This is a genomic window from Achromobacter sp. FW305-C-13 (genome assembly GCF_058783475.1).
Window position 1 is genome coordinate 394,288 of record NZ_JBYSYN010000003.1, and the last position, 226,880, is coordinate 621,167.

Consider the following 226,880-nt stretch of genomic DNA (forward strand, 5'->3'; position numbering starts at 1 on the left):
GAACCGACTACTCCTTCTTGCGCCGTTTTATCGACGCGACAAAGGCAAACTTGTTCTTCGCTCTCCAAACGGCTTACTAGCCGGGCGTCGGCGTCAAGGCTTTAGCGGATGGGGAGGGGGCTACAATCGATGAAAATATATTACAAATGAAAATTATGTCCATCCTGTATGTGTCGATGTTGGTCACCTTGGCCTATCTGGTCTTTCTCTACTTCATCCACGATGCAAGCAAACCGGTAAAGCGCGCGCGCTGGCTCGCGATAATTCTCGGAAGTTATGTCGTTGAGGCGGCCCGCGAGCACTTCGCTGAACTTAAGGACAACCAGCTGGCGATGGTCCACGGGGAGGGGTACGGTGTATTGAATCGGTCCGAATGGGAAAACGAGGTCGAGAGGTTCTTGCGCCTGGTTGTTTCGCCGAAAGTGCCAAAGTACCTATTGGAATCAGGTGGTCAGTCTGTGTTGAATGATCTGGGTCCCCGAATGATTGATGATTTGGTGAGTCTGGACGCATTGGCTGAAAACTTCGACATTGAACGATACGTAGACGATATTCTCGTGCCGACCCGCAAGGTGCACCTTGATGAAATGACGCGGTATGGAAGGTGGGGCTTCGGCAGCGCATTTATCCTCATCGGAGTCCTGCAACTGCGTTTCGCTTCAACGTCAGGCTACTGGCCCTCCGGCATTGTTGCGGTAGTTGCGGGTTGCGCATTAATTCCGCCCGTCGCGCATCGGTTCATCGGAACGCTGAATGGGAAGCTGGCGTGGAACATAAAAGGCCTCGGCGCGACGTTGATCACGTTTGGTGTGCCTCTCTTGCTCTCTTTCGCCAGCAACGGAGCCCAGCTTCGATATGAGTCCATTAAACAGGATGAACGTGTCGCGCATGAAGAGATTCTGCAGGCGGAGAAGGCGCGCCGAGCGCAACTTTGGGCAAAGCTGCAAGCCGAGAAACTAAGGGATGAGAATGAGAAAGAAGCACGCAAGCAAGCCGACGAGGTTGCGAGGCTGAAGCAAGAGTTTGCTGTGCGCAAAGAGGAAATTATGAAGGACATGTCCGGACTCCTGGCTAAAGGGGATTTGCGCCTTTCTGGCGACCTGGTAGCGAAGTATGGAGCGGTAGGTGATGCCAAATTTGATGAGTTGCGAGCCCAGTGGCAGCAGAAGAACGAAGCATTCCAGGCGAACGAGGCGGCTGAGCGGGCTGCCAAGGAACGGCAAGCGATCTATGCTGCGAAAATTCGGGATTACGCCTTGTCGCCCTATACAAAAGATAGCTACCCAAAAACCGTAGCCAAATTCGGGAGTCAACTGCCTGAGATTGAGAAATTGCGTCGTCGCGCGGCCGAGATGGCAATCGACAGCGTGAAGTGTGATTCTGTTGAGCTGGTGGAAGTCAGTGATAAGGCGACGCGCAAGGAACCAATCTTCTTTATCGATTGCACCAACGAGCAACGAATTTACCTGAAGAAATCTGAAATTTTGGCCCAAAAGCCAGTCCTAACACAGCAGGAACGTGCGGTGCCCGAGGATCAGGCATTGGACATGTGCGAAAGGGCCGCGCGCTCAAAGACGCGCCATGATCTGATTCCCAGTTCCCTCGATTTTCATCGCATCATGGGGCAATCAGTACGAACGGTGCCTCAAAATGGCAACGTGGTCGTACGTTTAGAATTTAATGGTAAGAACGCATTCAATGCGGAGTACGAACTCGCCGCCCGCTGCATCATCACGCCGGAGCGAACCCTAGATATTGACGTTGGTTCCAAGCGCTGATGCCGCGGCTGGGATGTTGCCCGTCTGGGCCGGGCCAGAAGACGAGCCGCACTTCCGGACAGTTCCGCACTAGGGACGGAGAGGCTGTCCTGGGCAGACTTCCGCAGAGCTGATGGCGCTCATCTCGGTGCCTGTCTTCGACAAATCGCCCCGCATTAGAACCAGCGAAACTGCATGCTCTCCGTCGCTGGAGCATTGGAACTCAACAAGCGTGCTCCTTAGTTTAGGTCTGCTGCCCTTACCCGTTGTCGTTCACCGTACCCAATTTAAGGCGCTTGCTCGCTCCGTGGCTGCTGTAAGCGCGCCCGACACTAACATCTCGAAACAGGCGACCAAACTGTCGCTGGAATCAGAGCAAGCCGCGAAGAACATGCCTCAGACTGCTGAAATAATGCAGGACCTTGCAGAGAAGGCACCGCCCCAAGCCTTATGACGCACTATCTCGCTTCAAAGAGAGCTCCTGGAAGGCGCTGAATTCCTACGCTCATGCCGGCATCCATCCCATCCATGGTGTCGGATAAGGTGTCAGGCTACAATTTCAAGGCGACAGATTCGAAAATGCAGTCTGATAAATTATTTTGAAATGTCGCAGCGGAACAGCCGTCGGTAATGCAGCATGAAGTGCGCCCCTTGAATCACTTCATGGTGGTGAATTAGAATGTTAAGGTTACTGATAATTCTTGGTCGTAGTCCGAGCGTGATAGCCGGCCGCCCGTCTGGCCCTGCGGCGCCATTATGAAAATAGAACCCGAATTGTCTCGGGATGATTCTGAGTAAAATCAATAACAATGAAAATTCACGCGGCCAAGACTTCGATCCGCAGCGGTTTGGCTCTCAAATTGACGATCGGAGTTGTAGTCCTGTGGAATCTAATCGGATTGTTCTTCCCTGTTCTGCAACTGAGTGAGAATCAGAACCTGTACATCTATTCGTCTGCCGCTCAAGTGATTGCAGGCATCTATGGGTTGACCATCGCTGGATATGCTTTCCTACGAAACCAGCAAGATCGCCAAATCGACAAGGATGAATCTCTCGCTGAGATCTTTGAGCGCATTCAAATGCAGCAGCACCGTAGTGTGCTTGTCATAACTTTGATTTCTGGCCTGGCAATCTTCGGTGCGCTGTTGTCAATTGCTCTCCGCGAAATTGATGCGTTATTCATTGGGACGATAGCAATTAACACCGCCTCTGCCCTATTCGTCACTAGCTTAGGATGGACGGCGTACTTTGTGGTCGATGCAATGCGACCCGAAAAGATTCTGAGCGCTAGTGAGTCAATTAAAGAAGAGATTGTGAAGCAGGAGGTTGTAAAGCAAGATATTGCGTCCACAGAGTCCCCGCCGATACCAATCGCGGGGAATGAATATCGTCCAGAAAAGGGAAATCTGGAGTTGTTCCTGACTAGCTATAACGCCATAGAGCGACGGCTCGAGGAGTATGCTGAAAGCCACTTCTACGCGCGCCCCTTAAATGATATTGCACTTCAACAAGTATCGAATCCGTCCGAATATCGTAGCCCGCGCGCTCGTTGGGCAAGGACTAGAATAATAAAAGCCCTCGCATCGCAGCGGCTCATTCCCATAGATTTTGCGGATGAATTGTTGGCCCTCGTCAAGTATCGGAACGCTCTAGTTCACGGAAGAGACATGACCGTGGAAGATTCAATGGTCCTCAGAGTAGAAGAAGCGAGACAGAGACTTGACTCGCGTCTATCGGTTGAAGACACTCCAATGTGAGTTCGTGGAGGCTCAACCCCTTTACCAGCCAACATTATCAGTGCCTACTGATCACAGACGTGCGATTGAATTGTAAATAATATGGTGTCAGACTCCAATTTCACCACCAAAATCATGGCCTGACACGATTTTTCGGAAGGCCAGCGTACGCCCGGATTTCTTACGGCGCCGACATAGGAAATATGACGCTTTCGCTTTGCTCTTTGTCCGAGGTCCCGACGGAGGACTGGGTGGGCCTGTTGAACCATCCCGACGTGGTCCGTCACATGCCGCTGGCAGCAGGCAACTGGACCGAAGACACTGCAGCTGACTGGGTTAGGGGCAAAGACGTGCAATGGTTAAAGAACGGGTATGGGCCGTGGTCGATACGGATTGATGGTAGTTTTGCCGGTTGGGGTGGCTTTCAAATGGAGGAAGATGGGGCCGATCTCGCATTGGTTCTGCTGCCCGAGTACTGGGGGCAAGGCCCAATGATTTTTCGCCACTTCATGAGTCTTCGGAACAAACTTGGCATCGGGCCGGTAAGCATTATGTTGCCTCCGAGCCGGCGACGATTCAGAGGCCTCGCAAGGCTTGGCTTCCAATTTGTTGGTGAGTTGACATACGAAGGCCAACACTTTCTGAAGTTCCGTACCCTCGAATAAGAATCGACGCCGGATCTGGGGCCATCCAACTCAAGCAAGCACGCGGCTCGTCATTGCGCATGCACAAAGAGCGGCGCCTCGGCAGTAGGGTCGGCTGGCACCCTATTCACGGATCATTTCGGATTTCTACGGGTGGTAGCTAGCCTGGAACGCGCGATCGTGGGAAATTCTGGCCAACCGCTTTTGGCCGTCAGCAAAAATCTCGGTGGTCTGCTTCCGACCCAAAGCAGCCCGTCAGGATGGGCGCCTAACGGCCGAGTGCAGCCGGCGGCGAAAACAGACTCCCTGCGCTGCGTTTGGTGATCCCCCTACCAGTATTACCATCAAGTGGGGGTACGATTCCGACCATACCAAAGCGGCTGTAGTGACTGTATCTTCAGCTCGTCAAAGGCCACCCATCACTCAAGATTAGGTTTCACATGCCAGAAGTCGCGCTCGTTCCAAAGTTCTTGAAATCATTCGCTGCAGAGCACGGGCTCAAAGTTCACGACTGCCTGTACGGCGCTATTGAAATTGGGGGCGAGTTCCCGATTCAGCAATCCGCTGCCGCCGTGTACGGGATCTGGGCTCACATGCCCGCAGCCCCCAAGACCGGGCTAGCCCAAGTGCCGGGCTTTCCTGACTGGTACCCTGTTTACTGGGGCAAAGACATCTCACCAGTTAGCCGAATCAAGGCCCACGTTCAAGGGCACAAGAACGGTAATATCGGCCTACCGAACATCGCTGAACTGAGGGACGCACGCCTAGTGTTCGGCGCCGTTTTAGTTTCGGAATACCGACGCTTCGAGGCCCTCCTGCACCAGCATTGCCCTCCCTTCAAGGGAACGCCATCACTCGGACGTCAGAGCACGGTGGTGAGGGTACGGTGAGAGCTAACACCACAGTCGACACCGACGTCCCATTGGCGGACTATCGCCCGCTCACTGTCTGTTGGTCATTTCTAGGGTGGTCCGCTATTTGGCCGTAAGCCGCCATCCGAGTGTTGGAACAATCGGCGATAGATTTCTCAGTTGCGCCAAAAATCCCAATAAAAAATCCCGCTGAAACGATACGCGTCAGCGGGATTTCTACATTGGCATTGCCTAGGCAACGCCAGCCCTACAAACAGCAGGTTTAAGCGCCTGCCAACATATACCGGGCCGAAACAGCCAGAATCCGTTGTGCGGATTCATTCAGCATCCGGGCTTCACGATGGGCTTTCAGCGAATACACCGCGTCATAGCGGCGGCCGCTACGCGGGCCGGCGAGTAGTGCCGGGCGGCGGGTCAAAATGGGGGAGATCAAGCGTTGCATGTCGGAGCATTCCTGCGGGCACCGGGCCCAGTAGATGCTAGGCATCGTAAGCCGGCTTCTTGCTCAGCCCAACGATTTACCATTCATATGAATATCCAGAGTTGGCCCGACTCAGATCGGGTTCCCCAAGCATCTTGTCGACAAGTATGGCCGGCCTGTGTGACAGCCATATGCCAGCGCACGCGGAAAACCGCATTCCGAAGCCGCAGCCCCTCAGCCCCCCTTCAGCCTGGACGGAACGTCTTCGGTATCGCTGCATATCGCCAGCACTTCGGCCGGTTTCCGGCTGAGCGACAGGTAAACGTGCCCGATGCTGCTGTCGAAGTACGCCGATTCCAGCTTCGCGAGCACGACGCTGTCGCCATTTTCGAACTGGATCCGGACTTTGCCCGACAGCACCACGACGAATTCCTGCCCCGGGTGCCGGATATAGTCCTCAAACTCCACCACCTTCCGCGAATCGATCAGGGCCACCATCGGCAGCATCTTCTTGCCGGGGTATTCGCCCATCAGCAGGCGGTAGTGATAGTTTTCCGTGATGTAGTCGCGGGCGTCGCTGAGCTTGTTCTTGACGTAGGTGGGGGCGACGGCAGCTTGGGAGGCGTCGCGCAGCATGAACATGCGGGTCATGTCGATGTCCAGCGCGCGCGCCAGTGCGGCGAACTTTTCGTAGCTCAGGGCGATTTGCCCGAGCTCTGCCTTCGATAGCGTCGATACCGCGATGCCGCTGGCCTGCGATAACGCCTGCAGGGTCATCTTTCTGGCCTTGCGCTCGGCGCGCAGGCGAGCGCCCATTTCTTCCTTGCCGACGATTTCGGGCGGGGATGTATTGCCGGGTTGGGCCATGTAGCGATCTGGCATCAAGGGGTTGAGGGCTGGGGCAGGGCCCGCAAGCCCTGCCGCGTCTACGCCGGATTGTAAGGGGTGGGCCTGCGTTCAGGCGGGGGTCCGGTTCAGGACGCGGCCGGCGTGCTGGCCGGTAAAGGCCTGGTCTTCCCAGACGGGCGCGCCGTTGACATAGACGGAATGGATGCCCGCGGCTCGCTCGGTGGGGCGTTCGAAGGTGGCGGCGTCGGCGACGGTGGCGGGGTCGAAGACGACCAGGTCGGCAAAGTAGCCGGGCTGGACCTGGCCGCGTTCGGCCAGGCCGAACTTGGCGGCGGTCAGGCCGGTCATTTTCCAGACGGCGGTCTCCAGGGGGAAGAGGCCCAGGTCGCGGGAGTAGTGGCCCAGCACGCGGGGGAAGGTGCCCCACAGCCGCGGGTGGGGGCGTTCGTCGTGGGGCAGGCCGTCCGAGCCGATCATGGTGGGGCCGAACTTCAGGATGCGCTGGACGTCGGGCTCGTCCATCATGAAGTAGATGGCACCCGCGGGTTGCAGGTCTGGCACCACGTCGAATTTGGATTTGCCCCGTTCGGCGGCGACTTCGTCCAGGTCGCGGCCGCTTAGTTCCGGGAACGGCTTGCACCAGGTGATGATCGTGCGGCCGGCCAAGAGCACGCGGTCTTGTTTCAGCATCGTGGAGCCGGCCACGTAGGGGTAGGCGTCAAGCGAGACGTCCTGCTTTGCCATGGCGGCTTCGATCAGGGGCAAGGTTTCCTGGGAACGCCCGAAGTTGGGCTGGCCCATGACCTTATGGTGCGAGATCACGACGGGTACGTCCAGTTCGCGGCCGATGCGGAAGGTTTCTTCCAGCGCCGCGACGATGTGTTCGCCTTCGTCGCGCATGTGGGTGGCGTAGATGCCGCCGTGGGTGTTGAGCGGCCGGCAGACTTCGATGATCTCTTCGGTGGTGGCGCGCGCGGCGGGCGGGTAGAAGGTGCCGGTCGAGATGCCGATGGCGCCGCTGGCCAGGGCGTCGTCGGCCAGCGACTGCATGGCCTGCACTTCGTCGGGCGTGGCTTCGCGCTGCAGGTCGGGCATGACGGCGGCGCGCAGCGTGGAGTGGCCGACCATGCAGGCGGCGTTGACGGAGGCGGGGGTGGCACGCAGCGCATCCAGGTAGTCGGAGAAGCGCGCGAAACGGTACGAGCCGCCTTCGTCCAGCAGGTCCAGCGGGGCAGGCGGGCTGGCGTGGGCCAGCGGCGCCAGGCTGATGCCGCAGTTGCCGGTGACGACCGTGGTGACGCCCTGCGAAATCTTCGGCGTCATGTCGCGGTGCTTGAGCAGGTAGTTGTCGTCGTGCGTGTGCGAATCGATGAAGCCGGGCGCGACCACCTTGCCGCTGACGTCGATGCGGCGGTGCGCGGCGCTGGTGGAGAGGTCGCCTACGACGGCGATCCGGTCGCCGCGCACGCCCACGTCGGCGCGCTGGCCGGGGGTATTGGCGCCGTCGATGACGGTGCCGCCGGCAAGGATGTAGTCAAACGGGGTGGCGTCAGGCTGGGACATGCGGATCTCCGGCTAAGTGGGTTCAGGCAAAGTGGCAGGCGACTTGCTGTTCGGGGGCCACTTCGCGGGGCAAAGGGGTTTCTTCGGCGCAGCGCGGCTGCGCCATCGGGCAGCGTGTGCGGAAGGCGCAGCCCGACGGGGGCGACAGCGGGCTGGGGATTTCGCCTTTCAGGACCTCGACGGGCGTGCGCTGGCCCTGGCGCGCCGACGGTACGGCCGCCAGCAGGGCGCGGGTGTAGGGGTGGGCAGGGCGGTCGAAGATGGCGTCGCGAGTGCCGATTTCCACGATCTTGCCCAGGTACATCACGGCGACGCGGTGGCTGATGTGGCGCACAACGCTCAGGTCGTGGGAAATGAACACGTAGGTCAGGCCCAGGTCGCGCTGCAGGTCCATCAGCAGGTTGATGACCTGCGCCTGGACGGAGACGTCCAGCGCCGATACCGGTTCGTCGCAGACGATCAGGCCGGGGTCCAGCGCCAGGGCGCGCGCGATGACGATGCGCTGGCGTTGCCCGCCCGAGAACTCGTGGGGATAGCGGTCGGCGGCATCGGGACGCAGGCTGACGCGCGCCAGCAACTGCGAAACACGTTCGCGGATGGCGGCGCGGTCGTGGCCGAAGTTGCGCAACGGCTCGCCGATGATGTCGCGCACGCGCATGCGCGGGTTCATGGAAGAGAACGGGTCCTGGAAGATGAACTGCATGCGCTGGCGCATGGCGCGCAACTGGCTGCTGTTCATCTTCGCCAGGTCTGCGCCTTCCAGCAGGATGCGGCCTTCGGTGGGGTCGGTCAGGCGGATCAGGCATTTGCCGGTGGTGGATTTGCCGCAGCCGGACTCGCCCACCAGGCTCAGCGTCTGGCCGCGCGGGACGGATAGCGAGATGCCGTCCACCGCGCGCAGGACTTTCGCGCCGCGTCCGCTGTCGACGGGGAAGTGCTTTTTCAGCCCGATGACTTCCAGCATGGGCACCGCGGCAGGGGCGGTGCGGGCCGAGGCCGCGGACGAGAGAGGAATGTCGTGAAGGTTCATGGCGGGTCTCAGGCGGTCATGGCGACAGGCGCCGGCTCGGACAGGCGCGCCCAGCACCAGACGCGGTGGCGGCTGCCGGCATCGATGGCGGGCGGCGCCTCTTCCGTACAGCGCGGCAGCGCTTGCGGGCAACGCGCGGCGAAGGCGCAGCCGCGCGAGGCGGGCGTCATGACCGGCACGATGCCGGGCAGTTCGGCCAACCGCGCCGTGTGGTCCTGGCCGTCGACGAAGTCGGGCAGCGACCGGATCAGCGCCTGGGTATAGGGATGCTGCGGACGGTCCAGCACGTCGTCCACGCTGCCTTCTTCCACCTTGCGGCCGGCGTACATCACGATGACGCGCTGGCACATCTGGGCGACGATGCCCAGATCGTGCGTGATCAGCACGATGGCCGTGCCCAGGCGGGCCTGGATGTCGCGCAGCAGGTGCAGGATCTGCGCCTGGATGGTGACATCCAGCGCGGTGGTGGGCTCGTCGGCGATCAACACCTTGGGCTGGCACGCCAGCGCCATGGCGATCATGGCGCGCTGACGCATGCCGCCGGACAGCTGATAGGGATATTCGCGCACGCGGCGCGCGGGGTCCGAGATCTGCACCAGCTCCAGCAGCTTCTCGGCCTGCGCCAGGGCGTCGCGACGCGACAGCCCCTGGTGCAGCATGAGCGATTCGCTGATCTGCTTGCCCACCGTGATCACGGGATTCAAGGAGGTCATGGGCTCTTGGAAGATCATCGAGATCTGGTTGCCGCGGATGGCGCGCATGGATTTTTCGGGCAGGGCCAGCAGGTCGCGTCCGTCGAACTCGATGCGGCCGCCCGCGACCCGGCCGGGGGCGCGCAGCAGGCGCATGATGGATAGCGACGTGACGCTCTTGCCGCAGCCGGATTCGCCAACCAGGCCCAGCGTTTCGCCGGGCAGGAGGTCGAACGAGAGCTTGTCGACCGCGACGACGGTCGTGTCGTCGCCGTCGAAACAGGTGGTCAGATCCTGCACGCGCAAGACAGGGGTGGGTTGCATGGGCGCTCCTACAGCTTTTTGGCCAGACGGGGATCGAGCATGTCGCGCAGCCCGTCCCCCACCAGGTTGACGGCCAGTACCGCGACGCCCAGGAACAGGCCGGGATACAGGATGATGTGGAACGCCACGGCGACGAAATTGCGGCCTTCGGCCATGATGTTTCCCCAGCTGGGAATCTGCGGCGGGATCCCCACGCCCAGGAAGCTCAGCACGGCTTCGGTCAGGATGGCGGATGCGGCGATGAACGTGGCTTGCACCATCAAGGGGGCGAACAGGTTGGGCAGGATGTGGCGCAGCAGGATCGACGGCACGCGCGTGCCCACCGACACGGCCGCCTCGATGTACGGCTGTTCGCGGATCGTCAGCACCAGCGCGCGCACCAGGCGGACGACGCGCGGCACTTCGGGGATGACGATGGCGATGATCACGGTGCCCAGGCCGCCTTTCAGGGTGGCCATCAGGGCAATCGCCAGCAGCACGCCGGGAATGGCCATCAGGCCGTCCATGATGCGCATGATGAGTGCGTCGACGCGTCGGAAGTAGCCGGCCAGCATGCCCAGCATCACGCCGGCGACGGTCGAGACGACGGCCACCACGATGCCGACCAGCAGCGATACGCGCGCGCCCCATACGGTGCGCGAATACACGTCGCGGCCCAGCGCGTCGGTGCCGAAGAAATGTTCGGTCGACGGCGGCTTCATGCGCGCCATCGGGTTGATGTCTTGCGGGTCGACGGTGGCGAGCCACGGAGCGGCCAGCGCAATGGCCGCCAGCACCAGCAGGATCGCGCCGCCCACATACAGCATGGGATGGCGGCGCAGCGACCGGACGGCGCGGCGCAGGCGCGGGCGCGGTATCGCAAGCGGGAGGGTGGTCGTGTTCATGCGTTGCCCTTCTCAGTAGCGGATGCGGGGGTCGAAGAGCCGGTAGCTCAGGTCGACCAGCAGGTTGATCAGCACGTAGATGCCCGAGGCCACCAGCAACACGCCCTGGATCACCGGGTAGTCGTGGCGCAGCACGGCGTCGATGGTCAGGCGGCCCAGGCCGGGAATCGCGAACACGGTTTCGGTGACCACGACGCCGCCGATCAGCAGGGCCACGCCCACGCCGATGGTGGTGACGATGGGGTTGGCGGCGTTCTTCAACGCATGCCACACGATGGGGCCCGACGACAGGCCCTTGGCGCGCGCGGTGCGGATGTAGTCCTCGGACAGGGCCTCCAGCATGGTGGCGCGCGTCATGCGCGTCAGCAGCGCCATGTAGACCAGACCCAGCGACAGGCAGGGCAGCACCAGGTGGCGCAGATACGGCACAAGGCCGTCCGCGAGGGGCTTGTAGCCCTGCACCGGCAGCCAGCCCAGCTTGATGGAAAAGCCATAGACGAGGCTGTAGCCGATCAGGAACACCGGCACCGAAAACGCACAGACCGCGCCGATCATCACCAGGCGGTCCAGCCAGCGGCCGGCGTTCCAGGCAGCCAGCACGCCCAGGGGTACTGCCACGAGCACGGCGAACAGCATCGTGAAGAGGGCGATCGACACGGTCGGCCCCATGCGTTGGCCAATCAGTTGCGATACCGGCATCTGCGAGGACATCGAGGTGCCCAGGTCGCCCATGGCGATGTGGCTGATCCAGATGACGAACTGCTGCGGCAGCGGCTTGTCCAGGCCCAGGTTCTGACGGATTTTCTCGACGTCCTCGGCGGTCGCGTTGTCGCCGGCGATCACCGCAGCCGGATCGCCCGGCGACAGGTGGATCAGCAGGAACACCACGACCGCGACGACGGCCATGACTGGAATGACGGCCGCGATGCGGCGCAGGATGTATTTCACGCTGGATTCCCCTTGGCTTGCGGCCGGGCGCGCGATGCGCCCGGCGTCTGCCTTACGGCTTTTCGATGTTCCACATCACCGGGATGCCGTTCTTGATCAGCTCGGTGTGCTTGAGGCCGCGCACGGCGAAGACGGGCTTGAATTCCCCCCACATGACGTAAGGCACGGTCTGGTAGGCACGCGCTTGCATCTGGGCAGCGATCTCCTTGCGCTTGGCGGCATCGGTCTCGCGGATCCAGTTGGTGCGCAGCGTGTCCAGCTCCTTGTCGCAGGGCCAGCCCGGCAGGCTGTTGCCGCAGGCAGCCGACAGCCAGGGATTGGTCACCGGCGTGCTGGCGTCGTAGTAGCCGCCCCAGGTCAGGAAGATGTTCCAGCCGCCCTGTTCGGGCGGATCCTTCTTCAGCCGGCGGCCGGCCAGCGACGCCCAGTCCATCGACTGCACGTCCACCTTGATGCCGGCCTTCTTCATGTTTTGCGCCAGCACCATCACGGCGGGCGCGCTCAGGTGGTCGGTCGGATACAGCAGCACCACTTTTTCGCCCTTGTAGCCCGCTTCCTGCAGCAGTTGCTTGGCGCGCGCCGGGTCAGGCTTGGCGTAGGGCGCGGCGCCGGCGTCGGTTGCCAGCGGCGAGCCGCAGATGTACAGGGTGGCGCAATAGTCGACGCGGTATTTCTCCGGGTAACCCATGGCCGACAGCATTTCCTTCTGGCTTACCAGGTGGTAGAGCGCCTGGCGGGCCAGCGGATTGTTGAACGGCGGATGCAGCGCGTTGACGATGACCATGCCTTGCGAGGCAACCGACGTGCTCAGGGTGATGTCCGGATTGCTTTCCACCACGGGCAGGAAGTCGGGCGTGATCTGTTCGATCATGTCGACCTCGCCGTTCATCAGCGCCGCTGTGGCGGTGTTGCCGTCGGGGATGTACAGCCATTCGACGCGGTCCACCTTCACGTTCTTGCCGCCCGCCAGGCCGTCGGCCGGCTCGGCGCGGGGCACGTAGGCGGGGTTCTTCACATAGACGACCTTGTTGCCGGGCACCCATTCATCGCGCTTGAACAGGAACGGGCCCGAGCCGACCATTTCGGTGACCTGCGTGTTCGGGTCCGTCATGGCCAGCCGCTTGGGCATGATGAAGGGCGGCATGCCCGACGGCTTGGACAGCGCGTCCAGCACCAGGCCGAAGGGCTCCTTGAGCGTCAGGGTGAACGTGTTGTCGCCGGTGGCGGCCAATTCGGCGCCGGCCGCCATCATCGCCTGGCCCAGGGTGTCCTTCTTGGCCCAGCGCTGCAGCGATGCGATGCAGTCCTCGGCCGTTACCGGCGTGCCGTCGTTGAACTTCAGGCCGGGGCGCAAGGTGAAGGTCCACGTCTTGCCGTCTTCGGACGAGGTCCAGGTATCGACCATCTGGGGCTTGACCTGGCCCTTGCTGTCTTGCGAGAACAGGGTGTCAAACACCATGTAGCCGTGGTTGCGCGTGATGTAGGCCGTGTTGAACAGCGGGTCCAGCGTCTTCAGGTCCGCGTGCGGCACCATGCGCAAGGTCTTGGTCTGGGCGAGCGCGCCGGTGGCGGCGCTCATGGCCAGGAGCGCCGCGGCCCCCAGCAAGCTGAAACGTCTGATCATTGTTATCCCCTTACTCATTCTGGATGCCCGGTCTGGGCGGCAATGGATGGCGCCTCAGGCCTTGAACGGCCACTTGGGCAATTTGCGCTTAGTGAAAGGCAGCGCGTTGACGTCCTGGGTGATGGCGCCCGGCGTCTCGACGTAGATGACGTGGCGGCCCACCTTCGAGTACGAGGCGTAGAAGTGCTGGGACGACTTCACGATGATGAGCCTCATCGCCTGCAGGTCCACACCGAACTGCGTGAACAGGTCCGTGCCCATGGCCTGGGTACGCGAGGTGTTCATGACGATCGTCACGCCCTGGGTGCGCACGACGGCAACATCGCCCAGCAGCGCGGGCGTGCCCGCAAGCCCTGTCATGACGGCGTCGCGCTTGAGCGCCAGGATTTCGCAGTCCAGGTCCAGCGGCTGTCCGGACACGGGCGCCACCTTGCCGCCCACGCGCAGCTTGATCTGCGCGCCTTCGCCCGCTTCGAAGCAAAGCTGCACGGCAACCGGGTCCCAGAAGGGGCCGGTGGCGACGTCGGTGATGCCGCGCGCCAGCACGCGTTCCAGGATGAAGGTGGCGTCGCTGGGGGCGCCGCCGCCGGCGTTGTCGGCGGAGTCCGCCAGCACTACCGGGAATTCCTTTTTCGCCAAGGCTTGGTCCAGCGCCTCGTCGGCGCCGGGGTAGGGCGGCGCGAGCTGGTCGCGAAAGCCGATGATCTCTTCGCCCAGCGCGCGCGCCAGCGCCTCGGCCTGGCGTTGGTCGCCATCGGTATAGACCAAGACCTTCGAGCCCATGTCAGGCGTGTCGCCCCAGGGAAAGCCGTGGGCAATGGAGACCGACAGCACGCCTTCCTTGCCTTCCATGGCCAACAGGCGGTCGACGAAGCTGCGCATGGGTTCGCGGCTGGTGTGCATGATGGAGATCATCTCGCAGTCGAACACCGCGCGCGTGGGGGTGTTGCGGCCTTCGGCGCGGGCCACGCACAGGTCGACCAGGTCGAATGCGCGGTCCAGGATGTCGGTGTGCGGATATTCCTTGAAACAGACCAGGAAGTCGGCGCTGTCCACCATGGCGTCCGTCAAATGGCAATGCGGATCCAGCTCGGCGCCGATGACGGTGTCGGGGCCGACGATCGCGCGGGCGCGGCTCAGAAGGTCGCCTTCGCAGTCGTCATAGCCGTCGGCCACCATGGCGCCGTGCAGGCCGAACAGGGCGATATCCACCTTGCCCGCGCGGCGCAGGTCTTCAAGCAGCTCGTCGCGCAGCGTTTCGTAGGCGTGGCGGGTGGTGACCCCCGCCGGGGTGGCGCCTGCGGTCATCCCTTCGATCAACGTCCAGTCCTTGCCCACGGCGCGCTGGCGCGCGGCCCATAGCGGGCCCGAGAACATCTGCATGCGGTCCGGATGCTGCCCGGCGGGGTAGTAGCCACGTGCCCGATAGGCGGACAGGCCCGTCGGGATGGGGGAAAAAGTGTTGGTCTCGGTCGCCAGGGACCCGGAGAAGATCTTCATGGATGACGCTCCGCGCAAAAGTGGGATATCGGGGCGCGGGCATCAGGGCGCGCGCATTGGGGGCTGCCCCGCCAGGCACGCGGCCAGGCGGTGTCATGCAATCAAACGGCTGGGTTTCAGGCCTTCGAAGCCGGGGCTTGAACCGCGCCCAGCCACGCCTGCACTTCGATCTCTACGTCCACGTCCATCGCCAGCTTGGCCTCGACGGTCGAGCGCGACGGGAAGTCCGACGCGAAATGGCTGCGATAGGCTTCGTTGAACTGCGCGAACAGCGTCAGGTCCGACAGCCACACCGTCACGCGAACCACGTCTTTCAGGGTGGCACCCGTCAACGCCAGCGTTTCCTTGATGCGTTCGATGGCGGCGTGGGTCTGGGCGGTGATGTCGCCGCGCACGACCTGCCCGCTGGCATCCATCGGGATTTGGCCTGACAGGAAGAGGAAGCCGCCCGCCTGGGTGGCGCGCGAGAACGGCAGAGGCAGGGAGCTGGGATAACGGGTGATGGCGGTCATGGGAGTCTCGTGGAAGGGGGATGAAGGTCAGCGCAGGCGCTCGGGGCGCACCGCGTCGGCGTTGACGCCGTGTGCGTGCAAGTGGTCGGGAAGCGGCTGATGCGTCAGCAATGCCGCGGCCAGTTCGGAGGTGGCGGCGGCCGTCTGGATGCCATAGCCGCCTTGCGCCGCCAGCCAGAAGAAAGCCGGGGCGTGCGCATCCCATCCCACCACGAAGTCGCCGTCGCGCACGAACGAGCGCAAGCCCGCCCAGGTGTGCTTGGGGCGGCGGATGGTGAGCGACGTGGCCGATTCGATGCGGTAGATGCCGGTCGCCACATCCAGCTCTTCGGGCACGACGTCATGCGCGGCCACCGGGTCGGCGTTGGCGGGCGACCCTAGCAACTGGCCGGCGTCGGGCTTGAAGTAATAGCTTTCATCCACGCCGACCACGGCCGGCCATTGGGAAAAGTCGGTGTCTTCGGGGCCCGAGAACGTGAACGCCGTGCGGCGGCACGGTTGCAGACCGATGGGAGCGGCGCCGCACAGGGCCGCGGCGTGGTCCGCCCAGGCGCCGGCGGCATTGACCAGCACCCGCGCCCGGATGGCGCGGCCGTCCGCCAGCGTCAGGACCCAGGCGTCGTCCGCGTAGGCGGCGGATACCAGTTCCGCGTTGTTGTGCAGCACCGCGCCCTGCCGGCTCATGCCGCGCAGGAACCCCTGGTGCAGGGCATGCACGTCGATATCGCGCGCATCCGGCTCTTCGATCGCGCCGCAAAGCTGGTCGGCGCGCAGGCAGGGCACGCGCGCCACGGCCTGCTCGGCATCGATCAACGTCACGTTGGGCGACTGGCTGTGGAAGTCTTCGAACACCTCTTGCAGCAGGTCCTTCTGTTCCGGCGTGGCGATGTACAGCACACCCCGGGGGCTAAGCAGCGGATGCTCGCTGAACCCTTGGGGCGGCTGCTCGTAGAAGGCGCGGCTGGCACGGGTCAGCGCCTTGATCTGCGTGGTGCCGTAGGTCTCCATGAACATGGCCGCAGAACGGCCGGTGGAGTGATAACCCGGTTGGGACTCGCGTTCCAGCACTGCCACGGACGCCGTGGCGCTCAGGCGGTAGGCCACGGACGCACCGGCGATGCCGGCGCCGACCACGGCGAAATCGTATAGGGGTTCAGCAGTCATTTTTGTCGGAAGCGAGAATTCTCTTATTTGATAATTCTCGAATACGATAGTTTTTTGACGGCAGACGGGTAATAGGGGAATGCCCTGATGGCGGGTGCCAGGGTTCCAACGCGCAGAAAAAAACCCGCTGGGCAGGACCGTCAGCGGGTTTGATGGAGAGCGTCGGATGCGGGTCTAGGTCACGTGGTGGCCAAACGCGACCAGCGACGCCACGAAGGTGACCGCGCCGATCGCGGCCAGCCAGTACGCGCGTTTCGCCGCCTGCGGGGTGCTGCGGTTCAGGCCCACCAGCAGCGTGACCAGCGTCCACACGCCGGTGAATGCCAGCAGGGCAAGCGTGTAGACCCAATTCGACAGATCGTAGCCGCCGCCGCCGATGGATGGATAGCCGGAGTGCTTCGGCCACAGCAAGGCGATCAGCGTGCCGGCGACCAATGCGAACACGGCTAGCCAGATCTGGAATCCGCGGTCTTTCAACATGTGCTCAATTATCCAGATAGTGCGCACGCAGGACGTCCACATCCACGTCCAGCACGTCGCGCAGATACGTGTCCATGCCGCCGTACGCGTCGTCGATCGCCTGCACTGACGCCTCCAGGTAGGCGGGGGCGACTTCCAGCAGCGGCATCATGACGTCGTTGCGCACGCCGCGTTCCGCGGATTTGGTCAGAATCTCCTGGAAAAAGCGCGCGTTCCAGTGGTTCGATTCCAGGTAGTTCGCCACGATGTCGTCTTGCGAAACGCCTAAGGCCGACAGCAGCAGCAACGAGGCGAAACCCGTGCGGTCCTTGCCGGCGGTGCAGTGGAACAACAATGTCTTGCCGGTGGCGGCTGTCTTGAGAAAGCCGCCGAAGGGCGCCTGGTAGCGGGACGGGAATTCGCGGTAGATGTCCACCATCATCGCGTGGGCGGCGGCTTGCGTGCTTTCGCGCAGCTTGGGCAAGAGCACGGCCATGGCCATGTTGCCATCCAGCACGGGCGACGCGATCCAGGGGAAGCGTTTGCCGAAGTGGGGATCGTCCTGCGCTTTCTCGGTGTCGGCGCGGAAATCGATGACGGCTTCCAGCCCCAGCGTGCTCAGGAATTCCAGGTCGGCGGCACTGGCGCGGCCGGGATTGCCGCTACGAAAGAGCTTGCCGTCACGCAGCCGCCGGCCATTCGCGCCGGTCAGGCCGCCCAGGTCGCGGGCGTTGTGCACGCTGTCCAGCGCGAGGCGGCGTCGGCCTGTGGCAAGCGGCGTGTCGGCAGGATTCGAACTGGGCATGGGGCAGGTTCCTTGGTCTTTGAGGCTTGCCGATGATCGTATCACCGTGCCCCGCGCGCGCCAGGTGGCGGGCTACCTGGCGGGCTACCCCAGCTTGCCCAGCAAGCCGATCAATTGGTGCTTTTGCGCCGGGCTCAGTTGCGCGCTGATACGCGCGTCATGCGCCTGGACGGCTTGGGTGATCTCGGCCAGCACCGTTTCGCCGGCCTGGGTCATCGCCAGCGAATACGCGCGCTTGTCGTGTTCGGCTTCCTGCCGCTCGACATAACCCAGGCCCTGCAGCTGGTTGACGATCTGCACGGCCCCTGAACGTGCGATGCCCAGGATGCGGGCCAGGTCCGTGAGCTTCAAATTGGCGTTGGCGGCGATCAGAGACAGCGACGAAAAACGCTGAGGCGTGATGTCCCACGGCGCCAACGCATTCAGGAAGTCTTCGTAGATCACGATCTGGGCGCGCCGGATGGCGTAGCCGACCAGGTCGTCCAGCGCGCCGTAACGGATGCCGGGCACATGCGGATCGAAATGCTCGCCCCGCGCGGCGGGGCGCCGGGGGCGTTGGGATGCGGCTCTGGACATGGGGCGATCGCGATTAAGGGGCCTCAACACTAATGCACCTATTGTCGCCGCGCTACCGCATTACGGGAAATCCCCGGGGTGCGGAAGCCACCTGGATTTTGTTATGTTGCATAACAAATAAAACCAGGAGCAGACATGCAAATCGTCATCGCCGGCGCCGGCATCGGCGGGCTGACGCTCGCCTTGATGCTGCATCGGCGCGGCATCGATTGCCGCGTCTTTGAAAGCGCGCTGGAACTCAGGCCCTTGGGCGTCGGCATCAATCTGCTGCCGCACGCGGTCAGCGAACTTGAACCTCTGGGCCTGCTGCCCGGCTTGGCCGAGCGCGCCATCGAAACCTCGCAACTGCACTACTACAACAAGTTCGGACAGCCGATCTGGCGCGAGCCGCGCGGCCTGGATGCCGGCTATCCGCTGCCGCAGTTCTCCGTGCATCGCGGGGAGTTCCAGATGCTGTTGGCGCAGACCGTCCGCGCGCGGCTGGGTGAGGACGCCATCGTCACGGGCCGGGTGCTGGAATCGGTGGAACAGGACGCCTCTGGCGCCACGGCGCATTTCCGGTGCCGGGCCGACGGGGCCCTGCAAAGCGTGCGGGCGGACATCGTGGTGGGCGCCGACGGCATCCACTCGGCCCTGCGTCGCCAATTGCACCCCACAGGTGACGAACCGCGCTTCTCCGGCCGCATGCTGTGGCGCGCGGTGACCGAAGCGCCGCCGTACCTGGACGGCCGCAGCATGTTCATGGCCGGCCATCAGGACCAGAAATTCGTTTGCTACCCGATTTCAGAACCGCTGCGCCGGCAGGGGCGGTCATTGATCAACTGGATCGCCGAACTGTCGGTGCCGGGCGCGGAGTTGCCCGCAACCGATTGGAACCGGCAGGTGGACAAGTCCGTGTTTGCGGACCGCTTTGCGGATTGGCGTTGGGACTGGATCGATATCCCCGCCATCATCGACGGCGCGCAAGCGATCTACGAGTTCCCGCTGGTGGACCGTGACCCGTTGCCGCGCTGGACGCGGGGGCGCGTGACGCTGCTGGGCGATGCCGCGCATCCCATGTATCCCATCGGTTCAAACGGGTCGGCGCAGGCGATCCTGGACGCGCGCTGCCTGTCCGACTGGCTGGCGCAAGCGGCCAGCGGCGCGGTGCGTACGCCGGAGATCGCCTTGCTGGAATACGAGGCGGAGCGGCTGCCGCGCACGGCCGGCATCGTGTTGCGCAACCGCCTGAACGGGCCAGAGCAAGTGATGCAGATGGCCGAAGAGCGTGCGCCGCAAGGTTTTGACGATATTGGCAACGTGATCGCGCCGCAGGAGCTGGCGGCGGTATCGTTGCGCTACAAACAACTCGCGGGATTCGATCCCGCCACCGTGCGCAAGAGCCGGGGGGAAGCGCCATGAACGACAAGACCCATGCAGCCGCCGCTTTTGCGGACCCGTTGGCGCCGCAGCTAGAGCACGTGGCCACCGTCGTCGTCGAGGTCGGCGCGCCGCAGGAAGTGGGCGACACCCCGCAAGGCTGCCGCCGCGTCATTCCCATCACGGGCGGCACGGTGGACGGCCCGCGCCTGCGCGGCAAGGTCCTGCCGGGCGGCGCGGATTTCCAGGTGATCCGTTCGGCTACCTACACCGACATTCACGCGCGCTACGTCATCGAAACGCCCGACGGCGAACGCATCTATGTCGAGAATACCGGCATCCGCACGGGACACGCCGACGATATCGCCCGCCTGGTGCGCGGCGAAGCCGTCGACCCCGCCCGGATCTACTTCCGCAGCTACCCGCGCTTTGAAACCGCGTCGCCGGGCCTGGGATGGATGAACGAAAGCCTGTTCATCGGCACGGGTGCGCGCTACCCCGATCGCGTCGAATTGCGCTTCTACCGCATTTGCTGAACCCGCGGCGGCCGCCGCGGCATGGATAACAAGACCACTCGGAGACAACCATGACATCGACGTTGCGCCGCTTGTTCGGCGGCTTCCTGCTATGCCTGCCGTTCGCGGCGATGGCGCAATTTCCCAATGGCCCCGTGCGCCTGAACGTGGGCTTTCCGCCGGGTACGGGGCCGGACATCGTGGCCCGCACGCTATCGCAGCACATGGGGCCGCTGCTGGGCGAAAGCGTCGTGGTGGAAAACAAGGTGGGTGCAGGCGGGCAGATCGCCGCGCAGACGGTGGCGCGCAGTCCGGCGGATGGCCAGACGCTGCTGCTGGGGGAGGTCGGGTCCATCAGCATTTCGCCGGCGACCTATCGCAACCTGAACTACGACCCGCCGCGCGACTTCGCGCCTATCTCCGAAGTCGTGCGCGCCGACTTCGTGCTGGTGGTGCCGGCGGATTCGCCCTACCAGGATCTGGGCGCGTTCATCGACGGGGCCCGCAAGGCATCGGACCGCCTTAATTTCGCGACCTTTGGCGCGGGCACCCCGGGGCATTTCGGCGCCGAGCTATTCGCCCGCGAAGCCAGCATGAAGATCGAGGCCATCCACTACCGCTCCACGGGCGATGCCGTGTCCGGCCTGGTGTCCGGCGCGGTCCAGGCCGCCTTCGTGACCACGGCGCTGGCGGTGCCGCAGGTGCAGGGCGGCAAGCTGCGCGCGTTGGCGATCACCGGCGCGCAGCGTTCGCCGGCCCTGGCGTCGGTGCCGACATTTGCCGAACGCGGCTTGCCCGCGATCAACTTCGGCGCCTGGTTCGCGCTGTTCGCGCCTGCCGGTACGCCGGATGCCGTGCTGAACCGATTGCAGCGGGACAGCGCACAGGCGCTGCGCCAGCCTGCGGCGGTGCGCAGCCTGGGCGAGGCCGGTTTCGTGGTGGTCGGGTCCGACCGGCAAGCGCTGCAAGCCTTGCTGGCATCGGAATCCAGGCGCTGGTCAGACGTCGTGAAAGCGACGGGATTCCACGCCGATTGAATCGCCTGAAGGGGGCAGGCCGCGGCGGATAGACCGCGGCGGTCTGCCGGATGCCGGGGTCAGGTCGGCCGCCACCGTCATCAAGGCGATACCGGTGCCTCCGCCTCATAGGCCGCATGCAGCAATTCCATGAAGCGGGGCGCGGCGGGCAGGGCGGCCGCGCCGATCCGGTGCACCGCCACCCCCGGCGTCCACGAGTTCATGACGACGGCGCCCCGCAGGTCTCGAAGGCTTTCCTGGGTGACGGCCTGCACCCGTTGCGGCACGCCCATTCGATCCAGCTGGCGCCGCACGATGCCCATGGTCGTGCCGGTCAGCATCGCCGCATCCGGCCACACGACGGCCTCGCCGTCCCAGAAAGCCAGGTTCCAGATGGAGGCTTCGCTCAGGCGGCCTTGCCGATCCACGAACGCCGCATCATCGAAACCTTGCGCGGCGGCTTCGCGCAAGAGGTAGGTCTTGGCGACCTCGCCTACATGCTTCACCGAAGGCAGCATCCGTTCATGCGGGATCGCGGCCAACGCCAGCGGACCGTCCGGACCGGTGGCGGACGGGCCGGTCCGCACCAGCAGTTCCGGCTGCACCTCGGGCCCAGCCACGGTGAATTCACCGGCTGGCGAATAGACCGTGGCCACCAGCGAGACGTCTGCCGGCCCGGCCTGGATCGCCGCCCGCAGCGCCATCAGGATTTGCTCGTCCCGCAAGGCTTGCCCGTACATCCCGATCGATGCCGCGCGCAGCCGTGCCAAATGCAAGTCCAGCCCGCGCACCCGCCCGTCCCGCACCTGCATGGCGGTGAAGTGGGCGTAGCCGGCAAACGCCAAGGGCGTCAGATCCTGCAAGGTGGCCGGCTGGCCATTGCGGTGCGTGACGAAGGAAGCGGGCGGAGAGGTCGGCATGGAGAAGCTCCTGGAACGGCTTGATCATTAAGGGCTTCTACTATCCTCAATTGAATTGCCCGGGGGAAACGAGTAATTTTCATCTGATTATTAAATTTGGCTTGAAGATCATGAATCGACTGCTGCCCGGCACGCGCGCCCTTCGAACCTTTGAAGCCGCCGCCCGCCACCTGAACTTCACGCGGGCCGCCGACGAGGTCGGGCTGACGCCTGCCGCCGTCAGCTACCAGATCAAAGAGATCGAGGACCAGCTGGATGTCGTGCTGTTTACCCGCAGCAGCCGCAGCATCCAGTTGACGCCGGCGGGCGCGATCCTGTTCGAAGCGGCAGCCGATGCGCTGCAAACGCTGCAGCGCGCGGCTGCCAAAGCCAGGCGTGTGAGCCGCGGATCCGAACATCTGCGCCTGTCGGTGGGGGCGCGCTTTGCCACCAACTGGCTGCTGCCCCGGCTGCCGCAGTTTCGTGCCGCGCATCCTGGGCTGGAATTGACGTTCGACATCAGCGACGAGGTGCGGGATTTTGACGCTGACGATGTTGACGTCGCGATCCGTTTCGGCGCGGGAAAGTACGACGGGGCGATTGCGCATCGCCTGTTCCATACCGAGGTGGTTCCCGTATGCAGCCCGGCGCTGCTGCGGGCCGGCCCGCCGTTGAAGACACCGCGCGACCTGTTTGCACACACGCTTTGCTACGTGGACTGCAAACCGGGCGGTGTGGTGTGGCCGAATTGGCCGATGTGGATGGCGGCAGCCGGCATCGATGGCTTTGACGACAGCCGTAGCGTCGCCTTCACCGAATCCAGCCACGTGGTGCAGGCCGTGATCGATGGCGGGGCGGTGGGGCTGGTGGAGTGGGAGCTCGTGGATCGGGACGTGCAGGCTGGCCGCCTGGTCCGGCTGTTCGACGTGGGTGTGCGGGTGGCGCCGGAGTACGCCTATTACTTGGTGCATCCGGCGGGCTCGGCGGCCGATTCCCGCGTGCAGGCGTTTCGGGATTGGATGCTTTCGGCCATGGGGTAGGCCGCGCTGCAATAGCGTCGTAAAACCGTGCGATCCGCCAGATTGGGTTCATGAATAGAACAGTTTGTTCCGACCCCAAACCCCGGATTTTTGACGGGAATGGGTTTTCCGGTCACAGGCCTGCCGGTAGAATCGCCTCGCATACCACCCCTCTATCTACTGGTCGAAAGGTTATATTCTTATGAGCAACGCTTATCTCGACGCCCTCAAGAAGCGCCGCACCCAATATTCGCTGGGCCGCAACCTGTCGGCCTCCAAAGAGGAACTGGCAACGCTGATCCAAGACGCGATCAAGCACAGCCCCTCGTCGTTCAATTCGCAAAGCTCGCGCGCCGTCATCCTGTTTGGCGCCGAAAGCATCAAGCTGTGGGATCTGGCCATCGAAGCCGTGCGCAAGGTTGCGCCCGCCGAAGGCTTTGATAAGACCGAAGCCAAGCTCAAGAGCTTTGCCGCCGGCGTGGGCACGGTGCTGTTCTTTGAAGACCAGGACGTCGTGCGCAGCCTGCAAGAAAAATTTGCCCTGTACGCCGACAACTTCCCGGTGTGGTCGGAACAAGCGGGCGGCATGGCCCAACTGTCGGTCTGGACCGCGTTGGCCAACGCCGGCGTCGGCGCCAGCCTGCAGCACTACAACCCGTTGATCGACGGCGTCGTGGCCAGCGAATGGAAGATCCCGGCATCGTGGAAGCTGCGCGCGCAAATGCCGTTCGGCTCGAACGAAAACGGCTTCGGCGACAAGGGTTTCATGGACGACGCCGAACGTTTCCGCGTGGTCGGCTGATCGGATTATCTCGGGCGCTGACTGGCGCTCGATATCATCCACGAATTCCAACCCGCATTTCCCGAACAGGGGAATGCGGGTTTTCTTTTTTTTACGGGATGCGACCAAGCGGCAGGCGCCACAAAACCCGCGCGATACGCAGTGCATAATGGCGGCTGACGTGCCCCCACCCGTTCCAGGGACGGGGCTGCAAATACTGCCGCATCAATAAGCGCGCGATTCGAGGAGATTGCTGTTGGATCCAATACTCGCCGGACTGTCGACTTCCCTGCCTCAGGCCAAATCGGTCGAGCAATTGACCCGCCCGTTGCTGGACATGCTGGGCAGCGTGACAGGATTGGAATCCACCTACCTCACCTCGATCGATCTGAAGGACGATCTACAGCACGTGCGCTTTGCACGCAACGTGGGCGATCTGCAGATTCCCGAAGGCTTGTCGGTCCCGTGGTCGGACACCTTGTGCAAGCGCGCGCTGGAAGAAGGCCGCATGTGCACCAGCGATGTCTCCCAATGCTGGCCCGATTCCGACGCCGCCCGCCAATTGGGCATCCAGACGTATGTCAGCGCGCCCGTGCGCACCGATGAAGGCATGCTGCTGGGCACGTTGTGCGCGGCCAGCGCGCAACAGCACCAGATCGCCCCGCAGGCAGAAACCGTGTTGAAGCTGTTTTCCAACGTGATCGCCAACTTCCTGGAGCGCGAGCTGTTGATGGAGCAACTGCACGCCGCCAACGTCCGCCTGATGTCCTACGCGCTGACTGATCCGCTGACGGGGCTGCCCAACCGCCGTGCGCTGTACGAAGAGCTTGAACGCCTGGAAAAGCGCGCCTTGCGCGAAGGCGGCAGCGTGCTGGTGGGCGTGATCGACCTGGATGGTTTCAAGGGCATCAACGACACGTACGGCCACCAGCAGGGCGACGTGTTCCTGCAGGAAATCTCGCGCCGCCTGGCCGGCACGCTGCGCACGTCGGACATGCTGGGCCGCATCGGCGGCGACGAATTCGTACTGATCGGCCCTGGCCCCGCCATCGAACGCGGCAATACGGGCCCCGGGGGCGAAGCCCTGCGCGGCGAAGCCGAAGACGCGGCCCGTTCGCTGGAGGAACGCGCGACGGCGGCCACTATCGGCCGGTATCAGCTGGGCGACGCGGTGGTGCCCTACGAGGGCGCAAGCGTGGGCGTGGTGGCGGTAGACCCGCGGGGACTGGACGCCGAGGCGGCGGTTCGCCTGGCCGATGCGCGCATGTACGAGATCAAACGGGCGCGCAAAGGGGCGCGGACCATACATTGAATTCGGGGGCGGCCGCACGGCGCTATATTGAGGCGATCTCCCCTCAACCTGGAGCGTTCCATGCAGACCAACGAACTCCACCGCGGCCGCTTGATTGATCACATCCAGCTAGTCGTCCGCGATCTACCCGCCAGCCAGGCCTTCTATCAAGCCGTCTTCGATGCCCTGAAGGTGCCGATGGGCGGCTCGGGCGACGGTTATTTCTGGGCCGATGAACTGTTCGTGTCCACCGCGGACAGCGAGGCGGCGCAAGGCCAGCTGACGGGGCGCCACCATCTGGCGTTCCAGGCGCAAGACCAGGCGATGGTCGACGCGTTTCATCAAGCGGCGCTGGCCCATGGCGGCAAGGACAACGGCGCGCCCGGATTCCGCAACTACCATCCCGGCTATTACGGGGCGTTCGTGCTGGATCCGGACGGCAACAACATTGAAGCCGTGTTCCACGGCGAGGCCCAGCGCAGCGCGCCCTCGGTCAAAGTCACTTTCTGACGGCCAACTCGCCCCGGTGGCATGCGCCAAGGGGCGAAGACTGATAAATTTGCGCCTCTCAGGGATGCAAGAGGGGGCGCGATGCCCCCGCAGCCCAGGCCGGGAAACGCCAGTTTCTCTACTTGCGATAGAACAGAACCGATGCTGAAAAGAAAACTAACGGCTTTTGGAATGGGCATGGCGCTGTCGCTGGGCGCCATTGCCGCCGCTTCGGCGCAGGCCCAGGCGCCCGCGCAGCCGCAGCCGGCCGAAGAGGCCGAGCGCTATGGCCCGTTCGTCTTTTTCCCCAGCGCGCCCAACTTGCTGATCTATCACACCGGCGTCGGCGCCAACGACATGCTGCACCTGAAAAAGGCGTTGCGCGAGCATCCCACCATCGGCACCCTGATCCTGCAGAACAATGGCGGCGGACTGGTGCATATTGGCCTGGTCGTGGCCGAAGAGGTCTACGAGCGCGGGCTGAATACGTTCATTCCGAAAGACAGCTATTGCGCGTCGGCGTGCGCGTTCGTGTTCTTTGCCGGCCGCCAGCGCCTGGCTGAAGGCCGCCTGGGCGTGCACCAGATCTCTGCCCCGGAAATGACGGGCGAGCAGGCCCAGTTCGGTGTTTCGGACATTGTCGCGACGCTGCCGAAATATGGCGTGTCGGCGGACGTGCTGGGCATCATGTTCAGCACGCCGTCCAAAGAGATGTATTTCTTCAAGCCGCAGGAAATCGCCAAGTACGGCATCAACCGCACGGGTCAGACGCAAGTCGCGCAAAATAGCGCGCCGCGTGCGGCCACGGGCGGCAACCAGATCAATGCATCGGCTACCGCATCGGCGCCGGTATCGCCGCCTTCGCCGCCTGTGCAGGCGCCGGCGCGGACCGCGCACCCTGCACCGGCCCCGGTCGCCAACCCGTATATGGAAAAGGAAACGGCGCCTGCGGCCCCTTCCGACGAGCAACGGGCCATCAATGCCGCCGCGCTGATGATCCAGACGGGCGCCGGTCCGAACGAAGAAGCGATGAATTTCACGCGCGAGTTCTATGCGGACACGGTCGACTATTTCAAGAAGAAGCGTCCCAAGTCCGAGATTCTGGCGGACAAGAAGGCATATTTCGCCCGTTGGCCGATTCGCCGCTTCGTGGTGGACCAAAGTTCGCTGAAGGCGAACTGCAAAGACCAGATGTGCCTGGTCATGGGCATCTACGACTACACCGTATCCAGCCCGGCACGCGGCAAGACCGCGTCGGGCACGTCGAACTTCACCTATGTGCTGGACCTGCGCAACCGCTACCGCATTGTGATGGAAGACAGCGAAGTCATCAGCCGTTAAGCCGACCTGGCTGGCCTTTGGAATAGAGAGACGTCATGCAATCCGGATTCCCCGCAGTAAGGTCTTTGCTTCTTGCTGGACTGTTCGTAGCGTCGGCGCCCGCCCTGGCGATCAATTGTGCGAAGGCCGGCACGGCTGTCGAAAAACTGATCTGCTCGGACAAGAAAACGGTGGCGGCCGATGCCGAGTTGAACCGAGCCTATCAAGCGATCCTGAAGCAGGCGCCCGACGCCGAGATCCGCACCATGCTGGTGGACAGCCAGAAGCGCTGGATCCATGCGCGCGACAAGGCGCTGGACCGTTTGATCTCGGACCCTGATGCGCTGGCCGATGACAAGACCGTGGGTGAGGTCGCACGGGATCTGATCGGCAGCCGCGCGGCGCAGTTCAAGGAAACCCGAAAGGGATCGTCCACGCCGGAAATCATCGACCGCGCGGTGCAGCAAAGGCAGTTCCAGGCGCAATTCACTGGCGGCGAGTTCGCCGGCTACTGGACGTCTTGCGATGTGTTGCCCAACGATTATGGGTATTACGGCTGCTTCGCGATTCGCCACTACCAGAACAATGACCGCATCTGCTCGGTGGACGAATCCTGGGCGTCGGGCTCCGTGTATACCAAGCGCTATGTCGCCAACGTGGTGGGTGGCAAACCGCGTGTCATCGCGTCCTGCTCGTTCAGCAGTTCGGACGAGGCCTGCGCCAGCGTCGGGGACACCCCGGCGAAATGGAACCGGCAACCGGAACAGCCGGAATATGTCTATGCGTCCGAGCCGCTGCCCAAAATCGACGGCGAGATCGACGGGTCGGACGATTACGAATGGGCGAAAGCCTGCCTGACGGATCCCGCGTTTCCGGGCGCGCAGTAACCGCTGGGCGCCAGCGTCCGAGGCGTCTTCGAACGCCCGGGCGCGGGCCCGATCAATTCTCGGCTTTCAGGCCCAGGCGTTTGATCGTGTCGCTCCAGCGGGAATATTCCGCGGCCACATACTCCTGGCAGGCCTTCGGATCTTTGTCCATCAGCTCGGCGCCCTGGAACCGCAGGCTTTTCTGCACCTCGGGGTCCTTCAGCGATTCCTGCAGCACCTGGTCCAGCTTGGCCAGGATGGCGGGGTCGGTGCCCTTGGGCGCGATCAGGACTTGCCAGGTGCCCGCATCGAACCCCTTCAGGCCAGGCACCGCTTCGCTCAGGCTGGGCACGTCCGGCAAGCTGGCCGACCGCTTTTCCGACGTGACCGCCAGCGCCCGGGCCTGGCCGTTCTGAATGAAAGGCATGGCGCTGTTGAACGAACCGGAATACATGAAATTCACGTTGCCGCTGACCAGGTCGGTCAGGGCCGGGCCGTTGCCTTTGTAGGGCACGTGCTGGATATCCAGGCCCATTCGGTTGGCGATATCCATGGACACCAGGTGATCGATGGCGCCATTGCCCGACGATCCCTGGAAATACTTGCCGGGATTCGCTTTGACCGTGTCGTAGAACTGGGTCGCGGACTTCTGGTCCATGGCCTTGTTCGTCAGCAGGATCAGCGGCACGCTGACCGAGCAACTGGCAGTCAGGAACGCTGTCTTGGGATTCAGGTCATCGCGCCCGAACAAGGGCGGCGCTGTGGTGATCGAAGAGGTGCCGTACAGCAGCGTGTAGCCATCGGGCTTGGCGCGCATCAATTCCGCGGTGCCGATATTGCCGCCCGCGCCCGGCTTGTTTTCGATGATGATGGGCACGTTCAGTTTCTGAGACACGGTCTTGAACAAGACTCGGCCTATCGCGTCGGTGGGGCCTCCCGGCGCAAAGCCGATGATCAGCGTGATGGGTTTGTTGGGATAGCCGTCGGCCGCGTGGGCAACACCCGCCATGCCCAGGATGGCAATGGCGGCAAGCGTGCCTGTGACTCGTTGAATGTTCATGATGTCTCCTCTGCTTTTTTTCTAAGGATGTAACGTCGTCGATCTGCAAGCGGTGGACTTACAGCCACTGCGCCGGATGCGCACCGTTTGGCGCCGGGGGCAGCACCCAGGCCGCGCGCGTCCGCGAAAACTGCGCCACGGGCGGAAACTGTTCCAGCACGCCATAGGCGGATTCGCGCCGTTCCAGCAGGGGTTTGAGTTCGAGGGCGAAATGGCGCCGCGGCTGCGTGGGATCGAAGTCGTTCAACAGCCCCAGGTCCTGCACCCACATCGAGGTGCGGGCCAACGACACCTTGACGTGGTAGCTGCCGCCTTCTTCTGCGCGGCGTATCAGCGCCTGCATGACGCCGGTGGCGCCCAGATATCCCGTCAGGTAATCATTCAACAAGTAGGGCGGCACGACGCGGGGTTTGCCCTTGCCGCCTTCCCGCACCGAAATGCCGCTGACGGTCTGCCCCAGTTGCTCGAAGCCGCCGCGTTGCCCCCACGGCCCCTCGTCGCCAAATGCGGTGACGGTGACATAGATCACGCCGGGCCGGATCGCGGCGGCGTCTTGCGGGCCCAGGCCGCGGTTGCGCATGCTGCCCGGCCGCCACGATTGCACGACCACATCGGCGCCCGCGATCAGGTCGCGCGCCGCCTGCAAGCCTGTCGGCGCATCGAAATCCAGGAAGGCCGAGCGTTTGCCGATGTTCGTGTCCACGGTTTGACGAAACGGGTCCTGCATGGCGGGCGAGGTGATGCGCAGGACATCGGCGCCGTGCTCGGCCAGCGAACGCGCCACGACCGGCCCCGCGATGACATGGCCCAGATCCAGCACGCGCAGCGCATCCAGGGGCCGGACGTTTGCACGGGCGTGTTCCGGTTCGCTGTCGGCGATCTTGATGACTTCAACCGCCGGCAGGTCGGCCAGCAGCCGGCCCTGGGGATGGTTTAGCCACGCGTCTTGCGAACGCGCATAGACGCCCGGCAGCTTGCGTTCGGCAAATGCCGTTTCCAGATCGTCGCCGTTCCAACGCGAAATGGCCTTGGCCAGCGCCGCGTTGGTGTTCGCGCAGTCCAGCACCTCCAGCACGCCGTCGCGCAAATGCGGGTAGGAGCCGATAGGGAAGAACCAGCGGTCGTCAGCGGTTTGATAGAAATCGGCCTTCAGTTCCGTCAGCAGCGACAAGGCCGGCAGCGAAAACCCGCTTTGCGTTTGAAAGTGCCCGGGATTCAACGAACTGGCCGCCTGCATCCAGTCGATGGCCACGGTCTGGTGCTGGGCGGTGGCCATGTGATGCCAGCGTTCTATCGCCAATGCGTAGGCGCCGATGGCGCTGGTGGCGGCTACGGTCAATTTATGCGGGGAATCGAATCGTGGACTGACGCCATGGAAGCGCAGGCGATGTTCGGGGGACTCTTGCTGGGTCCAATCGCGGCCCAGCAGCGCGGCGATGGCGCCATAGGCATCTTGGGCCTGGATGTTTGTCTCGCTCATTGTTTTTCCGGAACGGGCGGTATGAAGGAAACCCAGTCTAGAAGCGCATATTTTTCGTGTCCAACATATAATTCAATGCTCTGTAAGACAATAATTATCTTTATGTTGAACAGCCGATTACTGCGCCAGTTCATTGCCGTGGCCGAAGAGCTGCATTACGGTCGCGCGGCCTTGCGTGTCGGGATCGCGCAATCGCCGTTAAGCCAGGCCATCCAGAAGCTGGAATCGCACGTGGGCACGCCTCTGTTCGTGCGCAATAAGCGCAGCGTGGCGCTGACTCCGGCGGGCGCGGTATTTCTTGAAGAGGCCTATCAATGGCTGCGATATGAACGCGTAGCCGTCGAACGCGCCCAACACGCAGCCGGCGGCGACATCGGCCAGTTGTCCCTGGGGTATATCGGCAGCGCCGGGTATGGCTTCATGCCGGACCTGATCGGCCAGTTCCGGCGCGACTATCCCCAGGTCAAGCTGCGGGTGTTCGAGATGACCACGCGCGACCAGCTGGAACGCATCAAGGGGCGATACCTGGACGTGGGCATGTTGCGCACGCCGCTGGCCGACGACGAAACCCTGCTTGCGTCGATGCGCTACCAGCACGACCGCTTGATGTGCGCGTTGCCGCACACGCACCGGCTGGCAAAGCGCAAGTCTGTCGCGCTGAAGGAGCTGGCACACGAATCGTTCGTGGCCTTTACGCGCCAGCACGTGCCGGCCGCGCACGCGCAATTGATTTCCGCGTGCGCCACGGCCGGCTTCTATCCGCAGATCGACCAGGAAAGCGCGCAGATCGGCAGCGTGATCTGCCTGGTTGCGGCAGGATTGTCCGTGGCGCTGATTCCCAGCAATCTTCAGTCTTTGATTCATCCGAAAGTCAGCTATGTGCCGCTGTCGGACACGACCGAATTCCTGAAGCAGGAAGTCGGCCTGGCCTGGCGCCGCGACGACGCGAATCCGGCACTGTCGTCGTTCCTGCAAGTGGCGACGCGCTTGTCGGTCAGTCCGTCTTCCAGCCCCACTTCTTGAAGATGGCCTTGCCGTCGGTCGACGCCAGATAATCCACAAAGGCCTGCGCCTGCGGGTTGTTCTTGCCCTGCCGGGTCACCACGGCACCGGCGTCGCGATAGATGCGGTAGGGTTCTTCGATTTCCACCACGCTGGCCAGCGTGGGGTTCGATACCTGCCAGATGTTCCAGATCAACCACGCGTCGATGCTTTGGTCTTCGGTCCACTGGGTACGCGCCATGGCGCTGTTGGCGGCTTCGGGCAGGACCAGATTGGCGCGAAATGCGCGCACGGTGCCGATATCGCCCAGGCGGCCGGCCACGTCTTCCCACAGGCCGGTCTGCCCCGCGCCGGATACGGCCATGACCTTGATGCCCGGTTTGAGCAAGTCCTTAAAGCCGCTGATGCCCTTGGGGTTGCCGGGGCGCACCAGGATCGCCGACGGGCGCAGGTACAGCGTGCGGGCATCGTGCAGGTCGAACACGCCGGGCAGGGCAGTGGCGAAGCTGCTCATCATGTTTTCAGCGCCGCTGAACAGCACGTCGGCATCCTGCTTGGCCTTGTCGGCCCACGCCGGCGTGGGGCCGGCAGTGACGTTGACGGTGATGCCGTGGGTCTTGCCGAAAGCCGTGGCGGCTTCTTTCATGGCAGGCGCGGGGCCGCCGGGGCCGTACACATTCAGGTCTTGCGCGGCCCATGCGGAGGTGGCGGCCAAAGAGGCCAGGACCACCATGCCGCTGGCGAACGTTCTGAACGACTTCATATCCTTCACCCTCATTCAAGTGTCTTCGATCGGCGCCGGAATACGGCGTGCCAATACGATTGACGCGCACGCACACGCGAATATTCCGCTTGTAATGACTGTTACCCGGCGCCGCCATTCGATACGGCTTTAGAATTCGTCCTTGCAGATTAGAAATGGGGCCAGCGCCTCGTATTCGCAGAGAGATATCGATGGATAAGCGACAAGACCTGGAACCGCCGGCGATCCAGGAAGGCGCGGCGCATGCCGCTGGGTTGAACACGCCCGACGCCATCGCCATCACGATCGAATCTGACCCGACGCTGGGCTACGCGTCCATCCAGAACGCCGTCCCCATCGTCCGGTCCCTGCGGTTGACCAACCGTGCGCCGCAGTCCTTCGAGAACATCGAAGTGCATATCCGCTGCAATCCCGCTTTTGCGCAAAGCGTGAAGCTGCGCTTCGACAAACTGGCGCCAGGTGAAGTCCGCCGCATCTCGCCGTTGGACCTGACGCCCGACCATGCTTATGTGGCCGACCTGCAAGAGGCCGTGCGCGCCAGCATCGACGTGGCGGTGCAGGCCGGCACGCAGGAACTGGGCCACGCGTCGCAGCCGATCACCGTATTGGCCTATGACCAGTGGGCCGGCACGCGCGCCTTGCCCGAGCTGCTTGCCGCGTTCTCGATGCCGAACAATCCGGCGGTGGACGTGCTGATCGGCAAGGCGTCCAAGCTGCTGCGCGCGCAGCATGCCGATCTGCAGATGAACGGATACCAGTCCAAGAGCCGCGATGTGGTCTGGAAGCAGGTGTCGGCCATCTACAGCACGCTGGCCGCCGAGTCTCTGCATTACGCCGAGCCGCCTGCGTCCTTCGGCGTGGACGGCCAGAAGATCCGCACGCCGGACCGCATCATGGAAGCCCGCGTGGCCACCTGCCTGGATCTGGCCATGCTGTTCTCGTCCTGCCTGGAGCAGGCCGGACTGCGCCCGGTCATCCTGATGAAGGACGGCCACGCCTGGGTCGGCGTATGGCTGCATCAGGCGTGCTTCGCGGATCCGCTGACCGACGACGTGCAAGCGGTGCGCAAGCGCGTGGACAGCGGCGAATTCCTGGTCTTCGAAACCACCGGCATCGCCCAGCACCCGAACTTCCGCCCATCCCTGCGCCTGGCGCTGGAGCAGGGCGCCGCCCATCTGCGCGAAGAGGACACGTTCCGCTACGCCATCGACGTGCACCGTGCGCGCGAACTGCAGATCAAGCCCTTGCCGTCGCGCGTGGTATCGGTGACGCCGGGCGACGCGGATGAGGTCGAACGTCCTGCGGCCATCGAGCCCACGCCCGACCTGCCGCCGCTGGATCCCGAGTTCGTCATCAGCCTGGAGCCCGCCGACGACACGCCGGAAGGCCGGCTGGCCAAGTGGAAATCGCGGCTGCTGGACCTGACGCTGCGCAACCGGCTGCTGAACTTCAAGCTGACCAAGTCTACGCTGCCCCTGGTCGTGCCCGACCTGGGCCGGCTGGAAGACGCCATCGTCGATGGCAGCGAATTCCGCATCCGCCCCTTACCTGCCGCATTGATGGAAGGCAACGATCCGCGCGTGGCCGATGTGCATCAGAGCCGGGGCGGCCGCGCGCCGTTGGACGACATGGCGCTGGAGGCACTGGGCAACAAGGAACTGATCGCGCGCGTCACGCAGGAAGCGCTGGACGCCAACTTGCTGGCCATCTTTGGCGCGGCGCGCACCGGCCTGGAAGAGGGCGGCGCCAACACCCTGTACCTGGCGATGGGCATGCTGCGCTGGACGGAAAGCCCTGGCGCGGAAAGCGCGCACCTGGCGCCGCTGATCCTGGTGCCGGTGTCGTTGCAGCGTCAATCGGTGCGCAGCGGCTTCCGCCTGGTTCGCCACGATGACGAGACCATCATCAACCCCACGTTGCTGCAGATGCTGCGCAACAACTACGAACTGCGCATCCCGGGCCTGGACATCCTGCCCGCCGACGACAAGGGCGTGGACGTGGCCCGCGTGCTGCAGGCCTTCCGTCTTGCCGTGCGCGAGATCGCTGGCTGGGAAGTGCTGGAGCAAGTGCACCTGGGGATTTTCTCGTTCACCAAGTATTTGATGTGGAAGGACCTGCAGGACCGTACCGAGCAGCTGAAAGCCAACCGCGTCGTGAAGCACCTGATCGATCATCCGGGGCAGGCCTTCGCGAAGGAACCCCTGGATGCGCGCTTTGACCGGCTGGACGACAGCTACAAGCCTGAGGACCTGCTGACCCCGCTGCTGTCCGACTCGTCGCAGCTGAAAGCCATCTGCGCCGTGGATGCCGGCCGCGACCTGGTGCTGGAAGGCCCGCCGGGCACCGGCAAGAGCCAGACCATCACCAATCTGATCGCGCACTTGCTGGCGCGCGGCAAGACCGTGCTGTTCGTGTCCGAAAAAATGGCGGCGCTGGAAGTCGTGCACCGTCGGCTGGCCAACATCGGCCTGGGGCCGTTCTGTCTGGAGCTGCATTCGTCCAAGGCGCGCAAAGCCGAGGTGTTGCAACAGCTGGGCAAAGCGCTGGACCATAGCGGCCAGCGCACCAGCGACGACTGGGCCCGCGAGGCCGAGCGCCTGTCGGTGCTGCGCCAGGACCTGAACGGACTGGTGGACGCGCTGCATCATGAGCATCCCAACGGCCTGACGGTGTTCGACGCCATCGGCACCTGCATTCAGAATGCCGGACGCGACCCGTCGCCGATGTCGTGGCCGGACGGGCAGGCGCATGAGCGCCGGGAACTCGCGCAACTGCGCGAGACCGCAAGGCGCATGGCGACCTTGTCAGGCGAGTTGGGCACGTTGCTTGGCCACCCGCTGGCGCACATCGGCATGGCGGAATGGAGCCCCAGTTGGCAGGATGCGCTGCTGGCGGCGGCACAGGCGCTGGATCAGGCGATTGCCGGGTTCCAGCAGCACGCCGTGGCGGCGGGCGACGACCTGGGCGTGCCGGCCGCCGGCCTGAGCCTGGACGCCTATGCCAGGCTGGACCAATTGATCGACGTGCTGCTGGCCGCCCCGCATGTGCCCCTTGGATTGGCGGCGCAGGCGCACGATGCTTCGGCGCGCTTCCAGGTGCAGGCCATGGTGCGCCACGGGCTGGCGCGCAACGCGCACTGGGCGCAGGTGGGTGGGCAATGGAACGCGCAGTTGGCGGAATTGGACGCCAATGTGCTGAAGGCCGAATGGCTGGCCGCGTGTTCGGCGTGGTGGCCGAAGTCCGTGTTCGCCAAGGGCGGCATCCGCAAGCGCCTGGCCGCCTACCGCACGGATTCCCAACGCCCGGACGACGCGGCGATCAGCGCGGTGCTGACGCCGCTGGCATTGGTCAACCTCGAAGACCGCGAGCTTGCTGTCCTGAAAGCCGATGCCCAGCGCCTGCTGCAGGATTCCTATACGGGTCTGAATACGGATTGGGATCAGGTTCAACGCCACGAGCAATGGGCGCAGCGCTTTGCCGATGCCGTCACGCGGGTCGCGGGTGATGCCGCCACGGCGGCCGATCTGCGCACCCGGTTGCAGGCGCTGGTGGGCGAGAACCGCGCCTTCCTGCAACCGGGCGCGGCGCTGGGCAAGCGGCTGCTGGATTATCGCAATGCATGGCGCGCCTTGCAGGACAGGCTTGCCGATGTCGACACGCGGGCAAAGCCCACCGAGGCCTTGTCGGGTGGCGCGGATGCCAACGGCGCGCTGGAACGCATCCAGGCGGTCATTGCCGGCTGGCGCCACAACAAGCAGTTTCTGATGCCCTGGTGCGTGTGGCGCGAAGCCCGCGAACAGGCGATCGGTGCACAACTGCAAGGCCTGGTCGCGTCGCTGGAACAGGGCCGCGTTCCGCTTGCGCAGGTGGAAGCACATTTTGAATTCAGCTACCGCAATTGGTGGGTGAAGAAGGTCATCGACCATTCGCCCGTGCTGCGGTCGTTCTCCAGCGCCGACCACGAACGCAAGATCCGCGAATTCCGCGATGCCGACGACCGCTTCCAGACACTGACGTCGGCCTATATCGCCGCGATGCTGGCCGGCAAGGTGCCCGCTGGCAACGGCATCCTGGTCAGTCCCGACAGCGAGTTGGGACTGCTGCGGCGCGAGCTGCAGAAGAAGGCGCGCCACGTTCCCGTGCGCCAGCTGATGCAACGCCTGCCGTCGCTGTTGCCGAAACTCAAGCCCTGCCTGCTGATGTCGCCGTTGTCTGTTGCGCAATACCTGGACGCCGGCCATTCGCAATTCGACGTGGTGGTGTTCGATGAGGCGTCGCAGATTCCGGTGTGGGATTCCGTCGGCGCCATCGCGCGCGGCCAGCAACTGGTGGTGGTGGGCGATACCAAGCAACTGCCGCCCACCAGTTTCTTCAGCAAGTCCGCGCCCGAAGAAGACGGCGCAGGCGACGACGGGCAGGTCGAGGACCTGGAGAGCATCCTGGATGAATGCCTGGGCGCCGACATGAACCGCCTGCGCCTGCAGTGGCACTACCGCAGCAAGCACGAAAGCCTGATCACCTTCAGCAACGTCACCTACTACGACTCGCAACTGATCACCTTCCCGTCGCCCGTCACCGACGACGTGGCCGTGCGCCTGGAGAAGGTGGCCGGTGTCTATGACCGGGGCGGCAGCCGCACCAACCGCCGCGAAGCCGAAGCCATCGTGCAGGGCATCGAACAGCATTATCTGGACAAGTCCCGCCGCCGTCAGACGCTCGGTGTGGTCACGTTCAACCAACCCCAGCAATCGCTGATCGAAACCTTGCTGGACGCCCGCCGCCGCGCCAACGCCGACCTGGACAAGGCCATTTCGGCCCAGTCCCGCGAGCCGCTCTTCATCAAGAACCTGGAGAACGTGCAGGGCGACGAGCGCGATGTCATCTATTTTTCGATCACCTTCGGGCCAGATGCGGCCGGCAAGATGACGATGAACTTCGGGCCGCTGAATGGCGAGGGCGGCCATCGGCGCCTGAACGTCGCGATTTCGCGCGCTCGGGAAGGCGTGGTGATCTACAGCACGCTGATGCCGGAACAGATCGACCTGTCCCGCGTGCGGGCGACCGGCGTGCGGGATCTGAAGCATTACCTGGAGTTTGCGCTGAAGGGGCCGCGCGCCCTGGTCGAGCAGTCGTTGCCCACGGGGCGCGAGCCGGACAGCCCGTTTGAAACCCAGGTTATCAAAGTGCTGCGCAATCACGGTTGGACCGTGCATCCGCAAGTGGGGTGTTCGGGATACCGGATTGACATGGGCGTGGTGGATCCGCGCGCGCCCGGCAGGTATCTGATGGGCATTGAATGCGATGGGCGCGCCTACCACTCGGGCGCCACGGCGCGCGACCGTGACCGCCTGCGGCAGGTGGTGCTGGAAGGGTTGGGTTGGCGCCTGCATCGGGTCTGGTCGACCGACTGGTGGATCAATCCCGAGCGGGAAGTGGAAAAGATCCTGGCCCGCTTGAACGCGGAGCTGGAGCGCAAGGTCGAGGAGGAGCCGGAAGCGGAAGAGGTCGAGGAAGCCGTCCAGCCGAGCGCGCCCGACAGCGGCCGCCCCGTGGAATTCGTGATCACGACGGAGGAGGGCGCCTGGGCTGCCGAGCACGGCGCATCGGTTTCTGCCGGCACGCCTGGCGGGTTCGAGGTGTACCCCCTGGCGGCACTGGAAGGCGGGGACTCAGAGGCGTTCTACAGCCGCGCCAACAACAGCCAAGTGACCGAACAGCTGCGTGTGGTGATCGAAACCGAAGGGCCGATTGCCGAAACCGTGCTGCACCGTAAGGTGGCGCGCGCCTGGGGCCTGGAGCGCACAGGCGTCAGGATCGTTGAACGGCTGCGTACGCTGACGCCGATGGACGTGGGGCAGACCGAGGAAGGCGAAACCACCTTCTACTGGCCGGCGGGCGCGAAGCCTGAGGAGTGGACGGGCTTTCGCGGGGCGGGCGAAGACGACGCGACGCGCCGACGGATCGACGACGTGTGTGTCCAGGAACTGGCCAACGGCGTCTTGCATGTGCTGGCGATGACTGGAAATTCGCCCAAGGCGGATGTGATCAAGTCGGTGTGCCGGATGCTGGGCATGGCGCGGACCTTGGCGGATGCGGAAGCGCGGGTCGAGCGGGCGGTGTATGCGTTGGCGCAGCGGGGCTTGGTGCGGGAAGAGATGGGGATGCTGCGGGTCGCGTAGCCAGATGGCGTAAGGTGTCAGACTGTAAGCGCCCGCGGGTCGTCAGCGGCTTGTCAGGGCAGGCCCTGATTTCTGCCAGGGCAGCAGGGTAAACGGCTGCGTGCGGCGCGCAGCCGTCGCCATCCGGCCGCAAATCGGTTGGCAAGATTTTGAAACGGTCTGGAAGCCGGTTCTCCAAATTCGTCCACGCTGCGAACGTAGAATTCCGCTTTTCATCAGTGCCATCCGGCTTACAGGAACGAACCATGAAAAAAATAATCCTCCTTGCGTCCGCATGCGCCGCGCTGCTTCAAGCTTGCGCCCCGGTTTCCTCCCCTAGCGAAGGATCGTCCTCCATGCCCACTCCTACCGCCACGTCGCCCGCCAGCCAATTGACCCTGCCCGCCTACTACTGGCGCCTGGCTTCCGCTACCGATACGTCGGGCAAGCCGGTCGCCGCGTTGCAGAAGGGGATCGAGCATCAGTTGCGCCTGACGTTCTCGAACGACGCCCTGAACATTCGTGGTGGCTGCAATGCGCAATTCGGCGGCTACCGTTATCAGAACGGCGTGTTGCATGTGAATAACCTGGCGTCCACGATGAAGGCGTGCGAACAAAGCCTGATGCAGCTGGATGCCGAGATCAACGAGCGGATGAAGGGCGACCTGCGCGCCACGCTGTCCGGCGATACCGCCGAGCCCGCGTTGGAGCTGGTCGGGCAGGATGGCACCGTCCTGAAGTTCGTCGGCGAACCCACGCCCGAGACGCTGTACGGCAGCGCCGGCGAAACCATCTTCCTGGAAGTCGCGGCCAAGAAGGCGGAATGCAGCCATCCGATGATTCCCAACTACCAGTGCCTGATGGTGCGCGAGCGCCGCTACAACGAAGCTGGCGTGCAGCAGCCGACGCAGGACAAGTGGCATCCGCTGTACCAGTCGATCGAAGGCTTTGAGCACAAGGACGGCGTGCGCACCGTGCTGCGCGTGAAGCGTTACGACTGGAAGAACCCGCCCGCCGACGCGCCGTCGAAGGTGTATGTGCTGGACATGGTCGTGGAGCAGGACGCGTCGAAGAAGTAAGGGCCGACGCTTCGGCCCTTTGTCAGGATGCCCGAGCGCTGTGCGCGCTCGGGCCTGTTCCCGCTGGACTCCTGCGTCACCGCCGCTTTGCGCGGGCTCGCAGGTCGTCGCGCACTGCGGCGTAGCTGCAGTAGCGGGCGAAATCCCGCTTGGCGAACGCCAGGTACAGCCCCGTCGCGATCATGAAGGCGCTGAAGATCGATACGTACAGCAGGCGATCGGGGGCGTCTTGCAGCAGCCCTAACGCCAAGTACAGGTTGAGGACCCCGAAGCCCAGCAGCAGCGCCATCAAGATCCAGCGCGCCCACGGGCTGCCGCGGTACAGCCACGCCAGTAGAAGCGCGGGCAGCAACAGTTTCTTCGCCGCCGAGAAATCGCCTTGCAGCACGGCCAGGATTTCGTAGCTGAGGGCGGCCAGCGTACCGGCCAGGACGATGAACCAGAAGCGCCGTTCGCTGGGCTGCCGGCGCTCGGTCGGTCGGGTGCCGGTAAGGGTTCTTTCGGTCATGCGGTCTCCATTAAAAGATGAAAAATGCCGGGCCGCGACATCGTCCTTGCGTCGCGGCCCGGCACCGGTCAGTCATGCCGCCTTCTCAATTCCCGGACGGCCGCAGCGTCAGCGTATCCGCGCGCTCGCTGTCCACTTTGGCGCGGCTGAAGGCCATGGGGAAGTACTCCCCGGTGGCCCAGCCCTTCAGCAGATCCTGATAATGCGGGCTGCGCGGATCGGCCGATTGCCCCGGCACGTTCTGGACACGTGAGTTATCCCAGTTGGCCACGTCGATCACCTGGCGGTACGACGAGCCGCTGATCTGGCGGAAGTCGCTCTTGCGGAACGTGCCGCGATGCACCGTGTCGTTGTCGCCGCCCACCGGATAGCGCGGGGTGCCATAGGCCTTTGCCGTGTCGGGTGGCAGCAGGCTGGCCAGGCTGTGCTCGAACTGGATGTGATGCAGCTTGCCCCATTGCCATTGCGTCGAGTCCGGTCCCAGCGTGGCGCGCAGCTTCGTCACCCCATCAGCCAGCGCCTGCAGCAGCAGCGCGTCCCGCCCTTGCTCCGGCCGAGGGCCGAACGCGGCATCGGGGGTAGCCAGCTTTTCCAGCGTCTTGCGGGTGGAGAGTTCGCCGAAGGCGGCGCGCCCGTTTGCAGGCACGTAAAGATCCGTCACGCGCTTGACGACTTCGGGCAGCCAGAACGCGTAGACCGAGGCGGCTCGCGACTCGGTGCCCATGCGTGCGTCCCAGTCCTTGAGCAGGCCCAGGGCGTCATTCAAGGCGGGGTCGGCGGCGTTCAGGGTTTTGGCATAGCCCATCAGCGTGCGGGCGGGAATCGACAGATTGTCGTACTGCAGGTCCTGGGATTGCTGCACCGTCAGGCCTTTGCCGTCGGCCAGCACCTCGCGGATGCGCTGCACGCGGTAGGGTTCGGCCCAGGTGCGTGCCGACATTTCCTTGTAGGCGAAGTCGGCGGGCAGGTTGTACTCGTTGGCGGTCGCCACATAGCCTTCGGGCGGGTTGAAAGCCCGGGGCAGCGCGCTACCCGGCAGGATGCCGCGCCATTCGAAATCGCCATTGCCCGGCACCGGCAACATGCCTGACCAGTCGCCGCGCGGACGGATCGGCGCGATGCTGCCGCCAAACCAGCCGATGTTGCCGTCCACGTCGGCATACACCATGTTTTCGCTGGGCGTGTAGTGCTTTTCCATGCCGGCGACGAACTCGTTCCAGTTCTGCGCCTGGTTCAGCCGCAGGCTGGCCAGATAAGCGGCGGTTCCCGGGTATTCCAGATAAGCGGCGCGCAAGGCATAGGCCTTGTGACGCACCAGGTCTTCGTGGATCACCGGGCCGTGGCGCGTAAATTTCAGGTTGCGGACGGCGGGCGTTGCGCCGCGCACGGGGATGGACTCGTCAACCTGGCGCATCTTTTCCCAGCCGCCCTGGTAGCGGTATTCGCCGGGATTGGCCGGGTTGGTGTCATAGACGTAAAGGTCTTCTTCGTCCCCGAATGCGAAGATGGTCAGGCCGAAGGCGATGCGGTCGTTGTGGCCCATGGACACGCCCGGCAGCGCGGGTTCTCCGGCGCCGATCACGTTCCAGCCCGGCGCGTTCAAGTGCACCATGTAGCGCAGGGACGGCATCGTAATGGACCGGTGCGGGTCGCCGGCCAGGATGGGCTTGCCGCTGGCGGTGCGCTGGCCGCCGATTGTCCAGTTGTTGCTCTCATAGCGGGTCGCCATCGGATCGAAATCCGCGTCCAGCGATGCCAGCCTGTTTTTCGACAAGGCGCTGGCGAGCTTCGCCCGTTCATCTTCCGCCAACGGACTGCGCGGGAAGTCGGCCGCAACGAATTTCTGGCCGTCGCGCGCCAGCGTGTAGTTGGCAAGTACCGTCTTGTCGATCTGGCGCACGTCCAGGCCCGCCGGCACCTGCAGCGCCAAGGGCGGCTCGAACGTGCTCAGCCCCTGCACGTTGTTCAGCCCCAAGCTGGCGACCTGCTGCGCCATCTTGACTTCCTCATTGACGTTGCGCGTCAGCGCGTAGATGCGGATCAGCGAGGTCTCGGGGCTCCAGTATCCGGGTTCGGTGCCGGTCAGCTTGAATTCCGGCGGCAGTTGCTCCGGATTGGCCTTCACCCAGTTCACATAGGCGTTGATGCCGTTGGCGAACGCGGTCAGGATGGCCTTGCCTTCAGGGTGGTAACTGGCGAATTCGGCCTGCATGTCGCCACGGAAGAGGAACAGGCGCGCGGCGCGATCCTGTTCGATGAAGCGCGGCCCGAACTGTTCGGCCATTTTGCCTTCACCCTGGCGGCGCCACAGATCCAGTTGCCACAAGCGGTCGCGCGCAGCGGTAAAGCCCTGGGCGAAGAACAGGTCATTCTGGTTCTGCGCATAAATGTGGGACACGCCGTGCTTGTCCCTGACGATATCCACGGGCTGGGACAGCCCGGCCATATCGATGGTGTCTTTCTTGCCGCCGGGCGCGGCGCAGCCGGCCAGTACGCCAATCAGCCCACTCGCCAGCAATGCGGCGATCCTGCGATTAAGAAAACGCATGGCTTCTCCTCCGGTTTATAGCTTTTGTATTCGCCTGCGGGCCCCGGAGCGTCGTGCCGCCGGATGTTCGTGCAAGCAAGCCATACAACTAAATCAGGCGTGGCGGCAGAGGTGTTTTATTTGATGAAATTTGGGAAAGCTTGTAACACTGAACGAGGGGCGGGGCGGATGGCGGCAGCGGCGCGGCCGCGCACGGGGGCGTTGTCGGCGGCCAGAACGGCCCGCTTCCGTCGGAAATCTCAAATTGCAGTCTGATACCTTATTCCGTCCCCCACTGCCTTGGGGCGTCCGCAGGCTGAGTGGATGGGGCAGGGGCACGGTTTTTCCCCCAAGCGCGAAGTTGATGTTGTAAATTGTAGTCATTCTCATCTATCCCCCTGCGTTTCCATGGATGCTTCCGATCCCACCCCGCAGCATTCCCTTCATACGCTCTACCAAGACCACCAGGGGTGGCTGCAGGGCTGGCTTCGTAAAAAACTGGGGTGTGCCTTCGATGCCGCCGATCTGGTCCACGACACCTATCTACGCGTGCTGGCCCGCCGGGAACCGGGGGATATCCGTGAGCCGCGGTCCTATCTGGCGACGATTGCGCATGGCCTGATGGTTAATCACCTGCGGCGCAGGGATTTGGAACGCGCCTACCTGGATACGCTGTCACAATTGCCTGAAACGCATGCGCCATCGCCAGAGGCGCGTGCACTGGCGCTGGAAGCCTTGTTCGAGATCGACGCCATGCTCGACGGCTTGCCGATACCCGTGCGGCGCGCGTTTCTGCTGTGCCAGCTGGAAGGCCTGACCCACGCCCAGATCGCCAAAGTCCTGCGCGTGTCGGTCGGGTCAGTGCGGCTGTACATCGCGCGCGCATTGCGCCACTGCCTGGAGCTTGCGACGTGAGCACGGATGAAGCAGGGCGCATCGATCCCCGCGCGCTGGATGGCGCGGTGGACTGGTTCCTGCGGCTGACGTCGGGCGCCACCACCGAGGCCGATCGTGTGCAATGGCAGGCGTGGCGCCAAGCCAATCCCGAGCACGAACGGGCCTGGCAACGCACCGAAGCGCTGACGCGGCGCTTTGACGCGTTGCCCAAGGGAGTCTTGCCCGTATTGGGCCAACCGCGATCGCCGGCGCGCCGGCGCGCGTTGGGCAAGCTGATCGTGCTGGCCAGCGCCGGGGGCGCGACCTGGTTCGCATACCGCGACGAGGCGTGGCGTGGCTGGGTGGCTCAGTATCGGACGCCGGTGGGCTCGCGGCGCGAGCTGACGTTGGCTGACCATACCCGCGTCGTGTTGAACGCGGCGACCTCGATGGATGTATTGTTCGACACGCAGCAGCGCGTGATCGCGCTGCATGCCGGAGAAATCCTGATCGAGACGGCGCCTGATCCGGAGCGCCGTTCGCGCCCCTTCATCGTCCGGACGCGCGAGGGCAGCATCACCGCGCTGGGAACCCGTTTTGTGGTCAGGCGCGATGACGGCGTATCGGCGGTGCAGGTGCTGGAAGGCGCCGTGCGCGTGGCGCCGCGAGGGGCATCGGACGACGGCGTGCGGATGGTGCCGGCGGGCATGGGTCTGCGTTTCACCGATGGGCGCGCTACCGCCGCAGAGCGGGTGACGGGCGACCCGTCGGCGTGGCAGCGCGGCATGCTGCAAGTGGACGACATGCCCCTGAGCGAGTTCCTGCGCGAGCTCTCCCGCTATCGGGCGGGCTGGGTCGATTGCGCGCCCGAGGTGGCGCACCTGCCGATCTCGGGGGCTTTCCCGCTGACGGACACCGATCGCGTGCTGGCAAGCGTGGCAGAGACCTTGCGTCTAGACCTGCGTTATCGCACGCGCTACTGGGCATCGATCGTGCCGCACGGCGGCGGCGCCATGAATTTGTAACGGCGACTAGCACTTTGCGCGTCTTATCTGGCTACGAGGGTAAGACCAACATTTGGAGTGCCCGTCATGCCCCCGCGTTTTCCGTTTTTGTGCGCAAGCGTCTCCCGTCATGCGCTGCGCGGCGCAACTGCTTTCGCGCTGCCGCTGGCCGGGATGATGGCGCCTGCCCAGGCGCAGACAGCCGGCGGGCCGGTAAGCGTGTCCATCGCGCCCGGACCGCTTAGCGCGGCGGTATCGGCGTATGCGGCCAAAGCCGGCGTCCTGCTGTCGTTTGATCCGGCGTTGACGCGTGACCTGCAGTCGCCTGGACTGAACGGCACCTACGTCTTCGAAGACGGGCTGCGGCAACTGCTGGCCGGCAGCGGCCTGGAGCCTGCGCGGCGCGCTGATGGCGGCTATACGTTGCGCCGGCTGCCACAGGGTGAAATCACCGCGCTGCCCGCCGTCACCGTGACCGGCGCCCGCGACAGTGAGCCGCCCTCAGAAGGATCGGGCTCCTACACCGTACCGGCCACCAGCGCCGCCACCCGCATGCCGCTGTCGCTGCGCGAGACGCCGCAATCCGTCAGCGTCGTCACTCGCCAGCAGATGGACGACCAGAACCTGAACACGCTCGACGAAGTGCTGCGTCAGACGCCGGGCATCGTATCTGACCGGTTGGACGAGCGGGTAACGTTCACGTCCCGCGGCTTCGCGCTGAGCACCATGATCGATGGCGTTCCCACATTCTCGTTCAAGACGCCTTCGGCCGAGGCCGGCATGGTCAACACCGCGCTCTACGACCGGGTGGAAGTGATCCGCGGCGCTGCGGGGTTGCTCAACGGCGTCGGCGAACCAGGCGGATCGGTAAACCTGGTGCGCAAGCGACCCACCTCGGAATTCGCCGGACACGTCACCGGCGGCGTTGGCCGGTGGAACAGCTACAACGCCGAAGTGGACCTGGGCGGCCCATTGAATAGCGCTGGTACGTTGCGCGGCAGAGTAGTGGCTGCCCGCACGGCGGGCGACACCTTCATCGACTACAAGAAGCGGTCCGACGATGTTTTTTACGGGATCCTTGAAGCCGACCTTACGCCAGACACGACCCTGAGCTTCGGGTATGAACATCAAAAGACCGCCATCGACGGCGCCAATTTCGGGCAGGCGCCGCTGTTTTACAGCGACGGCACCCGCACGGATTTCCCCAGGTCGTTCAATCCCGGCACGCCGTGGAGCCAGTGGGACATGTACACCGACAAAATATTCGTCACGCTGGATCATCGCTTGGCCAGCGGCTGGCGCGTCAAAATGGACGCGAGCCGTTTGAAGAACGAGAGACGGGCGACGTGGGGATATCTCTTTGAATACTTCCCTGTCGAACCGTCCGGCGACTCCACCATCGAGATTCGCGACAACCCGGCGACGTCCACCAATAAATCCTTCGACATCTACGCCGAAGGCCCCTTCCACGCATTCGGCAGGGAACACCGCGCCTCGTTGGGGGTGAGCTATAACAACTACCGAAGTGAGCTCAACCTGAATTCCGCGAACCCGGCCGGCTGGGACCGCCGGCCGTTAAATTTCTACGAGCTCCAGAATTTCCCGAAGCCGACCACCTTCCATACCTATTTCAATACTTTCCTGGACGCGAAAGAAACCGCCGTTTACGGATCCACGCGGCTGAAGGTCGCTGACCCGGTGTCGGTCATTCTTGGCGCCCGTACCACCTGGTACGAAGAGAAGTCATCGTCCTACAACGGTCCCGCTGACACATGGACGACCAATCCCACGGCAAAGGCCAATGGCGTTTTCACGCCGTACGCCGGCGTGGTGGTGGATGTGACCAAAGACTTTTCCGCCTACGGCAGCTATACCCGGATTTTCATCCCCACGTCTTCGCGCGACGCCAACAACGCTGTGTTGCCACCGCAAACCGGACAGAACTATGAACTCGGCTTGAAAGGCGAGCACTTGGACGGCAGGCTGAATTCAAGCTTCGCAATATTCAGGACACAAGAGGAAAACGTGGCAGTCGAAGATCCGACGGGCTTGCCGCTGCCCGACGGAAGCACGCCCTACCGTTCGGTCAAAGGCGCGCGCAGCAAAGGTTTCGAACTGACCCTGTCGGGTGAGGTGGCGCGCGACCTGCAATTGATGGGCGGATACACGTACTTCGCAAAGCGCGACGCCGAAGGCGCGTTGCTGTTGCCGAGCACGCCGGAACGGCTGTTCCGGTTGGCGGCCAGCTACAGGCTGCCGGGAGCATGGAACAAACTCACGGTGGGTGGCAACGTCAGCTATCAAAGCAGCGTCTATTACGACCAAGCCAGCGGGCTGGGACGCGCCAGTCAAGGTGGCGTGACGCTGTTCGGCCTGATGGCGCGCTACGAGTTCAACCAGCATGTGGCGGCGTCGGTCAACGTGGAAAACCTGACGGACAAGCACTATTACAGCGGGTTGGGCGGGTACAACGGCTACAACTATGGCACGCCGAGGAACGTGTGGATGAAAGTCAGCTATAAATTTTGAGGCACGTCTAGGGCGGCCGGGGCGCCCAGCCATGACGAGGCGTCGGCCAGCGACAGCACCGTCGTGCGTGACGCGAACGCCGTCGCAAAAAGGTGGTCATGTACCACCTGATCGGGGTCATAGCAGCAGTCCTTGACGGTCAGCAAGCGGAAGTCCGCATCGCTGGCGTACGCCACTGACGACAGCACGACCCCGGTTGACGCGATCCCCACCATCATCAGCGTATCGATACCTTGCGCGGAAAGCCGGACCTGCAGGTCGGTGCCGAAGAACACGCTGGCGCGATGCGCGATGATGAGTGGCTCGCTGGGCAGCCTGCCGAGTTCCGGCGAGACTTGGTCGCTCACGAAGCGCCCCAGCTGCTTGATTCCTTGCCCGTTTTTGTTCAAGGGGCTGACTTCGGGATAGCCGGGGCTGAAGCGAAGGTTGGCGAAGTAGACGCCAATACCCCGATGCCGCGCGGCATCGCACAAACTGCGCGTATTCGCGAGCAACGCCGGCGCGACCGACGGGAACAGGTCGAGGATGTCGGTCTGATAGTGCATGACCAGCAACGCCGTCCGCTCCGGCCTGATCGCCGCGTCGTGTGCGAACGGGCGTTGCGTCGCCGCAACTGCCCCCGCTTCATATATCCGGTCGTCCGGATCGGCTTGCCCGATTTCAGTGGATGGCGGCATGGGATGTGCGTATTCAAAAAGGACGATTCAATCTACCACGGGGCAAGCCGGACAAGCACATCTTTGGCCGTATCGGACGTTCGGTAAACTCCGTACGAAGACGCTTTGCGTCCGGTTTCTCCGTTCGCACCCCCCCTCACTATGCCGCCTGCTTACGCCATGTCTAGCCCCATTGCCGATCTCATTGCCGCGCTAAGCCCGCCCGTGCTGACCCCCGACGATCTGGATTCTTTGGAACAATTCTTCAATCGCCCCGAGGTTCGCGCGTTTTACGTGCACGCCCAGGACGCGGCACACACCAGCGCATCCCTGCAGGCCTGCGTGGATCTGCTGCCCCGGCTGCACCCCAACCGCGCGTCGGCCCTGGCGCTGATGTGCGGGTCCCTGGTTGAAGACGATGCCGATCCCGCCATGCTTTTTCCGACGTTGCAATCGCTGCTGAGCCAGTGGCTGCAGACCCTGCGGCCCTATTGCGCGCAGGAAGTCGAAGCGGACGATGACGAGGTCGAGGAAGCCGACCGCCAGGCCTGGGCGGATGCGCAAGCGAAGATGGCCGCCGTTGCCGAAGACGAGCGCTGGCAGGTCGAAGCCCTGCATCAAGCCGTGGACGTCCTGGTCTTGCCCATGATGACGATGCTGATGCGCGACCAGGGCAACCATCAGGCCTTTGTATCGGACGACGCCTTGATGGGGTTGCTGCACCCCATGGCCACCAGCAACGACAGCCTGCCGTTCGAGCAATTGCATTACTTATGGATGGCGGCGCAAGTCAGCTACCTGGACGAATTGGTCGTAGTGATGCCTGCGTCCCGATCCGGCTTCGTCGTGCAAGCCCACGCCGTCAACAATACTTTCCATGCCTTCACGTTGCTGCAGATCATCATTGGCGAGCATGCCGAAGCTTTGGGTGTGAAGCGGGACATCGCGCCGCGCCAGCCCGATATGGAGCGGGACACCGCCGACTTCCAATGGCTGCAGATCGGCGCCTATGCCGACGGCGAACTGGTCCAGCCGATGCTGTGGGCCTGGGGCGAAGCGGCGTTGCGCCTCAACATGGCCAAACATGGAAAGCGGGTGCTGGTTGCGCTGGAGACCGATGAGGGCACCCAGCGCAACTGGTCGGGATTCAACGGCATCATCCACGACGCGCAGCAGCCGTCGATGACGTTCAAGCGGTATCTGACGGCCGATGAGGTGACGTCTTATCTGGCTTGACCGCCCATGGCCGCAGGCAAACGTGTCACCACTTGCCCGGGTTTTGCGATTGCGATTGCGACTGCATTTGCGACGAGGTGGTGCCGGGCCTTACCGTGTCCACGTATTTCTTATAGCTGTCGATGTATTCCGGGCTGTTGATGTCCGGCGTGTTGTCGCTATTCCAGTTTCTTTCGACGCCGGATTGCTTCCAGGCGGCCAGGTCGCGCATGACGTCGTCGCGGCTAAGCGTGACGTTCGGCTCGGGCGTGGCGGTGGTGGGGGCGGCTCCCATTTGTGCAACGGCGGGGCCGGACAGCAGCGCAAAGGACGCCAAGGCCACCGGGAGGGCGGCGCGGAGGGTCAGGATGGGCTTCATGAAGTGCTCCTTGATGACAAGCGTGATCGCAGCTTTTCCTTGACGGGATGCGTGGGCGCAGGCTCGGGCAAGGACCGCTGCGGGACCGGATTGCCCCCTCTCTCATGGCTTCGGGCCCATCGTAGGGCCGCATGGGTGCAGGCCACATACTCAAAATTGAGTACGCCCGCAGGCGCCTGGACCGCGGCCGTTTGGCTTGGCGGGCAGGGCGGCCTACAGCAAGGAGGCTAAGCGCACCAGTTCCGCCTGCCGGTTGCATTCCATTTTGCTGAGCAGGGAGGCAACCTGTTTGCGCACCGTCAGCACCGAGGCCTGGCGCAGGGTGGCGACTTCTTCCACGCTATGGCCGGCGGCAAGACCCGCCAACACGGCCGCTTCGGCATGAGTGATGCCGAATACGGATTCCAGTTTGGCGACGTCGGGCATGGCGAAGGCGCTTTTCTTACGCATGCGGATCAGCAACATCCTGCCGCCGATCAGATTTAGGGCGTGTGGCGCGGGGCTGATGTCGATCCAGAAGAACTCTCCCCAGCCGGACGCGGTGGCCAGCGACCGCGTTTTGCCGTCCCGGACGGCTGCGGCGCAGTTGGCGTCGAACAAGCGCTGCACCTTGTGGTCGGCGTGCCGCAGCTTGCCGCCGCGCACCGTCCAGCCTTGGGCGTCGTCCAGATACCGCACCGCCAGCGCGGACATCTCGTTGACCATGGATTCCTTGCTGATCAGCAAGATGGCTTCGTCCAGTTCCGAGAAGGCGCGTTCAATGGATTGCCAGCCGACGGCCAGCGCTTTTTCGCGCTGCGCGAGGTGGCTTTGCAGCGTGCGGAAGTATTGGGCGAAATCACCGGATTGCAGGCGCTGGCTGGCTTTGGGGTCGACCGTCGAGCGCTGGAAACCGATGGTGGCGTGCAGCACGGTGTTGGACTCGACGATCAGGCTCAGGATTTGCGCCATCCGGTGCTTGAGCATGAAGTCCGTATAGAACTCCGTGCGTTGCAGCTGGTCGGGGCTGTACATCTGCGCCGTGTCCAGCCAGGTGCCGGCAGGGGCCTGCCGGGAGTCCTGTTCCAGGATGTCGCAACGGTGGTAATGGCCTTGGTAGTCGGCGTAACACGCATCCGAAAATCCGATGGCGGACAGGTTCAGCAGCTTGTTGCGGGCATCGAAGACGATCAGCGTGCCGCTGTCGGCGCCGACCAGGTCGCGGGCGGTGCGCAAAATATCGTGCCAGGGCGGTTCGGGGTCGGTCAGGTGATGCACGGCGTCGATCGCGCGCCGCAAAACAATCTGATGCTCGGCCATGGTGTGCCTCCAACGCTGGTTCAAACGTAAACGCTGCTACGTGTCTCAGGTGCTGGTGGGGAGCTTCGGCCTCTTCGGACCAAAGCGGTGCTCGGCTGCTGCGGATCAGAGCGGAAGGGTTGGCGGGGTGGGGCGCATGGATATTGGCCGCCGCGGACCCAAGCGGAAATTATCCTCGCAAAATGGCGGCGAAGGACAAAATCGTTACGCCCTGGGGTCAGGAAAAATGCCCCTCGTGCCACGCGTGGTGCAGCCGCACCGGGGCATTTCGACCGGATGGGCAGGCACGCGCCCTAGGGCTTGGCGTTTGCCGCAACAGAAGGCAATACCGCGACCCGCCAGAAGTCCAGGAAATGGCGCTTTTTCAAGGGGTCCAGATACACCAGCAATCCCACGCCCAGGCCCATCGGACGCACGCCTGCCGCAGGGACGACGGATGCGCTGACGGGCCGCATGCCGGATTGCCGCGCGACCATTTCCTGTCCGCGCGCCGACAGCAGATAGTCCAGAAGCAAGGCGCCCAGGTCCGCGCGCGCCGCCTGCCTGGGAATGACCGCCGACCGGGACAGCATCAGCGTGTAGTCCTGCGGGTAGATGATCGCCAGCGGCGCGCCTTGGTCGATGCGGTGCCGGGTGTAGGACTCCAACAGGTTGTAGGCCAGCGTGATATCGCCGCGCTCGAGCTTGTCCAGGGCGTCTTCGGTGGATTGATGGACGGTGACGCCGCTCGCGCCCAGCGCCGCCAGCAGCGCGCCGGCCATGCTGTCCAACCGGGTGTCCTGCGTGGCAGCCAGGTAACCGATGCCGCTGCCCTGGACGTCGTATGTGGAGATCTTGCCGGCCAGGGGCTGGTCCGGGGCCTGCAGCAGGGACAGCAGTTCGCGTCGGGTGCGGGGAGCGCGGGCGGCGTCGAGCTTGCGCGTGTTGTAGACCATCACGATGGGATCGGTGCCGATGCTGAAGACCTCGTCCCGCCAGTTGGCCCAGGCGGGCAGCGACCGCGTCTCGGGCGAGACATGGGCTTGCGCGTAGCCGTCGTTGACGAGCTTGGTCTGTAAGTCCATGGCGCTGCTGATGATCAGGTCCGGGCCGGATCGGGCAGCGCCGGCCTGACCACGGGCCACGGTTTCAGCGTAGAGCTCCTGCGTGGTCAGTTCGGTGTATTCCAGGCGGATCGTGGGGTTCAGCCTGCTGAAGTCTTCCAGCACGCCTTTGAACACCTGCACGCTGTTGGAGGCGTGCAGGACCAGCACGTGCTTGCTGTCGGCAGGCCCCAGCGTGAGACCCGCGCCGCTGGCTTCCTGGGCATGCGCCGTGGGCAGGAGCAGCAGCAAGGCGGCGATTGCGACCAGGCCGCGGCCGAACCCGCGCAGGGATGATAGGGCGTCACGCATCATGGGGGCCGGCCGGTAAGGTGATGACGGCGTCCAACCCGCCGCCCACACGGTTGCTCAGGCTGAGCTTGCCGTGATGGATGTCCACCACGCGTTTGATGATGGACAGGCCAAGGCCGGCGCCGGGCGTGCGGGGATTGGGGCCGCGTGCAAAGCGTTCAAAGGCGGTGTTGGCCAAGGCCGGCGGAATGCCGGGCCCCTGATCGGACACGGTAATCCGCCAGCACGCGTCGTGGCGGTCAAGGCGGATGTCGATGTGGCCGTCGGGACTGGCGCCGTGGCGCAGCGCGTTGTCGATCAGATTCTTGAAGGCCTCGCGCAGCATCAGGCTGTCGCCCTGGATGTGGGGCGCTTCGCCCGCCGCCGTGCCTGGCAGGTGCAGGCGCACGTCGGGCTGGGGGTCGGCTTGCGGGATGGTGTCGTAGGCCGCCTGGCTCAGCAGCTCGGCCAGGTTCACCGGTTGGAACTGTTTGACGTTGCTGCGGTGGATGACGCTGGCGTCGCTTAACAGCTGGTTGACCAGGCGCGACAGCTTTTCCGCATTGCGCAGCACGGCCAGCAGGCTGCGGCGTTGTTCGGCGGCGTCTTCCTCATCCAGCGCCACCTCCATCTGCGCGTGCAGCGCGGCCAGCGGCGTGCGTAGCTGATGCGCGGCCTCGGCGATGAACAGGCGCAGCGTATCCAGGTTGTCCGACAGGCGCGCCATGAAGCCATCCAGCGCGTGGACCAGCTTGTCCAACTCTTCAGGCACGGGCGCGTGGATGGGATGCAGGTCCGACGCGCTGCGGGCGGCAAGTTCGCGTTCAATGCGCTGGATGGGCGACAACGAGCGCTGCAGGCCCCAATACGCCAGGGCCAGCGCCGCCGCGGTGAAACCCATCAACGCCAGCGTGCCTTGCCAGAGGATGCCCTGGGCCAGCGCATTGCGCGCCTCGCGGGTCTGTGCCACCTGGATGACGGCCACCTCGGCGTTGCGCGGGCCGGCAACTTTGCGGGCCATCCAGGCAATGCGCACGGGCTCGCCCTGGTAGACGGCTGCGTACAGTTGGGGGACGCCGGAGGTGGCGGCGGCGTCCACGCCAGCCGGGGCGGGCAAGTCCCCATAGCCCGAGATCAGGGCGCCGTCACCGGCGGCCACGCGATAGAACACCCGGTCGCGCGGGGCCTGCTCCAACAGCGCGAGCGCGGCATACGGCATGTCCATCTGCCATTCGCCCTGCACCAGCTGCAGGCTGTCGGCCATGGACAGGACGGAGGCGCGCAGCAATTGGTCGTAGGTGGTGTCGGCAGTCTGCTGCGCATACCCGCGCACCAGCAGATAGAGGGCGCCCAGGCCCACGGCAAAAAGCGCCAGCAGCATGGTCAGCAGCCGGCGTCGGATCGAGAGGCGGCGGTGCTGCACAGGCTTAGTCCTGCGGCGTGTCGGGCGCTGCGGTGCTACGGCCCGTGTCGTCGGCCGCGGTCAGCAGATAGCCGGTGCCGCGCTGCGTTTCGATTCGCAGCGGCGATCCTTCCAGCTTGCGGCGCAGGCGGGCGATATAGACCTCGATGGCGTTGGGGGCGGCATCGTCGTCGAAGGCGAACAGCTTGTTGGCGATTTCCGATTTGCTGACGGCGCGATTCATGCCGGCCAGCAGGATTTCCAGCAGGCTGTATTCGCGCTTGGGCAGGTCGATGCGCTGGCCGGCCAAGGTCACCTGGCGGGCGGCACTGTCGATGGTCAGGTCGCCGAAGCGCTGCACGCCAGTGGCCTGGGCGATGGGCCGGCGCAGCAGGGCGCGGCAGCGGGCTTCCAGTTCGCGGAAGTCGAAGGGTTTGGCCAGGTAGTCGTCGGCGCCGGTATCCAGGGCATGGACGCGGTCCTCGATGTCGATGCGGGCGGTCAGCGCCAGCACCGGCGTCTTGCTGCCGCGGTCGCGCAGCCGATGCAGGATGTCGAAGCCGGACATGCGGGGCAGCCCGATGTCCAGGATGACCAGATCGAAGGTCTCGTATTGGAGGACGCCGTCGGCGCTGAGGCCGTCGTTCTGCAGGTCCACGGCATGGCCGAGACGGCGCAGCCGGCGGACGATGGCGTCGGCCAGATCCTCGTCGTCTTCGATTACCAGGATGCGCATGGGCCCGATTGTAGTGCCGTCGGCTTTACCCCGGTCTTGCGGGCTTGCTTACAAAAAAACGACAGGTTCCAGACAGCTTTTCTTCCTAGTCTTCTGCACCTGCTTCCCCCGCCGGAGGCAGTGCCACACATAACAACGACTAGTCGGAGATACCCCTCATGCTTCTGACCCTGCTTGGCTTCGGCATGGTGATCACGTTCATGACGCTGATCATGACCAAGCGCCTGTCGCCGTTGGTCGCCCTTATCCTCGTCCCCATTATTTTTGCGTTGCTGGGCGGCTTCGGCGCCGGCATCGACAAGATGATGCTGGACGGCATCCGCAAGATTGCGCCCACGGGCGTGATGCTGATGTTCGCCATCCTGTATTTCGGGGTGATGATCGACGCCGGCCTGTTCGACCCCATCGTGGGCCGCATCCTGCGCGCGGTGAAGGGCGATCCCTTGAAAATCGTGGTCGGCACCACCGTGCTGGCCCTGGTGATCTCTCTGGACGGTGACGGCTCGACCACCTACATGATCGTGGTGGCCTCGATGCTGCCGCTGTACCGCCGCCTGAAGATGAACGCGCTGTCCATGACCTGCCTGGCGATGCTGGCCAGCGGCGTGATGAACCTGACGCCGTGGGGCGGGCCGACGGCGCGCGCCGCCAGCGCCTTGCACGTGGACGCGGGCGACATCTTCGTGCCGCTGGTGCCGGTGATGGGCGTGGCGATTGTCTCCATCCTGGTCCTGGCGTTCTTCCTGGGCTTGCGTGAACGGCGCCGCCTGGGCGTGCTGTCGCTGCCCGCCGGCGCGTCGCTGCATGCCGGCTACGACGAAGACGGCCCCAAGAACCTGCCCGAGATCGAAGTCGACCACGACCTGCGCCGCCCCAAGCTGCTGTGGGTGAACGCGGGCCTGACGCTGGCGCTGATGGTCAGCCTGGTAATGGGCATCCTGCCGCTGCCGGTGTTGTTCATGATCGCCTTCGCGGTGGCGCTGATCATCAACTATCCGAACCTGGCCGAGCAGCGCCGCCGCGTCGCCCAGCATGCGGGCAACGTGCTGTCGGTGGTGTCGCTGATCTTCGCCGCCGGCATCTTCACGGGCATCCTGTCGGGCACGGGCATGGTGGAAGCCATGTCGCGCAGCCTGTTGGCCGTGATTCCGGATGCCATGGGTCCGTACCTGGCCGGCATCACCGCGCTGGTCAGCCTGCCGTTCACGTTCTTCATGTCGAACGACGCCTTCTACTTCGGCGTGTTGCCGATCCTGAGCGAAGCCGCCCAGGGCTATGGGATTTCGCCAGTGGAAATGGCGCGCGCATCGCTCATCGGCCAGCCGGTGCATCTGCTGAGCCCTCTGGTGCCGTCGACCTACCTGCTGGTCGGCCTGGCCGGCGTGGAATTCGGCGACCACCAGCGCTATTCGCTGAAGTGGGCCACGATGGTCTGCATGGTGATGCTGGCGGCCGCCCTGGCGTTCGGCCTGTTCCCCCTGGTGGGCGGGGTCGCTTGATCCGCGGCGCCTGCCGCACTTTCATAAAGGAACGTTCATGGCTTTGCGTATTGCTTACGTCACCAGCGGAATGGGCCACACGGGCACCGCGATCTGCCAGGCGCTGCATCATGCCGGACACCGTGTGGTGGCCGGCTGCGGCCCGCGCTCGTCGCGCCGCGACGGCTGGCTGAAGGAACAGAAATCCCTGGGCTACGACTTCGTCGCCTCGGAAGGCGACGCGACCGATTGGGCCTCGACCGAGGCCGCGTTCGCCAAGGTCCGCCGCGAAGTGGGCGAGATCGACGTGCTGGTCAACAACGCCGGCTCGATGCTGGACATGCGTTTTCGCCAGATGGCGTATGCGGACTGGTCGGCCGTGCTGCGCAGCAACCTGGACACCTTGTTCAACAGCACCAAGCAGGTGGTCGACAGCATGGCCGACCGCGGCTGGGGGCGCATCATCAACATCGGGTCCGTGGCGGCGGAAAAAGGCCAGATCGGCCAGATCAACTACGCCACGGCCAAGGGCGCGGTGATCGGCTTCACGCGGTCGCTGGCGCAGGAAGTGGCGGCGCGCGGTGTGACGGTGAATCTGGTGTCGCCGGGCTTCATCGCCGACGATACCGTCAAGGCCTTCCCGCCCGCGCTGCTGGACCGCATCATCGAAAGCGTGCCCGTCGGACGGCTGGGCACCGCCCGCGACCTGGCAGGGCTGTGCGCCTGGCTGGCGTCCGACGAAGCGGCGTTCGTGACGGGCGCCAACTACGCCATCAACGGCGGCGTATACATGAGCTAACGGCCAGCGCGCCTAGTGCGCGCGGCGGTTCAGGAAATCCGGGATGGACGTGGCGGTGCGCTTGCTGTCGGCCAGCCACTCCACGCGCCATTCGGTGATCCGCGCTTCGGTGAAATGCTCGAAGACGCCCGGGGTGGGTTCGTTGATGGATTCAAACTGCCGGACCAGCACCAGCGGCTGCTCCGCGCCCGGCGTCTCGTTCGCGCATTCTACCGCGTCCTCGAAGGTAGCGAACGCGTAGTAATAGTCGTCGCCGTCGTGCAAGTCTTCGCCGCCCGCATGCGGGTGCACCCACACGCGGTACTCCAGCACGTCGTCATAGAAATACCCGCCGCCGGACTTCGTCAGGGCGGGGTATTCGCCGACCTGGTCGGGATCGATGGCGGCGGGGTAGGGGGAAGGAGCGGAAGACGTCATTGTGCAGAATTCTTGCAGGGGTTGATGGGGCGCGACATGCAGGGCGACACCTTATCCGATCTTTGGCGGGATTAGTGCGTCAACGCCAGGTGGGCGATGTATCCGGACCGGCTCTCTCCGGCAGCGCGCGCTTGTGATTTATCAGACGGTGCGACCAGCCAAAGGCCTCCGCATGCGCAAGCGTTGGGGAAAACCGCAGGCTACGTGCATTGCCACAGCTGCCCGCTCACGCGGCAGCCCGAGCACCAGAACGTGTAATTGCAGCCCCCGCTGCCCCATAGCCATTCGCCGCCGTCGGCCTGGGGCAATCCGGAATCCAGCTGCATGACGGCAGCCATGTCCTGTTGGCAGTCGGGGCAGGCGGGGTAGTCGGCGGATTGCACCCAACTGGGCGCGCCGCCGACGCGGCTGAGATTCTGGCGGCCGTTCGATTCACCCCAGTCCTGGCAGGTCCAACGGGCGGGTGCGGCAAAGAGCTGGACCTCGGCGTCCAGCAAGGCGCTGGCGACGAAGTCGGGTGTCGACGGGGCGTCCCGCTGCTGGGCCGGATGCGCGCTGGCGACGCCATCGGCATCGTGCCGGTAGAACAGCGCGCCGTCGCTCTCCCAACCCTGGCAGGACAGGCATGTCGCGAATTCGATCGGGCTGCCGCTGTCGATGCCCGCGCAGGCGGGTTCGGGCAGGGACAGCAAGCGATGCAAGGGCGCATGGCAAAGTCCGCAGGTGCTGCCAAGCTCGCCGCCCATCCGCGCATGCGTGACGGGCGGCATGCCGGCGTTCCAGGTGGGATGGGCCTTGTGGATGTCCCGTCGCCAAGCGGGTTGTTCGGCCAGCATGCGCTTGCGCTGCGTGGCGTTGAAGCCGATATGCAGGGGCCGTTCCGTGTGCAGCGAGCGCAGGCCGTCGGCGTGCCGGGTGTAGCCGGCAAGCATCAGCCAGGATGCAGCAGCGGGATCCGAGGCATCGGGGAACAGGCGCGCCAACGCGTGCAACACGGCATCGGGCCGGCGCGACCGCAGCAAGGCAATGGCGCGTGCGCGGCCCAGCGTTCCTTCGGTGGTGTCGTGCTCAAGCGCGGTGGACCAGGCTTCCAATGTCGCGGCGTCCAACGCGCGCCAAGCCTGGCCGTCAAGATATTCCGGACCGCCTTCGCCCGCGTGCGCGGCGGCCAGCAACAGTTCCCAGCTGCCCGCGAAGACATGAGGGTATTGCAGGGCGGCGGAATCCAGCACGGCAGACAGGAGGTCCGACCGGTCTCCTTGCATCGCCCGCTGCCAGGCCAGGTTGACCGTGGCCACGTACGTGTCGTCGTCCATCAAGTCGAGCGCGGCGTCGATGAACGTGGCGTTATCGAGCGACCGGTCCAGCGCCAGCGCGACCAGATCGCCCAACGCCTTGGGGTCTTCACGCTGCAGTTGCAGCGTTTGCGCCATGGGGTCGTTGTTCTTCCAACCCAGGCGTTCGAAAGCATCCAGAATGGCAGTGGGGTCTTGCATGGGCGGGCCCTGATAATTTTCAGGCCAAAAGCATATCCCATGCGGGCCAGGCAGGCGCCTTACCGCCCCAGTTTCATCGACACATCCGTGTGCGTGCCGCGGTCCAGGTCGGCACCAAGAGACTGATCCCAGTCGGGCAGGTTCAACAGTTCCTTGCCGATTTCGCCCGCTTCGATGCGGCGGGCGATGTCGTCCAGCAGCAAGGTGCGCGTGGCGAAGCCCTTGCCTTGGAGGTCCCGCGCGAACAGCCGGTACGTCAGGTTGGGTTCGGCGCCTTTCATGACGCCCAGGTCCAGGATGCGACCTTGTTCATTGCGCATCAGCAGATGCCCGGGCCGGGCGTAGATGCGGTAGATGCGCCAGGGCGACGAGATGGCTGCGTGTTCGCGCTGTGCTTCACGCTTGGGCTCGCCGCTGTTGCCGCGAGGCGGCATGGATGCGGGCGGAAGCAGTTTGACGCAGGCGTTTGCGAATTTTGCGATCGACCTTCTGAATGCGCTCACGCGTATTCTGCGATCGGCGCGGACGCCATTGACGCGACGCGTGACATTGGAAGGGACTGCGAGAGGTTAATACGTTGAATGGGCATGACCATACTCCTGTATGGCGATACGGCGAAGGTAACGCACGTTCAAGCACCATCGCACCAGCATACGCGCTTTACCTCGCGCGCGTAGTTAAAAGCAGGGTTGGTTACGCAATAGGCAAACAATAAGGGGCGTGCAGACATGCAGGCGCGTTTTTTTCGGGCCAAATAACCGCCAATTGGAACCGTAATAACTATTTGGTGGTAATCGGAAACGCCGATTGACTTTAAGAACCCCTGCACCCATAGTGGGCTTGAAGCTTTTCGAGCATCGTGATTTTCGTCCGGTCTTGCACCCTTGGGGGCGCTTCATTGTTCGCAGTCCTTTCCTTGACAGGCTCATTTCGCGGGCGGTGCCCGCATTTAAAGGAAAGAGATTATGGAAACCGGAATCGTCAAGTGGTTCAACGACGCCAAAGGATTTGGCTTCATCATGCCCGAGAATGGCGGCAAGGATTTGTTTGCGCATTTCTCGGAAATCGTGAGCGACGGGCATAAGGTGCTGCTGGAAAACCAGCGCGTCAGCTATGTCACCGCGCAGGGCGCCAAAGGCCCGCACGCCACGCAAATCCGCGCTTTGTGAATGAAGGCCCTTGCGGCCTTTTGATCAAATAGGGGGTTTCATGTTTCACAACAATATGGTCTACAAGGGCTATCGGCTCACCGCTAGTGTTTCCCGGATTTCAGTCGGGGGCAGTGGCCGGCCCGCCTTCACCGCAACGGTTGCGGTGGAACTTGCGGCAGATCAGGACAAGCTCAACGAACATCATGCCGTACCGTTGTTCGAATCGGGTGGATTCGTTTCCAGCCCGGGAATGGCGGTGGATGCCGCGATCAATCATGGCAGGCTCGTGGTTGACGCACATGCCAGGCCAGTTTGATGTCCGGCAGCATCGCGCTGCGCCTATGCCTGACCGGGCCGCCCTGAATTCCACGGGCGGCCTTTTATTTTCCAGCGGCGTCGTTTGATCCTGCCGTTGGTGCTTTTACCCCGCATGCCCAGGAGAATCGCATGTCGAATTCAACCGGCAGGGCAGGCAGGGCGCGATGGGACGATGAAGGCGGCGCGCGTTTTTCCGCGTTGGCCACGTCATTCGCGCTTGAGCAACTGGACGACGCCGAGCAGCGCATCCTGGCTTTTCTTGGCGCCTCTGTGCTGAACCAGTGGCAGGAACTTCCGCAAGACGCGCGGCAACGCATCCTGGCCCTTGGCATGGCGCAAGCCGACTTCAATCCCCCGCAAGTGAAGATGCGGATTGCGCGTTTCATGGCGGACGGCGGCAGCGGCCGGCCCGGGGACATGCCGCCCGTGCGCATGCGGCCGGGCATCACGCGCGTGGAGCGCGACGATGACGATTTTGTCGACCGCGCCAAGATGGCTTACAAGCAGGACGGTGGCGCTGAAGAACCGGCGCACTATAGCCACATCAACGAATTCGAAGGAAAACGTGTCGTCGTCCTGCGCAACAAGCGCGGGGTGCTTGCCGTGTACGAAGACGTGCAAGGCCTGGTGACGCGGCTGGCGCGCTGGCCGGCTTCCTGGGTGTAAGCCAATACGGGTCGGCGCCTGTTCAGCGCAGCGCGTCGACCTTTCGGATGCATCGTGGACGCACTGGTGTAAAGTCATTTCCCCACGATTTTTCCCTGAAGGAACGATGGTGAATGACTCCCACGAAACGTCGATACTGCTTTTCTCGTACGGGACGTTGCAGGACAAGGCGGTGCAGTTGGCCAATTTCGGTCGCGAGCTGACCGGGCGGCCCGATGCGATGACGGGGTATGTCCAGCACTGGGTGGCCATTACCGATCCCGAGGTCCTGAAGACCAGCGGCAAGGCCGAGCACCCCATCGTGTACGCCAGCTACGACCCAAAGGACGAAGTCCACGGCACGGTGTTCGAGATCAGCCAGAAGGAACTGCATGCCGCCGACAGCTATGAAGTCGCGGACTACAAGCGCGTCTCGGTGTTGTTGAAATCCGGCGTGCACGCCTGGGTGTACATCAAGGCCTGATGCGCCGTCTTCCGCCTCATTGCTTCAGCCCCAGGCGCCGCGCCAGCTTGTGCAAGTTACTGGGGTCCACGTCCAGAGCGCGCGCGGCATGGGCCCAGTTGCCGTCGTGCGCCTGCAGCGCCCGGCGGATCGCCTGGCGTTGGCAGGCGTCCACCGTGTCGCGCAATGACGGCAGGCCGGCGGCCGGCACGTCATCGGCCGCCAGTGCTTCCGTGACGGGCATCGGTGCATTGTGGTCCGACACGTCCAGCAGGCTGGTCTCAAGCGTGACGATGTCGTTGCGGTTGGCGCCGTGGCTGACCGCCTTGATGGCGGCCCGGCTGATCACGTGTTCCAGTTCCCGCACGTTGCCGGGCCAGGAATAGCGGCGCAGCATTTCTTCGGCGTCTTCCGACAGCCGCAGGCTGCGCAGGCCCAGCCGCGCGCGGTTCAGTTCCAGGTAGCGGCCGGCCAGCAGCAGCACGTCATTGCCGCGTTCGCGCAGCGGCGGAATCGGAACGGGGTAGACCGACAGGCGGTGATAGAGGTCGGCGCGGAAATCGCCTGCCTGCACCAAGTCGCTCAGACTGCGGTTGGTGGCCGCCACGATGCGCACGTCCACCGTACGCGGGCGGTCGTCGCCCAGGCGCTGGATCTCGCCGTTCTGCAGCGCGCGCAGCAGTTTGGCCTGCACCAGCAGCGGCAGTTCGCCCACTTCATCCAGGAATAGCGTGCCGCCGTTGGCCGCTTCGAAGCGCCCGGGCCGGTCGGTGACCGCGCCGGAGAACGCGCCCTTGGCGTGGCCGAACAATTCGCTTTCCGCCAGGGACTCCGGCAGGGCGGCGCAGTTCACGTGTACCAGCGGCTTGCCGCTGCGGCGCGACAGGCGGTGTACGCGATGCGCGAACAACTCCTTGCCGACACCGGTTTCGCCCAGCAGCAGGATCGGCAGGTCGGAATCGGCCACCACCTGGATCTCGTGCAGCAGCCGGGTGATGGGCGGGCTGTTGCCCAGGATTTCGTGCCGGTCCGGCGCCACGCTGTCGGCGGGGGCGGGGCCGCGGGCGTCGCGCAAGGCGCGGATCTCGGTTTCCAGCCGCGTGGTGCGCAGCGCGGCTTCGACCAGCACGATGGCGTCGCGTAGTTCGGACTGCGCTTGCCCGTCGAAGGTGCCGACATCCAGCGCATCCAGCGTCAGCACGCCCCAGGGTTTGCCTTCGACGTGCAGGCTGGTACCCATGCAGTCGTGCACCGGCAGCGGCTCGCCGGCCATGCCGTTGATCAGGCCGTCATAGGGATCGGGAAGCGTGCTGTCGTGGTGGAAACAGGTGACGCCGCGCCGGGCCAGGATGGCGGCCAGGCGCGGGTGCTGGTGCACGGCAAAGCGCCGGCCCAGTGCGTCCTGGGTCAGGCCGTCCACCGCGATGGGGCGCAGATGGTCTTCTTCCTGTTGAAGCAAGGCCACCGCGCCGCAACGAAAATGCGCACGCAGGCTGGAGACCAGCCGTTGCAGGCGGATGGCCGGCGGCAGGTCGGCGACCAGGTCGGCAAGCAAGAGGTTATGCATGGGGTGGATTTTACCGTCCAAGGGTGATTAAAACCCTATCGTGCGACGGTGCTATCTACCCTGTATTTTGCAGGTGATTGATTTATCGCAAGATTTTTCTGGCACGCTTTTCGCTTCTATCCCAGTACCCGTCAAGATCACTGGAGAGACGCGATGAGCATGGTTGAGCAATCCCTGGGCCAATTGGCCCGCAGCATTCCGGGCGCCACGCAGGTGTTCCACGAATACGACCTGGATTTCTGCTGTGGCGGCAAGAAAAGCCTGGGCGAGGCAGCGGCCCAACGGTCGCTCGACCCGACCCAGATCGAGGCGCGCCTCGTCGCGCTGTCCCACAACCCGCCCCAGGAAACGGATTGGGGCCAGGCGTCGGCCGCTGAACTGATCGACCACATCCTGGCCCGCTATCACGACGTGCATCGCCAGCAGTTGCCCGAGCTGATCCGGTTGGCCTTAAAGGTCGAGCAGGTGCATGCCGGCAGCCCGGATTGCCCGGCCGGCCTGGCGGACCACCTGCGCACGATGCAGCAGGAACTGGAAAGCCATATGCAGAAAGAAGAGCAGGTGCTGTTTCCGATGCTGGCCCGCGGCCATGGCGCGATGGCGACGATGCCGATCATGGTGATGCGCATGGAGCACGACGACCATGGCGTGGCACTGGAACGGCTGCTGGCGCTGACGCACGACCTGACGTTGCCGCGCGCCGCATGCAATACCTGGCGCGCGCTCTATTTGGGCATCCGCACGTTCAAGGAAGACCTGATGGCGCACATCCATCTGGAAAACAACATCCTGTTCGACGATGCCGCGACGCCGGCGCGCAACTAAGCAGCCAGGTCCGCGGGGCGGCGGTTGCGCCAGGCCCGATCCCGACACAAAAGGAATGAAAACGGCCCACCATGTTGCAGCCGGGCGGCGCTTGCCGCCTGTACACTCGGATCACCTTAGGCTCAGGGGATCCTAGATGGCCGGTAGCAGTTTCTTCGCATTGTTCGATGACATCGCCACGATTCTGGATGACGTCTCCGTCATGACCAAAGTGGCGGCCAAGAAGACGGCCGGCGTGCTGGGCGACGACCTGGCGCTGAACGCGCAGCAAGTGACTGGCGTGCCGGTCAACCGGGAATTGCCCGTCGTGTGGGCGGTGGCCCGGGGTTCCTTCATCAATAAACTGATCCTGGTGCCGTCGGCGCTCTTGATCAGCGCCTTTCTTCCATGGGCCGTGACGCCGCTGCTGATGCTGGGCGGAGCGTTCCTCTGCTTCGAAGGCGTGGAAAAACTGGCCCACAAGTTCCTGCCGCATGGCGAGTCCGCCGAAGGCAATCACGCCGCGCGCGCGGAAGCTCTGCAAGACGCGTCCGTGGACATGGTCGCGTTCGAACGCGACAAGATCAAAGGCGCGGTGCGCACCGATTTCATCCTGTCCGCCGAGATCATCGTCATCAGCCTGGACGCCGTGGCGAACGCCGATTTCACGCGCCAGGTGCTGGTGCTGTCGATCATTGCCGTGGCCATGACGGTAGGCGTCTACGGGCTGGTGGCCGGCATCGTCAAGCTGGACGACCTGGGCCTGTACCTGAGCCAGAAGCGGTCGCAGGCGACGGCGTGGCTGGGCAAGCGGATCGTGGGCGCAGCGCCCTACCTGATGAAGACTTTGTCGGTGGTGGGCACTGCGGCCATGTTCATGGTGGGCGGCGCCATCCTGACCCATGGCATCCCGCCTGTGCATGCCGCCGTGGAGCAGGCCGCCGCCGCGGTGGGCGGGGGCGGCGTGGTCCATGCGCTGACGTCCACCTTGCTCAACGCCCTGTTCGGCATCGCCGCCGGGGCAGTGGTGCTGGGCGTGGTCAGCGTCGTGAAGCGGCTGTTCAAGAAAGGCTGAATGCGGCGCGCCGCTATGGCGCGCCACATTTTCCTGGGCGCGTCAGAAGCGGTACTTCATCGTCAGCATCGCGTTGCGCGGATCGCCATAGAAGCCGCCGAAGCCGGTCGAGTAGTACTTCTTGTCCAGCAGGTTGTTGACGTTCAGCGTGGCGGACAGATGCCGGTTGAAGTCGTAGCGGGCCATCAGGCCGACCAGCGCGTAGGCATCCTGCTTGAAGGTCTCGTTGTTGGGGCCATAGTCTGCCTGGGCGATGCTGCTTTGCCAGGTGACGCCGCCGCCCACGGTCAGCGGATGCCATGCCCCCGGCAGCCGGTACGTGGTCCAGAGCCGGAACAGGCTGTTGGGCTGCCAGGTGTCGACGCGGCGGCCGTCGCCGTCCTTCAATTGGCGGTAGCTGTAGCCGGCGATCATCTGCCAGCCAGGCTGCAATTCGCCCGAGATTTCCATTTCGAAGCCTCGTGACGTGACCCCCTGCACCGTGCGGTACGCATAGGAGCCGCCACCGCCGCCGGTGACCCAGATGTTGTCGGGGTCCATCTCGGCCAGGTTGTCCTGCTTCAGTTCGAAGACGGCCGCGCTGGCGTTGAGCGCGCCGTTGAAGAACTCGCCCTTCACGCCCAGCTCGTAGTTGTCGCCCTCAAGCGGCGGCAGGAAACTGTTGTTGCGGTCGCGGTAGGCCTGCGGCTTGAAGATGCTGGTGTAGCTGGCATAGACGGACCAGTTGTCGTCCAGGTCGTAGACCACGCCGGCGAACGGAGTGATCTTGCCTTTTTCGCGCAGCTTGTCGCTGATGCTGGTGCCGTCGAAATAGTCGCTGTCGACATCGCGTTTCCAGTCGGTATAGCGCCCGCCCAGGATGATCGAAAAACGGTCGGTGGGGCGCAGACGCGCGGTGGCGTAGACACCCAGTTCTTCTTCCCGGGTCGTGGAATTGCCGGTTTGCGTGCCGGCGTAGTCGGGCTTGGGCGAATGGCCGTTCCAGTTGAAGATATCGGGAATCGACGCGTCATAACCCGGCAGGCGCCAGTTGGGGAAGGTGGCCCCGCCTTGTTCGTAGCGTGACGCGCTGACGCCGAGCACCAGTTCATGCTTGCGGCCCAGCAGCGTGAAGGGCCCCGTGGCGTATAGGTCCACCGCCGTCTGCTTGGGGCGTCCATGCCAGTTGGCCAGCCACAGGCCCGCGCCGGCGCCGGTCTCCCGGTCGGGATAGCCGTTTTGCGCATAGCCTTGCAGCGCGTCGTAATCGTTCTGGGTGTAGCTGACGATGGCCTTGGCGGTCCAGTCGTTGGCGAACGTGTGTTCCAGGCTGCCGAAGACAGAGGTCTGCTTGCGGTTGTAGTAGCTCCAGTCCGCGGCGCCGTTCATGCGACGCGAGAAGTCGGTGACCGAACCGTCGCTGAAGAAGGCGGGAAAGCCGCGGCTGGCGTTGTCCGTGCGGTCGTCCTGATACGTGATGCCTGCGGTCAGCAGCGTCGAATCGGTCAGGTCGGCTTCCACGATGCCGTAGAACACGTCCTTTTGCTGTTTCACGCGGCTGATGAATGAACCGTAGTCCTGATGCGCCGCGACGATGCGGCCGCGGATGCGGCCGTTCTCGACCAGCGAGCCCGACAGATCGGCCTCGGCGCGATAGCGGTCCCACGAGCCGGCGCTGGCCGACACCGAACCCGAGAAGTCGCGGGTGGGGCGCTTGCGCACCAGGTTGACTGCGGCGGCGGGGCTGCCCGTGCCGCTGACCAGACCCGTGGCGCCGCGTACCACTTCCACCCGATCGTAGATGGCGGTGTCGAAGGTGATGCCTTCCAGCTGGCTCGACGTGGGGATGCCGTCGAACAGGTAGGTATCCACGGTGAAGCCGCGCGAATAGACCTGCGTGTATTCCTGCGTGGCCGTGCTCTTGTCGACCGAGATGCCGGTGGTCTGGCCCAGCACGTCCTGGATGGTGTTCAGGCCCTGGTCTTCCATCTGCTGGCGCGTGATGACGCTGACGGATTGCGGCGTTTCGCGCAGCGACAGGTTCAGCTTGGTGGCGCTGGTCGATCCCGTGTAGGACTGGGTGTCTTCCGTCTTGCCGTCGCGCAGCGCGTCGGCGCTGACGGTGACTTCGGACAGGGTAGTGGCTTCCGCGGCGGCGACCGGACGCAGCACATAGCCGTCCGCGCCCGAGGGGTGGCCGGCCAGGCCGGAGTCCTTCAGCAAGCGGTCCAGTCCCGCTCGCGCGCCGAATTCGCCCGACAGCCCCTGGGTGCTGCGTCCCGCCACCAGCGCAGGGTCGATCGCCAGGTTGATGCCCGATTCGCCCGCGTAGCGCGACAGCGCCGGACCGAGCGGCCCAGCCGGGATTGCATAGCTGCGCACGCCTTGCGCGGCGGTGGCCGGTTGCGCGTGCGCGGCGCCTGCGGCGGCGGTGAGCGCCAGCGCCAGCAGCGCGCCGCGGACAGCGGCGGGCAGGCGTTTGGCGTGCAAGCGGGAAGCGGACGTGCGGGTCAAAGCTGGCCGTGAGCCAGGACGGCGGTGCGCCATGGGGTTCTCCGTAGATGGGCGTGTTGTGGTGTTGCTGGGGTTGTTGACACGCGAACGGAGAAAAGCGGACATGCAATGGCGGAGAAAGTTGTAACTACGCGGCGGTTCAGGCCGATCCGCCCCTGGCCTCCACCGTGACCCAGTAGCGGGTCCGGGTCACCACGCGCACGGGCAGGGTGGCGGGCAGCAGGGAAAGGATGCGGTCGGTGTCTTGCAGCTGGAACCCGCCCGACAGGCGCAGGTCGGCTACGGCCGGATCGCAACGGACGATGCCGGGCCGGTAGCGCGACAGTTCGTCCAGGAAATCCGCCAGCCGCATGTTGTCGGCGACCAGGACGCCGCGCGCCCATTCCCCGGCGCCTGCGGGCAGGGCCGCGACGGGGTCGGCGCCGGTTTCGTCGAACCGCACGCATTGTCCTGCCGCCACGCGCAAGCGCTGGGCGGGGGCGTGTCGGGGCGCGATTTCCACGGCGCCGTCCAACACCGACACACGGCAGTCCTTATCGGTCTGCCGGACGGTGAAGCGGGCGTCCTGCGTGCGGATCGCGCCCGAGTCGGTCGAGACCAGGAAGGGCCGGGCCATCGCCGGATGGGCGGGGTCGGCGGCCGTGCGTACCAGGATTTCGCCGGAACGGAGGATGAGGCGCCTGACCGTGGCATCGAAAGCCACGTCCATGGCGCTGGCGGTGTTCATCTGCACGACGCTGCCGTCGGCCAGCCGGATTTCGCGGCGCACGCCCGTGGCGGTGCGGTATTCGGCTGCCCAGCTGGACCAGGGCGCCATGCGCCACGCGGCCCACGCGGCGGGCAGGCCAACCGCCATGCCGCCCAGCGCGGCAAGCGCCTTGCGCCGGGGCATCTTGCGGTTCAGCGCAGAGCGCGCCAGCTCGGGCGGCAGCGTGCTGAATTGGGCATTGAACTGCTGCGCGCGTTGCCACGCGCGTTCGTTGTCCGGGCTTTGCGCGCGCCAGTGCTCCCATTCCTGGAAGGCTTCCGGCGCCGGCTCGGCGCCGGCGTGCAATCGCATCAGCCATTGCGCAGCCTGGCGCAAGGCCATCCGGTCCAGCGGGGCTTCGTGCGGACTGCCCATCAAGCGGCCAGCAGCAGGCATTGCTCGAACGCCTGCGCCATGTAGCGGCGCACCGTGCGGTCGGTGATGCGCATGGCGTCGGCGATCTGCCGGTAGGTCATGCCGTCAAGCTGCGCCATCAGAAACGCGGTGCGGGCCTTGGCGGGCAGGCCATCCAGCATGGCATCGATCTGATGCAGGGTTTCCAGGATGACGAGCCGCTGTTCGGGCGAGGGGGAAGTGGGCTCGGGCATCTGCGCCAGCGCCTCCAGCCAGGCGCGTTCCAACGATTGCCGGCGGTGGAAGTTGCACAGCACGTGCTTGGCGACGGTGGTCAGGTAGGCGCGCGGCTCTTGCAGCCGAAGCTCCTGCGCGCCGGGCTTGCGGCGCGATTCAAGAATGCGGGTGAACGTGTCCTGCGCCAGGTCGGCGGCATCGGACGTATTGCCCAGGCGCTTGTTCAGCCAGTTTCTGAGCCATCCGTGATGGCCGGCATAGAGTGTCTGGACGACATCCACGGCAGGATCCCCAACACGCCGGGTCCTGCCCGCACGCATCTATATTGATAATGATTCCCAATTGTATATGAGCATGACGTCTGCGAGGGTGGCGGCGAAACAACGGACCCGCCTTGCGGCCTAGGGAATCCCCTGCCTTGTTGACCGGAAACGCATGCGCCTAAAATTGGCGCCAATTTATGTGATTATTGTTCTGACCACCGGCATAGACCATGTGCCCGCCCGCGCGGCCATGGAAACGAGGAAATCATGCAGTCCAACGCAGCTCCCGCCATCCAACCCGACGCCGCCCGCGCGCGGGCCATGTACGACCTGGGCCACAGCACCGTTTTCGCGGCCCGCACCGATCCGCGCTTTTCCTATTGCATGTATGTGCCCCCGCACATCGACGCCGCCAAGCACCCGATGGAGCTGGTGGTGATCATGCACGGCACCGGCCGCGCCTTTGTGGAATACCGCGATGCGTTCGCCGAGTTCGCGCGCTGGAACGACTGCATCGTCCTGTGCCCGCTGTTCCCCGTGGGCCCGCTGGGCGACGGCAACCGCGACGGCTTCAAGCAGCTGCGCGAAGGCGACATCCGTTACGACCAGATCCTGCTGGACATGGTGGCTGAAGTCGGTGAGAAGTTCGGCCGCGATTTCAAGAAGTTCGGCCTGTTCGGCTATTCGGGCGGCGGCCAGTTCGTCAACCGTTTCGCCTACCTGCACCCGGAAAGCCTGTGGGCCGTCTCGATCGGCGCGCCGGGTTCGGTCACGCTGCTGGACCCGAGCCAGGACTGGTGGGTCGGCGTGCGCGACGCCGAGGCCCGCTTCGGCAAGGGCGTCGACATCGAGGCGCTCAAGCAGGTGGCGGTCCACATGATCGTGGGCAAGGCCGACCTGGAAACCTGGGAAATCACCCATCGCGAAGGCGGCAAGTTCTTCATGCCGGGCGCCAACGACGCCGGCAAGACGCGCCCCGAACGCCTGGAGTCGCTGCGCCGTTCGTTCGAAGCCCAAGGCGTGAAGGCGGTGCTGGACGTGGTGGAAAACGTGCCGCACGACGGCTTGAAGTGCGTGGGCCAGGTGCAGGACTTCCTGGCGGGCGCGCTGCACAAGTTGCGACATGCTGATAATTGATATCGCTGGACGCGGGCGCGGCGCACCGCCGCTCCGCGTCCGGGAATAGGAGAGGGCCATGCTGCGTTTTGCGCTATCCCGAATTGTCATGGCCGTGCCGACCCTGCTGATCGTGGCGGTGGCGGTGTTCGTGATGATCCGGCTGATTCCGGGCGATCCTGCCCAATTGCTGCTGGGCGACCTGGCGACGCCGGCCGCCCTGGCGGACCTGCGTGCACGCCTGGGGCTGGACCAGACCTGGCTGACCCAGTTCGGCATCTGGTTCGGCAACATGCTGCACGGCGATCTGGGATCGTCCATCAACACCGGCCAGCCCGTGCTGCCGCTGGTGTGGGACCGTTTCCTGATCAGCGGGCGCGTGGTGCTGGTGGCGGTGCTGTTTGCCGCGCTGGTGGCCGTGCCCGCCGGCATGATCGCGGCCTGGAAGCAGAACAAATGGCCCGACCTGTTCCTGGTCGGTTCGGCAACCCTGTTGGTGTCCATCCCGACTTTCTGGCTGGGCTTGCTGCTGCTGATCTTCTTCGGCCTGAAGCTGCAGTGGCTGCCGGTGGTGGGCTACGTGTCTATCGGTGAAGACTGGAAGGCGGGCCTGCTGTACCTGGCCATGCCGATCCTGACGCTCTTCCTGCATGAGATCGGGGTGCTGATGCGCATGGCGCGCGCCAGCACGCTGGAAGTGCTGCGGCTGGACTACATCACCCATGCGCGCGCCAAGGGCCTGTCCGAATCGGCCGTGCTGATGCGCCACGCCTTTCGCAACGCCTTCGGCCCGACCTGGACGCTGATCGGCCTGGTGCTGGGCAACCTGCTGGGCGGCATCGCGGTGGTGGAAACGGTGTTCACCATTCCCGGACTGGGGCGTTTGCTGGTGGATTCGATCTTCGCGCGCGACTATCCCGTGATCCAGGGCTGCCTGCTGTTCGTGGGCGTGGTCTACGTGATCGTGAACCTGCTGATCGACCTGTGCTATCCCATCTTCGACCCGAGAGTGACCGCCGAATGAAAAAGCGAATCGCAGCTAACGCGCTCCTGGGCGGCGTGATCGTCGGGGCGATGATCGTCGCGGCGATCATGGGCGCCTTCTGGACGCCGCATGACCCGCTCAAGATCAACTTCGTCGCCCGGCTCAAGCCGCCCGGCGGAGACTTCCTGCTGGGCACCGACGAATTCGGCCGTGACGAGCTGTCGCGCCTGTTGGCGGGCGCATCCAGCAGCGTCTGGATCAGCCTGCTGACCGTCACGTTCGCCATCGTGGCGGGCACCGCCATCGGCACCCTGACGGGTTTCGTGCGCGGTTGGACCGACCGCATCATCATGGCCTTCAACAACGCGCTGCTGGCCTTTCCGGGCCTGCTGCTGGCGCTGGGGCTGCTGGCGGTGGTGGGCGCCAACAAGTACGGCATCATCCTGGCGCTGGGCCTGGCCTACACGCCGTCGGTGACGCGCATCGTGCGGGGCACGGTGCTCTCATTGCGCGAAAAGGAGTTCATTGAATCGTCCCGGGTGCTGGGCAATTCCGAGCTCTACACGATGTTCCGGCACGTGCTGCCCAACTGCGTGGCGCCGCTTACCGTACTGGCCACATCCATGTTCGGCTGGGTGATCCTGGCCGAAAGCGCGCTGTCCTTCCTGGGCCTGGGCGTGCCGCCACCCGCACCGACCTGGGGCAACATGCTGGCCGCCGCGCGTCCGTTCATGGCGCAGGCGTCGTACCTATCCATTCTTCCCGGCCTGGCCATCGCGCTCGCGCTGCTGGGGATCAACCTGCTGGGCGATGCGGTGCGAGACCGTCTCGATCCCCGCATGAGGGGCGTGCAATGAGCGCACTGGTATCCGTATCGAACCTGACCCTGACGGTGGGCGCCGGCGGCCGCGAGATCGTCAGCGGCGTGTCCTTCGAGGTCGCGCCCGGTGAAATGGTCGGCATCGTCGGGGAATCCGGCAGTGGCAAGACCCAGGCCGCGCGCGCCATCATGGGGCTTACGCCCGCGCCGCTGGTGGTGGCGGGCGGGGCCATCCTGTTCGAAGGCGTGGACGTGACGAAGGCCGAGCCGGCCGTGCTGCGCAAGCTGCGCGGCGCGCGCATCGGCATGGTCTTCCAGGAGCCCATGACGTCGCTGAACCCGTCCATGCCGATCGGCCGCCAACTGGACGAAGGCCTGAAGCTGCACCGCAAGGACCTGTCCACGGCGCAGCGCCGCGAACGCATTCTTGAGATGCTGCGTCGCGTGGGCATCCGCGACCCCCAGGGGGCGATGGACGCCTGGCCGCACGAGTTTTCGGGCGGCATGCGCCAACGCATGATGCTGGCCTCGGTGATGCTGCTGGAGCCTGCACTGCTGATCGCCGACGAGCCCACCACCGCGCTGGACGCGGTGGTGCAGCGCGACGTGCTGGAACTGATGGTGGATCTGACGCGCGAACATCACACGGCGGTGCTGATGATCAGCCACGACCTGCCGATGGTGGCCCGCTACACCGAGCGCATGGTGGTGATGCAGCACGGCAAGGTGCTGGAAACCGGCACGACCGCCGGCATCCTGGAGCGCCCGCAGCATCCGTACACGCGCAAGCTGCTGGACGCCATGCCGCGCCGCCTGCCGGCCCGCAAGCTGGCGCCGGAGGCGCCCATCGTCGAAGTCAAGAACCTGGTGGTGGACTACGCAGGCCATCAGCGCCTGTTCTCCCGCACGGGCGCCAAGCGCGCCTTGAACGGCATCGACCTGCACGTCCAACCGCGCGAAGTCGTGGCCGTGGTGGGCGGATCGGGCTCGGGCAAGACGACGCTGGGCCGGGCAATCGCCGGGCTGCTGTCGCCCACCTCGGGCCAGATCCTGTTCCGCAACCAGCTGGTGAACCGGCGGTCTCCCGCCTGGCGCGACTACCGGCTGAATTGCCAGATGGTGTTCCAGGACCCCTATTCGTCGCTGGACCCGCGCATGACCATCGGCCAACTGGTGGGCGAAGGCCTGCGCATGCTGGACGACATGCCTTCGGCGGATAAGCGCCGCCGCGTGGACGAGGTGCTGGCCGAGGTAGGCCTGGGCTCCGAATACGCCAAGCGCTTTCCGCACGAAATGTCCGGCGGCCAGCGCCAGCGCGTGGCGATCGCCCGCGCCATCGTGCGCCGGCCCGCCTTCGTGATTGCCGATGAGCCGGTGTCCGCGCTGGACGTGACCGTGCGGGCGCAGGTGCTGGACCTGTTCGCCGACCTGCAGGAACGGCACGGCTTTTCGTGCCTGTTCATCAGCCACGACCTGGGCGTGGTCGAGCAGGTGGCCGACCGGGTGGTGGTGATGCGCGACGGCGGCATCGTCGAGCAAGGTTCGCGCGACGCCGTGTTCGACCGGCCGCAGGAAGACTACACGCGCAGCCTGCTGTCGGCGATTCCGGCCCTGGAATCCACCGATACCGGAGGGGTGCGCCTGCGTTGGCGGCTGGACGGCCAGGAGCCCCTGAGGGCAAGCGCCTGAGGGCAGGGGGGAACCCCCTGCTATCGCCGCAAGAAGTTATGCCTAAAATACGCGCTTGGAATTGATTGACGGGAGTGGTCCATGCCGAAAGCGGCAGCGACGCAACCCGGCCTGGTTGACCGTATTGCCCATGATATTCAGTCGGGTATGTATGGTCCCGGCGCCTGGTTGAAACAGATCGACCTGCAAGAACGCTATGACGCCAAGCGTCTGGACGTCCGGCGGGCGTTAGACCAATTGGCCGCCAAGCGGCTGATCGCGCACATCCCGAACCGGGGTTACCACGTGTACGCGATGGATCCGGACCAGCATCTGCAGATCCGCGACATCCGCGTCCTGCTGGAAACCGGGGCGGCCGCCGACCTGATGCCCAACGTCACGGCCGCCAAGGTCCGCGCCTTGCGCACCCTGGCCGAACGCTTCGCCAAGCTGCTGCACGACGGCACCTTGCTGGAGCAGTACGAGGTCAACCTGGCGTTCCACGCGGGGATGTACGACCTGTGCAGCAACCGTGAACTGGCCGCGCTGATCCAGGAAACCCGCGCGCGCGGCCCCGCGGCGCCCGCCAAGGAATGGGTAACCCGGTCACGCATCGAGATCTCGGCGCGCGAGCACTTCGACATGGTCGATGCGCTGGAGGCCCGCGACGTCAAGCAACTGCAGAAAATCATTGCCCAGCACGTGGGCCAGGATATTTCCTGACGCGAGCTTCCTGACTGGTTTGCGTTTCTCCCATGCGGCGGCTTCCTGAAAAGAGAGCCGCCGCGGTGTTTTTGCGCAGCCGTTTCAGGGATACCCCCGATGGCGGCCCTTGGCAGAGTCGCCATAATTAGCAGATTATTTTGGCGCCAATATATGCGTGAAATCTGCGCCGCACGCCGGGGAGTCTTTTCCATGCACCACCATTTCGTTCCGCGGGCGCTTGCGCTCTCCCTGGCGCTTGCCGCCGTGCCGGTCCATGCCGCCGTGCTCACTGTGGCGCAACCGGCCGACATCCGTTCGACCAACCCCGGCGTCAACCGCGACAACACCACCGACGGCGTGGTGCTGAACATCGTCGAAGGCCTGGTCGGCTACCGCGAGAACGGCACGGTCGGCCCGCTGCTGGCCAAGTCGGTCGACTTGTCGCCAGACGGCCTGACCTACACCTTCACGCTGCGCGACGGCGTCAAGTTCCACAACGGCGCCACGCTGACCTCGGAGGACGTGATCTGGAACTGGCAGCGCTACATGGATCCCAAGACGGACTGGCGCTGCCGCAGTGACTTCGACGGCCGTAACGGCCTGAAGGTGACGGACGTGTCCGCGCCCGATGCGAAGACCGTGGTGATGAAGGTCGACCGCAAGTCGGCGGTATTCCTGGATTCGCTCGCGCGCACCGACTGCGGCATGACCGCCATCATCTCCAAGGATTCGGTGGCGCCGGACGGGTCGTGGATCAAGCCCGTGGGCACCGGACCCTACATGTTCAAGGATTGGAAGCGCGGCGAATACACCCTGCTGTCCGCGTTCAAGGACTATGTCTCGCCCGAAGGCGACAAGCCGGACGGCTACGTCGGTTCCAAGCGCCCGCTGGTGGACGAGGTGAAATTCCTGGTGGTGCCGGACCCGTCGACGTCCAAGGCTGGCCTGATGTCCGGCGCCATCGACGCCAGCCAGATCACCAATACCGATGTGGGCGAATTGAAGAGCGCCAAGAACCTCACCGTCTTCAGCCCGCACGACGCCGTCAAGCACGTGCTGCTGTTCCAGACGCAGGACCCGGTGCTCAAGAACGTGAAGGTGCGCCAGGCGATCGCCGCTTCGCTGGACATTCCGCAAGTGGTCGCCGCCGCCTCCGAAGGCCTGGGCCAACTGAACAACTCGGCGGTCTACGCCGGCTCGGCCTACTACAAGGAAGCGGAAAAGCGCAGCTACAAGTACGACCCGGCGCGCGCGCAGCAGTTGCTGAAGGAAGCGGGCTACAAGGGCGAACCTATCGTCATCTACGCCAACAAGCGCGCCCACGTGCCCAGCTATCAGGTCGCCGTGATCGCGCAGGCCATGATGCAGTCGGTCGGCCTGAACGCCAAGATCGAGGTGCTGGAATGGGCCACGCAGCTGGACCGCTACAACACCGGCAAGTACCAGGTCAGCTCGTTCTCGTTCTCGTCGCGCCTGGATCCGTCGCTGAGCTTCGAGCAGTTCGCCGGCGACAAGGAAAAGCAGCCCCGCAAGGTCTGGGATGACCCCGCGGCGCAGAAGCTGATCGACGAAAGCTTCCTGGAATCCGACCCGGCCAAGCGCCAGGCCCTGTTCGACCAGCTGCACGCCCTGATGCTGGAACAGACCCCGATGCTGATGCTGTACAACGGGGCGGACGCCTGGGCGGTCAACAAGCGCGTGGAAGGCTTCTCGGTCTGGGAAGGCAAGCCGCGCGTCTGGGAAACCAAGATCGCGAACTAAGGCGGCGCGCCTGCGCGGGCGCCGTCTTGCACACTGGGCCCCGTGGCGATACCGCCCCGGGGCCCAGTGCGTTCAGAACGTGGCGCGCATCGTCAGCATGACGTTGCGCGGCGTGCCGTAGTAGTTGTTCTTGCTGTTGGAGCCCAGGCCCGAGTAGTAACGCTTGTCGAACAGGTTGTTGACGTTCAGCGTGGCGCTCATGGATTTGCTGATGTCGTACTGCACCAGCGCGTTGGCGACCGTGTAGCCGCCCTGGCGGGTCGTGTAGCCCGCCTGGCTCCATTCCCCGCCCGACTGCACCCATTCCTGGCCGCTGACCGAGCTCTTGCTTTGCACGGCCACGCCACCGCCCACCATCCACTTGCTGTACTGCCCCGGCAACCGGTAGGTGGACCACAGCTTGAACAGATGCGCCGGCGTGTTCTTGGCGTAGCGCTGGTCGCCCTGGCGGTCCTTGTTGTGGTTGAAGGTATAGCCCGCGTACAGCTGCCATCCGGGCGCCAGTTCGCCGCTGGCTTCGAGGTCGATGCCGCGGCTGACCACCTTGCCCTGCGCGATGTAGCAGCAGGCGCTGCCGTCGTCGGGGTTGGAGTCGGTGGGATAGCGGCCGTCGGGTGCGGCCTCGCCATTGCGCTCGGTGTAATAGAGCGCGGCCGACGTGTTGAGCTTGCCGCCCATGTGCGATCCCTTCACGCCCCATTCATAGGTGCGGCCGGTGATCGGGTCCAGCGGCCTGCCGGGCTGCGGGCCCGACAGGTATCCCGCCTGCGGCTTGTAGATCTCGGCATAGCTCACGTAGGTAGTCCAGGCCTCGTTCAGGTCGTACGTGACCGCGCCGAACGGCGTGATGACGTCGTTGTCCTTGAAGTTGTAGCGCTCGGTCCAGTTGGCGGTGCCGTCGTCGGCCATGCCCGAGCGTTCCAGGAACTGCTTGTAGTTGCTGATCCGCAGCCCGCCGATGACGTGCAGCGGATCGGCCAGCGACAGACGCAACCGGGCATAGGCGCCGGAGCGCTCTTCACCGTAATACGGGAAGTCGATGTAGGACGTGCCAACGCCGAAGTCAGGCGTCTCGGGTTCAGGCCAATACGCCTGCGACAGGTCCGCCAGGTTGACGGGGCCGCCGCCGGCAAGCTCCGTGCGCTTGGCGTGTGCCTTGTGCTTGCTGTAGTCGGCGCCGATGATGAAATCGTGCGAGCGTCCCAGCAGGTCAAAGCTGCCGGCCAGGTTGGCGTCCAGTTGGTTCTGGTAGCCGGCCGAGCGGAAATAGGCGCCGCTGTAAGCCATGCCGTCGCCGGTTGCCGGATCGACGGCGCCGCTCAGGTAGCCGTACTTGTCGTTGTAGTGCTGGGCGGAATGCGTGGCCGATAATGAGAATTTCCAGCCGTTGGCAAACGTGTGCTTCACGTCGCCGAAGATGTCCCAGGCCTCATGGTGCTTGGCGCTCCAGTCGGTTGCCAGGCTGGTGCTGCGGGTGAAGCCGATGTCCTCGCCGGTGTTGTAGCGCGGCAATCCGTAGTACCAGGGCGTTTCGCGGCGCTTGTCGTAGCTGGCGCCCAGCATGACCGTGGTGCGCGGGGCGACGTCGGCCTCCAGCACGCCGTAGAACGTCTGGCCGGCCGATGTGGCGGTGTCGTAGAAGTAGTGCTTGGTGTCGGCCGCCGCCACGATGCGCCCGCGCAGCTTGCCGTTCTCCACCAGCGGGCTGCTCAGGTCCGCGACGGCGCGATAGTTGTCCCAACTGCCGGCCGACACGCTGCCCTTGGCCTGGAATCCTTCCAGTGGCCGCTTGCGCACCAGATTGATGGTGCCGCCGGGTTCGCCCGCGCCGGAATACAGGCCGTCCGCGCCCCGCAATACTTCGATGCGGTCGTACTTGACCAGATCCGGGTCCGCGATGAAATCGTTCTTGCCCAGCGCCGCGACCGCGCCGCCATCCACCCGGATGTCCGTGATCTGGAATCCACGCGAAAAATACTTGCCGCCCGTGACGTATTCGTCGGGGACCACGGTGATGCCGGTCGCCGCGCTCATCGCGTCCGCCAGCGTCGTCATGCCGCGGTCTTCGATCTGGCGAGAGGTAATGACCGTGACGGATTGCGGCGTTTCGCGCAGCGATTCGGCGGTCTTGCCCAGGGTAACGGCCTGGGCGGCATAGGAATTGGTGTTTTCGGATGTGGCATCGTAGGCGCCCGTCACGGTGACCGGCGCGAGCTGCACCGGACCGGGCGCCGAGGTCAGCGTGATGCTGCCCCCGTCGCGTACGTAGCGGATGCCTGTGCCCTGCAGCAGTTGGTCCAGCGCTTGTTCCGGCGTCATGGTCTCGCTGACCTGGCGGGCGTTCAGCCCGGCCACCAGGTCAGGCACGAAATAGATTTCGATAGGCGCCTGCTGGCCGAGTTGCAGCAGCGCCTGGTTCAGCGATTGGGCTCGGATGTCGATCCGGACAGCGGCAGGTTGGGCCTGCGCGGTGCTGGGGGCGGGCAGGGTGCCCAGGCTTGCGGCCAGGCCGCAAGCGCCGATCCAGATGCGCCAGGCGGCGGGGCGGGAAAGCGCTGGCTTACGCTGGCGCGAAATGTCGATGCTCACGATCCTTCTTTTCCATGACGAGGCGTGCAGGCGCGATGCGCCGGTTTTCCTTTGGCCAAAGGTGCTTTGGAAGGCGGCGGGAATCCCGCCGCGCAACCGCTACTGTCCAGAGTGGAAAACGCGCAAAAGTCCGTAATGGAAAGCGCAGGTTAATTGAAACTAAATGTATTTATGCGCCCCGCCGGGCGGCTCAGCGCGCACGGATGACGATGCCGCCGTCGCTGCCCCGCAAGACCTCGACGGGAACCATCGACGGCAAGGCGTTCAGGAAGGCGCTGGGGTCGTCGATGCTAAAGACCCCTGCAATCCGTAACCGTCCCAGGCGCGCATCGGCCAGCAGGATGGGTTGCGCCAGATATCGGTTCATTTCGCTGGTGACTTCCGCCAGCGGCGCATTGGCGACGACGATCTTTCCCTGGCGCCAGGCGGTCAGCGCCTGCACGTCGACGGATTCGATGTCTGACAGTGCTTGGCCCGCGGGCTTGCGTACGCCTTGGCCGGCGGTCAGGTTGACGGCTTGCCGTCGCCACCAGCTTCCCGTCGTCACGGCAACCGATCCGGATTCGACGGCGACGGAAGTCGCATCGCCTTCGCGGCGGACGTTGAACCGGGTGCCGGTCACGCGGACGTGCGTCTGGCCCGCGTCGATCAGGAACGGCCGCTGCGCGTCCGGCGTCACCGAGAACATGATTTCGCCCGAATCCATGTCCACCATCCGACGGTCCGCATAAAGCCGCACGCGCGCGCGGGTGGCTGTGTTGATCTCGAGCATGGTGCCGTCCGCCAGCAGCACCTGGCGCCTTTCGCCCGCACGGGTCGTGATGACCTGTTCTTGCAGGATCGGGTCCGACGGCCACAGATTCCAGGTGACCCCGGCGATCGCGGCCGCGCTCAGCCCCAGTCCGAACGCCAGGCGCCGGCGGACGATATTCAACGGGCGGGGCGACGGCAGCACGCGGCGCAAGCGCTCGGCGTCGAACTGGGCGGTGGCCTGCCAGACGGCTTCCATCTCGGCGTAAGCGGCGGCGTGGGTGGGATCCGCCTCTCGCCACGCCTCGAATTCCGCCTGCTGGGCGGGCGTCATCCCACCCGACCGTACACGCGCGAACCAGTCCGCCGCCGCTTGCGAGGCAAGGTCGCTGGAATCGGGTTGAGAGGGATCCGTCATGGGCGCGCGGGTTGATGCCGTCTTGGGAAGCCGAAGACTATACAGGGGCTCAAGGGGCATGCTGCTTCAACCTGACGTGCAGATGGCGCATGCAGCGGGCCATATGCTTTTCCACCATGCTGACCGACAGGTCCATGCGCTGCGCGATCTCGCCCATGGTCCGGCCTTCCAGCCGATGCCAGGCAAAGACCTGCTGGCAAGGCAGGGGCAGTTCTTCCAGCGCTTGCTGCAAGGCGTCGGACAACTGGGCTGCCCGAGTGTTCGATTCGACTTCCGCGGCGACAGGGTGCTCGAGTTCCGCCAAATCCTGCCAGGCCACGCTATGGACCGAGACCTTGTCCCGATAGCGTGCCGTCATGCCATTGCGGATGCTGCGCCGCAGGTAAGCAGCGGGATCCCGAAGCAGATCGGGCTGCGCGGCCTGCAACAGGCTCAGCGCCGCATTCTGCGCGGCATCCTGCCCCTCATCGGCATCATGCTTGCGCCGTGCCCACGCACTGATGAGCTCAGCGTAATGGGCCAGCCATCCGGGCAGGGGCGGGCGTCGGGAGGACACGGGATAGGGGCCATTGGGGACAAAGGGGCGTGCATTATTGCAAATCGTTCTCAATACAGCAATTGCCCCTCGTGCCCTACCCGAGTCCCTGGCCCGCCAGGAGCGTTAATCGAGCTTGACGCCCGCCTGCTTGATGACGGCAGCCCAATCCTGGACTTCCTTGCCCAGGAAGGCGCCCAGTTCCGCAGGCGTGGAGGGCGCCAGGATCAGGCCTTCGTCGGCGTAGCGCTTGCGCAGGTCCGGGTTGGTCAGCACTTGCTGCAGCGCGGGTTGCAAGCGCTCAATGACGGCTGCCGGCACGCCGGCGGGCGCCATCAGGCTGTACCAGGTGGTCGCTTCCAATCCGTTCACGCCCTGCGACCCCGCTGTCGAGACGTCAGGCAGCGCGGGCGACTTCTCGGTTCCCGTCACCGCCGCGGCGGCGACCCGGCCGGCCTTGTACTGGGGCAGCATTTCCACGACCTGGGTGACGCCCATGCTCAGTTCACCCGAAGCCACGGCCAGCAGCACCGGCGAACTTCCCTTGTAGGGCACGTGCACCAGCTTGCCGCCCGTGGCCAGATTCAGGACTTCGCCCGTCAAATGGGTGATGCTGCCGGCGCCCGAAGAGCCGAACGTCAGCTTGCCGGGCTCTTTCGCGGCCAGGGCAATGAGTTCGGGCAGATTCTTCGCGGGCAGGGCCGGGTTGATGGCGAAGACCAGCGGGCTCTTGCCGACGAGGGTGATCGGCTGGAAGTCCTTGACCGGGTCATAGTTCAGGTTCGGGTACAGGCTGGGCGCGATCGCCAGCGTCGATACGTTGCCCAGCAGCAGCGTGTAGCCGTCCGGCTCGGCCCTGGCCACCGCGTTGGTCCCGATAGTGCCGCCCGCGCCTGCCCGGTTCTCGACGATGACCTGCTTGCCGAGCGTGTCGTTCAGTTGTTGCGACAGGGCGCGCGCCAGCGTGTCAGCCGCGCCGCCGGGCGGGAAGGGCACGACGATGCGGATGGGCTTGTTCGGATAGGGTTGCGGTTGCGCTTGCGCGGCCGTCCCCAGGCCCAGCGCCAGCAACGCGGCCAGCGCCGTGGTCATCGCGCTGCGGCGATTGAATTTCCTGTACTTCGACATACTGCTCTCCTGAAAGAGAAAACGTGGTCATTGCAGAAAACGAATCAGCGCAGCGCGTCCTGGGCGTACGGATGGCAGGCGTGCCAGTGGCGGGCGATATCCTCGCGGCGGCACACCCACACATCGCGATGGGCGGCCACGTGGTCCAGGAATCGCGCCAACCCTGCCGCGCGGCCGGGCTGGCCGACCAGGCGCAGGTGCAGCCCCACGGACATCATCTTGGGGGCCGCCGACCCTTCCTCGTAAAGCACGTCGAAGGCGTCGCGCAGGTACTCGAACAAGTCCTGTCCCGTGGCCATGCCGCCTCGGATGAACTTGGCGTCGTTGTTGGCCAGACCGTACGGCACAAGCAGATGCGGCTTGTCGCCGACTTGCGTCCAGTAGGGCAGTTCGTCGTTGTAGGTGTCGGAGTCATACAGAAACCCGCCTTCCTCCACGAGCAGCGCGCGGGTGTTCAGGCTGGGGCCGTAGCGGCAATACCAGCCCAGCGGTCGGGAGCCCACCGAGCGGGTAATGGATTGCACCGTGCGTCGGATGCGCTCGCGCTCTTCTTCCAGTGTCAGAGTCTGGTGCCGTTCCCAGCGCCAGCCGTGCGCACAGACGTCATATCCTGCGGCCTTGATCGCCTCGCAGACCTCGGGATTGCGTTCCAGCGCCAGGCCGCAACCCAGCACGGTCGCCGTCATGCCGCGCGATCGCAGCATCCGATGCACTCGCCAAAAGCCGATGCGGCTGCCGTACTCGAACATCGACTCGGCGGCGAGATCACGGCCGGTGAAGCCGCCCGCGCCGCCCTCGGTCAACCCGGTCTCGGATTCCGGGTCGCCGTCCGGCACTGAAGGCTCGCCGCCTTCCTCATAGTTGATGCACAGGTTCAGCGCCAGACGCGCGCCGCCGGGCCATTGGGGATCGGGAGGATTTGCGCCATAGCCGATGAAATCGCGGCGCAAGTGGGGAGGATCGAAGTTCATGACGGACAAGCCACCTGAGAGGAATCAACCGGGAAGGGAAACGACGGCATGCGGGGCCGGCGCCTGCCAGAATTCATCGTCGTCATCGCGGCCGGTCTGGCCCATCAAGACAAGGAATTCCGCCGGCCCGCCCTGCACGGTCAGGCCGTGATGCCAGGTGCCGACGCGATAGCACACGCCTTGGCTGCCGGAAGCCAGAAAGGCCTCCAGCCGCGCCATCTCCGGCAAGCCGTCGGCCCCGGTTGGCGCGACCACGACGAGGTAAGGCGTCGCCGTCAAGGGAACGAAGGTCTGGGCCGCATGCGGATGCCGCTCCATCAGTTCGATCACGATCGGGCCGGCCGGCCGCGCATTCACGCGGCTGACCCAGCAGGCCTGCCGCGTGACCTGCGGCCCGTGCCGCATCGGCTCCGTCAGGAAGTGGCGGCGTTCCGCACCCTGATGCGCAACCACCTCGCCATAAGGCGCGAACGCGTCGGCGGTAAGCGGCCGCGCGTGCACGATGGAGGGGGAATGCGTCACGTCACGCGCCATGGGTCAGGTATCCCAGCGAGTTGACGTAGCTGCGGCGCACGCTCTCCAAATGGGCGGCCATCGCCTGGCGCGCGCGCGCCGAATCGCCGGACAACAACCCCTGCACGATTGCCAGGTGTTCTTCCCGGGCTTGCACCTGCCGCTGCGGCAAGCGTTCAACGTCGCACATCCGCACCTGCCGGCGGGTCGCGGTGATCATCGACGCCAGGTTCCGGTTGCCGCAATAGGCGGCCACCAGATCATGCAGGGCGTTGTCGACCTCCCAATCCGACTTTTCGTCAGGCGTCTGGGCATTCAGCAAGGCCTGGAGACGCGTGCGCAGTCCTTCCAGCGGCTCGGCCGGAATACGCCCCGTCGCCATCGCCGCCGCCTCGCTTTCCAAGAGGCTACGGATCTGCAGCAGTTCCAGCAGATCCGTCACGCCGAACGACCGCACCACGATCGACCCGTTGGACAGGCGCTCCAGCATGCCTTCGCCCAGCAACCGATTCATCGCGGCGCGCAACGGCGTGCGCGACACATCCAGCTCATCCGCCAGGCGGCGCTCTTCCAGCACCTCACCAGCCGGAATCCGGCGCGAAACGATTTGGTCCAGCAGTGTTTGATAGGTGCGTTGCGTAGCGTTCATGGCGTGTTGCAGAAATAGAAGCGGCGCCGCCACCAGAAAAACCGGGTCGCGGCCATGCGATGCTGAACGGTACTTCATTGGTATCCCACTGGGATACCAGTAGTATCCCGAATAAGCGAGCCGAACGCGCCTGCGCAGGCGAAGGGCAAAAAATGGGAGACGGAAATGCCCCGATCAGAGACCAGAGTCGAGGAGGGAGGGGGGAAATACGCCCAGAAGGGGGCGCTTTAGCGCAGAGACAGCGCCACGACGCCCACAACCCTGTATGCCGATTGTGGCCGCCCGCGCGGCCGCAATTCGGCGGGCGACGCAAGACTCTCCCCCACCCACGGGTCTAGCAGCGCCTCAAACCAAGACGAAGGTAGCCCGTCGGTGCAGGCGCCCTGATGGCGCGCAACCTCGATGCGCCCGAGGGAATCTGAAGGAAGCGGCCTCAGGCCGCAACGAAGATGACGAAGGGGCAGTCCGGAGCGAAGGCTCCGGACCGCAATCGTGGGCGCGCGCCATCAGGGCGACTGCGCTGATGGGCGGCCCACATCAAAAAAGCCTGCAAGAACAAACCTACTGCGTCACCCGCTCCACTTCCCAAGCACGCGGCTTCTTCACCGCCCAAGGTTGGTACCCCTTGATGCTGCTCCGATAAGCCCCGATATCCAGCCCGTTATAGAGCGGAATGCTCGGCACATCCGCCAGGAACAGCAGATGCAGTTGGTCGAACGCCGCCTGCCGCTTGGCATGGTCCGTATCTACCGACGCCGCTTCCACCAGCTTCGCGGCCTCCGGGTTGTCCCAGACCTTGCGCGGTTGCTTGGCCTTGTCGCCCGTCACCATCTCGTAGTTCAGCGCCGCGTCCAGGCGCGCGGAATACGGGAACGTCATCATCTGGTAGGTGCCTGCGTTGTAGCGGTCAAGCTGCGTTGCCCACTCCACCACCGACAACTGCGCATTGATGCCTACCGACTGCAACATCGCCTGCACGATCACCGCCGAGTTATACGACTGCGGGTAACGCTTGGTCGTCAGGATCGACAGTTCCTGGCCCTTGTAGCCCGCTTCCTTCAACAGCTTCTGCGCTGCGGCCGGATCGTAGTCCCAGCCTTTCTTCTGGACCGCGTCATGGTAGGGCGACACCAGCGGCACGATGGAATTGTTGGGCTGGGCCAGGCCTTCCGTGACGGCTGCGGCCAATTGCTTGTAATCGATGGCGTGGGCCAGGGCCTGGCGCATCTTCGGGCTGGACAGTACCGGGTCCTTGGTCTGCAGCAGCAGCGCCGTCATGCTCATCACTGGCGCGTAAGCCACCTTCACGTTCGGGGTGCCTTGCAGCACCGGCACGTCGTTGTTGGACACGTCTTCGATGATGTCGATGTTGCCGCGCTGCAAGGCGGCCTTGGCCGTGGAGTCGTCCGGCACGATCATGAAGCGCACTTCGTCCACCAACGGACGCTTCGAACCGGTGTAGCCGTCGCGCTTGCCGTCCAGGTTCGAATAGCCCGCGAACTTGGTCAGGCGGATGTACTCGCCGCGCTTCCATTCGGCCAGTTCGAACGGGCCGGTGCCGATGGGCTTGATCCACGCGCCGTCCGCGCCGACGGAATCCTTGGACAGAATGCCGGTGCCGCCGCAATCGGTTCGGGCCAGCGACGCCAGGAACAGGCTGGTGGGTTTCTCCAGGTGGTAGACGACAGTCTGCGGGTCGGGCGCTTCCACGCCGGTGACCTTCACCGTGCCGCGGCCGTCGAACTCGCTGGCGCAACGCCAGCCGGAATTGGCGGCGGTGTAGTGCTGCCAGGTCCACAGCACGTCGGCCGAGGTCATCGGCTTGCCGTTGTGGAACTTGATGCCGTCGCGCAGCTTGAACGTATAGGTCTTGCCGTCCGGGCTGATGTCGACCGACTTGGCCAGCAGCGGGCGCACTTCGGCGTCTTCGCCATAGGCAACCAGGCCTTCCACGATGTGCAGCACGACGGCGTCGCTATTGCTGTCGCGGTTGACGCCGGGTTCGGTCGAGCGGATGTCGGCCGTCAGCGAAATACGCAGCGGCGGCGCCGACTGTGCGGCGGCCGTGCCGGCCAGGGTGGCCAGCGCCAGCGCAACCGCGGCGCGCAAACAATGGTTCTTCATTGATATTTCCTCGGGTTGCGCGGGCGCATTGCCGGTCAGGCGGCGGCCAGCAGTTCGGGTTCTGCGGTCAGGCTGTAGCGGGTGAACGTGCGGTTCAGCGCGGGCAGCGGCGCCACTTCCATCAGGCCGGCGGCGGGTTCCATGACGACCATGGCGACCGTGGCCGACAGGTTGTCGTGGCTGCCCGGGCGCGGCGGGCGGCAAACGGAATAGGGCGAACCGAAGTCGTCGAACAAGGCGTGCTTCAGGTCTTCGCGCGTCAGCTGGGTCTTCTCGTTCAGCAGGCGGCGCACGCGCCAGTCGCGGTAGGCGCTTTCCGGCGTGCTGGCGCGGCCGGTGTCGCGCAGCTTGCCCAACGCCACTTCGCTGACCCAGTGGTTGGCGTGCACGATCAGGTCGTCGGCGCCCGGGTAGATCGGGAAGGCTTCATCGGTGGTGCATTCGTAGTCGACGCCAAAGCCCGCGGCCATGCCGATCATGATGTTGTTCGAGCACGACTTGGGCGTGGTGGCGACGGCCTTGATGGCCAGCGCGAAATGCTGTTGTTCCAGCACCTTGCGGCGGATCAGCGACAGCGGCACGCCCAGTTGGCGGAAGTCGCGGTCGGATTCCAGGTAGTTGGCGGTGATGGACACGCCGGCGCTGTTCAGGCCGCTGCGGGCCAGGCCGCCGGCTTCCACGAAAGTCAGGATGTCCGGACCGTTGTCGTTGCGCACGCGCAGCACGATGGCGGTTTCGGCGCATTCGGCGCGCCAGTCCCAGTTCTGGCCATGGATCAGGTTGCCGTTGGCCGAGCGCGTGGGCAGGATCAGGGCGCCCGTGCAGCCGTCGCCGGGTTCCAGTTCGGCGGCTTTCTTCTTTTCGGCTCGTGCCTTGGCGACGACTTCGGTGCGGGCGTTCACCATCACGATGTCTTCGAACGGCACGTCCGCACCCGCGGCGATGCCGCGCATTTCTTCGAGGTAATGCGGGGCGAAGTCCTCGATTTCACGGGCGAAGTGAGCGATGAGCTGGGTGCGCGCCATGGCGTCGTAGCCCAGGTCGACCAGCGTCTGGCCGTACATGGCCGCGCTTTTGCGCACGCGGTCGGCGGCTTGCTGGCCATAGGAGCGGCCACGGGCTTCGGGCGTGCCGGAAACCGATACGAAGGGGAATTGGGTGATCTGGGTCATGGACGGTAAGCGGCGACGCGCGCCGTGTAGTCGGAGGGAAATCGATATTGCAAAAATGTTAGCTTATTTTGGCGCCAATATTGCTCAGGGTTTACCCAATGACGGCCCTAGCCTGCCGGTAACGCACGCGCCGCCAGGTCGCCGCCAGTCGTGAACTCGGCCCCGGCCGCCCGGAAGCGTTCCAGCAATTGCTCCACTTTCTGCAGCCGTGCCGCCCGGCCCACGCCGTTGTCGGCGCGCGGATGCAGGGTCAGGCAGGCGTAGCCGTCGGCGGCCAGCAACGCGTCGCCCTGTTCCACCCAGTGCGCATAGGCGCGGTCCTGGGTGACGCGGCGGCTGAAATGGGTGGCGTCGCACAGGCCTTCGCTCCAGGGCAGTTCGACCATGCCTGCGCCGCCGTCGGCGTCCAGCGCATAGGGCGCGTCGTCATCGATCGCGCTGCTGTCATAGCGGTAGCCCAATTGCCGCAGGAGCGGCACGGTCCGCGCTGAAAATGCGCTGCTGGTGTAGCGGAAGCCTTGCGGCGCGATGCCCGTCAACTGGGTAAGGCGGTCGCGGGCGCGTTCCAGCACCTCGGCTTCGCGGTCGCCGAGGGTGCTCAGGTCTTCAAAGGCGTTGCCCTGGGAGGCCGCCTCGTGGCCGTCGCGCAGGCTCTGTTCGAGCAGGTCGCGGCAGCGTTCGGCTTCGAAGATCGGCCAGAACAGCGTGGCGCGGATGCCTTGGCGGCGCAGCATGTCCAGCACGCGGGCCAGGCCGCCGCCATAGGTGTAGCGGCCATGCGCGTCACGGCCGTGCAGCGCGGTTTCGGGCTGGGTCGCGGCTTCGGGACCGATGCCTTGCACGTTCAGGGTGACCAGCACGGTCTTGGGGGCGGTCATGCGCGTCTCCAGTTGTCGGGGAGGGCAAGGCAGTGGCGGGCCAGTGCTTCCAGCGTCATGACGTGCACGTCCGGTTGCGCGGCGACGTGGCCCAGGAAGCGGTCCAGGGCCGCCGCGCGGGCGGGCGTGCCGGAACCGCCGGCCGCCTTGGGGTGCACGGTCAGGTGCACATAGCCTTCCGCCTGGCGCAGCGCCTCGAACTCCTGGACCCAGTTGTCGCAGGCTTCGGCGGCCAGACTGTGGCCCGAGAAGTAGAAGGGGTAGTCGTCCAGCGACACGGTGTTGTTGGGCAGCATGATGAAGCCGTCGTCGCCATCGGCCAGGTAGGGCCGGTCCTGGTCCTTTTCGCTGGCGTCGTAGCAATAGCCCAACTCGCGAAGCGCGGGCAGGGTGCGATGGCTTTTGCGCCCCGACGGCGAACACCAGCCCACCGGCGTCACGCCCAGCTCCCGCTGGATGATCCGGTGGGTCTTGGCCAGCAGCGCGGGTTCTTCGTCGCCCAGGTCCCAGGCTTCGTGCAGATAGCCGTGCGCGGCAATTTCGTGGCCGGCGGCCAGGATGGCGTGGAAGGTGGCGGGGTAGTGTTCGACGTCGTATCCGCACGCGAAGAAGGTGGCGGGCATGCGGTGCCGCGCCAGGATCTCCAGGTGCCGGGGCACGCCGCGCCGGATCGCGTAGCGGCCCGCGGTGTACGGGCCTGCCGGAAACTGCTTGCGGCCGACTTCGACGGCGGGGCCGTCCACGTGCACGGTGACGCAGACCACGGCGCGCACCGGCGGGGCGTTCGCGGCGCGCAAGCCTTGGGTGCGCAGTTCGTGGTCCAGCGGCAGCCAGGGGTTGTCGTCGGCGCGGATGGCGGCGCCGTAAGGAATTCGTTGCATCAGGTGGCCTTGATGTCGGCGTTTTTAATCAGAGTGCGCCACTTCTCGCTTTCGCTGGCAACGAAGCGGCCCAGTTCTTCGGGCGTGCCGCCATGCAGCTCCAACCCGTTTTGCGTCAGTTGCGCCAGCGCCGGCTGCTTGAGCGCGCTTTGCACTGCGCCGTTCAGCGTCTTGACGATGGCGGCGGGGGTGCCGGCCGGCACGAAGATACCGTTCCAGCCGATGGCCTGATAGCCGGGGAAGCCGGATTCGGCCACGGTGGGCACATCGGGCAGCGCCTGCGCGCGTTGCGCAGACGTCACCGCCAGCGGGCGCGACTTGCCGCCGTGGATGAATTGCTGCTGATTGATCACGACGTCCATCAGGATGGGGAACTGCCCGCCCAGGAAGTCGTTGACCGCCGCTGCGGCGCCCTTGTACGGCACGCCAGGCAGGTCCAGTCCGGCCGTGGCCTTCAGCAGCTCCATGGCCAGATGGGCCGAACTGCCGTTTTGCGTGATGCCGTAGAAATACTTACCCGGATTCGCCTTGATCAGGGCGACCAGCTCTTGCAGCGTGCGCGCCGGAAACGACGGGTGCACGACCAGCACGTTGTTGTAGTAGCAGACCATCGACACGGGCTCGAAGTCCTTGACCGGGTCGTAGCCGATGTTCTCGTACAGGCTCTGGTTCACGGTGTGCGTGCCGGTGGAGCCCAGGGCGATCGTGTAGCCGTCGGGCGCCGAGCGCGCCGCCTGCTGGGTGCCGATGTTGCCTGCCGCCCCGCCTTTGTTGATGACGACTACGCTTTGCTTGAGCGCTTCGCCGATGCCCTGCGCCAGCGGCCGGGCCACCAGGTCGGTGCCGCCGCCGGCGGGAAACGGCACGATGAACTGGATCGCGCGCCCCGCCGGATAGTCTGCCGCCCAGGCTTGCCCGGGGCGGACGATCGCCGCACCGGCCAGCGCGGCGGCGGATGCCGTCAGGAATTGCCGGCGGCTCATGCCGCCTTGCGGTACGTCATTGCTGCATGACTGCTTCATGATTTTCCCCTTGGGTCCTGCTTCTAGTTAAATATCATTATTCGATAAAAATTCATTCTTACCAATTAGTATTTATCTATAAATGATAAAAACTAGAAAGACGATAGGCCGGGTTTGGTCGCAATCGAGGTGCCGATAGCCTGTCTTCATGACGTCATGCCCAGCAGCCGGACGCTGTGATACGCTGCGCCGGTCCCGCGTCGTCCCTTGCCCCCAGTTCCCACGTCCCCCATGTCCACCCTGAAGCGAGCCCTGGCGATTCTTGACCTCTTCAGCCTAGACACTCCGGTGCTCACGGCCGAGGACATCATTTCCCGCCTGGCGTATTCGGCGCCCACGGGCTACCGCTACATCCGCGATCTGTCCGACCTGGGTTATTTGCTGCGCATGACGGGCGGCGGCTACAAGCTGGGGCCGCGCATCATCGAACTGGACCACCTGATCATCGATGGCGATCCGGTGCTGGCCGTGGCGCGGCCGATCATGCGCGAGGTGGTCGATCAAGTCGGCGGCGACGTGCTGCTTAGCGTGATCCACGGCTTGCGCATCCTGAACATCCATCACGAACGCGGCCCCGACGAATTGGGCATTGCCCATGGCCGCGGCCGCGCGCATCCCTTGTTCCGCGGCGCCACGGCCAAGACCATCGTGGCGTTCCTGCCGCGCAAGGACCAGCGCAAGCTGTACGAGGCGCACACGGACGAAGTCCGCGCACTGGGCCTGGGCGATACCTTGGGTGAATTCACGGCGCGGCTGGACACGATCCGCGTGCAGGGGGCTTACCTGGGCGTGGGGGAAATTTCACCCGAGCGGGCGGGCATCGCAGTGCCGGTGTTCCAGGAAGACCGCCGCATCTTCGGCGCGCTGACCGTCACCTTCCTGGCGACGCGGCTGAACACGATCGCGCAGGACAAGACGACGGCGCTGCTGCAATCCGCGGCCCGCCGCATCGAGTCGCTGGCGTTGGCGGCGCGCATGAAAGAACAGGCCCCTGCGCCGTAAGCGCCGAGGCCTGTTTCAATCCCGCCAGGATCAGGTCGCCTCAGGGCTGCCGGGCAGCGGTTTCCGGAGCCCGCGCGGGCGAACCCATGGCCTGGAACAGCGCCGCGGTTTCGGTCAAGCGGGCGTTCGCGTATTCCAGTTCGCGCAGCCGCGCCGCCACGTAATGCTGTTGCGCCGCGTATTCCGTATAAGGCGCCAGCGCGCCCAGCCGCACGCGGCTGGCCGTGTTGCGGTAGGACTGCTCGGCTGCCCGGCGCGACGCTTCCGCCGAAGCCAGCGCCTGCCCGTCGGCATCCAGGCGCGACAAGGTATCGGCCACGTCCTGGAACGCGGTCAGCACGGTCTGCTTGTACTGCAGCACGGCCGCCTGGTAGCGCTCCTGGGCGGCGCGCCGTTCGGCCAGCAGCGCGCCGCCGTGGAAGATGGGCTGCGTCAGCGACGCGCCGATTGCCCAGATCGACCCGGCGCCCGACAGCGCGGTCGGCCAGCTGAAGCCGCCTTTGCCCATGGACGCGGACAGCGACAGGCTGGGGAACAGCTGCGCCGTGGCGACGCCCACATCGGCCGCGGCGGCCTGCACCACCGCGTCGGCCACCAGCACATCCGGGCGCGACGCCAGCAGTTCAGACGGCACCACCACCGGCACCTGCGCGGGCACCGCCAGCGTGCTGAACGCCAGATCGTCCGGGGCCTGGTCGGGGCTGCGGCCCAGCAGCACGGCCAAGGCGTGGCGCGTGGCATGCCACTGCGCCCGCAGTCCGGGCAGCGACGCTTCCAGCGTGGCAGCGTCCTGGTCGGCGTCCAGCGCATCGTTCTGCGAAGCGGATCCCAATTCGTAGCGGCGCTGCGTATCGCGGGCCACCTGGCGCAGCAGCACCACCTGCTTTTCCGTCAGCGCCACGCGCTCGGCCAGCGACGCGGACGTGATGGCGCCAGTGACGATATTGCCCGCCAGCGAGCGCCGTGCGGACTCCAGCTGGAACGCCTGTTGCTCCACTTGCGCCGCCAGCGACGCGTTGGCGAAGCGCGCGGCGCCGAACAGGTCCAGATCGTAGGTAGCCTGGATCTGTCCGGTGAAGACGTTGTAGAGCGCCGTGGGCTCGGCCAGATTCGGCATGGTCAGCGCGCGGTTGCGTTTGGCGTTCCCGCCTGCGTCCACGGACGGCAGCAGCGACGAATTGACCTGCGCGCGCAGTTGCTCGCGTGCGCCGGCCAGATTGCGTTCCGCAGCGGCCAGGTTGGGGCTGTTGGCCAGGCCTTCTTGCACTAGCGCATCCAGCGCGCTGGAACCGTAGCGCTTCCACCATTCGGGCACGGGACGCGCGCCCTGCTCGAAACGTTGCGCCACGCCCTGGGCGGGGGCGCCGGCAGGCGGCACGGCTTGCACGCCGTACTGCGCGGGCGACGCCACCGCGGGCGGCTTGCTGTCCGGGGCGAAGGCGCAGGCGCCCAGCGCCGCGATCAGCGGCAGCGCGAGCGGCAACTTGGCCAGCCGGAGGGAAAGGGTCTTCATCGTCAGATTCCTCGTTACAGCGTATCGGCGGCGTTGGCGCCGGGCGGTACGCCTTCCGGTTCGTCGCGTTCGTCGTGGCGCACGCGGAACCAGGCCGCATACAGCGCGGGCAGGAAGAACAGCGTCAGCACCGTGGCGCTGGTGATGCCACCCATCAACGCCGTCGCCATGGGGCCGAAGAAGTTGCTGCGCAACAGCGGGATCAAGGCCAGCACGGCCGCCGCAGCCGTCAGCACGATGGGGCGGAAACGCCGCGCCGTGGCGCCGACGATCGCGTCCACCCGTTTGTGGCCGTTCAGGATGTCCTGCTCGATCTGGTCCACCAGGATCACCGAGTTGCGCATGATGATGCCGAACATCGCGATCACGCCCAGCATGGCGACAAAGCCGAAGGGTTTGCCGAACAGCAGCAGCGCTGCGACCACGCCGATCAGGCCCAGCGGCGCCGTCAGCACCACCATCAGCACCCGCGCAAAGCTCTGCAGCTGCACCATCAGAAGCGTCAGCACGGCCACCGCCATCAGCGGCATCTGCGCGTTGATGGAGGACTGGCCCTTGGCGCTTTCCTCGACCGGGCCGCCCACTTCGATGCGGTAGCCGACCGGCAGTTCGGCTCGGATGGCGTCCAGCTTCTTGTCGATGGCGTGCGTGACGTCGATGCCCTGCGATCCGCTGGTCACGTCCGCTTGCACCGTGATGGTGGGCTGGCGGTCGCGTTCCCAGATGACGCCGTACTCAAGGTCGTAGCGTACGTGCCCAAGGCTGCCCAGCGGCACCGGGCCGTTGGGCGTGGGCATCGCCAGCGTGGCCAGGCGGCCGGGGTCCACGCGTTCGTCGCGCGGCGCACGCAGGCTGACGGTGATCAGCTTGTCGCGCTCGCGGTATTGCGTCACGTTGTAGCCCGACAGCGTCATGGCAAGGAAGTCGGAAATGTCGCTTGAGCTGATGCCCAGCTCGCGCGCCTTCTGCTGGTCGATCTCGAAGCGCACCGAGCGTTCGGAGGGTTCGTCCCAGTCGAACTGCACATTCACCGAGCGGTTGTCGGCGCGGACTTCGGTGGCGACTTTTTCGGCCACGGCCCGCACGTCGGAGATCTTGTCGCCGCTGACGCGGAACTGCACCTGATAGCCCACGGGGGGGCCGTTCTCCAGGCGCGACAGGCGGGTGCGGATGGCGGGGAATTCCTCGCGCAGCATCGGCGCCAGCCATTGCGCCAGCTTTTCGCGATCTTCCACCGAATGCGCGGTGATGACCAGCTGGGCGAAGTTGGGCGTGGCCAGTTGCTGGTCCAGCGGCAGGTAGAAGCGCGGCGCGCCGGTACCCACGAAGCTGACCGAATGGTCGATCTCGGGCCGGCCGTCCAAGGCCTTTTCCAAGCGCTCCACCTGACGCAGCGTGGCGGCGAACGACGCGCCTTCCTGCAAGCGCACGTCCACCAGCAATTCGGTGCGGTCCGAGCTTGGGAAGAACTGCTGCGGCACCAGATTGAACCCTGCCATCGACACGACGAAGATCAGCACGGTGCCGGCCAGCACCCAATAGCGGCGGTCCACGCACCACGCCACCCAGCCGCGCAGGCGCTGGTAGAAGCGGGTGTTGTAGATGTCGTGTTCGTGATCATGCGGCAGATGCGCTTCGCGCTTGCGCTCGGGCAGCAGCCGGTAACCCAGCAGCGGGATCAGCACCACCGCGGCGAACCAGGACGTGATCAGCGCAATGGCCGACACCTGGAAGATCGAACGCGTGTACTCGCCGGTGCTGGACTTGGCCAGCGCAATGGGCAAAAAGCCCGCTACGGTGACAAGCGTGCCGGTCAGCATGGGGAAGGCGGTGCTGGTGTAGGCGTAGGCCGCCGCGCGGGCGCGGCTCCAGCCTTGCTCCAGTTTCACCGACATCATTTCCACGGCGATGATGGCGTCGTCCACCAGCAGGCCCAGCGCCAGCACCAGCGTGCCCAGCGACACCTTGTGCAAGCCGATACCGAACACGTCCATGAACAGGGCCGTGACCGCCAGCACCACCGGAATCGAGATCACCACCACCATGCCCGTGCGCAGCCCCAGCGACACCAGGCTCACGATCAGCACGATGGCGACGGCTTCGGCCACGGAACGCAGGAAATCGTCGACGGAGTGCGAGACCGCCTGCGGCATGCTGGACACTTCGGTCAAGGTCAGGCCGGCGGGCAACTGGGCCTTCAGTTTCTCGAAGGTCGTGCCCAGCGATTTGCCCAGGCGCACCACGTCCTGCCCGGGCTGCATGGTGATGCCGATGCCCAGCACCGGGGCGCCGCCAGCACGCATCTGTTCGACGGGCGGGTCGTCGTAGCCGCGATGGATCGTGGCGATGTCGCCCAGCCGGATGGATTTTCCGTTCACCCGGATCAGCGTGTCCGCCAGCGCGCGGCTGTTCTCGAACTGGCCGGTGGGACGCACGAAGATGCGGTCGTCGGCGGTCGTCAAGGTGCCGGCGCTGGCCACCGCGTTCTGCGTATTGATCGCCTGGGCGATCTGCTGCGGCGAGACGCCCAGCCGGGTCAGCTGCGTGTTGGAGATTTCGATGTAGACGTGCTCGGCCTGGTCGGCAAAGTAGTCCACCTTGGCCACCCCGGGCACGCGTAGCAGCACCGTGCGCAGCTTGTCCGCATAGTCATGCAGTTGCGCCGGCGAGAAGCCGTCGCCGTGCAGGGTGTAGATATTGGTGTAGACGTCGCCGAACTCGTCGTTGAAGAACGGGCCCTGCACGCCCTGGGGCAGCGTGGCCTGGATGTCGCCGACTTTCTTGCGGATCTGGTACCACTGGTCGGCCACGGTGCTGGCGGGCGCCGAGTCCTTCATGGTGTAGAAGATCAGCGATTCGCCGGGGCGAGAGTAGCTGCGCAGGAAGTCCGTGTTGGGGGTCTCCTGGAGCTTCTTGCCGATGCGGTCGGTGACCTGTTCCTGCACCTGCTGCGCGGTCGCGCCCGGCCACAGGGTCTTGATGACCATCACGCGGAACGTGAAGGGCGGATCTTCCGACTGCGCCAGCTTGGAATACGACAGCACGCCGAACAGCGTCACCAGCGTAATGATGAAGATCACCAGCGGCTGGTGGCGCAACGCCCAGGCCGACAGGTTGAACTTGCCTTCTTCGTGGCTGTGGCCAGGCTCCCGATCCGGCGCGCTCATGACGCGAAGTCCTCAGGATGCAGCGGCGGCACGGCGCGCACTTTTTCGCCAGCGGATACCGTGTGCACGCCTTGCCAGACCAGGCGTTCGCCGGCCTTTACGCCGCCTGCCAGCGTGACGGTGCGGGCGTCGTAACGCAGCACCTGCACGCGGCGCAGCTCCAGCGTGTCTTCCTGCGGCTTGACGACCCAGACGGCGGGCTCCTTGCCGTCATGGAACAGCGCGGTGGCCGGCACCGTGTAGGTGGTCTGGCTGTCCGAACCGCGGTTGTCGAAACTGATGTTGGCGGTCATGCCCAGCCGGACGTCCGGCGAGGGCGATTCCAGCGTGAGCTTGACTCGGTAGGTGCGGCTTTGCGGATCGGCGGCCGGCGCAATTTCGCGCAAGACGGCAGCAAAGGTCTTGCCGGGCAGCGGGCCCAGCGTGACGTTGGCGCGTTGGCCTACGGCAAGCCCCGCCAGCACGCTTTCGGGCACGTCGCAGATCGCGTCGATGTCGCCGGACCACGCCAATTGGTAGACCGGCGTCCCCGCCGCCACGTTCTGGCCGGTGTCGGCCTGTTCGGCGGTGATGACGCCCGCGTGGTCGGCCTGCAGGGTGGTGTATTTCAGCTGGTCGGCCGACAGCGCCGCCTGCTGCGCGGCCTGGTCGCGCTGCGCCAGCGCCGAAGCGTAGGCGTTGCGGGTCTGCTCAAGTTGGTTCGCGGCGATCAGGTTTTCGCGCGCCTGGGCGCGGTCGCGGTCCAGCTGCTGGCGCGCATAGTCCAGCTGATGCTGGGCGGCCGACAACTGGGCTTTCGCGGCGGCCGCGTTCTTAGTCGCGTCGGCGGGGTCCAGCTTGGCCACGATCTGGCCCGGGGTGACGCTGTCGCCCAGCCTGACCTGGCGTTCGATGATCTTGCCGCCCACGCGGAACGACAACGGCGTGCTGTAGCGCGCCTGCACCTCGCCCGGCAAGGTCCACGCCGGCAGGCGCTCGTCGGCTTTGGCCGGCATGGCGACCACCGGCCGCGGCGCGGGAGCGGGCGCTTCCTTGCGGCCGCAGGCGGACAGGGCCACCGCCATCGCCAAGGCAGCCGGCAAGGCCAGCCGGCGCGTCCAGCGGCGGGGGGAAGAAAGGGGCAGCGCCACAGGGGCGGCAAGGTCGAGCGCGGCGGGGCGCGCGCAAGGGCCAGGACAATTCACGAAACACCTCGCGGCGCGGAAAAGGGCAAAAGAGGGGCGAGTCAGACTCGATACGGCCTGGATTCTAATGCAACTATGTATTCAGATACAACACTGTATTTGAAATGGGCGCCAGTGCTAAACTCGCGCCATGTCAAAAATCCGCCTTACCCGCGAGCAAAGCCGAGACCAGACGCGCCAGCGCCTGTTCGACGCTGCGCAATCGGTTTTCCTCAGCAAGGGTTTCGTGGCCGCCAGCGTCGAGGACATCGCCGAACTGGCGGGGTACACGCGCGGGGCCTTCTATTCCAATTTCGGCAGCAAGTCCGAACTGTTCCTGCAATTGCTCCGGCGCGATCACGAAAAAGTGATGGCCGACATGCGCGCCATCTTCGAGGACGGCGAATCGCGCCCGCAGATGGAGGCGCGCGTGCTGGAGTACTACAGCACGCACCACCGCGAAAACGACTGTTTCCTGCTCTGGATGGAAGGCAAGCTGCAAGCCGCGCGCGACCCGGAATTCCGGGTGGGCTTCACGGACTGCCTGCGCGAACTGCGGGCGGCCACGACCGAATACGTCCGCCAGTTCTCCGCCCACGTGGGCACGCCGCTGCCGCTGCCGGCAGAGCAACTCGCCATCGGCCTGCTGGCCTTATCGGACGGCATGCAGTTCAGCTATGCCTTCGATCCGCAGGGCGTCACGCTGGAAATGACCGAGGCCGTCCTGGCGGGATTCTTCCGCCGAGTGGTCTTCGGCGACCCGCCGCCCGAGGGGCAGTAGGCCCCCCAGCGCGTGCGAAGCATGCGCGCCGTGGGGTCAGACGAGCTCTGATATCTCGATCAGGTTCAGGTCCGGGTCGCGCAGATACACGGACCGGATCTTTCCGGTGGCGCCAGTGCGTGGCACCGGGCCTTCGATGATCGTGGCGCCGGCCTCGTTCAAGCGGGCGATCACCTCGTCCAGGGGCCGGTCGGCGATAAAGCACAGGTCCAGCGCGCCCGGCACCGGCAAGTGTGCCTTCGGCTCGAACTCGTGGCCGCGCACGTGCAGGTTGATTTTCTGGTTGCCAAAGCGCAACGCCTGGCGGCCTTCGCCGAAAGTCTCCAGGCGCATGCCCAAAATCCGGGTGTAGAAATCCACCGTGGCCTCGGGGTCGGTGCAGGTCAAGACCAGATGGTCCAGGTGATCGATCATGCGCTTCTCCTTTATTTCAGATTGTCAGCCGTACTCTGGGCGTGATAGTAATACCTGCGGCGCGCGGCCAGACTGAGGGGGTCGGCGCCGGTTTTTTCAACCCTCGGGCGAAAGGAGCGGCAGCTTGACTTCAGAAACCCGACCATCCTCCACCATCAACAAACCGGTCTTTTTTTCGGCCGCGCTGTTCACCCTGCTACTCGTGGGCTTTGCCATCGCGGCCCCGAAGACCGCGCAGAACCTGTTCGAAGCGATGCAGGGCTGGATCCTCGGCAATGCCAGCTGGTTCTACATCCTGGTCGTGGCCATCATCTTGCTGTCGGTCACGTTCCTGGCGGTCAGCCGTTACGGCGACATCAAGCTGGGCCCCGACCACAGTGAACCGGACTACCGCAATTTCACGTGGTTCGCGATGCTGTTCTCCGCCGGCATGGGCATCGGTCTGATGTTCTTCGGCGTGGCCGAACCCGTCATGCACTTCATGTCGCCGCCGGTCGGCGAGGGCGGCAATGCCGCCGCCGCCCGCGAGGCCATGAAGATCACCTTCTTCCATTGGGGGCTGCATGCGTGGGCGATCTACGCGGTGGTGGCGCTGACGCTGGCGTTCTTCTCTTTCCGGCATGGCCTGCCGCTGACCCTGCGTTCCGCGCTGTACCCGCTGATCGGCAACCGCATCCACGGGCCCATCGGCCACGCGGTCGATATCTTCGCCATCATCGGCACGGTGCTGGGCGTGGCGACCTCGCTGGGCCTGGGCGTGGCGCAGATGAACAGCGGGTTGAACCACCTGTTCGGCATCCCCGTGGGCGTGACCACGCAGATCATCCTCATCATCATCACTTGCGGGCTGGCCACGCTGTCCGTCGCAAGCGGCCTGGACAAGGGCATCCGCATCCTGTCCGAAGCCAATATGGTGCTGGCGGTGATCCTGCTGCTGTTCGTGCTGATCGCCGGCCCCACGGTGTTCCTGTTCCAGACTTTTGTGCAGAACACCGGCGCCTACCTGTCGGACATCGTCAACAAGACCTTCAACCTGTACGCCTACAATCCTTCCGACTGGATCGGCGGCTGGACGCTCTTCTATTGGGGCTGGTGGATCGCGTGGTCGCCGTTCGTGGGGCTGTTCATCGCGCGCATCTCGCGCGGGCGCACCATCCGCGAGTTCGTCTGCGGCGTGTTGCTGGTGCCTGCCGGCTTTACCCTGTTCTGGATGACGGTGTTCGGCGATACCGCCATCCACTTCATCCTGGTCGACGGCGTGAAAGGGTTTGCCGAGACCGTCGAAGCCGACAGTTCCCTGGCGCTGTTCGCGTTCCTTGAACAATTGCCCTGGAGCAACGTGATATCCGTGTTCGCTATCGCGATGGTGGCGGTGTTCTTCGTCACGTCGGCGGACTCGGGGGCGCTGGTGGTGGACCTGCTGGCATCCGGCGGGGCGGACCGCACGCCGGTGTGGCAGCGCATCTTCTGGTCGCTGTCGATGGGGGCTGTCGCCATCGCACTGCTGCTGGCCGACGGACTGACCGCCTTGCAGACGGCCACCATCGCAAGCGCGCTGCCGTTCTCCATCATCCTGCTGCTGTCGTTGTGGGGGCTGTTCAAGGCGCTGCGGCTGGACGCGACCAAGCGCGGCATCCGCTACCAGTCCCTGACCCTGTCGCGGCCGGCGCGCGGCGGCCAGTCCTGGGAACGGCGCCTGCGCAATATGGTCATGATGCCGCGCCGCGCCCACGTGCTGCGCTTCATCAGCGACGTGGTGCGGCCAGCGCTGGAGGATGTGGCCGACGAATTGCGCCGCCAGGGCTATGCGGTGGCCGTGCGCGAAGACGAGAGCGAAGGCGGCGTGACCCTGGAGGTGTCCCATGGCGACCACCTGGACTTCTGGTACGCGGTGCGCCCCGAGGCGTTCGTCCGTCCCAGCCTGACCCCGGAAGAGGCCGCCGACGAGGAAGAGCGCAAGTACTTCCGCGCGGAAGTCCACTTGCGCGAAGGCGGACAGGACTACGACATCATGGGCTGGAGCCGGGACGCCGTCATTGGCGACATCCTGGACCAGTACGAACGCCACCGCCATTACCTGCATATGGTGCGAACCTAGCAGCGGCGGCGCGCGCGCCACGCCATGCCGCCGGGTTTTCCCGGCGGTTTTTTTTCGTCCATAGCCTGCCGCTATCCCGGGCATTGCTTTCGCCACTTTGACGGATTCGCCGGAATCGTGGATTATCCAAGCATATTCTTGGATAAATAGAGAGTGAATCATGAAGGCGAAATCAGGGGCATGGGCGGCGGGCGTCGTTGTGCTGGCGGTGGCAGTGGGGGGCGGGCTGGTCTGGACATTCAGCGGCACGTCGCAAAAGGGCGGTTGGGCGATGCCGCCCGCCAAAGTGGCGGTGGCGCCTGCCGTGCGGGCGGACTTCCCCGTGGCGTTGACCGGCATCGGATCCCTGGAGGCGACGCGCCAGGTCCAGGTGCCGGCTGAGGTGGACGGCCGCGTCACCCAGATCCTGTTCACGGCCGGCCAGCACGTGCAGGCCGGGCAGTTGCTGGTGCAGTTCAACGATGCGCCCGAGCAGGGCGAACTGGCGCGTCTTCAGGCCCAGGCGCGCAATGCGCGGACCTTGCTGGAACGTACGCGCCGTCTGCTGCCGCAACAGGCCGCCACGCGGGAACAGCTGGACCAGGCGCAGGCGGACTACGACCAGGCGGCCGCCGACATCAAGCGGGTGCAGGCGTTGATCGAACAAAAGCGCGTGAAGGCGCCGTTTGACGGCGTGCTGGGCGTGCGCCGCGTCAATCTGGGCCAATTCGCCAAAGCGGGTGATCCGCTGGTCTCGCTGACCGACGCGACCACGCTGTATGCCAACATCACCTTGCCCGAACAGGCGCTGGGCGCGTTGCGCACCGGCCAGTCCGTGACCGTGACGGTCGACGCCCACGCCGGGCGCGAGTTCTCGGGGCAGATCACGACCGTCGAGCCACAAGTCGACCCGGGTTCACGCACCGTGCGCGTGCAGGCCACGCTGCCCAACGCCGATGGTGCGCTGGCGGCCGGCATGTTCGCCCACGGCCGCATCGGCCTGCCTGATCGCCCCGACGTCATCACCGTGCCGGAGACCGCGGTCAGCTATAGCGCCTATGGCGATTCCGTCTACGTCCTGACGCCGCCTGCGGCGGACCAGCAGGGCGCGGCCCCCACCGTGCGCCAAGCCTATGTGAAGACGGCCGAGCGCGTGCGCGGCCGCGTGGTCGTGACAGAAGGGCTGGAAGCGGGCGACCAGGTCGTGACCTCCGGCCAGTTGCGCCTGCATAACGGCGCGGCGGTTGACATCATCGCCGCCGACACCGTGGCGCTGGGCGATGCGCAGCAAGCCGTGGCGCAAGCCCGGTAACGGGGCAGGAGGCAATTATGAAATTCACCGACCTCTTCGTCCGCCGGCCCGTGCTGGCCCTGGTGGTCAGCACGCTGATCCTGCTGCTGGGCATCAAGGCGCTCAGCGGCCTGCCCGTGCGGCAGTACCCGCTGACCGAAAGCACCACCATCACCATCACCACCCAATACCCGGGCGCGTCGCCCGACCTGATGCAAGGCTTCGTCACGCAGCCCATCGCGCAGTCGGTCGCCACCGTGGAAGGCATCGACTACCTGTCGTCCTCATCGACCCAGGGTCGCAGCGTCATCACCGTCCGGATGAAGCTGAACGCCGACTCCAACAAGGCCATGACCGAGGTCATGGCCAAGGTCAACGAGGTCAAGTACCGCCTGCCGCAAGACGTGTACGACCCCGTGCTGGTCAAGTCCGCGGGCGAGGCGACCGCGGTGGCCTATGTGGGCTTTTCCAGTACTACGTTGTCGCTGGCGGCGCTGACCGATTACCTGTCGCGGGTCGTGCAGCCGCAGCTGTCGTCGATCGACGGCGTGGCAAGCGTCGAACTCTATGGCGGCCAGAAGCTCGCCATGCGGGTCTGGCTGGACCCCAACCGGATGGCCGCGCGCGGCATTTCCGCGGGCGAACTGGCGCAGGCGCTGCGCGACAACAACGTGCAGGCCGCGCCCGGGCAGGCCAAGGGCCTGTACGTGGTGTCCAACATCCAGGTCAACACCGATCTCGTGAATGTGGCGGAATTCCGCGACCTGGTGGTCAAGCGCGACGGCGACGCCATCGTGAGGCTGGGCGACGTGGCAACCGTCGAATTGGGGGCGGCGTCCACCGATTCCAGCGGGCTGATGGATGGTGAACCGGCCGTGTACTTCGGCCTGAACGCTACGCCGGTCGGCAACCCGCTCGTCATCGTCAAGCGATTGAACGAGCTCGTGCCCAATATCAAGCAGAACCTGCCGCCGGGCACCAGCGTGCAGGTGCCGTTCGAGCTGGCCCGCTTCATCAGCGCGTCCATCGACGGCGTGATGCAGACATTGCTGGAAGCCGTCGCCATCGTGGTGGTGGTGATCTTCCTGTGCCTGGGGTCGCTGCGCGCCGTGCTGATTCCGGTCATCACGATTCCGCTGTCCATGCTGGGCGGGGCGGCCATCATGGCGCTGTTCGGCTTCAGCGTGAATTTGTTGACCCTGCTGGCGATGGTGCTGGCCATCGGCCTGGTGGTGGACGATGCCATCGTCGTGGTGGAAAACGTGCACCGGCATATCGAAGAGGGCAAGTCGCCCGTGCGGGCCGCGCTGATCGGCGCGCGTGAAGTGGCGGGGCCGGTGATCGCCATGACGATCACCCTGGCGGCCGTGTACGCGCCCATCGGGCTGATGGGCGGGCTGACCGGATCGCTCTTCAAGGAATTCGCCTTCACGCTGGCGGGCGCCGTGGTCGTATCGGGCGTGATCGCGCTGACGCTGTCGCCCGTGATGAGTTCTTTCCTCTTGAACAGCCACGTGTCGGAAGGCTGGATGGCGCAGCGCGCCGAACGCTTCTTCGGGCGGCTGGGCGACGCCTACGGCCGCGTGCTGGACGTGTCGCTGCACCACCGCTGGGTGACGGGGCTGATCGCCGTGGCGGTGCTCATCAGCCTGCCGTTCCTGTACAACGCGGCCCAGCGCGAGCTGGCGCCCGTCGAAGACCAGTCGACCGTGCTGACGGCGATCAAGTCGCCGCAGCAGGCCAACATCGACTATGTCGAGAAATTCGGCAAGAAGTGGGACGACGTCATGAAGACGTTGCCCGAGCAGAAGGGCCGCTGGCTGATCAACGGCTCGGACGGCGTGTCCAACAGTATTGGTGGCGTCGACTTCGTCGACTGGAAGGACCGCAAGCGCTCGGCCGATGAGATCCAGGCCGACATGCAATCGATGGTCAATCAGGTCGAAGGCAGCAATATCTTCGCCTTCCAGTTGCCGTCCCTGCCGGGTTCCACCGGCGGGCTGCCCGTGCAGATGGTGCTGATGAGCGCGGCCGATTACCCGGTCGTGTACGAGGCCATGGAAAGCCTGAAGAAGGCGGCGCGCGAAAGCGGCTTGTTCATGGTGGTGGACAGCGACCTGGACTACAACAACCCGGTGGTGCAGCTGAAGGTGGACCGCGCCAAGGCCAACAGCCTGGGCGTCACCATGAAGGCCATTGGCGATACGCTGGCCGTGCTGGTGGGCGAAAACTACGTCAACCGCTTCGGCATGGACGGCAGGTCCTATGACGTGATCCCGCAGAGCCTGCGCGAACAGCGCATCTCGCCCGCGTCGTTGGCGCAGTTCCACGTCAAGAGCGCCAGCGGCGCGCAGGTGCCGCTGTCCAACCTGGTGTCGGTATCCATGGGGGTGGAACCCAACTCGCTGACGCAATTCAACCAGTTGAACGCCGCCACCTTCCAGGCCATTCCGATGCCGGGCGTCACGATGGGCGACGCGGTGCGGTTCCTGACGCAGCAGGCGCAGCAATTGCCCGCCGGCTTCAGCTACGACTGGCAGTCGGATGCGCGCCAGTTCAGCCAGGAAGGCTCGGCGCTGATGATCACGTTCATTTTCGCCATCATCGTCATCTATCTGGTGCTGGCGGCGCAATACGAAAGCCTGCGCGACCCGTTCATCATCCTGGTCAGCGTGCCCATGTCTATTTGCGGCGCCCTGATTCCGCTGGCGTTGGGCATGGCCACCGTCAACATCTATACCCAGATAGGCCTGGTGACGCTGATCGGCCTGATCAGCAAGCACGGCATCCTGATGGTGGAGTTCGCCAACGAGATGCAGGTCAGCCATGGGCTGGACCGGCGCACGGCGATGGAGCAGGCCGCCCGCATCCGCCTGCGTCCCATCCTGATGACGACGGCAGCGATGGTGATGGGGCTGATTCCGCTGCTGTTCGCCTCCGGCGCGGGCGCGCACAGCCGCTACAGCCTGGGGCTCGTCATCGTGGTGGGCCTGCTGGTGGGCACCTTGTTCACGCTGTTCGTGCTGCCCACCGTCTACACCGTCTTCGCACGTGACCACCGTGCCGCCAACGACACGCCGCGCGCCCGGGAACTGGCGGCGGCGCAGGCAGCGGACGCCAGTGTGGCCGCCTCGCATTAAGGAACCGATCATGAACCCATCCATTCACCCCAAACGCCTGCGCCGCGGCCTCGCCGTGCTGCTGGCGGCCCTTGCCACCGCGGGTTGCGCGGTCGGGCCTGATTACCAGAAGCCGCAGGCCGCGCCCGTGGCCCTCGCCAGCCCGGAGCAGGCGCTGTTTTCCACGGACCGGCTGCAGCGCGACTGGTGGAAGCAGTTGCAGGACCCCCAGCTGGACCGCCTGATCGGCCTGGCCCTGTCCCGCAACCATGACATCCGCATCGCCCAGGCGCGCCTGGCCGAGTCGCGTGCCGTGCTGGATGAAAAAGAGCTGGACCAATTGCCCGCGGTGACGCTGGACGGCCGCTACGAGCGCAGCCTGTCGCAAGCCAATGCGGGCGCTGCCGGACAGCGCAATCTGGCTCAGAGTTACCGCGCCGGGTTCGACGCCACCTGGGAGCTCGACCTGTTCGGCCGTCTGCGCCGGACGGCCGAAGGGGCCGCGGCGCGCAGTGAGGCCCAGGCGGCGGACCTGGCGCAGACGCGTATCGTGGTGGCAGCGGAGGTCGCGCGTAATTACTTCGAGCTGCGCGGCGCCGAACAGCGGCTGACCGTGGCGCGCGCCAATCTGGACAGCCAGCGCGACAGCCTGCGCGTCACCCAGGCGATGGTCTCGGCCGGCCGCGGCGACGAAGGCGATCTTGCAAGTGCGCGGGCTGAACTGGAAACCGTGCAGGCCAGCGTGCCCGTGCAGGAAACGGCCAGGCGGCTGGCGCTTTACCGCATCGCGGTGCTGGCCGGGCTGCGCCCCGCCGAACTGGGCGAGCTGGACGCCGGCCGGCCACTTGCGCCATTGACCGCCCGCTTGCCGATCGGCGACGTGGGCGCCTTGCTGTCGCGCCGTCCCGACATCCTGGCGGCCGAACGCAATATGGCCGCCGCCAATGCGGACGTGGGAGTGGCCACCGCCGAGCTCTATCCCCGGTTCGACCTGGGCGGTTTTCTGGGATTCGTGGCATTGCGCGGGGCCGACTTCGGTTCATCGTCCAGCCGCGCCTTCAGCGTGGCTTCGGGGGTGAACTGGCCGGCGTTCCACCTGCCGACGGCGTTGGCAAGAAAGCGCGGCGCCGTGGCCCGATCCGAAGGCGAAGTGGCGCGCTACGAGCAGACCGTGCTGCGGGCCGTGGAAGAGCTGGAAGCGGCGTTGACGGAATTCGGCCAGACGCAGCAGCGGCTGGGCAACCTGGCGCAGGCGGCGATGCACAGCAGCCGGGCGGCCGACCTGGCGCAACTGCGCTACCGTGAAGGCAGCGCCCCGTATTTGACGGTGCTGGATGCGCAGCGTACGCTTTTGCGCGCCCAGGACGCCGTGGCCGTTGCCGAAACGGAGTCCTATACCCGCCTGATCGCGCTGTACAAGGCGCTGGGCGGGGGCTGGGAGGCGGGGCCGGAAACGGCAAGCCGGGAATCGACAGGGGAGGGATCCACGCCGTCGCCCGCCGCCGGCTGACCTTCGCCCCGGTTCGTGGCACCATAGGAAAAAACCTGGAGTTCCGTTATCGCCATGTCTGACAGCCTGTCCCAACCCGTCACCTGGACGCCGCATCAACCGGCCGACCGCGTGCTCATGACCTTGAAGACGCGCGGCCCGCAGTCCATCGCGGTCATCGCGAAGGCCATGGACGTGACGGCTGAAGCGGTGCGCCAGCAGATGACGCGGTTGCATGCCGATGGGCTGGTGGATTCCGAAAGCCATAGTGCCGGGCGCGGCCGGCCGACCCAGATCTGGTATCTGACGGAGGCCGGCCACGGCCGCTTTCCCGACACGCATGCGGAAATGACCGTGCAGATGATCGGGGCCGTGCGCCAGGTGTTCGGCGACGAGGGCGTGGAAAAGCTGATCCAGGTGCGCGAAGCCGCCATGCTGAACAGCTACCACCAGGCCATGCTGGGCGCCAAGGACCTGGCCGGCCGGCTGGAACGCCTGGTCCAGGTGCGTTCCTCCGAAGGCTATATGGCTGAACTGCGCCAGGACGGCGCGGACTATCTCTTCATCGAAAACCACTGTCCGATCTGCTCGGCGGCCAAGGCCTGTATGGGCTTTTGCCGCAGCGAACTGGAACTGTTCCGCAACGTGCTGGGCGCAGGCGTGACGGTCGACCGCGAAGAACACATCCTGGCCGGCGCGCGCCGCTGCGCCTACCGCGTCAGCACGCGGGCGTGACAGACGGGCGGCCGCACACGTGAATCCGTAGGATGGGTGAAGCGCGAGAGTTCTTAAGCAAGAACACTATTCTCCAGCGCGCGTAACTCATCAAGCAGCGCTACTTTTCTTATCCGATTCGGCTATAGGATGACCGCCGCTTGATGGGTTGCGCGCGCTGAACGTCGGAGTTCTTGCCGAAGGACTCTCGCGCTTCACCCATCCTACGATCCTTTATCCCCCGGCGTTTCCCACCCGCCCAGCGCCTTGTACAGGTCCACCGCGTTGACCAGCCGGCGCTGCTGCAGCCGGATGTACTCCTGCTCGGATTCGAATAGGCTGCGCTGCGCCTCCAGCATTTCCAGATAACCCGCCACGCCGCGGTCATACCGTCGTTCGGCCAGCCGCTGGCGGTCGCGGTCGGCGTCGCGCACCTTGCGTTGCGCGTCGATCTGTTCGCGCAGGGTGTCGCGCGCGGACAGCGCGTCGGCTACCTCGCGGAAGGCCAGCTGGATGCTGCCTTCATACTGCGCCACGGCGATATCCTTGCGGGTTTCGGCCAGCGACAGGTTGGCGCGGTTGCGGCCCGCGTTGAAGATGGGCAGCGTCAGCGTGGGCGCAAACACCCAATTGCCCGTGCCCGATCCGAACAGGTCCGAAAAACTGCCGGCCGTGCTGCCGATATCGGTCGTCAGTTGCACCGACGGGAAGAAGGCCGCCCGCGCCGCGCCGATGTCGGCGTTGGCGGCGCGCAGCGTGTTCTCGGCCTGGCGCAGGTCGGGGCGGCGCGTCAGCAGCGTCGACGGCAAGCCGGCAGCCAGCGGCGTCAGGCTCTGGCTTTCCAGCGAAACAGCTTCGGTTCCTGCCGGGAGCGAGAAGTCGCCCGCCAACAGGCCCAACGCATGCACGGCTTGCCGGTATTCCCGGCTGAGCTCGGCATGCGTGGCGCGGGACGATTCCACCAGCATCTGCGCGGTGCGCAGCCCAATCGCGGTTTCCAGCCCGGCGTCGTAACGGCGCCGGGTGATCTTCAGCGTCGCCTCGCGTAGCGCCAGCGTGCTCTCGGTCAGCCGCAGTTGCTCGGCCAGCGAACGCTGGTTGAAGACCGCCGTCGCGGTTTCCGCCACCAGGGACAAGGTTGCGGCGCGGTGTGCTTCTTCGCTGGCCAGGTAGCGCTCCAGCGCCGCGTCGCTCAGGCTTTTCACGCGGCCGAAGAAATCCAGTTCGAAGGCCGTGATGCCGACGGCCGCACGATAGCGGTTCGCCACCGGCAACGGCCCCTGTCCGGGCTCCACGCTGCGGCCCCGGCTGAATTCGCCGCGCCCGTCCAGGCTCGGCAAGCGGTCTGCGTCCTGCACGCCATACAGCGCGCGCGCCTCCTGGATGCGCAATGCCGCCACGCGCAGGTTGCGGTTGTTCTGCAGCGCGGCCTCAATCCAGGCCTGCAACGCCGGGTCGTTGAAGTACACGCGCCAGTCCTGGGGCATTTCCGCCTGTCCGTCTTGCGCGGGCGTGTCGTAAGCCCCGGGGATGGGCGCGGCGGGGCGCTCATGCACGGGCGCCAGCGAGCAGCCCGCCAGAGCTGCCGCCAATAGGGTCATGGCCATGGCTTTCATGGCGTGGTCTCCACAGGGTCGCGATCGGATTGACGCGCGGGGCGGGCGCGCCCGCCGAACAGGCGGCCCACGATCAGGAAAAACAGCGGCACCAGGAAAATGGCCAACACGGTCGCAGTCAGGATCCCGCCCAGCACGCCGGTGCCGATTGCCGCCTGCGCGCCGGAAGCCGCGCCCGTCGCCAGGGCCAGCGGCAGCACGCCCACGCCGAAGGCCAGCGAGGTCATGACGATGGGCCGCAGCCGCAGCCGCGCCGCCTCCAGCGTGGCCGACACTAGGCCCTGGCCGTCGCGCACCAGGTCCTTGGCCACCTCGACGATCAGGATCGCGTTCTTGGCCGACAAGCCGATGGTGGCGATAAGGCCCACCTTGAAGTAGATATCGTTAGGCATGCCCCGCAGCGTCACGCCCAGCACGGCGCCAATCACGCCCAGCGGCACGACGAGGATCACCGCCAGCGGAATGGTCCAGCTTTCATACAGCGCAGCCAGCGCCAGGAACACGATCAGCACCGACAAGGCGAACAGCGCGGCCGCCTGGTTGCCCGACAGCCGTTCCTCGTACGATTGGCCCGACCAGTCAAAACCGATGCCACGCGGCAGTTCCGCGGCCAGTTCCTCCATGGCGCGCATGGCTTCGCCGCTGCTGTGCCCCTTTGCCGCCGATCCGTTGATCGTGAAGGTGGGAAAGCCGTTGTAGCGGCTGAGCTGCGGCGGGCCCATCGTCCACTTCAGCGTGGTGAACGCGGACAGCGGCACCATCTGGCCCTGCACGTTGCGCACGTGCAGACGCGACACGTCGTCCACGTCGACCCGGCTCTTGCCGTCCGCCTGCACCGTCACGCGCCGCACCTGGCCGTTATGCATGAAGTCCCCGATATAGTCCGACCCGTACATCACCGCCAGCGCCGTGTTGATCTCTTCCACGGCCACGCCCATGGCCTGGGCCTTGTCGCGGTCGATGTTCAGTTGCAGCTGCGGCGCCTCTTCCTGGCCCGCGAACACCACTTCCGTCAATGCGGGGTGCTTGGCCGCGGCGGCCAGCAACTGCTGGCGCGCCTGGGTCAAGGCTTGATAACCCAGGCCCGCACGGTCCTGCAGCCGGAAATCAAAGCCCGAGGTGGAACCCAGGTCCGGCAGGGGGGGCGAATTCAGCGCCTGCACCATCGCGTTCTTGCGCTCGGCAAAGGCCTCGTTGATGCGTTCGACGACGGCGTCCACATGTTGGCTGGCGTCGCGCCGTTCCTTCCAGTCCTTCAACGTCACGAAGAACATGGCCGAGTTCGGGCCGCTGCCGTACAGGCTGAAGCCATTGACCGAATACACGAACTCGACCGGCTCGTTGTCCAGCATGTAGCGTTCGACTTCCTTCACCAGCGCCATCGTGTCGCTCTGCGGCGTGCCTTGCGGCAGGATGACCATGGCCATGAAGCTGCCCTGGTCTTCGTCGGGCAGGAACGAGGAGGGCAGGCGCATGAACAGGAACGCCACCGCGGCGATGACGGCCAGATAGGCCAGTCCGAAGCGCACCGGCCGGGCCAGCACGCCCGCCACGCGGGCGGTGTAGCGCTCGGTCAGGCGGGCGAAGGCGCGGTTGAACCAGCCGAAGAAGCCGCGCTTTTCGTGGTGGCCGGCAGGCACGGGCTTGAGCAGGGTGGCGCAGAGCGCCGGCGTCAGCGACAGCGCCAGGAACGCGGAAAACGCGATCGACACCGCCAACGTCACGGCGAACTGGCGGTAGATGTTGCCCACCGCGCCGTCGAAGAAAGCCATCGGCACGAACACCGACACCAGCACGACGGTAATGCCCATGATGGCGCCGCTGATCTGGCGCATGGCGCGCACGGTGGCGTCGTGGGCCGACAGGCCTTCCTCGGCCATGATGCGTTCCACGTTCTCCACCACCACGATGGCGTCGTCCACCAGGATGCCGATGGCCAGCACCATGCCGAACATGGTCAGCACGTTGATGGAAAAGCCCAGCCACAGCATCACGCCCAGCGTGCCCAGCAGTGCCACCGGCACCACCAGCGTCGGGATGAGCGTGGCGCGGAAGTTCTGCATGAACAGGTACATCACGCAGAACACCAGGGCCACTGCTTCCAGCAGGGTCATCAGCACCTTCTGGATCGAGATCTCGACAAAGGTCGAGGTCTCGTAAGGCAGGTCATAGGTGACTCCGGGCGGGAAGTACTGCGCCAGCTCGTCCATGGTGGCGCGGATGCGGCGCGTGGTGTCCACGGCGTTGGATCCCGGGGCCAGCTTGATGCCCAGCCCGGTGCCCGTCATGCCGTTCACACGCGACAGGTACATGTAGTCCGTGCCGCCCAGTTCCACCCGCGCCACGTCCTTCAGGCGCAGCGTGGCGCCGCCCGGCTGCGTGCGCAGCGGGATGTTGGCGAACTGCTCGGGCGTGTGCAGGGACTCGCCCGCCACGATGCTGGCGTTCAGCGGCGCGTCCTTGGGCACGGCCTGGTTGCCCAGTTCGCCGATGGTGACCCGCGCGTTGTGGTCGCGCAGGGCGCGTGCGATGTCGCCGGGCGTGAGCGACATGGCCGTCAGCTTGGCGGGATCGGGCCAGATGCGCATCGCCGCTTCGGCGCCGAAGGACTGCACCTTGCCCACGCCTTCCACGCGGCGCAGCGCCTGCAGCACGTTGGAGGCCGCCAGCTCACCCAGCTGGATGTCGTCCAGGCGTCCGTCGGACTTCAAGGACACCACCAACTGGATGTTGTCGGCCGCCTTTTCCACGCGTACACCGTCGCGTCGCACGGATTCGGGCAGGCGCGGCTCGACCGCCTTCAGGCGGTTCTGCACTTCCACGGCAGCGATGTCCGGGTTGGTGCCTTGCTTGAAGGTCAGGTTGATGCTGGCCCAGCCCGTGGAGTCGCTGGTGGACGACGTGTACATCAGGCCGGGCGCGCCGTTCATCTCGCGTTCGATGATGGCCGTGACGGCCTCTTCGACCACCTGTGCCGACGCGCCGGGGTAGCTTGCGCCGATGTTGACCACGGGCGGGGCGATATCCGGATACTGCGCGACGGGCAGTGAGCGGATCGACAGGATGCCGATCAGCATGATCAGCAGCGAGATCACCCACGCGAAAACGGGGCGATCAATAAAGAAGCGCGCCATGGTTTATCCCTTCTTGCCCTCGGAGGCGGTTTGCGCGCCGGGGGCTGGTTTTTCAATGGGCTTGATCTTCTGGCCCGCAGTCAGCTGGGCGGCGTTTTCCACGACGATGCGTTCGCCGCCCGCCAGCCCTTGCGTCACGATCCAGTTCGGGCCTTGCAGCCGATGCGCGTCCACCGGGATGCGGTGCAGTTCGCCGGTCTCGTCCGCCGCCAGCAGGTGCGCGCCCTCGGCGGTGCGTAGGAGCGCGTCGCGCGGCACCAGATAAGCCTCGCGGTTGATCGCCTGCTCCAGCTTGACGCGCACGTACATGCCCGGCAGCAATTCGCGGCCGGGGTTATCGAACAGCGCTCGCATCGTCACGTTGTCCGTGCCGGGGTCCACGGCCAGGTCGGCGAACGACAGCGTGCCGCCGCGCGCGTACTCGGACCCATCCGGCAGCACCAGGCGCACCCGCACCTGGTCCGGCGCCACGCCTTGCAGCGCGCCCGCGCGGATCTGCTTCTGCAACTGCATCACCTCGGCGGCGGGCTGGGCGAAGTTCACGTAGATGGGGTCGATCTGCTGCACGACCGTCAGCGGCGTGGCCTGGCCTTCGCCGACCAGCGCGCCTTCCGTGACCAGCGCGCGCCGGGCGCGGCCGTCGATGGGCGAGGTGACCCGCGCGTACTCGAGGCGCAGCTTGGCGCTTTGGAGGTTGGCGCGGGCCAGCGCGACTTGCGCGCGCGCCTGGCGTTCATCGGCCACGCTTTCGGCATGGTCGCGTTCGCTGATGGCGCGGTCGCTCACCAGGTCGGCGTAGCGGCGCAGCTTGTCGGCGGCGGCCGACAAGCTGGCCTGGGCGCGCGCCAGATTGGCCGCCTCGGAATCGTAGGCGGCTTGCAGTGGCGCCGGGTCAATCTGGAACAGCGCGGCGCCGCGCATGACGTCCTGGCCTTCTTCGTACAGGCGTTCGGTGACGATGCCGGCCACGCGAGCGCGCACTTCAGCCTCGCGATAGGGTTCCAGCCGTCCCGGCAGGTCGGTGGTGACGGCGGTGGGCGTGGCCCGGGCGACGATGACGCCGATTTCGGCGGGCGCCTTGGCGTCTTCTTCCGGCGCCTTCTTCGAGCAAGCGGAAATAAGAACCAATACGGACAGAAAGGCGAGCTTTTTGTAGGGGACTCGTTGTTTCATTTTTGATTGTTGTTGTGGTGTGCCCGTGGGAAGGGCAGAGGGTGATGCCGTGCCGGGAATGCGCGGGTTTTCCCGGTGGGAGGCGAGTCTATCATTTAATCCGTCATGCTTGATTGATTATCTTGTTGGAAAGTATGCTCATGGCTGCACACTTCTTAACAGTGTGGAAATGGCGGCTCCTTGATGGGCCGCCGTTTTTTTGTTGCTGGCCCGCCCCGAGACAAAAAGCCCCCCGGGGGGGCAGCAAGTGCGCGAAGCGTGCGCGGCGTGGGGGCCCTTTTTTCGCCCGTTCCCGACAACCCCTTCATGGAGATTTCCTGCATGGCCCGCAAGACGAAAGAAGAGTCCCAACGCACCCGTGACCGCATCCTGGATGCGGCAGAGCACGTGTTCCTGTCCAAAGGCGTGGCCAGCACCACCATGAGCGACATCGCGGACCACGCGGGGGTATCCCGGGGCGCCGTCTACGGCCATTACAAGAACAAGATCGACGTCTGTATCGCCATGTGCGACCGCGCGCTCGGCGAGGCGGCTTCGCTGACCCAGGTGTCGACCGAAGGCGAAGCCCTGGAATCGCTTTACGTCTCCATGCGCCAGTTCATCCGGATCTATTCGGAAGAGGGTTCCATGCAGCGCGTGCTCGAAATCCTGTATCTAAAGTGCGAACGCAGCGAGGAGAACGCGCCGCTGCTGCGCCGCCGCGACCTGTGGGAACGCTACGCGCAGCGCACGTCCGAAAAGCTGCTGCGCGCGGCCGTCGAGCGCGAAGACCTGCCGTCCGCGCTGGACGTGCGGCTGTCCAACATCTACCTGCATTCGCTGGTGGACGGGGTGTTCGACAGCATCTGTTGGTCGGATCGCCTGAAGGGCGACATCTGGCCTCGCGTCGAACGCATGCTGCGCGCCGGCATCGACACCCTGAGGCTGTCGCCCCACCTGTTGATGCCGCGCCTGGCCTAGCGCCGCCGGGGCGGGGCGCCTCCCCCTACAATCGCCGCATGACCCTCAAGCAACTTGAAGCCTTCTATTGGGCCGCCACCTGCGCCAGCTTCGCCGTGGCTGCCGAGCGCCTGCACCTGTCGGTGTCGTCGCTGTCCAAGCGCATCACCGAGCTTGAGGAGGCGCTGGGCCAGGCGCTGTTCGACCGCAGCGGACACAAGGCCGCGCTGACCGACGCGGGCCAGCGGCTGGTGCCGCAGGCGCGCGAGCTGCTTGCCGCGGCTGACAGGGTGCGCGCCTCCATGACCGAAACGCCGGGCCTGCGCGGCCGTTGCCGCTTCGGCGTGGGCGAGCTGACCGCGTTGACCTGGCTGCCGCGCCTGATCGCCGGGGTGCGCGCAGCCTACCCCCATCTGGTGCTGGAGCCCTATGTGGACATTGGCCAGGTGCTGGAGCAGCGCGTGGCGGACGGTGAACTGGATTTCGCGGTCATCGCCGGACGCTCGTCGCGCGTGAACATCGCGTCCACGCCCATCGGCCAGGCGCGCTTCGCCTGGGTGGCATCGCCGTCCGCGCTCGACGGTGAAACCCGCATGACCGCGGCGTTGCTGGCCCGTCTGCCGCTGGTGACGCTGCCCGCCGGCGCGGGCACAAGCCGCATCATCGATGATTGGCTGGCCGGGCGCGAGGCGTCCGGCGAACGCCTCTGCTGCAACAACTGGGGCGCCATCGCCGGCCTGCTGATCGAAGGCATGGGCGTCGGACTGCTGCCCAGCCATTGGGCCGAAGCCTTGCAAGCCGAAGGCAGCCTGCGCGTCTTGCACGGCGAGCCGGCGCTGGCCGCCTTGCCCTACGCGTTCCAATACCGGCGCGACGACACGCGGGCGCTGGTTGCCTGCTTGCGCGACGCCGTCGCCGCCGCGGTCGATTTCTCGGCGCCTTGCCGGCTGCCCTGAGCGCGGCCGTCCGCGAGGCGGCCGTCGCCCGCCCCATTTAGCTGTCCGACAGCCCGCGCTCTATACAATCGCGGCGCGCCTGGCGCAGAATCCAACAAAATCAATCGAGGGAGAACATCCATGCGTAAACTTTGCGCCGCCATGGCCATGGCGGGAATGCTTGTGGGCGGACTGGCCCATGCCCAGTCCACCTTGCGGATCGGCCTGCAGGACGACCCGGACGTGCTGGACCCGGTGCGCGCACGCACTTTCGTGGGCCGCATCGTCTTCGCCTCGTTGTGCGACAAGCTCGTGGACATCACGCCCGACCTGAAGATCGTGCCCCAGTTGGCGCAGTCCTGGACCATCGGCCCGGACAACAAATCGCTGACGTTCAAGCTGCGCACGGACGCCGTGTTCCATGACGGCACGCCGGTCAACGCCGCCGCCGTCAAGGCCAACCTGGACCGCGCCCGCACCCTGCCCGACAGCAACCGCAAGAGCGAACTGGCCACCGTCGCCAGCGTCGACGCGCCCGATGCCAATACCGTCGTGCTGAACCTGTCGGAGCCGGACGCCTCGCTGTTGTCGCAACTGTCCGACCGCGCCGGCATGATGATGTCGCCTGCCACCTTCGACAAGGATCCGGGCGGCAAGCCCGTGTGCTCGGGTCCGTACCAGTTCAAGGAGCGCGTGCAGAATGACCGCATCGTGCTCGAGAAATTTCCTAAATACTGGGACGCCGCGAACTATCACTTCGACCGTCTGGTCTTCACGCCCATCCCCGACAACACCGTGCGTCTGAACAACCTGCGCGCGGGCGACCTGGACATCATCGAGCGCGTGGCGCCCAGCGATGCCAAGGCCGTGAAAGACGACGGCAACCTGCGCCTGGCGCCGGTGACCGGCCTGGGTTTCCAGTCGATCTCGGTCAACCTGGGCAACGGCGCGCGCGCCAACAACCCGTTGGCCAAAGACAAGCGCGTGCGTCAGGCGCTTGACCTGGCGATCGACCGCGACGTGCTGAACCAGGTGATCGGCGAAGGCATGTTCCAGCCCGCCTACCAGCCGTTCCCGCCTGCCAGCTTCGCCTACAACACTGCCTTCGAGCACAAGGGCCGCGACCCGAAGAAGGCGCAGGCGCTCTTGAAGGAAGCCGGCTTTGACCGCGTGAAGTTCGAGATCACCTTCGGCAACAACACGACCATGCAGCAGGTGTTCGAGCTGGTGCAGGCGATGGGCGCCGAAGCGGGCTTCGACATCACCCTGCGTCCGGTGGAATTCGCGTCGCTGCAATCGTCGCTGGCGCGCGGTGATTTCGAAGTGGGCCAGAGCGGCTGGTCGGGCCGCGTCGATCCCAGCGGCAACATCCACCAGTACCTCAGCTGCAAGGGCAACCTGAACGATGGCAAGTTCTGCGACGCCGGCGTGGACAAGCTGCTGAACGACGCCCGCGCCGAAGCCGATACGGCCAAGCGCCGCGCCATGTACGACCAGGTGCTGACGTCCATGCAGGACCAGCGCCCGATCGTTTACCTGTTCTACCTGCCGTGGACCTTCGGCGTGCAGAAGAAGGTGGACGGCTTCGTCGCCTACCCCGATGGCCTGATCCGCCTGAAGGGCGTGACGGTCGCGAAGAAGTAAAGGAAGGACCACCATCCATGTTTACGACTCGCCCGGAAATCCTCGGCACCTTCGGTGTCGTGACCTCTACCCACTGGTTGGCCAGCGCGGCGGGCATGTCGCTGCTGGAACGCGGCGGCAACGCGTTCGATGCCTGCACGGCGTCGGCGTTCGTGCTGCAGGTGGTCGAGCCCCACCTGGTCGGCCCGGCCGGTGAAGTGCCCGCGGTGTTCTATTCAGCCCGGACCGGGCGCGTCGAGGTGCTTTGCGGCCAGGGCACCACGCCTGCCGCGGCCACGCTTGAACGCTACCGCGCCGAAGGGCTGAAGCTGATCCCGGGCAACGGCCTGCTGGCCACCGTGATCCCGGGCGCGTTCGACGCCTGGATGCTGCTGCTGCGCGACCACGGCACGATGCGCGTGCGCGACGTGCTGGAGCCCGCTATCTATTACGCCGAGCATGGCCATGCGCTGATGCCGCGCATTTCCAACACCATCGCCGGCCTGAAGGACTTTTTCGAAACGCATTGGCCCACCACTGCCCAGGTCTACGTGCCGGGCGGCAAGGTGCCCGAAGCCCGCAAGCTGTTCCGCAACCCGGCGCTGGCCCGCACCTGGACCCGCGTGCTGAAGGAAGCCGAGGCTGCGGGCGCGGACCGCGAACGTCAGATCGAAGCGGCCCGCGACGCGTTCTATCGCGGCTTCATCGCCGATGAGATCGACAAGTTCGCGCGCAACACCGACGTCATGGACGAAAGCGGCACGACTCACCGCGGCGTCATCACGGCAGCCGACCTGGCGGGCTGGTCGGCCAGCTACGACCAGCCTCTGACCTACGACTATCACGGCTATACCGTCGCCAAGGCTGGCGCCTGGAGCCAGGGCCCGGTTTTCCTGCAGACGCTGGCCTTGCTGAAAGGCATGGACCTGGCTGGCGTCGGCCCCAACAGTGTGGAATTCATCCACCGTGTCACCGAAGCCATGAAGCTGGCGTTCGCCGACCGCGAGGCCTATTACGGCGATCCGGCCTTCATCGACGTGCCGCTGGCCCATCTGCTGTCCGACGAGTACAACGCAGAACGCCGCGCGCTGATCGGCGAATCCGCTTCGCACGACCTGCTGCCCGGCCAGGTTCCCGGCTTCGAGGCGCAGGTGGCGCGCGTCATGGACACGCTGGAACGCCTGTCCAAGGTGTCCGCGCCCGGCAGCGCCACCAACGAACCGACGCTGGCCGACATGCGCGCCTCCGCCAAGCGGGGTGACACCACGCACGTGGACGTCATCGACCGCTGGGGCAACATGATCTCGGCCACGCCCTCGGGCGGCTGGTTCCAGTCTTCGCCGGTGATCCCGGAGCTGGGCTTCGGCCTGAACACCCGCGCGCAGATGTTCTGGCTGGAAGAGGGGCTGCCCGGCACGCTCGCTCCGGGCAAGCGTCCGCGCACCACGCTGACGCCTTCGCTGGCGCTGCGCGACGGCAAGCCCTATCTGGCGTTCGGCACGCCGGGCGGCGACCAGCAGGAGCAATGGCAGCTGCTGTTCTTCCTGCGCCACGTGCATCATGGGCTGAACCTGCAGGAAGCGATCGACCTGCCCATGTCCCACACCATGCACTTCCCCACGTCCTTCTATCCGCGCGACCGCAAGCCGGGGCATCTGGCGGTGGAAGCCAGCTTCGGTCCCGAGGTCATCGACGGCCTGCGCCGGCGCGGACACCAGATCGAGGAAGTGCCGGAGTGGTCCGTGGGCCGCCTGACCGCGGCCTCGCGCGACGAGGACGGGCTGCTGCACGCCGCGGCTACGCCGCGCTTGATGCAGGCCTACGCCATCGGTCGCTGACCGGGGGCGGGGCGCCCGATGCGCGGCCTTGCGGGCCAGGCGCATCGGGCCGCCTTGCGGCGATTTGCCGGCATGGGCTATCTTTCTCCCATGACGTCATCCCAGCAGCGCCCGGCAACCGGGGCGCAATCCCTGACGGGACAAGAACCGCTTTTCATCGTCCTCAACACCGGATCGGGGCGCGGCGACGCGCAGGTCCTGCAGGACACCATCCGCCGTATCCTCGACGAGGCGGGCCGGCGCTACACGCTGATGCCCGTCGACGACCCGTCCCGGCTGACCGAAACGGCGCAGTCCGCCGTCAAGCGCGCGCAAGACGAGCAGGGCGTGGTCATCGCCGCCGGCGGCGACGGCACACTTAACGCCGTGGCCGGCACCGTGCTGGGCCAGGGCGTGCCCTTCGGCATCCTGCCCCAGGGCACGTTCAATTACTTCGGACGCCGCTACGGCATCTCCCAAGACACCGAAGTCGCCTTGCGCGGCTTCCTGCAGGGCCATTTGCAGCCGGTGCAGGTGGGACACCTCAATGGCCGGCTGTTCCTGGTGAACGCCAGCCTGGGCCTGTACCCCACCTTGCTGGAAGACCGCGAAGCCTACAAGCAGCGCTTCGGCCGCAGCCGGCTTGTGGCGCTGTGGTCGGGCATCGTCACGTTGCTGCGCGCCCCGCGCCAGCTCAGGCTGCAACTGGAGTACGAAGGCCGGGTGCGCGACCTGCGCTCGCCCACGCTGGTGGTTGGCAACAACAAGCTGCAACTCGAGCACATCGGCATCGAATCCCAGGAGCTGGACCGCGGCCGCCTGGTGGCGATGGCGGCGCGTCCGGTCGGCACGCTGGCGCTGTATGGCTTGCTGGTGCGCGGCCTGTTCAGCCGGCTGGGCGACGCGGAACACGTGATCAGCTTCGCCTTCGACCGGCTGACGGTCCACATCCGGGGGCGCAGCCGCGTCAAGGTGGCGATGGACGGCGAAATCTCCTGGATGAACACGCCGCTGGAATTCAAGGTGGCCAGCGAAAAGCTGCCGCTCGTGGTGCCGGCCGACTCGCAGTACCTGGATCGCTCATGACGCGCATCCTGCAGCTATCCGACACGCATTTCGGCACCGAGCGCAAGCCCGTGGTCGAGGCCGCGCTGGACCTCGCTCGCTCGCTGAACCCGGATCTGGTCGTGCTCAGCGGCGATATCACGCAGCGCGCGCGGCGCGGACAATTCGCCGCGGCCCGCAAATTCATCGAACGCCTGTCGCTGCCGGTGCTGGCTGTGCCGGGCAATCACGACATTCCGCTGTTCAACGTGTTCGCACGGGCCCTCAACCCGTATGGCAACTATAAGCGTGCGCTGGGCGCGGTGCTGGAGCCCGTGTTCGAGAACCCCGGTTTGCTGGCCATCGGCGTGAACACCACACGGCCCCGGCGCCGCAAGGACGGTGAAATTTCCGATTCGCAGATCGCCCGCGTGGCCCAGCGCCTGCGCCAGGCCCGCCCGGGCCAGTTGCGGATCGTGGTGGCGCACCACCCGGTGCGCGCCAAGGTCGAATCCGATCTCTCCAATCTGCTGATCGGGCGCGAGCGCGCGCTGGCGGCCTGGGCCCAGGCGGGCGTCGACCTGATCCTGGGCGGGCACATCCATCTGCCCTATGTGCTGCCGTTGACGGCAGCCGGCCAATCCGCCGGCTGGATCGTCCAGGCGGGGACTGCCTGCTCCCAACGTGTCCGGGGCAGCGTGCCGAACTCGGTCAATGTGATCACGCGCGAAGGCGAGGGTGGCCAGGAAGCCTGCCACGTCGAGCGCTGGGACTACGCGGCGGGCACGCATGCGTTCGCGCCGGTCGACAAGACGCTGGTGACGCTTTCATGACCGATGCGTGGGCGGCGTGGGCAGCGTCCCACGCCCTGGAATTGTTCATCGCGCTGCCGCTGCTTGCCGGCGCCGCTGCCTTCTGGGGCATGCGCGCCTACGTCGGCCGGCCCAGGCGAGCCCGCCAGGCGATCTACGTATCGTCCCTGGCCGTGTGGTTGTTGCTGTTCCTGGGGCTGGCGATGGCAGTCCGGCGCCAGGGCGGCATCGTCGCGTTCGATGGCGCTTTGGCCGATGCCCTGAGCATGACCATGGATACCTCGCTGCTGTGGCTGCTGTCCTGGTTCACTTATCTGGGCGACCGCAACTTCCTGACGGTGCTGAGCGTGCTGATGACGCTCTATCTGCTCTGGACAGGCTGGTGGCGGCTGGCGGCGTTCTGCGCGATTGCCACCGGCATGGGCGGCGCGATCAACTGGTTGCTCAAGCACACCTTTGAGCGCGTACGGCCGGAACACGATCACGGTTACGCCACGGTGGCCGGGTGGAGTTTTCCCAGCGGCCATGCGTCGGCCGCGATGGCCGTCTACGGCACGGCCTGCTACCTGGTGTGGCGGCTGGCGCCGCCCGCCTGGCGATGGCCCTGCGTCGCGGTCTCTGCCGCGCTGATCATGGCGATCGGGCTCAGCCGCATCCTGCTGCAAGTCCATTTCGCCAGCGACGTCGTGGCAGGCTTGGCGGTCAGCCTGGCCTGGCTGTCGGTGTGCGTGGCGGTGGCCGAACGCCACTGCACGTCACGCCGGGCAGAGCAAGACTTTCAGTAACCGCGCGCCTGCGTCTTCCGACGCGCCGCTCAGGACGGGGGTGTAGCGTCCGCCCGCCCCGGCAATCGCCAGACCCAGGCGTCGCGCCTGCTCGGCGGGGGGAGGTGCCAGGTCGATGATCTGCTTGCCTGCGACAAGCGCCGTGACTTCCCCATCGCTGAAGCGTTCCAACGTGCGATCGATCTCGCGTTCCCGCGGCAGCGCCAGCACGATGGTGTCTGATTCCGCCAGGGCCTCGCGGGCCGAGGTGGCCAGCGTCGCCGAACCGCGAAAATCCTCGCAGCGTTCGGGATCGATGTCATAAACGGTCAATGCGATGTCCGGCTCGGTCTCCAGCAGGCGCCGGGCGGCCAGGGTGCCGGTGTCGCCCATGCCCACGATGCTGATGCGCGGGCTCATGGCTTCGGCACGGACCACGTGCTCACGATATGGGCCAGGGGCTCGTCCGAGCCTTCGCCGGTCAGGATGACTTCGCCGGCGGACAGGCGTCCCACCTTCAGCAAGCGGGCGTCGGCATAAATCGCGCCGGCGGGGCTCTTGCGCAGGAAATTGATGGTCAGGCTGGCCGTCACCGCGTGCGCCTGGCCGGTCGCGCCCACCACGGCGGCATACATGGTCAGGTCGGCCAGCCCCATCAGCATGGGGCCCGCGACGATGCCGCCCAGCCGCTGGTGCGCGTCCCGGGCCGGCAGCACGGCACGCGCCGTGCCGCGGCCGATACGCAGGATGTCGATCCCCAGCAGCAGCGAAAAGGGATGCTGGTCGGCCAGCAGGATGTGGAAGTCGGCCAGGCTGATCAGCGGGGCGTCGCTATCGGCGGCCAGGACGGTTGCGGTCATCGTTGCTCCAGGGCGAGGCAATAGTTGTCCAGCAACGCGTCCGCGTGCTGGCCCAGGGATTTCAGGCGATGGGTGTGCAGCAGCAGCAACAGCCCCATCAGGTACGTGAAAAGATTCATCTGCTCGACCGCCACGACTGAGGCGTCCCAGCCTTTGGTGCGCGCCAACGCGTCGCCCAGCAGGTCTACGCACTGGCGCAGCCGGGCATTGAGCTTTTCGTCCATTTCCCGGCCCAGGCCGCGCGGTCCCAATCCCTGGAACAGATACATTCCCAGAGAAAAATCGGTTTGCCGTTCGGCGTAGTAGCCGAAAAAGGCGCGGATAGCGCGCCGCGCGGCAGACGGCGCATCGCCGGTGCCCGCCGCCTCGGCCAAATGCGCGTGCAGCCGCTGCAGCGATTCATCGAGCAGCGCGCCGTAGATGGTCTCCTTGCCGGCGAACCACGGGTAGATAGCGCCGGTGGTGCAGCCGGCCTCCTTAGCGATCGCCCGGATCGTCGTCTTTTCCAGCCCGTCGCGTTCGAACACGCGTTGCGCGGCGTCCAGGATCAACTGGCGGCGCAGGGCGCTCAGGCGTTCGTTGCGGTCGGTACGGGCGGTCGGGGAGGGCATGTGGGGCACGGCAGCAGCAGCGGAATAGCCTCGATAATATCGCCGATTTTTATTAATAACAATGTTATTAGAGGCTGCCTTACGGGCCACGCCGGGCCGGTGGCCCACCGAGTGGGGAGCCCAGGCTTACAGCGAAAAGCGCGCCGAAGCCGATCAGAAAGGCGGTTGAAAGGGGCAGGCTAATATGGCTTGAAAAATTAGGGGCAGGGCTGAAAGTCGCATGAATACGGGCTTGCCTGTTTAGCTAAGGGAAAGCCCTAGCAGCTTTGGCGCCATGTCCGCGCGATGTTGCAAGATCCCAACAGGGGTGTCGCAAACCTGCACTTTTCTGACGCCGACCATAGCCAGTCCCCCCGATTTTTGATGCAATAGCGTCAACTTCCCTTCGCGGAGTTAGGGGGGCGGCAGGCTGGTTTGCTGGATTGCTGCTCTTGTCACTCAAATCAACGGAGATTTCTTAAATGAAAAAGACTCTGCTCGCTGCCGCCCTGCTCGCCGGTTTCGCCGGTGTCGCCCAGGCAGAAACTTCTGTCACCCTGTACGGCATCATCGACACGGGCCTCGGCTACAACAAGATCAGCGGTGCTGCAGCCGAAGGCGTGAACGGCAGCCGTTTCGGCATGATCAACGGCGTCCAGAACGGTTCGCGCTGGGGTCTGCGTGGCTCGGAAGACCTGGGTGACGGCCTGCGCGCTGTTTTCCAACTGGAATCGGGTTTCAACTCCGGTAACGGCAACTCCGCTCAAGGCGGCCGCCTGTTCGGTCGTCAAGCCACCGTCGGTCTGGCCAGCGACAGCTGGGGTCAACTGGACTTCGGTCGCCAAACCAACATCGCGTCGAAGTACTTCGGCTCGATCGACCCGTTCGGCGCTGGCTTCGGTCAAGCTAACATCGGCGTGGCTCTGAGCGCCGCCAACACGAACCGCTACGACAACATGGTCATGTATCAGACCCCGTCGTTCAGCGGCTTCCAGTTCGGCGTCGGCTACTCGTTCAACGTGAACGACACCAACGCTGCTCAAACCGGCTTCAAGACCGCCGACAACACCCGCGCCATCACGACCGGTCTGCGCTATGTCAACGGCCCGCTGAACGCAGCCCTGACGTACGACCAACTGAACGCTTCGAACAAGCTGCCGGGCGCTTCGACCGACGCTACCCCGCGTCAGTACGCCATCGGCGGTTCGTACGACTTTGAAGTTGTGAAGCTGGCTCTGGCCTACGCTCGCACGACCGACGGCTGGTTCGCTGGCCAAGGCGTCGACACCAACGTCGGCAGCGTCAACTTCGGCGCCAACGCCTTCGCTGACGGCTTCAAGGCCAACTCGTACCTGGTCGGCCTGTCCGCCCCGATCGGCGGCGCAAGCAGCCTGTTCGGTTCGTGGCAGCGTGTTGACCCGTCGAACGACAAGTTGACTGGCGGCGATGCCACCACCAACGTGTACTCGCTGGGCTACACCTACGACCTGTCGAAGCGCACCAACCTGTACGCCTACGGTTCGTACGCCAAGAACTACGCCTTCATCGACGACCTGAAGTCGACCGCTGTCGGCGTCGGTATCCGCCACCGCTTCTAATCCAACGCAGGGCGCAAGCCCTGTCTGGATTCAAAGCGCAAGCGAACGAACGGGCTTCGGCCCGTTCGTATAAAGCCACCTTTATGGGTGGCTTTTTTTGTTCTAAAGCCTGATTTTTCGCATTGCGCGGGTGCTTGTCGGCAGAGTCCTGTATCCTTGCAACTCTGTCTCGAAAACTGCCATTGTTCCATTTGAGGAATGCAGTCTTTCACCTGCTATTCAAGCTACAGAGTTCAGCCAGAAGTAACCACGCGAATGCTACAATCCTAAGGTTTGCGCATTTGACGGACGCCTGAATGAACCTGCAACAGTATTTTCCCGTCCTGCTGTTTATCGTAGTGGCCACCCTTATCGGGTTCGCGCTTCTAACGGCCGGCTCCCTCCTTGGCCCCCGGCGTCCCTACGCTGAGAAGCTGTCGCCCTATGAGTGCGGCTTCGAAGCGTTTGAAGACGCCCGTATGAAGTTTGACGTGCGCTACTACCTGGTGGCGATTCTGTTCATTCTTTTCGACCTGGAAATCGCGTTCCTGTTCCCGTGGGCCATCGCCCAAGGCACAGTCGGGCTCGTCGGTTTCTGGACGGTCATGGTTTTCCTAGCCGTGTTGACCGTCGGCTTCATCTACGAATGGAAAAAGGGCGCGCTGGATTGGGAATGACCCCTCCGGGTTTTTTCACAGCACGCTATCAGAGACGAATATGGCTATAGACGGCATTCTCAAGCAAGGGTTCATCACAACCAGCGCCGACAAGTTCCTTAATTGGGCGAAGACCGGCTCCATGTGGCCCATGACCTTCGGTCTGGCCTGTTGCGCGGTCGAGATGATGCACGCGGGCGCGGCCCGCTACGACCTGGACCAGTTCGGCATCATCTTCCGGCCCAGCCCGCGTCAGTCCGATCTGATGATCGTCGCTGGCACGCTGTGCAACAAGATGGCGCCGGCGCTGCGCAAGGTCTATGACCAGATGCCCGAGCCGCGTTGGGTGGTTTCCATGGGCTCCTGTGCCAATGGCGGCGGCTACTACCACTACTCGTATTCGGTGGTTCGTGGCTGCGACCGCATCGTACCGGTAGACGTCTACGTGCCGGGCTGCCCGCCCACGGCCGAGGCGCTGGTCTACGGCTTGCTGCAAATGCAGAACAAGATCCGTCTGACCAACACGATTGCGCGCTGAGCCTTCGCCCGCCCGGCGGCAGTCGTTGCCGCGGGCCCTGCGAAACCAGCGTATCGGTTCACCTAAGCGTACAAGATGATGACCAGGCTCGAAACCCTGAAAAACAATTTGCAGACCACCCTCGGCGCGGATATCGCGCTGACCGAGGCGTTGGGCGAGCTCACGCTCGAAGTGCCCGCGCAGCAGTGGTTCTCCGTCTGCAACAAGCTGCGCACCGAAGCCGGCCTGCGCTTTGAAACCTGTATCGACCTCTGTGGCGTCGACTACCTGACCTGGGGCAACGGCACGCGCCAATTGCCCGAGGAATCCAGCGCCAAGATCCACCGCTCGCGCTTTGCCGTGGTGATCCACCTGCTCTCGATCGAGAACAACTGGCGCCTGCGTGTCCGTACCTGGGTCACCGACGACGAATTCCCGGTGGTCGCATCGCTGATGGAATGCTGGCCGGCCGTGGGCTGGTTCGAGCGCGAAGCCTTCGATCTGTACGGCATCGTCTTCGAAGGCCACCCGGACCTGCGCCGCATCCTGACCGACTACGGCTTCATCGGCCATCCGTTCCGCAAGGACTTCCCGCTGTCGGGCACCGTCGAAATGCGTTACGACCCCGAACAACGGCGCGTTATTTACCAGCCGGTCACGATCGATCCGCGCGAGATCACCCCGCGCGTGGTCCGCGAAGACTCCTACGGCTTGGGGCGTTAAATCATGGCAGAAATCAAGAACTACACGCTCAACTTCGGTCCTCAGCATCCGGCCGCGCACGGTGTGTTGCGCCTGGTGCTGGAACTGGACGGCGAAGTCATCCAGCGTGCCGACCCGCACATCGGCCTGTTGCACCGCGCCACCGAAAAGCTGGCCGAGCACAAGACCTACATCCAGGCGCTGCCCTACATGGACCGCCTGGACTACGTGTCCATGATGTGCAACGAGCACGCCTACGTCATGGCCATTGAAAAGCTGCTGGGCGTCGAAGCTCCGCTGCGCGCCCAGTACATCCGTGTCATGTTCGATGAGATCACGCGTCTCTTGAACCACCTGATGTCCCTGGGTTCGCACGCGCTGGACGTGGGCGCCATGGCGGTGTTCCTGTACGCGTTCCGTGAACGCGAAGACCTGATGGACTGCTACGAAGCCGTCTCGGGCGCTCGCATGCACGCGGCCTACTACCGTCCGGGCGGCGTCTACCGCGACCTGCCGGACACGATGCCGCAGTACGGCGACACCAGCAAGTACCGTGGCGACAAAGAAATGCGCATCATGAATGACGCGCGTTCGGGCTCGCTCCTGGACTTCATCGAAGATTTCACCAACCGCTTCCCGGCCTGCGTCGACGAGTACGAAACGCTGCTCACCGACAACCGCATCTGGAAGCAGCGTCTGGTGGGCATCGGCGTGGTCGATCCCGACCGCGCCAAGGCGCTGGGCTTCACCGGCCCGATGCTGCGTGGCTCGGGCGTAGCCTGGGACTTGCGCAAGACGCAGCCCTATGAAGTCTACGATCTGCTCGATTTCGACATCCCCGTGGGTGTCAACGGCGACTGCTACGACCGCTACCTGGTCCGCATCGCTGAAATGCGTGAAAGCAATCGCATCATCCGCCAGTGCGTGGAATGGCTGCGCAACAACCCGGGTCCGGTCATGATCGAGAATCACAAGATCGCCCCGCCCAAGCGCACCGCCATGAAGACCAACATGGAAGAGCTGATTCACCATTTCAAGCTCTTCACCGAAGGTTTCCATGTGCCCCCGGGCGAGGCGTTTGCCTCGGTGGAGCACCCCAAGGGCGAATTCGGCATCTATCTGGTGTCGGATGGCGCCAACAAGCCTTACCGCCTGAAGATTCGGGCCCCCGGCTTTGTCCACCTGCAAGCGCTGGACGAAATGTCGCGCGGTCACATGATCGCCGACGCCGTCACCATCATTGGTACGCAGGACATCGTTTTCGGCGAGATCGATCGCTGATCCGCCCAGACAGTCACGAGCTCGCCCGCATAACCCGGATTCAAACTATGCTGCTTTCCGAACAGGCCTACCAGAAAATCGACCGAGAACTCGCGAAGTTCCCGGCCGACCAGCGGCAGTCCGCCATCATGGCCTCGCTTGCCATTGCGCAAGAAGAGAAGGGCTGGTTGGCTACCGAAACTATTGAAGATGTGGCCAATTACATTGGCGTCCCGCCCATTGCGGTGCAGGAAGTCGCCACGTTCTACAACATGTTCGACGTCAAGCCCGTCGGCAAGAACAAGATCGCCGTCTGCACCAACTTGCCCTGTGCCTTGCGCGATGGCGACCGTGCCGGCGAATACCTCAAGCGCAAGCTGGGTGTCGACTACCGTCAAACCACCGCCGACGGCCAGTTCACGCTGGTTGAAGGCGAATGCATGGGCGCTTGCGGCGATTCCCCCGTGCTGATCGTGAACAACAAGCATATGTGCGTGCGCATGACCGACGAGAAGCTGGACGCGCTGGTCGCGGCCCTCAAGGTGCAAGGAGAGTCGGCATGAACGCGCCCGACCTGTATAAGCAGTTCGCGCAAGGGTTGGATCCCAACCCGCTGAACGACGTGTCCAACTCGATGTGCCTGCACGGCCGGCACATCCAGCCGCAGATCATGGCGGACGTCGACGGCGAGAATTGGCGCCTGGCCGACTACGTCAAGCGCGGCGGCTACGAAGCCCTGAAGAAGATCCTCACCACTGGCCTGAAGCCGGAAGACGTGATCGCCGAAGTCAAGGCGTCGGGTCTGCGCGGCCGTGGCGGCGCGGGCTTCCCGACCGGCCTGAAGTGGAGCTTCATGCCGCGCGCCTTCCCCGGCCAGAAGTACCTCGTCTGCAACTCGGACGAAGGCGAACCGGGCACGTTCAAGGACCGCGACATCCTGCGCTTCAATCCGCACATCGTGATTGAAGGTATGGCGATCGCGGCCTACGCCATGGGCATCAGCGTCGGCTACAACTACATCCACGGCGAAATCTTCGAAGTCTACGAGCGCTTCGAAGAAGCGCTGGAAGAGGCGCGCGCCGCCGGCTTCCTGGGCGACAAGCTGCTGGGTTCGGATTTCAGCTTCCAGCTGCACGCGTTCCACGGCTACGGCGCCTACATCTGCGGCGAAGAAACCGCGCTGCTGGAATCGCTGGAAGGCAAGAAGGGCCAACCGCGCTTCAAGCCGCCGTTCCCGGCCAGCTTCGGCCTGTACGGCAAGCCCACCACGATCAACAACACCGAAACGTTCGCGGCGGTGCCGTGGATCATCCGCAACAGCGGCCAGGCCTACCTGGAAGTCGGCAAGCCGAACAACGGCGGCACCAAGCTGTTCTCGATCACCGGCGACGTCGAACGTCCCGGCAACTACGAGATCCCGCTGGGCACCCCGTTCTCGACGCTGCTCGAACTGGCAGGCGGCATGCGCGGCGGCAAGAAGCTGAAGGCCGTGATCCCTGGCGGATCCAGCGCCCCGGTGCTGCCGGCCGACATCATCATGGAATGCACGATGGACTATGACTCCATCGCCAAGGCCGGCTCGATGCTCGGTTCTGGCGCTGTGATCGTCATGGACGAAACGCGCTGCATGGTGAAGTCGCTCTTGCGCCTGTCGTACTTCTATTTCGAGGAAAGCTGCGGCCAGTGCACGCCGTGCCGCGAAGGCACCGGCTGGCTCTATCGCATGGTGCATCGCATCGAAAACGGTCACGGCCGTCCGGAAGATCTGGACTTGCTGGACAACGTGGCAGGCAACATCATGGGCCGCACCATCTGCGCCCTGGGTGACGCCGCCGCCATGCCCGTCCGTGGCTTCCTCAAGCATTTTCGCGACGAATTCGCGCACCACATCGAGCATAAGTCTTGTGTGGTCCCGCAATATCTGTAGGTCTCAGGAACAGCAATGGTTGAACTAACCGTCGACGGCAATCAGGTCGAAGTGCCCGAAGGCAGCATGGTCATGCATGCCGCTCAGAAAGTCGGGCTTTACGTGCCGCATTTCTGCTACCACAAGAAACTGTCCATCGCGGCCAACTGCCGGATGTGCCTGGTTGAAGTGGAAAAAGCGCCCAAGGCGCTGCCCGCCTGCGCCACGCCCGTGACCAACGGCATGGTCGTCCACACCTGCTCTGAGAAGGCTCGCGCCGCTCAGAAGTCGGTGATGGAATTCTTGCTCATCAATCACCCGCTCGACTGCCCGATCTGCGATCAGGGCGGCGAATGCCAGCTGCAGGATCTGGCCGTGGGCTACGGTGGCTCGTCCTCGCGTTACCAAGAGGAAAAGCGCGTCGTTTTCCACAAGGACCTGGGTCCGCTGGTTTCCGCCGAGGAAATGAGCCGCTGCATCCACTGCACCCGCTGCGTGCGCTTCGGCCAGGAAATCGCCGGCGTCATGGAGCTCGGCATGCTGGGCCGTGGCGAACACTCTGAGATCACGACCTTCGTGGGCCGCTCGATCGAGTCCGAACTGTCGGGCAACATGATCGACATCTGTCCGGTGGGCGCGCTGACCTCCAAGCCCTTCCGCTACAGCGCCCGCACCTGGGAACTGGCTCGCCGCCGTTCGGTCAGCCCGCACGACAGCCTGGGCGCCAACCTGGTGGTCCAGGTCAAGGGCGACCGCGTGATGCGCGTGGTTCCGTTCGAAGACGAAGCCGTCAACGAATGCTGGATCAGCGACCGCGACCGCTTCTCGTACGAAGGCTTGAACAGCGACGACCGCCTGTCCGCCCCGATGATCAAGGGCACGGACGGCAAGTGGCAGGAAGCCTCGTGGGCCGACGCGCTGCAAGCCGTGGCCCAAGGCCTGTCGCGTGTGCGTGACAGCTTCGGCGCCGGCCAGATCGGCGCGCTGGCGTCGGAATACGCCACCACCGAAGAATATGCGCTGCTGGGCCGCCTGGTCCGCGCGCTGGGCTCCGAGAACATCGACTTCCGCCTGCGCCAGACCGATCCGGCGTTCGACGCCGCTTTGACCGGCGCACCGTGGCTGGGCATGCCCATCGCCGAACTCGACAACCTGGACCGCGTCCTGGTCGTCGGCTCGTTCCTGCGCAAGGACCATCCGCTGATGGCGCAACGCCTGCGCCAGGCGGCCAAGCGCGGTACGCAGATCCTGATGGTCGACAGCGCCGCTGACGATCCTCTGATGCCCGTCGCCGCCCGCATCACCGTTGCACCGTCCGAACTGCCGCGCGCGCTGGCCGAAGTGGCCGTTGCCCTGGCGCAAACCCGCGAACAAGCCGTGCCGGCCGAATTCGCCTCGGTCACCCCGGGCGAGAACGCCAAGATCATTGCCGCGAGCCTGGCTTCCGGCGCCAACACCGCCGTGCTGATGGGCAACCTGGCTGTCGCCAGCGCCCAGGCTTCGACGCTGGCCGCCAACGGCCGCGCCGTGGCTGACCTGGCCGGCGGCAAGTTCGGCTTCCTGACCTCCGGCGGCAATACCGTCGGCGGTTACCTGGCCGGCGCCGTTCCGGGCAAGGGCGGCAAGACCGCCGCCGCCATGTTGGCCGAGCCGCTGAAGGCCTACGTCGTGCTGCACGCCGAGCCGCTGCTGGATGCCGACAACGGCCAGCAAGCCATCGCCGCGCTGCGTGGCGCGCAGTTTGCCGTCGCCCTGACGCCGTACCGCTCGGCTGCCGCCGAGTGGGCCGACGTCATGCTGCCGGTGTCGCCGTTCACCGAAACCTCGGGTACGTTCGTCAACGCGCAAGGCCTGGCCCAGAGCTTCAAGGGCACGGTCACGCCGTTGGGCCAGACGCGCCCGGGCTGGAAGGTCCTGCGCGTGCTGGGCAACGTCCTGCACCTGGCTGGCTTTGACGACGAGACCTCCGAATCCGTGCGCGACGCCGCGCTGGCCGGCGGCATCGAAGGCCGCTTGTCCAACGACGTCAAGGCGCCGTTGGGCCTGGGCCAAACCGCAAGCGGCCTGGAACGCGTGGCTGACGTGCCGATCTACCGCACCGACGCCATGGTCCGCCGTTCGGAGCCGCTGCAAGCGTCCCCGGCCTCGAAGAAGCCGGCTGCCGCCATGAACGGCCGCACCCTCGCCAGCCTCGGCCTGACGGCCGGCGTGAAGGTGCGCGTCGCGGGTGCGCAAGGCGCCGTCGAACTCGAAACCGTGCAGGATGATGCCGTGGCCGATCGCGCCGTGCGCATTTCCGCAGCCTTTGAAAACACCGCAGCCCTGGGTGGCGCATTCGGTCAACTCAGCGTGGAGCGTGCCTGATGGAATGGCTTAATGTTCTTGAGAGCCACGGGCAGGCATTGCTGGGCCCGACGGTCTGGATGGTCCTCTGGACCCTCATCAAGATTGTGATCATCGCCGTGCCGATCATTCTGTGCGTCGCGTACCTGACGTACTGGGAACGCAAGATGATCGGCGCCATGCACGTGCGCGTGGGCCCGAACCGCGTGGGTTTCAAGGGGTTGCTGCAACCGTTTGCCGACGTGTTCAAGCTGTTGACGAAGGAAGTCGTCGTCCCCAGCCAGGCCAACAAGGTGCTGTTCGTCGTGGCCCCCGTGGTCACGCTGATGCCCGCGCTGGCCGCCTGGGCCGTCGTGCCCTTCGGTCCTGAAGTCGTGCTGGCCAACGTCAACGCCGGCCTGCTGTACATCATGGCCATCACGTCCATCGGGGTGTATGGCGTGATCGTGGCGGGCTGGGCCTCGAACTCCAAGTACGCGTTCCTGGGCGCCTTGCGCGCCTCGGCGCAGATGCTGTCGTACGAACTGGCCATCGGCTTCGTGCTGGTGACGGTGCTGCTGGTGTCGGGCAGCCTGAATATGTCCGAGATCGTCAACGTCCAGAACCGCGGCTGGTTTGCCGACAAGGGCCTGACGTTCCTGTCGTGGAACTGGCTGCCGCTGTTGCCGCTGTTCGTGATCTACGTCGTCGCCATCGTCGCCGAAACCAACCGCCACCCGTTCGACGTGGTGGAAGGCGAATCGGAAATCGTGGCCGGCCACATGGTCGAGTATTCGGGTATGGCCTTCGCCCTGTTCTTCCTGGGTGAATACGCCAACATGATCCTGCTGTCCTGCATGGCGTCGATCATGTTCCTGGGCGGCTGGGCTTCCCCGATCGACATTGCGCCGCTGACCTGGATCCCGGGCTGGATCTGGCTGGGTCTGAAAACGTTCGTCGTGGTCTCGTTGTTCGTGTGGTTCCGGGCGTCGTTCCCGCGTTACCGCTATGACCAGATCATGCGTTTGGGTTGGAAAATCTTCATCCCGCTGACCGGCGTTTGGCTGGTCGTGGTGGCGATCTGGATGCAGACGCCCTGGAACATTTGGCGCTAAGCCGCCAGGCAGAGGCAGGATATGGAAGCGATCAAAGATTTCTTCGGCAGTCTGATGCTGACCGAGTTGCTCAAGGGCATGCGCCTGACGGGCAAGTACTTTTTCAAGCGCAAGGTCACCTTGCGTTATCCGCAGGAAAAGACGCCTACGTCGGCGCGTTTCCGCGGCCTGCACGCATTGCGCCGCTACCCCAACGGGGAAGAGCGCTGCATCGCGTGCAAGCTGTGCGAAGCCGTGTGCCCGGCCTTGGCGATCACCATTGAATCGGAACAGCGTGATGACGGCTCCCGCCGCACCACGCGTTACGACATCGATCTGACCAAGTGCATTTTCTGCGGCTTCTGTGAGGAAAGCTGCCCCGTGGACTCGATCGTGGAAACCCATATCCACGAATACCACGGTGAAAAGCGCGGCGACCTGTATTTCACCAAAGACATGCTGCTCGCCGTGGGCGACCGCTACGAAGCCGACATCGCCCGCCGCCGGGCCGACGACGCTCCTTACCGTTGAAGCCCAGGGTCTGATCCATGACTTTTACCACTGTCCTTTTCTACATACTGGCCGCCGTGCTGGTGATCGCGGCGTTCCGCGTGATCACCGCGCGCAGTCCGGTCACCGCTGTTCTGCACTTGATCCTGGCGTTCTCCAACGCCGCCATGCTGTGGATGTTGTTGGGCGCCGAATTCCTGGCGCTGCTGCTGGTGCTGGTGTACGTGGGCGCCGTGATGGTGCTCTTCCTGTTCGTCGTGATGATGCTGGATATCCGCATGGACACCATGCGCCAGGGCATGAAGACCTACCTGCCTTTGGGCCTGGTGATCGGTCTGGTGCTGGTGCTGGAAATGTCGTTCGTGCTGGGTTCCACCTGGTACGGCTCGGGTCCGCAAGCCCCGGTCGCCGGCGACTACAACAACGCCCGCGCGCTGGGCGAAGTGATGTACACGCAGTACGTCTACGCCATTGAAGTCGGCGCCGCGCTGCTGCTGGTGGGTATGGTCGCCGCGATCGCGCTGACCCTGCGCCGCCGCCGCGACGTGAAGTACAACGACCCGGTGGCCGCTGTGCGCGTTCGTTCGAAGGATCGTTTCCGCATGGTGGACATGCCCGCCCAGAGCGACCGTGCCCAGGCCAAGCGCGACGCCGCGAACGGTGTTGCCGCTGCGCCCCAAGGAGAAAAAGAATGACGCTGACGCTGGCCCACTATCTGATCCTCGGGGCGATCCTGTTCGCCATCGGGATCTTCGGCATCTTCCTGAACCGCCGCAACCTGATCATTCTCTTGATGTCCATCGAGCTCGTGCTCCTGGCCGTCAACATGAACTTCGTGGCGTTCTCCAGCTGGTTCGGCGACACCGCCGGCCAGGTGTTCGTGTTCTTCATCCTGACCGTGGCCGCCGCTGAAGCGGCGATCGGCCTGGCCATCCTGGTGCTGCTGTTCCGCAACCTGAACACGATCAACGTTGACGAACTCGATCGCCTGAAGGGCTGACGGGGTATTGGAAGAAAATGTCTAGCTCACCCAATCTCTACTTGCTCATCGCGCTGGCACCGCTGGCCGGAGCAATTCTCGCGGGCCTTTTCGGCACCGGCTTCCTGGGCCGTCCGATCGGCCGTCGCGCCTCGCACGTCATCACCATCCTGGGCGTGCTCATCTCCGCCATCGGTTCGGTGGTGGTGCTGGCCGACGTGCTGAACGGCCTGCGCTTTGACGGCGCGGTCTACACCTGGAGCCTCATCGGCCAGACCAAGCTGGAAATCGGCTTCCTGATCGATCCGCTGTCGGCCATGATGATGGTCGTGGTGACCTCCGTGTCGCTGATGGTGCACATCTACACCATCGGCTACATGGCGGATGATCCCGGCTACCAGCGCTTCTTCTCGTACATCTCGCTGTTCACGTTCTCCATGCTGATGCTGGTGATGTCGAACAACATGGTGCAGCTGTTCTTCGGCTGGGAAGCGGTGGGCCTGGTCTCGTACCTGCTGATCGGTTTCTGGTACACCCGCCCGACGGCCATCTTCGCCAACATGAAGGCGTTCCTGATCAACCGCGTCGGCGACTTCGGCTTCGTGCTGGGCATCGGCCTGTTGTTCGCGTACGCCGGCACGATGCACTACGGCGAAGTGTTCGCCCAAGCCGACAAGCTGGCCGCGATGACGCTGCCGGGCTCGGACTGGATGCTGCTGACGGTGGCGTGTATCTGCCTGTTCATCGGCGCCATGGGCAAGTCGGCGCAGGTCCCCCTGCACGCCTGGCTGCCCGACTCGATGGAAGGCCCGACCCCGATCTCCGCGCTGATCCACGCCGCCACCATGGTGACGGCCGGCATCTTCATGGTCGCGCGCTTTTCGCCGCTGTTTGAACTGTCGGACGTGGCGCTGTCGTTCATCATTGTGATCGGCGCCATCGGCGCATTGTTCCTGGGCATCCTGGGCATCATCCAGACCGACATCAAGCGCGTCGTCGCGTACTCCACGCTGTCGCAGCTGGGTTACATGACGGTTGCGCTCGGCGCATCGGCCTACTCGGTGGCGATCTTCCACCTGATGACCCACGCGTTCTTCAAGGCGCTGCTGTTCCTGGGCGCGGGTTCGGTCATCATCGGCATGCACCACGACCAGGACATCCGCAACATGGGCGGCCTGCGCAAGTACATGCCCATCACCTGGATCACCTTCCTGCTGGGCACGCTGGCCCTGGTCGGCACGCCGTTTTTCTCGGGTTTCTACTCGAAGGAAAACATCATCGAAGCCGCCGGCCACGCTAACGTCTGGGGCGCAAGCTTCGCGTACTATGCCGTGCTGATCGGTGTGTTCGTGACCTCGCTGTACTCGTTCCGCGTGTACTTCCTGGTCTTCCACGGCAAGGAACGCTTCGACACCAGCGACCACGGCCACGGCCATGGTCACGACGACCATGCTCATGATGACCACGGTCACGACGATCACGGCCACGGCCATCATGGCGGCAAGCCCCATGAGTCGCCCTGGGTGGTCACGCTGCCGCTGATCCTGCTGGCGATTCCGTCGGTGCTGGTTGGCGCCTGGGCGGTCGACCCGATGCTGTTCGGCAAGTTCTTCAACGGCGTGATCACGGTGCTGCCGCAGCATCCGGCCATGCACGAACTGAACGAAGAGTGGCACGGCTGGGTCGCCTATGGCCTGCATGCCTTCCAGACCCTGCCGTTCTGGCTGGTCGTGGCAGGTTTCGTCATCGCCTGGTACTGCTACCTGATCAACCCCAAGGTTCCGGCCGCGATCAAGTCCAGCCTGTCTGGCGTGAACAAGGTGCTTGAGAACAAGTACTACGTGGACTGGGTCAACGAGCAGATCATCGCTCGCGGCATGCGCGCCCTGGGCCGTGGCCTGTGGAATACCGGCGACCGCGGCATCATCGACGGTTTGCTGGTCAACGGTAGCGCCCGCGTGGTGGGCTGGGTGGCTGCGGTCAGCCGCCACCTGCAGTCCGGCTTCATCTATCACTACGCGTTCGCGATGATCATCGGCATCATGGCGCTGGTGACTTTCTTTGTGCTGATTCCCCAATGATGGCAAGCGAGATGGCATCCAACACTTTCCCCTGGCTCACGCTTGCGATCTTTGTCCCGATCGTATTCGGCCTGCTGGTGCTGGCGGTGGGCCGTGACGACCGTCCCGGTCTGACGCGCGGCCTGTCGCTCGCCGGCGCCGTTGCCGGTTTCCTCGTCACGATTCCGCTCTACACCGGTTTTGACAACACCACGGCCGCCATGCAGTTCGTGGAGAAGGCTTCGTGGATTGAAGCCTTCAACGTCAACTACCACCTGGGCATCGACGGCATTTCGCTGTGGTTCGTCCTCCTGACCGCATTCATCACCATCATCGTGGTGCTGGCCGGCTGGGAAGTCATCACCAGCCGCGTGGCGCAGTACATGGCCGCCTTCCTGATCCTGTCGGGTCTGATGGTGGGCGTGTTCGTTGCGCTGGACGGCATGCTGTTCTACGTGTTCTTCGAAGCCACGCTGATCCCGATGTACATCATCATCGGTGCGTGGGGCGGCGATAACCGTATCTACGCAGCGTTCAAGTTCTTCCTGTACACGCTGATGGGCTCTCTGTTGACCCTGATCGCGTTCATCTACCTGTGGCACGCCTCGGGTGGTTCGTTCGACATCCTGACCTGGCACAAGGTCAAGCTGGGCCAGACCGAGCAGATCCTGATCTTCGTGGCGCTGCTGGCGGCTTTCGCGGTGAAGGTGCCGATGTGGCCTGTCCACACGTGGTTGCCGGACGTTCACGTTGAAGCGCCCACGGGCGGCTCCATCGTGCTGGCTGCGATCATGCTGAAGCTGGGCGCCTACGGTTTCCTGCGCTTCTCGCTGCCGATCACGCCGGACGCTTCGCACAGCCTGGCTGGTCTGATGATCACGCTGTCGCTCGTCGCGGTGATCTACATCGGCCTGGTGGCGATCATCCAGGAAGACATGAAGAAGCTGGTGGCTTACTCGTCCGTGGCCCACATGGGTTTCGTGACGCTGGGTTTCTTCATCTTCAACACGGCCGGCGTCGAAGGCGCCATCGTGCAGATGATCTCCCACGGCTTCGTGTCCGGCGCCATGTTCATGTGTATCGGCGTCCTGTACGACCGCATGCACTCGCGCCGCATCGCCGATTACGGCGGTGTGGTCAACGTGATGCCGCGCTTCGCCACGTTCTTCATCCTGTTCTCGATGGCCAACAGCGGCCTGCCGGCCACCAGCGGTTTCGTCGGCGAGTTCATGGTGATCATGGGCGCGGTCGAGCACAACTTCTGGATCGGTCTGTTGGCGGCTACCGCCCTGATCCTGGGTGCTTCGTATTCGCTGTGGATGGTCAAGCGCGTGGTCCTGGGCGACATCGCCAATGACCATGTGCGCGAACTGACCGATATCAACCGCCGCGAATTTGTGATTCTTGGCGTGATGGCGATCGCCGTGTTGTACATGGGGATCTATCCCAAGCCCTTCACCGACGTGATGCACGTGTCGGTCGAGGCCCTGCTGCAACACGTTGCCGTCTCGAAACTGTAAGACAAGACAATGATGCAATCCCAAATCGATTTCGCCCTGGCGACACCGGAAATCCTTCTGCTGGTTTTCGGCCTGGCTATCCTGCTCGTCGACGCGGTCAGCAATCACCCTGAGCGCAAGCCGACGTTCCTGCTGACCCTGCTGGCCTTGGGCGTGCTGACCGTCGTGTCGGCCGTGCAATGGAAGAACGGCGTTTCGGGCGCAACGTTCCACGGGCTGTACGTCACCGACGAACTGTCGCACCTGCTGAAGATCGCGTCCTACATCGCCGTGGGCGCCACATTGGTCTACGGCCGCGTGTATGCGCAGGTCCGCGACATGCTCAAGGGCGGTGAACTCTATGTCCTGACGCTCTTCGCGCTGTTGGGCCAGATGGTCATGATCTCCTCCGGGAACCTGATCTCGATCTACCTTGGCCTGGAACTGATGTCGCTGGCGCTGTACGCGCTGATCGCCCTGCGTCGCGACGACGTCGTGGCCACCGAAGCCGCCATGAAGTACTTCGTGCTGGGCGCGCTGGCCTCGGGCTTCCTGCTGTACGGCATGTCGATGGTCTACGGCTCCACGGGTCACCTGGACCTGGCTGAAATCTCCAAGGTCATCGCCGCCGGCAAGGCCGAAAAGATGGCGCTGGTGTTCGGCATCGTGTTCCTGGTGTCGGGTCTGGCATTCAAGCTGGGTGCGGTTCCGTTCCACATGTGGGTGCCGGACGTCTACCAGGGTTCGCCGACCGCGGTCACGCTGATCCTGGGCGGCGCGCCCAAGCTGGCGGCCTTCGCCATCACGCTGCGCCTGCTGGTGGACGGCCTGCATGGCCTGGCCGCCGACTGGCAGCCGATGCTGATGATCCTGGCCGTGCTGTCGCTGGCCATCGGCAACCTGACCGCCATTGCGCAGACCAACTTCAAGCGCATGCTGGCGTACTCGACCATCTCGCACATGGGCTTCGTGCTGCTGGGCCTGATGTCGGGTTCCGTCGCCGGCAAGCCGGAACTGTCGTCCGCCGCCTACGGCGCGTCGCTGTTCTACATGCTGACCTATGTCCTGACCACGCTGGCCAGCTTCGGCATCGTGTTGCTGCTGTCGCGCCAGGGCTTTGAGTGCGAGCAGATCGACGACCTGAAGGGCCTGAACCGCCGTAGCCCGTGGCACGCCGCCATCGTGCTGCTGCTGATGTTCTCGCTGGCCGGCATTCCGCCGCTGGTGGGCTTCTACGCCAAGCTGGCCGTGCTGCAAGCGCTGATCAGCGCCGGCCACGTGACGCTGGCCGTGATCGCGGTGCTGTTCTCGCTGATCGGCGCGTTCTACTACCTGCGTGTCGTCAAGGTCGTGTACTTCGACGAGCCGGCGGCCAACGCTGCACCGATCGCCGCCACCTGCAGCCAACGTGGCCTGCTGTCGATCAACGGTGCCATGATGCTGGTGCTGGGCCTGCTGCCGGGCGGCCTGATGGCGCTGTGCGTCCAGGCCATCCGTTCGTCGCTGAGCCTGTAAGCGGATACCAGCCATGAACCAGACGCTGGCGGTATGGCTGTTGATTGCGCTGGCTTTGGTCAGCGCGAACCTCCCGTTCCTGACGGAGCGGGTGTTCGCCGTCCTGCCCTGGAAGCAGGGCGGGGAAGCTGCGGTCAAGCCTTTCTGGCTGCGTCTGCTTGAAGTGCTGGTGTTCTACGCCATTGTCGGCGCGCTGGGGTTTGCGTTCGAATCCACCTTGGGCAACCGCTTTGCCCAAACCTGGGAGTTCTACGCAATTACCCTGAGCTTGTTCCTGGTGCTTGCCTATCCGGGCTTCGTGTACCGCTACTTGTTCAAACGGCATCCTCGTTTGCGCACCTGAAGGCCCGCCAAGCCACCAAACGCCCCGTCAGGGGCGTTTTTCTTTTGGGTCCGTGAAATGCGCTTGATCGCGGCTAAAAACGCTTGGCGGCGTTTCCAGGCATGCCTCTAGCGGTGCCGGATCTGGCCCGTCGTATTGCGAGATCCGTCACTGTTAAGTTCCGTTATAAAGCACGATTAATAACGAACGTGCATCCATAAGTGTTGTTTTTTCATCTTTAGCATGAGGGAACTGCTTTCATTCAGGTTTCATTCAGTAGGCAGGATCAAAATCGCAACCGGTAAAAAAACAAGAATCGTTGCTATTCATATTCTGGAGAAGCTGGTTTGAAGCCCCAAGATTCGTATTCGCTGAATACGCTCACTACCTCGCTGGCCGCCGCGATTGCCGCGCCCGCTCTGTTCATCAGTCCCTACGCCGCCGCGCAGTCTGCGGATTCGGGCGTGACGCAGCTTGCCCCGGTACGGGTGGAAGGCGAAGGGTCTTCCTACCAGACCAGCACGGTGCCGTCGCCAAAGATGACGGCGCCCCTGCTGGACACCCCACGCACGGTGCAGGTCGTACCCAAGCAGGTGATCCAGGACCAGGCGGCGTCCACGTTGCAAGACGTCCTGCGCAATTCGCCTGGCATCACGTTCGGTGCCGGGGAGGGCGGCCGCCCGGGCGGCGACCTGCCGATCATCCGTGGCCAGAATGCCGCCGGCAGCCTGTTCCTGGACGGCATCCGTGACTCCAGCACTCAGGTGCGCGACACCTTCAACCTGGAACAGGTGGAAGTGATCAAGGGCCCCGACTCGGTGTATTCCGGCCGCGGTGGCGCGGGCGGCAGCATCAACATGGTCAGCAAGGCGCCCAAGGCGACGGACTTCACCGAAGCCACGGCCCAGATCGGCACGGACAACAACTACCGCGCCACGATCGACAGCAACTGGCGCCTGGCCGACAAGGCAGCGTTTCGCCTGAACGTGATGGGCAACAAGGGCGATGTGCCGGGCCGCGACGATGCCGTCAATTTCGAGCGCTGGGGCGTGGCGCCGTCGCTGATGCTGGGCGTTGGCACGCCGACCCGCATCACGTTGAGCTACTACCACTACCAAGACGACAGCATGCCGGATTACTCCATTCCGTATGACCCGAAGACGGGTCAGCCGGTGACGGAGACGATGGGCGTGAGCCGCAAGACGTTCTATGGCCTGAAAGGCCGGGACTTCATGAGCACGCGCGACGATGTCGCGACCGTCGATTTCCAGCACGATTTCTCGGACAAGCTGCAGCTGCGCAACGTGACCCGCTATGGCCGCGGCACGACCGATTTCGCCGCCACCAACCCGGACGACAGCAAGGGCAACGTGCCCAACGGCCTGGTCTACCGCGCGTTGAAGTCGGGCTACTACGTCACCAAGAGCTTTGCCAACCAGACGGACCTGACGGGTGAATTCGATACCGGCAGCCTGAAGCACACGTTCGACCTGGGCTTTGAATACAGCAACATCAAGCAGGACAAGGACAGCTATAGCCAAAGCATCGCCAACGGCCCGATGGCGTGCAAGGTGAGTGCGACCGACCTGTCCAACCCGGCCTTGTGCGCGTCCCTTTGGAATCCGGATCCGGGCACCGACTATACCGGCCACCTGACCCGCGCCGACAACCCCGCCCGCTACAACACGGACACGGTGGCGTTCTACGGCTTCGACACCATCAAGTTCAACGAACAATGGCAAGCCAGCCTGGGTGCGCGCTGGGACAACTACCGCACCAGTGGCAGCAACATCGCAAAGGGCCGTAACGATCCGGCGTCCACGCCCGCGTTCTATAGCACCAGCCGCGAAGACAACCTGTTTAACTACCAGGTTGGCCTGGCCTACAAGCCCGTGCCCAATGGCACCATCTATGCCACGTACGGGACGTCGTCCACGCCTTCCGCGATCGCAGCCGGCGCCATCAGCGATGCCGCGTCGATCACGAGCTCGTCGCTCGAGCCCGAAAAGAGCCGCACGGTTGAACTGGGCACCAAGTGGCAGGTGTTCGACGACCGCTTGACCCTGTCGGCAGCGGCGTTCCACGACATTCGCAAGAACACGAGCGTAGCCGTGTCCGCCACGGAAGTGGCGCAAGTCGGCGAGGCCAAGGTGCGCGGCATCGAACTGGGCTTCTCGGGCAACATCACGCCCAAGTGGAACGTGTTCGGCGGCTACACCTTCATGGACAGCGAAGTGACCAAGGGCGCCTACAACAGCGGCGCCGTCGGCCAGGACCTGCCCAACACGCCGCGCAACGCCTTCAGCCTGTGGACGACCTACAAGGTGCTGCCCAAGCTGACGGTTGGCGGCGGTGCCTATTACGTGGACAAGCAGTTCGGCAATGCGGATGCCTCGAGCAACGCCGACGGCACGCCCAAGGCGCGCTGGGTTCCGTCGTACTGGCGCTTCGACGCCATGGCCGGCTACGAATTCAACGAGCACTTCTCGGCGCAGTTGAACGTGCTGAACCTGTTCGACGAAACCTACTACACCAAGGCCTACGCGGCGCACTATGCCGCACTGGGCACGGGCCGCGCGGCATTGCTGTCGCTGAAGGTCCGGTACTGATCCGCCTTCCGCAACGAGAAAAGCCACCGCAAGGTGGCTTTTTTCATGGTGACGATACCGTCTGTGGCCGATCAGCCTTCAAACCAGTTCAGTACGCCATCCAGGCCCGTCACGTTCAATGCGTAGCGGGTCTGCTCGCGCACCAGCGGCTTGGCGTGATAGGCAACCGGAAAGCCCGCGGCGCCCAGCATCAGAAGGTCGTTGGCGCCGTCGCCCATCGCGATGATCTGCTCTTTCGTGGCGCCATGCGTGCGGGCAAACTCGCGCAGGTAGACGGCCTTGGCGGAGGCGTCGAGGATGTCGCCCACGACCTGGCCGGTCAGCAGGCCGTTGTCGATTTCCAGCGTGTTGGCGTGCGCGCTGTCGAGCTTTAACCGTTCGCGCAGGCGGTCGGTGAAGAAGGTGAAGCCGCCGGAGACCAGCAGGACCTTGATGCCTGCGGCCTGGGCGGTACTGATCAGGCGTTCCGCGCCCGGGTTCAGTCGCAGCTTTTCCACGTAGACCTGTTCTAGCGCTTCGGCCGGCACGCCTTTGAGCAGCGCGACCCGGCGGCGCAGGCTTTCCGCGAAGTCCTTGATCTCGCCGCGCATGGCGGCTTCGGTGATCTCGGACACTTTGTCTTTCACGCCCACCACACCCGCGATCTCGTCGATGCACTCGATGTTGATCAGCGTGGAGTCCATGTCCATTGCCAGCACCTTGCACTGCGACAACTTGAGGCCCGCAGGCAGGAAGGCCACGTCCACGCCGTTGCGCTCGGCCCAGGCGACAACTTCCGCGCGGGTCAGGGCGTCGTGCTGCACGTCCAGCAGGCGGGCGGCGGTGTTGCTGATGCGCGCCACGCCCTGGGCTTGCGCCAGGGCGGCCAGCTGTTCCGCGTGTTCGATGGTCAGGCCGGGAGATTGGACGACAAGGTGATGGGTAGTCATAAAGTTGCGAAGGTTGGCGGGTTCACTTCAAGGCGCGCAGCACGACGCGCACGGCGTCGGCGCGGGCGGCGATCTGCGCGGCCTTGATCTCAATCCGCAATTTATCCTGTCCTGCCAGTTTGATGTTGCGTTGGCGTTGCACAAGTTCAATGATCCGGCCCGGATCAACGGTGGTTTTGGGGCCGAATTGCAGCAAGGCCTGCGTTTCGCTGGCGTCGATCTTGACGATGCCCAGCGGTTGCGCGGCCAGGCGCAGGCGGTGCGTGGTCAGCAGCGTCTGCGCGGCTTCCGGCAATTTGCCGAAGCGGTCGATCAGTTCTTCCTGGATGTGGATGAGATCGTCTTCGTCGGCGGCGTGGGCCAGGCGCTTGTAGATGCCCAGGCGCGCATGCACGTCGGCGCAGTAGTCCGAAGGCAGCAGCGCGGGCGCATGCAGGTTGACTTCGCAGGCCAGGTTGAAAGGCGCGTCCAGGTCGGGTTCTTCGCCCGCGCGCAAGGCGCGGACGGCTTCGTTGAGCATCTCGTTGTACATCGAGAAACCCACTTCCTGGATGTTGCCCGATTGCGAATCGCCAAGCACTTCGCCCGTGCCCCGGATTTCCAGGTCGTGCATGGCCAGGTAGAAGCCAGAGCCCAGTTCCTCCATGGCCTGGATCGCTTCCAGGCGCTTCTTGGCGTTGGTCGTGATGGCATCTTCGCCAGGCGTCAGCAGGTAGGCGTAGGCCTGATGGTGCGAACGCCCCACGCGGCCGCGCAGCTGGTGCAGCTGGGCCAGCCCGAAGCGGTCGGCACGGTGGATGACGATGGTGTTGGCGCTGGGCACGTCGATGCCCGTCTCGATGATGGTCGTGCACAGCAGCACGTTGTAGCGCTGCTGGTAGAAGCCTTTCATCACCTGTTCCAGCTCGCGCTCGGGCATCTGGCCGTGGGCGACCGCGATGCGGGCCTCGGGTACCAGCTCTTCCAGGCGCGCGCGGCGGTTGTGGATGGTCTCGACTTCGTTGTGCAGGAAGTAGCACTGGCCGCCGCGCTTGAGTTCGCGCAACAGGGCCTCGCGCAGGGTGCTGCCGTCCTCGCGCCGCACGAAAGTCTTGATCGCCAGGCGCTTCTGCGGCGCGGTGGCGATGACGGAAAAGTCGCGGATGCCTTCGAGCGACATGCCGAGCGTGCGCGGGATGGGTGTGGCGGTCAGCGTCAGCACGTCGACTTCGGCGCGCAGCGCCTTCAGTGCTTCCTTCTGGCGCACACCGAAGCGGTGCTCTTCGTCGATGATGACCAGTCCCAGACGTTTGAATTTCACATCTTTGGACAGGATCTTGTGCGTGCCGATGACGATGTCGACCCGGCCGTCGTTGATGCCTTCGATGGCGGCCGCTACTTCCTTGGCTGACCGGAAGCGCGACAACTCCACCACGCGCACCGGCCAGTCCGCGAAGCGGTCCGAGAAGGTCTGGGCATGCTGTTCGGCCAGCAGGGTGGTGGGGCACAGCAGGGCAACCTGCTTGCCGTTGGCCACCGCCAGGAAGGCCGCGCGCAGCGCCACTTCGGTCTTGCCGAAGCCTACGTCGCCGCAGACCAGCCGGTCCATGGGGCGGCCAGAGGTCATGTCTGCCAGGACGGCTTCGATGGCGGCGGCCTGGTCGGCCGTCTCTTCGAAGCCGAAGCCTTCGGCAAACGCCTGATAATCGTTCAGCGGCAAGTTGAAGGCGAAGCCTTCGCGCGCGGCGCGCTGCGCATACAGCGCCAGGAGCTCAGCCGCGGTGTCGCGCACCTGCTTGGCGGCCTTGCGGCGCGCCTTGTCCCATTGGCCGGAGCCCAATTGATGCAGCGGTGCGGCTTCCGGGTCGGCGCCGCTGTAGCGGGCGATCACGTGTAGCTGCGAGACGGGCACGTACAGCGTGCTGCCGTTGGCGTATTCAAGATGGAGGAATTCCATCTCGCCTTCGCCCATGTCCATATTGACCAGACCGTGGTAGCGGCCGATGCCGTGCTGCGCATGGACGACGGGGTCGCCGGCACGCAGTTCGGACAGGTCGCGCACCATGGCTTCGACGTTGCTGGCGCGTTCCTGGTCGCGCTTGCCGCGGCGGCCGGTGTTGGCCAGGCCGGGGTACAGGTCGTTTTCGGTCAGGAAGGCCAGATTGGCCTGCGGCAGCCCGAAGCCGGTGGCAAGCGGCGCGGCGACGATGCCGAAATTCGCGTCGGAAGCGAGGAAGGCTTCGATGGTGTCCGGTTGCGCGTCAGGCGTGACGCCGAACTCGTTCAACATCTGCACCAGGGTCTCGCGCCGGCCGGCGGAGTCCGCACACAGCAGCACGCGGGTCTGGCGTGTTTGCACCAGCGCGCGCAGCTTGGCGATCGGATCGTCGGAACGGCGCGCCACGCTCACGTCGGGTACCGCACGGAAGTCGGGATGCGGCTCGCCGGCGGTCAGCGACAGGCGGCGGAACTCCTTCAGGCGGGTGTAGAGCGTTTCGCTGTCCAGGAACAGCGCGGACGGCGGCAGCACCGGGCGTTCGCGGTCGCTTTTCAGGAAGCCGTAGCGGCTGGACGTGTCGTGATTGAAACGCTGGATCGCGTCGTCGATATCGCCGACCGTGACAGTGACGGTCCCGGCCGTCAGGTAATCGAAGAGCGTCGCCGTTTCCTCGAAGAAGAGCGGCAGGTAGTACTCGACGCCGGCAAACGGGATGCCGTTGCCGATGTCCTTGTAGGGCAGGGCGCGGGACGGGTCGCCTTCGAATATTTCACGAAAGCGCGCGCGGAACCGGGTGCGCGAATCCTCGTCCATCGGGAATTCGCGGCCGGGCAGCAGCTGGACCTCGCGCACCGGGTACAGGCTGCGCTGCGTGTCCACGTCGAAACTGCGGATGGTTTCGATCTCGTCGTCGAACAGGTCCAGCCGGTAAGGCACCGCCGACCCCATGGGGAACAGGTCGATCAGCCCGCCGCGCAGGCAGAATTCGCCCGGCGCCGTCACCTGGGTGACGTGGTTGTAGTTGGCCAGCGTCAGTTGCGCGCGCAGGGCGGCCTCGTTCAGCTTGTCTTTCTGCTTGAACGAGAACGTGTAGGCCGCCAGGAACGACGGAGGCGCCAGCCGGTACAGCGCGGTCGTGATCGGCACCGTCAGCACGTCCACCGTCTTCATCATCAGCGAGTGCAGCGTGTGCAGGCGCTGGGAAATCAGGTCCTGGTGTGGCGAAAACGCGTCATAAGGCAACGTTTCCCAGTCGGGCAGCTGGCGCACGCGCAGGTCCGGGGCGAACAGCTGGATCTCTTCCGCCAGGCGCTGTGCCTCCAGCGGCTCGGCCGTCAGGATGACCAGCGGCGCGGCCGCCTGCCGTGCCAGATCCGCCAGCAGCCAGGCGTCTCCCGAGCCCGGAGGGCGGGGCTGCGCATAGCGCGCGCCGGGTTTCAGCGCGGACAGGGTAGGGGCGTTCGCCGGGACGGGCGGCGCGGCGGTGGCGGGGGAAGTGGGGGTGGGCATCAGGGTGGAAGCAGGCATCAAGCGGAAGATTATAAAATCACCGCACCATGTCTGACTCAATCATTGCGATCGTTCCCGCCGCGGGTGTCGGCGCCCGCGCCAGCCAGCCTGGCGCGCAGGCCGTGCCCAAACAGTATCGTCCATTGGCCGGACAGCCCATGCTGCGCCACGCGGTGCGCGCGCTGCTGGCCGATGACCGGGTGTCCCAGGTGCGCGTGGCCGTGACGCCGGGCGACGGGTGGGTGGACGCGGCCCTGGCCGGCCTGCCCCGGACGGTGTGGCGGGCCTGTGGCGGCACGACACGGGCCGATACCGTCGCCGGCGCGCTGGCAGACAGCGGCGTGGCCGACGATGCCTGGGTGCTGGTCCATGACGCGGCCCGTCCCGGCCTGCCGGAGGCCGCGCTGCGACGCCTGATCGACGCCTGCCTGGCCGACCCGGTGGGCGGCCTGCTGGCGTTGCCCGTGGCCGACACGGTCAAGGGCGGGCACGAGCGGGTGGAGCGCACCCTGGACCGCAATGGATTGTGGTTGGCGCAGACGCCGCAGATGTTTCGGGCCGGCGTGCTGCGCGATGCGCTGACGGCGGCCTCCGTGAATGGCGTGACCGTCACCGACGAGGCGTCGGCCCTCGAGGCCGCCGGGTACGCGCCGTTGCTGGTCCCGGGCGCCTTGCGCAACTTCAAGGTGACGTGGCCGGATGATTTCGAACTGATGGAAAAATGGCTATGAGCATTCCTTTTCGCGTCGGGCAGGGCTTTGACGTGCACGCGCTGGTCGAAGGCCGCCCGCTGATCATCGGCGGGGTCACGATCCCGCACACGCATGGCCTGCTGGGGCATTCCGATGCGGACGTGCTGCTGCACGCGATCACCGACGCGCTTCTGGGCGCCGCTGGCCTGGGCGACATCGGCCGCCACTTCCCCGACACGGACCCCGCGTTCAAGGGCGCGGACAGCCGCGTGCTGCTGCGCGAGGCGATGGCGCGGGTACGCCGCGCGGGATGGGTGCCCGTCAACATCGACGCCACCCTGCATGCACAAGCCCCCAAGATCGGCCCGCATGCGCCGGCCATGGTGACGAACATCGCTGCTGACCTCGGCCTGGCAGAGACCGAGATCAACATCAAGGCCAAGACGAACGAAGGCTTGGGTTATCTGGGCCGCAAGGAAGGCATCGCGGCCACTGTCGTTGCCTTGCTGGCCCGCGCGTAAACCTGACGATGTTCCATCGTAAATGCAATGAAATTCCATTGCATTTACTTTGCTATACATCTTTAACAAATGAATAAGCGGGTCAAATTGATCTGGAATATTCTGCGCTACCTCAATCTGCCTACATAGAGAATTTCAGATGCGTTTACGTGGCGTCGCGCTGTTTTCGGTCCTCGTTGCATTGGGTTCGCCCGCACACGCTGCGTTTGAACAACAGCTCGGGCCTCTGGCAGGCGTCGTCGGACAGCAGATGATCCAGGGCTGGACCGCCGCCGTGCAGGATGGCTGGTTCACGTTGCGCAACGTGGCGACGCCCGGCAGTGAACAAACGCTTTACCTTCCGGTCGGACCGGCCCCCGAACAGGGGCGCGTGACCGATGTGAATGTGGTCGTCAATTCGCAGAATCCGAAGGCCTCTATTGGCGTGGCGCTGAGCAATCCCGCGAAGAAGGGCTTGTGCCTGATCGAGATCACGGCCGACAAGAAAACCATCCTGTTCTGTCTTGAAGGCCAGAACCGTCGCGATATCGCCACGGTTCCCAACCTGGCCAAGCTGGATGGCTCGGACCGCATCAAGGTGGTCGAGTTGCCGGGCGCAGCCCGGTTCATCGTGAACGGCAAGATCATCGGCGACGTGACCGATTCTTCCGCCGTGGGCGGTGACATCGGCATCATGGCTTACGACGTGGGCACGTTCGGTATTGCGGACTTTTCGATCAATACCGACCTGGCGCCCCGGCAGGGCGCCCCTGCGCAACAAGGCGGCGGCTTGCCCCCGCGCAGCGGCGCTGGCGCGCCGGCGCCACAACCTGCCGGCTTGCCTCCGCGTGGGGGTGGCGCGGGCGGCGGCGCCAGCGCGCCGCAGGGCACGCAACCGCCTGTCGCGGCCCCGGCTCCCAACAATTCGGGCGGTTCCGGCTTGGCCGGCGCCGGTCCGTATCCGCGTTTTGGCGGCGACACCATGCGTATCGTGTCGGTGTATGTCGGCATCATGCGCAGCATTTTCATGCATGAGTTCGGCCATGCATTGATCGGCGAACTGGAATTGCCGTCCACGGGCGCGGAAGAAGATGCGGTGGATATCTACGCCGCCTTGCAGATTGTCGAGCCGACGATGTATCCGTCGGCCGACCAGGACACGAACACCATGGCGCGTGACGCTGCGACCTACGCCGCCTTGCAGTGGTACTACAGCGGCAAGCTGGCGGAAAAGCGCGGGGCGTCCGAATCGTCGGCCTGGCAGGACGAGCACACGGGCGACCTCAAGCGCTTTCGCAACATGCTGTGCATCATGTATGGCGGCAATCCGGCCGTGTTCGAATCGGTCGCCAAACATGTAGGCCTGGAAGACCGGACCAAGGCGCGTTGCGCCGACGAATTCAACAAGCAGAACCGCGCCTGGCGCAAGATCCTGGCGCCGCACACCCGTGTCGGCACCTGGTCGCCCGACGGCCAGCAGCCGGCCAACGCGCCTGGTGCGCCGGTCAATGTGGTGTTCGAGCCGTCCAAGCGCAAGATCGGCAACCTGTTCGCCACTGCCCTGTCGGACGCGATTTCGGCCAACATCAAGCTGCTTGGGCAGACCTATGTGCTGCCCCGCCCGGTGAACGTGGTGTTCAAAGACTGCGACACGCTCAACGCGTGGTACAGCCCGCGTGAAGGCTCGATCACCATGTGCTATGAGCTGATCGAGAACATTGCGGTGATGATCTCCGACATCGAAATGGGCACAGTGGGCGGTGAAGTTGTGGCCACAGGTGGCGGCAAGGCGCCGTCTCAACAACCGCAGCAGCAGCCCCAACAGCAGCCCCAACAGCAGCCCCGGCCATCACCGCCGGGGCAGGGGATGCCGCCAAGCGCCATCGACGAACTCAAGGATATGGGCGTGCCTGCCACGTTCCTGCTGTTCCCGTCACCGTATAAGGGTCCGACGCCGAACCAGATCAATCGGGCCAAGCTGATCACGACAGGCGACCTCGTTGGCATGATCAAGAACGACAGCAATCTGCTGATCGTCGACACCAGCGGGCTGCGCGATACGCTGCCCATCGGTTATCCCCTGGCCGATGCGGGCTCGGATGGCAGTGTCACGGACCAGTTGCAAAGCGCCCTGGATGCCTGGCTGCTGAAAAAGGCGAACAACAATCGCCGTGCGGCGGTCGTGTTCGTGGGCGCCAGCATGAACGACCGTTCGTCGTACAACGCGGCGTTGCGCGCGGGGTCGCTCGGCTGGACCGCCTATTGGTACCGCGGCGGCGTCGAAGCCTGGGTGGCCAACGGTTTGCCCACCACCGCCGACATGGCGAAGAAGAACTAAACGTTTCGGTCGCGGCCTGGCGCCGCCCCAAAGAAAAAACCCGCCTGGTTGCACAGGCGGGTTTTTTTCTTTTAGGGCCAGGCCGCCGCAAGCACGCGAAGCGTGTGCGGCGTGGGGGCTGCTCTCTTACTTGCCTTGGGCGGCCAGGGCCAGCGCGGCGGCGTTCACCACGGCGGCGATACGGCCGGCGTCGCGCAGCTGTTCCGTCGACAGGCCATCGTTCTTCAGGTTTTCATAGTGCGAGGCCACGCAGAAATGGCACTTGCCGATGATCGAGGCGACCAGCGCGAACAATTCGAAGCGCTTCTTTTCCACGCCGCCATGGGTGGCGTAGGCGTTCATGCGCAACTGGGCCGGCAGGCTCTTCAGGTTGGCGTCGCCCGTCATTTCGACGTAGGGATACCAGGTGTTGTTCATGCCCATGAGCGCCGAGGCGGTCAGTGCGGCATTGGCGTCGCCTTCCGACAGGCCGCTCTTGAAGGCTTCCACCAGCACCGGGCTGCGCGCGGCATAAGCGGCGGACAGGGCGGCGCCTACGGCGTCTTCAGGGGCCAGCGTCGAGCGGGCAATCACGGCGTCCAGATTCAGGCGGATGTCCTTGGCCCAATCCGGGAGCTGTTCCTTAATGGTGGTAAGAAATTCCATAGTTTTTACCTATAATCTAGAGCAATTAAAGCCCAGCTCGGGGCCTGCAAGCAGGCCCGTTGCCGGGCTGGAAATTACAGCGTAGCGCCGCCAACCGTACGGTTGCACGGGCACAGTTCGTCGGTTTGCAGACCGTCGAGCAGACGCAGAACTTCTTCCGGGTTACGGCCGACGTTCAGGTTGTTCACCGAAACGTGCTGGATCGTGTTGTCCGGATCAACGATGAACGTGGCGCGCAGAGCAACGCCAGCACCCTTTTCACGGACGCCCAGTTGGTCAATCAGGGCACCGGTGGTGTCGCCGAATTGGTAGTGGCCCAGCTTGTTCAGGTCCGGGTGCTCACGGCGCCATGCCAGCTTGACGAATTCGTTGTCGGTCGAGCCGCCCAGCAGGACGGCGTCGCGGTCTTCGAAATCCTTGGCCAGCTTGTTGAAGCCGACGATTTCGGTCGGGCACACAAACGTGAAGTCTTTCGGGTAGAAGTAGATCACCTTCCACTTGCCGGGGAACGAGCTTTCGGTGATGTCTTCAAACGCCGACACGCCATTTTCTTCGTGCTGGTTGAAGCCGGGCTTGACGCCGGTGACCTTGAAGGGCTCGAGTTTGTCGCCAACAGTTTTCATGTGTACTCCCAGTAGTTGTTGGTGGAAATAAGGCTGTGCCTTAAAGCATAAATTCTACGCTATGGATTATCGTTGTCTAATTGATAATTCCTAAACTTAGCTTTGGGCAACTCTATGCGGGCAGTCAGGCCGCCACCCTCGCGGGGAAGCATCCGCAGCGATCCGCCCACGTGCTTGAGCAGGCGTTCGACGATCGCCAGACCCAGCCCTGCGCCGCTGACGCCGGTGCGTGCCGCCTCGCCACGCGAGAACGGCCGCAACAGGCGATCCACGTCTTCCGGCGCGATGCCGGGGCCGCGATCCGCCACCTCGATCACGATCATGCCGCCTTCAGCTTGCAGTGTCATGACCAAATGGGCCATGCCGTCGCTGGAGCGTCCGTAGCGGCGGGCGTTTTCGATCAGGTTGCTGACCACGCGCTTCAAGTCCAGCGCCGTGATCCGGGCACGCAGCCCCGGTTCCAGGGACGCTTCGAGCTCTCCGCCCAGCGAGGCCGTGTGGCTGCGTTCGCGTTCGTAGAGTTCGGCCAGTACCGCCGAGATGTCGGTCGCCAACTGCGGCAGCGTGCCGGCGGGGCGCGCGTATTCCATCAGCTGGCCGATACTGTGGTCGATCTGGCCCAGGTCTTCGTCGATGGCCTGGCGGGCGTCTTCCGACACGCCGCTCAGCTCGATCTCAAGCCGCATGCGGGCAAGTGGGGTGCGCAGATCGTGCGAAATCCCCGCCAGCATCAGTTCCCGGTCTGCCTCGGCCTGCCGCAGGTCTTTGGCCATCCGGTTGAACGAGGCGTTCAGGTCGCGGATCTCCAGCGGCCCCTGCTCGGGCAGGGCCGCCGGCGTTTCGCCGCGCGACAGGACTTGCGCCGCCCGGGCCAGCCGCGACAGGGGCCGGTTCACGAAGCCCACCGAGACCGCCGCCCCGACAAGGGAAAGCAGCAACGCCGTGGCGCCCCATCCCAGCCATTCGATCCCGCCCGTCAACCCGATCTGTTCTCGCTCGAACACCAGCCAGTACAGGTCTTTCTCTATCTGGAAGCTGACCCAGAAGCCGGGCACCTGGTTCACGCCCCAGGCAATCTGCGTTTCCGGGCCGAAGCGCGTGCGGATGTGCTGGGCAACGCGTTGCCAGTAGTCGTCGTCGGGGAGGGCTTCGGCAAAGTCGGTGACCTCGCGCGGATAGACCTGGATGCCTTCATTGGTGGCCAGATCCAGCAGGAGCTTGCTGCGTTCGCCGTTATGCGAGTAGATCAGCGCCGTGCGCGTGATATTGACGGCCGTGATCACCCGCTGCGCCATTTGATTGGCGCGCGGTCCCAGCTCCATGCTGAAGAAGACTTGTAGCCACGCGCCCAGGCTGACGAGCATCAGCGCGGCAAGCAGCAGGAACGTGCGGCCGAACAAGCCGAGCCGCAAACGTGATGTCAGGTTCCTGAAGGTTCTGCGCAAGCGGGGCACGAGGCTGCGCTCCTGCCCGGGGCGGGCGAGCCGATCAGCTACCACCGTCCGGCACAAACACGTATCCAAGACCCCAAACGGTCTGGATGAACACGGGCTTGGACGGATTGGGTTCGATCAGTTTGCGCAGGCGCGAAATCTGGACGTCGAGGCTGCGATCGAAGGCTTCGTATTCGCGGCCGCGGGCCAGCTCCATGAGCTTGTCGCGGGACAGGGGAATCTTCGGATGGCGCGCAAACACCTTGAGCACCGAGAATTCACCCGTGGTGATCGGCACCTGTTCGCCGTTGCGCGTGAGCGTACGGGTGGACAGGTTGAGCACGTAGGGACCGAAGGCGATGGATTCGTTTTCCTGGCTGGGGGCGCCGGGATGCTCCTCGGTACCGCGGCGGCGCAGGATCGCATTGATCCGTGCCAGCAGTTCCCGGGGGTTGAAGGGTTTGGACAGGTAGTCGTCCGCGCCCATCTCCAGGCCCACGATGCGGTCGATTTCTTCCGCCTTGGCCGTGAGCATGATGATGGGGGTATTGTCGTGGCCACCGCGCAGCCGGCGACAGATGGACAAGCCATCTTCGCCGGGCAGCATCAGATCCAGCACGAGCAAGTCGAAGTGCTCGCGTTGCCAGAGTTTGCCCATCTCTTTGGCGTCTTCGGCAACGAAAACGTTGAATCCCTGCTCGGACAAATACCGGCGCAGCAAATCGCGCAAGCGCGGATCATCGTCGACGACGAGGATTTTTCGGGTGGGGGTGGTGTTTTGCGTATTCATGGCCGGAAATGTAACAGTGACGAGAACCAGCGGCTAGTGGGCGTTCACAAGATATTACACATTGCGAACCATGGTTGAAATCCCCCTTACAACCGGGGCCAAAGCCGCCGTATTTCGTACAATCTGCATCTATGGAACTAAACCTGCTGGCTTTGGAAACGTCTTCGTCCCGTTGTGGGGTGGCCCTTTTGCGGGCGGTCGATGGCCGTCTGGAGGTCAGTACCCGGGAACACGAGGGGTCCCAGGAGCATGCGGAACGGCTTTTGCCGATGACCAACGAACTGCTGGCAGCCTCAGGGCTGGCGCCGTCCGCCCTGCACGCCGTGGCGTTCGGCCAGGGCCCGGGGGGCTTTACGGGGCTGCGCGTGGCCTGTGGCGTGGCGCAGGGCATGGGGCTGGGCCTGGGCATACCGGTGCTGCCCGTGGTGTCCCACCAGGCCGTGGCGGCCCAGGTGGCCGATGCGACGCCGTCCGACGCCATCGTCGTGGCACTGGATGCCCGGATGAATGAGGTCTATCTGGCGGTCTACCGCCTGGTTGCCGCCCGGGAGGGTGAATCCGGCTGGGAAGCCTTGCAGCCGCCCTTGCTGATCGCGGCAGCAGAAGTCGTGCCCTGGACCGAACACCATCTTTCCGCATGGTCGGCGCAGACGGGGCAGAGCCTGAATCTGGTGCTGGCCGGCGACGCCTGGGATGCTTATGCGGCCGATATGGCGCATCCCGCCGCATGGCGCCGCGCCGCCGACGCGCAACGGCCCGAAGCCGCCAGCGTGGCGCGCCTGGCGCGCCAGGGCTGGCTGCGCGGCGAGGCCCTGCCGCCCGAACAGGCCGCGCCGCTGTACGTGCGCGACAAGGTGGCGTTCACCACCGCCGAGCGCATGCGCGGCGAAGGCGGCAATCCCAAGGCGCAGCCGTCGCTGGCGCCCCAGGCCCCTCAGGTGCCCTTGATTCCGCAGCCGCTCACCGAGGCCGACCTGGACGAGGTCGTCGCGCTGGAAGCCCATGTGCAGGCCTTCCCCTGGACGCGCGGCAATTTCGCGGATGCGCTGGCCGCCGGGTATGGCGCCTGGGTGCTGCGCCGCGAAGGCAAGGTGGCGGGTTTCTGCATTCTGATGTTCGCGCCCGACGTGGCGCATCTGCTTGTGATCGCCGTGGACAAGCACCTGCATCGCCAGGGCCTGGGCGGCGTGCTGCTTGACTGGTGCGAGCAGCAGGCGCGTGAGCGCGGGCTGGAAGGCGTGTTGCTGGAAGTCCGTCCGTCGAACGCGTCCGCCGTCAGTTTCTATCAACGCCACGGTTATCTGCAGATCGGCGTGCGGCGCGGGTATTACCCGGCCGCCAAAGGCGCCCGTGAAGACGCCCTGGTCATGCAGAAGCGGTTCGCCGCAGTGGCGGAGGAAGCGGCATGACGGTGCCGATCGCCGCCGCCAGGCCGGCAGCCCCCCGCGTCAATCCCCTGCAGCGCATCTGGCTGCGGGAAATCGGCATGGAACGCCTGTGGATGCGCCCGGCGCCTGCTGCGGCACGCCTGGCAGTCATGCCTCAAGCGCCTGTTTCCGAACCCGTTTTGGCCCCTGGCCTGGCACCCGCCGTGGTGGCGCGCGATATCGCGCCGGCAACGGTGCCGCCGACGGTTGCGTCGCCGGCACCCGCCGTACCGCAAGCGGCCGCGGTTAGTCCGGTGCCGGCCGAGCCTGTGGTTCCGAGCACGCGCTCGAATGGCCGTCCCGGTATCCCGGCGTCCATCCTGAATCGCACCGGTCCGCCGCCGCGCCCCGTGCCCAAGGCAGCCGAAGACGAAGCCGTCGAAGCGCCGCGCATCCCCGTGGCGCAAGCCGTCAAGAACGCCACCCTGGACGAGTTGCGCGAGCAGGTCGTGGCCTGCACCGCCTGCGGCTTGTGCGACGGCCGGCGCCATGCTGTCTTCGGCCAGGGCGCCACTCCCACCCGCTGGCTGGTCGTGGGCGAGGCCCCCGGCGAGCAAGAGGACCGGCAGGGCCATCCCTTCGTGGGCCGGTCCGGCCAATTGCTGGACGCCATGCTGGCCGCCGTGGGCATGAGCCGCGAGACCGACGTGTTCATCACCAACGTGATCAAGTGCCGCCCGCCGGGCAATCGCAACCCCAAGCCCGAGGAAATCGCGGCCTGCAGCCCGTACCTGATGCGGCAGATCGCCTTGCTGAAACCCGAGCGCATCCTCGTGCTGGGCCGTTTCGCGGCGCAGACGCTGCTGGGCACGGACGCCACCATCGGCAGCCTGCGCGGCCGCGTGCACGCGCTCAAGACGGACGAGGGCGCCGAGATCCCCGTCATCGTCAGCTACCACCCAGCCTACCTGTTGCGCAGCCCGTCCGAGAAGGCGCGCGCCTGGCAGGACCTGAAACTGGCGTCACGGATGGTGTGACCGCGTCGGGCGGGCGCATGTCCAGATAAGAAAAAACCGGGCCTGGGCCCGGTTTTTCTTTGGAAGATCAATGGCTTGGTGTGGTGGCGGCCTAGTGCGTGGAATCCAGCGCGCGGCCGTGGCCTTCCTGGCCGATCTGGTCGTGCAGATCGGGGTTGGCCTGCATGTTGCGCTTGCTCCAGCGCATGAACACGACCATCAGCACGGCGACTACGGTGCCGAAGATGACGATGATCACGTTGATGGGCAATTGCAGCCAGAGCAGCAGGGTGTACATCGCCACCATCAGCAGGATGTTGAGCTGTTCGTTGAAGTTCTGCACGGCGATGGAGTGGCCGGCCGACAGCAGCACGTGGCCGCGGTGCTGCAGCAGGGCGTTCATCGGCACTACGAAGAAGCCGGCCAGGCCGCCCGTGATCAGCAGCAGCAGGTAGACGCTCCAGGGCGAGTAGACCAGCGGCATCAGCAGCACGACCAGCCCCATGGCGGCGCCCACCGGCAGCACGGCCAGGGCGCGGCGCAGCGGGATGCGGCCTGCCAGGATGGACCCTACCACCGTGCCCAGCGCTGCCACGCCCATCAGCATCGAGGCCTTGTCCAGCTGATAACCCAGGTGGCTGCGGCCCCATTCGATGACGATCAGCTGGAGGGTCGCGCCGGCGCCCCAGAACAGCGTGGTCACGGCCAGCGAGATCTGGCCCAGCTTGTCGCGCCAAAGCACGCAGACATAGCCCCAGAACGTGCGGATGAGCCTCACCGGGTTCTTTTGCTGCGGCGGATAGCGCACGTGGGTGCGCGGAATCATCAGGTTGCACAGCGCTGCCAGCAGATACACGAAGGCGATCACGAGGATGGCCGCTTCGGCGGGCGTGTGGACCAGGTTGCCGATGAACGAGTGGCTGAGCAGCGCGCTGGACACCGAGGACGAGATCAGCAGACCACCCAGCACCGTGCCCAGGATGATGGAGAAGACCGTGAGGCCTTCGATCCAGCTGTTGCCCTTGACCAGCATGTGGGGGGGCAGCATTTCGGTGACGATGCCGTATTTGGCGGGCGAGTAGGCGGCGGCGCCGATGCCCACGACCGCGTAGGCCGCGCACACGAGATATGTTTGATATTCCGGGGCCACGCCGATGCTGGCGTAGGAGAACATCAGCAGGCAGCCGGCCACCTTCAGGGCGTTGGTGGAAAACATCACCCGGCCCTTGGGGAAGGAATCCGCCAGGGCGCCGACAAAGGCCGCCAGCACCACATAGGCCAACGCGAAGGACCATTTCATCATGGGCGCCAACCAGTCGGGGCCGTGCAGTTCCTGTATCAAGGCGATGGCTGCGATGAACAGCGCGTTGTCCGCCAATGATGAGAAGGCCTGCGCGGCCATGACTAGATAGAAACCACGTTTCAAGAATGTCCCCGTTCTTTGGCCTGAGCCCGGCCGGTCCGCGTGAAAATTATGTGTCGTGCCAAAAAGTGTCAGGGAGTATAGCCGGAGCGCGCAAGCGCGCTATTGAGCGTTTGCCCGCGGGTTGACCGTTGCTGACGTTTGGGGACAGACTGCCTGCGGTATCATACGACCCATGTGTGAGCCGGCCCTTGAAGGGCCGGTTTGCAATCTATGCGGCAGGTCCGTTAACGCCTTTCGTTCAACCCACCCCGTCGTCATCGTACTGTGCGTCTCACTCAGCTAAAACTCGCCGGCTTCAAGTCCTTCGTTGATCCCACCGTGATCCCCGTGCCCAGCCAACTGGTCGGCGTGGTGGGTCCCAATGGCTGCGGAAAATCGAACATCATTGACGCCGTGCGATGGGTGCTGGGCGAGGCCAAGGCCTCCGAACTGCGCGGCGAGTCCATGCAGGACGTCATCTTCAACGGCTCGGGCCACCGCAAGCCGGCCGCTCGGGCGTCGGTCGAAATGGTGTTCGACAACAGCGAAGGGCGCGCTGCCGGCCAATGGAGCACCTACGCCGAAATCGCCGTGCGCCGCGTCCTGACCCGGGACGGCACCAGCAGCTATTTCGTCAACAACCAGCAGGTCCGACGCCGCGATATCCACGACATCTTCCTGGGCACCGGCCTGGGCGCTCGCGGCTACGCCATCATCGGCCAGGGCATGATCAACCGCCTGATCGAGGCGCGTCCTGAAGAACTGCGGGTGTTCCTGGAAGAAGCGGCCGGCGTATCGCGCTACAAGGAACGCCGCCGCGAGACCGAAAACCGCCTGTCCGACACGCGCGAGAACCTGACGCGCGTCGAAGACATCCTGCGGGAACTGAACAGCCAGCTGGAGAAGCTGGAGGCGCAGGCCGAAGTGGCCACCCGCTACCGCGAACTCCAGGCCGACGGCGAAAAGAAGCAGCATGCGCTGTGGTTCCTGAAGGAAACCGGGGCACGCGAAGAGCGTGCCAAGAAAGCCCAGGAAATGGCGCAGGCCCAGAATGAACTGGAAGCCGCCATCGCCGGCCTGCGGGCGGGCGAAGCGGCGCTGGAATCCCGGCGCCAGGCCCATTACGCGGCCAGCGACGCGGTCCACGCCGCCCAGGGCGGGCTGTATGAAGCCAACGCCCAGGTCAGCCGCCTGGAGGCCGAGATCCGCCACGTGGTGGATTCCCGCAACCGCCTGCAGTCCCGTCGCGACCAATTGCAGCAGCAGATCGCGGAATGGACCAGCCAGCGCGAGCACTGCACCGAACAGATCGCCCAGGCCGAAGACGACCTGGCGACCGCCGCCGCCCGCACTGAAGAGGCGCGGGCCACGGCGGAAGACGCCCAGGCGGGCCTGCCATCCGTCGAACAGCGGGTGCGCGAAGCCGCCGCTGGCCGCGACGAGATGCGTGCCGCCCTGGCCCGTGTCGAACAGAACCTGGCACTGGTCGCCCAGACCCAGCGCGACGCCGACCGCCAGATGCAGGTCCTGGAGCAGCGCCGCGAACGCCTGCAGCAGGAACTGCGTGAACTGCACGCCCCGGACCCGGTGCGCCTGGAGCAGTTGGCCGGCGACCGCCTGGCAGGCGAAGACCAGCTGGAAGAAGCCCAGGAAGAGCTGGCCACCCTGGAAGGCCGTGTGCCCGAAGCGGATGCCGAGCGCAGCCGCGCCCAGGCCGCCGCCCAGACCGACGTGCAGAACCTGGCACGCCTGGAAGCCCGCTTGTCGGCGCTGGTGAAACTGCAGGAAGACGTCCAGAAGCAGGGGGCGCTGGAACCCTGGCTGGCCAAGCATGAACTCGCGGGCCTGTCGCGCCTGTGGCAGAAGCTGCATGTCGAGCCGGGCTGGGAAACCGCCCTGGAATCGGCGCTGCGCGAACGCATGGCGTCGCTGGAAGTGCGCAGCCTGGATTGGGCGCGCGCGTTCGCCGAAGACGCGCCGCCCGCCCGCCTGGCCTTCTACCAATTGCCGGTCGCCGCGCCCACGCCGCCTGCGCCCGCCGGCCTGACGCCGCTGGCCAGCCTGCTGCGCATCACCGATCCCGACCTGCGCACGCTCTTGAACGACTGGCTGGCCGGCATCTACACCGCCACCGACGTGACGCAGGCCCTGGCCATGCGCGCGACCTTGCCCGCGGGCAGCGCCTGCGTGGTCAAGGCCGGCCACCTGATCGACGCGCACAGCGTGCGCTTCTACGCGCCGGACTCCGAACAGGCCGGCCTGCTGGCCCGCCAGCAGGAAATCGAAAACCTGCAGCGCGAGATCAAGGCCCAGCAACTGATCGCCGACCAGGCGCGCGCGGCGGTCGCCCGCGCCGAAGTGGCGTGGCAGCAGGTGTCCCAGGCGATCGCTCCGGCGCGCACACGCGTGGCCGAGGTCACGCGCCGGGTGCACGACATCCAGCTGGAACACTCGCGGCTGCAGCAGCAGGCCGAGCAATCCGGTGAACGCGCCTCGCGCCTGCGGCAGGACCTGGAAGAAATCAAGGTCCAGGAAGAAGACCTGCTTGCCACCCGCGAAGAGGCCGAAGCCCGTTTCGAGACCCTGGACGAGGAACTGGCCGAGCACCAATCCCGGTTCGCCGACGCCGAGATCGACGGCGAAACGCTGGCCGCCCAGGCAGAAGCCGCCCGCACGCGCCTGCGCGAGCTGGAGCGCGCGGCTCAGGAAGCGGAGTTCGCCGAGCGCGGCATCCAGGTCCGCATCACCGACCTGCAGCGCAACCAGCAATTGGCCGCCGACCAGAGCCAGCGCGGCTCGGTCGAACTGGAACAACTGATGGGCGATCTGGCAGAGCTGGATGCCTCCGCATCCCAGGCCGGCTTGCAGGACGCCCTGGAAGCGCGCGCCGAGCGCGAGGAAGCGCTGTCGCGCGCGCGCCAGGAAATGGAAAACCTGGCGGCCTTGCTGCGGGGCGCCGACGAAGACCGGCAACAGCAAGAGCAGACGCTGGAACCGCGCCGCGCGCGCATCATGGAATTGCAGTTGCAGGAACAGGCCGCCCGCCTGGCCGAAGAACAGTTCACCGAACAGCTCAACGCGCGTGAAGTCGACCGCGAGGCGCTGGCTCAGGATCTGGCCAACGCCCCAGACGAATGGCGCCGCGCCAGCTGGCTGCAGCAGGAAGTGGGGCGCATTTCGCGCCAGATCGAGTCGCTGGGCTCCGTCAACCTGGCGGCGCTGGACGAATTGAACACCTCGCGCGAACGCAAGGGCTTCCTGGATTCGCAGCACCAGGACTTGATGACCGCCATCGAGACCCTGGAAGACGCCATCCGCAAGATCGACCGCGAAACCCGCGAGCTGCTGCAAGAGACGTTCAATATCGTGAACGGCCACTTCGGCGAGCTCTTCCCCAAGCTGTTCGGCGGGGGCGAGGCCAAGCTCAGCATGACCGGCGAGGAAATCCTGGACGCCGGCGTGCAGGTGATGGCCCAGCCTCCGGGCAAGCGCAACAGCACGATCCACCTGCTGTCGGGCGGCGAGAAAGCGCTGACCGCGACCGCGCTGGTGTTCGCGCTGTTCAAGCTGAACCCGGCGCCGTTCTGCCTGCTGGACGAGGTGGACGCCCCGCTGGACGACGCGAACACCGAACGCTATGCGAACCTGGTTGCCAGCATGAGCGAGCAAACCCAGTTCCTGTTCATCTCGCACAACAAGATCGCCATGCAGATGGCAAAGCAACTGATCGGGGTAACCATGCAAGAGCAAGGGGTTTCGCGTATCGTTGCGGTAGATATAGATTCGGCCGTGCAAATGATGGCCTCCGAAGCGGCATAAACCCAATATTCAGAAAGGCGCCGCACTGTTGGCGCGGGATTTACACATGAGTGATTTGCAGATCGGGCTGATTGCCCTGGGCGTCTTGCTGATACTGCTGGTGCTGGGATTCAACTGGTGGCAGGATCGGCGCGTCCGGCGCAAGATGCAGAGCCATTTCCCCACCTCCGAGCAGGATCCGCTGCTGGGCGGCGCCGCCGCGGCCAGCGCCACGGCGACGGCTTCGGGGGCGACTTCGCGTCGCGAACCCGGCATGGGCGGCGATGCGCCGCGCGGGCAAGGCCAGCCTGCGCCTGTGGATCCCGGCAGCGATGCCGACGATGCCGAGGAGCCCGATCCCGCCTGCGAAGTGGTCATCGAGATCAACTTCGCTGAGCCGGTGCGCGGCGCCGACCTGCTGCCGTATATGCAAAGCCTGCGGCACGTGGGCCGCAAGCCCATGCGCGTGTTCGCCGAAACCGACCAGCGCCGCCATCGCGCGCGGGTCCATGCCGGCGAGACCTATGCCTCCATGCAGTTGGCCGTGCTGCTGGCCAACCGCAGCGGTCCGCTGACCGCCATCGAATGGTCGCAAGCCTGGGCCCGCGCCCAGGACATGGCCGAACGCTTTGACGCCACGATCGAGGGCCCGGACCAGCAAGCCGTGCTGGAGCAGGGCGCCCGCCTGGACGATACCTGCGCCGCCCTGGACACCCAGGTCGGCCTGACTCTGATGCTAGGCGCCGCTCAACCGGCCGCTGAAGTCCTGTCCGTCGCTCGCGACACGGGTTTCGTGGCGGACGGCAACCGCCTGGCCTGGCCCGCCGAAAACGGCGTGACCCGCTTCACGCTGTCGCGTGCCGACGGGGCTGCCTTTGACGCCGGCATGGGTGGTGTCGAACGCCTGTACCTGCTGCTGGACGTGCCCTGCGCGCCGGCAGACAGCCGCGCCTTTGGCCGCATGGTGGATGTGGGCCGCGACCTGGCTGCGCGCCTGCGCGCCGAACTGGTCGACGACCAGGGCAAACCGCTGGCCGACGGTTCGGAAACGGTGATCGACGAACGGCTGCAAGTGCTGTTCGAACAGCTCGAACAAGCGGGCCTGCCCGCCGGAAGCGAGCGCGCTCAACGGGTGTTTGCGTAAATGAGCGGCACGTCCGGTGGGGAATCCGCGGCCCAGGCCGCGGCGCGCTTGCGCGCAGAGCTTGAACAGCACAACGTCCGCTATTACGTCTACGACGAACCCTCGATCTCGGATGCCGAGTACGACGGGCTGATGCGCCAGCTGGAAGCGCTGGAGGCCGAGCACCCCGAGCTGGTCACGCCGGAGTCGCCCACGCAACGCGTGGGGGCGGCCCCGGTCTCGGCGTTCGGCAGCGTGCGCCATGTGGTGCCGATGCTGTCGTTGAACAACGCGTTCGACGAGGAAGAGGTCGCGGCCTTCGATCGTCGCGTGACGGATACGCTGCGAGGCGCGGGCCTCTTGGGCCCGGCGCAACAGGCCGATTATTTCTGTGAATTGAAACTCGACGGCCTGGCGATCAGCCTGCGCTACGAAGACGGCCGCCTGGTGCAGGCCGCGACGCGCGGCGACGGCCAGACGGGCGAGGACGTTACCTCCAACATCCGCACGATCAAGGCGATTCCGCTGCAGTTGAAGGGCGCTGCCCCGAAAGTGCTGGAAGTGCGCGGCGAAGTGCTGATGAACCGCGCCGACTTTGAAAAGCTGAATGTGGCCCAGGCCAAGCGCGACGAGAAAGTGTTCGTGAACCCGCGCAACGCCGCCGCCGGCAGCCTGCGCCAGCTGGACCCGCGCATCACGGCCAAGCGGCCGCTGCGCTTTTTTGCGTATGGTTGGGGAGAGGTCCAAGGCCTGCCCGGCGCGCAGAATGGCCTGTTCGATGAAACTTCGGCCGGCGCCGGCCAGGCGTCGGTGCTTCCGGAAAAATCGCACGGCGCGATGCTGGCCTGGCTGCACGAGCTTGGCTTGCCGGTCAATCTGATGCACAACCACCGGGCCACCGGCGCCGAAGGGCTGATGGCGTTCTACGCCAAGGTGGGCGCGATGCGCGCGACCTTGCCCTATGACATCGACGGCGTGGTCTACAAGGTGGATTCACTGCCGGCGCAGAAAGTCCTGGGTTTCGTGGCGCGCGCCCCGCGCTTCGCGCTGGCGCACAAGTTTGCCGCCGAAGAGGCTACGACGACCCTGCTGGATATCGAGGTGCAGGTAGGGCGCACCGGTGCAATCACCCCGGTAGCTCGCTTGAAGCCCGTGTTCGTGGGCGGCGTTACCGTCACCAACGCCACGCTGCACAACGAAGACGAGATCCGCCGCAAGGACGTGCGGATCGGCGACACCGTCATCGTGCGCCGCGCCGGCGACGTGATTCCCGAGGTGCTGGGGCCGGTGCTTGAAAAGCGGCCGGACGACGCCCGGGAATTCGTCATGCCGACGGCCTGCCCGGTCTGCGGTTCGGCCATCGAAAGGCTCGAAGACGAAACCATCGCGCGCTGCACCGGCGGCTTGTTCTGCGGCGCGCAGCGCAAGCAGACCCTGTGGCACGCTGCCAGCCGCAAGGCGCTGGACATCGAAGGCCTGGGCGAAAAACTGGTGGACCAATTGGTCGATAGCGGCCGCGTGAAGACGCTGGCCGACCTGTACAGCCTGCGTCCGCTGGAACTGGTGGGGCTGGACCGCATGGGCCAGAAATCCGCCGACAACCTGGTGGCCGCCATTGAAAAGGCCCGGGAGCCCGGTTTGGGCCGTTTGCTGTTCGCGTTGGGCATTCGCCACGTGGGCGAAACGACCGCCCGGGACGTCGCGCGGCATTTCGGCAGCATTGACGCCATCATGGATGCCGACGAAGATGCCTTGTCGTCCGTGCCGGACGTGGGCCCGGTGGTTGCGGCTTCCATTCGCCGCTTCTTTGCCGAGCAGCACAACCGCGACGTGATCGAACAACTGAAGGCGCAGGGTGTGAACCCGGTGGCCGAAGCCGTGCCGCAAGGCACGACGTTGGCGGGCAAGACCTTTGTGCTGACGGGCACGCTGCCGAACTGGACGCGCGAAGAGGCTTCGATGCACATCCAGGCGGCCGGCGGCAAGGTCAGCGGCTCGGTATCCAAGAAGACGGCATACCTGGTCGCAGGTGAGGAGGCCGGCAGCAAGCTCACCAAGGCCCAGGAACTGGGCGTGACGGTGCTGGACGAAGACGCGCTGAAGGCCTTGCTGGGCATGTCCTAGGCCCAGGCCCGAGTTCCTACTCGGTCTTCCCTGCAAAACGAAAAAGCTGCACGCCTTGGGCGCGCAGCTTTTTTTGCTTCAGGGCGGCTTGAGGCAAAAAAAACTGCCCGCATCGGCGGGCAGTTTTCTTGTCTGGCGAGAGGCTTACTGAATCTTGGCCTTGTCGCGCAGCTGCTTCTGGTAGTCGGCCAGGGTTTGCTGGCGCAGCATTTCTTCCAGTTGCGGACGCACTTGATCCAGCGGCGGAAATTCCACCGGGCGGGTGTCGTCAACCATGATGATGTGCCAGCCGAACTGGGTTTGCACCGGCTTGTCGACCAGTTGGCCCTTCTTCAGTTGGGTCACGGCTTGCGCGAACGGCTGGACGTAGTTGGTCGGAGGAGCCCAACCCAGATCGCCACCCTTTTCGGCGCTGCCGGGGTCCTTCGAGTTCTTCTTGGCCAGGTCGTCGAACTTGCTCTTGTTGCTCTTGATCTGGGCCAGCAGGTCATTGGCCGTCTTCTCGTCTTCGACGAGGATGTGACGGACCTTGTATTCCATCTTGCCGGCTTGTTCCTTCTTGATCTTGTCGTATTCCGCCGTGACCTTGGCGTCCGACACCGGATTCTTGGCCAGGTAGTCGGCCATCAGGGCGCGCACCAGGATGCCTTGGCGGGCCAGTTCGACTTCGGTCTGAACATCGGCCTGCTTGGCGATACCGCTGGATTCGGCGGCTTGCACGAAGATCTGGCGGTTGATCATTTCTTGCTTGACCTGTTCGCGCAGTTGCGGCGAATCGGTTGCGCCTTGGCTGACCAGCAGCTTGACGAATTGATCCAGGTTCTTTTGCGGAATGGCCTTACCGTTGACGGTTGCCACGTTTTGCGCGAAAGCAGGCACGGCGATGACGCAGGCCGCAGCCAGCATGACGATGCGTTTCATGAATATCCTTTGACTTTCTATTTGGGAGCCTGGGCATCTAGCGCAAGCGCATGAATCGGATAGGGGATCAAATCTTGCAAATGATGATACACCAGCCTATGTCGCGCCACGGCAGAGAGCCCTGCAAAGCAAGACGCAACGATGTGCACGCGATAGTGGCCGGCGCCGTTTTTACTGCCTTCGTGGCCGGCATGCAAATGCGAGTCGTCCAGAATGTCCAAAGTGAGGGGTTCCAGGGCGGCTAGGCGCTCCCGGATCAGGGCGATGCGGTCGGTGGTGTCTGACATGGCGGCAAGGGGTAAGTTCCGGCGCGCCGCCCTGGGGCGGGTGCGCCGATAAGGAGGGCCGTCTGGCGGATCAGGGCTTGCCCGGCGGGGTGCCGGAACCGGCGTTTTCGTCGGTCTGGATGTGTTTGCCCAGCCACACCGACTGGCCAATTACGAATACGACCATCAGGCCCATCAGGCCGAAGGCCTTGAAGCTGACCCATTGCGATTCGGTGAAATGGCCGGAGAACGCCACATACAGGTTCAGCGCGCCCGCGATGAGGAAGAAGCCGGCCCAGACCAGGTTCAGCTTGTCCCAGGCCGCGTCGGGCAACTGGATCTGCTTTTCCATCAGCCGGCGGATCAGGTTGCGGCCGAACAGCAGGCGGGCGAACAGCAGCGCGCCGCCGAACAGCCAATACAGCACCGTGGGCTTCCATTTGATGAAGACGTCGCTGTGCAGCCAGATCGTGGCGCCGCCGAAGACCAGGATGACCGTCAGGTTGATCCAGTGCATGGCCTCGGTGGGGCGGCCCGTGGCTTTGAGCCAGATGATCTGCAGCACGGCGGCCGCCATCGCGACGCCCGTGGCAATGAAGATGTCCGTGTACCGGTAGGCGATGAAGAACAGGAACAGCGGAAACAGGTCGAACAGAAACTTCTTCATTCAGTCTTCTATGGGTTCAAACGTCATCGACAGGGAGTTGATGCAATAGCGCAGCCCGGTGGGCTCGGGGCCGTCGGGGAAGACGTGGCCCAGGTGCGAATCGCAGACGTTGCACAGCACTTCGGTGCGCACCATCCCGTGGGTGGTGTCGCGCTCTTCGCGAACCAGTTCCGGGTCCAGCGGCTGGAAGTAGCTGGGCCAGCCACAGCCGGCGTCGAATTTGGTGTCGGATGCGAACAGGGCCGTGCCACAGCCCACGCAGCGGTAGATGCCGGGCGTGGTGGTATTCCAGTAACGCCCGGTGAATGCACGTTCGGTACCCTTTTCCCGGGTGACCACGTATTCTTCGGGGGAAAGCTGTGCGCGCCATTCGGCGTCGGATTTGCGTACTTTTTCCATATGAGCTCTTGGAGTCCCGATGCCCGAAATGGTTCGGGCATAATCCCGCCCCATGTTAATCGAGTTTGACCAGGCGGTAGTGTCCACGCCCCAGGCGGAAGTGTTGCGCGGGGTGAGCCTGACCCTGGCCGAACGCCGCATCGGCATCGTCGGCCCCAACGGCGCCGGCAAGAGCACGCTGGCGCGCCTGGTCAACGGCCTGGTGCTGCCTTCCGCGGGCAGCGTGCGGGTGGATGGGCTGGATACGCGCCGGGACCTGAAGGCTGTGCGCCAGCGGGTCGGCTTCGTGTTCCAGAACCCCGAGAACCAGATTGTCTTTCCCATCGTGCGGGAAGACCTGGCGTTCGGCTTAAAGCGCCTGGAACCCGACAAGGCGCGGCGCGAAAGCCGCATCGAATCCCAATTGAGCGCCCTGGGCGTGGGGCATCTGGCCGATCGCACCAGCCATACGTTGTCGGGCGGCGAGCGCCAGCTTGTGGCCCTGGCGGCCGTCCTGGTGATGGAGCCGGCGCTGATCGTCTTCGACGAACCCACGACCCAGCTGGACCTGCGCAACCGCAACCGGGTACGCTGCGCCATCGCCGGGCTGCCTCACGACGCCATTGTCGTCAGTCACGATCTGGAACTGCTGGAAGACTTCGACCGCGTGTTGGTCGTGCGTGATGGGGGCATCGCTGCCGACGACACGCCCGGCGCCGCCCTGCGCTGGTACCGGGAGCATTGCGCATGATGGAGCCGCTATACGTCGCTGGCCAGTCGCCGTTGCATCGACTGCCGGCCTGGCTGAAGCTCGCGGCACTGATCGGGGCCGGGGCAGGGCTGTTCATGCTGCGCGACCCGCGCTGGCTGGCCGTGGCATTTGCCGCGGCGGCGGCGTTGGTCGGATCGACGGGCGTCACTGCGGCCGCCGTCTGGCGCCAGGTGCGGGGGCTGCTCTGGGTGCTGCTGGCCGTCGCGCTGTTCACCGGATGGTTTCAAGGCTGGGTCGAGGCGCTGGCTGTGGTGCTGCGCATCGGGGCGATGGTAGGGCTGGCGCTGGCGGTCACGCTGGCCACCCGCACCTCGGACCTGATCGCCGTCTGCGAACGCGCGCTGATGCCGTTTGAACGCATCGGCCTCGCGGATGCCGGCAAGGTCGCGCTGGCCTTGGCGTTGGCGTTACGCTTCGTCCCCGAGATCTGGCGCAATTTCCAGGAGATCCGCGAAGCGCAAGCCGCCCGCGGGCTTGGCGCTCACCCGGTCGCCTTGATCGTGCCGCTGATCGTGCTGACGTTGAAGCGCGCCCAGGAAGTCGCCGAAGCCATCGACGCGCGCAGCCCCTGAGGGCGGCGCGCACAGCCTTGATTCCTTAGAGGGGAAGCCATGAAATCCAATAACACCGTGCTGATTGCGCTGTTCGCGGCGCTGATCGTCGTCTTGAGCCTGATGCCGCCGATTCCACTGCCCGGCATTCCGGTGCCGATCACCTTGCAGACGCTGGGCGCCATGCTGGCCGGCGCGATGCTGGGGCCGCTGCGCGGTGCGCTGGCCTGCCTGCTGTATCTGGCCCTGGCGGCGATCGGCCTGCCCGTGCTGCCGGGCGGCCGGGGCGGTCTGGGCGCCTTCTTCGGCCCCACCGGCGGGTTCCTGGTCGGGATGGTGGCGGGCGCCTTCGTGACGGGCTGGCTGGCGCGCCGTCTGGCGGGCCGCGCCACGGGCACCTGGACGGTGTTGGCAGGTTATATGGCCGCATGCGTCGTAGGCGGCATCGCGGTGGTGTACGCCTTTGGCGTGCCGTGGCTGGCGTCGGTGACCAAGATGGGGCTGCCCAAGGCGGCGACGGCGGTGGCGGTGTTCCTGCCGGGCGATCTGGTCAAGGCCGTGGTGGCGGCGTGGGTGGCCTCGCGAGTTGAACGCGTCTGGCCGATGCTGGGACGCTAGGCTGGCGGCACAGGGAATCCCCCAACTGACGCGCCGAAAGTTTTTCTAGTACAAGTTCGCCATTAACGAATGCGTTTGCTAAAACAAGGTTTCCGTAGCACATCAGGGATTTACCGTAGTTGCGGGAAGTCATCTGATACTGTTTTAACCATATAATATTTTTTTCTGTATAACTTTAACTAGGCTCGCTTCGCCTCAATCGAGGCACATAAGAGCCACCACAGGAGACAAAAATATGCGCAAGCACTTCGGCTTGTCCGCGGCGGCTGCCGCTTTCGCCCTGACGCTGCCGCTCCTGGCGAGCGCACAGGTCAAGGTGGGCGTGACGGTATCCAGCACCGGCCCCGCCGCGTCGCTGGGGATCCCCGAGCGCAACACCGTGGCATTGCTGCCCAAGGAAGTGGCCGGCCAGAAGATCGAATGGATCGTCCTGGACGACGCTACCGACACGACGCAAGCCGTCAAGAACTCGCGCAAGCTGGCCTCCGACGACAAGGTCGACGTTCTGATCGGCACGTCCGTGACCCCGGGCTCGCTCGCCATGGTGGACGTGGCTGCCGAAGCCAAGGTGCCGATGATCAGCGTGGCCGCCAGCGCCAAGATCGTCGAGCCGGTGGACGAGAAGCGCCGCTGGGTCTTCAAGACCCCGCAGAACGATGCGCTGATGGCCGGCGCCCTGGCTGACGCCATGGCCAAGTCCAAGGTCAAGACGCTGGGCTTCATCGGCTTTGCCGACGCCTACGGCGACGGCTGGCTGGACGTGATGCAAAAGGCCGCCAAGGCCAAGGGCATCGAGATCGTCGCCATTGAAAAATACAGCCGTACCGACACCAGCGTGACGGGCCAGGTCCTGAAGCTGGTCGGCGCAAAGCCCGACGCCATCCTGATCGCCGGCGCCGGCACCCCGTCGGCCCTGCCGCAGAAAGAACTGAAGGCCCGTAACTACGGCGGCACCATCTATCAGACCCACGGCGCCGCCAACAACGACGTGCTGCGTGTCTGCGGCAAGGACTGCGACGGCATGTTCCTGCCGGCCGGCCCGCTGCTGGTGGCGGCCCAGTTGCCCGATTCCAACCCGGTCAAGAAGTCGGCCCTGGCCTACGTCGAGACCTACGAGAAGGCCAACGGCGCCGGCTCGACCAACACGTTCGGCGGCCACATGTGGGACGCCGGCCAACTGGTCGTGGCGGCATTGCCGGTGGCGTTGAAGTCGGGCGCCAAGCCCGGCACGCCGGAATTCCGCGTTGCCATGCGCGACGCGCTGGAAGGCGTGAAGGATCTGGCTGCCTCGCAAGGCGTGTTCAACATGTCGCCGACCGACCACGCCGGCTTTGACGAGCGTTCGCGCGTCATCGTCAAGGTCGAAGGCGGCAAGTGGGTCTATCAGCCCGGCCTGTAATTCCCCAGGATTGCCCGATCCACGGGTGCGCGACGTAAAGCAGGCGCCAGTCGCTGGCGCCCGCCTTGCAGCACCCGAGCAATGCTTCGCACCGGCCTTTCCGGCCGGTGCGTCGTATCAGCAAGAAATCACAAGGTAGTTGTTCGATGGATTCCTCAATTGCGCTGATCCTGCTGCAAGACGGTGTCGTCAACGGCGCTATCTATGCCCTGTTGGGCATGGCTCTGGTGCTGGTTTTCGCCGTCACGCGCGTCATTTTCATTCCCCAGGGCGAGTTCGTGGCGTTTGGCGCCTTGACGCTCGCCATGCTGGTGGACGGCAAGGTGCCCGGCACCGCCTATCTGCTGCCGCTGCTGGGCGCCGTCTGCCTGGCGCTTGAACTGCTGCGCGCCGTGCGCACCCGCAGCTTCGCCGGCCTGCCCAAATCGCTGGTCACCTGTGTCGTCCTGCCGCTTGCGCTGTTCTGGGTGACCAAGAGCTATACCGGACCGGACAACTCGCTGTGGCTGAACATGCTGCTGACGCTGTTGCTGGTGATCCCGATGGGCCCCATGGTTTATCGCATCGTCTACCAGCCGTTGGCCGAAGCCACCGTGCTGGTGCTGCTGATCGTCTCCGTGGCCGTGCACTTTGCCTTGATGGGCCTGGCACTGGTGTTTTTTGGCGCCGAAGGCTGGCGCACGCCGGCGTTCGTCAGCGGCCAGGTGGATCTGGGCTTCATGGTCTGGTCCGCGCAAAGCCTGTTCGTGGTGGCGACCTGCGCGCTGCTGATCGTGGCCCTGTGGCTGTTCTTCGGCAAGACGCTGTATGGCCGCGCGTTGCGCGCCACTGCCGTCAACCGCCGCGGCGCGCGGCTGGTCGGCATCAGCACCACCATGTCCGGCAGCCTGACGTTCACGCTGGCGGTGGGTATCGGCGCCATGTCCGGCATGCTGATCGCGCCCATCACCACCGTCTACTACGACACGGGCTTCCTGATCGGATTGAAGGGCTTCGTGGGCGCCATCATCGGCGGCCTGGCCAGCTACCCCATCGCCGCGGCGGGTTCGCTGCTGGTCGGCGTGCTGGAGTCGTTCTCGTCCTTCTGGGCCAGCGCCTATAAGGAAGTGATTGTCTTTACCCTGATTATCCCGGTTCTGGTGTGGCGTTCGTTCAGCACCCATCACGTGGACGAAGAGGAATAAACGCCATGAACCGCATTTTGCTTGCCGTATTCATCGTCGTCCTGGCGGGCCTGCCATTGGTGCCGGTCACGCCCGAATTCTGGGTGACGCAACTCAATTACATCGGCCTGGCGAGCCTGGTCGTGCTGGGGCTGGTGCTCCTGACCGGCGTGGGCGGCCTGACGTCCTTCGGCCAGGCGGCGTTCGTCGGCCTGGGCGCGTACACCACTGCTTTCCTGACCACGCAGTACGACGTATCACCCTGGCTGGCGTTGCCCGTCGGGCTGGTCATCACCGCCGTCGTGGCGTATCTGCTGGGCGCGATCACGTTGCGCCTGTCGGGCCACTATCTGCCGCTGGGCACCATCGCCTGGGGCCTGTCGCTCTATTTCCTGTTCGGCAATATCGATTGGCTGGGCAAGCACGACGGCATTGCCGGCATCGAACCGCTCAGCGTTTTCGGCATCTCGCTGGCCAGCGGCCGGCACATCTATTACCTGATCTGGGTGTTCGTGCTGCTGGCGCTGTGGGCCACGCGGAATCTGCTGAACTCGCGTCCGGGCCGCGCCATCCGCGCGCTGAAAAGCGGCGCAGGCATGGCTGAATCCATGGGCGTGAACACGGCCGCGTACAAGGTCGTGATCTTCGTCTGGGCGGCACTGCTGGCCTGCATTTCGGGCTGGCTCTACGCGCACATGCAGCGCGCCGTCAGCCCCAGCCCCTTCGGCCTGAACTACGGCATTGAATACCTGTTCATGGCGGTGGTGGGCGGTGCGGGTTACGTCTGGGGCGCCTTGCTCGGTTCCAGCGTCATCCTGGTGCTGAAGGACCAGTTGCAGAACCTGCTGCCCAAGCTGCTGGATACCAACGCCAACTTCGAAATGATCGTTTTCGGCGTGCTGCTGATCCTGATGCTGCAATACGCCCGCAACGGCCTGTGGCCGATCCTGGCGGGCTGGTGGGGCAGCGTTACCGGGGCCGACGGTTCGCGTCGCAATCTGGCGCCGCCGGCGCCCGCGCCCGCCTTGCCGACGCGCGAGCGTCCGCAAGCGGGGCAGGTCGTGCTGGAAGTGGACGCCATCCGCAAGGAATTCGGTGGCCTGGTCGCGGTCAACGACATCACCTTCAAGGTCAGTTCGGGCGAAATCATGGGCCTGATCGGCCCCAACGGCGCCGGCAAGAGCACGACCTTCAACCTGATCAGCGGCGTGCTGCCGGTGACGCGCGGCAAGGTCACGTTCATGGGCCAGCGCATCGACAACCGCTCGGCGCGCGAGATCGCCAAGCTGGGCGTCGGCCGCACCTTCCAGCACGTGCAACTGCTGCCCGGCATGACCGTGCTGGAAAACGTGGCGCTGGGCGCGCACTTGCGTTCCGACGTCGGTGTGCTGGCGGGCGCCTTGCATTCGGACCGCGCCCGCGAGGCGCAGTTGCTGCATGAGGCTGCCGAGCAGATCAAGCGGGTGGGCCTGGGCGAGTACCTGTACGAGCAGGCGGGCAACCTGGCGCTGGGCCAGCAACGCATCCTGGAAATCGCACGCGCCCTGGCGTCCGATCCTGTGCTGTTGCTGCTGGACGAACCCGCCGCCGGCCTGCGCTACAAGGAAAAGCAGGACTTGGCGCGCGTGCTGGAACAGCTGCGCGCGGAAGGCATGAGCATTCTGCTCGTCGAACACGATATGGATTTTGTGATGCGCCTGACCAACCACCTCGTGGTGATGGATTTCGGCACCAAGCTGGCCGAAGGCGTGCCGGCCGACGTGCAAAAGAACCCGGCGGTGCTGGAAGCCTATCTGGGCGGCATCGACGACGACCTGCCCGAAGCGGATCAGGCCAAGCCCGTGTCGGCCGGAGGTGTGCAATGAGCGCGACGCAACCCCCCGTCCTGGAAGTCAGTAACCTGTCGGCCCGCTACGGCAAGGTGGGTGCGCTGGTGGGCGCCACCCTGACCGTGCCCGCCGGCAGTATCGTGACCGTGATCGGCGCCAACGGCGCCGGCAAATCCACCATGTTGAACGCCATGATGGGTTCTTTGCCGCAGACCGGCCATTCCGCCGGCACCGTGCAGTACGCTGGTACCGACGTGTCGGCCTGGCAGGTGGAGCGCCGCGTGGCGGCCGGCATGTCGCTGGTGCCCGAACGCCGCGAACTGTTCGGCACCATGTCCGTGGAAGACAACCTGCTGCTGGGAGGTTTTCGCCGCTATCGGGCGCGCGAAGCCGGCTGGCGCGACACGCTGAACGAAGTGTTCGACCTGTTTCCGCGGCTGCGTGAACGCCGCGCCCAACAGGCCGGCACCTTGTCCGGCGGCGAACGCCAGATGCTGGCTGTCGGCCGTGCGCTGATGGCCAAGCCCACGCTGCTGATGCTGGACGAGCCCAGCCTGGGCCTCGCGCCGCGCATCGTGCGCGAGATCTTCCACATCATCGCGCGCCTGCGCGAAACCGGCGTGGCGATCCTGCTGGTCGAGCAGAACGCCCGCGCGGCCCTGCAAGTGGCCGACTACGGTTACGTGCTGGAAACCGGCGAAGTGATCCTGCACGGCCCGGCGCGCGAACTGGCCGGCGACCCGAAGGTCATCGAAAGCTACCTTGGCCTGGGCAAGGGCGCGGAAAAAGACTGAGTGGCACGCCAAGCCGATCCTGAAAAAGCCGGACACCGACAGGTGCCCGGCTTTTTTTATCTGTCGAACACCTCGACCACGCGGAAGCGTTCGCAGACCAGCATCATGTCCGGCGCATAGCCGCCGTTGCGCTCGAAGTAGGCGATGTGCGCGTCCCGCCAGACATCGTAGGGGCCTTCGCCCTCTGCCAGCGCGAACGCTTCATCCACCTGCTCAAAGCGCTGGATCAGCACGCTGGTGGTCTCGATGACGCAAGCGGGCCGGCCCTTGCCGTCCAGCACCACGTCGCGCCGCCCGGTCGCAGGCACGGGTTCCTTGTCGTTGAAGTGATGCAGGGCACCGCAGGTCGCCGTCTTGGTGCCGGCCAGCACCAGCGCCAGCAGTTCGTCGGCCAGCTCGGGCGAGTCGCCGAACTGGAATGTCACGGCGTTTTCGTAGGGGGCCGGGGGTTTTACGCTTGGGGTGTCCATTGCAGAGTCAGCTCCTCGCCCATTTCAGGGTCGGACGTGGAAGGGGCGCCGGTTTCGATGCGTCCGGCCAGCCGGCGCGTACAGGCGGGGTCGTCGGGGACATGCACGGTGACGTCATACCAGCCGCCCGTGCGGGTCAGGTCCCACGAGAGTTCGACGGATTCGCCAGGCGCCAATGCGGCGCCGGTTTGTGGCGGGTGGCGGTAGGCATTGGGATCGACACGGAACGTGCGCGGTTCGGGGCCGGGGTTATGCACCGTCAGCCGCAGGGAAGCGCCGGGTCCGGCATAGGCGGCGGTGACGTCCAAGGGCGGCACCGCCCCGGCTACCGAGCGCCCCGTGCAATGGCGATGGAACCCGTTCGGCCCCAGCACCCACAGGTCGTAACGGCCGTCATCGCCGGCCGTCAGCCATTCACCTTCCAGCCGCTTGCCGGCTTCCACGGTGTAGCGGCGCGGGCCGCGGTCCAGATGCAGCCGGTCGTAGACATGCAGTACCGCGGCGGCCGCGCCGACGTTCTCGAATTGCAGCGTGACGCGGTCGCCGTCTACCCGCGCGTGGGTATGCAGCGCATAAGGCAGTGCGCGAGAGGGACGCGTGCCGGATTGCTGGCGAGCCAGCGCCGGTTGCGCGGGAGCAGGGGGCGTCACGGTGCCGGGCAGGGCGGAGGCTTGCGCAGCCCGCTCGGCCGTGGCGGGAAAGTCACGCAGCAAGTCGGCGCCATCCGGGTTGGCGAAATCGAAGATCGACGTCAGGTCGCCGCAGACGGCGCGGCGCCAGGGCGAGATATTCGACTCGGCCACGCCGAAGCGCTGCTCGACGAAACGCAGCACCGACGTGTGGTCGAACACTTGCGAATTGACCCAGCCGCCCTTGGTCCACGGCGACAGCACGTACATAGGCACACGCGGCCCCAGCCCGTAGACGCCGTGCAGATGCGCAGGCGTGTCGTCCTTTTCCACCCCGGTGATGAGCTCGTGGTATTCGCCGCGGGTGTCCACGGTGGACGCGCCGGCCAGGGCGCCCGTGGCGTCGCGCGACGGTGGAGCGGGCGGCGGCATGTGATCGAAGAAGCCGTCGTTCTCGTCGAACATCAGCAGCAGGACGGTCTTGCTCCAGACCTCGGGATTGGCGGTCAGCGCATCCAGGACGCGGGCCGTATAGTCCGCGCCTTGCGCGGGGCTGGACGGGCTGGGATGTTCGGATCCCGCCTTGGTGGCGCAGATCCACGACACCTGCGGCAGCGAGCCGTTCAGCACGTCCTGGCGCAACCGGTCCAGGCTACGGGTCGTCAGCGCCTTTTCCTTCAGCGCGGCAAGCGATCCCGGCACCCCGTGGTAGGCATCGCGATACGCTTTGAACCCGGCGGTGGGATTCAGCGAGTAGTTGTCCGCCATGTCCTGGTAGATGCGCCAGCTGACGCCAGCGGCTTCCAGCCGTTCCGGATAGGTGGTCCACGTGTAGGCACGGGCGGGGTCTCCGCCCTTGAGCTTGTTGTAGACGTTGCCCAGCGCCGGGCCGTTGCCGCGCCCGGCGCCATCGTTCGTGCCGCTCCACACGAACAGCCGGTTCGTGTTGGTGCCACCGGTGAATGAGCAGTGGTAAGCGTCACAGATGGTGAAGGCGCGCGCCATGGCGTACTGGAAAGGCATGTCGGCCTCGGTGTAGTACGCCATCGAATGGTTCTTCTTGGCCGCGGGCCAGCGGCCCATGCGGCCAGCTTCCCAGGCATCCTGGGCGTTGGACCAGGTGTGCGGCGTGCTGGCGATGCGCAAGGTCTCGAAGGCTTCACGCGTGTCCAGGTGATAGGGCAGCACGGTGCGCGGAGCGCCTTCGTCGGGCTTGTCGTTGTATTGCGCCCAGACGGTGCGGTGGCGGGCCTCAGGGCTATCCGGCACGGGGATGGGGAATCGGTCGCCAAAGCCGCGCACGCCCGCCAGGCCACCGAAATAATGGTCGAACGAACGGTTCTCCTGCATGAAGATCACGATGTGTTCGACATCGCGGATCGTGCCGGTACGGTGGTTGGCGGGAATCGCCAGCGCGCGGCGGATGGAGGCCGGCAGCAGCGCCAGCGCACTGCCGGCGCCTGCCAGGGTTGCGCTGTTGCGCAGGAAGTCGCGTCGTGTCTGCATCGTCGGGCATCGCTTGAATACGACACTGCCCGCGAGAGAGCGGGCAGTGTCATGGGTGTGCGGGAGGGGGGGCGGCGCCGGTTCAGCGGCTGCCGGTGCTTTCCGCGTAGTCCATGTACAGCTTGTGTGCGCGGCGGGCCAGCGGGCCATATTCCAGCGCACGGCCTTCCACGCGGTTCACGTGCACCACCTTGCCGTAGTTGCCGGACGAGAACACTTCGTCGGCCTCTTCGACGTCGGCGCGGGTCAGGCTGCGTTCCTGCACTTCGACGCCGTCTGCCTTCAGCAAGGCCAGGACGCGGCGGCGCGTGATGCCGTTCAGGAACGTGCCGTTGTCCACGGGCGTGGACACCACGCCGTTCTTGGCCAGCCACAGGTTGCTGGTGGCGAATTCGGCGATGTTGCCCGCGCCGTCCAGCATGATGGCGTTATCGAATCCTTTTTCCGCGGCTTCACGGATGGCGCGCTGGCCGTTGGGGTACAGGCACGACGCCTTGGCGTCGGTGGGCGCCATATTGGGCCAGGAACGCGCAAAGCTGGAGAAGCAGGCCGAGAAACCTTGCTCGCCGGGCATAGGCACCTTGAATACGTGCAGCACGAATTGGGTCTTGTCGGCATCCGGCAGCAGGAAGCCGTCGGCGCAGTAGAACATCGGCTTGATATAGAGCTCGGTGCCGGCCGGGAACTTGGCCACAGCTTCCAGGCACAGCTTCTGGATCGCTTCCCAGCCGATCTGCGGCTTCATCAGCATCTTTTCAGCCGAGCGCACGACGCGCTGGCAGTGCAGGTCCAGGTCGGGCGTCAGGCCGCGGAACGCGCGCGCGCCGTCGAAGACCATGCTGGCCATCCAGAAAGCGTGGTCGGCGGGGCCGAGCAGTTTGGGGTTCTCGGTGGTCCAGTGACCGTTGTGCCAGTACAGGGCATCCATGTTCATCTTCCTTTGCTTGAATCGGGTAGGCGCTTCTTCGGCGCCGAAACGTCAGGATACATGAGGCGGCGGCTGCGTTCGGTCCGTCACTCGCGCGCAAGCGCTGCCTGGACGCGATCGGCGGCTTCCGCCGGCATCCATTGCCGCCAGACGGGGCCGTACTGCTTCAGGAAATAGCGGGCCGCGTCCTCGGGTTCCTTGCCTTCGTTCTCCAGCCAGCCCAGGGTGGCGTTGATGGCGTCGTCGGGTACGGTCAGCTTGCCCAGGAACTCGGCGATCCGGGGCGCTTCCTTGGCGAACGCCGCGTTCACGCCCGTGACGACGGGGTTGGGCTTGAACTCGGTGGCGACCGGATTGGCGCACTTGGGATCGGTCATGCAGGTGTAGGCTGCCTGGTCGAAGGCGGGCAATTCCAGCTTGACCAGGTCCAGCGCGCCCACCAGCGACGTGGGAGTCCAGTAGTAGAAGACGATGTTGCGCTTGCGCTTGTAGGCCGACACGATGGCCGCCTTCTGCGCCGCGCCCGAGCCGGGCGCGAATAGCGAGTAGTCCTTGTCCAGTTTCAGGGCGCGCAGCAGGTTGTCGTTCAGGGTGCCGCAGGCCCAGCCGGCGGGGCAGCCGTAAATGCGGCCGCGGCCCGGGTCTTCGGGGTCGGTGAACACGTTCTTGAAGCGCGCCAGATCGGACGCGGCCTTCAGCTCCGGGTGGCGTTCGACGGTGTAGCGGGGCACATACCAGCCTTCGCCGGCGTCGTACACGTGACCCACGCCCAGCACCTTGCCGCTGGCCAGCGCCTTTTTCCAGGCGCCCTCGATCTGGCCGGGCCACACTTCGGGCGTCACGTCGACGTCGCCGCGTTGCAGCGCCGCCAGCATGGGCAGCGTTTCGCCGATTTCGACCGTGGTCTTGCAGCCGTAGCCGTGTTCCAGCACATAGCGTTCAATGCCGGCCAGCACCAGGTTGGACTCCCAGTTCAGGCCGCTGAAGCGGATGGGCCGGTTGACTTCGCAGGTGGGGGCGGGCGACGCCGCTTGGGCGGCCGGGGCCAGGAGGGCCGCGGCCAGCGCCAGGGCGCCGATGACGGGGGCGAGCGGATGCGGATTGCGCATGGTCAGGCACCTGTGTGATGGGGTGCGTTTTATTGTACGGGTGCTTGGCCGCAGGCCAAACGCAAACGGGGCCGCATGGTGCGGCCCCGTTCGGGTGGCAAAACGTACGTGGGTCAGGCGCGGGCGGCGCGCCGGCGTTCGATGAAGGCGCCGAATTCGCCCACGATGCCGCGGCGGAAGGCCAGCACGCAGATCACGAAGATCAGGCCGATCACGATGGTGACGGATTCCCCCAGGCGCAGGAACCAGTCCACGCCGGTCAGGTTGGCCATCATCTGGCCGAAATCGCCCACCTTGTTCTCCAGTAGCACCACGATGAACGCGCCCAGGATCGGGCCCGTCAAGGTACCGAGCCCGCCGATCAGCGTCATCAGGATGACCAGCCCCGACATCTGCCAGGTGGCGTCCGACAAGGTGGCCGACACGAACACCAGCGTCTTGGTGGCGCCGGCCAGGCCGGCCAGCGCGGCCGACAGCACGAAGGCCAGCAGCTTGAAGCGGTCGACGTCGTAGCCCAGCGAAATGGCGCGCGGCTCGTTTTCGCGCAGCGCCTGCAACACTTGCCCGAAGGGCGAGTTCACCGTGCGCCAGATGATGAAGTAGCCGATGATGAAGATGGCCATCACCAGGTAGTACAGGTTGATGTCCTTGGACAGGTCGACCAGCCCCAGCAAAGTGCCGCGCGGCACGCTTTGCAGACCGTCTTCGCCGCCGGTGAACTTGGCCTGCAGGAAGAAGAAGAACACCATCTGCGCCAATGCCAAGGTGATCATGGCGAAGTAGATGCCGCTGCGCCGGATGGCGATGGCGCCCATCGCCAGGCCCAGCAGCGCCGCCACGCCTACGCCGAACAGCAGGCCGATTTCGGTGGGGAAACCCCAGACCTTCATCGCATGGCCGGCGGCATACGCCGCGCTGCCCAGGAAGGCGGCGTGCCCGAAGGACAGCAGCCCGGTAAAGCCCAGCAGCAGGTTGAACGCGCAGGCGAAAAGCGCGTAGCACATGATCTTCATGGCGAAGATCGGATACACCCCGAGAAAGGGTAGAGCGGCCACCACGACGGCCAGGACCGCATAGCCCAGGAGTTGACGATTCATTTTTCTTTTCCGAACAGCCCGGCCGGGCGGATCAACAGAACGATGGCCATGATGATGAACACCACGGTGCTGGAGGCTTCGGGCCAGAACACCTTGGTCAGTCCTTCAATCACGCCCAGGCCCAGACCGGTCACGATGGCGCCCATGATGGACCCCATGCCCCCGATCACGACCACGGCGAACACGACGATGATGAGGTTGGACCCCATCAGCGGGGAAATCTGCAGGACGGGCGCAGCCAGCACGCCGGCAAAGCCCGCCAGCGCCACGCCGAAGCCATAGGTCAGCGTGATCATGCGGGGCACGTTCACGCCGAAGGCCTCGACCAGGCGCGGGTTTTCGGTGCCGGCACGCAGCAGGGCGCCCAGGCGGGTGCGTTCGATCACGAACCACGTGGCCAGGCACACGACCACCGACGCCGCCACGACCCAGCCGCGATAGTTCGGCAGGATCATGAAGCCCAGGTTGGTCGCGCCGCGCAAGGCCTCCGGCGTGGGATAGGGTTGGCCCGACACGCCGTAGAAGCTGCGGAACAGCCCCTCGATCAGCAGCGTCAGCCCGAAAGTCAGCAGCAGGCCATACAGGTGGTCGAGCTTGTAAAGGTGCTTGAGCAGCAATTTCTCGATCAGGATGCCGAATAGCCCGACGACCAACGGCGCCAGGATCAGCATGACCCAGTAGTTCAACCCCAGGTACGACAGCCCCATCCAGGCGATGAACGCGCCCAGCATGTAAAGCGCGCCGTGCGCGAAGTTGATGACGTTCAGCAGCCCGAAGATAACGGCCAGCCCGAGCGACAACATGGCATAGAAGGAACCGTTGACCAGGCCCAGTAATAGCTGGCCGAACAAGGCCTGTATAGGGATGCCGAAAAGGTCAGTCATCTTGTGAAAATCCTGCGCGTACGGATGGAAGCGAGCAAATGCAAGGTGCGGCGGCGGCTTGCGCCTGGCCGCACCTCGGGGTCACATAAGCTGGTGATTACTTCTTGACCAGCTTGCAGGTGGACTCGGACAACTTGGTGTAGACCTCGTCGCCCGGCAGCGTCGCCACGACCTTGTAGTAGTCCCACGGTGCCTTGGATTCGGCCGGGGTCTTGACCTGCATCAGGTACATGTCGTGGATCATGCGGCCGTCTTCGCGCACGTAGCCGCCCTGGGCGAAGAAGTCGTTGATCTTGTTGGACTTCATCCACTTCATGACGGCGTCGCCGTCGTCCGTGCCGGTGGCCTTGACCGCGTTCAGATAGAAGGTGAGGGCGGAATAGTCGCCGGCCTGCAGCATGGACGGCTTGCGGCCGACCTTGGCTTCGAACTTCTTGGACCAGGCGCGCGAAGCGTCGGATTGGTCCCAGTACCAGCCGTCGGTCAAGTACATGCCCTGCGTGGCCTGCAGGCCCAGCGCGTGCACGTCGTTGATGAAGACCAGCAGGCCCGCCATCTTCATGGTCTTGGTCACGCCGAATTCATTGGCGGCTTTGATCGCGTTGATGGTGTCGCCGCCCGCGTTGGCCAGACCCAGGATCTGCGCCTTGGAGGCTTGCGCTTGCAGCAGGAAGGACGAGAAGTCCGAGGCGCCCAGCGGCGCCCGCACCTGGCCTCTCACATCGCCGCCGGCGGCCTTGACGACCGCCATGGTGTCACGCTCCAGCGCATGGCCGAAGGCGTAGTCGGCGGTCAGGAAGAACCAGCTCTTGCCGCCGTCCTTCACGACGGCGGAACCGGTGCCGCGCGCCAGGGCCACGGTGTCGTAGGCATAGTGCACGGTGTAGGGCGAGCATTGGGCGTTGGTCAGGTCCGAAGCGCCCGCGCCGATGGCCATGAAGGGCTTCTTCTTGGCGGCGGCCACGCCGGCCATGGCCAGGCTGGTCGACGAGTTCGTGCCGGCGATAATGACGTCGACCTTCTGTTCGTCGAACCATTCGCGCACGCGGGCCGACGCGACGTCGGCCTTGTTCTGGTGGTCGGCCGAGACGACTTCGATCTTCTTGCCGTTGATCGAGCCGCCGGCGTCTTCGATCGCCATGCGGATCGCGTCCAGACCAGCCTTGCCGTCGATGTCGGAATACACGCCCGACATGTCGGTGATGAAGCCGATGCGGATGACATCGTCGGAGATACCTTGCGCATGGGCGGTCGCCCCTGCAAATCCCAGGCCCGCCATGGCCAGTGCAGCAGTGATAGTGTGCAGCTTCATGGGATGACTCCTCTTCCCTACGGTGTAGTGTTGCCGGGGTTCCGGCGGATGACAGGTTGTTTTAGACGCCCAGCAATTCGTTGAGCGTGTCCTGTTTTTCTGAAAGTTCTGCCGCTTCGAAATGCTCGACGATCTGGCCGTGCTCCATGACATAGAAGCGATCGGCCAGGGGAGCCGCGAAGCGGAAGTTCTGCTCCACCATGACGATGGTGTAGCCGCGCTGCTTGAGCGTCGTGATCATGCGGGCCAGCGCCTGCACGATGACCGGCGCCAGGCCTTCGGAGATTTCGTCCAGCAGCAGCAGGTTGGCGCCGGTGCGCAGGATGCGCGCCACCGCCAGCATTTGCTGTTCGCCGCCCGACAAGCGCGTGCCGGGTGAATTCCGGCGCTCTTGCAGGTTGGGGAACATGTCGTAGATCTCGGCCAGCGACATGCCGCCGCCCAGCGAGCCCACGACAGGGGGCAGCAGCAGGTTTTCTTCGCAAGACAGGCTGGCGAAGATGCCGCGTTCTTCAGGGCAATAGCCCACGCCCAGATGGGCGATCTTGTAGGTGGGCAGGTCGATGGCTTCGGTGCCGTGGATGCGCACCGAACCCTTGCGCGATCCGGTCAGGCCCAGAATGGCCCGCAGCGTCGTGGTGCGGCCGGCGCCGTTGCGGCCCAGCAGCGTGACGACTTCGCCTTGCCCTACGCGCATATCCACGCCGTGCAGGATGTGCGATTCCCCGTACCAGGCTTGCAAGCCCGAGATTTCCAGTGCCGGGGTGCTCATGCGTGCGCTCCTTGAAGTTCGCCGTCGGTGGTGCCCATGTAGGCTTGCATCACGGCCGGGTGGCGCGAGACTTCGGCGTACGTGCCCTCGGCCAGCACCGAACCGCGCGCCAGCACGGTGATGGTGTTGGCAATGGAGGACACGACGTTCATGTTGTGTTCGACCATCAGGATGGTGCGCCCGGCGCTCACGCGCTTGATCAGCTGCGTGACGCGGTCCACGTCTTCGTGGCCCATGCCCTGGGTGGGCTCGTCCAGCAGCATCAGTTCGGGTTCCATCGCCAGGGTCGTCGCGATTTCCAGCGCGCGCTTGCGGCCATACGGCAGGTTCACCGTGGTTTCGTTCGCGAAGGCGCCCAGGTCCACCTGTTCCAGCAGCGCGCGAGCAGGCTCGTTCAGCGCAGCCAGGCGTTTGTCGCTTTGCCAGAAATGGAACGACAGGCCGGTCTTGCGCTGCAAGCCGATCCGCACGTTTTCAAGCACGGTCAGGTGGGGAAACACCGCCGAAATCTGGAACGAGCGGATAACGCCGCGCCGCGCGATTTGCGCGGGGCGATCGCCGGTGATGTCGATGCCGTTGAACTTGATCGTTCCCGACGTGGGAGATAAGAACTTGGTAAGCAGGTTGAAGCAAGTCGTCTTGCCCGCGCCGTTAGGCCCGATCAAGGCATGAATCTCGCCCCGCTTGATACGCAAATCGACCCCATTGACCGCGACGAATCCGCGGAACTCCTTGGTGAGGCCTTTTGTCTCCAGGATTGTGTCATCCATGTCCGCTGCACCGGCGTTGATTTTTATGGTCTCAACCCGCCGTGATTTCGACAGGCCCCCCGCGGGGTCGTGAAATACAACGATTGTTCGTTGTTTTCCGATGAGTTGCCGGCGAGTATGCGGACCTCTTTATCAAAATTCCATGAGGGTTTTACATAGGTTTTGCAGTGCGGCATGTTGAATTGTCAACAGGCCGACAATACTTGGCGCACAAGGCGGGAAAACCCTTTTCTTATCCAATGCGTTGCAGCAAATAGGCGTTGATTCTTATCAACGCCTTATGCAAATTTCATCGAGGGAAAACCCGGTTTTTCACGCGATGAAATGATTCCGCAATATTCGGAATGCCGCGTTCACGCTGGCGTTTTCTGTTTGAATTCGCACAGGTCGGAAATGCCGCATTGCGGGCATTTCGGTTTGCGCGCCACGCAGACGTAGCGGCCTTGCAGGATCAGCCAGTGATGGGCGTCCTGCATATATTCGCGTGGTACGAACTTCACCAGTTTCTCTTCGACTTCCAGCACGTTCTTGCCGGGCGCGATGCCGGTGCGGTTGGACACGCGGAAGATGTGCGTGTCCACGGCCATGGTCGGCTGGCCGAACGCAGTGTTCAGCACCACGTTGGCCGTCTTGCGGCCCACGCCGGGCAGCGACTCCAGCGCCTCGCGGGTCTGCGGCACTTCGCCGCCATGGTGCTCGATCAGGATCCGACAGGTGGCGATCGTATTCTTGGCCTTGGTGCGGTACAGGCCGATCGTTTTGATGTAGTCGGACAGGCCTTCTTCGCCCAGGTCCAGCAGGGCCTGGGGCGTGCCGTACTGCGGGAAGAACTTGCGCGTGGCGATGTTGACCGACTTGTCGGTCGCTTGCGCCGACAGCAGTACCGCAATCAGCAATTGGAACGGAGTGTCGTATTCCAGTTCGGTGGTGGGGTGGGGGTTGGCCGCCTGCAGGCGGGCGAAGATCTCACGGCGTTTGGCTGCGTTCATGACTGCGTCGGATTGCGGCGGGCCCGGGCGCGGGCCAGCGCGGATTCAATGGCGGAGCGCTTGCGGTCTTCGCTTTGCGCGTCGTCGGCGGCGGCCTGAACTGGAGATGCCTGAGCGGGAGCTTCCGGCGCCATCAGGCGCGCGTTGTCAGCCGCCAGGCGTTCGGTGCGCGCCAGGTGGTTGCGATGGCGCTGCCGGCTGACGGCGGCGTCCTGCGCGCTCCAGGCGCGCCCGGCGGGGACCATCTGGATGCAATCCACCGGACAGGGCGCCACGCACAGGTCGCAGCCCGTGCACCAGTCGGCCAGCACCGTGTGCATGTGCTTGTTCGCGCCCACGATGGCGTCGACCGGACAGGCCTGGATACACAACGTACAGCCGATGCAATGGGATTCGTCGATGCGCGCGACCAGCAGCGGGCCGGGTTCGCCGCGTTCCAGGTCCAGCGGCAAGACGGGGGTCTGCAGCAGGGCGGCCAGCGCGGTGATGCCTTCGTCGCCGCCAGGCGGGCAGCGGTTGATCGGGGCTGCGCCCTCGGCAATGGCGTCGGCATAGGGCCGGCAGCCGTCATAGCCGCACTTGGTGCATTGCGTCTGGGGCAGCAAGGCGTCGATGCGGTCGGCAAGTGAGCGACAGGACATGTAAGGCCAATAAAAGAAAAAGGGGCCACTCGGGCCCCGTGGAATACGGATCTGGCTTGAGGGCGCGCGGGCCGGGCCCGCGCGTCACCTGCCGGTCGGCGCTATGCCGTCGTCAAGCCGATTGCCGGATGAATTCGGCAATTTTAGGACAGATCATTTCGCGCCACCGGCGGCCCGAGAAAATCCCGTAATGGCCGCAGTTGGGCGCGGTGTAGTGCATTTTGCGCTCGGCCGGGATGTTCTTGCAGAGCTTGATGGCTGCGCGCGTCTGTCCCTGGCCCGAAATATCGTCCAGCTCGCCTTCGATGGTGAAGAGGGCGACCTGTTTGATATCGGCCGGGCGCACGGTCTGGCCGTCCACTTCCCAGGTGCCGCTGGGCAGCGCGAAGTCCTGGAACACCATGCGGATCGTATCCAGGTAGAACTCGGCCGGCATGTCCAGCACCGCGTTGTATTCGTCGTAGAAGCGGCGATGCGCTTCGGCGTCGCTGTCGTCGCCGCGCAGCAAGTCCAGGTAGAACTCGTAGTGCGACTTCATGTGGCGGTCGGGATTCATGGCCATGAACCCGGCATGCTGCAGGAAGCCCGGGTAGACCTTGCGGCCGGCACCCGGATAACGGGGCGGGACCGGGTGGATCACCTGGCTTTCAAACCACGAATAAGGTTTGGTCGTGGCCAGGCGGTTCACCTGCGTGGGCGACTGGCGCGGATCGATGGGGCCACCCATCATCACCATGCTGCGCGGCTGGCAGGGATCGTTGGCGGTCGCCATCAGCGACACGGCGGCCAGCACCGGCACGGTGGGCTGGCAAACCGAGATCACGTGCACGTCCGGGCCCAGGTGCCGGATGAAATCCTGCACATAGCGCACGTAGTCATTCAAGTGGAACGGGCCCGCCGACAGCGGCACCATGCGGGCGTCGACCCAGTCCGTGACGTAGACGTCATGGTTGGGCAGGAGGGCGCGCACGGTATCGCGCAGCAGCGTGGCGTGGTGACCGGACAGCGGGGCAACCAGCAGCACCTTCGGGTCGTCGCGGCCGGCGGCGCGCACGTCGCGGTGGAAGTGCACCAGGCGGCAGAAGGGCTTATCGAGCGCCAGGGTTTCGGTGACGCGAACGGACTTGCCGTTGATCTGGGTCTCGGGAAGATTCCAGGCGGGCTTCTGATATTCCTTGCCGATCCGCGTCATCAACTCGTACCCGGCCGCCATCTGGCGGGAAATCGGGGTGTAGGCGAGGGGACTGTAGGGGCTGGAGAACAGCTGGGAACCGGCATCCGTGAATGCAGCGAACGGAGTCAGGAAGGCGCGCTGCATTTCGTGCAATTGGTACAGCATTTGGGGGAAGTCCTTCTGGGTCGTGCGTGTGCCCCGATTATTGCGCCGAGGACTAAAGATATATCCAATCAGCCTGAAGAAACTGCCGCAAAGACCGGGATTCTGTTGCTAAAAAGAGACCCGTCATCCCATTAAGCACCAGTTTAGGGCGTTTTCCTGCCCCGGCCAGAGCCCAAACGGAGGATTTATGCACTAAGCCGGGTCGTGCGGGATCACCAGTAATTCTCAACCGCCAGGTTGCCGGGGATGCCCCGGCGGCCCGGCTTGAAGCCGCGTTCACCCAGCAGCTTGCGGGCATCCGCCAGCATTTCGGGGTTGCCGCAAAGCATGATCTTGGCGTGTTCGGGGTCCAGCGGCTGCCCGGCCAGCCTTTCCAGCTGGCCATCGGCGATCAGCGTGGTCAGGCGCGCCTGGGGCATGCCCGGCAGGGCTTCGCGGGTGGCGATGGGCAGGTAGACGAGCTTTTGCGGGTCGGCCGCGAACAGCTCGGCCAGCTCGGGCCGTGTGCCCCAGGACTCAATCTCTTCGCGGTAGGCCAGCTCCGCCGCGGTGCGCACGCCATGCACCAGGATGATGCGGCGGTAGGCGCGCCAGGTGGCGGGGTCGCGCAGGATGGACAGGTAGGCGGACAGCCCGGTGCCGGAGGCCAGCAGCCAGAGGTCGCCGCCCGGGGCGAAGCGTTCCAGCGTCAAGAAGCCGTAGGGCGTTTTTTCCACGTACAGCGCGTCGCCCGGTTGCAGCTGCGCCATGCGCGGGCTGAACAGGCCGTCGGGGACCACGATGGAATAGAACTCCAACCCGGACTCGTGCGGGGCCGAGACCATGGAATAGGCGCGCCACAGGGTGGGCGGGCCGTCTGGGTCGTCCGCCCCGGGTAAACCGACCCGGGCGAACTGGCCCGGCAGGAACGTATACGCATCGTCGCGCGTCACGCGCACCGAGAACAGCTTGTCGGGCACCCAGGTATGGATCTGGGTTACGGTCTGGCGCGTGTATTTGGAGTCGTCGGTCATCGGGGCATCGCACGATGCCGGCCGCCATGCGGCAGCCGGCCGTCGCGGATTATTTTTCCAGGTATTGCAGCTTGTCCTGCTTGCCATTCCAGTCGTCGGCGTCCGGCAGGGGCTTCTTGGCGCGGCTGATGCTGGCGAACTCGGGAGAGAGTTCGGCGTTCAGCGCGATGAAATTCAGTTGGTCTTGCGGCACGTCTTCTTCGGCGTAGATCGCATTGGCCGGGCATTCCGGGATGCAGACGGCGCAATCGATGCATTCGTCCGGATCGATCACGAGGAAGTTCGGACCCTCACGAAAACAGTCCACCGGGCACACATCAACGCAATCGGTGTACTTGCACTTAATACAGTTTTCGGTGACAACGTGGGTCATTCAGGAACTCCGGGATCGGCGGCTTTTGTGTCTTGTTGCCCGGATTTTACCCAATGCGGGCGGGATGTGCCGGTAATACCCGTATTGACATCGTGGCCCATCGCCCTGAACCCCCTGTCCTCTATGCTATGGTGTCGCGAAACGATACGCGCAATCATGATAATCACTTCGCTGCTCGACACCGATCTGTACAAATTCAGCATGATGCAAGTGGTGCTGCATCAATTCCCCGCTGCACAGGTCGAGTACCGTTACAAGTGCCGCACCGTGGGCGCCGACTTGCGCCCCTATCTGGATGAAATCCGCGAAGAAGTGCACCAATTGTGCCAGTTGCGCTTCACGCAGGACGAACTGGATTACCTGGGCGGCTTGCGTTTCATCAAGAGCGACTTCGTTGATTTCCTTGGGCTGTTCCACATGCCCGAGCGCTGCATCCACATCAGCGAAGGCGACGCGCCCGGCGAGATCTCGATCGAGGTCAAGGGCCCGTGGCTGCACACGATCCTGTTCGAGATCCCGGTGCTTGCCATCGTCAACGAGGTCTACTTCCGCAACACGCGCAAGAATCCCGACTGGGAAGAAGGCCGCCAGCGCTTGCAGTCCAAGATGCACTTGGTGCTGGACGACCCCGCGCTGGCCGATTTCCGCGTGGCCGAATACGGCACGCGCCGCCGCTTCTCGAAAGTCTGGCACCAGGAAGTCGTGTCCACCATGAAGGCGCAGATGGGGCCGCACTTTGCCGGCACCAGCAACGTGCTGCTGGCCAAGCAGCACGAAGTGCTGCCGCTGGGCACGATGGGCCATGAATACCTGCAGGCCTGCCAGGCCCTCGGCCCGCGCCTGCGCGATTCCCAGGTGTACGCGCTGGAAGTCTGGGCCAAGGAATACCGCGGCGACCTGGGCATCGCGCTGTCCGACGTCTACGGCATGGATGCCTTCCTGCGCGACTTTGATATGTATTTCTGCAAGCTTTTCGACGGCGCGCGCCACGACTCCGGCGACCCCTTCGTCTGGGGCGAGCGTCTGCTGGAACACTACCGGAAGAATCGCGTGGACCCCCGCGCCAAGACCCTGGTGTTCTCGGATTCGCTGACGTTCCCGCGCGCGATTGAACTGGCCCGCCAGTTTGCCGGGCGTTGCAAGGTGTCGTTCGGCATCGGCACCAACCTGACCAACGACCTCGGCCATGAACCGCTGCAGATCGTCATGAAGATGGTCCGCTGCAACGGCCAGCCCGTGGCCAAGGTGTCCGACGCGCCTGAAAAGACCATGTGCGACGATCCTGCCTACCTGGCATATCTGCGCCAGGTGTTCCAGCTGCCCCCCGCCTGAGGGCGGCTCGGGGTAAATTGCTGGTTTCCTTGTATTGATCCACCCACCCAACTCGACTCTAGGGGAATATTCATGAGCAGCATCAAGCGCTTCCACGTCGCCAAGCGCCTGTCGGACATGGCCGTGTACAACGGCGTCGCGTACCTGGCAGGCCAGGTGCCTGACGATGCCAAGCTGGACATCACCGGCCAGACCGAGCAAGTGCTGGCGACGATCGATCGCCTGCTGGCCGAAGCCGGCACCGACAAGACCAAGATCCTGATGGCCCAGATCTACGTGGCCAACATGAAGGAATTCGACGGCATGAACAAGGCATGGGACGCATGGGTCGCCGACGGCAATTCGCCTCCGCGCGCCACGGTCGAAGCCCGCCTGGCCAACCCGGACTTCAAGGTCGAAATCGTCGTGACGGCCGCCGTCTAAGCGATATCCGCCTGCAAGCAAAAAGCCCTTCGGCATGCCGAAGGGCTTTTTCTTTTTGGCACGGCGACCGCGCGCAACCCATCATCCCCCCATCAGCACCATCCCCGCCAGCAATCCCCCCAATTCCTCGCACCTAGCCAGGTCTTCCTCGCGCACCGTCTTCTCTGCCCAGATCTGTTCGGCCGTCTGCGCACCCATGTTGACGATCAGCGCCGGCGCCACAGCCTTCAGCCGCCAGCCGGTGCAAATCCGTTCAACCTGCCGTGCTGCGCCCGAGCCGTCGCTGCCCGCGCTGATCGCGCAGCCGTAGGGCAGGCCCTGGATCCGGTCGAGCACGGCATAGTAGTTGCGGTCGAAGCATTCCTTCATTTCGCCGCTCAGGCTGGCCAGGTTCTCCGGCGCGCAAAACAGGTAGCCCTGGCTTGCCAGCAGGATGTCGGCGTCGACCTCCGAGGCGCGCCGCAGCACGACGCGCAGCGCGTCGGCCTGCTCCAGCTGCGTGGCGGCCGCGACGGCGCCCCGGGCGGCGGCCTCGGCCATCTGCCGGGCCGCGCCCGTGCGCGAATGCCAGGTGATCAGCAGCTGCTTCATGCGTAGCGTTCCAGGGTGTCCTGCCGGTAGTACGCTCGCAGCAAGCCATACCATTCGGGCAGCGCCTGCTGCATGGGGACGGGATCCACGAAGAAGTGCTCCGAGCTGACGGCGAAGAATTCCGCCTCGTCGGTGGCGGCGTACGGGTCCATCGGCAGTTGCCCATACCAGGCGTCCGCTTCCTCACTTTCCGGGTCCACGTCGTGCGGGATGGCCGCCTCGACCGCGTCCAGCGCGGCGATGAAGCGGTCCAGGCTGTCGTCCAGCACCTGCCGCCAGACTTTCGGCTTCAGATCCGGGTGCGCAGCCAGCGACGGCATGCCGTCCGCAAAGCCCGAGCGCAGGTCCAGCTTGTGGGCGAATTCATGAATCACCACGTTGAAGCCGCCTTCGGACAACTGCGTGTCTTCCCAGGACAGCACCAGCGGGCCGCCTTCCCAGGCTTCGCCGGCTGCGTCCTCGATGTATTCGTGGACCACGCCGTCGTCGTCCTGGCGCGAACGGGGAATGCGGAAGCTGGCGGGGTACACGATGATCTCGTCCCAGCCCTCATACAGTTCGGGCGCCAGGTTCAGGATGGGCAGGCTGGCCTGCGCCGCGATGGACAGGCGCATGAAGTCCGAGACCTCCAGGCCCTGCGCGCCATTGATGGTCTTGCTGGCCAGCAGCCAGGCCGACCGCGCCAGCAACTGAGCGGATTCGTCGGCGTTCAACGCCGCCAGGAAGGGGTGGGCATCCAGCACCTGCCGCCAGAGTTCGGGCGAGATCCGGGCCTGCATCTCGGCCACTTCGGAGGCGCGGGCGCCCCGGCCCTTGAGCCAGCGCAACATAAGCTTCGGTTCCTTCTATATACCGGGAGACGGTGGGGCATTCAGTGCTAACAGGCCCTAGGGCTAATAGGCCCTAGTGTAGAGTGTCGGGATATCAACCCGCTACGCACGACGCCCTTCATGTCCGCCCCGCCTGTTATCGACGCGCCTTCGCCTTTCGACGCTTCCTGGCGGCAGGAGGTAGGGGCGGGCCTGGACGCCGACGGCATGGCGCTGATTGACCAGGCAGTTGCCTGGGCCATCCCCCGTTTTGAAGGGCAACAGGCGCTGACGGGCGAACCGTTGGCCAGCCACGGCGCCGGCGTCGTCCGCATCCTGGCGGCCTTGCATACCGACGCCGCCACGCGCGCCGCAGCGCTGCTGGCCGCCTTGCCTACTGACTTGATGGCGCCCGCGCCGGCCTTGCGCAACGACCCCGTTGCCACGGCGTTCGGCGCCGAGGTCGCACGCCTGGTCCAGGGTACCCGCGCGCTGCTGCGCCTGGGTGTGGTGGCCCGCCAGGCCAGCGATGCCGAGGCTGAAAGCGGCTCGCAAAAGGAAATGCAGCGCAAGATGCTGCTGGCGATGGCGGCCGACCTGCGCATCGTGCTGATGCGCCTGGCCTCCCGGCTGCGCACGCTGCGCTGGCACGCCGAAAGCAAGGCTCCGTGCTCCATCGCCTTTGCGCGCGAAACGCTGGACCTGTACGCGCCGCTCGCCAACCGCTTGGGCATCTGGCAGATCAAATGGGAAATGGAAGACCTGGCCTTCCGCTTCCTGGAACCCGACCGCTACAAGCAGATCGCCCGCCTGCTGGAAGAAAAGCGCGTCGAGCGCGAGGCCTTCATCGCCGGCGCCATCGACCGCCTGCAGACCGCCTTGTCCAAATCCGGCATCGAGGCCGAGGTCAGCGGCCGGCCCAAGCACATCTACAGCATCTGGAACAAGATGCGCGTCAAGCGCCTGGACTTCGCCCAGATGTACGACCTGCGCGCCTTGCGCGTCATCGTCGAGGACGTGCGCGCCTGCTATACGGCGCTGGGGCTGGTGCACGAGATGTGGACGCCGCTTTCCGACGAGTTCGACGATTACATTTCGCGGCCCAAGCCCAACGGCTATCGATCGCTGCATACGGTCGTGGCGGACGACGACGGCCGGCCGTTCGAAGTGCAGATCCGCACGCGCGAAATGCACCAGTTCGCCGAATACGGCATGGCTGCGCACTGGCGCTACAAGGAAGCCGGCGCCAAGGGCGGCCAAGTGGCGGCCTCCAGCGAATACGACCGGCAATTGGCGTGGATGCGCCAATTGCTGGCCTGGAACAGCGATGTCGAAGGCGGCGCCGAACCGGGCGCGGAAACCGCCAAACCGGAAGCCGCCAAACCCGCCGCCGGCAAGTCGGGTCCGGGCAAGAACCGCAACGTGGTGACGGCGCCCGCGCATACCGACGAACGCATCTACGTGCTGACGCCGCAGGCGAGGGTGATCGAACTGCCCGCTGGTGCCACGCCGGTGGATTTCGCCTATCACCTGCACACCGACCTGGGCCACCGCTGCCGCGGCGCCCGTGTCGACGGCCAGATGGTGCCGCTGCAGACGCGGCTGTCCACGGGGCAGACCGTCGAGATCATTTCCGCCAAGTCGGGCGGACCGTCGCGTGACTGGCTTAACCCCCAGTTGGGGTTCCTGGCCAGCCCGCGGGCGCGCGCCAAGGTGCGCATGTGGTTCAACGCCATCGAGTTGCAGCAGCGCATCACCCAAGGGCAGGCGCTGGTCGAAAAGGAATTGCAGCGGCTGGGCAAGACGGCCGTCAATCTGGAGCAATTGGCGCAGAACCTGGGCTTTGCCCGCGCCGACGACCTGTACGTGGCGGCGGCCAAGGAAGAGTTCAGCCTGCGCCAGATCGACAGCGTGTTCCAGCAGCCGGCGCCGGCCGTCGAACCGCAACCGGCGGCGCTGCGCCACGCCAGTGCGGGCAGCGCCGAGAAAAGCGGTAAGAGCGGCGTGCTGGTGGTGGGGGTGGGGTCGCTGTTGACGCAGCTGGCGCGCTGCTGCCGCCCGGCGCCGCCGGACGCCATTGCCGGCTTCGTCACGCGGGGGCGCGGCGTGTCCATCCACCGCAGCGATTGCCACAGCTACCTGGCGCTGGCGGCGCGCGAACCTGAACGCGTGATCGAAGTGGCCTGGGGCGAGACCTCGGATACCTTCTATCCCGTGGACATCAGCGTGCGCGCGCACGACCGCTCGGGCCTGCTGCGCGACCTGTCCGAAGTCTTTGCGCGGCTGCGCTTGAATGTCGTGGGCGTGAATACGCAAAGCAAGCAGTCGCTGGCCCACATGGTGTTCACGGTGGAAGTGCGCGGGGGCGAATCGCTCGCCCGCGCGCTGGACGCCTTGGCCGAAGTGGCCGGTGTGTCCTCGGCGACGCGCCGTTAGGACAAAGCCCCCAGGGCCGGACGGCCGTGGGGGAGGTGGCCTTAGTGGTCCAGGTTCTCGTGCGCGCGTTCGCGCATGAAGAACGAGGCAACGAGACCCAGCGCTACGCCGAACATCACGTAGTAGGCAGGGGCCATCGGCGAACCCGTGGTCTTGATCAGCCAGGTCACGATGAACTGCGCGAAGCCGCCGAAGATCATCACCGCCACGTTATAGGCCAGCGACAGGCCCACGGAGCGCACGCGCGCCGGGAACAATTCCGCCATCACCGTGCTGAACACGCCGAAGAAGGCCGACACGAAGAAGCACACCACGATCTGCACCGTCAACAGGCGGCCGATCGACGGCGCGTCCGACAGCCAGTAGTACAACGGGTACAGCACGATCAGGTAACCGATCAGCGAACCGATCACCAGCGGACGGCGGCCGATGCGGTCCGACCAGGCGCCCATGAACGGGGTCATCAGCACCATCAGCGCCGCGCCGGCCATCTGCACCATGAAGGTGTCTTTCATCGGCAGCTTCAGGATCTGCGTGGAGTACGTCACCAGATACGTGAAGGTAATGTAGATGGACACCGTCGCGGTCACGACCAGGCCCACGCCGATCATCGTTTCGCGCGTGTGGGTCTTGACCATCTGCACCAGGCTCAGGCGCTGCACTTCACCGCGCGCGGCGGCCTGGCGGTCTTCTTCCTGCATCTTCTTGAAGACTTCGGTTTCGTCGATGTTCTTGCGGATATAGATCGCGATGGGAACAATGACCAGGCCGAAGGCGAACGGAATGCGCCAAGCCCAGGCGGCGATCTGTTCCTGCGTGAAGAACTCGGTGATCAGCGTGCCGCAAGCCGCGCCGATCAAGAGCGCCAGCATCTGGCCGGCCATCTGCCACGACCCGTAGAAGCCGCGTTTGCCGTTGGGGGCCATTTCGATCAGCAGCGCCGTCGACGTGCCGAATTCACCGCCCGCCGAGAAGCCCTGCAAAAGGCGCGCGATCAGGATGAAGATCGGGGCCAGGATGCCGGCGGCGTGGTAGGTCGGGGCAACCGTGATCAGTGCGATCGACACGGCCATCAGCGAGGTCACCATCACCATCGCGGCCTTGCGGCCCTTCTTATCGCCGTACATGCCCAGGATGATGCCGCCCACTGGCCGCATGAAGAAGCCGACGCCGAAGATCGCGGTCGTCATCAGGATGGCGTTCAGTTCGCTGCCGGGCAGGTTGGGGTCGGTGGGGAAGAACAGCTTGGCGATGATCGGCGTCATGAACGCGAACACCAGGAAGTCATACCATTCGAGGGCGTTGCCTATCACTGCGGCCACGATGTTGCGTGTGGGAACTGCTTTGTGCTGCACGGTTTCTCCTTGGGGGTATTTTCCAATCCGGGCGACATTCTAGGCGCTTAACCCGTGAACGGTGGGTAAGGCCGTCCAAGACGCGGGCGCTTCCTGGCTTTACACTTGCCGTTTTCCCCCAAAAGAGAAGTGACATGAACGCGCGCACCTGGCTGGAAACGCTGGTGGGTTTCGATACCACCAGCCGCAATTCCAATCTTGCCCTGATCGAAACCGTCCGCGATTGGCTCAAAGGCCAGGGCGTCGATGCGTGGCTGGCGCACAACCCCGAGCGCACCAAGGCCAACCTGTTCGCCACCCTGCCTGCGCAGGATGGCAACCAGCAGGGCGGCATCGTCCTGTCGGGCCACACCGACGTGGTGCCCGTGGATGGCCAGGACTGGAGCACGGACCCGTTCAAGCTCGTCGAGAAAGACGGGCTGCTCTATGGGCGCGGCAGCTGCGACATGAAGGGGTTCATTGCCGGCTCGCTGGCGCTGGTGCCGGAATTCCTGGCCATGCCGCGCAAGAAGCCGATCCACCTGGCGTTCTCCTATGACGAGGAAGTCGGCTGCGCGGGCGCGCCGTACATGCTGGCCGACCTGCTGGAACGCGGCATCCGCCCCGAGGGCTGCGTGGTGGGTGAACCCACCGGCATGCAGGTGGTCGTGGCCCACAAGGGCATCAATCTCTTCCGCTGCAAGGTGCATGGCAAGGCGGCGCACTCGTCCTTGACCCCGCGCGGCTGCAACGCCATCGAATACGCTGCCCGCCTGATCTGCCGCATCCGCGATCTGGCCGACAGCTTCAAGGCCAACGGCCCGTACGACCAGTTCTACGACGTGCCGTTCTCGACCATGACCACCAATCAGATCCGGGGCGGCATCGCGGTCAATACCATCCCCGAACTGTGCGAATTCACCTACGAATTCCGCAACCTGCCGGGCATGCAACCTGACGAGATCCAGGCCGAAGTCGAAAAATACGTGCGCGATGAGCTCTTGCCGCGCATGAAGGCCGAATTCGACGGCGCCAGCATCGAAATCGAAACTGGCGCGGCTGCCCCCGCCCTCGAAGCCTCGGAAGAAGCCGCCATCACCCAGCTGGTGCGCGCGCTGACTGAAGACCGCACCACCCGCAAGGTGGCCTACGGTACCGAAGCCGGTCTGTTCCAGGGCATCGGCATTCCCACGGTCGTCTGCGGCCCCGGCCACATCGAACAGGCCCACAAGCCCGACGAATACGTCGCCCTGGACCAGATGGCCTCGTGCGAGACGTTCCTGCGCCGCCTGGGCCAATCGCTCTAAGCGCCGTCGGGGTGCAGCCAGGGCAGGGGCTTCCCACCCTGGCCGCGCCCGGCTCAGGTAAAATGACGGGTTGCAAACCGGATTTGCGGCCGGCAGTGGTCTGTCGCGATACCGGGGGAGATGCTTGGTGAAACCTTACGACTTTCCGGATGCCAAGGGCCATTTCGGCCCTTATGGCGGTGTTTTCGTGGCGGAAACGCTAATGCACGCGCTCGACGAGCTGCGTGCCGCCTATGACCATTACCGTGTCGATCCCGCCTTCCTGGAAGAGTTCAACTACGAACTCAAGCATTTCGTCGGCCGGCCCAGCCCGGTCTACCATGCCCGCCGCTGGTCGGACCTGCTGGGCGGCGCGCAGATCTGGTTCAAGCGCGAAGACCTGAACCACACCGGCGCGCACAAGGTGAACAACTGCATCGGTCAGGCCCTCCTGGCCAAGCGCATGGGCAAGCCGCGCGTCATCGCCGAAACCGGCGCCGGTCAGCACGGCGTGGCCACGGCCACGGTGGCGGCCCGCTATGGCATGGAATGCGTGGTGTACATGGGCAGCGAAGACATCCGCCGCCAGGCGTCGAACGTCTACCGCATGAAGCTGCTGGGCGCCACGGTGGTGCCGGTCACTTCGGGTTCGCGCACCCTGAAGGACGCGCTGAACGAAGCCATGCGCGACTGGGTCACCAACATCGAAAACACGTTCTACATCATCGGCACGGTAGCGGGTCCCGACCCCTATCCCCGCATGGTGCGCGACTTCCAGACCGTCATCGGCAACGAATGCCTGACGCAGATGCCTGAAGCCATCGGCCGCCAGCCCGACTACGTCGTGGCGGCTGTGGGCGGCGGCTCGAACGCCATGGGCATCTTCCATCCCTACATCCCCTATGAAAACGTGCGCCTGATCGGCGTCGAAGCCGCGGGCGAGGGCATGGACAGCGGCAAGCACGCCGCATCGCTGGCCGCCGGCCAGGTGGGCGTGCTGCACGGCAACCGTACCTACGTCATGCAGAACGCCGATGGCCAGGTCCAGGAAACGCATTCCGTGTCCGCAGGCCTGGACTACCCCGGCGTCGGCCCCGAGCATGCCTGGCTGAAAGACACGGGCCGCGCGGAATACGCGGGGATCACCGACGATGAAGCCCTGAAGGCGTTCCACGACTGCTGCCGCATCGAAGGCATCATGCCCGCGCTGGAGTCGTCCCATGCCATCGCGCAGGCCGCGAAGATGGCTCCCACGCTGCCGCGCGACGCCGTCATCCTGGTCAACTTGTCGGGCCGTGGCGACAAAGACATGCATACCGTCGCCGAACGTGCTGGTATCGAGCTCTAACACATGACAACTCGCACTGATCGCATCGCCGCCGCCTTTGAGCGCACCGCCGAATCCGGCCGCGCCGCGGCGCTGATTCCGTATATCGCGGCAGGCGACCCGTCGCCCGCCGCTACCGTTCCCCTGATGCACGCGCTGGTCGAGGCCGGCGCCGACGTGATCGAACTCGGCGTGCCGTTTTCGGATCCCATGGCCGACGGCCCGGTGATCCAGCGCGCCGCCGACCGCGCCATCGCGCAGGGCGTGGGCCTGACCCGCGTGCTGGAACTGGTGGCGGAATTCCGCCAACGCGACACCACCACCCCCGTGGTGCTGATGGGTTACGCCAACCCGATCGAGCGCATGGGCCAGACGGCATTTGCCGTCAACGCCGAACGCGCGGGCGTGGACGGCGTGCTGGTCGTGGACTACCCGCCTGAAGAAGTCATCGAGTTCGCCGCGACCTTGGGCGAACACGGCATTGCCCCCATTTTCCTGCTGGCTCCCACCTCCACCGAGGCCCGGATCCAGGCCGTGGCGGAAGTGGCGCGCGGCTACGTGTATTACGTGTCGCTCAAGGGCGTTACGGGCTCGGGGTCGCTGAATACCGACGACGTCGCTGAACGCGTGGCCGTCATCCGCCGCCACGTGCGCAACATCCCGGTGGGCGTCGGCTTCGGCATCCGCGATGCGGAAAGCGCCCAACGCGTGGCGCGCGTGGCCGATGCGGTCGTCATCGGCAGCAAACTGATTGAAACGATGGAGCAGGCGGTGGCTGACGCCCCGGCTGCCCAAAAAACCGACGCTGCAGTCACCGCCGCCAGCGGCTGGCTGCGCACCATCCGGCTCGCGCTGGATCAAGTAAAACGAGAAAACGCGTCGGCCTGAACGGCGGGCGCGACCTCACACGGGATGAAATATCAATGAGCTGGATCGAAAAACTCCTGCCTCCTCGCATCAATAAGACCAGCGACAGCGGCGCCCGCCGCGTGCCCGAAGGCCTTTGGGTGAAATGCCCGTCGTGCGAATCGGTGCTGTACAGCGAAGACTTGGCGGCCAATCTGCATGTGTGTCCCAAGTGCGACCATCACATGCGCATCGGCGCCCGCGCCCGCATCGATTCGCTGCTGGACATGGAAGGCCGCGTCGAAATCGGCCAGACCACGCGTTCCGTGGACACGCTGAAGTTCAAGGACACCCGCAAGTACCCCGAGCGTCTGCAAGAGGCCGTCAAGCAAACCGGTGAAACCGATGCGCTGGTGGTCATGAGCGGCTCGATCCGCGGCGTGCCGGCGACGCTTGCCTGCTTTGAATTCGAATTCATGGGCGGGTCCATGGGCTCGGTGGTGGGCGAGCGCTTTGCGCGCGGCGCCCAGGCCGCCCTGGACAACAAGACGCCGTTCATCTGCGTGGCTGCCTCTGGCGGCGCGCGCATGCAGGAAAGCCTGCTGTCCCTGATGCAAATGGCCAAGACGAACGCCATGCTCACGCGCCTGTCGGCGGCGGGCCTGCCATTCATCAGCGTGCTTACCGACCCCACCATGGGCGGCGTGTCGGCCAGCTTCGCCTTCATGGGCGACGTGGTCATCGCCGAACCCAAGGCGCTGATCGGCTTTGCCGGCCCGCGCGTGATCGAACAGACCGTCCGCGAGAAGCTTCCTGAAGGCTTCCAGCGCGCCGAGTTCCTGCTGCAGAAGGGCGCGATCGACATGGTCGTAGACCGCCGCCAGTTGCGCGAGGAAATCGCCCGCCTGCTGGCGCTGTTGACCAACCAGCCAGCGGACGTCGTCACCGCCGTCTGATTCGCTTCGCCGCGTCAAAAAATGCCGCCGTCAGCTTGGTGCTGGCGGCGGCATTTTCGTTGTTGGTCAGACGCATAATTGTTGTGCGGCAGGCCGGATCTTGTATCGGGTGTGACCACGTTTTTCGGAACAGTGTTTTCCACCTCGAATTGTTGCCATATTGCGACAATAGCCAAGCCATGTGGCCCGGATTTTGATATGTTGCCGGTTAGACCAGAATTCTACGGAGTTACCTATGCTGTCGACCAAGAAGAAAATGCTTACCTGCCTTATCGGTCTGGCGCTTGCCGGCGCCGCCACCGTGGCCAGCGCGCAATCGTCCGAGGGCACGCAAGGCGGGGTCAGTATGCATTACGGCATCGGCGACCATTATCAGCGCTTCACGCTGAACTACGAAACCCCCTCTGTCTGGACCCACCAGTTCGGTGGCAACTGGGGCCGTCTGGACCTGACGCCTGAGCTTGGCGCATCCTACTGGTGGGCCGACGGTTCGCGTTCGCCGGGCCATGTCTGGCAGTTGAACGCCATTCCGATGTTCCGCTGGTGGACGGGCGAGCGCTTCTACCTCGAGGCCGGCATTGGCGCCACGGTGTTCTCCAGCACGCGCTTCGCCAACGAGAACATCAGTACCGCCTTCCAGTTCGGCGACCACGTCGGCATGGGCTTCCTCCTGACCCCGAACAACCGTATCGGCGTGCGCTATTCGCACTTCTCCAACGCCAGCATCAAGCGCCCGAACCCGGGTCTGGACCTGGTCCAGCTGACCTACACATACCAGTTCTGAGCCTAGCTCGGCTGCAATCTTGAAGCCCTCGATCACGAGGGCTTTTTTTCGCCCTGTGGTTCTTGCCGCTGCGGCTGGCACCGAACGCGCCGGGGCGGCCTTAGGCAAAAAAAAGCCCCCATCATGCGATGGGGGCTTTTTTGTCGCGCGAGCGGCTTAGTGGCGCGTTTCGACTTGAACCAGCGGTTCGTTCGAAACGGTCGCAACCGGCTTGCGCTCACGGCCCAGGCGGGTCGGCGTATGCGCGGCGGCGATGCGCAGCTGGGTCTGGGCGTGGCGGTCCGGATCGGTTTCCACCCACTTCAGGCCAGCGGCGTTCACCACGTCGTGCAAAGCTTGGGCCTTGGCCGTCGGGGCCGTTGCGGGCACCACGATCGGCTGTTGCGCATCCGCCGGAGCGGCGACCGGCGCAGCAGCGACCGGCGCGGCGGCTTCAATCACCGGTGCGGGTGCCGTCACGACGGGTTCCGCGGCAGCGGTTTCCACGGGGGCGGCCACCGGCGCAGGTGCGGACACCTGGCTGGCGGGTTCCACGGCGACCGGCTGCGTCACTTCCGGGGCAGCCGTTTGCACGGGCTGGGCCACCGGTTCGGCCGCGGCTTGCACGGGTTCTGCCTTCGGGGTGTCAGCCTGTTGGGCTTCGACCGCCGGGGCTTCGACCTGCTGGGCAGCCACTTCGGCTTGCACCGGTGCGGCTTCAATGACCTGGGCTTCCGTCACCTTGGTCTGGACGGCTTGCGTCTGAACCGGAGTGGCTTGCTCGGCAGCTACCGGAGCGGCTTCTGCAACCTGGGCCGGGGCAGCCGGAGCAGCGGGAGCGGCTTGGGCAGGGACGCCTTCGGCTTGTTCGCTGGCGTCGTCATCCGAACCGTCTTCCAGTTGCTCGTCGCTGCCAGCCAAACCTGCTTCGTCCGGGCTGCGGCGGCCACGGCGGCTGCGGCGGCGACGGCGCTTGCGTTCCGGATCCGCTGCGCCTTCGGCGCCTTCTGCCGTCGGGATGCCGTCAGCGGTCTGCTCGGCGGCGTCGGCCGCGTCCGCAGTGGCTTCAGCGGCCGGCTTGGTGTCGGGCAGGGCGGTCGCGACGCTTTGCGCCAGCGCGGCCACCATGCTTTCCTGTTCGCTCATCGGTGCGTCGGATTGGCCTTCTTCACGGCGATTGCGGCCACGGCCACGGCGGCGGTTGCGGCCGGCGCCGGTGTCGTCGCCATTGGCCTGGTCAGCCTGATCGGGGCGGTTGGAGGCCAGGGCTGCCTGTGCTGCCTGGTCGCCGCGCGGCTCGTTGCGGTTGCCGCGGTCGCCACGTTCCTGGCGCTCGCCGCGTTCGCCTTCGGGACGACGGTTGCCACGCACGTGATGGCGGCCGCCTTCGCTGCCTTCAGCGCCTTCGGTACGCGATTCGCCGCGACGGTTGCGGTTGCGGTCCGAGCCGTGGCGTTCGCCGCGGCGTTCCTGGCCGTCATGGCCGCTGCGGCCCTTGCCGCCACGGCCGGAGGCCGCGCGCTTGGCGCTGTCTTCCTGGGCGGCGGGGGCGGGCTTGGCGGTGTCGGCATTGCCGGTCAGCCAGCCGACCAGGCGCTTGAACAGGCCGCCGAGGCCACCGGCTGCGGCGGGCGCTGCGGGGGCGGCGACCGGGGCTGCGGGCGTCGAGACGGGAGCGGGCTGCGAGGGCGTGATGCCCTTGACCAGCGCTTCCGGACGGGCCTTGATCTCGCTTTCGCGCGGCTGCCAGGGCGCGTCCGTGGCCGGGGCTTCCACCAGCTCGAAGCTGGTCTTCAGTTCTTCCAGTCGCGGATCGTCGTGGCGCAGGCGCTCGATGTGGTGGTGCGGCGTTTCCAGATGCTTGTTGGGGATCAGCATCAGGTTGACCTTCAGGCGGGCTTCCATCTTGGTGATGTCGGCGCGCTTTTCGTTCAGAAGGTAGGTGGCAACATCCACCGGCACCTGGGCGTGGACCGCCGCGGTGTTTTCCTTCATCGCTTCTTCTTGCAGCAGGCGCAGCACGTGCAGGGCGCTGGATTCGGCATCGCGGATCACACCGGTGCCGTTGCAGCGCGGGCAGGTGATGTGCGAGCCTTCGTTCAGGGCCGGACGCAGGCGCTGGCGCGACAGTTCCATCAGGCCGAAGCGCGAGATCTTGCCCATTTGCACGCGGGCACGGTCGAAATGGAGGGCATCACGCAGGCGCTGTTCGACGGCGCGCTGGTTCTTGCTGTCTTCCATGTCGATGAAGTCGATGACGATCAGGCCGCCCAGGTCGCGCAAGCGCAACTGGCGGGCCACTTCGTCGGCCGCTTCGGAGTTCGTGCGCAGCGCGGTTTCCTCGATGTCGGCGCCGCGCGTGGAGCGGGCCGAGTTCACGTCGACGGAAACCAGCGCTTCGGTGTGGTCGATCACGATGGCGCCGCCCGAAGGCAGCGTCACGGTGCGCGAGTACGCCGTTTCGATCTGGTGTTCGATCTGGAAGCGCGAGAACAGCGGGATGTCGTCACGGTAGCGTTTGACGCGCTGGACGTTGTCCGGCATCACCACGCTCATGAAGGCGGTGGCCTGGTCGGCGATCTCGTCGGTGTCGATCAGGATCTCGCCGATTTCGGGCGAGAAGTAATCGCGGATGGCCCGGATGACCAGGCTGGATTCCAGGTAGATCAGGATGGGCGCGGAGTTGTCGCGGGCAGCGCCGTCGATGGCGGTCCACAGCTGCAACAGGTAGGACAGGTCCCACTGGAGCTCTTCGACGTTGCGGCCGATGCCGGCCGTGCGGGCGATGATGCTCATGCCCTGGGGCAGCTCAAGCTGCTCCATCGTGTCGCGCAGTTCCTGACGGTCTTCGCCCTCGACGCGGCGCGAAACGCCACCGCCACGGGGGTTGTTGGGCATCAGGACCAGGTAGCGGCCAGCCAGCGAGATGAACGTGGTCAGGGCAGCGCCCTTGTTGCCGCGCTCTTCCTTTTCGACCTGAACGATCAGTTCCTGGCCTTCGCGCAGCGCATCCTGGATGCGGGCGCTACGGACATCTACACCTTCCTTGAAGAAGCTGCGGGCAACTTCCTTGAAGGGCAGAAAGCCGTGACGGTCTTCACCGTAGTTGACGAAGCAAGCTTCCAGGCCGGGTTCGATCCGGGTGATGACACCTTTGTAGATGTTGCCTTTGCGTTGTTCGCGGCCGGCAGTCTCGATGTCGAGGTCGATGAGTTTTTGCCCATCGACGATTGCGACGCGTAATTCTTCCTGATGCGTCGCATTGAACAGCATGCGCTTCATGAGAGGGTTTCTCCGTTGTCATGACGCGCCGATATCGGCGCGTGACCTCGGGTCACTCGGGCTGCGGCTGAAGCGGGCAAGAAATGCGGACCGTACCTGGGCGGCGCCCAGGCGTATCCGCCGCGGGTCAGGCGGGCACGTCGTGCCGTGGGGCACGGGGTTCTGTCAGCAGGAGGGTCAGCTTCACTGAATGTGGTTTGACGGAAAAATTGCTGTGAACGGCAGTTGCGGTCGGATTGGTTGCCTACACGCAGCTGGTGCTTTAAATATGCGACGATTCTTGCAGTGCTTCAGAGCCGCTTGCGGCATGCAACGGACCTGCTGGGACAGCGGGCAAAGTGAATGCCACACCACTATCCGGCAGGGCGCGGTTGCGCCGGCGACCAAGAGACCCAGGGGTTGAATGAGCAGGCAGTACAATGGCGGCCCGCGCGCTCGACGGAGTTGCGTATTTAAATTGCATCTCTACGCCAGGCGGCTAGTTCAGCCCCTTAAGGCTGTCCCGATTATATGTCGCTTTCCGCAATGCGCAAAGAAACTTCCTCCCCTATATCCCCCTCTAAAGCCGCCCCCGCCGTTCGAATGGTGGAGGTCGATGCCGAGCATGCCGGCCAGCGTCTGGATAACTACCTGATGCGCCTGTGCAAGGGCGTCCCCAAAACGCATATCTACAAAGCCATCCGCGGCGGCGAAGTGCGCGTAAATAAGGGACGCATTTCGGTCGACTATCGCATCGTCGAGGGCGATATCGTGCGCATCCCGCCCCTGCGGTTGCCGGATCCGGGCAAGCCCCGGCCGGTGCCCGGCGCGGAATTCCCGATCGTGTTCGAGGACGACGCCTTGCTGGTCGTGGACAAGCCCGCCGGCGTGGCGGTGCACGGCGGCAGCGGCGTGTCGTTCGGCGTGATCGAACAATTGCGCGCCGCCCGGCCCGAGGCCAAGTTCCTGGAGCTGGTGCATCGGCTGGACCGCGAGACCTCGGGTCTGCTCATGGTGGCCAAGAAGCGCAGCGCGCTGCTGGCCCTGCACGCCATGCTGCGGGAAGGCAAGGGCGACAAGCACTATCTGGCCCTGGTCGAGGGCGATTGGGTCAACGACCGCCAGCACATCAAGCTAAGCTTGTCCAAGTGGACCACGCAATCGGGCGAGCGCCGGGTCAAGGTGGATCCCGACGGCCAGACGGCGCACACCATCATCACGCTCAAGCAGCGCTTTGGCGGCTACAGCCTGGTCGACGCCGAGCTGCGCACTGGGCGCACCCATCAGATCCGTGTGCACCTGGCCGCCAGCGGCTTTCCCATCGTGGGCGACGACAAATACGGCCATGACGACGTCCGGGCGGAATTCGCCCGCAACGGGTTCGGCCGGATGTTCCTGCACGCCCACCAGCTGACCCTCGCTCATCCGGTCACGGGCGAGCCCCTGACCCTTACCGCCGAACTGCCTCCCGCGTGCCGGCAAATACTGAAACAACTGGAGTCGGTCTGATTATGTCGTCGTATTCGCTGGTCGTGTTTGACTGGGATGGCACCTTGATGGATTCCACGCACAGTATCGTGGCGGCCATTCAGGGCGCTTGCCGCGATCTGGACCTGGCGGTGCCCTCGGCATCCGAAGCCAGCTGGGTGATTGGTCTGTCCCTGGAAAGCGCGCTGCGCCGCGCCGTGCCGGAACTGACGCAGGCGATGATGCCCCGGTTCCTGGAGCGCTATCGCACCCACTACCTGCTGCGCGACCCCGAGTTGCGTCTGTTTGACGGAATCCCGGAACTGTTGGCCGAGCTGGCCGGGCAGAACGTGCGCCTGGCCGTCGCAACGGGCAAGAGCCGGGTCGGCCTGACCCGCGCGCTGGCCGCGACCGGCCTGGGCCCGTTGTTTGACGCCACCCGCACCGCGGACGAAACCTTCAGCAAGCCGCACCCGGCGATGCTGCACGAGCTGATGCAGGAATTGGACGTCGAGCCGGGTCGAGTCGTGATGATCGGCGATACCTCCCACGACCTGCAGATGGCGGCCAACGCCGGCGTCCATGGCCTGGGCGTGACGTATGGCGCGCATACCCTGAAGGAGCTACAAAGTTGTGCGCCGCAGGCGGTGCTCGATAGCGTGCCGCTGGTGCGCGACTGGCTCTTGCCGCGGGTGTCCGCAAGCGCCTGATCGGGTAGCCGGCCGGGAACGTCCGGCCTCGGGGCGGGTCAATCTGGAAGTTCCCGTCCGCGGCGATGCTGCCGCGGAATATCATGGGATGGCGCAACGTCTATGGCATGCGCAGGGCGCGGCCATCACTGGCAGGCCCCAGACCGGAGAGACCACGATGCTGATACGCAAGCCCGCCGATATTGTTCCGTCCGAAATCACCGACGAGGCCGTCTGGCGCTCGCGGCGCGAGTTGATGCTGCGCGCCGGGCTGACGGCCGCCGCCGTGGGTTTGCCGGGCTGGGCGACGCGCAGCGCCTTTGCTCAGGACGCCGGCGCCCTGCCGGGCAAGCCCAATGCGTCGCTCAGCGTCATGGACAAGCAGACCTCGCTGGCCGATGTGACGTCCTACAACAACTACTACGAGTTCGGCGTCGATAAGGGCGATCCCGCCGCGAACGCAGGCAAGTTGCAGACGCGCCCCTGGACAGTCAGCGTCGAAGGCGAGGTCGCCCGGCCACGCACCTTCAGCATCGAGGAATTGCTCAAGCTCGCACCGATGGAAGAGCGCGTCTACCGCCTGCGCTGCGTCGAAGGCTGGTCCATGGTGATCCCATGGGTGGGCTATTCGGTGTCTGAACTGCTGAAACAGGTCGAGCCTACGGGCAACGCCAAATACGTGGAATTCGTGACGGCGGTGCAGCGCGAGAACATGCCGGGCGTGCGCGCCGCGATCCTCGACTGGCCCTACGTGGAAGGCCTGCGTATCGACGAGGCCATGAATCCGTTGGCGATGCTGGTGTTCGGCGTGTACGGCAAGGTCCTGCCCAACCAGAACGGAGCCCCGCTGCGCTTGGCTGTGCCGTGGAAGTACGGGTTCAAGTCGGCCAAATCGATCGTCAAGATCCGGCTTGTGGAAAAGCTGCCGGTGTCGTCCTGGATCAAGGCGGCGCCCCAGGAGTACGGCTTCTATGCCAACGTGAACCCCAACGTCCCGCATCCGCGCTGGAGCCAGGCGACCGAACGCCGCATCGGCGAGGACGGCCTGTTCAGCCCCAAGCGCAAGACCTTGATGTTCAATGGATATGGCGAACAGGTGGCATCGCTCTATCAGGGCATGGACCTGAAAGCCAACTACTGAGGCATCGATGCCTGAAGGCACTTCGCAACCCGCGGCTACCGCAGTCCCGCGCAAGGCGTCCCTGTCCGCTCGGGCAGTCGGGCGGTTCAAGCCTGTCCTGTTCCTGCTGGGCCTGACGCCGTTCCTGCGGTGGATCTGGCTGGGGTTCAACAACGGCCTGACCGCGAACCCCGTGGAGTTCCTGACGCGCTCGTCCGGCACGTGGACGCTGGTTTGCCTGCTGGTCACGCTGGCGATCACGCCGCTGCGCCGCCTGACCGGGCAGCCCGCGCTGGTTCGCGTGCGCCGCATGTGCGGGCTGTTCGCGTTTTTCTACGGTGCCATGCATTTCATGGCCTGGGTCTGGTGGGACCGCGGGCTGGATCCGGCGGCGATGCTGCAGGACATTGGCGAGCGCCCCTTCATCACGGTGGGGTTTGCCGCCTTTGTGCTGATGACGGCGCTGGCGGCCACCTCCACACAGTGGGCCATGCGCCGGCTGGGCAAGCGCTGGCAGCAACTGCACCGCGCCATCTACGCGATCGGGCTGCTGGCGGTCCTGCACTATTGGTGGCACAAGGCTGGCAAGAACGACCTAGCGCAGCCGCTCCTGTATGCCTCGGTGCTGGCCCTGCTACTGGGGTGGCGGATCGTGGCGTGGTGGCGCCGCCGTACGTAGGGCTCGCCTAAGGCATTGCCAGCATGATCGCCGCGGTTTCCGCGTCCGGCTGGCCATCGTGCAGGGCGGGGCGATAGTGCATCTGGAAGGCCGCCAATGTGTTGATTGTTGCGCGGTCCAGGGCGCCATCCTGCGGGCAGGCATAACCCAGCCGCAGCAATTGCTTCTGGAACCAGGCCACGTCCGGCACGCCCTCGGTTTGCAGGCGCGCCAGATGCTCGGTGGCGCCGGCCTCGTCGTACCAGCGGCCGATCCCCGCCGCAGCCAATGCTTTCCACGGGAAAAGCGGGCCAGGGTCCACTTTGCGCTGCGGGGCGATATCGCTGTGGCCCACCACGTTTTCAGGGGCGACCCCGTGCCGCTGGATGATGTCGCGCAGCAGGATCGTCAGCGCCCGCAGCTGGCGTTCGTTGTAGGGGTGCCAGAGCGGCTTGCCATCCGGGCCGTCCGTCCAGCCGGGGTTGACAACTTCGATGCCGATGGACGTGCTGTTCATGGCAATGTTGCCGTACCAGGAGCTGGCGCCGGCATGCCAGGCGGCACGGTTTTCATCCACCAGGCGATAGGCGCGCCCGGCGTCGTTGATCAGGTAGTGCGCGCTGACCTTGCCTTGGGACAGCAGCTTCATGGAGGTGGCGTCGTCGACCGAGGTGTAGTGCAGGACGACGCTGCGTACGCGGCTGGCCTGGCTGACGGCGGTGACGGAGGTGTCCAGGTCCAGTCCGGCGGGGCCGCGCGTGGCGCAGCCCGCCAGGACTGCCGTGGCCAGCAGTGTGGTGATCAAGCGGAACATGGGTCAGCGGGCCAGGTAGAGGAACAGCGTGGGCAGCTTGTCCAATTGGGGCGCCGGCAGCTTTTTCCAGTCGGCCACGGTGTGTGTCACGACCCATTCATCGGCAGTCGTGACCGAGCGGGCCACGCACAGCTTGGTGTCGCCCTTCAGGCTGGCCAGCAAGGTGGCGAACATGGCGGCATTGCGGTACGGCGTTTCGATCAGTAACTGGGTCTGGTTGTGCTTGGCCGAATGCTGTTCCCAGGCGCGCAATTGCTTGGCGCGTTCGGCCGGGTCCACCGGCGCGTAGCCGTGGAAAGCGAAACGCTGCCCGTCCAGGCCGCTGGCCATCAGGCCCAGCAGGATGGAAGAGGGGCCCACCCAGGGTTTGACGGTGATGCCCAGGCGATGGGCGGCGTCCACGACCTTGGCGCCGGGGTCCGCGACGGCGGGGCAGCCCGCTTCGGAGACCAGCCCGATTTCCGCGCCTTTCCTGACCGGCTCCAGCCACGTTTTGATCTGGCCGTCGTTGACCTTGTCGGTCAGTGTGTGGATGGTAATTTCCTGCAGCGGCCGTGTGGTGCCGATCAGCTTCAGGAAGGCGCGCGCTGTCTTGGCGTTCTCGGCGATGTAGGTGTCCAGCCGTCCGGCCAGCGCGCGCACGTCGGTGGGCAGCCAGCGCTCGGGCGGGGCCTCTCCCAGACCGACGGGGATCAGGTGCAGGGCGCCGCCGCTCATTCGGAAGCTCCCGGCGCGTCCAGCGGATCCAGGCCGAACCGCGTCAGCATGCGCGTCAACTCGATCAGCGGCAGCCCGATGATGGCGGTCGGGTCGTCGCTCTGGATGCTCTCCATCAGGGCGATGCCCAGGCTTTCCGCCTTGGCGCTGCCTGCGGTATCGTAGGGTTCCTCGGCACGCAGATAGGCCTCGATGGCGCGGTCCGACAGCTGGCGGAAATGGCAACGCGTGACGATGTCGGCTTTTTCCACCCGTTGGCCATCCGTCACCGCCAATGCGCTGTGGAATTCCACGATTTGCCCCGACAGGGCCCGCAATTGCGCCAGGGCGCGGGGGAAATCCCCCGGTTTGCCGATCGGCTGGCCGTCCACGGTGGCCACCTGATCCGACCCGATGACGAGGCTGCCGGGGTGCTTGTCCGCCACGGCCATGGCCTTGGCGACCGACAGGCGCAGGGCCAGCGCGGCAGGCGTTTCACCGGGGTGTGGCGTTTCGTCTACATCTGGGGAAATGGCCGTAAAGGGCAGGCGCAGGCGCGACAGCAGTTCTTTGCGGTAACGCGAGCTGGACGCGAGGATCAGGCTAGGCTTGGAAGGCATGCGATATTTGACGTTAAAGCGTAAGTCGCAGTATTATCTAACGTTTTGCGGGATTTTTGCAGTGAACGGGTACCCAAATTCGGGTCGCGTTCTGGTCACGGCATGCTGTTTGGTAAAGCCAGGTTTGCAAACCCAAGGTGGCAAATACGTGATCCATCGCAAAGACCCGTAAATGCAAAGGATTGATCATTAAGCGCATCGATGCATTCGCATTTGCCCATAGTGGCAAGGAAGCGCATGGCACCATACCTCTTGTGCGGTTTTCGCGCGCGGTTGAAGGGTTACCCGAACAACCGCTGGGCGATGCCGGGCTTGTGACTTGGTCCGTGCGCGGTGAGGTGGGCAAGTCTGGTCTGTTGCTTGGCCGGCCCCTCCTGCACGTTCACGTGCAGGCGAACCCGGTGCTGGTGTGCCAGCGGTGCAACGCGCCGTTCGTGTATCCGGTCAATAGCGAAGTCCTCTTGCAGCTGGTCAAGTCCGAAGCCGATCTCGACGATGGTTTTACCAACGGTGATTACACCGACGGTCATGCCGACGAGGACGATGAAGACGAAGAAGGAAATGGTTTTGTGTCCAACCAGCCTGAAAAGGTGGTGGGTTCACATCATTTTGATCTGCTGGCCCAGATCGAAGATGAGCTCATTCTGAGCGTTCCGTATGTGCCCAAGCATGAAGTATGCCCGGGCGCGCAGGCCAAAGTCAGCGATGCTCTTGATGAGCCCGCTGTCAAGCGTCCGTCGCCGTTTGCGGTGCTGGAACAACTGAAGCACAAAGATTGAGATCAACATCGGGCCGCATCGCGTACAATGCGCCCCGTTTCTAGGAGTCATCATGGCCGTTCAACAAAACAAGAAGTCCCCCTCCAAGCGCGGTATGCACCGTTCGCATGATTTTCTGGTCAGCCCGTCGACGGCTATCGAACCGAACACCGGCGAAACGCACCTGCGTCACCACATCAGCCCCAACGGCTTTTACCGTGGCCGCAAGGTCCTGAAGACCAAGGCCGACGAATAAGGCCCCCGGGCCGAACTCGTACTCGGACCAATTCGGCTGAGCGCTGATACCTGGCACCCGTGATACGCATCGCCATAGACTGTATGGGCGGAGACTTCGGTCTGCCCGTCACGATTCCGGCTGCGATCGAGTTCGCCCGGCAATTTCCGGATACCCGGCTATTGCTGGTCGGGCTTCCCGATGCTATCGAAGCGGCGCTCTCCGAGCACCGCGGCGTAGCGCGCGATCGTATGGAAATCGTGGCGGCTTCTGAAGTCGTCACCATGGACGACCCGGTCGAGGTCGCCCTGCGCCGCAAAAAAGACTCCTCCATGCGCCTGGCCGCCCAGTCCGTCAAGGACGGGCGCGCTGACGCCTGCGTTTCCGCGGGCAACACCGGCGCGTGGATGGCCATTTCACGCTACGTGCTCAAAACGCTGGACGGTATCGACCGCCCCGCGATCGCCACGTCCATTCCGAACCAGACGGGCCGCGCCACCACGGTGCTGGACCTGGGTGCGAATGTGGACTGCTCGGCCGAGCACCTACTGCAATTCGCCATCATGGGCGCCGCGCTGTCGCAGGCGGTGGACCATCGTGAGAACCCCTCCGTGGGCTTGCTCAACATCGGCGAAGAAGTCATCAAGGGCAACGAAGTCGTCAAGGAAGCTGCAGAGCTCCTGCGCGGCAGCCCGTTGAATTTCTACGGCAACGTGGAAGGCAACGACATCTTCAAGGGCACGGTCGACGTCGTCGTCTGCGACGGTTTCGTCGGCAACGTCGTGCTCAAGTCCGTCGAGGGGCTGGCGAAGATGCTATCCAGCATCATTCGCGAAGAGTTCAAACGCAACATCGTCACCCTGCTGGCCGGCGCCATCGCCAAGCCGGTGCTCAACCGTCTGCGCAATCGCGTCGACAACCGGCGCTATAACGGCGCCGCGTTGCTGGGCTTGCGTGGCGTGGTCATCAAGAGCCATGGTTCCGCGGATGTCTACGCCTACGGTTTTGCGTTGCAACGAGCTCGCGAAGCCGTAGTGAGTAAACTGCTGGAGCGCACCGCTCAGACGGTCGCTCAGATTACCAAGCGCGTTCAATCGGGCGAGGGCGCCGCAACGCCTTCGCGGAACGTGGCTGGGGACACCGCTTGATGGATACCGCAATGAAATATTCCGCAATCGCGGGCACCGGCAGCTTCCTGCCGGAACGCGTGGTTTCGAATGACGAATTGGCAGCGGAGCTGGCGACGCGCGACATCGCCACGTCCGATGAATGGATCGTTGAGCGCACGGGCATCCGTCAGCGCCATCTTGCCGAACGCGGCGTCACGACCAGCCAGCTGGCCACCGAGGCCTCGCGCCGCGCGTTGGCGGATGCCGGCGTCGACGCCTCCGAGATCGACCTGATCGTCGTGGCCACGTCCACGCCCGACTTCGTGTTTCCCAGCACGGCCTGCCTGGTGCAGGCGAACCTGGGCGCGAAGGGTTCGGCGGCGTTCGACGTGCAGGCCGTGTGCAGCGGCTTCGTCTACGCCCTGACCACCGCTGACAGCTTCATCCGCGCGGGCCGTGCCCGCTGTGCCCTGGTGATCGGTGCGGAAGTGTTTTCGCGCATCCTCGACTGGAACGACCGCAGCACCTGCGTGCTGTTCGGCGACGGTGCGGGCGCCGTGGTGTTGAAGGCGTCCGACGAGCCGGGCATTATGGCTGCGCAACTGCATGCCGACGGCAGCCAGATGAAGATCCTGAGCGCCGCGGGCAACGTGGCCTACGGCGACGTGACGGGCGATCCGTTCCTGCGCATGGACGGCCAAGCTGTGTTCAAGCAGGCCGTGACCGTGCTGGACCGATCGGCGCGCGACACCTGCGCCGAAGCCGGCGTGGCGCTCGCCGACGTCGATTGGCTGATCCCGCATCAGGCCAACGTGCGCATCCTGAACTTCCTGGCGCGCAAGCTTGCCGTGCCGGTCGAGAAAGTCGTCATTACCGTTGACAGCCACGCCAACACCTCTGCGGCCAGCGTGCCGCTGGCACTGGATGCCGCGCGCCGTGATGGCCGCGTCAAGCCGGGCCAGCTCATTCTGATGCAAGGTGTGGGCGGCGGATTCACCTGGGGCTCGGTACTCGCCCGCATGTAAGGGTGCGCCCGGGGCAGAGCGGCGCTTGCGCCGCCGCCCGGAGAGCGCGCCTGACATTCCACACAGACACTGAATCAATCCAACCGGTCAATCATGAAAATCGCATTTGTCTTCCCTGGCCAAGGTTCGCAAGCTGTCGGCATGCTGGATGCCTGGTCGGGCGTCGCTGCCGTCACGGACACCGTGGCGCAGGCCTCGCAAGCCCTGGGGCAGGATCTGGGCGCGCTGATCGCCCAAGGCCCGGTGGAACAGCTCAACCTGACCACCAATACCCAACCGGCAATGCTGACCGCTGGCGTGGCGTTCTATGCCGCCTGGTGCGCCGCCGGCGGCCGCAAGCCCGACGTCGTGGCCGGCCACAGCCTGGGCGAATACGCCGCACTGACCGCAGCCGGTTCGCTGGCGCTTGAAGATGCCGTGCGCCTGGTGCGTGTGCGCGCCGACGCCATGCAAGCTGCCGTGCCGGTGGGCACGGGCGCCATGGCCGCCATCCTGGGCCTGGACGACGATGCCGTGCGCGCCGCGTGTGCGCAAGCCGCCCAAGGCGACATCGTCGAAGCCGTGAATTTCAATGCGCCTGCGCAAGTCGTGATCGCGGGGCACAAGGCCGCCGTTGAGCGCGCCTGCGAATTGGCCAAGGCCGCTGGCGCCAAGCGCGCGCTGCTCCTGCCGGTGTCCGCGCCGTTCCACTCGAGCCTGCTCAAGCCTGCCGCTGACGTGCTGGCTGGCGCGCTGGCCGCTGTCACGGTCTCGGCGCCGCAGATCCCCGTGATCAACAACGTCGATGTGGCGTCGCCCACGGAACCCGGGGCAATCCGGGATGCGCTGGTGCGTCAGGCATGGCATCCTGTGCGTTGGGTGGAAACGCTGCGCGCGATGAAGGCGCAAGGCGTCACGCATATCATCGAGTGCGGCCCCGGCAAGGTGCTGGCGGGCCTCACCAAGCGTATCGACCCCGAACTTACCGGCCTGGCCATCACCGATCCCGCGTCGCTTGAAGCCGCGTTGGCCGCCGTTAACGGAAATTAAAGACATGGACAACTCGATCGAACTGCACGGCAAGATCGCGCTGGTGACCGGCGCCACGCGCGGCATCGGCCGCGCCATCGCCCAGGAACTAGCTGCGCGCGGCGCAACCGTCGTGGGCACCGCCACGTCCGAATCGGGCGCAGCCGCCATCACCGAAGCCCTGGCGCCGTCCGGCGGCCGCGGTGTGGTGCTGAACGTGACCGACGCCGAAGCCTGCGATGCGTTGATCGACGCGTTGGGCAAGGAAGGCGGCGGCCCGCACATCCTCGTCAATAACGCCGGCATCACCCGCGATACGCTGGCCATGCGCATGAAGGACGACGACTGGTCCGCCGTGCTGGACACGAACCTGACGTCCGTGTTCCGCCTGTCGCGCGCGGTTTTGCGCAGCATGATGAAGGCCCGCTGGGGACGCATCATCAACGTCACGTCCGTCGTGGGTTCCAGCGGCAACGCCGGCCAGGCGAACTACGCGGCCGCCAAGGCGGGCGTGTCGGGCATGTCGCGCGCACTGGCCCGTGAGTTGGGCAGCCGCAACATCACCGTGAACTGCGTGGCGCCCGGCTTCATCGACACCGACATGACGCGCGCGCTGGCTGAAAGCCAGACCACGGCGCTGCTGCAGCAGATTCCGCTGGGCCGTTTGGGCTCGCCGGAAGACATCGCCCATGCGGTGGCCTTTTTGTCCGGGCCGCAAGCGGGTTACATTACCGGCACCACCCTGCACGTAAACGGCGGGATGTACATGCAATAAATCACGAATTGCGCGCAGGCGGCCCAGGCCGCCGCGCCGCCGCCGGGCAACCAGCGAGGCTGCGCGCAGTTCATCCGGAAACGCCGCATACCGGTATTCCTGCGCCCCGATGGGCGACAGAACAAGTGCGCGGTGTTATTTTTGTCACGGCCAGGCGTTGCTTTCCTCTACGCTTGGCTATAATTCGCGGGATTTTTCCCAATTGGAGATCTGCATGGAAAGCATCGAACAGCGCGTCAAGAAGATCGTCGCTGAACAACTTGGCGTGAACGAAGCCGAGATCAAGAACGAATCCTCCTTCCTTGACGACCTCGGTGCCGATTCGCTCGACATGGTCGAACTGGTCATGGCGCTCGAAGACGAATTCGAGACCGAGATCCCCGACGAAGAGGCCGAAAAGATCACGACCGTGCAACAAGCGATTGACTACATCAATTCGCACGGTAAGCAGTAAGCTCAGCCTATATCCTTCCGGTTGCCCGACTTTCGGGGCCAACCGGGAAACGGGGCGGTTTCAGGAATTTGCCGTGTGGTCCGCGTGCGGGAAGGGCGTAGTAATGCCCGACCCGCTTTCGCGTGGGCCACACGTGCAGCGCATCCCGAAAACCGCCTTTCTTTTGTCTGTTTGAGGAGTCATCCGTGAAGCGACGTGTCGTCATCACCGGCCTTGGTATCGTTTCTCCCGTAGGGAACGACCTGACCACCGCTTGGGACAATATCGTCAACGGACGTTCTGGCATCAGCCGCATCACCCGTTTCGATCCCTCGGCCATCACCACGCACATTGCTGGCGAAGTCAAAGACTTCGACATCAGCACCTATGTCTCGTCCAAAGAAGCCCGCCAGATGGATACGTTTATCCATTACGGCCTGGCTGCCGGGATGCAGGCATGGCGCGATAGTGGCCTGGAAGTCACCGAAGCCAATGCCGAGCGCATCGGCGTGATCGTGGGCTCCGGTATCGGCGGTTTGCCGCGCATCGAGGAAACCCAGGTCGAATATCTGGCCAAGGGTCCGCGACGGATCTCGCCGTTCTTCGTGCCGGGTTCGCTGATCAACCTGATCTCCGGTCATTTGTCCATTGCCTACGGCATGAAGGGCCCCAGCTACGCCGTCGTTTCGGCCTGCACCACCGGCCTGCATTGCATCGGCGACGCAGCGCGCCTGATCGAATACGGCGATGCGGACGTCATGGTTGCCGGCGGCGCCGAATCGACCGTGTCCCCGCTGGGCATCGGCGGTTTTGCCGCCATGCGCGCCTTGTCGACCCGCAACGATGATCCTCAGACGGCTTCGCGTCCCTGGGACCGCGACCGCGACGGCTTCGTGCTGGGCGAGGGCGCCGGCGTTCTCGTGCTGGAAGAATACGAGCATGCCAAGAAGCGCGGCGCGCGCATCTATGGCGAACTCGCAGGCTACGGCATGAGCTCGGACGCGCACCACATTACGGCCCCCGACAAGGACGGCCCGCGACGTGGCGTGCTCAATGCGCTGCGCAACGGCGGCCTGAACGCGGATGACATCCAGTATGTCAACGCCCACGGTACGTCCACGCCCCTGGGCGACAAGAACGAAACCGATGCGCTGAAGCTCGCGTTCGGCGATCACGCCAAGAAGCTGGTGGTCAACTCGACCAAGTCCATGACCGGGCACTTGCTCGGCGCGGCCGGCGGCATCGAGGCCGTGTTCACCACTTTGGCCGTGTACAACCAGGTTTCGCCTCCCACGATCAACATCTTCAATCAAGATCCCGAATGTGATCTGGATTACTGCGCGAACGAAGCGCGGCAGATGAAGATCGAAGTGGGCCTGTCCAATTCGTTCGGCTTCGGCGGCACCAACGGCTCCATGGCCGTTCGCCGGGTCTGATTTGGAAGGCTCGGACGCAGGGCGCTGGTCGTTTCAGGTGCCTGCCGGGCAGCCGCCCGGCGTCCGGGCGCTTGGCGGCCTGGCGATCGCCGTGGCCGCGGCGTGCGCGCTGACGGCGGCGTCCTGGGGCGGCATGGCATGGGTGGCGGGCGCGGTGATCGCGCTGCTGCTTGTGCCGGCCGGGCTGTTACACTCGGCACGGAGCAGCCTGTCCCCTGTATCGGCAATACGCACGGCGACCGGGGCTGGCCGCTGGCAGGTATGCCAGTCGCAAGGCTGGCAAGACGCGGTGCTGCTGAGCCAGCAACGCGGTCCCCGCTGGCTGACGCTCACTTTGCAGCCATTGCCCACCGGGAGTACGGCCTTCACCAATAGCACAATCACCCTCACCGTCTGGCAGCGGACGTTGCGACCTGAGTCCTGGCGGCGCCTGTGCCTGCTGACGGGCACGGCGCGGCGCGCACAGCCGGCGGCACGCCTGCAGGAGGCGTCATGAGCGAGCGCGAAGTCGACGCCGAGCTGGTCGCGCGCGTTCAACGGGGCGACAAGAAGGCCTTTGATCTGCTGGTGCTGAAATACCAGCGCAAGATCCTGCGCCTGCTGGCCCGGATGATCCGCGACCCCTCGGAAATCGAGGACGTGGCTCAGGAGGCCTTCATCAAGGCCTACCGGGCCCTGCCGCAATTCCGGGGCGAGAGCGCGTTCTACACCTGGTTGTATCGTATCGCCATCAATACGGCGCGTAACTGGCTGGCCTCGCAGGGCCGCCGGCCCAGCGCGCCAAATGCGATAGAAACGGAAGACGGTGAAACTTTTAACGAAACCGACAACCTAACCGATATAAGCACGCCGGAGTCCATGGTTGCCAGCCGCGAAATCGCCGAGACGGTGAACGCGGCCATCGAGGAATTGCCCGAAGAGTTGCGCACCGCAATTGTCCTGCGTGAAATCGAAGGTATGAGTTACGAAGACATCGCCCAGAGCATGGATTGCCCGATCGGTACGGTGCGCTCCCGCATTTTTCGTGCGCGCGAGGCCATCGCGACCAAATTGCGTCCATTGCTTGGCACCGATGCCGAGCGTCGCTGGTAAGGAGTGGCAGTCATGCAAACCGCAGCCAAGTCCGTTGAAATCGCCGAATCCTCCTGGGAGGAATCGGTTTCCGCCTGGATGGACGGAGAAGATTCCGACGATATTCTTCCCAGTCTGTTGTCCAAGGAAGGACGTCAGACCTGGGACACCTATCATTTGATCGGTGATTCCCTCCGTAATGCCGATCTGGCATTGACGCCCAGCGCCGCCTTCCAGTCCCGACTGGCGCGGGCGCTGGACGCCGAACTGCCGATCGTGGCGGCGCCCCGGCGCCGTTCGCCGTTGCGCTACGGGCTGTCGGGCCTGGCCGTGGCCGCCGCCGTGGCGACCGTCGCCTGGGTGGCCCAGCCCTACGTGACGGGCACGCCGGCGACCGAAGTCCGCGTGCTGGCCGACGCCAGCGGCACGCCTGCCTCCGCCGATGATGCGGGCTTGCGCGACTACCTGGAGGCCCATCGCCAGATGGCCGGCCCCAGCGCGGTGCGCCAAGTCTCGTTCGACGTCGGAGCGGGGCGTTGATGGCACTGGTGTTACCGACACGTTGGCCGCGCGCTGCTTCCTGGCACGCGCATCGCGCTGGCTGGTTCGCCGCCACGCTTCTGACCGCTTTCCTGGCCGCGCACGAACCCGCGCGCGCCGCAGATCCTGTGCCGGCAACGGACGACGTGGTCCAGTTGCTGTCGCGCATCCAGCAGGCCGCGCGCAAGCAGGATTACGCAGGCGTCTTCATGTATCAGCAGGGCGAGATGATCCAGTCTTCGCGCCTGGTGCACGTCCTGGACGGCACGGGCGAGCGCGAACGGCTGGAAATCCTTGACGGCCAACCGCGCGAATACCTGCGGCACAACGAAGACGTGCAGTGCCTGATTCCCGAGCGCAAGACCGTGCTGGTCGAGCGTCGCCGCGGCGACCGTTTCCCGGGCTTGCTGCTGGGAGATCCGGCGAATCTGGCCGAGCACTACAAGATCAGCACCGAACCCGCGCTGCATCGGGTGGCGGGCCGCGAATGCCGGCTGATCACGATCGAACCCCTGGACAAGCTGCGTTACGGCTACCGCCTGTGCGCCGACGTGGAAACCAATCTGCTGCTGAAGGCCCAGACCTTGAACGCCGCCCGCGGCGTCGTCGAGCAGGTGTCGTTCACGTCGCTGCGGCTGGGCTCCGAAGTCGATCCCCAATTGCTGACGTCGCGCTGGAGCACGCGCGACTGGAAGGTGCTCGAGCCGACGATGGCGCCCGTGGACCTGTCGGCCCAGGGGTGGCGCATCCCGGCGCCCAAGGGCTTCAAGGTGATCATGCAGGTGGCGCGCTCGATGGGGCGCGGCGCAACGGTGAGCCAGATGGTGTTGTCCGACGGCCTGGCGGCCATCTCGGTCTTCATCGAGCCCTATGACAGCCAGCGCGGGCATCATCCCCCCCATGGCGCCGCGCAGCGCGGGTCGATTACCGTCTACGGAACGCGCATTGCGGACTTCTGGCTGACGGCCGTGGGCGAGGTGCCCGTGGCGACGCTGGAGCAACTGGCGGAAGCGACAGAGTATGTGCCCGCCGCACCTGCGGCAGCAGCGCCGGTACCTGGGACGGCCGGGTCCAAGTGATCCATGCCCCGGGGCGGCTAGCAGCAATTTCGGAGTAACTTATGAAAGCAATGACGGTGTCGAACGCTTATTTCCGGCGCTTTCTGACGGTTGTGGCGGCAAGCGTGATGATGTCCGCCGCGTATGTCCCCGCTTCGGTGGCGCAGACGCCCACCGTCGCGCTGCCCGACTTCACGGGCATTGTTGAAAAGGCCGACCCTGCGGTCGTGAACATCCGCACCACGGCCACCGTGCCGGTGCGTGGCCCCGGCACGGGTGGTGGCGGCGGCGACCCCTACGAATTGTTCCGCTGGTTCTTCGGCCCCGACTTCCAGCCTCCGGGCCCGGGCGGTCAGTCCCCGAACCCGCGTCAGCGCCCGCAGCCTTCGCAGCCTGAAGAGCGCACCGTGCCGCGTGGCGTGGGCTCGGGCTTCTTCATTTCGGATGACGGCTACATCCTGACCAACAACCACGTGGTGGTCGATGCGACGGACATCTACGTCACGCTGACCGACGGCCGCGAGTTCAAGGCCAAGGTCATCGGCACGGACGAGCGCACGGACGTTGCGCTGATCAAGATCGAAGCCAAGGAAATGATCCCGCTGGTCATCGGCGACCCCAAGAAGCTGAAGAAAGGGCAGTGGGTGCTGGCCATCGGTTCGCCGTTCGGCCTGGATTCCACCGTGACCTCCGGCATTGTCAGCGCGATTGGCCGCGATACGGGCGAATACCTGCCGTTCATCCAGACCGACGTGGCCGTGAACCCCGGCAACTCGGGTGGCCCGCTGATCAACCTGGACGGCGAAGTCGTGGGCATCAACTCCCAGATCATTTCGCGCAGCGGCGGCTTCATGGGCATTTCGCTGGCCATCCCGATCGATGAAGCGATGCGGGTGGTGGACCAGTTGCGCGCCACGGGCAAGGTGACCCGCGGCCGTGTCGGCGTGCAGATCGGCGAAGTGGGCAAGGACGTGGCCGAAGCCATCGGCCTGCCCAAAGCCGAAGGCGCGCTGGTCAGCAGCGTGGAGGCCGAAGGCCCTGCCGAGCAGGCGGGCGTCCAGCCGGGCGATGTGATCCTGAAGTTCAACAACGAACCGATCAAGCGCTGGTCCGACCTGCCGCGCATCGTGGGCGAAACCAAGCCGGGCACGCGCGCCGACATGGAAGTGTGGCGCAAGGGCAAGAGCCTGACGTTGTCGGTCAAGGTCGGTGAAATCCCGACCGAGAAGGCCGCGGCGGCGGGCAAGAAGCCGGCCCCGGCGCCTGAAGTCACCAACGCGCTGGGCCTGGGCGTGGTGGATGTGCCCGCCGACGTGCAGAAGAAGCTGCGCATCAAGGGCGGCGTCCAGGTGAAGGTCGCCGAAGGCGCGGCCGCCAAGGCGGGCCTGCAGGAAGGCGACATTGTGTTGGCCTTGAACGACACTGACGTCACCGGCGCCAAGCAATTCGCCGAACTGGTGGGCAAGCTGGACAAGGCCCGCGCCGCAGGTTTGCTGGTTCGTCGCGGCGATCAGACGCAATGGGTGGCGGTTCCGGCCTCGAAGTAAAGCCCTGAGTGGGGTGCTTTTTGCCCCGGGGCGGCCCGGCGGCAGAAAAAAAACCCCAAGACCAGCTAAAATGGCTGGTTGCCGCAAGAGGGGGCGCCTGGCGCCCCCTCGTTTTTGCCCGGGTTATTGGCCGACCAGCAGCCCACCGGCGGCCCGCAGCACCCCTCACGTCAGCCGTGCGTACTCCGGCGGCGGTGTCTTCCGGCCATGTGCCGAGTGTTCCGTCCCTTATAATTTCAAGCATGCAGCATATTCGCAACTTCTCCATCATTGCCCACATCGATCATGGCAAATCGACCCTGGCCGATCGCCTGATCCAGCGCTGCGGTGGATTGGCGGATCGCGAAATGTCGGCGCAGGTGCTCGATTCCATGGAAATCGAACGCGAGCGCGGCATCACCATCAAGGCCCAGACCGCCGCTCTGCATTACAAGGCGAAGGATGGCAAGACCTACAACCTGAACCTGATCGACACCCCGGGGCATGTGGACTTCTCGTATGAAGTCAGCCGCTCGCTGTCGGCGTGCGAAGGCGCGCTGCTGGTGGTGGATGCCTCCCAGGGCGTGGAAGCCCAGACGGTCGCCAACTGCTACACCGCCATCGAACTGGGCGTGGAAGTGGTGCCGGTGCTGAACAAGATGGACCTGCCGCAGGCCGATCCGGACGGTGCGCGCCAGGAAGTCGAAGACGTGATCGGCATCGACGCGTCCGAGGCCGTGCTGGCCAGCGCCAAGACGGGCATGGGCATCGACGAGATCCTGGAAACCATCGTGGCCCGCGTGCCGGCACCCAAGGGCGATCCCGACGCGCCGCTGCAAGCGCTGATCATCGACTCGTGGTTCGACAACTACGTGGGCGTCGTCATGCTGGTGCGCATCATCAACGGCGTGCTCAAGCCCAAGGACAAGATCCTGCTGATGGCCTCCGGCGCCACCCACCTGTGCGAGCAGACCGGTGTGTTCACGCCGAAGTCGCAGCAGCGTCCGCATCTGTCGGCGGGCGAGGTGGGCTTCATCATCGCCGGCATCAAGCAGCTGGAAGACGCCAAGGTGGGCGATACGGTCACGCTGGCCAACAAGCCCGCCGCCAGCGCGCTGCCCGGCTTCAAGGAAGTCAAGCCGCAGGTGTTCGCCGGCCTGTATCCGGTGGAAAGCTCCGAATACGACCAGCTGCGCGATTCGCTCGACAAGTTGAAGCTGAACGACGCGGCGCTGATGTTCGAACCAGAAGTCTCGCAGGCGCTGGGCTTCGGCTTTCGCTGCGGCTTCCTGGGGCTCTTGCACATGGAAATCGTGCAGGAACGCCTGGAGCGCGAATTCGACATGGACATCATCACCACCGCGCCGTCGGTGGTGTATGAAGTCGAGCAGCGCGATGGTTCCGTGATCACCGTGGAAAGCCCGTCGCGCATGCCCGAAGTGGGCAAGATCCAGGATATCCGCGAGCCCATCGTGAAGGTCACGCTCTTCATGCCGCAGGACTATGTCGGTCCGGTCATGACGTTGTGCAACAACAAGCGCGGTTCGCAGGTCAACATGAGCTATCACGGCCGCCAGGTCCACCTGGTGTACGAGATTCCGCTGGCCGAGATCGTGCTGGACTTCTTCGACAAGCTGAAGTCGGTGTCGCGCGGCTATGCCTCGATGGACTACGAGTTCCTGGAGTATCGCTCGGCCGACGTGGTGCGCGTGGACCTGCTGATCAACAACGACCGCGTGGATGCGCTGGCCGTGATTGTCCACCGCAGCAATGCGCGCCATCGCGCCCGCGACGTCGTCACCCGCATGCGCGGACTGATCCCGCGCCAGATGTTCGACGTGGTCATCCAGGCTGCCATCGGCGCGGAAATCATCGCGCGTGAAAACGTGAAGGCATTGCGCAAGAACGTGCTGGCCAAGTGCTACGGCGGCGACATCTCGCGCAAGAAGAAGCTGCTGGAAAAGCAGAAGGCCGGCAAGAAGCGCATGAAGCAGGTGGGTAGCGTGGAAATTCCGCAGGAGGCGTTCCTGGCCATCCTGCAAGTGGAAGACAAGTAGAACCAAAAGAAGGCGGTTAGCTGATGAGTTGGAACTTTGCCCTGATCCTGTTTGTTCTGCTGGTCCTGACCGGCATTATCTGGGTGCTTGATCTGGCGGTGCTGCGACGGGGTCGCGAAGCCCGCGCGCAAGCGGCAATGGCGCAGTACGACGCGGCCCTGGTCGGAGACGCTCAGGAAGCCGAACGCCTGCGCCGCGAAGCCGGTGATGCCGCGCGGCGCGTGCCGTGGTGGATCGAGTACGCCGTCAGCTTCTTTCCCGTCATCCTGTTCGTCTTCATGCTGCGTTCGTTCGTGGTGGAGCCGTTCCGGATTCCGTCGGGTTCGATGCTGCCCACGCTGCAGTCCGGCGACCTGATCCTGGTGAACAAGTTCAGCTACGGCTTGCGCCTGCCCGTGATCGACAAAAAGGTCGTCGAAGTCGGCAAGCCCCAGCGCGGTGACGTTTTTGTGTTCCGCTACCCGGTGGATCCGGACGTGGACTACATCAAGCGCGTGGTCGGCCTGCCGGGCGACGAGATCGCCTACCTGGACAAAAAACTGTACGTGAACGGTGAATTGGTGCCGCATGTACGCGACGGCGACTATTTTGAGCCGGACCGTGTCTCGTATATCGCACAATATAAAGAGAAGTTGGGCGACGTTGAGCACAAAATCCTGCTTGATGAGAACAAACCGCAGGATTATTCGCCGATGTGGAAATTTCCCAACCGGGAAAACTGCCAATACAGCCGCAATGGGGTACGCTGCAAAGTACCTGAAGGCAGTTATTTCGCCATGGGCGATAATCGGGACAACAGCGCAGACAGCCGATACTGGGGCTTCGTACCTGAATCCAATATCGTCGGACGCGCGTTCTTCATCTGGATGAATTTCAGCGATCTCAGCCGCATTGGCCGGTTCAACTGATTATGTCGCTAGCCACGCTAGAAAACCGCCTGGATCACCACTTCGGTGATCCAGCCTTGCTTGAACAGGCACTGACGCATCGCAGTCATGGTGCGCGCCATAACGAGCGATTGGAATTCCTTGGGGATTCCGTGCTGAACTTCGTCGTTGCGGCCATGCTGTTCGAGCGGTATTCCAAAATCGATGAAGGCGATCTGTCGCGGCTGCGGGCCAATCTGGTCAAGCAGGCCTCGCTGGCGGATATCGCGCAGCGCCTGGAACTGTCGCAATACCTGCGCCTGGGCGAAGGTGAATTGAAGAGCGGCGGATTCCGCCGGCCATCCATTCTTGCGGACACGGTCGAGGCGCTTTTCGGCGCCGTCTTCCTGGACGCGGGCTTTGATGCCGCCCGTCGCGTGATCGTGCGCCAGTACCAGCCGGTACTGGCCTCGGTCGACCCCAAGACGCTGGGCAAGGACGCCAAGACCTTGCTGCAGGAATTCCTGCAAGGCCGCAAGCTGGCGCTGCCGTTGTACACGGTGGTGGCCACGCATGGCGCGGCCCACAGCCAGCAGTTCGAAGTCGAGTGTGCCATCCCGGCGCTCGAGATCAAGGTTATGGCGCCCGGCGCCAGCCGCCGCGCCGCTGAGCAATCGGCGGCCAAGCTGGCGTTGGAGGCCGCGTTGGCCATCAGCCCGGCGACCAAGGCTGCCCGCAAGTCGGGCAAGGCGCGCAAAACCGCGCAATTGTCGCTGCCCGTGGCAGTGGCTCAAGAGACTAAATGAGCGATACCCCTTTTCGTACCGGCTTCGTTGCCATCGTTGGCCGCCCCAATGTGGGCAAGTCCACGCTGACGAACGCCCTGATCGGTTCCAAGATCTCCATTGTGTCGCGCAAGGCGCAGACCACGCGCCATCGCATCCATGGCGTGCTGACGCGTGAGCACGAGCAGTTCGTGTTTGTCGATACCCCGGGTTTCCAGACGCGCCATGGCGGCGCGATGAACCGCATGATGAACCGCGTCGTGACGCAGGCGCTGGCCGACGTCGACGTGGTGGTGCATGTGGTGGAAGCCGGTAAATGGTCTGAAGGCGACGCCAAGCTGCTGCCGCTGTTGCCGAACCCCGAGCGCACCATCCTCGTCGTCTCCAAGATCGACGCGCTGAAGAACCGCGACGACCTGTTCGCCTTCGTGGCCAAGATCATGGCGCTGCATCCGTTCGGCGCCGTGGTGCCCGTCAGCGCCACCAAGAACCAGCAGCTGGATCAGCTGCTGCAAGAGATCGCGGCCCGCCTGCCGGAAGGCGAGGCGATGTTCGAAGAAGACACGCTGACCGACCGCCCCATGCGCTTCATCGCCGCCGAACTGGTGCGCGAGAAGATCTTCCGCCTGGTGGGCGACGAACTGCCCTACGGCTGTACCGTCGTCATCGAGCAATGGGAAGAGACCAGCAAGGGCGCCAGCATCAATGCCTGCGTCGTGGTCGAACGCGACAGCCACAAGCCCATCTTGCTGGGCACGGGCGGCATGCACATGAAGCGTATTGCCACGGAGGCGCGGCAGGACATCGCCAAGCTGCTGGACAAGCCCGTGCACCTTGAGGTCTACATCAAGGTGCGCAAGGGCTGGTCCGACCGCGAGAGTGCGCTCCGCGATCTGGGCTATGAGTAGACGGGCGCCTCGCGTCCAGGATCGCCCGGGGTTTATGCTGCACGCCACCGCGTGGCGTGAGACTTCCCTTATTGTTCAGACGTTCTCCCGCGATCATGGCTGTGTGGCCATGGTCGCCAAGGGCGCTAAGCGCCCGTACTCCGTTCTGCGTCCCGTGTTGTCGGCCTTCCAGCCCTTGCTGCTGTCCTGGACCGGCAATGGCGAGGTCAAGACACTGACCCGCGCCGAGATCGCGGGCATCCGTCCGCTGACGGGCACGGCCTTGATGTCGGCCTGGTACATGAACGAGCTGCTTCTGCGCCTGCTGCCGCGCGAGGACGCCCACCCCTTACTGTTCGATGCCTACGACGTGGCGCTACAGCAACTGTCCAACGGAACCCGTGCCGCGGGTGCGCTGCGCCGGTTCGAATGGACCTTGCTGCGCGAAACCGGCTATGGCGTGGACGAAGACGCGCCCGACTTCGAAGACCCCGTGATTGAGCCCGCGCTGCGCCGCGATTTGCGCGAGCGCCTGGCCGAAATCCTGGCTGGCCGTCCGCTGTCCACGCGCCGCGTACTGATGGATCTGCAACGCATCTGAGCGCACGGCGCCCCGATCATGACCTTCACGCTAAAGCAGGTCGAAACCTTTCGCACCGTCTACGAGACGGAAAGTGTCACCGCCGCCGCCCGGCGGCTGGACGTGTCGCCTGCGACGGTCAGCGCCACCTTGGCGGCGCTTGAAGCCAGCATCGAGCTGCGGCTGTTCGAGCGGGTGCGACAGCGCATGCAACGCACGCCGGAAGCCACGCTGCTATACGAGGAAATCCGGCGTTTGAATGTCGGCCTGGAAAGCCTGGGGCGTAAGATCCGCGCGATCCGTGGGGCGGCCCAGCCCAGACTGCGCATCGGTTGCATCCATGCCTACAGCGGCGCCGTCGTCAGCGATGCGATCTCGCGTTTTCGCACGCGCTACCCCGATACCCCGTTGTATCTGCAGATCCGGGATTCCAATACCTTGCGCGACATGGTGGTGTCGGGCGAGCTCGACCTGGCCGTGGTGGCCGACGAGTCGGAGCTGGAAGGGCTGCGCGGCCACCGGCTGGCCAGCTTGCGGGCGGTTGCCGTCTTTCCGGCGGCGCATGGGCTGGCGCGCCTGGCGCGCGTGGATTTTCCGCATCTGGCCGATCTGGACGTGATTGCCCTGAACGCGGAAGACGGCTCGCGCAAGCGGCTGGATTCCTTGTTGCGCCAGGCGGGGCTGAGCTTGCGGGTGGCGATTGAAACCCCGTACTCCAGTACCGTTTGCCAGCTGGCGCTGGCAGGCCATGGCGTGGGCATCGCCAACCCTGCGACGGCAGTGGGCATGGAGGCCGCGGGCCTGTGCTATCGGCCGCTGACGGCCCCCGTGCATTTCGAATGCCACATGATCCTGCATGGCAGCCGGCCTTTGTCCGAGGCGGGCAAATTCTGGGCGACCTGCCTGCGCGGCGCGCTGGCCCCGCTGGTGGACCGCTTCGGCGTCTAGGGCCCAGGTCCGGGCCGGACTCAGCCCCGGCGACCGTCGGACGTCACCATCAGCACCACTGACGATTCCGCATCCAGCACGCCCGAACGCCTGAGGCGGGACACGGCTGCCAGCGCGGCGGCTGAAGACAGTTCCGTGCTGAGCCCTCGGCGTTCAAGCCGCTGCTGCGCCTGGGCAGCGGCGGCATCCGAGACCTCCACCGGCGTACCCCCCGAACGGGACAACGCCTCCAACGATTGCAGCGTGCACGTGCCGCCCGCGATGGAGTACTGGTCCGTTATGCCTTCCCACTGGCCGCGCGCATCGCCTTCGGCGCGGGCGCGCGACAGGCGGGCGTAGGGCTCGACCGCGTGCAGGCGCGGCAGGCGCGAGATGCGTCCGTTGCCCAGCAGGTGCTGCCAGCCCAGGAAGATTCCCCATAGCAAGTCGCCACGCGCCGTGGGCACGATGATGTCGGTGGGCGCGCCGCAGGCGTCCAGGATCTCCTGGGCGATCGGTTTGTAGCCTTCCACGCCGTAGGGGTGCGTGCCGACCGGGGGATTCAGGTAGTTGGTGCCCGCGAATGCGCCGTGGTTGCGGCACAGGCCAGACACGTAAGGCCAGCGGGCCAGGCTGTCCTCGAAGGCGCTGAGCTTGGCGCCGAAGCGCTGCATGGCCTCGCGCTGCAGGGGCGGGCAGTTGCGGGTGATGGCGATATCGGCCTGCAAGCCGGCTGCCGCGCAATAGGCGGCCAGCGAAACGCCGGCGTTGCCGCTGGAAGCCGCCGCCACGCGGGTCGCGCCCGCCAGGCGGGCGCGTGACACCAGTTGGGCCGCCATACGGTCTTTGTGGCTGCCGGTGGGATTGGCGCTTTCGCATTTGAGCCAAAGCTGGCCGACGCCTTCCGCACGTGCCAGGTCCATGCCTTCCAGGGTGGGCGTGCCGCCTTCACCCAACGTGATGGGCGCCAGCACGGGCAGGGGGATGGCGCTGTCCTCGTCAGCGGGGTCGTAGCAACACTCCAGGGTCGCGGGATGGCCCGTCGCCAGGCAGCTTGGGCAGCCTTCGGGATAGTCGTCGGGCGACCACAGGCTCGCGCAGCGGATGCAACGCAGGGCGGACAATCTCGGGTTCATCAGCATGGTTCAGTACTTCGAGGCAAGGGAGTCCAGGGGGAGGGCGGGCGCGACTTGCAGGAGGCAGTCGCCGTCGTCGCTGCGGGCGATGGCGCGCAGGCAGACGATCGTGCCCGCCTGGGGGCTGAGCAAGGGGCGCAGGGGCGTATCGGGGCGAGCCGGTTCGATCAGGCGCCCAATACGCTGGCCGGCCGTGACCGATTGCCCCAATTCAACGCCGGGCACGAACACGCCGGGTTCGCCCGCGCGTAGCGTGGCGGCGGGCGCATCCAGGTCATAGAGCCGGATGTTCGGATGACGTGGCAGGGGAAGGTCCGACAGCAAGCCCAGTTCACCCAGACAACCCAGCAGGCCATCGCGGCACCGGTCGGCCAGGTTGCTACTGGTTTCCCTGCCGCCGCCGATCTCGGCGCTCAGGCGCAAGACGCCGTGGCGGCTGGCCGCAGCGGGCAGGGAGCCCGCTTCGTTGCCGCGGAAGAACACGCAATGCGGCAGGCCGAAGGCGCGCGCCAGAGCGGGCAGGCGTTCGTCGTAGGCGTCGTCGCCGTAGCGCGTGATGACCGATGACGGCAGGTAGCGCAGCGACGCGCCGCCGCTGTGCACGTCCACCATGGCCTGCACGCGAGGCAGCAGCCTGGCTTCCAGCGCGGCCGCCACGCTTTCGGTGTAGCCGCGCGCCGGCACGCCCAAAAAGGCGCGGTTCAGGTTGCCGCCGTCGGCGGGCGACAGCCGCGTGCCGGCCAGCGAGGCCTCGGCATTGACGGCGGGCAGCAGGTAGACCGTACCGCGTTGCAGAACGACCGGCAGGTGGTGCCACAAGTCCAGGATGGCCGCCTGGCCTTCCCATTCATCGCCATGCACGCCGGCGATCAGCGCAACGGCGGGGCCGGGACCCGCCTCGATCCGCAACATGGGGATCGTGATGCGGCGATAGGCCGAGTCGTTGGTGGCGGCGGCGACGGAGAAATCCTCCCGGCTTACGCTGACCATGCGGTGGCTCCTGTATCGGTGTTCATCGGGGTCAATCCAGCGTGGCGGCCTTGATGATGCTCTCCCATTTAGGCAGCTCCTTGCGAATCTGGGTCTGGACGTCCTGGGGCGTGCCGCCCAGGGGTTCCTGGGAACGGCTGCGCAATTCCTTCTCGACGTTCTCCGAACGCAGCGCCTGGTTCAGCGCGGCATTCAGGCGGGCGACGGCGGCGGGCGGGATGCCCGCGGGCGCGATCAGCGCGCTCCAGGCCGACTGCTCGTAATCGGGATA

General features: G+C 64.9%; 203 protein-coding genes (1 of these 203 running past the window's edge). 113 read left to right on the forward strand and 90 right to left on the reverse strand.

Annotation, left to right across the window (positions count from 1 at the left end):
- Window positions 1-146: 146 nt before the first annotated feature.
- The 6 genes from AC3WMU_RS20785 (at window position 147) to AC3WMU_RS20810 (ending at window position 5,027) form a co-directional block, all read left to right on the forward strand.
- On the forward strand, window positions 147-1,778 hold the full coding sequence (locus tag AC3WMU_RS20785) for a hypothetical protein (protein ID WP_492282905.1): 1,632 nt from the start codon (window positions 147-149) through the stop codon (window positions 1,776-1,778).
- Window positions 1,779-1,890: 112 nt separating this feature from the next.
- Entirely contained in the window at window positions 1,891-2,211 is a 321-nt protein-coding gene (locus AC3WMU_RS20790; protein WP_492282906.1) for a DUF6988 family protein, read from the forward strand.
- A complete protein-coding gene (locus AC3WMU_RS20795) occupies window positions 2,180-2,299 on the forward strand; it encodes a DUF6988 family protein (protein ID WP_492282907.1) in 120 nt (39 codons plus the stop codon). Before AC3WMU_RS20790 ends, AC3WMU_RS20795 begins: the two co-directional genes overlap by 32 nt.
- A 267-nt stretch (window positions 2,300-2,566) precedes the next feature.
- Window positions 2,567-3,514, forward strand: a complete 948-nt coding sequence (locus AC3WMU_RS20800; RefSeq protein ID WP_492282908.1) for a hypothetical protein — start codon at window positions 2,567-2,569, stop codon at window positions 3,512-3,514.
- 182 nt (window positions 3,515-3,696) lie between these two features.
- Window positions 3,697-4,158 (forward strand): GNAT family N-acetyltransferase, encoded by a 462-nt coding sequence (locus AC3WMU_RS20805; protein WP_492282909.1) that lies wholly within the window; start codon window positions 3,697-3,699, stop codon window positions 4,156-4,158.
- 419 nt (window positions 4,159-4,577) lie between these two features.
- Entirely contained in the window at window positions 4,578-5,027 is a 450-nt protein-coding gene (locus tag AC3WMU_RS20810; protein WP_492282910.1) for a hypothetical protein, read from the forward strand.
- A gap of 244 nt (window positions 5,028-5,271) precedes the next feature.
- On the opposite strand, the gene AC3WMU_RS20815 is transcribed toward AC3WMU_RS20810, so the two are convergent.
- The 14 genes from AC3WMU_RS20815 to AC3WMU_RS20880 form a co-directional block, all read right to left on the reverse strand.
- Window positions 5,272-5,451: a hypothetical protein gene (locus AC3WMU_RS20815; protein WP_006223653.1), complete on the reverse strand. Its 180-nt coding sequence runs from the start codon at window positions 5,449-5,451 to the stop codon at window positions 5,272-5,274.
- A gap of 213 nt (window positions 5,452-5,664) precedes the next feature.
- The gene (locus tag AC3WMU_RS20820; RefSeq protein ID WP_088587860.1) at window positions 5,665-6,297 is read right to left on the reverse strand and encodes a helix-turn-helix domain-containing protein; all 633 of its coding nucleotides are present in this window, start codon (window positions 6,295-6,297) and stop codon (window positions 5,665-5,667) included.
- A gap of 90 nt (window positions 6,298-6,387) precedes the next feature.
- Window positions 6,388-7,842 (reverse strand): N-acyl-D-amino-acid deacylase family protein, encoded by a 1,455-nt coding sequence (locus AC3WMU_RS20825; RefSeq protein WP_492282911.1) that lies wholly within the window; start codon window positions 7,840-7,842, stop codon window positions 6,388-6,390.
- Between the two features lie 22 nt (window positions 7,843-7,864).
- The gene (locus AC3WMU_RS20830; RefSeq protein WP_492282912.1) at window positions 7,865-8,872 is read right to left on the reverse strand and encodes an ABC transporter ATP-binding protein; all 1,008 of its coding nucleotides are present in this window, start codon (window positions 8,870-8,872) and stop codon (window positions 7,865-7,867) included.
- Between the two features lie 8 nt (window positions 8,873-8,880).
- A complete protein-coding gene (locus AC3WMU_RS20835) occupies window positions 8,881-9,888 on the reverse strand; it encodes an ABC transporter ATP-binding protein (RefSeq protein ID WP_492282913.1) in 1,008 nt (335 codons plus the stop codon).
- An 8-nt stretch (window positions 9,889-9,896) separates the two neighbouring features.
- The gene (locus AC3WMU_RS20840; protein ID WP_006223658.1) at window positions 9,897-10,772 is read right to left on the reverse strand and encodes an ABC transporter permease; all 876 of its coding nucleotides are present in this window, start codon (window positions 10,770-10,772) and stop codon (window positions 9,897-9,899) included.
- A 12-nt stretch (window positions 10,773-10,784) separates the two neighbouring features.
- Complete coding sequence (locus AC3WMU_RS20845) at window positions 10,785-11,720, reverse strand: ABC transporter permease (protein ID WP_492282914.1); 936 nt, start codon at window positions 11,718-11,720, stop codon at window positions 10,785-10,787.
- A 52-nt stretch (window positions 11,721-11,772) separates the two neighbouring features.
- Entirely contained in the window at window positions 11,773-13,344 is a 1,572-nt protein-coding gene (locus AC3WMU_RS20850) for an ABC transporter substrate-binding protein (protein ID WP_006223660.1), read from the reverse strand.
- Window positions 13,345-13,398: 54 nt separating this feature from the next.
- Window positions 13,399-14,844 carry a M81 family metallopeptidase gene (locus tag AC3WMU_RS20855; protein ID WP_492282915.1) on the reverse strand — a complete coding sequence of 482 codons (1,446 nt, stop codon included), beginning with the start codon at window positions 14,842-14,844 and terminating at the stop codon, window positions 13,399-13,401.
- A 116-nt stretch (window positions 14,845-14,960) separates the two neighbouring features.
- Window positions 14,961-15,356, reverse strand: a complete 396-nt coding sequence (locus AC3WMU_RS20860) for a RidA family protein (RefSeq protein WP_280025775.1) — start codon at window positions 15,354-15,356, stop codon at window positions 14,961-14,963.
- A 27-nt stretch (window positions 15,357-15,383) separates the two neighbouring features.
- Entirely contained in the window at window positions 15,384-16,520 is a 1,137-nt protein-coding gene (locus tag AC3WMU_RS20865; protein ID WP_492282916.1) for an NAD(P)/FAD-dependent oxidoreductase, read from the reverse strand.
- Window positions 16,521-16,694: 174 nt separating this feature from the next.
- Window positions 16,695-17,000: a hypothetical protein gene (locus AC3WMU_RS20870; RefSeq protein WP_492282917.1), complete on the reverse strand. Its 306-nt coding sequence runs from the start codon at window positions 16,998-17,000 to the stop codon at window positions 16,695-16,697.
- A 4-nt stretch (window positions 17,001-17,004) separates the two neighbouring features.
- Window positions 17,005-17,784, reverse strand: coding sequence for a tyrosine-protein phosphatase (locus tag AC3WMU_RS20875; RefSeq protein WP_492282918.1), 780 nt, complete (start codon window positions 17,782-17,784; stop codon window positions 17,005-17,007).
- An 84-nt stretch (window positions 17,785-17,868) separates the two neighbouring features.
- Complete coding sequence (locus tag AC3WMU_RS20880) at window positions 17,869-18,360, reverse strand: MarR family winged helix-turn-helix transcriptional regulator (protein ID WP_006223666.1); 492 nt, start codon at window positions 18,358-18,360, stop codon at window positions 17,869-17,871.
- Window positions 18,361-18,495: 135 nt separating this feature from the next.
- Here AC3WMU_RS20880 and AC3WMU_RS20885 point away from each other — a divergent pair, with 135 nt between their 5' ends.
- The 3 genes from AC3WMU_RS20885 to AC3WMU_RS20895 are packed head-to-tail and all read left to right on the forward strand — an operon-like array spanning window position 18,496 to window position 21,271.
- Window positions 18,496-19,761 (forward strand): flavin-dependent oxidoreductase, encoded by a 1,266-nt coding sequence (locus AC3WMU_RS20885; protein ID WP_492282919.1) that lies wholly within the window; start codon window positions 18,496-18,498, stop codon window positions 19,759-19,761.
- The gene (locus tag AC3WMU_RS20890) at window positions 19,758-20,255 is read left to right on the forward strand and encodes a DUF3237 domain-containing protein (protein WP_492282920.1); all 498 of its coding nucleotides are present in this window, start codon (window positions 19,758-19,760) and stop codon (window positions 20,253-20,255) included. Before AC3WMU_RS20885 ends, AC3WMU_RS20890 begins: the two co-directional genes overlap by 4 nt.
- A gap of 50 nt (window positions 20,256-20,305) precedes the next feature.
- Window positions 20,306-21,271 (forward strand): Bug family tripartite tricarboxylate transporter substrate binding protein, encoded by a 966-nt coding sequence (locus tag AC3WMU_RS20895; RefSeq protein WP_492282921.1) that lies wholly within the window; start codon window positions 20,306-20,308, stop codon window positions 21,269-21,271.
- Window positions 21,272-21,351: 80 nt separating this feature from the next.
- Here the strand turns inward: AC3WMU_RS20895 and AC3WMU_RS20900 are convergent, their stop codons facing one another.
- Complete coding sequence (locus AC3WMU_RS20900) at window positions 21,352-22,170, reverse strand: aminotransferase class IV family protein (protein ID WP_280025766.1); 819 nt, start codon at window positions 22,168-22,170, stop codon at window positions 21,352-21,354.
- A gap of 110 nt (window positions 22,171-22,280) precedes the next feature.
- Between AC3WMU_RS20900 and gcvA the strand changes: the two genes are divergently transcribed.
- The 6 genes from gcvA (at window position 22,281) to AC3WMU_RS20930 (ending at window position 27,936) form a co-directional block, all read left to right on the forward strand.
- Window positions 22,281-23,189 carry a transcriptional regulator GcvA gene (gene gcvA / locus AC3WMU_RS20905; RefSeq protein ID WP_492282922.1) on the forward strand — a complete coding sequence of 303 codons (909 nt, stop codon included), beginning with the start codon at window positions 22,281-22,283 and terminating at the stop codon, window positions 23,187-23,189.
- 181 nt (window positions 23,190-23,370) lie between these two features.
- Entirely contained in the window at window positions 23,371-23,970 is a 600-nt protein-coding gene (locus AC3WMU_RS20910) for a nitroreductase family protein (protein WP_006223672.1), read from the forward strand.
- A 235-nt stretch (window positions 23,971-24,205) separates the two neighbouring features.
- Window positions 24,206-25,261 carry a sensor domain-containing diguanylate cyclase gene (locus AC3WMU_RS20915; protein WP_081534071.1) on the forward strand — a complete coding sequence of 352 codons (1,056 nt, stop codon included), beginning with the start codon at window positions 24,206-24,208 and terminating at the stop codon, window positions 25,259-25,261.
- Window positions 25,262-25,321: 60 nt separating this feature from the next.
- Complete coding sequence (locus AC3WMU_RS20920; RefSeq protein ID WP_280025760.1) at window positions 25,322-25,750, forward strand: VOC family protein; 429 nt, start codon at window positions 25,322-25,324, stop codon at window positions 25,748-25,750.
- A gap of 177 nt (window positions 25,751-25,927) precedes the next feature.
- Window positions 25,928-27,070, forward strand: a complete 1,143-nt coding sequence (locus AC3WMU_RS20925) for a hypothetical protein (protein WP_234704766.1) — start codon at window positions 25,928-25,930, stop codon at window positions 27,068-27,070.
- Window positions 27,071-27,135: 65 nt separating this feature from the next.
- Entirely contained in the window at window positions 27,136-27,936 is an 801-nt protein-coding gene (locus tag AC3WMU_RS20930; RefSeq protein ID WP_492282923.1) for a lysozyme inhibitor LprI family protein, read from the forward strand.
- A gap of 52 nt (window positions 27,937-27,988) precedes the next feature.
- Here the strand turns inward: AC3WMU_RS20930 and AC3WMU_RS20935 are convergent, their stop codons facing one another.
- The gene (locus tag AC3WMU_RS20935) at window positions 27,989-28,975 is read right to left on the reverse strand and encodes a Bug family tripartite tricarboxylate transporter substrate binding protein (RefSeq protein WP_492282924.1); all 987 of its coding nucleotides are present in this window, start codon (window positions 28,973-28,975) and stop codon (window positions 27,989-27,991) included.
- Between the two features lie 58 nt (window positions 28,976-29,033).
- A complete protein-coding gene (locus tag AC3WMU_RS20940) occupies window positions 29,034-30,455 on the reverse strand; it encodes a CoA transferase (RefSeq protein ID WP_492282925.1) in 1,422 nt (473 codons plus the stop codon).
- A gap of 102 nt (window positions 30,456-30,557) precedes the next feature.
- On the opposite strand from AC3WMU_RS20940, the gene AC3WMU_RS20945 reads away from it, so the two are divergent.
- Window positions 30,558-31,478, forward strand: coding sequence for a LysR family transcriptional regulator (locus tag AC3WMU_RS20945; RefSeq protein WP_492282926.1), 921 nt, complete (start codon window positions 30,558-30,560; stop codon window positions 31,476-31,478).
- On the opposite strand, the gene AC3WMU_RS20950 is transcribed toward AC3WMU_RS20945, so the two are convergent.
- Entirely contained in the window at window positions 31,450-32,220 is a 771-nt protein-coding gene (locus AC3WMU_RS20950; RefSeq protein WP_492282927.1) for an extracellular solute-binding protein, read from the reverse strand. The genes AC3WMU_RS20945 and AC3WMU_RS20950 overlap by 29 nt on opposite strands.
- 191 nt (window positions 32,221-32,411) lie before the next feature.
- On the opposite strand from AC3WMU_RS20950, the gene proA reads away from it, so the two are divergent.
- Window positions 32,412-38,399, forward strand: coding sequence for an anti-phage protein ProA (proA, locus tag AC3WMU_RS20955; protein ID WP_492282928.1), 5,988 nt, complete (start codon window positions 32,412-32,414; stop codon window positions 38,397-38,399).
- Window positions 38,400-38,734: 335 nt separating this feature from the next.
- Window positions 38,735-39,457: a DUF4377 domain-containing protein gene (locus AC3WMU_RS20960; protein ID WP_492282929.1), complete on the forward strand. Its 723-nt coding sequence runs from the start codon at window positions 38,735-38,737 to the stop codon at window positions 39,455-39,457.
- Between the two features lie 76 nt (window positions 39,458-39,533).
- On the opposite strand, the gene AC3WMU_RS20965 is transcribed toward AC3WMU_RS20960, so the two are convergent.
- Window positions 39,534-39,965: a hypothetical protein gene (locus AC3WMU_RS20965; RefSeq protein WP_006223683.1), complete on the reverse strand. Its 432-nt coding sequence runs from the start codon at window positions 39,963-39,965 to the stop codon at window positions 39,534-39,536.
- Window positions 39,966-40,050: 85 nt separating this feature from the next.
- Window positions 40,051-42,513: a penicillin acylase family protein gene (locus AC3WMU_RS20970; RefSeq protein ID WP_492282930.1), complete on the reverse strand. Its 2,463-nt coding sequence runs from the start codon at window positions 42,511-42,513 to the stop codon at window positions 40,051-40,053.
- A gap of 387 nt (window positions 42,514-42,900) precedes the next feature.
- Here AC3WMU_RS20970 and AC3WMU_RS20975 point away from each other — a divergent pair, with 387 nt between their 5' ends.
- The 3 genes from AC3WMU_RS20975 to AC3WMU_RS20985 all read left to right on the forward strand — a co-directional run bounded on the left by AC3WMU_RS20975 (window position 42,901) and on the right by AC3WMU_RS20985 (window position 46,901).
- Window positions 42,901-43,407, forward strand: a complete 507-nt coding sequence (locus AC3WMU_RS20975; protein WP_006223685.1) for a sigma-70 family RNA polymerase sigma factor — start codon at window positions 42,901-42,903, stop codon at window positions 43,405-43,407.
- On the forward strand, window positions 43,404-44,393 hold the full coding sequence (locus AC3WMU_RS20980) for a FecR domain-containing protein (RefSeq protein ID WP_006223686.1): 990 nt from the start codon (window positions 43,404-43,406) through the stop codon (window positions 44,391-44,393). The genes AC3WMU_RS20975 and AC3WMU_RS20980 overlap by 4 nt, the downstream gene beginning before the upstream one ends.
- 66 nt (window positions 44,394-44,459) lie before the next feature.
- Entirely contained in the window at window positions 44,460-46,901 is a 2,442-nt protein-coding gene (locus tag AC3WMU_RS20985) for a TonB-dependent siderophore receptor (protein WP_492282931.1), read from the forward strand.
- Here AC3WMU_RS20985 and AC3WMU_RS20990 read toward each other — a convergent pair.
- Window positions 46,889-47,578, reverse strand: coding sequence for a cysteine hydrolase family protein (locus tag AC3WMU_RS20990; protein WP_424626723.1), 690 nt, complete (start codon window positions 47,576-47,578; stop codon window positions 46,889-46,891). The genes AC3WMU_RS20985 and AC3WMU_RS20990 overlap by 13 nt on opposite strands.
- 159 nt (window positions 47,579-47,737) lie before the next feature.
- Here AC3WMU_RS20990 and AC3WMU_RS20995 point away from each other — a divergent pair, with 159 nt between their 5' ends.
- On the forward strand, window positions 47,738-48,793 hold the full coding sequence (locus AC3WMU_RS20995; protein WP_035212763.1) for a hypothetical protein: 1,056 nt from the start codon (window positions 47,738-47,740) through the stop codon (window positions 48,791-48,793).
- 25 nt (window positions 48,794-48,818) lie between these two features.
- Here the strand turns inward: AC3WMU_RS20995 and AC3WMU_RS21000 are convergent, their stop codons facing one another.
- The 5 genes from AC3WMU_RS21000 to AC3WMU_RS21020 all read right to left on the reverse strand — a co-directional run bounded on the left by AC3WMU_RS21000 (window position 48,819) and on the right by AC3WMU_RS21020 (window position 53,961).
- Window positions 48,819-49,151 (reverse strand): DUF4148 domain-containing protein, encoded by a 333-nt coding sequence (locus tag AC3WMU_RS21000; protein ID WP_492282932.1) that lies wholly within the window; start codon window positions 49,149-49,151, stop codon window positions 48,819-48,821.
- Between the two features lie 213 nt (window positions 49,152-49,364).
- Complete coding sequence (locus tag AC3WMU_RS21005; RefSeq protein ID WP_492282933.1) at window positions 49,365-50,450, reverse strand: LuxR family transcriptional regulator; 1,086 nt, start codon at window positions 50,448-50,450, stop codon at window positions 49,365-49,367.
- Window positions 50,451-50,743: 293 nt separating this feature from the next.
- Window positions 50,744-51,847: an ABC transporter substrate-binding protein gene (locus AC3WMU_RS21010; RefSeq protein ID WP_492282934.1), complete on the reverse strand. Its 1,104-nt coding sequence runs from the start codon at window positions 51,845-51,847 to the stop codon at window positions 50,744-50,746.
- On the reverse strand, window positions 51,837-53,246 hold the full coding sequence (locus AC3WMU_RS21015) for a sensor histidine kinase N-terminal domain-containing protein (protein WP_492282935.1): 1,410 nt from the start codon (window positions 53,244-53,246) through the stop codon (window positions 51,837-51,839). The genes AC3WMU_RS21010 and AC3WMU_RS21015 overlap by 11 nt, the downstream gene beginning before the upstream one ends.
- Before the next feature lie 4 nt (window positions 53,247-53,250).
- Window positions 53,251-53,961: a response regulator transcription factor gene (locus AC3WMU_RS21020; RefSeq protein ID WP_088587896.1), complete on the reverse strand. Its 711-nt coding sequence runs from the start codon at window positions 53,959-53,961 to the stop codon at window positions 53,251-53,253.
- A gap of 158 nt (window positions 53,962-54,119) precedes the next feature.
- On the opposite strand from AC3WMU_RS21020, the gene AC3WMU_RS21025 reads away from it, so the two are divergent.
- Both AC3WMU_RS21025 and AC3WMU_RS21030 read left to right on the forward strand, forming a co-directional pair.
- Window positions 54,120-55,460, forward strand: coding sequence for a CitMHS family transporter (locus AC3WMU_RS21025; protein WP_006223695.1), 1,341 nt, complete (start codon window positions 54,120-54,122; stop codon window positions 55,458-55,460).
- A 37-nt stretch (window positions 55,461-55,497) separates the two neighbouring features.
- Window positions 55,498-56,238, forward strand: coding sequence for an SDR family oxidoreductase (locus tag AC3WMU_RS21030; RefSeq protein ID WP_006223696.1), 741 nt, complete (start codon window positions 55,498-55,500; stop codon window positions 56,236-56,238).
- A gap of 12 nt (window positions 56,239-56,250) precedes the next feature.
- Here the strand turns inward: AC3WMU_RS21030 and AC3WMU_RS21035 are convergent, their stop codons facing one another.
- The 3 genes from AC3WMU_RS21035 to AC3WMU_RS21045 form a co-directional block, all read right to left on the reverse strand.
- Window positions 56,251-56,655, reverse strand: a complete 405-nt coding sequence (locus AC3WMU_RS21035) for a GCN5 family acetyltransferase (protein ID WP_492282936.1) — start codon at window positions 56,653-56,655, stop codon at window positions 56,251-56,253.
- Window positions 56,656-56,855: 200 nt separating this feature from the next.
- A complete protein-coding gene (locus AC3WMU_RS21040; protein WP_492282937.1) occupies window positions 56,856-58,151 on the reverse strand; it encodes a hypothetical protein in 1,296 nt (431 codons plus the stop codon).
- 59 nt (window positions 58,152-58,210) lie between these two features.
- Complete coding sequence (locus AC3WMU_RS21045; RefSeq protein ID WP_088587900.1) at window positions 58,211-58,654, reverse strand: hypothetical protein; 444 nt, start codon at window positions 58,652-58,654, stop codon at window positions 58,211-58,213.
- Between the two features lie 462 nt (window positions 58,655-59,116).
- On the opposite strand from AC3WMU_RS21045, the gene AC3WMU_RS21050 reads away from it, so the two are divergent.
- The 4 genes from AC3WMU_RS21050 to AC3WMU_RS21065 all read left to right on the forward strand — a co-directional run bounded on the left by AC3WMU_RS21050 (window position 59,117) and on the right by AC3WMU_RS21065 (window position 60,749).
- Complete coding sequence (locus AC3WMU_RS21050) at window positions 59,117-59,320, forward strand: cold-shock protein (protein WP_006223700.1); 204 nt, start codon at window positions 59,117-59,119, stop codon at window positions 59,318-59,320.
- A 40-nt stretch (window positions 59,321-59,360) separates the two neighbouring features.
- Window positions 59,361-59,618 (forward strand): hypothetical protein, encoded by a 258-nt coding sequence (locus AC3WMU_RS21055; protein ID WP_081534077.1) that lies wholly within the window; start codon window positions 59,361-59,363, stop codon window positions 59,616-59,618.
- A 131-nt stretch (window positions 59,619-59,749) separates the two neighbouring features.
- Complete coding sequence (locus tag AC3WMU_RS21060) at window positions 59,750-60,286, forward strand: hypothetical protein (RefSeq protein WP_006223702.1); 537 nt, start codon at window positions 59,750-59,752, stop codon at window positions 60,284-60,286.
- Between the two features lie 106 nt (window positions 60,287-60,392).
- Window positions 60,393-60,749, forward strand: coding sequence for a gamma-glutamylcyclotransferase family protein (locus AC3WMU_RS21065; RefSeq protein ID WP_088587901.1), 357 nt, complete (start codon window positions 60,393-60,395; stop codon window positions 60,747-60,749).
- A 16-nt stretch (window positions 60,750-60,765) separates the two neighbouring features.
- Here the strand turns inward: AC3WMU_RS21065 and norR are convergent, their stop codons facing one another.
- Entirely contained in the window at window positions 60,766-62,295 is a 1,530-nt protein-coding gene (norR, locus tag AC3WMU_RS21070) for a nitric oxide reductase transcriptional regulator NorR (protein WP_492282938.1), read from the reverse strand.
- A gap of 153 nt (window positions 62,296-62,448) precedes the next feature.
- On the opposite strand from norR, the gene ytfE reads away from it, so the two are divergent.
- Together ytfE and AC3WMU_RS21080 are read left to right on the forward strand one after the other, a co-directional pair.
- The gene (gene ytfE / locus AC3WMU_RS21075; RefSeq protein ID WP_492282939.1) at window positions 62,449-63,120 is read left to right on the forward strand and encodes an iron-sulfur cluster repair protein YtfE; all 672 of its coding nucleotides are present in this window, start codon (window positions 62,449-62,451) and stop codon (window positions 63,118-63,120) included.
- Window positions 63,121-63,256: 136 nt separating this feature from the next.
- Window positions 63,257-64,174, forward strand: a complete 918-nt coding sequence (locus AC3WMU_RS21080) for a DUF808 domain-containing protein (RefSeq protein WP_454676275.1) — start codon at window positions 63,257-63,259, stop codon at window positions 64,172-64,174.
- 42 nt (window positions 64,175-64,216) lie between these two features.
- Here AC3WMU_RS21080 and AC3WMU_RS21085 read toward each other — a convergent pair whose 3' ends face one another.
- The 3 genes from AC3WMU_RS21085 to AC3WMU_RS21095 all read right to left on the reverse strand — a co-directional run bounded on the left by AC3WMU_RS21085 (window position 64,217) and on the right by AC3WMU_RS21095 (window position 68,287).
- Window positions 64,217-66,700 (reverse strand): TonB-dependent siderophore receptor, encoded by a 2,484-nt coding sequence (locus AC3WMU_RS21085; RefSeq protein ID WP_492282940.1) that lies wholly within the window; start codon window positions 66,698-66,700, stop codon window positions 64,217-64,219.
- Between the two features lie 106 nt (window positions 66,701-66,806).
- Complete coding sequence (locus AC3WMU_RS21090; protein ID WP_492282941.1) at window positions 66,807-67,811, reverse strand: FecR domain-containing protein; 1,005 nt, start codon at window positions 67,809-67,811, stop codon at window positions 66,807-66,809.
- Complete coding sequence (locus AC3WMU_RS21095; protein ID WP_006223709.1) at window positions 67,790-68,287, reverse strand: sigma-70 family RNA polymerase sigma factor; 498 nt, start codon at window positions 68,285-68,287, stop codon at window positions 67,790-67,792. The genes AC3WMU_RS21090 and AC3WMU_RS21095 overlap by 22 nt, the downstream gene beginning before the upstream one ends.
- A gap of 249 nt (window positions 68,288-68,536) precedes the next feature.
- Between AC3WMU_RS21095 and AC3WMU_RS21100 the strand changes: the two genes are divergently transcribed.
- From AC3WMU_RS21100 to AC3WMU_RS21125, 6 genes are all read left to right on the forward strand, one after another.
- Entirely contained in the window at window positions 68,537-69,406 is an 870-nt protein-coding gene (locus AC3WMU_RS21100; protein ID WP_006223710.1) for an alpha/beta hydrolase family protein, read from the forward strand.
- Between the two features lie 58 nt (window positions 69,407-69,464).
- On the forward strand, window positions 69,465-70,409 hold the full coding sequence (locus tag AC3WMU_RS21105; RefSeq protein WP_006223711.1) for an ABC transporter permease: 945 nt from the start codon (window positions 69,465-69,467) through the stop codon (window positions 70,407-70,409).
- Window positions 70,406-71,227, forward strand: a complete 822-nt coding sequence (locus tag AC3WMU_RS21110) for an ABC transporter permease (RefSeq protein WP_006223712.1) — start codon at window positions 70,406-70,408, stop codon at window positions 71,225-71,227. The genes AC3WMU_RS21105 and AC3WMU_RS21110 overlap by 4 nt, the downstream gene beginning before the upstream one ends.
- Window positions 71,224-72,879, forward strand: coding sequence for an ABC transporter ATP-binding protein (locus tag AC3WMU_RS21115; RefSeq protein ID WP_006223713.1), 1,656 nt, complete (start codon window positions 71,224-71,226; stop codon window positions 72,877-72,879). Before AC3WMU_RS21110 ends, AC3WMU_RS21115 begins: the two co-directional genes overlap by 4 nt.
- Before the next feature lie 81 nt (window positions 72,880-72,960).
- Window positions 72,961-73,581, forward strand: coding sequence for a GntR family transcriptional regulator (locus AC3WMU_RS21120; protein ID WP_006223714.1), 621 nt, complete (start codon window positions 72,961-72,963; stop codon window positions 73,579-73,581).
- A 192-nt stretch (window positions 73,582-73,773) separates the two neighbouring features.
- Window positions 73,774-75,324 (forward strand): ABC transporter substrate-binding protein, encoded by a 1,551-nt coding sequence (locus AC3WMU_RS21125; RefSeq protein WP_492282942.1) that lies wholly within the window; start codon window positions 73,774-73,776, stop codon window positions 75,322-75,324.
- A 72-nt stretch (window positions 75,325-75,396) separates the two neighbouring features.
- Here the strand turns inward: AC3WMU_RS21125 and AC3WMU_RS21130 are convergent, their stop codons facing one another.
- The 12 genes from AC3WMU_RS21130 to AC3WMU_RS21185 all read right to left on the reverse strand — a co-directional run bounded on the left by AC3WMU_RS21130 (window position 75,397) and on the right by AC3WMU_RS21185 (window position 88,954).
- A complete protein-coding gene (locus AC3WMU_RS21130) occupies window positions 75,397-77,913 on the reverse strand; it encodes a TonB-dependent siderophore receptor (RefSeq protein WP_492282943.1) in 2,517 nt (838 codons plus the stop codon).
- A 190-nt stretch (window positions 77,914-78,103) separates the two neighbouring features.
- Window positions 78,104-79,081, reverse strand: a complete 978-nt coding sequence (locus AC3WMU_RS21135) for a FecR family protein (protein WP_492282944.1) — start codon at window positions 79,079-79,081, stop codon at window positions 78,104-78,106.
- A 49-nt stretch (window positions 79,082-79,130) separates the two neighbouring features.
- The gene (locus AC3WMU_RS21140; protein ID WP_006223718.1) at window positions 79,131-79,637 is read right to left on the reverse strand and encodes an RNA polymerase sigma factor; all 507 of its coding nucleotides are present in this window, start codon (window positions 79,635-79,637) and stop codon (window positions 79,131-79,133) included.
- Between the two features lie 105 nt (window positions 79,638-79,742).
- Entirely contained in the window at window positions 79,743-80,744 is a 1,002-nt protein-coding gene (locus AC3WMU_RS21145; RefSeq protein WP_006223719.1) for a Bug family tripartite tricarboxylate transporter substrate binding protein, read from the reverse strand.
- Window positions 80,745-80,788: 44 nt separating this feature from the next.
- Window positions 80,789-81,715, reverse strand: a complete 927-nt coding sequence (locus AC3WMU_RS21150) for an allantoinase PuuE (protein ID WP_492282945.1) — start codon at window positions 81,713-81,715, stop codon at window positions 80,789-80,791.
- Between the two features lie 24 nt (window positions 81,716-81,739).
- Window positions 81,740-82,237 (reverse strand): ureidoglycolate lyase, encoded by a 498-nt coding sequence (locus AC3WMU_RS21155; protein ID WP_492282946.1) that lies wholly within the window; start codon window positions 82,235-82,237, stop codon window positions 81,740-81,742.
- Between the two features lies 1 nt (window position 82,238).
- Window positions 82,239-82,877, reverse strand: a complete 639-nt coding sequence (locus AC3WMU_RS21160; RefSeq protein WP_088587913.1) for a GntR family transcriptional regulator — start codon at window positions 82,875-82,877, stop codon at window positions 82,239-82,241.
- 561 nt (window positions 82,878-83,438) lie between these two features.
- The gene (locus tag AC3WMU_RS21165; RefSeq protein ID WP_492282947.1) at window positions 83,439-85,001 is read right to left on the reverse strand and encodes an ABC transporter substrate-binding protein; all 1,563 of its coding nucleotides are present in this window, start codon (window positions 84,999-85,001) and stop codon (window positions 83,439-83,441) included.
- 35 nt (window positions 85,002-85,036) lie between these two features.
- The gene (locus AC3WMU_RS21170) at window positions 85,037-86,173 is read right to left on the reverse strand and encodes a C45 family autoproteolytic acyltransferase/hydrolase (protein ID WP_006223724.1); all 1,137 of its coding nucleotides are present in this window, start codon (window positions 86,171-86,173) and stop codon (window positions 85,037-85,039) included.
- Window positions 86,174-86,280: 107 nt separating this feature from the next.
- Window positions 86,281-87,051 (reverse strand): polysaccharide deacetylase family protein, encoded by a 771-nt coding sequence (locus AC3WMU_RS21175; RefSeq protein WP_454676287.1) that lies wholly within the window; start codon window positions 87,049-87,051, stop codon window positions 86,281-86,283.
- Complete coding sequence (locus AC3WMU_RS21180) at window positions 87,048-87,932, reverse strand: polysaccharide deacetylase family protein (protein ID WP_492282948.1); 885 nt, start codon at window positions 87,930-87,932, stop codon at window positions 87,048-87,050. The genes AC3WMU_RS21175 and AC3WMU_RS21180 overlap by 4 nt, the downstream gene beginning before the upstream one ends.
- Entirely contained in the window at window positions 87,932-88,954 is a 1,023-nt protein-coding gene (locus AC3WMU_RS21185; RefSeq protein ID WP_315132564.1) for a Bug family tripartite tricarboxylate transporter substrate binding protein, read from the reverse strand. The genes AC3WMU_RS21180 and AC3WMU_RS21185 overlap by 1 nt, the downstream gene beginning before the upstream one ends.
- A 231-nt stretch (window positions 88,955-89,185) precedes the next feature.
- Between AC3WMU_RS21185 and AC3WMU_RS21190 the strand changes: the two genes are divergently transcribed.
- A complete protein-coding gene (locus AC3WMU_RS21190) occupies window positions 89,186-89,956 on the forward strand; it encodes an IclR family transcriptional regulator (protein WP_088587917.1) in 771 nt (256 codons plus the stop codon).
- 40 nt (window positions 89,957-89,996) lie between these two features.
- Here the strand turns inward: AC3WMU_RS21190 and AC3WMU_RS21195 are convergent, their stop codons facing one another.
- The 3 genes from AC3WMU_RS21195 to AC3WMU_RS21205 are packed head-to-tail and all read right to left on the reverse strand — an operon-like array spanning window position 89,997 to window position 95,700.
- The gene (locus AC3WMU_RS21195; RefSeq protein WP_315132560.1) at window positions 89,997-91,469 is read right to left on the reverse strand and encodes an efflux transporter outer membrane subunit; all 1,473 of its coding nucleotides are present in this window, start codon (window positions 91,467-91,469) and stop codon (window positions 89,997-89,999) included.
- A gap of 14 nt (window positions 91,470-91,483) precedes the next feature.
- Complete coding sequence (locus tag AC3WMU_RS21200) at window positions 91,484-94,636, reverse strand: efflux RND transporter permease subunit (protein WP_492282949.1); 3,153 nt, start codon at window positions 94,634-94,636, stop codon at window positions 91,484-91,486.
- Window positions 94,633-95,700, reverse strand: coding sequence for an efflux RND transporter periplasmic adaptor subunit (locus AC3WMU_RS21205; RefSeq protein WP_492283046.1), 1,068 nt, complete (start codon window positions 95,698-95,700; stop codon window positions 94,633-94,635). Before AC3WMU_RS21205 ends, AC3WMU_RS21200 begins: the two co-directional genes overlap by 4 nt.
- Window positions 95,701-95,950: 250 nt before the next feature.
- Between AC3WMU_RS21205 and AC3WMU_RS21210 the strand changes: the two genes are divergently transcribed.
- Window positions 95,951-96,580 carry a TetR/AcrR family transcriptional regulator gene (locus AC3WMU_RS21210; protein ID WP_315132556.1) on the forward strand — a complete coding sequence of 210 codons (630 nt, stop codon included), beginning with the start codon at window positions 95,951-95,953 and terminating at the stop codon, window positions 96,578-96,580.
- 36 nt (window positions 96,581-96,616) lie between these two features.
- Here the strand turns inward: AC3WMU_RS21210 and AC3WMU_RS21215 are convergent, their stop codons facing one another.
- On the reverse strand, window positions 96,617-96,994 hold the full coding sequence (locus tag AC3WMU_RS21215) for a VOC family protein (RefSeq protein WP_006223733.1): 378 nt from the start codon (window positions 96,992-96,994) through the stop codon (window positions 96,617-96,619).
- Window positions 96,995-97,118: 124 nt separating this feature from the next.
- Between AC3WMU_RS21215 and AC3WMU_RS21220 the strand changes: the two genes are divergently transcribed.
- From AC3WMU_RS21220 to AC3WMU_RS21240, 5 genes are all read left to right on the forward strand, one after another.
- Window positions 97,119-99,092 carry a BCCT family transporter gene (locus tag AC3WMU_RS21220; RefSeq protein ID WP_492282950.1) on the forward strand — a complete coding sequence of 658 codons (1,974 nt, stop codon included), beginning with the start codon at window positions 97,119-97,121 and terminating at the stop codon, window positions 99,090-99,092.
- Window positions 99,093-99,252: 160 nt separating this feature from the next.
- The gene (locus AC3WMU_RS21225; protein ID WP_492282951.1) at window positions 99,253-100,383 is read left to right on the forward strand and encodes an efflux RND transporter periplasmic adaptor subunit; all 1,131 of its coding nucleotides are present in this window, start codon (window positions 99,253-99,255) and stop codon (window positions 100,381-100,383) included.
- A 17-nt stretch (window positions 100,384-100,400) separates the two neighbouring features.
- Window positions 100,401-103,502 carry a MexW/MexI family multidrug efflux RND transporter permease subunit gene (locus tag AC3WMU_RS21230; protein WP_006223736.1) on the forward strand — a complete coding sequence of 1,034 codons (3,102 nt, stop codon included), beginning with the start codon at window positions 100,401-100,403 and terminating at the stop codon, window positions 103,500-103,502.
- Between the two features lie 10 nt (window positions 103,503-103,512).
- Entirely contained in the window at window positions 103,513-104,991 is a 1,479-nt protein-coding gene (locus AC3WMU_RS21235) for an efflux transporter outer membrane subunit (RefSeq protein ID WP_492282952.1), read from the forward strand.
- A 54-nt stretch (window positions 104,992-105,045) separates the two neighbouring features.
- Window positions 105,046-105,705: a helix-turn-helix transcriptional regulator gene (locus tag AC3WMU_RS21240; RefSeq protein WP_006223738.1), complete on the forward strand. Its 660-nt coding sequence runs from the start codon at window positions 105,046-105,048 to the stop codon at window positions 105,703-105,705.
- 203 nt (window positions 105,706-105,908) lie between these two features.
- On the opposite strand, the gene oprZ is transcribed toward AC3WMU_RS21240, so the two are convergent.
- From oprZ to AC3WMU_RS21255, 3 genes are read right to left on the reverse strand one after another with little or no spacing between them, the layout of a single operon-like run.
- Window positions 105,909-107,300 carry a multidrug efflux RND transporter outer membrane subunit OprZ gene (gene oprZ, locus AC3WMU_RS21245; protein WP_492282953.1) on the reverse strand — a complete coding sequence of 464 codons (1,392 nt, stop codon included), beginning with the start codon at window positions 107,298-107,300 and terminating at the stop codon, window positions 105,909-105,911.
- Window positions 107,297-110,434: a multidrug efflux RND transporter permease subunit gene (locus AC3WMU_RS21250; RefSeq protein WP_006223740.1), complete on the reverse strand. Its 3,138-nt coding sequence runs from the start codon at window positions 110,432-110,434 to the stop codon at window positions 107,297-107,299. Before AC3WMU_RS21250 ends, oprZ begins: the two co-directional genes overlap by 4 nt.
- Window positions 110,435-110,437: 3 nt before the next feature.
- On the reverse strand, window positions 110,438-111,607 hold the full coding sequence (locus AC3WMU_RS21255) for a MexX/AxyX family multidrug efflux RND transporter periplasmic adaptor subunit (protein WP_492282954.1): 1,170 nt from the start codon (window positions 111,605-111,607) through the stop codon (window positions 110,438-110,440).
- 321 nt (window positions 111,608-111,928) lie between these two features.
- Here AC3WMU_RS21255 and axyZ point away from each other — a divergent pair, with 321 nt between their 5' ends.
- From axyZ to AC3WMU_RS21290, 7 genes are all read left to right on the forward strand, one after another.
- Window positions 111,929-112,567, forward strand: coding sequence for a multidrug efflux transcriptional repressor AxyZ (axyZ, locus tag AC3WMU_RS21260; protein ID WP_492282955.1), 639 nt, complete (start codon window positions 111,929-111,931; stop codon window positions 112,565-112,567).
- A gap of 38 nt (window positions 112,568-112,605) precedes the next feature.
- The gene (locus AC3WMU_RS21265; RefSeq protein WP_492282956.1) at window positions 112,606-113,502 is read left to right on the forward strand and encodes a LysR family transcriptional regulator; all 897 of its coding nucleotides are present in this window, start codon (window positions 112,606-112,608) and stop codon (window positions 113,500-113,502) included.
- A 120-nt stretch (window positions 113,503-113,622) separates the two neighbouring features.
- Window positions 113,623-115,125 carry an ABC transporter substrate-binding protein gene (locus AC3WMU_RS21270; RefSeq protein ID WP_280025691.1) on the forward strand — a complete coding sequence of 501 codons (1,503 nt, stop codon included), beginning with the start codon at window positions 113,623-113,625 and terminating at the stop codon, window positions 115,123-115,125.
- Between the two features lie 17 nt (window positions 115,126-115,142).
- Entirely contained in the window at window positions 115,143-116,942 is a 1,800-nt protein-coding gene (locus AC3WMU_RS21275; RefSeq protein ID WP_006223745.1) for a gamma-glutamyltransferase family protein, read from the forward strand.
- Window positions 116,943-117,032: 90 nt separating this feature from the next.
- A complete protein-coding gene (locus AC3WMU_RS21280; RefSeq protein WP_035212818.1) occupies window positions 117,033-118,007 on the forward strand; it encodes a diacylglycerol/lipid kinase family protein in 975 nt (324 codons plus the stop codon).
- Window positions 118,004-118,798 carry a metallophosphoesterase family protein gene (locus AC3WMU_RS21285; protein ID WP_006223747.1) on the forward strand — a complete coding sequence of 265 codons (795 nt, stop codon included), beginning with the start codon at window positions 118,004-118,006 and terminating at the stop codon, window positions 118,796-118,798. The genes AC3WMU_RS21280 and AC3WMU_RS21285 overlap by 4 nt, the downstream gene beginning before the upstream one ends.
- Window positions 118,795-119,562 (forward strand): phosphatase PAP2 family protein, encoded by a 768-nt coding sequence (locus tag AC3WMU_RS21290; protein WP_006223748.1) that lies wholly within the window; start codon window positions 118,795-118,797, stop codon window positions 119,560-119,562. The genes AC3WMU_RS21285 and AC3WMU_RS21290 overlap by 4 nt, the downstream gene beginning before the upstream one ends.
- On the opposite strand, the gene AC3WMU_RS21295 is transcribed toward AC3WMU_RS21290, so the two are convergent.
- From AC3WMU_RS21295 to AC3WMU_RS21305, 3 genes are read right to left on the reverse strand one after another with little or no spacing between them, the layout of a single operon-like run.
- Entirely contained in the window at window positions 119,533-119,961 is a 429-nt protein-coding gene (locus AC3WMU_RS21295; RefSeq protein ID WP_006223749.1) for an NAD(P)-binding domain-containing protein, read from the reverse strand. The two genes, AC3WMU_RS21290 and AC3WMU_RS21295, sit on opposite strands and share 30 nt — an antisense overlap.
- The gene (locus AC3WMU_RS21300; RefSeq protein ID WP_006223750.1) at window positions 119,958-120,401 is read right to left on the reverse strand and encodes a PaaI family thioesterase; all 444 of its coding nucleotides are present in this window, start codon (window positions 120,399-120,401) and stop codon (window positions 119,958-119,960) included. Before AC3WMU_RS21300 ends, AC3WMU_RS21295 begins: the two co-directional genes overlap by 4 nt.
- Window positions 120,398-121,012, reverse strand: a complete 615-nt coding sequence (locus tag AC3WMU_RS21305) for a TetR/AcrR family transcriptional regulator (protein ID WP_006223751.1) — start codon at window positions 121,010-121,012, stop codon at window positions 120,398-120,400. The genes AC3WMU_RS21300 and AC3WMU_RS21305 overlap by 4 nt, the downstream gene beginning before the upstream one ends.
- A gap of 461 nt (window positions 121,013-121,473) precedes the next feature.
- Between AC3WMU_RS21305 and AC3WMU_RS21310 the strand changes: the two genes are divergently transcribed.
- The 17 genes from AC3WMU_RS21310 to AC3WMU_RS21390 all read left to right on the forward strand — a co-directional run bounded on the left by AC3WMU_RS21310 (window position 121,474) and on the right by AC3WMU_RS21390 (window position 140,519).
- On the forward strand, window positions 121,474-122,589 hold the full coding sequence (locus AC3WMU_RS21310; RefSeq protein ID WP_006223752.1) for a porin: 1,116 nt from the start codon (window positions 121,474-121,476) through the stop codon (window positions 122,587-122,589).
- 296 nt (window positions 122,590-122,885) lie between these two features.
- Window positions 122,886-123,245, forward strand: coding sequence for an NADH-quinone oxidoreductase subunit A (locus AC3WMU_RS21315; protein WP_006217959.1), 360 nt, complete (start codon window positions 122,886-122,888; stop codon window positions 123,243-123,245).
- Between the two features lie 40 nt (window positions 123,246-123,285).
- Entirely contained in the window at window positions 123,286-123,762 is a 477-nt protein-coding gene (locus AC3WMU_RS21320) for a NuoB/complex I 20 kDa subunit family protein (protein ID WP_006217960.1), read from the forward strand.
- A 75-nt stretch (window positions 123,763-123,837) separates the two neighbouring features.
- Window positions 123,838-124,464, forward strand: coding sequence for an NADH-quinone oxidoreductase subunit C (locus AC3WMU_RS21325; RefSeq protein ID WP_035212771.1), 627 nt, complete (start codon window positions 123,838-123,840; stop codon window positions 124,462-124,464).
- A 3-nt stretch (window positions 124,465-124,467) separates the two neighbouring features.
- Window positions 124,468-125,724 (forward strand): NADH-quinone oxidoreductase subunit D, encoded by a 1,257-nt coding sequence (locus AC3WMU_RS21330; protein WP_280025679.1) that lies wholly within the window; start codon window positions 124,468-124,470, stop codon window positions 125,722-125,724.
- 47 nt (window positions 125,725-125,771) lie between these two features.
- Window positions 125,772-126,266 carry an NADH-quinone oxidoreductase subunit NuoE gene (gene nuoE / locus AC3WMU_RS21335; RefSeq protein ID WP_006217963.1) on the forward strand — a complete coding sequence of 165 codons (495 nt, stop codon included), beginning with the start codon at window positions 125,772-125,774 and terminating at the stop codon, window positions 126,264-126,266.
- Window positions 126,263-127,630: an NADH-quinone oxidoreductase subunit NuoF gene (gene nuoF, locus AC3WMU_RS21340; RefSeq protein WP_006223755.1), complete on the forward strand. Its 1,368-nt coding sequence runs from the start codon at window positions 126,263-126,265 to the stop codon at window positions 127,628-127,630. The genes nuoE and nuoF overlap by 4 nt, the downstream gene beginning before the upstream one ends.
- 15 nt (window positions 127,631-127,645) lie before the next feature.
- Window positions 127,646-129,973, forward strand: coding sequence for an NADH-quinone oxidoreductase subunit NuoG (nuoG, locus tag AC3WMU_RS21345; RefSeq protein WP_006223756.1), 2,328 nt, complete (start codon window positions 127,646-127,648; stop codon window positions 129,971-129,973).
- Window positions 129,973-131,046: an NADH-quinone oxidoreductase subunit NuoH gene (gene nuoH, locus AC3WMU_RS21350; RefSeq protein WP_006223757.1), complete on the forward strand. Its 1,074-nt coding sequence runs from the start codon at window positions 129,973-129,975 to the stop codon at window positions 131,044-131,046. Before nuoG ends, nuoH begins: the two co-directional genes overlap by 1 nt.
- A 21-nt stretch (window positions 131,047-131,067) precedes the next feature.
- On the forward strand, window positions 131,068-131,556 hold the full coding sequence (nuoI, locus tag AC3WMU_RS21355; RefSeq protein ID WP_006223758.1) for an NADH-quinone oxidoreductase subunit NuoI: 489 nt from the start codon (window positions 131,068-131,070) through the stop codon (window positions 131,554-131,556).
- Window positions 131,557-131,573: 17 nt separating this feature from the next.
- A complete protein-coding gene (locus tag AC3WMU_RS21360; RefSeq protein WP_006223759.1) occupies window positions 131,574-132,230 on the forward strand; it encodes an NADH-quinone oxidoreductase subunit J in 657 nt (218 codons plus the stop codon).
- The gene (gene nuoK / locus AC3WMU_RS21365; RefSeq protein WP_006217969.1) at window positions 132,227-132,535 is read left to right on the forward strand and encodes an NADH-quinone oxidoreductase subunit NuoK; all 309 of its coding nucleotides are present in this window, start codon (window positions 132,227-132,229) and stop codon (window positions 132,533-132,535) included. The genes AC3WMU_RS21360 and nuoK overlap by 4 nt, the downstream gene beginning before the upstream one ends.
- A 17-nt stretch (window positions 132,536-132,552) precedes the next feature.
- Window positions 132,553-134,595, forward strand: a complete 2,043-nt coding sequence (nuoL, locus tag AC3WMU_RS21370; protein WP_006223760.1) for an NADH-quinone oxidoreductase subunit L — start codon at window positions 132,553-132,555, stop codon at window positions 134,593-134,595.
- The gene (locus AC3WMU_RS21375; RefSeq protein WP_427939747.1) at window positions 134,592-136,094 is read left to right on the forward strand and encodes an NADH-quinone oxidoreductase subunit M; all 1,503 of its coding nucleotides are present in this window, start codon (window positions 134,592-134,594) and stop codon (window positions 136,092-136,094) included. The genes nuoL and AC3WMU_RS21375 overlap by 4 nt, the downstream gene beginning before the upstream one ends.
- 9 nt (window positions 136,095-136,103) lie before the next feature.
- Window positions 136,104-137,588, forward strand: a complete 1,485-nt coding sequence (nuoN, locus tag AC3WMU_RS21380; RefSeq protein ID WP_035212774.1) for an NADH-quinone oxidoreductase subunit NuoN — start codon at window positions 136,104-136,106, stop codon at window positions 137,586-137,588.
- 13 nt (window positions 137,589-137,601) lie between these two features.
- Window positions 137,602-137,931, forward strand: coding sequence for a DUF2818 family protein (locus AC3WMU_RS21385; protein ID WP_006223763.1), 330 nt, complete (start codon window positions 137,602-137,604; stop codon window positions 137,929-137,931).
- A gap of 326 nt (window positions 137,932-138,257) precedes the next feature.
- On the forward strand, window positions 138,258-140,519 hold the full coding sequence (locus tag AC3WMU_RS21390) for a TonB-dependent receptor (protein WP_006223764.1): 2,262 nt from the start codon (window positions 138,258-138,260) through the stop codon (window positions 140,517-140,519).
- Between the two features lie 71 nt (window positions 140,520-140,590).
- On the opposite strand, the gene serB is transcribed toward AC3WMU_RS21390, so the two are convergent.
- Together serB and mfd are read right to left on the reverse strand one after the other, a co-directional pair.
- On the reverse strand, window positions 140,591-141,448 hold the full coding sequence (gene serB / locus AC3WMU_RS21395; RefSeq protein ID WP_088587948.1) for a phosphoserine phosphatase SerB: 858 nt from the start codon (window positions 141,446-141,448) through the stop codon (window positions 140,591-140,593).
- 22 nt (window positions 141,449-141,470) lie between these two features.
- On the reverse strand, window positions 141,471-144,935 hold the full coding sequence (gene mfd / locus AC3WMU_RS21400; protein ID WP_035212819.1) for a transcription-repair coupling factor: 3,465 nt from the start codon (window positions 144,933-144,935) through the stop codon (window positions 141,471-141,473).
- A 47-nt stretch (window positions 144,936-144,982) separates the two neighbouring features.
- On the opposite strand from mfd, the gene ispD reads away from it, so the two are divergent.
- The 3 genes from ispD to AC3WMU_RS21415 all read left to right on the forward strand — a co-directional run bounded on the left by ispD (window position 144,983) and on the right by AC3WMU_RS21415 (window position 148,465).
- A complete protein-coding gene (gene ispD, locus AC3WMU_RS21405; RefSeq protein ID WP_006223767.1) occupies window positions 144,983-145,666 on the forward strand; it encodes a 2-C-methyl-D-erythritol 4-phosphate cytidylyltransferase in 684 nt (227 codons plus the stop codon).
- Window positions 145,663-146,148 carry a 2-C-methyl-D-erythritol 2,4-cyclodiphosphate synthase gene (gene ispF, locus AC3WMU_RS21410; RefSeq protein ID WP_006223768.1) on the forward strand — a complete coding sequence of 162 codons (486 nt, stop codon included), beginning with the start codon at window positions 145,663-145,665 and terminating at the stop codon, window positions 146,146-146,148. Before ispD ends, ispF begins: the two co-directional genes overlap by 4 nt.
- A gap of 139 nt (window positions 146,149-146,287) precedes the next feature.
- On the forward strand, window positions 146,288-148,465 hold the full coding sequence (locus tag AC3WMU_RS21415; RefSeq protein WP_492282957.1) for a DUF4344 domain-containing metallopeptidase: 2,178 nt from the start codon (window positions 146,288-146,290) through the stop codon (window positions 148,463-148,465).
- 126 nt (window positions 148,466-148,591) lie between these two features.
- On the opposite strand, the gene AC3WMU_RS21420 is transcribed toward AC3WMU_RS21415, so the two are convergent.
- The 4 genes from AC3WMU_RS21420 to risA form a co-directional block, all read right to left on the reverse strand.
- The gene (locus AC3WMU_RS21420; protein ID WP_006223770.1) at window positions 148,592-149,110 is read right to left on the reverse strand and encodes a carboxymuconolactone decarboxylase family protein; all 519 of its coding nucleotides are present in this window, start codon (window positions 149,108-149,110) and stop codon (window positions 148,592-148,594) included.
- A 74-nt stretch (window positions 149,111-149,184) separates the two neighbouring features.
- Window positions 149,185-149,733, reverse strand: a complete 549-nt coding sequence (locus tag AC3WMU_RS21425) for a peroxiredoxin (RefSeq protein ID WP_006217982.1) — start codon at window positions 149,731-149,733, stop codon at window positions 149,185-149,187.
- A gap of 59 nt (window positions 149,734-149,792) precedes the next feature.
- On the reverse strand, window positions 149,793-151,187 hold the full coding sequence (gene risS, locus AC3WMU_RS21430) for a sensor histidine kinase RisS (RefSeq protein ID WP_035212778.1): 1,395 nt from the start codon (window positions 151,185-151,187) through the stop codon (window positions 149,793-149,795).
- Window positions 151,188-151,221: 34 nt separating this feature from the next.
- Window positions 151,222-151,956, reverse strand: a complete 735-nt coding sequence (risA, locus tag AC3WMU_RS21435; protein ID WP_003813882.1) for a response regulator transcription factor RisA — start codon at window positions 151,954-151,956, stop codon at window positions 151,222-151,224.
- 131 nt (window positions 151,957-152,087) lie between these two features.
- Here risA and tsaB point away from each other — a divergent pair, with 131 nt between their 5' ends.
- Together tsaB and AC3WMU_RS21445 are read left to right on the forward strand one after the other, a co-directional pair.
- A complete protein-coding gene (tsaB, locus tag AC3WMU_RS21440) occupies window positions 152,088-153,365 on the forward strand; it encodes a tRNA (adenosine(37)-N6)-threonylcarbamoyltransferase complex dimerization subunit type 1 TsaB (protein ID WP_492282958.1) in 1,278 nt (425 codons plus the stop codon).
- On the forward strand, window positions 153,362-154,360 hold the full coding sequence (locus tag AC3WMU_RS21445; protein ID WP_492282959.1) for a uracil-DNA glycosylase: 999 nt from the start codon (window positions 153,362-153,364) through the stop codon (window positions 154,358-154,360). The genes tsaB and AC3WMU_RS21445 overlap by 4 nt, the downstream gene beginning before the upstream one ends.
- Before the next feature lie 91 nt (window positions 154,361-154,451).
- Here the strand turns inward: AC3WMU_RS21445 and lplT are convergent, their stop codons facing one another.
- Complete coding sequence (lplT, locus tag AC3WMU_RS21450; RefSeq protein ID WP_006223774.1) at window positions 154,452-155,765, reverse strand: lysophospholipid transporter LplT; 1,314 nt, start codon at window positions 155,763-155,765, stop codon at window positions 154,452-154,454.
- A 264-nt stretch (window positions 155,766-156,029) separates the two neighbouring features.
- Here lplT and smc point away from each other — a divergent pair, with 264 nt between their 5' ends.
- The 3 genes from smc to ligA are packed head-to-tail and all read left to right on the forward strand — an operon-like array spanning window position 156,030 to window position 162,789.
- A complete protein-coding gene (gene smc / locus AC3WMU_RS21455; protein WP_088587952.1) occupies window positions 156,030-159,563 on the forward strand; it encodes a chromosome segregation protein SMC in 3,534 nt (1,177 codons plus the stop codon).
- A gap of 46 nt (window positions 159,564-159,609) precedes the next feature.
- A complete protein-coding gene (locus tag AC3WMU_RS21460) occupies window positions 159,610-160,686 on the forward strand; it encodes a cell division protein ZipA C-terminal FtsZ-binding domain-containing protein (RefSeq protein WP_424624564.1) in 1,077 nt (358 codons plus the stop codon).
- The gene (gene ligA / locus AC3WMU_RS21465; RefSeq protein WP_006223777.1) at window positions 160,687-162,789 is read left to right on the forward strand and encodes an NAD-dependent DNA ligase LigA; all 2,103 of its coding nucleotides are present in this window, start codon (window positions 160,687-160,689) and stop codon (window positions 162,787-162,789) included. It abuts the gene before it with no gap.
- A 144-nt stretch (window positions 162,790-162,933) separates the two neighbouring features.
- Here the strand turns inward: ligA and AC3WMU_RS21470 are convergent, their stop codons facing one another.
- The 4 genes from AC3WMU_RS21470 to msrB all read right to left on the reverse strand — a co-directional run bounded on the left by AC3WMU_RS21470 (window position 162,934) and on the right by msrB (window position 165,042).
- Window positions 162,934-163,710: a peptidylprolyl isomerase gene (locus AC3WMU_RS21470; RefSeq protein ID WP_006223778.1), complete on the reverse strand. Its 777-nt coding sequence runs from the start codon at window positions 163,708-163,710 to the stop codon at window positions 162,934-162,936.
- A gap of 17 nt (window positions 163,711-163,727) precedes the next feature.
- Entirely contained in the window at window positions 163,728-163,997 is a 270-nt protein-coding gene (locus AC3WMU_RS21475; RefSeq protein WP_006223779.1) for a BolA family protein, read from the reverse strand.
- A 70-nt stretch (window positions 163,998-164,067) separates the two neighbouring features.
- Window positions 164,068-164,643 (reverse strand): septation protein A, encoded by a 576-nt coding sequence (locus AC3WMU_RS21480; protein WP_006223780.1) that lies wholly within the window; start codon window positions 164,641-164,643, stop codon window positions 164,068-164,070.
- Window positions 164,644-165,042, reverse strand: coding sequence for a peptide-methionine (R)-S-oxide reductase MsrB (msrB, locus tag AC3WMU_RS21485; protein ID WP_006223781.1), 399 nt, complete (start codon window positions 165,040-165,042; stop codon window positions 164,644-164,646).
- Between the two features lie 52 nt (window positions 165,043-165,094).
- Here msrB and AC3WMU_RS21490 point away from each other — a divergent pair, with 52 nt between their 5' ends.
- The 7 genes from AC3WMU_RS21490 (at window position 165,095) to AC3WMU_RS21520 (ending at window position 172,147) form a co-directional block, all read left to right on the forward strand.
- On the forward strand, window positions 165,095-165,772 hold the full coding sequence (locus AC3WMU_RS21490) for an energy-coupling factor ABC transporter ATP-binding protein (RefSeq protein WP_006223782.1): 678 nt from the start codon (window positions 165,095-165,097) through the stop codon (window positions 165,770-165,772).
- Window positions 165,769-166,365: an energy-coupling factor transporter transmembrane component T family protein gene (locus AC3WMU_RS21495; RefSeq protein ID WP_006223783.1), complete on the forward strand. Its 597-nt coding sequence runs from the start codon at window positions 165,769-165,771 to the stop codon at window positions 166,363-166,365. Before AC3WMU_RS21490 ends, AC3WMU_RS21495 begins: the two co-directional genes overlap by 4 nt.
- A 39-nt stretch (window positions 166,366-166,404) precedes the next feature.
- Entirely contained in the window at window positions 166,405-166,962 is a 558-nt protein-coding gene (locus AC3WMU_RS21500; protein WP_006223784.1) for a biotin transporter BioY, read from the forward strand.
- 235 nt (window positions 166,963-167,197) lie between these two features.
- Window positions 167,198-168,361: an ABC transporter substrate-binding protein gene (locus AC3WMU_RS21505; protein WP_006223785.1), complete on the forward strand. Its 1,164-nt coding sequence runs from the start codon at window positions 167,198-167,200 to the stop codon at window positions 168,359-168,361.
- A 146-nt stretch (window positions 168,362-168,507) separates the two neighbouring features.
- Entirely contained in the window at window positions 168,508-169,545 is a 1,038-nt protein-coding gene (locus AC3WMU_RS21510) for a branched-chain amino acid ABC transporter permease (protein ID WP_006223786.1), read from the forward strand.
- 5 nt (window positions 169,546-169,550) lie between these two features.
- Window positions 169,551-171,389: a branched-chain amino acid ABC transporter ATP-binding protein/permease gene (locus AC3WMU_RS21515; RefSeq protein ID WP_088587960.1), complete on the forward strand. Its 1,839-nt coding sequence runs from the start codon at window positions 169,551-169,553 to the stop codon at window positions 171,387-171,389.
- On the forward strand, window positions 171,386-172,147 hold the full coding sequence (locus tag AC3WMU_RS21520) for an ABC transporter ATP-binding protein (protein ID WP_006223788.1): 762 nt from the start codon (window positions 171,386-171,388) through the stop codon (window positions 172,145-172,147). Before AC3WMU_RS21515 ends, AC3WMU_RS21520 begins: the two co-directional genes overlap by 4 nt.
- A gap of 56 nt (window positions 172,148-172,203) precedes the next feature.
- Here the strand turns inward: AC3WMU_RS21520 and AC3WMU_RS21525 are convergent, their stop codons facing one another.
- The 14 genes from AC3WMU_RS21525 to fdxA all read right to left on the reverse strand — a co-directional run bounded on the left by AC3WMU_RS21525 (window position 172,204) and on the right by fdxA (window position 185,979).
- Window positions 172,204-172,617, reverse strand: a complete 414-nt coding sequence (locus tag AC3WMU_RS21525) for an ASCH domain-containing protein (RefSeq protein ID WP_006223789.1) — start codon at window positions 172,615-172,617, stop codon at window positions 172,204-172,206.
- A complete protein-coding gene (locus tag AC3WMU_RS21530; protein WP_006223790.1) occupies window positions 172,599-174,752 on the reverse strand; it encodes a phosphocholine-specific phospholipase C in 2,154 nt (717 codons plus the stop codon). Before AC3WMU_RS21530 ends, AC3WMU_RS21525 begins: the two co-directional genes overlap by 19 nt.
- A gap of 82 nt (window positions 174,753-174,834) precedes the next feature.
- A complete protein-coding gene (locus tag AC3WMU_RS21535; RefSeq protein WP_280025919.1) occupies window positions 174,835-175,680 on the reverse strand; it encodes a branched-chain amino acid aminotransferase in 846 nt (281 codons plus the stop codon).
- Between the two features lie 86 nt (window positions 175,681-175,766).
- Window positions 175,767-176,789, reverse strand: coding sequence for an ABC transporter substrate-binding protein (locus AC3WMU_RS21540; protein WP_492282960.1), 1,023 nt, complete (start codon window positions 176,787-176,789; stop codon window positions 175,767-175,769).
- Window positions 176,790-176,902: 113 nt separating this feature from the next.
- A complete protein-coding gene (locus AC3WMU_RS21545) occupies window positions 176,903-177,886 on the reverse strand; it encodes a branched-chain amino acid ABC transporter permease (RefSeq protein WP_006223793.1) in 984 nt (327 codons plus the stop codon).
- A complete protein-coding gene (locus tag AC3WMU_RS21550; protein ID WP_006223794.1) occupies window positions 177,883-178,770 on the reverse strand; it encodes a branched-chain amino acid ABC transporter permease in 888 nt (295 codons plus the stop codon). The genes AC3WMU_RS21545 and AC3WMU_RS21550 overlap by 4 nt, the downstream gene beginning before the upstream one ends.
- A gap of 97 nt (window positions 178,771-178,867) precedes the next feature.
- Complete coding sequence (locus AC3WMU_RS21555) at window positions 178,868-180,082, reverse strand: ABC transporter substrate-binding protein (protein ID WP_006223795.1); 1,215 nt, start codon at window positions 180,080-180,082, stop codon at window positions 178,868-178,870.
- Window positions 180,083-180,143: 61 nt separating this feature from the next.
- Complete coding sequence (locus AC3WMU_RS21560; RefSeq protein WP_006223796.1) at window positions 180,144-180,854, reverse strand: ABC transporter ATP-binding protein; 711 nt, start codon at window positions 180,852-180,854, stop codon at window positions 180,144-180,146.
- A complete protein-coding gene (locus AC3WMU_RS21565) occupies window positions 180,851-181,624 on the reverse strand; it encodes an ABC transporter ATP-binding protein (RefSeq protein ID WP_006223797.1) in 774 nt (257 codons plus the stop codon). The genes AC3WMU_RS21560 and AC3WMU_RS21565 overlap by 4 nt, the downstream gene beginning before the upstream one ends.
- A 353-nt stretch (window positions 181,625-181,977) precedes the next feature.
- Window positions 181,978-182,613 (reverse strand): endonuclease III, encoded by a 636-nt coding sequence (gene nth, locus AC3WMU_RS21570; protein WP_006223798.1) that lies wholly within the window; start codon window positions 182,611-182,613, stop codon window positions 181,978-181,980.
- The gene (gene rsxB, locus AC3WMU_RS21575; protein ID WP_492282961.1) at window positions 182,610-183,254 is read right to left on the reverse strand and encodes an electron transport complex subunit RsxB; all 645 of its coding nucleotides are present in this window, start codon (window positions 183,252-183,254) and stop codon (window positions 182,610-182,612) included. Before rsxB ends, nth begins: the two co-directional genes overlap by 4 nt.
- Window positions 183,255-183,366: 112 nt before the next feature.
- Complete coding sequence (locus AC3WMU_RS21580; protein ID WP_280025639.1) at window positions 183,367-184,593, reverse strand: polyhydroxyalkanoate depolymerase; 1,227 nt, start codon at window positions 184,591-184,593, stop codon at window positions 183,367-183,369.
- Window positions 184,594-184,805: 212 nt separating this feature from the next.
- Window positions 184,806-185,606, reverse strand: a complete 801-nt coding sequence (locus AC3WMU_RS21585) for a ferredoxin--NADP reductase (RefSeq protein WP_088587967.1) — start codon at window positions 185,604-185,606, stop codon at window positions 184,806-184,808.
- Between the two features lie 49 nt (window positions 185,607-185,655).
- A complete protein-coding gene (gene fdxA / locus AC3WMU_RS21590) occupies window positions 185,656-185,979 on the reverse strand; it encodes a ferredoxin FdxA (RefSeq protein ID WP_006218015.1) in 324 nt (107 codons plus the stop codon).
- A gap of 156 nt (window positions 185,980-186,135) precedes the next feature.
- Here fdxA and pncB point away from each other — a divergent pair, with 156 nt between their 5' ends.
- Window positions 186,136-187,311 (forward strand): nicotinate phosphoribosyltransferase, encoded by a 1,176-nt coding sequence (gene pncB, locus AC3WMU_RS21595; protein WP_006223802.1) that lies wholly within the window; start codon window positions 186,136-186,138, stop codon window positions 187,309-187,311.
- A 72-nt stretch (window positions 187,312-187,383) separates the two neighbouring features.
- Window positions 187,384-187,734 carry a RidA family protein gene (locus AC3WMU_RS21600; RefSeq protein ID WP_006223803.1) on the forward strand — a complete coding sequence of 117 codons (351 nt, stop codon included), beginning with the start codon at window positions 187,384-187,386 and terminating at the stop codon, window positions 187,732-187,734.
- Window positions 187,735-187,815: 81 nt separating this feature from the next.
- On the opposite strand, the gene AC3WMU_RS21605 is transcribed toward AC3WMU_RS21600, so the two are convergent.
- Together AC3WMU_RS21605 and AC3WMU_RS21610 are read right to left on the reverse strand one after the other, a co-directional pair.
- Window positions 187,816-188,325: a flavodoxin family protein gene (locus tag AC3WMU_RS21605; RefSeq protein WP_492282962.1), complete on the reverse strand. Its 510-nt coding sequence runs from the start codon at window positions 188,323-188,325 to the stop codon at window positions 187,816-187,818.
- Window positions 188,322-189,155: a M90 family metallopeptidase gene (locus AC3WMU_RS21610; protein ID WP_006223805.1), complete on the reverse strand. Its 834-nt coding sequence runs from the start codon at window positions 189,153-189,155 to the stop codon at window positions 188,322-188,324. Before AC3WMU_RS21610 ends, AC3WMU_RS21605 begins: the two co-directional genes overlap by 4 nt.
- Window positions 189,156-189,275: 120 nt before the next feature.
- Between AC3WMU_RS21610 and AC3WMU_RS21615 the strand changes: the two genes are divergently transcribed.
- On the forward strand, window positions 189,276-191,570 hold the full coding sequence (locus tag AC3WMU_RS21615) for a RelA/SpoT family protein (protein WP_492282963.1): 2,295 nt from the start codon (window positions 189,276-189,278) through the stop codon (window positions 191,568-191,570).
- 41 nt (window positions 191,571-191,611) lie between these two features.
- On the opposite strand, the gene AC3WMU_RS21620 is transcribed toward AC3WMU_RS21615, so the two are convergent.
- Window positions 191,612-192,925, reverse strand: a complete 1,314-nt coding sequence (locus tag AC3WMU_RS21620; protein ID WP_006223807.1) for an MFS transporter — start codon at window positions 192,923-192,925, stop codon at window positions 191,612-191,614.
- A gap of 134 nt (window positions 192,926-193,059) precedes the next feature.
- Here AC3WMU_RS21620 and argE point away from each other — a divergent pair, with 134 nt between their 5' ends.
- From argE to AC3WMU_RS21645, 5 genes are all read left to right on the forward strand, one after another.
- Window positions 193,060-194,211 carry an acetylornithine deacetylase gene (gene argE, locus AC3WMU_RS21625; protein WP_088587970.1) on the forward strand — a complete coding sequence of 384 codons (1,152 nt, stop codon included), beginning with the start codon at window positions 193,060-193,062 and terminating at the stop codon, window positions 194,209-194,211.
- Between the two features lie 127 nt (window positions 194,212-194,338).
- Window positions 194,339-195,538: a tryptophan synthase subunit beta gene (gene trpB / locus AC3WMU_RS21630; protein ID WP_006223809.1), complete on the forward strand. Its 1,200-nt coding sequence runs from the start codon at window positions 194,339-194,341 to the stop codon at window positions 195,536-195,538.
- Between the two features lie 3 nt (window positions 195,539-195,541).
- Window positions 195,542-196,405 (forward strand): tryptophan synthase subunit alpha, encoded by an 864-nt coding sequence (gene trpA, locus AC3WMU_RS21635; RefSeq protein ID WP_280025615.1) that lies wholly within the window; start codon window positions 195,542-195,544, stop codon window positions 196,403-196,405.
- Between the two features lie 35 nt (window positions 196,406-196,440).
- The gene (accD, locus tag AC3WMU_RS21640; RefSeq protein WP_006223811.1) at window positions 196,441-197,319 is read left to right on the forward strand and encodes an acetyl-CoA carboxylase, carboxyltransferase subunit beta; all 879 of its coding nucleotides are present in this window, start codon (window positions 196,441-196,443) and stop codon (window positions 197,317-197,319) included.
- A 235-nt stretch (window positions 197,320-197,554) separates the two neighbouring features.
- Entirely contained in the window at window positions 197,555-198,103 is a 549-nt protein-coding gene (locus AC3WMU_RS21645; protein ID WP_006223812.1) for an acyloxyacyl hydrolase, read from the forward strand.
- Between the two features lie 156 nt (window positions 198,104-198,259).
- On the opposite strand, the gene AC3WMU_RS21650 is transcribed toward AC3WMU_RS21645, so the two are convergent.
- Entirely contained in the window at window positions 198,260-201,364 is a 3,105-nt protein-coding gene (locus AC3WMU_RS21650; RefSeq protein WP_424626409.1) for an Rne/Rng family ribonuclease, read from the reverse strand.
- A 525-nt stretch (window positions 201,365-201,889) separates the two neighbouring features.
- Here AC3WMU_RS21650 and AC3WMU_RS21655 point away from each other — a divergent pair.
- From AC3WMU_RS21655 to msrQ, 4 genes are all read left to right on the forward strand, one after another.
- Entirely contained in the window at window positions 201,890-202,852 is a 963-nt protein-coding gene (locus AC3WMU_RS21655; protein WP_280025607.1) for an RluA family pseudouridine synthase, read from the forward strand.
- 2 nt (window positions 202,853-202,854) lie between these two features.
- The gene (locus tag AC3WMU_RS21660; RefSeq protein WP_454676317.1) at window positions 202,855-203,520 is read left to right on the forward strand and encodes an HAD family hydrolase; all 666 of its coding nucleotides are present in this window, start codon (window positions 202,855-202,857) and stop codon (window positions 203,518-203,520) included.
- A gap of 157 nt (window positions 203,521-203,677) precedes the next feature.
- On the forward strand, window positions 203,678-204,640 hold the full coding sequence (gene msrP, locus AC3WMU_RS21665; protein ID WP_454678096.1) for a protein-methionine-sulfoxide reductase catalytic subunit MsrP: 963 nt from the start codon (window positions 203,678-203,680) through the stop codon (window positions 204,638-204,640).
- Between the two features lie 7 nt (window positions 204,641-204,647).
- Window positions 204,648-205,298: a protein-methionine-sulfoxide reductase heme-binding subunit MsrQ gene (gene msrQ, locus AC3WMU_RS21670; protein ID WP_492282964.1), complete on the forward strand. Its 651-nt coding sequence runs from the start codon at window positions 204,648-204,650 to the stop codon at window positions 205,296-205,298.
- 7 nt (window positions 205,299-205,305) lie between these two features.
- On the opposite strand, the gene AC3WMU_RS21675 is transcribed toward msrQ, so the two are convergent.
- From AC3WMU_RS21675 to AC3WMU_RS21685, 3 genes are read right to left on the reverse strand one after another with little or no spacing between them, the layout of a single operon-like run.
- Window positions 205,306-206,091, reverse strand: coding sequence for an N-acetylmuramoyl-L-alanine amidase (locus tag AC3WMU_RS21675; protein WP_492282965.1), 786 nt, complete (start codon window positions 206,089-206,091; stop codon window positions 205,306-205,308).
- A gap of 3 nt (window positions 206,092-206,094) precedes the next feature.
- Complete coding sequence (locus AC3WMU_RS21680; protein ID WP_424626412.1) at window positions 206,095-206,808, reverse strand: SAM-dependent methyltransferase; 714 nt, start codon at window positions 206,806-206,808, stop codon at window positions 206,095-206,097.
- Window positions 206,805-207,407, reverse strand: coding sequence for a Maf-like protein (locus tag AC3WMU_RS21685; RefSeq protein ID WP_424626413.1), 603 nt, complete (start codon window positions 207,405-207,407; stop codon window positions 206,805-206,807). The genes AC3WMU_RS21680 and AC3WMU_RS21685 overlap by 4 nt, the downstream gene beginning before the upstream one ends.
- 182 nt (window positions 207,408-207,589) lie before the next feature.
- On the opposite strand from AC3WMU_RS21685, the gene AC3WMU_RS21690 reads away from it, so the two are divergent.
- The 19 genes from AC3WMU_RS21690 (at window position 207,590) to AC3WMU_RS21780 (ending at window position 224,504) form a co-directional block, all read left to right on the forward strand.
- Window positions 207,590-208,186, forward strand: a complete 597-nt coding sequence (locus AC3WMU_RS21690) for a YceD family protein (protein ID WP_280025596.1) — start codon at window positions 207,590-207,592, stop codon at window positions 208,184-208,186.
- Window positions 208,187-208,238: 52 nt separating this feature from the next.
- Window positions 208,239-208,421, forward strand: a complete 183-nt coding sequence (gene rpmF / locus AC3WMU_RS21695; RefSeq protein ID WP_006223822.1) for a 50S ribosomal protein L32 — start codon at window positions 208,239-208,241, stop codon at window positions 208,419-208,421.
- 59 nt (window positions 208,422-208,480) lie between these two features.
- On the forward strand, window positions 208,481-209,548 hold the full coding sequence (plsX, locus tag AC3WMU_RS21700; protein ID WP_035212788.1) for a phosphate acyltransferase PlsX: 1,068 nt from the start codon (window positions 208,481-208,483) through the stop codon (window positions 209,546-209,548).
- Window positions 209,548-210,534: a beta-ketoacyl-ACP synthase III gene (locus tag AC3WMU_RS21705; protein ID WP_280025594.1), complete on the forward strand. Its 987-nt coding sequence runs from the start codon at window positions 209,548-209,550 to the stop codon at window positions 210,532-210,534. The genes plsX and AC3WMU_RS21705 overlap by 1 nt, the downstream gene beginning before the upstream one ends.
- Window positions 210,535-210,627: 93 nt before the next feature.
- Complete coding sequence (fabD, locus tag AC3WMU_RS21710) at window positions 210,628-211,563, forward strand: ACP S-malonyltransferase (RefSeq protein WP_006223825.1); 936 nt, start codon at window positions 210,628-210,630, stop codon at window positions 211,561-211,563.
- 4 nt (window positions 211,564-211,567) lie between these two features.
- Window positions 211,568-212,317, forward strand: a complete 750-nt coding sequence (fabG, locus tag AC3WMU_RS21715) for a 3-oxoacyl-ACP reductase FabG (RefSeq protein ID WP_424626414.1) — start codon at window positions 211,568-211,570, stop codon at window positions 212,315-212,317.
- 214 nt (window positions 212,318-212,531) lie between these two features.
- Entirely contained in the window at window positions 212,532-212,771 is a 240-nt protein-coding gene (acpP, locus tag AC3WMU_RS21720; RefSeq protein ID WP_003813816.1) for an acyl carrier protein, read from the forward strand.
- A 185-nt stretch (window positions 212,772-212,956) separates the two neighbouring features.
- Entirely contained in the window at window positions 212,957-214,186 is a 1,230-nt protein-coding gene (fabF, locus tag AC3WMU_RS21725; protein WP_006223827.1) for a beta-ketoacyl-ACP synthase II, read from the forward strand.
- Between the two features lies 1 nt (window position 214,187).
- On the forward strand, window positions 214,188-214,682 hold the full coding sequence (locus AC3WMU_RS21730) for a hypothetical protein (protein WP_280025590.1): 495 nt from the start codon (window positions 214,188-214,190) through the stop codon (window positions 214,680-214,682).
- Window positions 214,679-215,278: an RNA polymerase sigma factor RpoE gene (gene rpoE / locus AC3WMU_RS21735; RefSeq protein ID WP_006223829.1), complete on the forward strand. Its 600-nt coding sequence runs from the start codon at window positions 214,679-214,681 to the stop codon at window positions 215,276-215,278. The genes AC3WMU_RS21730 and rpoE overlap by 4 nt, the downstream gene beginning before the upstream one ends.
- A 12-nt stretch (window positions 215,279-215,290) precedes the next feature.
- Window positions 215,291-215,797 carry a sigma-E factor negative regulatory protein gene (locus AC3WMU_RS21740; protein WP_088587983.1) on the forward strand — a complete coding sequence of 169 codons (507 nt, stop codon included), beginning with the start codon at window positions 215,291-215,293 and terminating at the stop codon, window positions 215,795-215,797.
- Entirely contained in the window at window positions 215,797-216,876 is a 1,080-nt protein-coding gene (locus tag AC3WMU_RS21745; protein WP_006223831.1) for a MucB/RseB C-terminal domain-containing protein, read from the forward strand. Before AC3WMU_RS21740 ends, AC3WMU_RS21745 begins: the two co-directional genes overlap by 1 nt.
- A gap of 107 nt (window positions 216,877-216,983) precedes the next feature.
- Entirely contained in the window at window positions 216,984-218,402 is a 1,419-nt protein-coding gene (locus tag AC3WMU_RS21750; RefSeq protein WP_492283047.1) for a DegQ family serine endoprotease, read from the forward strand.
- A 242-nt stretch (window positions 218,403-218,644) separates the two neighbouring features.
- Entirely contained in the window at window positions 218,645-220,438 is a 1,794-nt protein-coding gene (gene lepA / locus AC3WMU_RS21755) for a translation elongation factor 4 (protein ID WP_006223833.1), read from the forward strand.
- A gap of 23 nt (window positions 220,439-220,461) precedes the next feature.
- Window positions 220,462-221,346, forward strand: a complete 885-nt coding sequence (gene lepB / locus AC3WMU_RS21760) for a signal peptidase I (RefSeq protein WP_006223834.1) — start codon at window positions 220,462-220,464, stop codon at window positions 221,344-221,346.
- A gap of 2 nt (window positions 221,347-221,348) precedes the next feature.
- Window positions 221,349-222,110 carry a ribonuclease III gene (rnc, locus tag AC3WMU_RS21765; RefSeq protein ID WP_035212790.1) on the forward strand — a complete coding sequence of 254 codons (762 nt, stop codon included), beginning with the start codon at window positions 221,349-221,351 and terminating at the stop codon, window positions 222,108-222,110.
- On the forward strand, window positions 222,107-222,997 hold the full coding sequence (era, locus tag AC3WMU_RS21770; RefSeq protein WP_006223836.1) for a GTPase Era: 891 nt from the start codon (window positions 222,107-222,109) through the stop codon (window positions 222,995-222,997). The genes rnc and era overlap by 4 nt, the downstream gene beginning before the upstream one ends.
- The gene (gene recO, locus AC3WMU_RS21775) at window positions 222,990-223,577 is read left to right on the forward strand and encodes a DNA repair protein RecO (RefSeq protein WP_006223837.1); all 588 of its coding nucleotides are present in this window, start codon (window positions 222,990-222,992) and stop codon (window positions 223,575-223,577) included. Before era ends, recO begins: the two co-directional genes overlap by 8 nt.
- Window positions 223,578-223,595: 18 nt before the next feature.
- Entirely contained in the window at window positions 223,596-224,504 is a 909-nt protein-coding gene (locus tag AC3WMU_RS21780) for a LysR family transcriptional regulator (protein WP_088587986.1), read from the forward strand.
- Between the two features lie 20 nt (window positions 224,505-224,524).
- On the opposite strand, the gene AC3WMU_RS21785 is transcribed toward AC3WMU_RS21780, so the two are convergent.
- The 3 genes in view from AC3WMU_RS21785 to AC3WMU_RS21795 are tightly spaced (at most 31 nt apart) and all read right to left on the reverse strand, a layout consistent with a single transcriptional unit that may run on beyond the window.
- Window positions 224,525-225,625 carry a pyridoxal-phosphate dependent enzyme gene (locus AC3WMU_RS21785; RefSeq protein WP_492282966.1) on the reverse strand — a complete coding sequence of 367 codons (1,101 nt, stop codon included), beginning with the start codon at window positions 225,623-225,625 and terminating at the stop codon, window positions 224,525-224,527.
- 3 nt (window positions 225,626-225,628) lie between these two features.
- Complete coding sequence (locus tag AC3WMU_RS21790) at window positions 225,629-226,609, reverse strand: M14 family metallopeptidase (protein WP_454676323.1); 981 nt, start codon at window positions 226,607-226,609, stop codon at window positions 225,629-225,631.
- A gap of 31 nt (window positions 226,610-226,640) precedes the next feature.
- Window positions 226,641-226,880, reverse strand: partial view of a Bug family tripartite tricarboxylate transporter substrate binding protein gene (locus tag AC3WMU_RS21795; RefSeq protein ID WP_280025576.1) — the final stretch only. It continues 717 nt past the right edge of the window; 240 of the gene's 957 nt are visible here — the last part of the coding sequence; its start codon lies beyond the right edge, outside the window; the stop codon is at window positions 226,641-226,643.

Excerpts from the sequence above, each read along its gene's own strand:
- AC3WMU_RS21010 (WP_492282934.1), bottom strand. The coding sequence starts at position 51,847 with ATGATGCGTGACGCCCTATCATCCCTGCGCGGGTTCGGCCGCGGCCTG.
- AC3WMU_RS20805 (WP_492282909.1), top strand. The coding sequence starts at position 3,697 with ATGACGCTTTCGCTTTGCTCTTTGTCCGAGGTCCCGACGGAGGACTGG.
- AC3WMU_RS21180 (WP_492282948.1), bottom strand. The coding sequence starts at position 87,932 with ATGCAACGAATTCCTTACGGCGCCGCCATCCGCGCCGACGACAACCCC.
- AC3WMU_RS21680 (WP_424626412.1), bottom strand. The coding sequence starts at position 206,808 with ATGAGCGGCGGCGCCCTGCACCTGATCCCCGTCGGTCTGGGAGAGGCC.
- AC3WMU_RS21215 (WP_006223733.1), bottom strand. The coding sequence starts at position 96,994 with ATGATCGATCACCTGGACCATCTGGTCTTGACCTGCACCGACCCCGAG.
- AC3WMU_RS21050 (WP_006223700.1), top strand. The coding sequence starts at position 59,117 with ATGGAAACCGGAATCGTCAAGTGGTTCAACGACGCCAAAGGATTTGGC.
- AC3WMU_RS21030 (WP_006223696.1), top strand. The coding sequence starts at position 55,498 with ATGGCTTTGCGTATTGCTTACGTCACCAGCGGAATGGGCCACACGGGC.
- AC3WMU_RS21790 (WP_454676323.1), bottom strand. The coding sequence starts at position 226,609 with ATGGTCAGCGTAAGCCGGGAGGATTTCTCCGTCGCCGCCGCCACCAAC.
- AC3WMU_RS21165 (WP_492282947.1), bottom strand. The coding sequence starts at position 85,001 with ATGAAGAACCATTGTTTGCGCGCCGCGGTTGCGCTGGCGCTGGCCACC.
- AC3WMU_RS20950 (WP_492282927.1), bottom strand. The coding sequence starts at position 32,220 with ATGAAGTCGTTCAGAACGTTCGCCAGCGGCATGGTGGTCCTGGCCTCT.
- AC3WMU_RS21230 (WP_006223736.1), top strand. The coding sequence starts at position 100,401 with ATGAAATTCACCGACCTCTTCGTCCGCCGGCCCGTGCTGGCCCTGGTG.
- AC3WMU_RS20790 (WP_492282906.1), top strand. The coding sequence starts at position 1,891 with ATGGCGCTCATCTCGGTGCCTGTCTTCGACAAATCGCCCCGCATTAGA.
- AC3WMU_RS21125 (WP_492282942.1), top strand. The coding sequence starts at position 73,774 with ATGCACCACCATTTCGTTCCGCGGGCGCTTGCGCTCTCCCTGGCGCTT.
- lepB (WP_006223834.1), top strand. The coding sequence starts at position 220,462 with ATGAGTTGGAACTTTGCCCTGATCCTGTTTGTTCTGCTGGTCCTGACC.
- AC3WMU_RS21500 (WP_006223784.1), top strand. The coding sequence starts at position 166,405 with ATGAAATCCAATAACACCGTGCTGATTGCGCTGTTCGCGGCGCTGATC.
- AC3WMU_RS20985 (WP_492282931.1), top strand. The coding sequence starts at position 44,460 with ATGCCCCCGCGTTTTCCGTTTTTGTGCGCAAGCGTCTCCCGTCATGCG.
- AC3WMU_RS21225 (WP_492282951.1), top strand. The coding sequence starts at position 99,253 with ATGAAGGCGAAATCAGGGGCATGGGCGGCGGGCGTCGTTGTGCTGGCG.
- AC3WMU_RS21175 (WP_454676287.1), bottom strand. The coding sequence starts at position 87,051 with ATGACCGCCCCCAAGACCGTGCTGGTCACCCTGAACGTGCAAGGCATC.
- AC3WMU_RS21610 (WP_006223805.1), bottom strand. The coding sequence starts at position 189,155 with ATGTTGCGCTGGCTCAAGGGCCGGGGCGCCCGCGCCTCCGAAGTGGCC.
- AC3WMU_RS21265 (WP_492282956.1), top strand. The coding sequence starts at position 112,606 with ATGACCCTCAAGCAACTTGAAGCCTTCTATTGGGCCGCCACCTGCGCC.
- AC3WMU_RS21295 (WP_006223749.1), bottom strand. The coding sequence starts at position 119,961 with ATGAGCCCGCGCATCAGCATCGTGGGCATGGGCGACACCGGCACCCTG.
- AC3WMU_RS21250 (WP_006223740.1), bottom strand. The coding sequence starts at position 110,434 with ATGGCGCGCTTCTTTATTGATCGCCCCGTTTTCGCGTGGGTGATCTCG.
- AC3WMU_RS21200 (WP_492282949.1), bottom strand. The coding sequence starts at position 94,636 with ATGAGCGCGCCGGATCGGGAGCCTGGCCACAGCCACGAAGAAGGCAAG.
- AC3WMU_RS20900 (WP_280025766.1), bottom strand. The coding sequence starts at position 22,170 with ATGCCGACCTCTCCGCCCGCTTCCTTCGTCACGCACCGCAATGGCCAG.
- AC3WMU_RS21460 (WP_424624564.1), top strand. The coding sequence starts at position 159,610 with ATGAGTGATTTGCAGATCGGGCTGATTGCCCTGGGCGTCTTGCTGATA.
- AC3WMU_RS21490 (WP_006223782.1), top strand. The coding sequence starts at position 165,095 with ATGTTAATCGAGTTTGACCAGGCGGTAGTGTCCACGCCCCAGGCGGAA.
- AC3WMU_RS20865 (WP_492282916.1), bottom strand. The coding sequence starts at position 16,520 with ATGACTGCTGAACCCCTATACGATTTCGCCGTGGTCGGCGCCGGCATC.
- nuoH (WP_006223757.1), top strand. The coding sequence starts at position 129,973 with ATGGAATGGCTTAATGTTCTTGAGAGCCACGGGCAGGCATTGCTGGGC.
- AC3WMU_RS21320 (WP_006217960.1), top strand. The coding sequence starts at position 123,286 with ATGGCTATAGACGGCATTCTCAAGCAAGGGTTCATCACAACCAGCGCC.
- nuoN (WP_035212774.1), top strand. The coding sequence starts at position 136,104 with ATGATGCAATCCCAAATCGATTTCGCCCTGGCGACACCGGAAATCCTT.
- AC3WMU_RS20815 (WP_006223653.1), bottom strand. The coding sequence starts at position 5,451 with ATGCAACGCTTGATCTCCCCCATTTTGACCCGCCGCCCGGCACTACTC.
- AC3WMU_RS20860 (WP_280025775.1), bottom strand. The coding sequence starts at position 15,356 with ATGACCGCCATCACCCGTTATCCCAGCTCCCTGCCTCTGCCGTTCTCG.
- AC3WMU_RS21375 (WP_427939747.1), top strand. The coding sequence starts at position 134,592 with ATGATGGCAAGCGAGATGGCATCCAACACTTTCCCCTGGCTCACGCTT.
- AC3WMU_RS20820 (WP_088587860.1), bottom strand. The coding sequence starts at position 6,297 with ATGGCCCAACCCGGCAATACATCCCCGCCCGAAATCGTCGGCAAGGAA.
- fdxA (WP_006218015.1), bottom strand. The coding sequence starts at position 185,979 with ATGACCCACGTTGTCACCGAAAACTGTATTAAGTGCAAGTACACCGAT.
- AC3WMU_RS21020 (WP_088587896.1), bottom strand. The coding sequence starts at position 53,961 with ATGCGCATCCTGGTAATCGAAGACGACGAGGATCTGGCCGACGCCATC.
- AC3WMU_RS20785 (WP_492282905.1), top strand. The coding sequence starts at position 147 with ATGAAAATTATGTCCATCCTGTATGTGTCGATGTTGGTCACCTTGGCC.
- AC3WMU_RS21185 (WP_315132564.1), bottom strand. The coding sequence starts at position 88,954 with ATGAAGCAGTCATGCAGCAATGACGTACCGCAAGGCGGCATGAGCCGC.
- AC3WMU_RS20910 (WP_006223672.1), top strand. The coding sequence starts at position 23,371 with ATGAGCAACGCTTATCTCGACGCCCTCAAGAAGCGCCGCACCCAATAT.
- AC3WMU_RS21150 (WP_492282945.1), bottom strand. The coding sequence starts at position 81,715 with ATGAACTTCGATCCTCCCCACTTGCGCCGCGATTTCATCGGCTATGGC.
- AC3WMU_RS20945 (WP_492282926.1), top strand. The coding sequence starts at position 30,558 with ATGTTGAACAGCCGATTACTGCGCCAGTTCATTGCCGTGGCCGAAGAG.
- AC3WMU_RS21495 (WP_006223783.1), top strand. The coding sequence starts at position 165,769 with ATGATGGAGCCGCTATACGTCGCTGGCCAGTCGCCGTTGCATCGACTG.
- AC3WMU_RS20835 (WP_492282913.1), bottom strand. The coding sequence starts at position 9,888 with ATGCAACCCACCCCTGTCTTGCGCGTGCAGGATCTGACCACCTGTTTC.
- AC3WMU_RS21470 (WP_006223778.1), bottom strand. The coding sequence starts at position 163,710 with ATGAAACGCATCGTCATGCTGGCTGCGGCCTGCGTCATCGCCGTGCCT.
- AC3WMU_RS21105 (WP_006223711.1), top strand. The coding sequence starts at position 69,465 with ATGCTGCGTTTTGCGCTATCCCGAATTGTCATGGCCGTGCCGACCCTG.
- AC3WMU_RS21555 (WP_006223795.1), bottom strand. The coding sequence starts at position 180,082 with ATGAAGCTGCACACTATCACTGCTGCACTGGCCATGGCGGGCCTGGGA.
- AC3WMU_RS21750 (WP_492283047.1), top strand. The coding sequence starts at position 216,984 with ATGATGTCCGCCGCGTATGTCCCCGCTTCGGTGGCGCAGACGCCCACC.
- AC3WMU_RS20840 (WP_006223658.1), bottom strand. The coding sequence starts at position 10,772 with ATGAACACGACCACCCTCCCGCTTGCGATACCGCGCCCGCGCCTGCGC.
- AC3WMU_RS21275 (WP_006223745.1), top strand. The coding sequence starts at position 115,143 with ATGTTTACGACTCGCCCGGAAATCCTCGGCACCTTCGGTGTCGTGACC.
- AC3WMU_RS20880 (WP_006223666.1), bottom strand. The coding sequence starts at position 18,360 with ATGTCCAGAGCCGCATCCCAACGCCCCCGGCGCCCCGCCGCGCGGGGC.
- AC3WMU_RS20990 (WP_424626723.1), bottom strand. The coding sequence starts at position 47,578 with ATGCCGCCATCCACTGAAATCGGGCAAGCCGATCCGGACGACCGGATA.
- AC3WMU_RS21060 (WP_006223702.1), top strand. The coding sequence starts at position 59,750 with ATGTCGAATTCAACCGGCAGGGCAGGCAGGGCGCGATGGGACGATGAA.
- AC3WMU_RS21065 (WP_088587901.1), top strand. The coding sequence starts at position 60,393 with ATGGTGAATGACTCCCACGAAACGTCGATACTGCTTTTCTCGTACGGG.
- AC3WMU_RS21685 (WP_424626413.1), bottom strand. The coding sequence starts at position 207,407 with ATGCCTTCCAAGCCTAGCCTGATCCTCGCGTCCAGCTCGCGTTACCGC.
- AC3WMU_RS21310 (WP_006223752.1), top strand. The coding sequence starts at position 121,474 with ATGAAAAAGACTCTGCTCGCTGCCGCCCTGCTCGCCGGTTTCGCCGGT.
- AC3WMU_RS21040 (WP_492282937.1), bottom strand. The coding sequence starts at position 58,151 with ATGCAAGACCCCACTGCCATTCTGGATGCTTTCGAACGCCTGGGTTGG.
- norR (WP_492282938.1), bottom strand. The coding sequence starts at position 62,295 with ATGCATAACCTCTTGCTTGCCGACCTGGTCGCCGACCTGCCGCCGGCC.
- AC3WMU_RS21035 (WP_492282936.1), bottom strand. The coding sequence starts at position 56,655 with ATGACGTCTTCCGCTCCTTCCCCCTACCCCGCCGCCATCGATCCCGAC.
- fabD (WP_006223825.1), top strand. The coding sequence starts at position 210,628 with ATGAAAATCGCATTTGTCTTCCCTGGCCAAGGTTCGCAAGCTGTCGGC.
- AC3WMU_RS20810 (WP_492282910.1), top strand. The coding sequence starts at position 4,578 with ATGCCAGAAGTCGCGCTCGTTCCAAAGTTCTTGAAATCATTCGCTGCA.
- AC3WMU_RS21255 (WP_492282954.1), bottom strand. The coding sequence starts at position 111,607 with ATGAAACAACGAGTCCCCTACAAAAAGCTCGCCTTTCTGTCCGTATTG.
- nuoF (WP_006223755.1), top strand. The coding sequence starts at position 126,263 with ATGAACGCGCCCGACCTGTATAAGCAGTTCGCGCAAGGGTTGGATCCC.
- AC3WMU_RS21285 (WP_006223747.1), top strand. The coding sequence starts at position 118,004 with ATGACGCGCATCCTGCAGCTATCCGACACGCATTTCGGCACCGAGCGC.
- AC3WMU_RS20855 (WP_492282915.1), bottom strand. The coding sequence starts at position 14,844 with ATGAAGATCTTCTCCGGGTCCCTGGCGACCGAGACCAACACTTTTTCC.
- AC3WMU_RS20830 (WP_492282912.1), bottom strand. The coding sequence starts at position 8,872 with ATGAACCTTCACGACATTCCTCTCTCGTCCGCGGCCTCGGCCCGCACC.
- AC3WMU_RS20825 (WP_492282911.1), bottom strand. The coding sequence starts at position 7,842 with ATGTCCCAGCCTGACGCCACCCCGTTTGACTACATCCTTGCCGGCGGC.
- oprZ (WP_492282953.1), bottom strand. The coding sequence starts at position 107,300 with ATGAAAGCCATGGCCATGACCCTATTGGCGGCAGCTCTGGCGGGCTGC.
- AC3WMU_RS21600 (WP_006223803.1), top strand. The coding sequence starts at position 187,384 with ATGAGCAGCATCAAGCGCTTCCACGTCGCCAAGCGCCTGTCGGACATG.
- AC3WMU_RS21235 (WP_492282952.1), top strand. The coding sequence starts at position 103,513 with ATGAACCCATCCATTCACCCCAAACGCCTGCGCCGCGGCCTCGCCGTG.
- AC3WMU_RS21655 (WP_280025607.1), top strand. The coding sequence starts at position 201,890 with ATGCGCAAAGAAACTTCCTCCCCTATATCCCCCTCTAAAGCCGCCCCC.
- AC3WMU_RS20850 (WP_006223660.1), bottom strand. The coding sequence starts at position 13,344 with ATGATCAGACGTTTCAGCTTGCTGGGGGCCGCGGCGCTCCTGGCCATG.
- AC3WMU_RS21160 (WP_088587913.1), bottom strand. The coding sequence starts at position 82,877 with ATGAACGCTACGCAACGCACCTATCAAACACTGCTGGACCAAATCGTT.
- AC3WMU_RS21785 (WP_492282966.1), bottom strand. The coding sequence starts at position 225,625 with ATGCTGATGAACCCGAGATTGTCCGCCCTGCGTTGCATCCGCTGCGCG.
- AC3WMU_RS21145 (WP_006223719.1), bottom strand. The coding sequence starts at position 80,744 with ATGTCGAAGTACAGGAAATTCAATCGCCGCAGCGCGATGACCACGGCG.
- AC3WMU_RS20970 (WP_492282930.1), bottom strand. The coding sequence starts at position 42,513 with ATGCGTTTTCTTAATCGCAGGATCGCCGCATTGCTGGCGAGTGGGCTG.
- ytfE (WP_492282939.1), top strand. The coding sequence starts at position 62,449 with ATGAGCATGGTTGAGCAATCCCTGGGCCAATTGGCCCGCAGCATTCCG.
- AC3WMU_RS21025 (WP_006223695.1), top strand. The coding sequence starts at position 54,120 with ATGCTTCTGACCCTGCTTGGCTTCGGCATGGTGATCACGTTCATGACG.
- AC3WMU_RS20895 (WP_492282921.1), top strand. The coding sequence starts at position 20,306 with ATGACATCGACGTTGCGCCGCTTGTTCGGCGGCTTCCTGCTATGCCTG.
- AC3WMU_RS21005 (WP_492282933.1), bottom strand. The coding sequence starts at position 50,450 with ATGGCCGAGCATCAGATTGTTTTGCGGCGCGCGATCGACGCCGTGCAT.
- AC3WMU_RS21420 (WP_006223770.1), bottom strand. The coding sequence starts at position 149,110 with ATGGAATTTCTTACCACCATTAAGGAACAGCTCCCGGATTGGGCCAAG.
- AC3WMU_RS21675 (WP_492282965.1), bottom strand. The coding sequence starts at position 206,091 with ATGTTCCGCTTGATCACCACACTGCTGGCCACGGCAGTCCTGGCGGGC.
- AC3WMU_RS21240 (WP_006223738.1), top strand. The coding sequence starts at position 105,046 with ATGTCTGACAGCCTGTCCCAACCCGTCACCTGGACGCCGCATCAACCG.
- rnc (WP_035212790.1), top strand. The coding sequence starts at position 221,349 with ATGTCGCTAGCCACGCTAGAAAACCGCCTGGATCACCACTTCGGTGAT.
- risA (WP_003813882.1), bottom strand. The coding sequence starts at position 151,956 with ATGAATACGCAAAACACCACCCCCACCCGAAAAATCCTCGTCGTCGAC.
- AC3WMU_RS21280 (WP_035212818.1), top strand. The coding sequence starts at position 117,033 with ATGACGTCATCCCAGCAGCGCCCGGCAACCGGGGCGCAATCCCTGACG.
- AC3WMU_RS21580 (WP_280025639.1), bottom strand. The coding sequence starts at position 184,593 with ATGCTGTACCAATTGCACGAAATGCAGCGCGCCTTCCTGACTCCGTTC.
- AC3WMU_RS21525 (WP_006223789.1), bottom strand. The coding sequence starts at position 172,617 with ATGGACACCCCAAGCGTAAAACCCCCGGCCCCCTACGAAAACGCCGTG.
- AC3WMU_RS21305 (WP_006223751.1), bottom strand. The coding sequence starts at position 121,012 with ATGCCCTCCCCGACCGCCCGTACCGACCGCAACGAACGCCTGAGCGCC.
- AC3WMU_RS21585 (WP_088587967.1), bottom strand. The coding sequence starts at position 185,606 with ATGACCGACGACTCCAAATACACGCGCCAGACCGTAACCCAGATCCAT.
- AC3WMU_RS21645 (WP_006223812.1), top strand. The coding sequence starts at position 197,555 with ATGCTGTCGACCAAGAAGAAAATGCTTACCTGCCTTATCGGTCTGGCG.
- AC3WMU_RS20875 (WP_492282918.1), bottom strand. The coding sequence starts at position 17,784 with ATGCCCAGTTCGAATCCTGCCGACACGCCGCTTGCCACAGGCCGACGC.
- AC3WMU_RS21290 (WP_006223748.1), top strand. The coding sequence starts at position 118,795 with ATGACCGATGCGTGGGCGGCGTGGGCAGCGTCCCACGCCCTGGAATTG.
- AC3WMU_RS21560 (WP_006223796.1), bottom strand. The coding sequence starts at position 180,854 with ATGAGCACCCCGGCACTGGAAATCTCGGGCTTGCAAGCCTGGTACGGG.
- rpmF (WP_006223822.1), top strand. The coding sequence starts at position 208,239 with ATGGCCGTTCAACAAAACAAGAAGTCCCCCTCCAAGCGCGGTATGCAC.
- AC3WMU_RS21085 (WP_492282940.1), bottom strand. The coding sequence starts at position 66,700 with ATGGCGCACCGCCGTCCTGGCTCACGGCCAGCTTTGACCCGCACGTCC.
- AC3WMU_RS20975 (WP_006223685.1), top strand. The coding sequence starts at position 42,901 with ATGGATGCTTCCGATCCCACCCCGCAGCATTCCCTTCATACGCTCTAC.
- argE (WP_088587970.1), top strand. The coding sequence starts at position 193,060 with ATGAACGCGCGCACCTGGCTGGAAACGCTGGTGGGTTTCGATACCACC.
- AC3WMU_RS21540 (WP_492282960.1), bottom strand. The coding sequence starts at position 176,789 with ATGCGCAATCCGCATCCGCTCGCCCCCGTCATCGGCGCCCTGGCGCTG.
- AC3WMU_RS21080 (WP_454676275.1), top strand. The coding sequence starts at position 63,257 with ATGGCCGGTAGCAGTTTCTTCGCATTGTTCGATGACATCGCCACGATT.
- AC3WMU_RS20870 (WP_492282917.1), bottom strand. The coding sequence starts at position 17,000 with ATGTTGAAAGACCGCGGATTCCAGATCTGGCTAGCCGTGTTCGCATTG.
- AC3WMU_RS21510 (WP_006223786.1), top strand. The coding sequence starts at position 168,508 with ATGGATTCCTCAATTGCGCTGATCCTGCTGCAAGACGGTGTCGTCAAC.
- serB (WP_088587948.1), bottom strand. The coding sequence starts at position 141,448 with ATGACTACCCATCACCTTGTCGTCCAATCTCCCGGCCTGACCATCGAA.
- AC3WMU_RS21000 (WP_492282932.1), bottom strand. The coding sequence starts at position 49,151 with ATGAAGCCCATCCTGACCCTCCGCGCCGCCCTCCCGGTGGCCTTGGCG.
- AC3WMU_RS21565 (WP_006223797.1), bottom strand. The coding sequence starts at position 181,624 with ATGGATGACACAATCCTGGAGACAAAAGGCCTCACCAAGGAGTTCCGC.
- AC3WMU_RS20940 (WP_492282925.1), bottom strand. The coding sequence starts at position 30,455 with ATGAGCGAGACAAACATCCAGGCCCAAGATGCCTATGGCGCCATCGCC.
- AC3WMU_RS21210 (WP_315132556.1), top strand. The coding sequence starts at position 95,951 with ATGTCAAAAATCCGCCTTACCCGCGAGCAAAGCCGAGACCAGACGCGC.
- AC3WMU_RS21115 (WP_006223713.1), top strand. The coding sequence starts at position 71,224 with ATGAGCGCACTGGTATCCGTATCGAACCTGACCCTGACGGTGGGCGCC.
- era (WP_006223836.1), top strand. The coding sequence starts at position 222,107 with ATGAGCGATACCCCTTTTCGTACCGGCTTCGTTGCCATCGTTGGCCGC.
- AC3WMU_RS21745 (WP_006223831.1), top strand. The coding sequence starts at position 215,797 with ATGGCACTGGTGTTACCGACACGTTGGCCGCGCGCTGCTTCCTGGCAC.
- AC3WMU_RS21660 (WP_454676317.1), top strand. The coding sequence starts at position 202,855 with ATGTCGTCGTATTCGCTGGTCGTGTTTGACTGGGATGGCACCTTGATG.
- AC3WMU_RS21615 (WP_492282963.1), top strand. The coding sequence starts at position 189,276 with ATGTCCGCCCCGCCTGTTATCGACGCGCCTTCGCCTTTCGACGCTTCC.
- nuoI (WP_006223758.1), top strand. The coding sequence starts at position 131,068 with ATGGAAGCGATCAAAGATTTCTTCGGCAGTCTGATGCTGACCGAGTTG.
- proA (WP_492282928.1), top strand. The coding sequence starts at position 32,412 with ATGGATAAGCGACAAGACCTGGAACCGCCGGCGATCCAGGAAGGCGCG.
- nuoL (WP_006223760.1), top strand. The coding sequence starts at position 132,553 with ATGTCTAGCTCACCCAATCTCTACTTGCTCATCGCGCTGGCACCGCTG.
- recO (WP_006223837.1), top strand. The coding sequence starts at position 222,990 with ATGAGTAGACGGGCGCCTCGCGTCCAGGATCGCCCGGGGTTTATGCTG.
- AC3WMU_RS21110 (WP_006223712.1), top strand. The coding sequence starts at position 70,406 with ATGAAAAAGCGAATCGCAGCTAACGCGCTCCTGGGCGGCGTGATCGTC.
- trpA (WP_280025615.1), top strand. The coding sequence starts at position 195,542 with ATGACAACTCGCACTGATCGCATCGCCGCCGCCTTTGAGCGCACCGCC.
- pncB (WP_006223802.1), top strand. The coding sequence starts at position 186,136 with ATGATAATCACTTCGCTGCTCGACACCGATCTGTACAAATTCAGCATG.
- AC3WMU_RS21195 (WP_315132560.1), bottom strand. The coding sequence starts at position 91,469 with ATGAAGACCCTTTCCCTCCGGCTGGCCAAGTTGCCGCTCGCGCTGCCG.
- AC3WMU_RS21330 (WP_280025679.1), top strand. The coding sequence starts at position 124,468 with ATGGCAGAAATCAAGAACTACACGCTCAACTTCGGTCCTCAGCATCCG.
- AC3WMU_RS21385 (WP_006223763.1), top strand. The coding sequence starts at position 137,602 with ATGAACCAGACGCTGGCGGTATGGCTGTTGATTGCGCTGGCTTTGGTC.
- axyZ (WP_492282955.1), top strand. The coding sequence starts at position 111,929 with ATGGCCCGCAAGACGAAAGAAGAGTCCCAACGCACCCGTGACCGCATC.
- AC3WMU_RS21505 (WP_006223785.1), top strand. The coding sequence starts at position 167,198 with ATGCGCAAGCACTTCGGCTTGTCCGCGGCGGCTGCCGCTTTCGCCCTG.
- acpP (WP_003813816.1), top strand. The coding sequence starts at position 212,532 with ATGGAAAGCATCGAACAGCGCGTCAAGAAGATCGTCGCTGAACAACTT.
- AC3WMU_RS21270 (WP_280025691.1), top strand. The coding sequence starts at position 113,623 with ATGCGTAAACTTTGCGCCGCCATGGCCATGGCGGGAATGCTTGTGGGC.
- AC3WMU_RS20925 (WP_234704766.1), top strand. The coding sequence starts at position 25,928 with ATGGCGCTGTCGCTGGGCGCCATTGCCGCCGCTTCGGCGCAGGCCCAG.
- ligA (WP_006223777.1), top strand. The coding sequence starts at position 160,687 with ATGAGCGGCACGTCCGGTGGGGAATCCGCGGCCCAGGCCGCGGCGCGC.
- AC3WMU_RS21360 (WP_006223759.1), top strand. The coding sequence starts at position 131,574 with ATGACTTTTACCACTGTCCTTTTCTACATACTGGCCGCCGTGCTGGTG.
- msrB (WP_006223781.1), bottom strand. The coding sequence starts at position 165,042 with ATGGAAAAAGTACGCAAATCCGACGCCGAATGGCGCGCACAGCTTTCC.
- AC3WMU_RS20995 (WP_035212763.1), top strand. The coding sequence starts at position 47,738 with ATGTCTAGCCCCATTGCCGATCTCATTGCCGCGCTAAGCCCGCCCGTG.
- accD (WP_006223811.1), top strand. The coding sequence starts at position 196,441 with ATGAGCTGGATCGAAAAACTCCTGCCTCCTCGCATCAATAAGACCAGC.
- rpoE (WP_006223829.1), top strand. The coding sequence starts at position 214,679 with ATGAGCGAGCGCGAAGTCGACGCCGAGCTGGTCGCGCGCGTTCAACGG.
- fabG (WP_424626414.1), top strand. The coding sequence starts at position 211,568 with ATGGACAACTCGATCGAACTGCACGGCAAGATCGCGCTGGTGACCGGC.
- msrP (WP_454678096.1), top strand. The coding sequence starts at position 203,678 with ATGCTGATACGCAAGCCCGCCGATATTGTTCCGTCCGAAATCACCGAC.
- rsxB (WP_492282961.1), bottom strand. The coding sequence starts at position 183,254 with ATGTCCTGTCGCTCACTTGCCGACCGCATCGACGCCTTGCTGCCCCAG.
- AC3WMU_RS21300 (WP_006223750.1), bottom strand. The coding sequence starts at position 120,401 with ATGACCGCAACCGTCCTGGCCGCCGATAGCGACGCCCCGCTGATCAGC.
- AC3WMU_RS21605 (WP_492282962.1), bottom strand. The coding sequence starts at position 188,325 with ATGAAGCAGCTGCTGATCACCTGGCATTCGCGCACGGGCGCGGCCCGG.
- AC3WMU_RS21055 (WP_081534077.1), top strand. The coding sequence starts at position 59,361 with ATGTTTCACAACAATATGGTCTACAAGGGCTATCGGCTCACCGCTAGT.
- AC3WMU_RS20800 (WP_492282908.1), top strand. The coding sequence starts at position 2,567 with ATGAAAATTCACGCGGCCAAGACTTCGATCCGCAGCGGTTTGGCTCTC.
- AC3WMU_RS21740 (WP_088587983.1), top strand. The coding sequence starts at position 215,291 with ATGCAAACCGCAGCCAAGTCCGTTGAAATCGCCGAATCCTCCTGGGAG.
- ispF (WP_006223768.1), top strand. The coding sequence starts at position 145,663 with ATGAGCATTCCTTTTCGCGTCGGGCAGGGCTTTGACGTGCACGCGCTG.
- AC3WMU_RS21445 (WP_492282959.1), top strand. The coding sequence starts at position 153,362 with ATGACGGTGCCGATCGCCGCCGCCAGGCCGGCAGCCCCCCGCGTCAAT.
- AC3WMU_RS21190 (WP_088587917.1), top strand. The coding sequence starts at position 89,186 with ATGTCCACCCTGAAGCGAGCCCTGGCGATTCTTGACCTCTTCAGCCTA.
- AC3WMU_RS21205 (WP_492283046.1), bottom strand. The coding sequence starts at position 95,700 with ATGGCGGTGGCCCTGTCCGCCTGCGGCCGCAAGGAAGCGCCCGCTCCC.
- tsaB (WP_492282958.1), top strand. The coding sequence starts at position 152,088 with ATGGAACTAAACCTGCTGGCTTTGGAAACGTCTTCGTCCCGTTGTGGG.
- gcvA (WP_492282922.1), top strand. The coding sequence starts at position 22,281 with ATGAATCGACTGCTGCCCGGCACGCGCGCCCTTCGAACCTTTGAAGCC.
- AC3WMU_RS21545 (WP_006223793.1), bottom strand. The coding sequence starts at position 177,886 with ATGAATCGTCAACTCCTGGGCTATGCGGTCCTGGCCGTCGTGGTGGCC.
- AC3WMU_RS21475 (WP_006223779.1), bottom strand. The coding sequence starts at position 163,997 with ATGTCAGACACCACCGACCGCATCGCCCTGATCCGGGAGCGCCTAGCC.
- AC3WMU_RS21530 (WP_006223790.1), bottom strand. The coding sequence starts at position 174,752 with ATGCAGACACGACGCGACTTCCTGCGCAACAGCGCAACCCTGGCAGGC.
- AC3WMU_RS21480 (WP_006223780.1), bottom strand. The coding sequence starts at position 164,643 with ATGAAGAAGTTTCTGTTCGACCTGTTTCCGCTGTTCCTGTTCTTCATC.
- AC3WMU_RS21515 (WP_088587960.1), top strand. The coding sequence starts at position 169,551 with ATGAACCGCATTTTGCTTGCCGTATTCATCGTCGTCCTGGCGGGCCTG.
- nuoK (WP_006217969.1), top strand. The coding sequence starts at position 132,227 with ATGACGCTGACGCTGGCCCACTATCTGATCCTCGGGGCGATCCTGTTC.
- AC3WMU_RS21780 (WP_088587986.1), top strand. The coding sequence starts at position 223,596 with ATGACCTTCACGCTAAAGCAGGTCGAAACCTTTCGCACCGTCTACGAG.
- AC3WMU_RS20885 (WP_492282919.1), top strand. The coding sequence starts at position 18,496 with ATGCAAATCGTCATCGCCGGCGCCGGCATCGGCGGGCTGACGCTCGCC.
- nuoG (WP_006223756.1), top strand. The coding sequence starts at position 127,646 with ATGGTTGAACTAACCGTCGACGGCAATCAGGTCGAAGTGCCCGAAGGC.
- AC3WMU_RS20960 (WP_492282929.1), top strand. The coding sequence starts at position 38,735 with ATGCCCACTCCTACCGCCACGTCGCCCGCCAGCCAATTGACCCTGCCC.
- lepA (WP_006223833.1), top strand. The coding sequence starts at position 218,645 with ATGCAGCATATTCGCAACTTCTCCATCATTGCCCACATCGATCATGGC.
- AC3WMU_RS21315 (WP_006217959.1), top strand. The coding sequence starts at position 122,886 with ATGAACCTGCAACAGTATTTTCCCGTCCTGCTGTTTATCGTAGTGGCC.
- AC3WMU_RS21100 (WP_006223710.1), top strand. The coding sequence starts at position 68,537 with ATGCAGTCCAACGCAGCTCCCGCCATCCAACCCGACGCCGCCCGCGCG.
- AC3WMU_RS20935 (WP_492282924.1), bottom strand. The coding sequence starts at position 28,975 with ATGAACATTCAACGAGTCACAGGCACGCTTGCCGCCATTGCCATCCTG.
- AC3WMU_RS21325 (WP_035212771.1), top strand. The coding sequence starts at position 123,838 with ATGATGACCAGGCTCGAAACCCTGAAAAACAATTTGCAGACCACCCTC.
- AC3WMU_RS21520 (WP_006223788.1), top strand. The coding sequence starts at position 171,386 with ATGAGCGCGACGCAACCCCCCGTCCTGGAAGTCAGTAACCTGTCGGCC.
- AC3WMU_RS21535 (WP_280025919.1), bottom strand. The coding sequence starts at position 175,680 with ATGGATGCCCTGTACTGGCACAACGGTCACTGGACCACCGAGAACCCC.
- AC3WMU_RS21120 (WP_006223714.1), top strand. The coding sequence starts at position 72,961 with ATGCCGAAAGCGGCAGCGACGCAACCCGGCCTGGTTGACCGTATTGCC.
- AC3WMU_RS21705 (WP_280025594.1), top strand. The coding sequence starts at position 209,548 with ATGGATACCGCAATGAAATATTCCGCAATCGCGGGCACCGGCAGCTTC.
- ispD (WP_006223767.1), top strand. The coding sequence starts at position 144,983 with ATGTCTGACTCAATCATTGCGATCGTTCCCGCCGCGGGTGTCGGCGCC.
- nuoE (WP_006217963.1), top strand. The coding sequence starts at position 125,772 with ATGCTGCTTTCCGAACAGGCCTACCAGAAAATCGACCGAGAACTCGCG.
- AC3WMU_RS21170 (WP_006223724.1), bottom strand. The coding sequence starts at position 86,173 with ATGACCCAGATCACCCAATTCCCCTTCGTATCGGTTTCCGGCACGCCC.
- AC3WMU_RS21135 (WP_492282944.1), bottom strand. The coding sequence starts at position 79,081 with ATGACGGATCCCTCTCAACCCGATTCCAGCGACCTTGCCTCGCAAGCG.
- AC3WMU_RS20965 (WP_006223683.1), bottom strand. The coding sequence starts at position 39,965 with ATGACCGAAAGAACCCTTACCGGCACCCGACCGACCGAGCGCCGGCAG.
- mfd (WP_035212819.1), bottom strand. The coding sequence starts at position 144,935 with ATGCCCACCCCCACTTCCCCCGCCACCGCCGCGCCGCCCGTCCCGGCG.
- AC3WMU_RS21425 (WP_006217982.1), bottom strand. The coding sequence starts at position 149,733 with ATGAAAACTGTTGGCGACAAACTCGAGCCCTTCAAGGTCACCGGCGTC.
- nth (WP_006223798.1), bottom strand. The coding sequence starts at position 182,613 with ATGAACGCAGCCAAACGCCGTGAGATCTTCGCCCGCCTGCAGGCGGCC.
- AC3WMU_RS21415 (WP_492282957.1), top strand. The coding sequence starts at position 146,288 with ATGCGTTTACGTGGCGTCGCGCTGTTTTCGGTCCTCGTTGCATTGGGT.
- msrQ (WP_492282964.1), top strand. The coding sequence starts at position 204,648 with ATGCCTGAAGGCACTTCGCAACCCGCGGCTACCGCAGTCCCGCGCAAG.
- AC3WMU_RS20890 (WP_492282920.1), top strand. The coding sequence starts at position 19,758 with ATGAACGACAAGACCCATGCAGCCGCCGCTTTTGCGGACCCGTTGGCG.
- AC3WMU_RS21550 (WP_006223794.1), bottom strand. The coding sequence starts at position 178,770 with ATGACTGACCTTTTCGGCATCCCTATACAGGCCTTGTTCGGCCAGCTA.
- AC3WMU_RS20920 (WP_280025760.1), top strand. The coding sequence starts at position 25,322 with ATGCAGACCAACGAACTCCACCGCGGCCGCTTGATTGATCACATCCAG.
- AC3WMU_RS21090 (WP_492282941.1), bottom strand. The coding sequence starts at position 67,811 with ATGCCTGCTGCTGGCCGCTTGATGGGCAGTCCGCACGAAGCCCCGCTG.
- AC3WMU_RS21650 (WP_424626409.1), bottom strand. The coding sequence starts at position 201,364 with ATGAAGCGCATGCTGTTCAATGCGACGCATCAGGAAGAATTACGCGTC.